The sequence below is a fragment of the Microbacterium sp. sgz311019 genome (genome assembly GCF_056135325.1).
In genome coordinates this window covers 1-230,686 of sequence record NZ_JBWAXO010000003.1, presented here as the reverse complement: position 1 = coordinate 230,686, position 230,686 = coordinate 1, and the positions used below count along the sequence as shown (strand labels likewise).

At 69.8% G+C, this 230,686-nt stretch carries 184 protein-coding genes, 1 tRNA gene, 1 pseudogene and 1 riboswitch (1 of these 187 cut by a window edge); of the genes and pseudogenes, 99 read left to right on the top strand and 87 right to left on the bottom strand.

Going from position 1 to position 230,686, the window contains the following annotated elements:
• Nucleotides 1-24,323, top strand: the 3' portion of a protein-coding gene (locus AC0NZN_RS06430; RefSeq protein WP_474591452.1) for a beta strand repeat-containing protein. 5,824 nt of this gene lie to the left of the window's left edge; 24,323 of the gene's 30,147 nt are visible here — the last part of the coding sequence; its start codon lies beyond the left edge, outside the window; it ends in the stop codon at nucleotides 24,321-24,323.
• Between the two features lie 9 nt (nucleotides 24,324-24,332).
• On the opposite strand, the gene AC0NZN_RS06425 is transcribed toward AC0NZN_RS06430, so the two are convergent.
• Nucleotides 24,333-25,775: a helix-turn-helix domain-containing protein gene (locus tag AC0NZN_RS06425; protein WP_474591451.1), complete on the bottom strand. Its 1,443-nt coding sequence runs from the start codon at nucleotides 25,773-25,775 to the stop codon at nucleotides 24,333-24,335.
• Between the two features lie 113 nt (nucleotides 25,776-25,888).
• Here AC0NZN_RS06425 and AC0NZN_RS06420 point away from each other — a divergent pair, with 113 nt between their 5' ends.
• Entirely contained in the window at nucleotides 25,889-27,763 is a 1,875-nt protein-coding gene (locus AC0NZN_RS06420; RefSeq protein WP_474591450.1) for a phosphoenolpyruvate carboxykinase (GTP), read from the top strand.
• A gap of 44 nt (nucleotides 27,764-27,807) precedes the next feature.
• On the opposite strand, the gene AC0NZN_RS06415 is transcribed toward AC0NZN_RS06420, so the two are convergent.
• Both AC0NZN_RS06415 and AC0NZN_RS06410 read right to left on the bottom strand, forming a co-directional pair.
• Nucleotides 27,808-29,700, bottom strand: a complete 1,893-nt coding sequence (locus AC0NZN_RS06415; RefSeq protein WP_474591449.1) for an ABC transporter ATP-binding protein — start codon at nucleotides 29,698-29,700, stop codon at nucleotides 27,808-27,810.
• A 39-nt stretch (nucleotides 29,701-29,739) separates the two neighbouring features.
• Nucleotides 29,740-29,946 (bottom strand): AsnC family protein, encoded by a 207-nt coding sequence (locus tag AC0NZN_RS06410; protein ID WP_474591448.1) that lies wholly within the window; start codon nucleotides 29,944-29,946, stop codon nucleotides 29,740-29,742.
• 343 nt (nucleotides 29,947-30,289) lie between these two features.
• On the opposite strand from AC0NZN_RS06410, the gene AC0NZN_RS06405 reads away from it, so the two are divergent.
• From AC0NZN_RS06405 to AC0NZN_RS06370, 8 genes are all read left to right on the top strand, one after another.
• Nucleotides 30,290-30,982, top strand: a complete 693-nt coding sequence (locus tag AC0NZN_RS06405) for an aggregation-promoting factor C-terminal-like domain-containing protein (protein ID WP_474591447.1) — start codon at nucleotides 30,290-30,292, stop codon at nucleotides 30,980-30,982.
• A gap of 69 nt (nucleotides 30,983-31,051) precedes the next feature.
• Entirely contained in the window at nucleotides 31,052-31,993 is a 942-nt protein-coding gene (locus AC0NZN_RS06400; protein WP_474591446.1) for an ABC transporter ATP-binding protein, read from the top strand.
• Nucleotides 31,990-32,853: an ABC transporter permease gene (locus tag AC0NZN_RS06395; RefSeq protein WP_474591445.1), complete on the top strand. Its 864-nt coding sequence runs from the start codon at nucleotides 31,990-31,992 to the stop codon at nucleotides 32,851-32,853. Before AC0NZN_RS06400 ends, AC0NZN_RS06395 begins: the two co-directional genes overlap by 4 nt.
• Nucleotide 32,854: 1 nt before the next feature.
• Nucleotides 32,855-33,682, top strand: coding sequence for an ABC transporter permease (locus AC0NZN_RS06390; protein WP_474591444.1), 828 nt, complete (start codon nucleotides 32,855-32,857; stop codon nucleotides 33,680-33,682).
• A 57-nt stretch (nucleotides 33,683-33,739) separates the two neighbouring features.
• Nucleotides 33,740-34,189, top strand: a complete 450-nt coding sequence (locus tag AC0NZN_RS06385; protein ID WP_474591443.1) for a DUF2269 family protein — start codon at nucleotides 33,740-33,742, stop codon at nucleotides 34,187-34,189.
• 44 nt (nucleotides 34,190-34,233) lie between these two features.
• Nucleotides 34,234-34,944, top strand: a complete 711-nt coding sequence (locus AC0NZN_RS06380; RefSeq protein WP_474591442.1) for a response regulator transcription factor — start codon at nucleotides 34,234-34,236, stop codon at nucleotides 34,942-34,944.
• Nucleotides 34,941-35,966 (top strand): sensor histidine kinase, encoded by a 1,026-nt coding sequence (locus AC0NZN_RS06375; protein ID WP_474591441.1) that lies wholly within the window; start codon nucleotides 34,941-34,943, stop codon nucleotides 35,964-35,966. Before AC0NZN_RS06380 ends, AC0NZN_RS06375 begins: the two co-directional genes overlap by 4 nt.
• Before the next feature lie 98 nt (nucleotides 35,967-36,064).
• Complete coding sequence (locus AC0NZN_RS06370) at nucleotides 36,065-36,613, top strand: hypothetical protein (RefSeq protein ID WP_474591440.1); 549 nt, start codon at nucleotides 36,065-36,067, stop codon at nucleotides 36,611-36,613.
• Between the two features lie 4 nt (nucleotides 36,614-36,617).
• Here AC0NZN_RS06370 and ribH read toward each other — a convergent pair whose 3' ends face one another.
• The 4 genes from ribH to ribD are packed head-to-tail and all read right to left on the bottom strand — an operon-like array spanning nucleotide 36,618 to nucleotide 40,130.
• A complete protein-coding gene (gene ribH, locus AC0NZN_RS06365) occupies nucleotides 36,618-37,097 on the bottom strand; it encodes a 6,7-dimethyl-8-ribityllumazine synthase (RefSeq protein ID WP_474591439.1) in 480 nt (159 codons plus the stop codon).
• A complete protein-coding gene (gene ribA / locus AC0NZN_RS06360) occupies nucleotides 37,094-38,386 on the bottom strand; it encodes a GTP cyclohydrolase II (RefSeq protein ID WP_474591438.1) in 1,293 nt (430 codons plus the stop codon). Before ribA ends, ribH begins: the two co-directional genes overlap by 4 nt.
• Entirely contained in the window at nucleotides 38,383-39,042 is a 660-nt protein-coding gene (locus AC0NZN_RS06355; protein ID WP_474591437.1) for a riboflavin synthase, read from the bottom strand. Before AC0NZN_RS06355 ends, ribA begins: the two co-directional genes overlap by 4 nt.
• Entirely contained in the window at nucleotides 39,042-40,130 is a 1,089-nt protein-coding gene (ribD, locus tag AC0NZN_RS06350; RefSeq protein WP_474591436.1) for a bifunctional diaminohydroxyphosphoribosylaminopyrimidine deaminase/5-amino-6-(5-phosphoribosylamino)uracil reductase RibD, read from the bottom strand. Before ribD ends, AC0NZN_RS06355 begins: the two co-directional genes overlap by 1 nt.
• Nucleotides 40,131-40,487: 357 nt before the next feature.
• Here ribD and AC0NZN_RS06345 point away from each other — a divergent pair, with 357 nt between their 5' ends.
• Together AC0NZN_RS06345 and glpK are read left to right on the top strand one after the other, a co-directional pair.
• Nucleotides 40,488-42,326, top strand: coding sequence for a glycerol-3-phosphate dehydrogenase/oxidase (locus tag AC0NZN_RS06345; protein ID WP_474591435.1), 1,839 nt, complete (start codon nucleotides 40,488-40,490; stop codon nucleotides 42,324-42,326).
• Between the two features lie 86 nt (nucleotides 42,327-42,412).
• Nucleotides 42,413-43,909 (top strand): glycerol kinase GlpK, encoded by a 1,497-nt coding sequence (gene glpK, locus AC0NZN_RS06340; protein WP_474591434.1) that lies wholly within the window; start codon nucleotides 42,413-42,415, stop codon nucleotides 43,907-43,909.
• 48 nt (nucleotides 43,910-43,957) lie between these two features.
• Here the strand turns inward: glpK and AC0NZN_RS06335 are convergent, their stop codons facing one another.
• The gene (locus AC0NZN_RS06335; protein ID WP_474591433.1) at nucleotides 43,958-44,833 is read right to left on the bottom strand and encodes an Fpg/Nei family DNA glycosylase; all 876 of its coding nucleotides are present in this window, start codon (nucleotides 44,831-44,833) and stop codon (nucleotides 43,958-43,960) included.
• 599 nt (nucleotides 44,834-45,432) lie between these two features.
• On the opposite strand from AC0NZN_RS06335, the gene AC0NZN_RS06330 reads away from it, so the two are divergent.
• Nucleotides 45,433-46,017 carry an endonuclease domain-containing protein gene (locus tag AC0NZN_RS06330; protein ID WP_474591432.1) on the top strand — a complete coding sequence of 195 codons (585 nt, stop codon included), beginning with the start codon at nucleotides 45,433-45,435 and terminating at the stop codon, nucleotides 46,015-46,017.
• Nucleotides 46,018-46,298: 281 nt separating this feature from the next.
• Here AC0NZN_RS06330 and trpS read toward each other — a convergent pair whose 3' ends face one another.
• From trpS to sdhC, 7 genes are all read right to left on the bottom strand, one after another.
• Nucleotides 46,299-47,303: a tryptophan--tRNA ligase gene (gene trpS, locus AC0NZN_RS06325; RefSeq protein WP_474591431.1), complete on the bottom strand. Its 1,005-nt coding sequence runs from the start codon at nucleotides 47,301-47,303 to the stop codon at nucleotides 46,299-46,301.
• A 51-nt stretch (nucleotides 47,304-47,354) separates the two neighbouring features.
• On the bottom strand, nucleotides 47,355-48,197 hold the full coding sequence (locus AC0NZN_RS06320) for an exodeoxyribonuclease III (protein WP_474591430.1): 843 nt from the start codon (nucleotides 48,195-48,197) through the stop codon (nucleotides 47,355-47,357).
• A 30-nt stretch (nucleotides 48,198-48,227) separates the two neighbouring features.
• The gene (locus AC0NZN_RS06315; RefSeq protein WP_474591429.1) at nucleotides 48,228-49,526 is read right to left on the bottom strand and encodes a YihY/virulence factor BrkB family protein; all 1,299 of its coding nucleotides are present in this window, start codon (nucleotides 49,524-49,526) and stop codon (nucleotides 48,228-48,230) included.
• Nucleotides 49,527-49,606: 80 nt separating this feature from the next.
• A complete protein-coding gene (locus tag AC0NZN_RS06310; RefSeq protein WP_474591428.1) occupies nucleotides 49,607-50,383 on the bottom strand; it encodes a succinate dehydrogenase iron-sulfur subunit in 777 nt (258 codons plus the stop codon).
• A complete protein-coding gene (gene sdhA / locus AC0NZN_RS06305; protein ID WP_474591427.1) occupies nucleotides 50,383-52,185 on the bottom strand; it encodes a succinate dehydrogenase flavoprotein subunit in 1,803 nt (600 codons plus the stop codon). Before sdhA ends, AC0NZN_RS06310 begins: the two co-directional genes overlap by 1 nt.
• A 67-nt stretch (nucleotides 52,186-52,252) precedes the next feature.
• Nucleotides 52,253-52,699, bottom strand: coding sequence for a succinate dehydrogenase hydrophobic membrane anchor subunit (locus AC0NZN_RS06300; RefSeq protein ID WP_474591426.1), 447 nt, complete (start codon nucleotides 52,697-52,699; stop codon nucleotides 52,253-52,255).
• Between the two features lie 13 nt (nucleotides 52,700-52,712).
• Nucleotides 52,713-53,147, bottom strand: coding sequence for a succinate dehydrogenase, cytochrome b556 subunit (gene sdhC / locus AC0NZN_RS06295; protein ID WP_474591425.1), 435 nt, complete (start codon nucleotides 53,145-53,147; stop codon nucleotides 52,713-52,715).
• A gap of 261 nt (nucleotides 53,148-53,408) precedes the next feature.
• Between sdhC and AC0NZN_RS06290 the strand changes: the two genes are divergently transcribed.
• The 9 genes from AC0NZN_RS06290 (at nucleotide 53,409) to AC0NZN_RS06250 (ending at nucleotide 64,135) form a co-directional block, all read left to right on the top strand.
• Nucleotides 53,409-54,563, top strand: a complete 1,155-nt coding sequence (locus AC0NZN_RS06290) for an endo-1,4-beta-xylanase (protein ID WP_474591424.1) — start codon at nucleotides 53,409-53,411, stop codon at nucleotides 54,561-54,563.
• Between the two features lie 95 nt (nucleotides 54,564-54,658).
• Entirely contained in the window at nucleotides 54,659-55,774 is a 1,116-nt protein-coding gene (locus tag AC0NZN_RS06285) for a mannose-1-phosphate guanylyltransferase (RefSeq protein WP_474591423.1), read from the top strand.
• A gap of 128 nt (nucleotides 55,775-55,902) precedes the next feature.
• Nucleotides 55,903-57,024 (top strand): BMP family lipoprotein, encoded by a 1,122-nt coding sequence (locus AC0NZN_RS06280; protein WP_474591422.1) that lies wholly within the window; start codon nucleotides 55,903-55,905, stop codon nucleotides 57,022-57,024.
• Between the two features lie 97 nt (nucleotides 57,025-57,121).
• Complete coding sequence (locus AC0NZN_RS06275) at nucleotides 57,122-58,639, top strand: ABC transporter ATP-binding protein (RefSeq protein ID WP_474591421.1); 1,518 nt, start codon at nucleotides 57,122-57,124, stop codon at nucleotides 58,637-58,639.
• On the top strand, nucleotides 58,636-60,006 hold the full coding sequence (locus tag AC0NZN_RS06270; RefSeq protein WP_474591420.1) for an ABC transporter permease: 1,371 nt from the start codon (nucleotides 58,636-58,638) through the stop codon (nucleotides 60,004-60,006). The genes AC0NZN_RS06275 and AC0NZN_RS06270 overlap by 4 nt, the downstream gene beginning before the upstream one ends.
• Nucleotides 60,003-61,295 carry an ABC transporter permease gene (locus AC0NZN_RS06265; protein WP_474591419.1) on the top strand — a complete coding sequence of 431 codons (1,293 nt, stop codon included), beginning with the start codon at nucleotides 60,003-60,005 and terminating at the stop codon, nucleotides 61,293-61,295. The genes AC0NZN_RS06270 and AC0NZN_RS06265 overlap by 4 nt, the downstream gene beginning before the upstream one ends.
• Before the next feature lies 1 nt (nucleotide 61,296).
• Nucleotides 61,297-61,698, top strand: coding sequence for a cytidine deaminase (locus AC0NZN_RS06260; protein WP_474591418.1), 402 nt, complete (start codon nucleotides 61,297-61,299; stop codon nucleotides 61,696-61,698).
• Nucleotides 61,695-62,996, top strand: coding sequence for a thymidine phosphorylase (locus tag AC0NZN_RS06255; RefSeq protein WP_474591417.1), 1,302 nt, complete (start codon nucleotides 61,695-61,697; stop codon nucleotides 62,994-62,996). Before AC0NZN_RS06260 ends, AC0NZN_RS06255 begins: the two co-directional genes overlap by 4 nt.
• 23 nt (nucleotides 62,997-63,019) lie before the next feature.
• Nucleotides 63,020-64,135, top strand: coding sequence for an adenosine deaminase (locus AC0NZN_RS06250; protein ID WP_474591416.1), 1,116 nt, complete (start codon nucleotides 63,020-63,022; stop codon nucleotides 64,133-64,135).
• A 796-nt stretch (nucleotides 64,136-64,931) separates the two neighbouring features.
• Here AC0NZN_RS06250 and AC0NZN_RS06245 read toward each other — a convergent pair.
• From AC0NZN_RS06245 to AC0NZN_RS06220, 6 genes are read right to left on the bottom strand one after another with little or no spacing between them, the layout of a single operon-like run.
• Nucleotides 64,932-65,654 carry a TSUP family transporter gene (locus AC0NZN_RS06245; RefSeq protein ID WP_474591415.1) on the bottom strand — a complete coding sequence of 241 codons (723 nt, stop codon included), beginning with the start codon at nucleotides 65,652-65,654 and terminating at the stop codon, nucleotides 64,932-64,934.
• A gap of 22 nt (nucleotides 65,655-65,676) precedes the next feature.
• Nucleotides 65,677-68,532 (bottom strand): glycoside hydrolase family 2 TIM barrel-domain containing protein, encoded by a 2,856-nt coding sequence (locus tag AC0NZN_RS06240; RefSeq protein WP_474591414.1) that lies wholly within the window; start codon nucleotides 68,530-68,532, stop codon nucleotides 65,677-65,679.
• The gene (locus AC0NZN_RS06235) at nucleotides 68,529-70,634 is read right to left on the bottom strand and encodes an alpha-galactosidase (protein ID WP_474591413.1); all 2,106 of its coding nucleotides are present in this window, start codon (nucleotides 70,632-70,634) and stop codon (nucleotides 68,529-68,531) included. The genes AC0NZN_RS06240 and AC0NZN_RS06235 overlap by 4 nt, the downstream gene beginning before the upstream one ends.
• Nucleotides 70,635-70,642: 8 nt before the next feature.
• A complete protein-coding gene (locus AC0NZN_RS06230) occupies nucleotides 70,643-71,575 on the bottom strand; it encodes a carbohydrate ABC transporter permease (protein ID WP_474591412.1) in 933 nt (310 codons plus the stop codon).
• On the bottom strand, nucleotides 71,572-72,537 hold the full coding sequence (locus AC0NZN_RS06225; RefSeq protein ID WP_474591411.1) for a carbohydrate ABC transporter permease: 966 nt from the start codon (nucleotides 72,535-72,537) through the stop codon (nucleotides 71,572-71,574). Before AC0NZN_RS06225 ends, AC0NZN_RS06230 begins: the two co-directional genes overlap by 4 nt.
• Nucleotides 72,538-72,550: 13 nt before the next feature.
• Nucleotides 72,551-73,834 carry an ABC transporter substrate-binding protein gene (locus AC0NZN_RS06220; protein WP_474591410.1) on the bottom strand — a complete coding sequence of 428 codons (1,284 nt, stop codon included), beginning with the start codon at nucleotides 73,832-73,834 and terminating at the stop codon, nucleotides 72,551-72,553.
• Between the two features lie 146 nt (nucleotides 73,835-73,980).
• Here AC0NZN_RS06220 and AC0NZN_RS06215 point away from each other — a divergent pair, with 146 nt between their 5' ends.
• On the top strand, nucleotides 73,981-75,294 hold the full coding sequence (locus AC0NZN_RS06215; protein WP_474591409.1) for a glycoside hydrolase family 27 protein: 1,314 nt from the start codon (nucleotides 73,981-73,983) through the stop codon (nucleotides 75,292-75,294).
• On the opposite strand, the gene AC0NZN_RS06210 is transcribed toward AC0NZN_RS06215, so the two are convergent.
• From AC0NZN_RS06210 to AC0NZN_RS06175, 8 genes are all read right to left on the bottom strand, one after another.
• On the bottom strand, nucleotides 75,285-76,307 hold the full coding sequence (locus AC0NZN_RS06210) for a LacI family DNA-binding transcriptional regulator (protein WP_474591408.1): 1,023 nt from the start codon (nucleotides 76,305-76,307) through the stop codon (nucleotides 75,285-75,287). The genes AC0NZN_RS06215 and AC0NZN_RS06210 overlap by 10 nt on opposite strands.
• 101 nt (nucleotides 76,308-76,408) lie before the next feature.
• A complete protein-coding gene (locus AC0NZN_RS06205) occupies nucleotides 76,409-76,996 on the bottom strand; it encodes a GNAT family N-acetyltransferase (RefSeq protein WP_474591407.1) in 588 nt (195 codons plus the stop codon).
• Between the two features lie 9 nt (nucleotides 76,997-77,005).
• Complete coding sequence (locus tag AC0NZN_RS06200) at nucleotides 77,006-78,184, bottom strand: mannitol-1-phosphate 5-dehydrogenase (RefSeq protein ID WP_474591406.1); 1,179 nt, start codon at nucleotides 78,182-78,184, stop codon at nucleotides 77,006-77,008.
• The gene (locus tag AC0NZN_RS06195; RefSeq protein WP_474591405.1) at nucleotides 78,181-78,621 is read right to left on the bottom strand and encodes a PTS mannitol transporter subunit IIA; all 441 of its coding nucleotides are present in this window, start codon (nucleotides 78,619-78,621) and stop codon (nucleotides 78,181-78,183) included. The genes AC0NZN_RS06200 and AC0NZN_RS06195 overlap by 4 nt, the downstream gene beginning before the upstream one ends.
• A gap of 29 nt (nucleotides 78,622-78,650) precedes the next feature.
• Nucleotides 78,651-80,312 carry a PTS mannitol transporter subunit IIBC gene (locus AC0NZN_RS06190; protein ID WP_474591404.1) on the bottom strand — a complete coding sequence of 554 codons (1,662 nt, stop codon included), beginning with the start codon at nucleotides 80,310-80,312 and terminating at the stop codon, nucleotides 78,651-78,653.
• Nucleotides 80,309-81,994 (bottom strand): phosphoenolpyruvate--protein phosphotransferase, encoded by a 1,686-nt coding sequence (ptsP, locus tag AC0NZN_RS06185; RefSeq protein ID WP_474591403.1) that lies wholly within the window; start codon nucleotides 81,992-81,994, stop codon nucleotides 80,309-80,311. The genes AC0NZN_RS06190 and ptsP overlap by 4 nt, the downstream gene beginning before the upstream one ends.
• Before the next feature lie 28 nt (nucleotides 81,995-82,022).
• The gene (locus AC0NZN_RS06180) at nucleotides 82,023-82,298 is read right to left on the bottom strand and encodes an HPr family phosphocarrier protein (protein ID WP_474591402.1); all 276 of its coding nucleotides are present in this window, start codon (nucleotides 82,296-82,298) and stop codon (nucleotides 82,023-82,025) included.
• On the bottom strand, nucleotides 82,291-82,644 hold the full coding sequence (locus AC0NZN_RS06175) for a PTS sugar transporter (RefSeq protein ID WP_474591401.1): 354 nt from the start codon (nucleotides 82,642-82,644) through the stop codon (nucleotides 82,291-82,293). Before AC0NZN_RS06175 ends, AC0NZN_RS06180 begins: the two co-directional genes overlap by 8 nt.
• A 141-nt stretch (nucleotides 82,645-82,785) precedes the next feature.
• On the opposite strand from AC0NZN_RS06175, the gene AC0NZN_RS06170 reads away from it, so the two are divergent.
• The gene (locus AC0NZN_RS06170; RefSeq protein WP_474591400.1) at nucleotides 82,786-84,732 is read left to right on the top strand and encodes a BglG family transcription antiterminator; all 1,947 of its coding nucleotides are present in this window, start codon (nucleotides 82,786-82,788) and stop codon (nucleotides 84,730-84,732) included.
• A gap of 18 nt (nucleotides 84,733-84,750) precedes the next feature.
• Here AC0NZN_RS06170 and AC0NZN_RS06165 read toward each other — a convergent pair whose 3' ends face one another.
• Together AC0NZN_RS06165 and AC0NZN_RS06160 are read right to left on the bottom strand one after the other, a co-directional pair.
• Complete coding sequence (locus AC0NZN_RS06165) at nucleotides 84,751-86,442, bottom strand: phospho-sugar mutase (protein ID WP_474591399.1); 1,692 nt, start codon at nucleotides 86,440-86,442, stop codon at nucleotides 84,751-84,753.
• On the bottom strand, nucleotides 86,439-87,272 hold the full coding sequence (locus AC0NZN_RS06160; RefSeq protein ID WP_474591398.1) for a purine-nucleoside phosphorylase: 834 nt from the start codon (nucleotides 87,270-87,272) through the stop codon (nucleotides 86,439-86,441). The genes AC0NZN_RS06165 and AC0NZN_RS06160 overlap by 4 nt, the downstream gene beginning before the upstream one ends.
• Before the next feature lie 102 nt (nucleotides 87,273-87,374).
• On the opposite strand from AC0NZN_RS06160, the gene AC0NZN_RS06155 reads away from it, so the two are divergent.
• Complete coding sequence (locus AC0NZN_RS06155; protein WP_474591397.1) at nucleotides 87,375-88,823, top strand: NAD(P)H-quinone dehydrogenase; 1,449 nt, start codon at nucleotides 87,375-87,377, stop codon at nucleotides 88,821-88,823.
• Nucleotides 88,824-88,982: 159 nt separating this feature from the next.
• Here AC0NZN_RS06155 and AC0NZN_RS06150 read toward each other — a convergent pair whose 3' ends face one another.
• Both AC0NZN_RS06150 and AC0NZN_RS06145 read right to left on the bottom strand, forming a co-directional pair.
• Nucleotides 88,983-90,752 carry an acetyl/propionyl/methylcrotonyl-CoA carboxylase subunit alpha gene (locus tag AC0NZN_RS06150; protein ID WP_474591396.1) on the bottom strand — a complete coding sequence of 590 codons (1,770 nt, stop codon included), beginning with the start codon at nucleotides 90,750-90,752 and terminating at the stop codon, nucleotides 88,983-88,985.
• A gap of 78 nt (nucleotides 90,753-90,830) precedes the next feature.
• Nucleotides 90,831-91,469, bottom strand: a complete 639-nt coding sequence (locus AC0NZN_RS06145; protein WP_474591395.1) for a Maf family protein — start codon at nucleotides 91,467-91,469, stop codon at nucleotides 90,831-90,833.
• Nucleotides 91,470-91,504: 35 nt separating this feature from the next.
• Between AC0NZN_RS06145 and AC0NZN_RS06140 the strand changes: the two genes are divergently transcribed.
• The 4 genes from AC0NZN_RS06140 to AC0NZN_RS06125 are packed head-to-tail and all read left to right on the top strand — an operon-like array spanning nucleotide 91,505 to nucleotide 95,779.
• Nucleotides 91,505-92,800 carry a class I SAM-dependent RNA methyltransferase gene (locus AC0NZN_RS06140; protein WP_474591394.1) on the top strand — a complete coding sequence of 432 codons (1,296 nt, stop codon included), beginning with the start codon at nucleotides 91,505-91,507 and terminating at the stop codon, nucleotides 92,798-92,800.
• Nucleotides 92,801-92,824: 24 nt separating this feature from the next.
• A complete protein-coding gene (locus AC0NZN_RS06135) occupies nucleotides 92,825-93,487 on the top strand; it encodes a response regulator transcription factor (RefSeq protein WP_474591393.1) in 663 nt (220 codons plus the stop codon).
• Entirely contained in the window at nucleotides 93,477-94,718 is a 1,242-nt protein-coding gene (locus tag AC0NZN_RS06130) for a sensor histidine kinase (RefSeq protein ID WP_474591392.1), read from the top strand. The genes AC0NZN_RS06135 and AC0NZN_RS06130 overlap by 11 nt, the downstream gene beginning before the upstream one ends.
• Complete coding sequence (locus AC0NZN_RS06125) at nucleotides 94,715-95,779, top strand: hypothetical protein (protein WP_474591391.1); 1,065 nt, start codon at nucleotides 94,715-94,717, stop codon at nucleotides 95,777-95,779. Before AC0NZN_RS06130 ends, AC0NZN_RS06125 begins: the two co-directional genes overlap by 4 nt.
• Nucleotides 95,780-96,070: 291 nt before the next feature.
• On the opposite strand, the gene AC0NZN_RS06120 is transcribed toward AC0NZN_RS06125, so the two are convergent.
• Nucleotides 96,071-96,295, bottom strand: coding sequence for an acyl-CoA carboxylase subunit epsilon (locus tag AC0NZN_RS06120; protein WP_474591390.1), 225 nt, complete (start codon nucleotides 96,293-96,295; stop codon nucleotides 96,071-96,073).
• Complete coding sequence (locus AC0NZN_RS06115) at nucleotides 96,292-97,881, bottom strand: acyl-CoA carboxylase subunit beta (protein WP_474591389.1); 1,590 nt, start codon at nucleotides 97,879-97,881, stop codon at nucleotides 96,292-96,294. The genes AC0NZN_RS06120 and AC0NZN_RS06115 overlap by 4 nt, the downstream gene beginning before the upstream one ends.
• Nucleotides 97,882-97,995: 114 nt before the next feature.
• Here AC0NZN_RS06115 and AC0NZN_RS06110 point away from each other — a divergent pair, with 114 nt between their 5' ends.
• The 7 genes from AC0NZN_RS06110 to AC0NZN_RS06080 all read left to right on the top strand — a co-directional run bounded on the left by AC0NZN_RS06110 (nucleotide 97,996) and on the right by AC0NZN_RS06080 (nucleotide 106,314).
• Complete coding sequence (locus tag AC0NZN_RS06110) at nucleotides 97,996-98,781, top strand: biotin--[acetyl-CoA-carboxylase] ligase (RefSeq protein ID WP_474591388.1); 786 nt, start codon at nucleotides 97,996-97,998, stop codon at nucleotides 98,779-98,781.
• 54 nt (nucleotides 98,782-98,835) lie between these two features.
• The gene (locus AC0NZN_RS06105; RefSeq protein ID WP_474591387.1) at nucleotides 98,836-99,435 is read left to right on the top strand and encodes a PH domain-containing protein; all 600 of its coding nucleotides are present in this window, start codon (nucleotides 98,836-98,838) and stop codon (nucleotides 99,433-99,435) included.
• Between the two features lie 56 nt (nucleotides 99,436-99,491).
• Complete coding sequence (locus AC0NZN_RS06100; RefSeq protein ID WP_474591386.1) at nucleotides 99,492-100,610, top strand: 5-(carboxyamino)imidazole ribonucleotide synthase; 1,119 nt, start codon at nucleotides 99,492-99,494, stop codon at nucleotides 100,608-100,610.
• A 119-nt stretch (nucleotides 100,611-100,729) separates the two neighbouring features.
• Complete coding sequence (purE, locus tag AC0NZN_RS06095; protein WP_474591615.1) at nucleotides 100,730-101,197, top strand: 5-(carboxyamino)imidazole ribonucleotide mutase; 468 nt, start codon at nucleotides 100,730-100,732, stop codon at nucleotides 101,195-101,197.
• Nucleotides 101,194-102,615, top strand: coding sequence for an LCP family protein (locus tag AC0NZN_RS06090; protein ID WP_474591385.1), 1,422 nt, complete (start codon nucleotides 101,194-101,196; stop codon nucleotides 102,613-102,615). Before purE ends, AC0NZN_RS06090 begins: the two co-directional genes overlap by 4 nt.
• A 4-nt stretch (nucleotides 102,616-102,619) precedes the next feature.
• Nucleotides 102,620-103,693, top strand: a complete 1,074-nt coding sequence (locus AC0NZN_RS06085) for a glycosyltransferase (protein WP_474591384.1) — start codon at nucleotides 102,620-102,622, stop codon at nucleotides 103,691-103,693.
• Nucleotides 103,694-103,818: 125 nt separating this feature from the next.
• Nucleotides 103,819-106,314, top strand: a complete 2,496-nt coding sequence (locus tag AC0NZN_RS06080; RefSeq protein ID WP_474591383.1) for a hypothetical protein — start codon at nucleotides 103,819-103,821, stop codon at nucleotides 106,312-106,314.
• 48 nt (nucleotides 106,315-106,362) lie between these two features.
• Here AC0NZN_RS06080 and AC0NZN_RS06075 read toward each other — a convergent pair whose 3' ends face one another.
• Together AC0NZN_RS06075 and rfbB are read right to left on the bottom strand one after the other, a co-directional pair.
• Nucleotides 106,363-107,772: a sugar nucleotide-binding protein gene (locus AC0NZN_RS06075; RefSeq protein ID WP_474591382.1), complete on the bottom strand. Its 1,410-nt coding sequence runs from the start codon at nucleotides 107,770-107,772 to the stop codon at nucleotides 106,363-106,365.
• Nucleotides 107,772-108,770 carry a dTDP-glucose 4,6-dehydratase gene (gene rfbB, locus AC0NZN_RS06070; protein ID WP_474591381.1) on the bottom strand — a complete coding sequence of 333 codons (999 nt, stop codon included), beginning with the start codon at nucleotides 108,768-108,770 and terminating at the stop codon, nucleotides 107,772-107,774. Before rfbB ends, AC0NZN_RS06075 begins: the two co-directional genes overlap by 1 nt.
• Nucleotides 108,771-108,852: 82 nt before the next feature.
• Between rfbB and rfbA the strand changes: the two genes are divergently transcribed.
• From rfbA to AC0NZN_RS06035, 7 genes are all read left to right on the top strand, one after another.
• Nucleotides 108,853-109,725, top strand: a complete 873-nt coding sequence (rfbA, locus tag AC0NZN_RS06065) for a glucose-1-phosphate thymidylyltransferase RfbA (RefSeq protein WP_474591380.1) — start codon at nucleotides 108,853-108,855, stop codon at nucleotides 109,723-109,725.
• Between the two features lie 17 nt (nucleotides 109,726-109,742).
• Entirely contained in the window at nucleotides 109,743-111,683 is a 1,941-nt protein-coding gene (locus tag AC0NZN_RS06060; RefSeq protein ID WP_474591379.1) for a rhamnan synthesis F family protein, read from the top strand.
• A complete protein-coding gene (locus AC0NZN_RS06055; protein ID WP_474591378.1) occupies nucleotides 111,680-113,620 on the top strand; it encodes a rhamnan synthesis F family protein in 1,941 nt (646 codons plus the stop codon). The genes AC0NZN_RS06060 and AC0NZN_RS06055 overlap by 4 nt, the downstream gene beginning before the upstream one ends.
• 38 nt (nucleotides 113,621-113,658) lie before the next feature.
• Nucleotides 113,659-114,573 carry an ABC transporter permease gene (locus AC0NZN_RS06050; RefSeq protein WP_474591377.1) on the top strand — a complete coding sequence of 305 codons (915 nt, stop codon included), beginning with the start codon at nucleotides 113,659-113,661 and terminating at the stop codon, nucleotides 114,571-114,573.
• A 4-nt stretch (nucleotides 114,574-114,577) separates the two neighbouring features.
• Nucleotides 114,578-115,795, top strand: coding sequence for an ABC transporter ATP-binding protein (locus tag AC0NZN_RS06045; RefSeq protein WP_474591376.1), 1,218 nt, complete (start codon nucleotides 114,578-114,580; stop codon nucleotides 115,793-115,795).
• A gap of 3 nt (nucleotides 115,796-115,798) precedes the next feature.
• Nucleotides 115,799-117,637, top strand: a complete 1,839-nt coding sequence (locus tag AC0NZN_RS06040) for a glycosyltransferase (protein WP_474591375.1) — start codon at nucleotides 115,799-115,801, stop codon at nucleotides 117,635-117,637.
• Nucleotides 117,638-117,815: 178 nt separating this feature from the next.
• On the top strand, nucleotides 117,816-118,610 hold the full coding sequence (locus AC0NZN_RS06035; protein WP_474591374.1) for a class I SAM-dependent methyltransferase: 795 nt from the start codon (nucleotides 117,816-117,818) through the stop codon (nucleotides 118,608-118,610).
• A gap of 18 nt (nucleotides 118,611-118,628) precedes the next feature.
• On the opposite strand, the gene AC0NZN_RS06030 is transcribed toward AC0NZN_RS06035, so the two are convergent.
• Both AC0NZN_RS06030 and AC0NZN_RS06025 read right to left on the bottom strand, forming a co-directional pair.
• Nucleotides 118,629-120,038: a glycosyltransferase gene (locus AC0NZN_RS06030; protein ID WP_474591373.1), complete on the bottom strand. Its 1,410-nt coding sequence runs from the start codon at nucleotides 120,036-120,038 to the stop codon at nucleotides 118,629-118,631.
• The gene (locus AC0NZN_RS06025; RefSeq protein WP_474591372.1) at nucleotides 120,035-121,621 is read right to left on the bottom strand and encodes a DUF2142 domain-containing protein; all 1,587 of its coding nucleotides are present in this window, start codon (nucleotides 121,619-121,621) and stop codon (nucleotides 120,035-120,037) included. Before AC0NZN_RS06025 ends, AC0NZN_RS06030 begins: the two co-directional genes overlap by 4 nt.
• A 172-nt stretch (nucleotides 121,622-121,793) precedes the next feature.
• On the opposite strand from AC0NZN_RS06025, the gene AC0NZN_RS06020 reads away from it, so the two are divergent.
• From AC0NZN_RS06020 to AC0NZN_RS06000, 5 genes are all read left to right on the top strand, one after another.
• Nucleotides 121,794-123,629, top strand: a complete 1,836-nt coding sequence (locus AC0NZN_RS06020) for a hypothetical protein (protein ID WP_474591371.1) — start codon at nucleotides 121,794-121,796, stop codon at nucleotides 123,627-123,629.
• A 14-nt stretch (nucleotides 123,630-123,643) separates the two neighbouring features.
• Nucleotides 123,644-124,375, top strand: a complete 732-nt coding sequence (locus AC0NZN_RS06015) for a glycosyltransferase family 2 protein (protein ID WP_474591370.1) — start codon at nucleotides 123,644-123,646, stop codon at nucleotides 124,373-124,375.
• Nucleotides 124,372-124,776, top strand: a complete 405-nt coding sequence (locus tag AC0NZN_RS06010) for a DUF2304 domain-containing protein (protein ID WP_474591369.1) — start codon at nucleotides 124,372-124,374, stop codon at nucleotides 124,774-124,776. Before AC0NZN_RS06015 ends, AC0NZN_RS06010 begins: the two co-directional genes overlap by 4 nt.
• Before the next feature lie 145 nt (nucleotides 124,777-124,921).
• Entirely contained in the window at nucleotides 124,922-126,016 is a 1,095-nt protein-coding gene (locus AC0NZN_RS06005; protein ID WP_474591368.1) for a hypothetical protein, read from the top strand.
• On the top strand, nucleotides 126,016-126,984 hold the full coding sequence (locus AC0NZN_RS06000; RefSeq protein ID WP_474591367.1) for a glycosyltransferase family 2 protein: 969 nt from the start codon (nucleotides 126,016-126,018) through the stop codon (nucleotides 126,982-126,984). The genes AC0NZN_RS06005 and AC0NZN_RS06000 overlap by 1 nt, the downstream gene beginning before the upstream one ends.
• 8 nt (nucleotides 126,985-126,992) lie before the next feature.
• On the opposite strand, the gene AC0NZN_RS05995 is transcribed toward AC0NZN_RS06000, so the two are convergent.
• From AC0NZN_RS05995 to AC0NZN_RS05985, 3 genes are read right to left on the bottom strand one after another with little or no spacing between them, the layout of a single operon-like run.
• Complete coding sequence (locus AC0NZN_RS05995) at nucleotides 126,993-128,093, bottom strand: acyltransferase family protein (RefSeq protein WP_474591366.1); 1,101 nt, start codon at nucleotides 128,091-128,093, stop codon at nucleotides 126,993-126,995.
• On the bottom strand, nucleotides 128,090-129,226 hold the full coding sequence (locus AC0NZN_RS05990) for an NAD-dependent epimerase/dehydratase family protein (protein WP_474591365.1): 1,137 nt from the start codon (nucleotides 129,224-129,226) through the stop codon (nucleotides 128,090-128,092). Before AC0NZN_RS05990 ends, AC0NZN_RS05995 begins: the two co-directional genes overlap by 4 nt.
• Before the next feature lie 50 nt (nucleotides 129,227-129,276).
• Nucleotides 129,277-130,167, bottom strand: a complete 891-nt coding sequence (locus tag AC0NZN_RS05985) for a glycosyltransferase family 2 protein (protein ID WP_474591364.1) — start codon at nucleotides 130,165-130,167, stop codon at nucleotides 129,277-129,279.
• A gap of 150 nt (nucleotides 130,168-130,317) precedes the next feature.
• Here AC0NZN_RS05985 and glf point away from each other — a divergent pair, with 150 nt between their 5' ends.
• From glf to AC0NZN_RS05970, 3 genes are read left to right on the top strand one after another with little or no spacing between them, the layout of a single operon-like run.
• Nucleotides 130,318-131,469, top strand: coding sequence for a UDP-galactopyranose mutase (gene glf / locus AC0NZN_RS05980; RefSeq protein ID WP_474591363.1), 1,152 nt, complete (start codon nucleotides 130,318-130,320; stop codon nucleotides 131,467-131,469).
• A gap of 22 nt (nucleotides 131,470-131,491) precedes the next feature.
• Nucleotides 131,492-132,289 (top strand): ABC transporter permease, encoded by a 798-nt coding sequence (locus AC0NZN_RS05975; protein WP_474591362.1) that lies wholly within the window; start codon nucleotides 131,492-131,494, stop codon nucleotides 132,287-132,289.
• Nucleotides 132,289-133,023 carry an ABC transporter ATP-binding protein gene (locus tag AC0NZN_RS05970; RefSeq protein WP_474591361.1) on the top strand — a complete coding sequence of 245 codons (735 nt, stop codon included), beginning with the start codon at nucleotides 132,289-132,291 and terminating at the stop codon, nucleotides 133,021-133,023. Before AC0NZN_RS05975 ends, AC0NZN_RS05970 begins: the two co-directional genes overlap by 1 nt.
• A 12-nt stretch (nucleotides 133,024-133,035) precedes the next feature.
• Here AC0NZN_RS05970 and AC0NZN_RS05965 read toward each other — a convergent pair whose 3' ends face one another.
• From AC0NZN_RS05965 to AC0NZN_RS05955, 3 genes are all read right to left on the bottom strand, one after another.
• On the bottom strand, nucleotides 133,036-133,995 hold the full coding sequence (locus AC0NZN_RS05965) for a glycosyltransferase family 2 protein (RefSeq protein WP_474591360.1): 960 nt from the start codon (nucleotides 133,993-133,995) through the stop codon (nucleotides 133,036-133,038).
• Between the two features lie 81 nt (nucleotides 133,996-134,076).
• Nucleotides 134,077-135,387 carry an O-antigen ligase family protein gene (locus tag AC0NZN_RS05960; protein WP_474591359.1) on the bottom strand — a complete coding sequence of 437 codons (1,311 nt, stop codon included), beginning with the start codon at nucleotides 135,385-135,387 and terminating at the stop codon, nucleotides 134,077-134,079.
• Between the two features lie 13 nt (nucleotides 135,388-135,400).
• Complete coding sequence (locus AC0NZN_RS05955; RefSeq protein ID WP_474591358.1) at nucleotides 135,401-136,897, bottom strand: O-antigen ligase family protein; 1,497 nt, start codon at nucleotides 136,895-136,897, stop codon at nucleotides 135,401-135,403.
• A gap of 228 nt (nucleotides 136,898-137,125) precedes the next feature.
• Here AC0NZN_RS05955 and AC0NZN_RS05950 point away from each other — a divergent pair, with 228 nt between their 5' ends.
• The 3 genes from AC0NZN_RS05950 to AC0NZN_RS05940 all read left to right on the top strand — a co-directional run bounded on the left by AC0NZN_RS05950 (nucleotide 137,126) and on the right by AC0NZN_RS05940 (nucleotide 141,838).
• The gene (locus AC0NZN_RS05950) at nucleotides 137,126-137,464 is read left to right on the top strand and encodes a WhiB family transcriptional regulator (RefSeq protein WP_474591357.1); all 339 of its coding nucleotides are present in this window, start codon (nucleotides 137,126-137,128) and stop codon (nucleotides 137,462-137,464) included.
• Nucleotides 137,465-137,525: 61 nt separating this feature from the next.
• A complete protein-coding gene (locus AC0NZN_RS05945; RefSeq protein WP_474591356.1) occupies nucleotides 137,526-140,429 on the top strand; it encodes a glycosyltransferase in 2,904 nt (967 codons plus the stop codon).
• Nucleotides 140,426-141,838: a DUF5719 family protein gene (locus tag AC0NZN_RS05940; protein WP_474591355.1), complete on the top strand. Its 1,413-nt coding sequence runs from the start codon at nucleotides 140,426-140,428 to the stop codon at nucleotides 141,836-141,838. Before AC0NZN_RS05945 ends, AC0NZN_RS05940 begins: the two co-directional genes overlap by 4 nt.
• Before the next feature lie 9 nt (nucleotides 141,839-141,847).
• Here the strand turns inward: AC0NZN_RS05940 and AC0NZN_RS05935 are convergent, their stop codons facing one another.
• Nucleotides 141,848-142,195, bottom strand: a complete 348-nt coding sequence (locus AC0NZN_RS05935; RefSeq protein WP_474591614.1) for a metallopeptidase family protein — start codon at nucleotides 142,193-142,195, stop codon at nucleotides 141,848-141,850.
• A gap of 204 nt (nucleotides 142,196-142,399) precedes the next feature.
• Here AC0NZN_RS05935 and AC0NZN_RS05930 point away from each other — a divergent pair, with 204 nt between their 5' ends.
• Nucleotides 142,400-142,606, top strand: coding sequence for a DUF3499 family protein (locus tag AC0NZN_RS05930; RefSeq protein ID WP_474591354.1), 207 nt, complete (start codon nucleotides 142,400-142,402; stop codon nucleotides 142,604-142,606).
• A 53-nt stretch (nucleotides 142,607-142,659) separates the two neighbouring features.
• The gene (ahcY, locus tag AC0NZN_RS05925) at nucleotides 142,660-144,123 is read left to right on the top strand and encodes an adenosylhomocysteinase (protein ID WP_474591353.1); all 1,464 of its coding nucleotides are present in this window, start codon (nucleotides 142,660-142,662) and stop codon (nucleotides 144,121-144,123) included.
• A gap of 6 nt (nucleotides 144,124-144,129) precedes the next feature.
• On the opposite strand, the gene AC0NZN_RS05920 is transcribed toward ahcY, so the two are convergent.
• On the bottom strand, nucleotides 144,130-144,936 hold the full coding sequence (locus tag AC0NZN_RS05920; protein ID WP_474591352.1) for an RDD family protein: 807 nt from the start codon (nucleotides 144,934-144,936) through the stop codon (nucleotides 144,130-144,132).
• Between the two features lie 16 nt (nucleotides 144,937-144,952).
• On the opposite strand from AC0NZN_RS05920, the gene AC0NZN_RS05915 reads away from it, so the two are divergent.
• Nucleotides 144,953-145,948: a stage II sporulation protein M gene (locus AC0NZN_RS05915; protein ID WP_474591351.1), complete on the top strand. Its 996-nt coding sequence runs from the start codon at nucleotides 144,953-144,955 to the stop codon at nucleotides 145,946-145,948.
• A 6-nt stretch (nucleotides 145,949-145,954) separates the two neighbouring features.
• Here AC0NZN_RS05915 and AC0NZN_RS05910 read toward each other — a convergent pair whose 3' ends face one another.
• Complete coding sequence (locus AC0NZN_RS05910; protein ID WP_474591350.1) at nucleotides 145,955-146,755, bottom strand: aquaporin; 801 nt, start codon at nucleotides 146,753-146,755, stop codon at nucleotides 145,955-145,957.
• Between the two features lie 224 nt (nucleotides 146,756-146,979).
• Here AC0NZN_RS05910 and AC0NZN_RS05905 point away from each other — a divergent pair, with 224 nt between their 5' ends.
• Nucleotides 146,980-147,648, top strand: a complete 669-nt coding sequence (locus tag AC0NZN_RS05905; RefSeq protein WP_474591349.1) for an MIP/aquaporin family protein — start codon at nucleotides 146,980-146,982, stop codon at nucleotides 147,646-147,648.
• Nucleotides 147,649-147,714: 66 nt separating this feature from the next.
• Here the strand turns inward: AC0NZN_RS05905 and AC0NZN_RS05900 are convergent, their stop codons facing one another.
• From AC0NZN_RS05900 to AC0NZN_RS05880, 5 genes are read right to left on the bottom strand one after another with little or no spacing between them, the layout of a single operon-like run.
• The gene (locus AC0NZN_RS05900; protein WP_474591348.1) at nucleotides 147,715-149,016 is read right to left on the bottom strand and encodes a DUF58 domain-containing protein; all 1,302 of its coding nucleotides are present in this window, start codon (nucleotides 149,014-149,016) and stop codon (nucleotides 147,715-147,717) included.
• The gene (locus AC0NZN_RS05895; RefSeq protein ID WP_474591347.1) at nucleotides 149,016-150,011 is read right to left on the bottom strand and encodes an AAA family ATPase; all 996 of its coding nucleotides are present in this window, start codon (nucleotides 150,009-150,011) and stop codon (nucleotides 149,016-149,018) included. Before AC0NZN_RS05895 ends, AC0NZN_RS05900 begins: the two co-directional genes overlap by 1 nt.
• Nucleotides 150,011-151,186 (bottom strand): DUF4350 domain-containing protein, encoded by a 1,176-nt coding sequence (locus AC0NZN_RS05890; RefSeq protein WP_474591346.1) that lies wholly within the window; start codon nucleotides 151,184-151,186, stop codon nucleotides 150,011-150,013. The genes AC0NZN_RS05895 and AC0NZN_RS05890 overlap by 1 nt, the downstream gene beginning before the upstream one ends.
• A complete protein-coding gene (locus AC0NZN_RS05885) occupies nucleotides 151,183-151,833 on the bottom strand; it encodes a DUF4129 domain-containing protein (protein WP_474591613.1) in 651 nt (216 codons plus the stop codon). The genes AC0NZN_RS05890 and AC0NZN_RS05885 overlap by 4 nt, the downstream gene beginning before the upstream one ends.
• Before the next feature lie 22 nt (nucleotides 151,834-151,855).
• Nucleotides 151,856-153,112 (bottom strand): glycerophosphoryl diester phosphodiesterase membrane domain-containing protein, encoded by a 1,257-nt coding sequence (locus tag AC0NZN_RS05880; RefSeq protein WP_474591345.1) that lies wholly within the window; start codon nucleotides 153,110-153,112, stop codon nucleotides 151,856-151,858.
• Nucleotides 153,113-153,409: 297 nt separating this feature from the next.
• Between AC0NZN_RS05880 and mtrA the strand changes: the two genes are divergently transcribed.
• The 5 genes from mtrA (at nucleotide 153,410) to hpf (ending at nucleotide 158,947) form a co-directional block, all read left to right on the top strand.
• Nucleotides 153,410-154,090 (top strand): MtrAB system response regulator MtrA, encoded by a 681-nt coding sequence (gene mtrA / locus AC0NZN_RS05875; protein WP_474591344.1) that lies wholly within the window; start codon nucleotides 153,410-153,412, stop codon nucleotides 154,088-154,090.
• Between the two features lie 7 nt (nucleotides 154,091-154,097).
• Nucleotides 154,098-155,765, top strand: a complete 1,668-nt coding sequence (gene mtrB / locus AC0NZN_RS05870; RefSeq protein ID WP_474591343.1) for an MtrAB system histidine kinase MtrB — start codon at nucleotides 154,098-154,100, stop codon at nucleotides 155,763-155,765.
• On the top strand, nucleotides 155,762-157,450 hold the full coding sequence (locus AC0NZN_RS05865) for an LpqB family beta-propeller domain-containing protein (RefSeq protein WP_474591342.1): 1,689 nt from the start codon (nucleotides 155,762-155,764) through the stop codon (nucleotides 157,448-157,450). The genes mtrB and AC0NZN_RS05865 overlap by 4 nt, the downstream gene beginning before the upstream one ends.
• An 87-nt stretch (nucleotides 157,451-157,537) precedes the next feature.
• Entirely contained in the window at nucleotides 157,538-158,185 is a 648-nt protein-coding gene (locus tag AC0NZN_RS05860; protein ID WP_474591341.1) for a ComF family protein, read from the top strand.
• Nucleotides 158,186-158,284: 99 nt separating this feature from the next.
• Nucleotides 158,285-158,947: a ribosome hibernation-promoting factor, HPF/YfiA family gene (hpf, locus tag AC0NZN_RS05855; protein ID WP_474591340.1), complete on the top strand. Its 663-nt coding sequence runs from the start codon at nucleotides 158,285-158,287 to the stop codon at nucleotides 158,945-158,947.
• Between the two features lie 60 nt (nucleotides 158,948-159,007).
• Here hpf and AC0NZN_RS05850 read toward each other — a convergent pair whose 3' ends face one another.
• The 3 genes from AC0NZN_RS05850 to AC0NZN_RS05840 all read right to left on the bottom strand — a co-directional run bounded on the left by AC0NZN_RS05850 (nucleotide 159,008) and on the right by AC0NZN_RS05840 (nucleotide 162,865).
• Nucleotides 159,008-160,333, bottom strand: coding sequence for a hypothetical protein (locus tag AC0NZN_RS05850; protein WP_474591339.1), 1,326 nt, complete (start codon nucleotides 160,331-160,333; stop codon nucleotides 159,008-159,010).
• Nucleotides 160,334-160,395: 62 nt separating this feature from the next.
• Nucleotides 160,396-162,171, bottom strand: coding sequence for a DEAD/DEAH box helicase (locus AC0NZN_RS05845; RefSeq protein ID WP_474591612.1), 1,776 nt, complete (start codon nucleotides 162,169-162,171; stop codon nucleotides 160,396-160,398).
• A gap of 103 nt (nucleotides 162,172-162,274) precedes the next feature.
• Nucleotides 162,275-162,865, bottom strand: coding sequence for a PadR family transcriptional regulator (locus tag AC0NZN_RS05840; RefSeq protein ID WP_474591338.1), 591 nt, complete (start codon nucleotides 162,863-162,865; stop codon nucleotides 162,275-162,277).
• 95 nt (nucleotides 162,866-162,960) lie between these two features.
• Here AC0NZN_RS05840 and AC0NZN_RS05835 point away from each other — a divergent pair, with 95 nt between their 5' ends.
• Complete coding sequence (locus tag AC0NZN_RS05835; protein ID WP_474591337.1) at nucleotides 162,961-163,605, top strand: hypothetical protein; 645 nt, start codon at nucleotides 162,961-162,963, stop codon at nucleotides 163,603-163,605.
• 3 nt (nucleotides 163,606-163,608) lie between these two features.
• On the opposite strand, the gene AC0NZN_RS05830 is transcribed toward AC0NZN_RS05835, so the two are convergent.
• Nucleotides 163,609-165,978 carry a glycoside hydrolase family 5 protein gene (locus AC0NZN_RS05830; RefSeq protein ID WP_474591336.1) on the bottom strand — a complete coding sequence of 790 codons (2,370 nt, stop codon included), beginning with the start codon at nucleotides 165,976-165,978 and terminating at the stop codon, nucleotides 163,609-163,611.
• A gap of 394 nt (nucleotides 165,979-166,372) precedes the next feature.
• On the opposite strand from AC0NZN_RS05830, the gene secA reads away from it, so the two are divergent.
• Nucleotides 166,373-169,168: a preprotein translocase subunit SecA gene (gene secA / locus AC0NZN_RS05825; RefSeq protein ID WP_474591335.1), complete on the top strand. Its 2,796-nt coding sequence runs from the start codon at nucleotides 166,373-166,375 to the stop codon at nucleotides 169,166-169,168.
• 80 nt (nucleotides 169,169-169,248) lie between these two features.
• Entirely contained in the window at nucleotides 169,249-170,475 is a 1,227-nt protein-coding gene (locus AC0NZN_RS05820) for a pyridoxal phosphate-dependent aminotransferase (RefSeq protein ID WP_474591334.1), read from the top strand.
• Between the two features lie 100 nt (nucleotides 170,476-170,575).
• Here AC0NZN_RS05820 and AC0NZN_RS05815 read toward each other — a convergent pair whose 3' ends face one another.
• A complete protein-coding gene (locus AC0NZN_RS05815) occupies nucleotides 170,576-171,004 on the bottom strand; it encodes an Rv3235 family protein (protein WP_474591333.1) in 429 nt (142 codons plus the stop codon).
• Nucleotides 171,005-171,123: 119 nt separating this feature from the next.
• Between AC0NZN_RS05815 and AC0NZN_RS05810 the strand changes: the two genes are divergently transcribed.
• A complete protein-coding gene (locus AC0NZN_RS05810; protein ID WP_474591332.1) occupies nucleotides 171,124-171,717 on the top strand; it encodes a hypothetical protein in 594 nt (197 codons plus the stop codon).
• Nucleotides 171,718-171,726: 9 nt separating this feature from the next.
• Here the strand turns inward: AC0NZN_RS05810 and AC0NZN_RS05805 are convergent, their stop codons facing one another.
• Nucleotides 171,727-172,005 carry a helix-turn-helix domain-containing protein gene (locus AC0NZN_RS05805; RefSeq protein WP_474591331.1) on the bottom strand — a complete coding sequence of 93 codons (279 nt, stop codon included), beginning with the start codon at nucleotides 172,003-172,005 and terminating at the stop codon, nucleotides 171,727-171,729.
• Between the two features lie 97 nt (nucleotides 172,006-172,102).
• Between AC0NZN_RS05805 and AC0NZN_RS05800 the strand changes: the two genes are divergently transcribed.
• From AC0NZN_RS05800 to AC0NZN_RS05790, 3 genes are read left to right on the top strand one after another with little or no spacing between them, the layout of a single operon-like run.
• Nucleotides 172,103-172,735 (top strand): SAF domain-containing protein, encoded by a 633-nt coding sequence (locus AC0NZN_RS05800; RefSeq protein ID WP_474591330.1) that lies wholly within the window; start codon nucleotides 172,103-172,105, stop codon nucleotides 172,733-172,735.
• Complete coding sequence (locus tag AC0NZN_RS05795) at nucleotides 172,732-173,976, top strand: CpaE/TadZ family protein (protein WP_474591329.1); 1,245 nt, start codon at nucleotides 172,732-172,734, stop codon at nucleotides 173,974-173,976. The genes AC0NZN_RS05800 and AC0NZN_RS05795 overlap by 4 nt, the downstream gene beginning before the upstream one ends.
• 10 nt (nucleotides 173,977-173,986) lie before the next feature.
• On the top strand, nucleotides 173,987-175,501 hold the full coding sequence (locus tag AC0NZN_RS05790) for a sensor histidine kinase (RefSeq protein ID WP_474591328.1): 1,515 nt from the start codon (nucleotides 173,987-173,989) through the stop codon (nucleotides 175,499-175,501).
• A gap of 49 nt (nucleotides 175,502-175,550) precedes the next feature.
• On the opposite strand, the gene AC0NZN_RS05785 is transcribed toward AC0NZN_RS05790, so the two are convergent.
• Entirely contained in the window at nucleotides 175,551-175,799 is a 249-nt protein-coding gene (locus AC0NZN_RS05785; protein WP_286289331.1) for a WhiB family transcriptional regulator, read from the bottom strand.
• Nucleotides 175,800-176,040: 241 nt separating this feature from the next.
• Here AC0NZN_RS05785 and AC0NZN_RS05780 point away from each other — a divergent pair, with 241 nt between their 5' ends.
• Nucleotides 176,041-176,436, top strand: a complete 396-nt coding sequence (locus tag AC0NZN_RS05780) for a histidine kinase (protein WP_474591327.1) — start codon at nucleotides 176,041-176,043, stop codon at nucleotides 176,434-176,436.
• 8 nt (nucleotides 176,437-176,444) lie between these two features.
• Here AC0NZN_RS05780 and bcp read toward each other — a convergent pair whose 3' ends face one another.
• From bcp to aroA, 3 genes are read right to left on the bottom strand one after another with little or no spacing between them, the layout of a single operon-like run.
• Nucleotides 176,445-176,909, bottom strand: a complete 465-nt coding sequence (bcp, locus tag AC0NZN_RS05775) for a thioredoxin-dependent thiol peroxidase (protein ID WP_474591326.1) — start codon at nucleotides 176,907-176,909, stop codon at nucleotides 176,445-176,447.
• Nucleotides 176,910-176,938: 29 nt separating this feature from the next.
• Nucleotides 176,939-177,982, bottom strand: a complete 1,044-nt coding sequence (gene rsgA / locus AC0NZN_RS05770) for a ribosome small subunit-dependent GTPase A (protein WP_474591325.1) — start codon at nucleotides 177,980-177,982, stop codon at nucleotides 176,939-176,941.
• A gap of 22 nt (nucleotides 177,983-178,004) precedes the next feature.
• The gene (aroA, locus tag AC0NZN_RS05765; protein WP_474591611.1) at nucleotides 178,005-179,363 is read right to left on the bottom strand and encodes a 3-phosphoshikimate 1-carboxyvinyltransferase; all 1,359 of its coding nucleotides are present in this window, start codon (nucleotides 179,361-179,363) and stop codon (nucleotides 178,005-178,007) included.
• 241 nt (nucleotides 179,364-179,604) lie between these two features.
• On the opposite strand from aroA, the gene AC0NZN_RS05760 reads away from it, so the two are divergent.
• Both AC0NZN_RS05760 and AC0NZN_RS05755 read left to right on the top strand, forming a co-directional pair.
• On the top strand, nucleotides 179,605-180,231 hold the full coding sequence (locus AC0NZN_RS05760; protein ID WP_474591324.1) for a sigma-70 family RNA polymerase sigma factor: 627 nt from the start codon (nucleotides 179,605-179,607) through the stop codon (nucleotides 180,229-180,231).
• On the top strand, nucleotides 180,228-180,473 hold the full coding sequence (locus tag AC0NZN_RS05755; protein ID WP_474591323.1) for a zf-HC2 domain-containing protein: 246 nt from the start codon (nucleotides 180,228-180,230) through the stop codon (nucleotides 180,471-180,473). Before AC0NZN_RS05760 ends, AC0NZN_RS05755 begins: the two co-directional genes overlap by 4 nt.
• Nucleotides 180,474-180,477: 4 nt before the next feature.
• Here AC0NZN_RS05755 and AC0NZN_RS05750 read toward each other — a convergent pair whose 3' ends face one another.
• The gene (locus AC0NZN_RS05750) at nucleotides 180,478-181,380 is read right to left on the bottom strand and encodes a diacylglycerol kinase (RefSeq protein ID WP_474591322.1); all 903 of its coding nucleotides are present in this window, start codon (nucleotides 181,378-181,380) and stop codon (nucleotides 180,478-180,480) included.
• Complete coding sequence (locus tag AC0NZN_RS05745; protein ID WP_474591321.1) at nucleotides 181,377-183,041, bottom strand: FAD-binding oxidoreductase; 1,665 nt, start codon at nucleotides 183,039-183,041, stop codon at nucleotides 181,377-181,379. Before AC0NZN_RS05745 ends, AC0NZN_RS05750 begins: the two co-directional genes overlap by 4 nt.
• Before the next feature lie 25 nt (nucleotides 183,042-183,066).
• Here AC0NZN_RS05745 and AC0NZN_RS05740 point away from each other — a divergent pair, with 25 nt between their 5' ends.
• Nucleotides 183,067-184,623, top strand: coding sequence for a glycerol-3-phosphate dehydrogenase/oxidase (locus AC0NZN_RS05740; protein WP_474591320.1), 1,557 nt, complete (start codon nucleotides 183,067-183,069; stop codon nucleotides 184,621-184,623).
• A 116-nt stretch (nucleotides 184,624-184,739) separates the two neighbouring features.
• Here the strand turns inward: AC0NZN_RS05740 and AC0NZN_RS05735 are convergent, their stop codons facing one another.
• Nucleotides 184,740-188,444, bottom strand: a complete 3,705-nt coding sequence (locus AC0NZN_RS05735) for a multifunctional oxoglutarate decarboxylase/oxoglutarate dehydrogenase thiamine pyrophosphate-binding subunit/dihydrolipoyllysine-residue succinyltransferase subunit (RefSeq protein ID WP_474591319.1) — start codon at nucleotides 188,442-188,444, stop codon at nucleotides 184,740-184,742.
• A 179-nt stretch (nucleotides 188,445-188,623) separates the two neighbouring features.
• Here AC0NZN_RS05735 and guaB1 point away from each other — a divergent pair, with 179 nt between their 5' ends.
• Nucleotides 188,624-190,081, top strand: a complete 1,458-nt coding sequence (gene guaB1, locus AC0NZN_RS05730) for a GMP reductase (RefSeq protein ID WP_474591318.1) — start codon at nucleotides 188,624-188,626, stop codon at nucleotides 190,079-190,081.
• 401 nt (nucleotides 190,082-190,482) lie between these two features.
• Here the strand turns inward: guaB1 and AC0NZN_RS05725 are convergent, their stop codons facing one another.
• The gene (locus AC0NZN_RS05725; RefSeq protein ID WP_474591317.1) at nucleotides 190,483-191,430 is read right to left on the bottom strand and encodes a type IV toxin-antitoxin system AbiEi family antitoxin domain-containing protein; all 948 of its coding nucleotides are present in this window, start codon (nucleotides 191,428-191,430) and stop codon (nucleotides 190,483-190,485) included.
• Between the two features lie 576 nt (nucleotides 191,431-192,006).
• Here AC0NZN_RS05725 and AC0NZN_RS05720 point away from each other — a divergent pair.
• From AC0NZN_RS05720 to AC0NZN_RS05690, 7 genes are all read left to right on the top strand, one after another.
• The gene (locus tag AC0NZN_RS05720; protein ID WP_474591610.1) at nucleotides 192,007-193,308 is read left to right on the top strand and encodes a hemolysin family protein; all 1,302 of its coding nucleotides are present in this window, start codon (nucleotides 192,007-192,009) and stop codon (nucleotides 193,306-193,308) included.
• The gene (locus AC0NZN_RS05715) at nucleotides 193,305-194,366 is read left to right on the top strand and encodes a hemolysin family protein (protein ID WP_474591316.1); all 1,062 of its coding nucleotides are present in this window, start codon (nucleotides 193,305-193,307) and stop codon (nucleotides 194,364-194,366) included. The genes AC0NZN_RS05720 and AC0NZN_RS05715 overlap by 4 nt, the downstream gene beginning before the upstream one ends.
• A 41-nt stretch (nucleotides 194,367-194,407) precedes the next feature.
• Nucleotides 194,408-195,253 carry an ADP-dependent NAD(P)H-hydrate dehydratase gene (locus tag AC0NZN_RS05710; protein ID WP_474591315.1) on the top strand — a complete coding sequence of 282 codons (846 nt, stop codon included), beginning with the start codon at nucleotides 194,408-194,410 and terminating at the stop codon, nucleotides 195,251-195,253.
• Nucleotides 195,254-195,319: 66 nt separating this feature from the next.
• Entirely contained in the window at nucleotides 195,320-196,543 is a 1,224-nt protein-coding gene (locus AC0NZN_RS05705) for a hypothetical protein (protein WP_474591314.1), read from the top strand.
• A gap of 9 nt (nucleotides 196,544-196,552) precedes the next feature.
• Nucleotides 196,553-196,900: a thiamine-binding protein gene (locus AC0NZN_RS05700; RefSeq protein WP_474591313.1), complete on the top strand. Its 348-nt coding sequence runs from the start codon at nucleotides 196,553-196,555 to the stop codon at nucleotides 196,898-196,900.
• 92 nt (nucleotides 196,901-196,992) lie between these two features.
• Nucleotides 196,993-198,219, top strand: coding sequence for an MFS transporter (locus AC0NZN_RS05695; protein WP_474591312.1), 1,227 nt, complete (start codon nucleotides 196,993-196,995; stop codon nucleotides 198,217-198,219).
• Between the two features lie 39 nt (nucleotides 198,220-198,258).
• On the top strand, nucleotides 198,259-198,978 hold the full coding sequence (locus AC0NZN_RS05690) for an NUDIX hydrolase (protein WP_474591311.1): 720 nt from the start codon (nucleotides 198,259-198,261) through the stop codon (nucleotides 198,976-198,978).
• A 4-nt stretch (nucleotides 198,979-198,982) separates the two neighbouring features.
• On the opposite strand, the gene metX is transcribed toward AC0NZN_RS05690, so the two are convergent.
• Both metX and AC0NZN_RS05680 read right to left on the bottom strand, forming a co-directional pair.
• Nucleotides 198,983-200,194, bottom strand: coding sequence for a homoserine O-acetyltransferase MetX (metX, locus tag AC0NZN_RS05685; protein ID WP_474591310.1), 1,212 nt, complete (start codon nucleotides 200,192-200,194; stop codon nucleotides 198,983-198,985).
• A gap of 126 nt (nucleotides 200,195-200,320) precedes the next feature.
• Complete coding sequence (locus AC0NZN_RS05680) at nucleotides 200,321-200,893, bottom strand: dihydrofolate reductase family protein (RefSeq protein ID WP_474591309.1); 573 nt, start codon at nucleotides 200,891-200,893, stop codon at nucleotides 200,321-200,323.
• 161 nt (nucleotides 200,894-201,054) lie between these two features.
• Between AC0NZN_RS05680 and AC0NZN_RS05675 the strand changes: the two genes are divergently transcribed.
• Complete coding sequence (locus AC0NZN_RS05675; RefSeq protein WP_474591308.1) at nucleotides 201,055-201,570, top strand: hypothetical protein; 516 nt, start codon at nucleotides 201,055-201,057, stop codon at nucleotides 201,568-201,570.
• Between the two features lie 56 nt (nucleotides 201,571-201,626).
• Here AC0NZN_RS05675 and AC0NZN_RS05670 read toward each other — a convergent pair whose 3' ends face one another.
• The gene (locus AC0NZN_RS05670) at nucleotides 201,627-202,979 is read right to left on the bottom strand and encodes a bifunctional o-acetylhomoserine/o-acetylserine sulfhydrylase (RefSeq protein WP_474591307.1); all 1,353 of its coding nucleotides are present in this window, start codon (nucleotides 202,977-202,979) and stop codon (nucleotides 201,627-201,629) included.
• 89 nt (nucleotides 202,980-203,068) lie between these two features.
• On the opposite strand from AC0NZN_RS05670, the gene AC0NZN_RS05665 reads away from it, so the two are divergent.
• The 6 genes from AC0NZN_RS05665 (at nucleotide 203,069) to AC0NZN_RS05640 (ending at nucleotide 208,009) form a co-directional block, all read left to right on the top strand.
• Entirely contained in the window at nucleotides 203,069-203,857 is a 789-nt protein-coding gene (locus AC0NZN_RS05665) for an SDR family oxidoreductase (protein ID WP_474591306.1), read from the top strand.
• A 3-nt stretch (nucleotides 203,858-203,860) separates the two neighbouring features.
• Entirely contained in the window at nucleotides 203,861-204,583 is a 723-nt protein-coding gene (locus tag AC0NZN_RS05660) for a type 1 glutamine amidotransferase family protein (protein ID WP_474591305.1), read from the top strand.
• The gene (locus AC0NZN_RS05655; protein ID WP_474591304.1) at nucleotides 204,580-205,110 is read left to right on the top strand and encodes a phosphoribosyltransferase; all 531 of its coding nucleotides are present in this window, start codon (nucleotides 204,580-204,582) and stop codon (nucleotides 205,108-205,110) included. Before AC0NZN_RS05660 ends, AC0NZN_RS05655 begins: the two co-directional genes overlap by 4 nt.
• A complete protein-coding gene (locus AC0NZN_RS05650; RefSeq protein ID WP_474591303.1) occupies nucleotides 205,110-205,811 on the top strand; it encodes a uracil-DNA glycosylase in 702 nt (233 codons plus the stop codon). Before AC0NZN_RS05655 ends, AC0NZN_RS05650 begins: the two co-directional genes overlap by 1 nt.
• 24 nt (nucleotides 205,812-205,835) lie before the next feature.
• Nucleotides 205,836-206,447 carry an N-acetyltransferase family protein gene (locus tag AC0NZN_RS05645; RefSeq protein WP_474591302.1) on the top strand — a complete coding sequence of 204 codons (612 nt, stop codon included), beginning with the start codon at nucleotides 205,836-205,838 and terminating at the stop codon, nucleotides 206,445-206,447.
• Between the two features lie 170 nt (nucleotides 206,448-206,617).
• A complete protein-coding gene (locus AC0NZN_RS05640) occupies nucleotides 206,618-208,009 on the top strand; it encodes an FAD-binding oxidoreductase (RefSeq protein ID WP_474591301.1) in 1,392 nt (463 codons plus the stop codon).
• Between the two features lie 33 nt (nucleotides 208,010-208,042).
• On the opposite strand, the gene AC0NZN_RS05635 is transcribed toward AC0NZN_RS05640, so the two are convergent.
• The 8 genes from AC0NZN_RS05635 to AC0NZN_RS05600 all read right to left on the bottom strand — a co-directional run bounded on the left by AC0NZN_RS05635 (nucleotide 208,043) and on the right by AC0NZN_RS05600 (nucleotide 215,539).
• Complete coding sequence (locus tag AC0NZN_RS05635; protein ID WP_474591300.1) at nucleotides 208,043-208,390, bottom strand: protealysin inhibitor emfourin; 348 nt, start codon at nucleotides 208,388-208,390, stop codon at nucleotides 208,043-208,045.
• Complete coding sequence (locus AC0NZN_RS05630) at nucleotides 208,365-209,444, bottom strand: M4 family metallopeptidase (RefSeq protein ID WP_474591299.1); 1,080 nt, start codon at nucleotides 209,442-209,444, stop codon at nucleotides 208,365-208,367. Before AC0NZN_RS05630 ends, AC0NZN_RS05635 begins: the two co-directional genes overlap by 26 nt.
• Before the next feature lie 54 nt (nucleotides 209,445-209,498).
• Nucleotides 209,499-210,302, bottom strand: coding sequence for an ABC transporter ATP-binding protein (locus tag AC0NZN_RS05625; protein WP_474591298.1), 804 nt, complete (start codon nucleotides 210,300-210,302; stop codon nucleotides 209,499-209,501).
• Nucleotides 210,302-211,114, bottom strand: coding sequence for an ABC transporter ATP-binding protein (locus tag AC0NZN_RS05620; RefSeq protein WP_474591297.1), 813 nt, complete (start codon nucleotides 211,112-211,114; stop codon nucleotides 210,302-210,304). The genes AC0NZN_RS05625 and AC0NZN_RS05620 overlap by 1 nt, the downstream gene beginning before the upstream one ends.
• Nucleotides 211,111-211,992, bottom strand: coding sequence for an ABC transporter permease (locus AC0NZN_RS05615; protein ID WP_474591296.1), 882 nt, complete (start codon nucleotides 211,990-211,992; stop codon nucleotides 211,111-211,113). The genes AC0NZN_RS05620 and AC0NZN_RS05615 overlap by 4 nt, the downstream gene beginning before the upstream one ends.
• Nucleotides 211,989-212,939, bottom strand: coding sequence for an ABC transporter permease (locus AC0NZN_RS05610; RefSeq protein ID WP_474591295.1), 951 nt, complete (start codon nucleotides 212,937-212,939; stop codon nucleotides 211,989-211,991). Before AC0NZN_RS05610 ends, AC0NZN_RS05615 begins: the two co-directional genes overlap by 4 nt.
• A complete protein-coding gene (locus AC0NZN_RS05605; protein ID WP_474591294.1) occupies nucleotides 212,936-214,447 on the bottom strand; it encodes an ABC transporter substrate-binding protein in 1,512 nt (503 codons plus the stop codon). Before AC0NZN_RS05605 ends, AC0NZN_RS05610 begins: the two co-directional genes overlap by 4 nt.
• A 156-nt stretch (nucleotides 214,448-214,603) precedes the next feature.
• A complete protein-coding gene (locus tag AC0NZN_RS05600) occupies nucleotides 214,604-215,539 on the bottom strand; it encodes an alpha/beta fold hydrolase (protein WP_474591293.1) in 936 nt (311 codons plus the stop codon).
• 62 nt (nucleotides 215,540-215,601) lie between these two features.
• Between AC0NZN_RS05600 and AC0NZN_RS05595 the strand changes: the two genes are divergently transcribed.
• Nucleotides 215,602-216,084 (top strand): carboxymuconolactone decarboxylase family protein, encoded by a 483-nt coding sequence (locus AC0NZN_RS05595; protein WP_474591292.1) that lies wholly within the window; start codon nucleotides 215,602-215,604, stop codon nucleotides 216,082-216,084.
• Nucleotides 216,081-216,803 (top strand): tyrosine-protein phosphatase, encoded by a 723-nt coding sequence (locus tag AC0NZN_RS05590; RefSeq protein ID WP_474591291.1) that lies wholly within the window; start codon nucleotides 216,081-216,083, stop codon nucleotides 216,801-216,803. The genes AC0NZN_RS05595 and AC0NZN_RS05590 overlap by 4 nt, the downstream gene beginning before the upstream one ends.
• On the opposite strand, the gene AC0NZN_RS05585 is transcribed toward AC0NZN_RS05590, so the two are convergent.
• The 4 genes from AC0NZN_RS05585 to AC0NZN_RS05570 all read right to left on the bottom strand — a co-directional run bounded on the left by AC0NZN_RS05585 (nucleotide 216,800) and on the right by AC0NZN_RS05570 (nucleotide 220,958).
• Nucleotides 216,800-217,225, bottom strand: coding sequence for a Fe-S oxidoreductase (locus AC0NZN_RS05585; protein WP_474591290.1), 426 nt, complete (start codon nucleotides 217,223-217,225; stop codon nucleotides 216,800-216,802). The genes AC0NZN_RS05590 and AC0NZN_RS05585 overlap by 4 nt on opposite strands.
• A complete protein-coding gene (locus AC0NZN_RS05580) occupies nucleotides 217,222-218,049 on the bottom strand; it encodes an arginase family protein (RefSeq protein ID WP_474591289.1) in 828 nt (275 codons plus the stop codon). The genes AC0NZN_RS05585 and AC0NZN_RS05580 overlap by 4 nt, the downstream gene beginning before the upstream one ends.
• Nucleotides 218,050-218,131: 82 nt before the next feature.
• Nucleotides 218,132-218,902: a PspA/IM30 family protein gene (locus AC0NZN_RS05575; protein ID WP_474591288.1), complete on the bottom strand. Its 771-nt coding sequence runs from the start codon at nucleotides 218,900-218,902 to the stop codon at nucleotides 218,132-218,134.
• Between the two features lie 52 nt (nucleotides 218,903-218,954).
• Nucleotides 218,955-220,958 carry a TPM domain-containing protein gene (locus AC0NZN_RS05570; protein ID WP_474591287.1) on the bottom strand — a complete coding sequence of 668 codons (2,004 nt, stop codon included), beginning with the start codon at nucleotides 220,956-220,958 and terminating at the stop codon, nucleotides 218,955-218,957.
• 212 nt (nucleotides 220,959-221,170) lie between these two features.
• On the opposite strand from AC0NZN_RS05570, the gene AC0NZN_RS05565 reads away from it, so the two are divergent.
• The 3 genes from AC0NZN_RS05565 (at nucleotide 221,171) to AC0NZN_RS05555 (ending at nucleotide 223,307) form a co-directional block, all read left to right on the top strand.
• Nucleotides 221,171-222,004 carry a DUF3097 family protein gene (locus AC0NZN_RS05565; protein WP_474591286.1) on the top strand — a complete coding sequence of 278 codons (834 nt, stop codon included), beginning with the start codon at nucleotides 221,171-221,173 and terminating at the stop codon, nucleotides 222,002-222,004.
• Nucleotides 222,005-222,143: 139 nt separating this feature from the next.
• Entirely contained in the window at nucleotides 222,144-222,872 is a 729-nt protein-coding gene (gene trmB / locus AC0NZN_RS05560; protein WP_474591285.1) for a tRNA (guanosine(46)-N7)-methyltransferase TrmB, read from the top strand.
• Between the two features lie 40 nt (nucleotides 222,873-222,912).
• Nucleotides 222,913-222,977, top strand: a riboswitch (guanidine-III (ykkC-III) riboswitch).
• 9 nt (nucleotides 222,978-222,986) lie between these two features.
• Complete coding sequence (locus tag AC0NZN_RS05555; RefSeq protein ID WP_474591284.1) at nucleotides 222,987-223,307, top strand: DMT family transporter; 321 nt, start codon at nucleotides 222,987-222,989, stop codon at nucleotides 223,305-223,307.
• On the opposite strand, the gene AC0NZN_RS05550 is transcribed toward AC0NZN_RS05555, so the two are convergent.
• Entirely contained in the window at nucleotides 223,308-223,952 is a 645-nt protein-coding gene (locus AC0NZN_RS05550) for a TetR/AcrR family transcriptional regulator (protein WP_474591283.1), read from the bottom strand.
• A 38-nt stretch (nucleotides 223,953-223,990) separates the two neighbouring features.
• Between AC0NZN_RS05550 and AC0NZN_RS05545 the strand changes: the two genes are divergently transcribed.
• Complete coding sequence (locus AC0NZN_RS05545) at nucleotides 223,991-224,857, top strand: alpha/beta fold hydrolase (RefSeq protein ID WP_474591282.1); 867 nt, start codon at nucleotides 223,991-223,993, stop codon at nucleotides 224,855-224,857.
• Between the two features lie 34 nt (nucleotides 224,858-224,891).
• Nucleotides 224,892-224,967 (top strand) — tRNA-Arg (locus AC0NZN_RS05540).
• Between the two features lie 25 nt (nucleotides 224,968-224,992).
• Here the strand turns inward: AC0NZN_RS05540 and AC0NZN_RS05535 are convergent.
• Together AC0NZN_RS05535 and AC0NZN_RS05530 are read right to left on the bottom strand one after the other, a co-directional pair.
• Complete coding sequence (locus AC0NZN_RS05535; RefSeq protein WP_474591281.1) at nucleotides 224,993-226,117, bottom strand: tyrosine-type recombinase/integrase; 1,125 nt, start codon at nucleotides 226,115-226,117, stop codon at nucleotides 224,993-224,995.
• A gap of 86 nt (nucleotides 226,118-226,203) precedes the next feature.
• On the bottom strand, nucleotides 226,204-226,788 hold the full coding sequence (locus AC0NZN_RS05530) for a hypothetical protein (RefSeq protein WP_474591280.1): 585 nt from the start codon (nucleotides 226,786-226,788) through the stop codon (nucleotides 226,204-226,206).
• A 128-nt stretch (nucleotides 226,789-226,916) separates the two neighbouring features.
• Between AC0NZN_RS05530 and AC0NZN_RS05525 the strand changes: the two genes are divergently transcribed.
• Entirely contained in the window at nucleotides 226,917-227,096 is a 180-nt protein-coding gene (locus AC0NZN_RS05525; RefSeq protein WP_474591279.1) for a DNA-binding protein, read from the top strand.
• Between the two features lie 1,222 nt (nucleotides 227,097-228,318).
• A pseudogene (locus AC0NZN_RS05520) lies at nucleotides 228,319-228,727 on the top strand (transposase family protein); the annotation flags it as partial.
• Between the two features lie 256 nt (nucleotides 228,728-228,983).
• On the opposite strand, the gene AC0NZN_RS05515 reads toward AC0NZN_RS05520, so the two are convergent.
• Nucleotides 228,984-229,364, bottom strand: a complete 381-nt coding sequence (locus tag AC0NZN_RS05515) for a nitroreductase family deazaflavin-dependent oxidoreductase (RefSeq protein WP_474591278.1) — start codon at nucleotides 229,362-229,364, stop codon at nucleotides 228,984-228,986.
• Nucleotides 229,365-229,698: 334 nt separating this feature from the next.
• On the bottom strand, nucleotides 229,699-230,124 hold the full coding sequence (locus AC0NZN_RS05510; RefSeq protein WP_474591277.1) for a hypothetical protein: 426 nt from the start codon (nucleotides 230,122-230,124) through the stop codon (nucleotides 229,699-229,701).
• Nucleotides 230,125-230,409: 285 nt separating this feature from the next.
• Here AC0NZN_RS05510 and AC0NZN_RS05505 point away from each other — a divergent pair.
• Nucleotides 230,410-230,686, top strand: a 277-nt coding sequence (locus AC0NZN_RS05505; RefSeq protein ID WP_474591276.1) for a transposase, incomplete at its 3' end; no start/stop codon positions are given.

Genomic DNA, 230,686 nt, shown 5'->3' with positions numbered 1-230,686 from the left:
CGCAGGGCAGCATGTACAGCTGGGACGGCTCCACCTGGAAGTACGTCGGCGACCAGAACGGCGACAAGCTGCCGACCGACGGCCCGAAGGACAAGGACTACTACCAGCTCACCGCCGACGACGGACTCGGGCACGCGGCCGGCCTCTACCGCTTCTCGGCGAGCGGCCACGCGTGGAACGCGGTCGCCGGACCCTTCGCGCACGGCATCGACCTGCCGGCATCGCCGACGACCGACCAGATCTTCCGGCTCGACGAGCACGAGATCGACGCGCAGGCCGAATCCGGCGCGGGTGACTCGACATCGGTCGGCGTGGCGGGCGCGGTCTCGATCAACATCGTCCAGAACATCACCGAGGCCGTCATCCCGTTCGGCGCCTCCGTCACCCTGAGCACCGCGGACCTGACCCTCAAGACCCGCAGCAACGAGCGCGACGCGTCGAAGGCGACGAGCAAGGCCGAGGTCGGCGACAGCGTCGGGATCGGCGCATCCGTCGCCATGAACCTCATCCTCGGGCAGGACTCGATCACGCACCTCTCCGACAACCGGGTGCGCTCGGAGGTCGAGAACGGCGCCGCCGTCTCGGGCGGCGCGAACGTCGACATCGAGGCCAAGGGCTGGCGGCAGCTCGTGACCGAGACCGAGGCCGGCACGAAGACCTCCGGAGACAACCCGGCGATCACGCCCGCCGTCGCGCTGCTCGTCGACAACCACGACAACGTGACCGCGCGACTCGGGACCGGCACGGGCCTCACGGCGACGGGTGCCGTCACGATCTCCGCGGAGCACACCAACGAGATCGAGACCAGCGGGAAGGCGGAGGCCGCGAGCAAGGACGTGGCGATCGGCGCCATCGTCGCGCTGAACGTCGTCCTGGACTGGGGCACGCTCGCGGCCACCGACCGTTCGGTCTCCGGCACCTCGGTCGAGATCACCGCCACCTCCGAGATGGCCGACACCGCGAAGGCGACGGCGAGCGCGCGCGGCAGCAGCGACTCCGACAACAGCGGCGACAAGAAGTCCGACCAGCAGGTCAAGGACAGCCCGAACTCCTCGGGCGGCACGGACGGCAAGTCGACGCCGAAGTCCAACGACCAGGCGGCCTCGGGCAACAGCAGCGCGAGCGGCAAGACCGGGCAGAGCGGCGGCGGCACCGGGATCGCGGCATCCATCGCCTGGAACTGGATCGAGACCACCAACGAGGCCCGCATCGGCTCGGGCATCACGGTCACCGCGACCGGCGGAGACGTGAAGGTCAGCGCCTCGAACCTCACCGGCAACACGGCGCAGGCGATCAGCACCGCCTTCGACCTGACCTCGGGCAGCACCGAGATCGGCGCGGCGATCGGCTTCAACTACCTGAACATGACCAACCGGGCCCACATCCAGACCGGCACGACGGTCACAGGTGCGGGCATCACCGTCGAGGCGATCACTCCGAGCGGCAAGCACGACGACTTCATCATCTGGGCGTTCGCCGCCGCCGGCGGCAAGTCGGGCACGAGCTTCGCGGCCTCGGCGGGCATCAACGTCCTGAACCTCAACACCGAGGCCCGTGTCGGCCAGGGCGCATCGCTGACGTCGACGCAGGGGATCACGGTCAACGCCACGACCGACATGCGCCTGCTGAACCTGGCGCTGTCGGGGGCGCTGTCGACGAGCGGCAAGGGCATCGGCGGGGCGTTCGCGGTGAACATCCTGCCGAACATCTTCACGATCGCCGCCGTCTGCTCCGGCGCCGACCCGACCAGCGACCCCGACTGCAACAGCGCGACCACCGCCACGACACTGCAGGCGGCCGGCGCGATCGGCGTGACCGCCACGAACACCTACTCGCCCCTGGCGCCGACGACCGGCAACAGCACGATCGACAGTCACCTGCCCGCCCTCTCGTCGTTCGCGCTCGGCGGCGCGGTCGGCGGCGACGGCCTCGCGGTCAGCGCCACGATCGTGGTCGACGTGCTGCTGTACGACACCGAGGCCTACATCGGCAACAGCGCGAAGGTGAACCAGACGACGACCGGAGGCTCCGGCCAGTCGGTGAACGTCGCCGCAGAGGACGACACGAACATCGTCGACGTCTCCGGGGGCCTGGCCCTCAGCGGTGGATCGGCATCGGTAGCGGGCTCGATCATCGTCCTCGTCATGACGAAGGACGTGAAGGCCTCGATCGGCTCGAGCGCGAAGGTCGCCGCGGGCGGCGGCGTCACCGTCGGCGCGATCTCGACCGAGCAGCTCCTCGAGATCGTCGTGGGCGGCAGCGCCTCGGACAGCAGTGCGGCCGTCGCCGGCACGTTCGCGGTGATCGTCATCAACCCCGGCGACCACGCGACGTCCGCCACCATCGGCGACGGCGCGGTCGTGCACGCCGGCGGAGATGTGTCGGTCACCGCATCCGACACCGCCGACAAGGTCAGCATCATCAGCGGCAACGTCGCGATCTCCACCAGCAGCGCCGGGGTCGGGCTGTCGCTGGCGCTCCTCGTCCGCAGCGGGAATGTGTCCGCCACGATCGGCAACGGGGCCGACATCGAGGCCGACGGCACCACGGGCCTCACCGTGTCGGCGACGCAGACCGGGAACATCCTGCTCATCGCCGTCGCAGGTGCCGGCGGCGACAGCGCCGGCGTGGCCGGATCCGTCACGATCGACGTGCTCACTGATGTCACGACCGCGGGCATCGGCGACAACACGACCGTGAACTGCGTCGGCGTCAGCTGCACGAACTCGAGCCTCCATGCCTCGCAGGCCGTGGTGCTCGGCGCGTCCGACACCACCACGATCATCGCGCTCGCCGGGGCGATCGCCGTCGGCGGCACCGCCGGCGTCGGCGTCGGCCTCGACGTCGAGGATCTTCACAAGACGACCTCGGCGACGATCGGGTCGTCGGCCACCGTCCACGCGAACGGCGACGTCGTCGTCGGCTCGACCTCCAGTGAGGACATCAAGTCGGTCTCCGCCGGCGTCTCGGTGGGCGGAACGGCTGCGGTCACGGTCAATGCGGCCGTTCCCGTCATCAACGTCACGACGACGGCCAGGATCGGCTCCAGCTCGAACGTGCGGGCGGGCGGCAACGTGATCGTCTCGGCCGATGAGAAGATGACCCTCTTCGTCATCGCGGGCAACATCAGCGTCGGCGGCACGGCCGCCATCGGCGCCGGCGTCGCCGTGCCGGTCGTCACCAAGACGACGAACGCGACGATCGGCTCGTCCGCGGTGGTCACGGCGCTCGGCGGCGCCACCACGCACGACACCGTGAACTCCGGCACGTACAACACCTCGGGGACCGACACGCGGTTCGATCCGCGCGGCATCCTCGGCAGCTACCCGACCGCGCCCCCTCACCCGAACCCGGTGCCGCAGGGCCTCGTCGACGGCTCGACGATCAACCTCGGCTACACGCATCACTTCGTCGAGGGCCAGCAGGTCGTCTACGACGCGGGCGGCGGCGCGCCGATCACGGGGCTCAGCGATGGCGCCACGTACTACGTGCACCTGGTGAACGGATGCGGGACCTGCATCCAGATCCGCGGACCCAACGCCGACTCCCCGATCATCACCGGAATGAGCCTGCCCTCGGGGATGATGAGCGAATCCCAGCGCTTCATCCCCACCAACACCCCGGGCGCTGCCGGAGACGACGCACCGCGCTTCAATGCGCCGGTCGACGTCGGCACCGACTACATCGTCCTCCCCTACGACCCGAAGGCGGATGTCGGCGACCCGGTCGTCTACAGCGCCGGCGGCGGCACCCCGATCGGCGGCCTCGTCGACGGAGCCACGTACTACGTCGTCGACAACGCCCCCGGCCACTTCCAGATCGCCCGCACCAAGTGCCAGGCCACGCTGAACGCCGACGACTGCAAGCACGACGGCATCCCCGTCCCGGGTGCGACCGTCCCGATCGTGTTCAGCTCGACCGGCACCGGCCGCTCGCACAGCTTCGTGCGCGCCGGGCAGCTTCCGGGCGCGGACGCCACGCAGTCCGGGCCGCAGGCGATCACCACCGGAACGGTGTCCGGATTCTCGGGTGTCGCGGTCACCGCGACCAACAGCGACTACATCGCATCCGTCGGGGTCTCGGCCGGCGCGGCGGGAGCGGTCGCCGTGAACCTCTCCGGCTCGATCTCAGTGCTCACCGTCCACACGACGGCATCCATCGGCGACCACGCGAAGATCGACTGCGGCGCCTCGGACAGCGCATGCGCGGCGAACGACCCCTCGGCGCAGTCCGGCCAGTCGGTGCTCGTCGCCGCCGGCAACAACTACCGCACCCTCGGCATCGCAGCGTCGGTCTCGGTGAGCGGCACAGCCTCGGTCGGCCTCTCGGCGGCGGTGCGCGTCGTCGAACTGCACGCCGACGCGTTCATCGACCACAACGCGATCGTCAACGCGAAGCACAACGTCGAGATCCTCTCGCACACGAGCGACTCCGTGATCTCGGTGAACCTGGCCGCGGCCGGCGCCACCGTGGGCGTCGCCGGCACGGTCGGCGTGACGGTGCTGAAGACCTTCACCAACGCCTACACGGGCGACCACGCGACGCTGCGCTCCGACGGCAACATCGCGGTGCTCGCCTCCGACGACTCGTCGCTCATCCTGGTGACCGCGTCGCTCGCCGCCGGATATGTCGGCGTCGGCGTCGGTGTCGACGTCGTCGTCGCGACGAAGTCCACGCAGGCGTACATCGGCACCTCCAACACCGTGATCGTCAAGGGCGGCGGCGCCGGCTATGGCGGCGTCGACGCCGGCACCATCACGGGCAGCGGCTTCGACACGAACACGATCCACGGCCTCGCGGTGCAGTCCGCCTCGACGGAGAAGCTGTTCGGCATCGTCGCAGGCATCGCGGCCGGGTTCGTGGGCGTCAGCGGCAACGTCGGCGTCACGCTGCTCACCGTCGGCGTGGCCGCGTACATCGACGACGGCACGACGGTGAACAAGGGCAGCGGCACGATCGTCTCCGGAGTGGACCCGAGCCAGGCCGTGGCGGTCTCGGCGACCGACAGACTCGATTCGCTGACGTTCGCGGGCGGCGTCGCCGGCGGATTCGTGGGGGCCGCAGGCGGCATCGACATCGGGGTCGCGGATGTGAGCGTGACCGCGTACATCGGCACCGCCGATGTGTGGGCGCAGGGCTCCGTCGCGGTGAACGCGCTCGCCGTGAAGCACGTGGAGAGCTATGCGGTGAGCGTCGGCGGCGGCTTCGTCGGCCTTGCCGGCGCCGTGTCGGTCTGGTCCATCGGCACCACACCGACCGATCAGTACAACAGCGATGCCAACGGCCCGCAGCGCGGTGCATACGACAGCTCCAAGACGTATACGACCGGTGATGTCGTGACATCCGGCGGTCACACCTACGTGGCCCGCCAGAACAGCGACCCCGCGCACATCCACACCACCTCCGACTCGGCCTACTGGGAGCTCTCCGACCCGAAGAGCGCGGCGTCCGGCGGCGGCGGCGCAGTGTCCGCCCAGGACCAGGCCGACGGTCAGGCCTCGGGCGGCGGGGACGGCTGGGGCAGCGCCCTGAGCGGCACGGCCGCCCAGAAGGTCTCGCTCTACCAGGCGGGGCACGCCTACAAGAACGGCGTCATCATCACAGACGGGGCCGGCCACTACTACCAGGCGAACATCGCGTTCACCTCCGGCGCATCCATCGCCGCGGACGGCGCCAGCTGGACGCCCATCAACGCGCCGTACGGCACGTACATCTACTCCGGCGGCGACAGGGCGAACCAGGGACTCGGCAACGCATCGCCCGGCGCATCCGTCACGGCCGACACGTTCCACCCGACGCTCGGCCACCCGGCGCCGCCGGCTGGCACCTCGGCCACGGTCTACGGCACGATCCACTCGATGCTGGCCGATGTCCAGGTGCGTGCGAACGACCACCTCGACGTCTTCGTCCTGGCGGGTGCGGCCAGCATCGGACTCGGGGCGCTGGGCGCCGGCATCTCGGTCCTGACGATCGGGCTGAACACGGATGCCGGCATCGCGAACACCGCCAGCGTCTCCGCGGCAGGCACCGTCGGAGTCCACTCCAACCTCACCGAGAACGTCACCGATATCGCCGTGACGGGCAGTGTCGCGGGCATCGCGGTCACCGGCCAGATCGTGGTGCTGTCCGACAGCAGCGCGCAGACGGCGCACATCGACTCGGGCGCGAGCATCCCGCGGGCCGGCACCAAGATCGACGTCACCGCCCTGGCCACCCGGACGATCACCGCGTACGCGGTCGGCATCACGCTGGCGGCCGGCGCGGTGGGCGTGGCGGTCGCGGTGCTGAACATCAGCGGCGACACGAAGGCCACGATCGGGAACGTCGCGATCGGCTCCGGCGGAGCGATCGGCGGCATCGACGTGACCTCCACCGACATCACGTCGCCCAACGTCCTGGCCGTCTCCGCGCAGGGCGGCATCCTCGCCGGCATCAGCGGCATCGTCGCGATCCTGAACTACAGCGGCACGACCCGTGCCGCCTCGGCGGCTCACGGGTCCGTCACGATCGGCGGCACGGGAGTGACCGTCAGCGCGACGGGCACGCGCACCGACATGAAGCCGGTGGCCGTGAACGTGTCGACGGGTGCGGCGGCCGTGGGCTTCACGCTCCTGATCGCGAACAGCGACCGCAACACCGAATCCGAGCTCTCCGGCAACGTGACCACGAGCGGTGCGGTAGATGTCGAGACGAACGCATCCAACGTCGTGGTCGCGCTGACCCCGGGCATCGCCATCGGCGCCGCCGCCATCACCGCCATGATCCCGATCGCCACGATCTCCGGCCACACGACCGCGGAGCTCACGGGAACCGTCGGCGGGTCGAGCGGCGTGACCGTGCACGCGTCCGGCGAGAACCACGCGAATGCGGAGGTCGACATTCTCGGCATCGCCGCGCTGTCCCTGAACGTCGGCGTGGCGCACGCCGAGATCTCCGACGGCGCCGACATCGTCGCCCAGGTGGGATCCGGCGCCTCGATCACGTCGTCCGGCGCGGTGAACGTGACCGCGGACATCCACGGGCCGAACAGCCGCAACGAGGCGATCGCGACCGGCAGGAACCTGGGCGTCGGCTTCGTGGCCTCCGCCGCGGTGTTCGCGAGCCAAGCCGTCATCGGCGGCGCCGTGCGCGCCGAGCTCGACGGCGCCGTCACGAGCTCCACCAGCGTGGACGTCAGCGCGACCGGTACGAACCGCGCCGACTCCGAGCTGCTGGTCATCGACGCGGGCGGTCTCGCCGGCGTCGCGGTGAGTATCGCGGACGCCGAGATCCACTCTTCGGCCACGGTCGAGGCGCTCTCGGTCGACGGCGGCAGCGTCCAGACGATCACGAGCACCGGCCCGGTCACCTTCGACGCGGAGTCGCACAACACCGCCATCACCCACACGCAGATGGGGGCCGGCGGCGGCCTCTTCGGCGTCGGTGTGAGCGTGCCGACCGCCGACATCGCCGGCGCGACGAGGGCATCCGTCGACAACAGCGTCAGCGCCCCGTCGCTCTCGATCACGGCCAACGGCCAGAACAACGCCTCGACGAACACCGACATGCTGAGCATCGGCGGCCTCGCGGGCGTCGGCGCGGACGACTCGCACGCGACGATCGAGTCGTCGGCGCTGGTGAGCGCCGTGGTCGGCTCGCACAGCGCGCTGACGCTCACCGGCGCCGCCATGGTCAGCGCGACCAAGGGGAACACGGTCCAGTCGACGACCGGCAGCGTCAACGCGTCCCTCGGCGCGAGCGTCGGCGCGATCGGCTCCGAGGCGCAGGACCACGGCGGCAGCACCGCATCCTTCGCCGGCGAGCTCGTCTCGGGCAGCCAGCTGACCATCCAGACCGGAGCGACGGACTCGGCGACCACGGCCCTGTTCGTCGTCTCGGTGGCCCTCGGGATCGGCGCATCCGTCGTCTCGGCCACCGGCAACATCGACGGGACGGATGCCGCGTACCTCGGCGGCACCACGAACATCCACAGCGCGGCCACCGCGATCACGGTGCACGCGACCCGCGGTGCCATCGCGCTCACCAATGTGACCGGCGGCGCGGGCGGCATCCTCGGCTCCGGCACCGACATGAAGGCCATCGGCACGGTCGGCGGCACCGTCCAGGCGTACGTCGACAACGGCGCGACCGTCGGCACGACGAACGGCCGGCCGGCATCCCTCGCCGTCAACGCCGACGACTCCGCGGTCGCAGGCGGCGGAGCCAAGGCGGGCGCGGGCTCCATCGGCCTCACGATCGGCTCGGCGATCGGCTCGGCCACGACGAACCCGACCGTGCAGGCCTTCCTCGGCTCGAACGTCCACGTCGTGCTGGGCACGGCGGCGACGAACGGGCTCACCGTCCAGGCGATCTCGCACCGTGCCCAGGCCGTCGGGACGGCGAAGGTCGTCGGCGGCGGCATCGCGAACGTCGGTCTTCCCGCCGCGGACGCCACCTCGGACCCGACGGTCGACGCGCACTTCGGCACCGGCGCGACGATCCTCGTGGGCGGGACGGTGATCCTGGATGCGGAGTCCCTCCAGGACCCGCAGGGCGTGGCGCTGACGGACGACATCGTCGGACTGAACGTCAACGGCGGCGCCGCACCGGACGACACCGTGCTCTTCCCGCAGCACGGACTCTCCACGGGCGACCAGGTGCTGTACCAGTCGAGCGCCCCGATCGGCGGCCTGCGGGACAACCACACCTACTCGGTCGTCATCCCGACTGCCGTCGACGGCACGCCCGACCCCGACCACGTCGGCTTCGGGGTGACATGGGCCGGCGCATCCATCGACGCGCTCAGCCTCACACCCACCCCGTCGGGCTCGGACACCTCGCGCGGCCTCCTGCGCTTCAGCGGTCCGCACCACTTCGAGAACGGCGACGCGCTCATCTACCGGTACGACCCGGCGCACGCCACCTCGATCGGCCTCACCGACGGCGGCGTCTACTACGTCCGTGTGATCGACCCGGTCACCGTGGCGCTCTACGACTCGTCGGCCGACGCCCTGCAGGCCGCCAGCATCTTCCACACCTCCGACGTCAGCGGCAACCTCATCGGCGGCACGCCGTTCACCGCCGGGCAGCAGGTGACCTACCGCTCCGCGCCCGCGAGCACCTTCGTCCACGGGCCCGGCACGCCGGCGGTCAACGGGCACCCGGCCTGCTCGTACTGCAACCACGCGGTGGACGTCAACGTCGACGGCAGCGGAAATGTCACGGGCGACAACAGCGGCGCCTACAACGTGTTCCTGCCCACGGTGAACGTGAACCCCGTCACCCACGCCGTGACACTCTCCGACCACAACCTGCAGTCGGGCGAGGCGGTCTTCTACCGGATCAGCGACGGGTCGCAGAAGATCCCGGAGCTGACGGTCGGCGCGATCTACTACGTGATCCGGGTGAACTCGTACACGGTCAAGGTCGCCGCGACCTACTGCGACTCGGTCGGCCACGCGGGCGACGCCTCCTGCCCGAACAGCTCGGTCGTGACCCCCATCCACATCTCGGCGCCGCCCGAGTCGAGCGCGGTCGAGGCTTTCGCCCCGGTCGGCATCGGCCTGACCGACGGCGCGACCTACACGGTGGGAAGCCGCAACGGCTCCGGCCAGATCACCCTCACGGGCCAGAGCCTCTCCACGACCCACGTGTTCGGCGACCAGACGCTCTTCCTCGCGGGCCACGCGCTCTCGGCCGGCACGGGCGCCCAGGAGCTCATCATCGAGCTCACCGGATCGCTCACGGGCACGCAGAAGCTTCTGGCCGCAGACGGCACGTCGCTGCGCTCCGCGTCCCCGCCTCCGGGCAATGGCGTGACGACGGCGGCGGCCAGCGGTGGCGGTGGCGGTGCCGGCTCCTTCACCTCGCAGACCGCGCAGACCGACGTCAACCCGACCGTGCGCGCCTATGACTCCGCGACGTCCATCACCGCGGGCGGCAACGTGGGCATCACGGCGACGACCCACACGCACGACGAGGCGACGACGAGCAACGGCTCGGGCGGCCTGATCTCCGGCGCTGGTGTCTCCTCCCACGTGGACGGCACGGGGAACACCTCGGCCTTCGTCGGCAGCGGGCCCGACGGCATCCAGGGCAACACGGCGGCGACGCAGGTGTCCGCGGGCGGCGTGAGCATCACGGCGGGCGGCATGGTGAGGGTGAACTCCACCTCGCAGTTCATCGCGAACGCGGATGCCGACACCGAGAGCGGCGGCCTCGCCGGCGGCTCGATCTCTCACGCCGAGGTGCACCTGACCGACAACAACGTCTCGGCGGTCGGAGCAGGCGCCCACGTGGTGGGCGGCTCGGTGAACATCCTCGCCACGACCACCGGGTCCAACATCACCAGCCACTCGCGGTCGATCTTCATTGCCTTCGCCGGCTTCGCGACCGCCAAGGCCGTCTCCGAACTGAAGAGCCACGACACGGCGCTGATCGACGGCCAGGAGGGCGATGGCACGTGGGTCGAGGGCGACAGCGGTGTCGACCTGCGCGCCCTGCACATCGGCAACACGCGCTCGCATGACGATGACCCGGAGTGCTGGTGCATCGGCCCGTCGTACAGCGACGGCTTCGACAACTTCGAGTTCTCCGAGACGGCGGCCGCGCACTCGGGCGCGACGGTGACGGCGGGCACCCGCATCCAGTACGGCGTGAACACCAACGACCAGAGCCTCGACCCGGCCGACCCCTCGCCGTGGCACCTGGCCCACCCGTCCGGGCAGAACCACCTGGCCCTGTACGTGCAGGCCGAGACGAATCCGGGCGACCAGATCGACAACACCGATACGAGGGTCGCCGACTGGAACGCCGACGTCGTCATACACGAGGGTCCGAGTCCGCTCCTCATCATCGGCCCCGACGGCCATGTGGTGACGTCCGTCAACATCATGGTCAACGGCGTGCAGAACCCCGCGCCGGGCACGGACTTCAGCGGCTCGCCCGTCATCGAAGTGAACGACCTCATCAACCACGACACCGGCGACGTGCTCATGAGCTCGGCGAACGGGACCATCGAGAGCAGCCTGGGCGGCGGGTCGAACACGGCCGCGCACTACTGGGGGACCTTCTACTACCGCGACAACTGGCAGAAGGTCACGATCCTCAACCACTCGACGCTGCGGCTCGTCATCGACGACATCAACGTGCTCAACGTCGGCGCGCCCGTCGTCACGCTCAACGCGCCCGGAGGCAGCACGCATGCGCTGTTCGCCATCGTGCGCCAGGTCGACCCGACCCTCGTCACGCTCACCAACGACGCGCCGACCTCTCCGCCCGACCTGCTGATCAACGGCACGATCACGAACCCGATCGGCGAGACCGACATCTCGAGCACCGGCTCGATCTCGTCGTCGACCGTCCGCGGCGGCTCGAGCTCCGCCTTCAGCGGCCCGCACACCGATCTCGTGCAGTCGAACATCGTGCACCTCGTCGCGGGCACGTCGATCGGCGCGAGCGGCACGTACCTCAACGTCGACCTCGTCCAGTGGGCCGCGCACAACCTCGAGTTCACGACCTCGTCGGGCACCAGCCAGTACATCGACCTGCTGACGCGGCTGCGCGACCCGGCGATCACCGACCCGCAGACGCCGGCCTACGTGATCGACATCGACCACATGGTCGCCGGCGACAGCATCTTCGTGCGCCTGCAGGCCACGCAGTATCAGACGAGCGTGCCCGCGATCCCGGGCATCACGGTGAACGCGACGAACCCGAATGGTGTCTCCGGGACGTTCGCGAAGTTCTACAACCCGGACAGCGCGCACTGCTACTACACGGTCGGCTGCCCCAACCCGACCGAGGAGCCGGGAGCCTTCGCGACGGGCGGGCACGCGACCGCGAGCACCTACGACTTCAGCCTGCTGGATGCCGGCTCCCGGGGGAACAACGGCCTGATCGACGTCTTCGCGGCGAACGACTCGCCGGCGGCGACCCGCATCAACATCATCGGGCTCGTCCAGATCGAGCAGCCGGCCTCCGGCGTCACGGCCTCCACCTACGGCACCGTGAACGCCGACACCAACGGATTCATCACCCTGACCGAGAAGCTCGGCGACCTGCGCGCCGGGCTCATCAAGAGCACGGACGACGACGTCACCCTCACCGCGCCCGGGTCGATCTACGACGCTCCGCAGCCGTCGCCCAACCCGCCGACGGCCGGCCACCCGTCGCCCGGAACGACCCCCCAGGTGGTCGGCGTGAACATCACCCTGACCGCGCAGAACGGCACCGTCGGCCTCGACAGCAACTTCCTCGAGATCCAGTCGTCGTTCGACAGGTTCGGCGTGCTCAACGCGCAGGCTCCCGGTGTCATCCGCGTGTCGCAGACCACGGGCGATCTCCACGTCGACACCGTCACGACGTGCTACGGCTCCAGCCTCACGAGCTGCGCGAACATCACGCTGACGGACTACCACGGCTCGATCACCGACGGTCACAACGCGGGCGCGGGCGGCACCGCCGCGAACGTCATCGGCAACACGATCAACCTGTGGGCGCAGTACGGCAGCATCGGCGCGGCCGACGGCTCCAACGACCTGAAGCTCGACTCCTCGAAGGGCACGGGCTGCACGAACCAGTACACGCTGCTCTACCAGGGCGCCAACTACCAGAACACGACCGACACCAACCGCGCGGTCACCGCGCAGTGCTGGATCGCGGCCCAGGCCGACGGCAGCATCGACCTCACCGAGGTCGCCGGCCCGATGAACGTGCTCCTCGCGCACTCCGGCGAGAATGCGGGCCGGATCGCGGGCCCCGACAACGTGCGCCTCACCAACACCGAGACCGGTGTCGAGGGCAATGACATCATCCTCATCCACTCGGGCTCGACTCTCGTCGTCGAGGGCCTCGTCCAGGCGGTGCCGCAGGGTCTCATCGAGGCGGACGGCGGCAACGTCGTGATCCGCTCGGCCGATGACATCGTCACCGACCCGTCGAGCGAGATCATCGCGACGATCATGACGAACGACCCCGGTGTCGTGACGACCGACCCGAACCTCTCGAAGAAGACCACCGGCAACATCCACGTCTACGGCGACTGCCACAACGGCACCGGCGCGTGCGCGATGCCGACGCTCGACACCACGGCAGCCGACCCGACACAGGGCGACGGCGCGGTGATCGTGCTGCGCAGCGGGCAGCCCGCATCCGGCATGCTGCCCGGCGAGATCGCCAACGGCGGCGCGGGCACGCTGACGCGGGTCTTCGGCAACTCCGAGGCCGACACGGTCATCTTCGACCGCACGATCCTCGTCGGTCAGACGCGGGCCTACGGCGACCAGACGCCGACCCAGGCGGGTGTGTACGCCCCGCTCTGCAACGGGCCCCCGAACATGTGCGTCGACAGCTTCGTCGTCAACCGCCTCCAGTCCATGGTCGCGGTCGGCAGCGACGTCGCCCTCGCCTCGACCCTCACGCTCGACGGCCAGAGCGGCAGCAACATCTACTCGATCTTCACGAGCGGCAGCCGGTTCCAGAGCCAGAACTACGAGGTGAACGTCCTCGGGTCGCACGCTCCCGCCGACGGCACCGACACGCTCAACATCTACGGCTACGACACGTACACGGGCAACAGCCCGGACAGCACCGGCATCAACGCGAACACCCAGCTCGAGTACGCCACCAACGACATCTTCCTGCTCCGCGGCACTCCCGCCGGCATCGTCGGCGAGACGGCGGCCCGCCCGGGCATCTACCAGGGCACGGGCGCGAACCCTGCCGGCGGCCAAGACCCGTACTCGGGCGGCTCCGGCTTCGTCGCCGAACTCCACTCGACCCTCGCGAACTCCCAGGCGAACATCGGCGGCACGCAGACCACCGGTGTGAACGGCCAGTTCGGCGTGGAGCGGATCAACTACGACTCCGCGGTCAACGGCGGCCTGCACGTCTACTCGCTCGGCGGCAACGACTACTTCGCCGTCGACGACAACGCGGCCTCCACCTACCTCGACGGCGGCTCGGGCGACAACCAGTTCCAGATCGGCCAGCTCTACGGCGAGCGCCGGACGGCATCCGCCGTCGCGTCGCCCGCACCCGAGTACGGCGCATCCGGCAACCTGGCCTCCGAGAACGTCTTCGACGTCGCCACCGTCGCCACCACCCGCGGCTGGCTGTCGCGCGGCACGAGCGCACCGCTCGTCGCCCAGGGCGGCACGGGCAACAACACCTTCACCGTGTACTCGAACCACGCCGTGCTGCACCTGGAGGGTGACGGCGGCAACAACCTCTTCATCGTCCGGGGCTTCGCGCTCGCGAAGACGGACAGCGTCGGCAACATCGTCCTTCCCGGAGGCTGCACGACGATCGAGGCCCCCGCCTGCATCCCGATCCCGATCACGACGAACGGCTACTCGACCGCCGCGCAGACCGATGTCCGCACCGGCGCCGGCAACAACCAGGTCGAGTACAACATGAACGCCCCGGTGTCGGTCGACGGCGGCACGGGCTTCAACAAGCTGATCATCCTGGGCACCGAGTTCGCCGACCACATCGTCGTGACCGACCACGGCATCTTCGGCGCCGGCATGTCGGTGACGTTCCGCAACATCCAGGTGATCGAGGTCGATGCCCTCGAGGGCGACGACACCATCGACGTCCTCTCCACCCCGCCCGGGGTGGCGGTGCGGGTCATCGGCGGCCTCGGCAGCAACCAGGTCAATGTGGCCGGAGACGTGAGCGGCAACGTCTACTCGAAGGACATCAACGGCACGAGCGGCACCATCAACCTCTCCGTCATCACGAACGACCAGCTCTACAACGACGTCGTGATCCCGGGAGTGGCGGTGAGCGTCGCCCAGGGCTCGCAGGGCGCTGTCATCGTGACCGAGCACGGCGGCGGCACGGTCGTGTCCGAGACGCAGAACGGCCAGGCCACGAGACCGCCCATCGGCACGATCGACTCGTACACCGTGCGGCTCGCCCAGGCGCCGACGTCGAACGTCTACATCGCGGTCAACGCTGAGCCCGACATCCGGCTCAACCAGCAGGCCAACCCCTCCGGCGACTCGATCCTCCTCGCCACGGCGCCGCTCGGCACCGTGCCGAACCCGGGCACGACGACCGCGAACAGCGACTTCTTCCAGCACGTCATCCTGGATGCGACGGCCACCGACCTGCCGCAGCGTGCGCTCGTGCTCGTCTTCACGCCGACGAACTGGCAGATCCCGCAGGTCGTGTGGGCCGGCGCCATCAACGACGGGCTGGATGACGGCATCCGTCACTACGAGATCAGCCACAGCGTCCTCAGCGCCGATCCGTTCTACGACAACGCCGTCGTCCGCAACGTCGAGGTGGAGAAGATCGACCCGGGCAGCCCGGCGATCCTCGTGACGAACCTCGGCAACACGAACACGACGGGCACGTCGATCAGTTCGCGCTTCTCCGACGGCGTCGGCAACGGCTCGGCGACCTTCACATCGGCGACGGCGAACTTCACGCTCAACGACGTCGGCCAGCCGATCAGCGAGATCGACGGCGGCGCGAAGATCCCGGCGAACACCGTCATCCTGGCCGTCCTCGACGCGCACACCGTCACGCTCTCGGCCAACGTCGCCGCCGGCTCCGGCATCTCGTTCGCCCTGCCGAGCCGCCTTTCCTCGGTCCAGCAGTACCGCGACGGTGTGACGAGCGGCACGACGATCACCTCCGCCAGCGCCGGCTTCAACCAGGGCGACATCGGCCGGGCGATCATCGAAGCCGACACCGGCTTCGCGATCCCGGTGGGCACGACGATCACGGGCGTCTCGGCCGACGGCACGAGTGCGACGCTGTCGCATTCGCTCACCGCGGCCAGCGGTGTCGTGTTCGCCATCCCGGACCGCAACGCGAGCAACCTGATTCTTGGGGGGAGCGGCAGCGCGACGACCGGCATCTCGGGCTTCTCATCCGTGGTGCTGGCCGCCGCGCCGACCGCCTCGGTCACCGTGAGCATCACGGCGACCAACGACCCGCGCATCCAGCTGTCGAGCACCGACCCGCGCTTCCACGTCGTCTCGAACCCCGACGGCATCCACGCCGGCGTCTACACGATCACGTTCTCGACGTCCGACTGGTCGAAGCCGGTCGTCGTGCGCGAGGATGCCGCGCTGTGGTTCAGCACCGCCGACCCGCACAACTCGTACCTCGTCGCGACGGTCACGAGCACGGCCGATCCGCTCTACGTCGGCGTCGACAGCAGCTCCACGCCGTGGGACGTGCTCGTCATGAACGACCTCACGGCGGCGGGCGTCGTCCAGGCGCCCGACAACATGGTCGTGACCAAGTGCGCCGATGTCGCGTGCACGACGCCCGGCCCCGGGTCGAGCTTCAGCCTGCGCCTCGCCTCGGCTCCGACGCAGAACGTCACCGTCGCGATGGTGACCGACGGTCAGACCGACATCGTCACAGGCGGCGGCATCACGAACGCCGCGTTCGGCGCCAAGAAGGCCGTGACGTTCTTCACCGGCAACGTCACCGTCGCCGGCAACGTCATCACGCTCGGCGCCGCGGAGCTCGGCAGCTTCATCGCCGACGGGTTCAAGACCGGACAGCTCGTGCAGGTCACGGGCGACGGCGCGACTTTCACCGCGACGATCACCGGCACGGTCACCACGACGACGATCTCGCTGAGCGTCACGCCCGGCAGCGGCGCGCACGCCGTGACGATCGCGCGCATCGTCAACGCCGGCCTGTTCACCGGCTCGGTGGACTACAACGCGACGCTGGGCACCCTGACGCGCACCGACGGCTCGAGCTGGCTGGATGACGGGTTCCTCGAGGGCCAGATCTTCAAGATCGGCGCATCGGGCGTCATGCTCAAGATCCAGTCGCTGACCGGCACGGACCCGTCGCGCGTCGACGTCCTCACCGTCACGCGGCTGGCCGACCTGCAGAGCGTGCTCGGCATGTCGAACACGACGTCGACGCTCACGCTCACCCAGTGGGCCGCCGAGGTCACCTTCACGCCCGGCAACTGGTACGTGCCGGTCGCGATCCCGGTCGTCGCCGACCCCAAGTTCAACGTCCCTCCGGGCAACCAGTCGCTGCTGAGCTTCCCGAAGATCGCGCACCTGCTGTCGGCGATCCGCGGCCCGCTGTCGGTCGAGGGCGGCCCGACGGTCGACAACCACGCGGCGCTCAACCTTCCGGTCATGATGCCGGGCGAGGGCAACGCGGCGCCGTTCGGCATCGGCATCCAGCCGCCGGAGGCGCAGCAGGTCAACGTCCTGAACATCTTCGACGACGGTGCGCAGCAGAACGAGACCGGGACGCTCAGCTCCACGGCTCTCAGCGGCTACGGCATGGGTCCGGGGGTGGACTTCACACACCACAAGGGCTACGTGCCGGGCGACCCGGCCCACCCGACCTTCGGTGAGCCTCCGGTGTTCCCGAGCGGCATCAGCTTCGGCTCGATCACCGTCGACCCGGCGACCGGCCAGATCCAGACGAACGCGAGCCTGTCGACCATCCAGGTGCTGAATCTCATGGAGGGCCAGGGCAACGACACCCTGACCGTGACCGGCACGCTCGTCGGCGGACCGTTCACCAACGAGGACGGCACACCCGGCACGACGTTCGTCCACGGCGGCCTCACCAGCCTCAACGGCGGCGGCGGCGCGCTCCTGCGCATCACCGGGATCTTCGACGTCACCTCGACGGCCAGCGGCGGAACGATCACCCGCAAGGACGGCACCCCGTGGGCGACCGACCAGTTCCCGGTCGGCCAGGAGCTCATGTGGAACGGCGTGCCCATCGGTGTCATCACCGGCGTCAGCGGCGCCACCATCACCTTCCACGGCATCGGCCCGGCCGCCGGCACGAACCTCGGCGGCACGGTCGCGGTGTTCGACCCGGCCGTCACCGTGACAGCAAGCGTCCACTTCGTCGGCAACCAGCTCATCCGCACCGACATGCGCTCGTGGGTTGAGGCAGGCTTCGCCGTCGGGCAGACGGTGACGGTCGACGGCGTCGTCGCCGGCACGATCCAGTCGATCACCGGACCGACGCAGGACATCCTGGTCCTCACCCCCACCGGCACGGTCGACCCGCTGAGCTGCGGCGTGGGCGGAACGTGCATGGCGACCTTCGCCGTGGCATCCGCGACGAACAACGCGGTCCGCTACGGCGGCAACGTCTTCACGATCACCGGGGGTGCCGGTCCTGGTCCCAGTGCCGTCCCGCCGACCATCAGCGGGACGTTCACACCCGGCACCTCCGGCACCTCCACGACCCTCGCACGCTCCACGGGTTCGTGGATCGCGGACGGGTTCGTGGACGGCATGGTCCTGCAGGTGGGCGGCCTGCCGGCCTGGACCATCACCGGGGTCACCGCGACGGTCCTCACCCTCACCGGGCCCACGTTCACCAACTCGCTCGTCAATGTGACCGTGGTCGGCTACGCACCGTCACCGCTCGTCGTCTACGGCGACACCTCGCAGGACGGCATCTGGTACAGCGGTGACACCCACACGCAGACGAGCCGGGTCTTCGGCTCCAAGCCGTTCCCGAACCAGGTGGGTGTCGGCACTCCGCAGTTCGTGTTCCCCGTCGCCGATCCGTACCGCCACGCCGGCAACAACATCATCGACGCGCACGCCCTGTTTGCGAACGTGCCCGAGGGCCAGGTGCCGTCGATCGGCGTGACGATCTCCGGCGGCGCGGGCGACGACACGATCTGGGGCAGCCAGGCAGGCGACGTCATCGCCGGCGGATCGGGAAACAACACGATCTACGGCGGCCGCGGCGACAACGTGATCTTCGGCGCGAACGGCGTGAGCACCAACGTCATCACGCGGGCGGTCTCGTTCCCGACGGTGAACACGAGCACGTATGCGGATGCCGACCCGCTCGTCGCGGGGAACAACCTGATCTACGGCGACGTCCCGAATGCGACCACCACTGACCGGTTCGGCGACGACAACAACCTCATCTTCGGCGCCTTCGGCGTCGTGACGCAGGACACGCAGGAGGCGACGGTCGGCGTCATCCCGAACACGACGAGAGACGTGATCGGCACGCTGACGGGCCACGGTCCCACGGGCAGCGCCCTCAACGGTGTGGCCACGCTCACCTGCGCGGCCGCGTGCTTCACGCAACTCGACGTGGGCCTCATGGTCACCGACGGGCCACTGCTGTCGGCCGGCACGATCATCACCGCGGTGAGCGGCGACCTCAGGACGGCCACCCTCTCGCGCGATCCGGTGGGCGGCGCGGCTTTCACGGTCTCCGGCACGACCATGACGATCGGCCCGGCGCAGGGCTACTGCCGCCCGACCGGCACCACGTCGCTCAACCAGTACTGCGCGCCGAGCGGCCTGACCCCGTGGGGCGACGCGCGAGTGGAGAAGATCCAGACGACGCTCGACATCCTGGGCGCCGCATCGGATGCCGTTCAGAACCACGGGAACAACCGCATCTACGCGTCCGGCGGCGACAACATCATCATCGGCGGCGACGGCAACAACGACATCCAGGGCGGACCGGGGCGCAACCTGATCATCGGCGGCAGCGCCGTCCTCGACCGCTCGGCGCACCTGTTCGACTACCGGAACGCGCGGTTCCAGGACCTCACCGGGACCCAGATCTACAGCACGACGCCTGGCTCGCTGACGAACAGCCTGACCAACGGCGTCGCCCAGAACGACCCGACCGGCCACGCGTGGTGGGGCGACTTCCTCTCCGGCGTGGGCGGCATCCTGCTCTCGGTTCCGCTGGGCGTGGACCCGACCCGTGCGACGGTCCTGCACGACTCGGCCGACAAGGGCGCCGACTACATCGCCGGTGGCTCGGGCTCGGCCATGATCTTCGGCGAGTCGAACGACAACATCATCCAGGCGCACGGCTCGATCGACATCACGGCGCCGCCGTCGGCGACCGGCTCCCCGACGACCTCGAACGGCTCGCCGTCGATCGGCAGCGTCTTCGGCGGCGCGGCGACCTGCAGCTTCCGCGGCTCGTACCTCGGCAACCGCGTCGGCGCATGCCGCGACTCCGGGAACAACCTGCTGATCAACCCGTCGGTCGATGACTACCCCCTCGAGTACACGCTGTCCACGAGCATCACCTTCGGCGCCCACACGATGACGCTCCCGGCCGTCCAGTTCTGGGCGGACGGAGGCTTCGCGGTCGGCCAGACGCTGAACGTCAACGGCGTCGCGGTCGGCGTGGTGAGCGCCGTGAACGGCAACGTCCTCACCGTCACGGGAGCGCCGGCGCCCGCATCCTGCACCTCGCTGCCGTGCACCGTGTCGGCGACCGTCGCCGCCACCGACGGCCAGAGCTACGTCGAGGGCGGCCGCGGAAACAACACGATCTTCGCCAACCGCGGTCAGAACGACATCATCGGCGGCAACTCCGACATGTTCAGCCTGACGCTGCCCGCCGAGCGCGCGAGCGGCTCGAACATGATCTTCGGCGGCTCGGGTCTGAACGCCGGTCGCGAGGACTGCGGCGACGGCGTGCTGGATGCCACGAACCACTGCATCACCAACCCCAACGGGCACGCGCACGACGCGAATGTCATCCTGGCGAACAACGGCGACATCATCCGTCTCGTGGGTGTCAACGGCCAGAACGGTGTCGGCGGCACGGGGATCGCGACCTCGATCGGCTACCTGAACTTCAACTACGACGTCAACGGCTACCTGACGGCGACCGAGCGCATCATCGCCCGTGCGGTGAACCTGCTCGACAACACGCCTGGCGGGCCGGATCTGGCGGGCCAGGCCACCGGCCCGCAGGTCGTCGGGTCGAAGGCGACCAACGGTGTCGGCGACATCGGCGGAACGCCGATCACGGTCGACGGCGTGCCGCTCATGAAGGGCAGCGAGATCCACGCCGAGTCGGGTGACACGTTCATCTACGGCGGCCCCGCGAACGACGTCATCTACGGCGGCGGCCAGAACGACACGATCATCACGGGGTACGCCGACAACTGGGTGTCCGGCGGTCGAGGCGACCAGTGCATCATCGGCGGCGGCGGGCGCTGCTTCGCCAGCCGCAACAGCTCGAGCTACGGCGAGCCGCTGTACGGCGTCGCGCCGATCCCGGCCGCGCAGCTGAGCGAGCTCATCACGACCCCCGGCAACGTGCAGCAGGCGGTCATCAACGTGGCCGGCGCCCTGACCTACACCGTGGTGCTCTGGCCGTACAACTGGGATCCGAGCGCAGCGGGCAGCCCGAGCTTCTCGACCGGCTGCAAGCAGAACGCCATCTGCCCCTCGTACCAGCCGCGCATGGGCCACAACATCATCTACGGCGGCTGGGGCAACGGTGTCATCCACGCCGGACCCGGGCAGTCCGCGGTCTCGGGCGCCGAGGCGCCGGAGCTCGGCTACGCCGACAACTTCGACCTGCACGGGTCGGTCCTGAACTCCGCTCCGTACGAGACGGACTGGTATCGCCCCTTCAACCCGGGCAACCCGGCCGGATGGCACCCGCTCGGCGACGACGGCAACGGCAACGCGGCACGCGCCGGCATGTCCGGCAAGTCGAGCTACTTCGACCCGACCGACCCGCGCCGTGAGGTGTTCCTGAGCCCCACGCCGACGAACAACTTCGTGCTGGGCAGCCCGAACCCGATCCTGTGCACGTGGACCACGGGCCAGACCGCGCTCGGCCAGGGCTGCCTGCCGTTCTTCCTCACCTTCGACCCGACCGATGCCGGCCTGCCGCTCGACCTCACGTGGTACCCGGGCACGGGCGACCCGCAGATGCCGGTGACGGGAGACAAGGCGATCTTCGGCGACCTCGGCAACGACTACATCGTCGCCGGCATGGGGCGCGTGCGGGTGTACGGCGGCTGGGGCAACGATCTCATCGATGTCCGCGCGAGCACGGCGGTCGACAACGGCCTCAACGACGGTCCGGTTCCCGACCTCCTGCGCGGCGCGGGCACCACGTTCAGCCTCGCCACGTCGAACTTCACGTGGGGCACGCCGGCGTGGGAGTCGCTCGCCTACGGCGGTGCCGGGCAGGACATCTACTTCGCCGGCACCGGCGGCGACCGCCTCATCGACTGGGTGGGCAACCACAACAGCTACTACGTGCCGTTCTCGCAGTTCGGGATGCCGGCCGTCAGCCGCACGCTGCAGCCATTCCTGCCCGAGTTCCTCTACGCGCTGTCGAAGAGCGATGGCGCCGACCAGACGCTCATGACCCGCTACCTGCAGTACGACGACAGGTATCAGGGCCTCGCGTCCCGGAACGGCGAGCCGTACGGCGAACTCGGCCTCGTGCTGCAGCACGACGACGCGTGGCACCAGCAGACCGGATCGCCCTTCAACCAGATGCCCGAGAACCTCGGGGGCACCGCCATCGACGTCATGAAGACGGCGAACATCAGGCCGTTCAACTCATCCGGCATGGGCGCGTCCTCGGGCATCGTCGCCGCGGCCGCGATCCTGGCATCCATCGTCGCTCCGCACATGTCGCTGCCGTCCGGCGCGGGGGTGAACCTGCCCTCGGGCATCACGCCGGCCACGGCCACGGCGGTGCCGCTCGTCGTGAGCGGCATCGCGGGATCGACGGTCTCGTACTCGTTCAGCGAGGGCGCGCTCTCGGTCAGCGGAACGGGGGTCATCTCCGCCGGAGGCACCTTCGCCGTCGTGCTCGACCTCTCCGCGTTCCCCGATGATGCGATCAGCGTCAAGGTCGTCGTCACACCGGCCGGCGGCTCGCCGGTCACGCTCACCGCACCGATCGGCAAGAGCAGCGTGGCGCCCACCGCGCCGACCGTGTCGGCCGCCGCCTACGCGAACCTCGCGACCGAGACCGTCTATCCGGTCACGGTGCGGGGCCAGGCCGGTTCCATCGCCAACGTCGTGATCACCGACACCTCGTCTCCCCTCGCGCGCGTCGCCAACGGCATGGACATCCTCGACTCCACCGGGCAGGTCGTGATCCCGGTGGATGTGTCGGAGCTGATCGACGGCATCCTCACGATCACCGTGACGCTCACGAACGGCATCGGCGCCAGCACGGCGACGACGGTCGCCGAGACGCTCGACGATGTCGCGCCCGTCCTGACCGTCACCCCCGTGCCGTCGGTGATCACCGGGTCGAACGTCGGCGGCGTATCGGTCGCCGTCTTCGGGCAGACCGGCGCCCTGGTGACCTACAGGTTCAGTGACGGCGTGAACGCGATCACGGGCTCGGCGACGTTCAACGGCAGCGGCAAGACGACGTTCTGGAGCGGGTCGCTCGCCGGGCTCAAGGACGGACCGATCACCCTCACGGTCACCGAGACCGACCCGGCCGGCAACCCGACCTCGTACACGCAGAGCCTCGTGAAGAAGACGACGCCGCCGGCCGCGCCGACGGTCTCCCTCAACCCGGCGGATGACTCAGGAGTCTCCGCATCCGACGGCATCACGAATGTGACCGCACCGCGCTTCGTCGTCGCGGCCGCCCCCGACGCCGTCTCCACCACGATCTACGTCGGCAGCACGGTCTACACCGGCCAGACGCTGGCGACGGGCACCTACAGCGTCACGGCCGTGAGCGTCGACGCGTACGGCACCGTGTCCGCCTCCTCCGCACCCTTCACCCTCGTGGTCGACGCCACCGCGCCGACGGGCACCGCCACGGTGAGCAACGGCAAGACCGTCGGCACCACGGTCTTCGTGGCAGGCGCCACGGCATCCTTCTCCCTCTCGTTCTCGGCGGCGCCCGCCGGCCTGTCGACGATGTCCGTGGCCCTCGACGCCGGTGCCTACAGCGCGCCCGTCGCCTACGCCTCGAGCCTCACCGTCACCGGACTGTCGGGCAACGGCACGCACACGGTGTCGATCCTCGTGACCGACAGGGCGGGCAACGCGGTCGTCGTGACGCGGACGTTCGTGCTCGACAACACGCCGCCGGCGATCACCTCGTCGCTCACCGCGCCGGCGAACGGCACGTCCTACGACGTGTCCCAGCGGATCACCCTGACCTTCGGGGCGACGGATGCCGCGTCCGGCGTCGCCACGGTGAAGGCGACGCTAGACGGGGTCTCGATCGCGAGCGGCACGGCGATCGTGGGGGAGACGCTCGCCGCCGGGGTGCACACCGTGGTCGTCACCGCGACGGATGCCGTCGGCAACGCGTCGACCTCGACGGTGACCTTCACCGTCCGCGCGACGATCGCGGGCCTCCAGGCCGCCGTCGCCTACGGCGTCAACACCGGCTGCATCACGTCGTCGTCCGTGTCGTCGAGCATGCTCTCGTACCTGAGTGCCGCGCAGACCGCGCTCAACGCCGGCAACCACACTCTCGCCAAGTCCGATCTGGCGTCGTTCGTGGGTCTCACGTCCAACCGGGCCGTGGTGAGCGCGTACGGCGCGCTGCTGACGGGCTGGGCGAACGACCTCTCGTCGACGCTGTAGACGCGACGCTCAGCCCTCGGCGTGCCGGTCGAGGAAGGCGTAGACCTCCGTCGTGTCCACGCCGGGGAACTTGCCGCTCGGCAGTGGCGAGAACATCTGCATGTGCACGCGGGCGGAGGGCCAGGCCTTGCCGTCCCAGCGGGCCGCGGCATCCGTCGACGGCCGCCGGCAGCACGACTCGTCGGGGCACGTCGACGCGGCGCGCTTCTGCGTCTCGCGCCCGCGGAACCACTTCGCGTCGTCGAACGGCACGCCCACCGTGACCGAGAACTCGCCCGAGCTGGTCGAGCCCGTCTGCGTCGAGCACCAGAACGACCCGGCAGGGGTGTCGGTGTACTGGTAGTGCTCCGTGGTGCGGTTCTGTTCCTCGAAGGCCGAGCGCGCGAGGAACTTGCGGCACACCATCTGGCCCTCGACGGCCCCGGTGACATCCATCGGCAGCGGCAGGTCGTCGTTTTCGTAGACGCGCGAGATCGCGCCCGTGCCGTCGACGCGCAGGAAGTGCAGCGGGATGCCGAGGTGCTGCGTGAGGAGGTTCGTCATCCGCATCCCGGCCGCCTCATGGGTGACGCCGAACGCGTCGCGGAAGTCCTCGACGGCGAGGTTGCGGTCCTTCTTCGCCTGCTGCAGGAAGGCGACGGAGTTCGTCTCGGGCATGAGGCAGCAGGCGGCGTAGTAGTTGATTTCCAGCCGCTGCTGGAGGAAGTCGGCGTACGACGTCGGCGGCTGGTGCCCGAGCAGCCGGTGCGCCATCGCCTGCAAGGCCATCGAGCGCAGCCCGTGCCCGCCGGGGATGGATGCCGGCGGCAGGTAGATGCGGCCGGTCTGGATGTCGGTGACCGATCGCGCGGAGTGGGGGAGGTCGGTGACGTAGATGAGCTCGAAGCCGAGCTGCTCGGCCATGAGGCTCACGGTGCGGTGCGTGAGCGCGCCCGAGACGTGCCCCGCCGATTTCAGCTGCTTCTCGGCGAGCTTCTCGATCTCGGGGAGGTAGTTGTTCAGCGCGCGCATCCTCAGCCGCAGCTCGGTGTTGGCGCGACGGGCCTCCTCCGGGGTGGCGATCGCCTCGCGCTCGCGGCGCAGCAGCTCGCGGTGCAGGCCCAGGATCGACTCCAGCGTGTCGTCGCTCATCCCCTTGCTGACCTTCACGGGCGCGACGCCCAGGCGCCGGAAGACGGTGCTCGCCTGCGCCCGCTCGAGTTCGATCTCGAGCGCGGCGCGCCGGTTGGGCGGCTCGGTCGACAGCAGGTCGGCGAGTTCGACGCCCGTGGCGCGCGCGATCTCCTGCAGCAGCGAGAGCTTCGGCTCGCGCTTGCCGTTCTCGATGAGACTCAGGTGGCTGCCCGCGACGCCGACCAGTGCGCCGAGCTCGTCCAGGGTCATCCCGCTCTCCAGGCGGTGGTGACGGATGCGGTGGCCCAGGGTCGCGAGTTCGATGCCGGAGGCGGTCATTCCTTGAGGATAGCGAAAGAATCCACGTTCTTTGCACCCGCTCACCCCGAAAGAGGCGAGCGATCCGCAGGAGAGTTGTCATAGACCTCGGATCTGACGAAACAGGAGTGATGATGGCCTTGGCAGAGACCTTCACCCGCAACACCGGCCCGATCACGCGTCCCGTGACGGCGCTGCGCGAATTCGGCGGCCGCCCTGCTTCCGCCGGCGCGGGCATGGACGCCCTCGTCGCGTGGGTGGACGAGGTGGCCGCCCTGACCCAGCCCGACCGCATCCACTGGGTCGACGGCTCGCGCGCCGAGAACGATGCGCTCCTTCGCGAGATGGTCACTGAGGGCAAGCTCATCAAGCTGAACCCGGAGTGGCGTCCCGGCTCCTACCTGGCCCGCTCGCATCCGAGCGATGTGGCCCGCACCGAGGGGCGCACCTTCATCGCCTCCGAGCGCGAAGAGGATGCGGGTCCCACGAACAACTGGGCCGACCCCACCGAGATGCGCGCCACGATGGCGGGCCTGTTCGCAGGCTCGATGCGCGGCCGCACGATGTACGTCGTGCCGTTCTCGATGGGCGCCGTCGGCGGCCCGCTCTCGCACCTCGGCGTGCAGATCACCGACTCGGCGTACGCGGTGGCATCCATCGGCATCATGACCCGCGTCGGCGACGCGGTCACGGCGCTCATCGCCGGGGGGCAGCCGTGGGTCAAGACCGTGCACTCCGTGGGCGCGCCCCTCGCCGAGGGCGAGCCGGATGTCGAGTGGCCGTGCAACGACGAGAAGTACATCGTCCACTACCCCGACACGCTCGAGGTGTGGTCGTACGGCTCCGGCTACGGCGGCAACGCGATCCTCGCGAAGAAGTGCTTCGCGCTGCGCATCGCGTCGGTGATCGGCCGCGACGAGGGATGGCTGGCCGAGCACATGCTGCTCATCCGGGTCATCGACCCGCGCGGGAAGGCTTACCACGTGGCGGCGGCGTTCCCGTCGGCCTGCGGCAAGACGAACCTCGCGATGCTCCGCCCGACGATCCCCGGCTGGCGGGTCGAGACGCTCGGCGACGACATCGTCTGGATCCGCCCCGGCGAGGACGGGCGCCTCTGGGCCATCAACCCCGAGGCCGGCTTCTTCGGCGTCGCGCCGGGCACGGGCGAGTCGACCAACGTCACGGCCGTCGAGACGCTGTGGGGCAACACCATCTTCACGAACGTGGCGCTGCGCCCCGACGGCGACGTGTGGTGGGAGGGTCTCACCGACGAGGCGCCGGCCGAGCTCGTCGACTGGGAGGGCAAGCCCTGGACGCCGGCATCCGGCCGCCCCGCAGCCCACCCGAACTCCCGCTTCACGGTCAGCGCCGCCCAGTGCCCGCAGATCGCGGCGGACTGGGAGGATGCGGTGCCCCTGGACGCAATCCTCTTCGGCGGACGACGCGCCACCAACGTGCCCCTCGTGGTCGAGGCCACCGACTGGACGCACGGCGTCTTCCTCGGCTCGACGATCTCGTCGGAGCGCACGGCTGCCGCCGAAGGCACCGTGGGTGAGCTGCGCCGCGACCCGTTCGCCATGCTCCCCTTCTGCGGCTACAACATGGCCGACTATTTCGGTCACTGGCTGAAGGTCGGCCAGCAGGCCCGCTTCGACCGGCTGCCGCGGATCTTCCAGGTCAACTGGTTCCGCCGTGGCTCGGACGGCCGGTTCCTGTGGCCGGGATTCGGCGACAACTCGCGGGTGATCGACTGGATCGTGCGCCGCATCGACGGCGAGGTCCCGGCGATCGAGACCCCCATCGGCCGCCTGCCCCGCGTGCAGGACCTGAACCTCTTCGGCCTCACGATCCCGGCCGGGGACCTCGACGAGCTCTTCGCCATCGACCGGGCGTCGTGGGAGCGCGAGGCCGACCTCACCGAGGAGTTCTACGCGACATTCGACGGCAAGGTGCCCGCGGCGCTGCAGTCCGAGCTCGCCGCGCTGCGCTACCGCCTCCAGAAGGCCTGACCGGCTTCCGGGGCGCGAGTTCCTCCCGCGCCCCGGATGGGGTTTCACACCAGGAGCTGGTGTCGTGCGAGATCCCGGTACAGGGGCGTGGATGCGACGAGCTCCGAGTGCGTCCCCTGGCCGACGACGCGGCCGTGGTCCATCACCACGATGAGGTCGCTGTCGACGACGGTCGACAGGCGGTGCGCGATCACGATGAGCGTGCGACCGGATGCGACGGCGTCGATGGCGTCCCGCATCCGCTGCTCGTTCAGGCCGTCGAGGGATGACGTCGACTCGTCGAGCAGCAGGATCGGGGGAGCGGCCAGCAGCGCGCGCGCGATCGCGAGGCGCTGACGCTCGCCGCCGGAGAGCATGACGCCGCCCTCGCCGACGGGGGCCTCCAGGCCGAGCGGGCTGCGGTCGAGCACGTCGCCGAGGTTCACCTCGCGCAGGACGAGCTCGCACGCCTCGTCGGACGCGTCCGGGGAGGCCAGGCGCAGGTTGTCGGCGATCGTGCCGGCCAGGGTCGGCGCATCCTGCTCGACGTATCCGAGGCGGGCGCGCAGGTCGTCGCGATCGAGGGTGCGCACGTCCGCGCCGTCGAGGAGGATCGCCCCGTCGGTCGGGTCGTAGAACCGCTCGATGAGCGAGAGGGTCGTGGACTTGCCGGCCCCGGACGGCCCGACGAGCGCGACCCGCGCGCCGTGGGGCACGGCGAAGGAGACGCCGCGTAGCACGTCGTCGCCGGCATCGGCGTCGGGGAGATCGGATGCGGCGACCGCGACGTGCGCGGACTCCAGCAGCGTGGCCGCCTCCGACTCGGCCTGGGCGCGCGCCGCGACCACGGCGGCCGGGTAGCGGAAACGCACGTCGCGGAACTCGATGGCGGCCGGCGTCGGGGTGGACTCCCCGACGTGGCTCAGGTCAGCCGCGATGGCCGCGTCGTCCGCTGTCTCACTGGGCAGGTCGAGCACCTCCTGGATGCGCCCGAGGGCCCCCAGCGCCTGGTTCACCGAGGTGATCGCGCCGAAGAACGAGCCGAGCGGGGCGATGAGCATGAACAGGAACATGATGAACGTCACGAGGCTCGCGATCGTGATCGCGCCCGCGGCGACCCGCAGGCCGCCGACTCCGAGGACGACCAGGAGCGACACCTGCAGTGCGATGCCGGCGACCGGCACGACGAGCGCCGACACCTTCGCGATGCGCACGCCGATCCGGTAGGTCTCCTCGGCGAGTCCGCTCACGGACTCCTCCTCGCGCGCGGTGGCGCCCGAGGCGCGCACGGTGCGGATCGAGCCGACGGCGCGCTCGACCCCGGAGGCGAGCTCCCCGACCTTCTCCTGCTGCTCTCGGGTCGCCACGCGGATGCGTCCGCTCAGCGCGACGACGCCGGCCGCGGCGATCGCCAGCACGAGGACGATGATGCCGAGGAGCACCGGGTCGATGATCGCCATGGCGATGATCGCGCCGAGGAAGATCAGCGCGTTGCCGACCGCGTCCACGAGACCCTGGGTCATGACGGCGTACAGCAGCGTCGTGTCGGTGCCCACGCGTGAGACGAGGTCGCCGGTGCGGCGGGCGTCGAACTCGGCGATCGGCAGGTGCAGGATGCGCGAGATCAGCTTGCGTCGGCTGGAGTAGACGACCGCGGTGCCGGTGCGCTGCAGCAGATAGTGCTGGTAGCCCGAGAGCAGGGACGACACGACGACGAGCGCGACGAGCGCCCACACGTACGGCGTCAGCTGGCCCTGCCCCTGGGTCCCGGCCTGAACGAGGGTGATGACCTTGCCGACCACCAGCGGCTGGAGGAGGGTGGCGACGGCGCCGAAGATGCTGAGCAGCACCACGACGACGAGCACGCGGGTGTGCTCGAAGAGGAACGGCAGCAGTTGCTTGAGGCTTGCGCGCGGGCCTTCGGGGGCTGTGCGGCGGCCGCGACGGGAGGCGGTCATGGACATGGGTGACCTCGGGGTTCCGATCGGGGGAGAAGACTATCTTCGCCCGTACTTCTTGTGCACGGCCTGACGGCTGACGCCGAGGGAGTCCGCGATGGCGACCCACGAGAACCCGCGGGCGCGGGCGCGGCGCACCTGCTCCGCCTCCGCGCGGGCGAGTTCCGACTGCCAGGCGCGGATGCGTCGCAGCTCGGCGAGCGGCTCGCCGCCTGCGCCGACGACGGTGGGCACGCTGTCGCTCATGTCGACTCCCTTCGTCTTGATCTTGTCAACGGTAGTTGACGACTTCTCATCCGTCAACCTGAGTTGACATCCTGATCCGTCCAGGGGTTTTGGATGAAGCGTCCAGGTTGCGCCAATAGCGTAAGGGCGTCCGTTGAAGCGGTAGCGCCTGATCACGGTTCTGCAACGTTTCGACAAAGCGTGCCCGAACGTGCGTCAAGACGGATGCCTCGACCCGACGAGGCGGCGACTTCCCGTAACCGTTTCGTTGTGCGAGGCGACCAGCCTGCACGGGCGCGATCGCGCCCGCTCCCCGGTGCGCCACCGGGCGGACAACGCAGGGAAGCACGACCATCGGAGCCCCGTGCCCTCCTTCACCACCGCAACCCGATTCGCCGCCGTCGCCGCTCTCGTGGCCGTCGTGGCCGTCCCGGCCGCAGTGTCCGCCGCTCACGCGAGCGACGTGTCGACGGCCGTCAAGCCCGCCGCGCTGACGACCGCCGTCAACGATCAGCTCGTACTCGGAAAGGCGGAGGTCACCCTCACGCCGGTCCGTCCGGACTTCGACCAGCTCCAGCTGGGCAAGACGCACGTCATGAAGACCGCGGCCTTCAGCGACGCCGCGCCGACGATCGTCGGCGCGCCCTACGTGCCGCCGCCCCCCGCTCCTCCGGCACCCGCGCCGAAGCCCAAGGTCGTGGCCAAGCCCGCGCCGAAGCCGGCTCCGAAGCCCCGGGTGGCCGCCCCCGCTCCCGTGTCCGTTCCGGCCGGTGACGTGCGCGCGCTCGGCCAGCAGCTCGCCGCGCAGCGCGGCTGGGGCGCCGACCAGTTCGCGTGCCTGAACGCCCTCTGGAACCGCGAGTCGGGCTGGCGCGTGAACGCCGGCAACCCGAGCGGCGCCTACGGCATCCCGCAGGCTCTCCCCGGCTCGAAGATGGGCCCGGGCTGGCAGAGCGACCCCACCGTCCAGATCACGTGGGGCCTGAACTACATCGCCGGCCGCTACGGCACGCCCTGCGGCGCCTGGGCGCACTCGCAGTCGACCGGCTGGTACTGAGCCGCAGCCGCTGAGTCGAGCCCGGGCCGGGGACGCCATCGTGTCCCCGGCCCGGGCTAGTCTCTTTGGGTGCCAGAGCCCGTCATCCATGCCGAGAACCTCGTCAAGACCTATCGGTCGAAGGGGCAGCCCGACGTCGTGGCGGTCGGCGGGCTGAGCTTCGAAGTCGCGCCGGGCGAGTCCTTCGGGCTGCTCGGCCCCAACGGCGCCGGCAAGTCGACCACCATGAAGATGATCGGCGCGGTGTCCACGCGCACGGCGGGGCAGCTCAGCATCCTGGGGCTGGACCCCGATCGCTACGGCCCCGAGATCCGCTCGCGACTGGGGGTCGTCCCGCAGCAGGACAACCTCGACGGCGAGCTCAATGCCCGTGAGAACCTCTTCATCTACGGGCGGTACTTCGGCCTTCCCTCGAAGGTGTGCCACGCGAAGGCCGACGAGCTCCTCGCCTTCGCGCAGCTCGAAGACAAGGCCAAGAGCAAGGTCGACCAGCTCTCCGGCGGCATGAAGCGCCGCCTCACGATCGCGCGCGGGCTCGTCAACGACCCGCGCATCCTTCTGCTCGACGAGCCGACCACGGGCCTCGACCCGCAGGCGCGCCACGTGCTGTGGGACCGGCTGTTCCGGCTCAAGGAGCGCGGCACGACCCTCGTCCTGACGACGCACTACATGGACGAGGCCGAGCAGCTGTGCGACCGCCTCATCGTCGTCGACAAGGGCATGATCATGGCCGAGGGGTCCCCGTCTGCCCTCATCCGCGAGTACTCCACCCGCGAGGTGCTCGAGGTGCGTTTCGGCGCGAGCCGCAACGACGAGGTCGCGCCGCGGCTGCAGGGCCTCGGCGAGCGCGTCGAGGTGCTGCCCGACCGCATCCTGATCTACGCGCACGACGGCGAGGCCGCCCTGGAGCGCGTCATCGCGGAGGGTCTCGAGCCCATCACGTCGCTCGTGCGCCGGTCCTCGCTGGAGGACGTCTTCCTGCGACTGACGGGAAGGTCGCTGATCGAATGACGGATGCCGGAACCGTCGTCCAGCCCTCGCTGGACGAGCTGCGCGCCGAGGCCATGGCGTGGGGCCGCAAGCCGCGCGCCCGCGGCGCGCTCTACGTCGCCGATCACGTCGTGCACGCGATGCGCGCCTACGGCTGGACGATCCTCGTCGGGGCGCTGGGCCAGCCCATCCTCTATCTCGTGGGGCTCGTCGTCGGCCTCGCCTCGCTCATCGGCGGCTCGGTCACGGACGCGTGGGGCCAGCACGTGCCGTACCTCGTGTTCGTGGCCCCCGCCCTGCTCATGACCGCCGGCATCCAGGTCGCGAGCGAGGAGTTCAGCTACCCCGTCATGGACGGGTTCAAGTGGCGGCGCTACTTCTACGGCTTCAGCGCGTCGCCGATCTCGCCGCAGCAGATCGCGACGGGCGTGGCCGTGGGCGCGAGCGCCCGCGTGCTGCTGGCGACCGCGGGCTACTTCGTCTTCGTGTGGCTCTTCCACGCCGTGCCGCACAGCGGCACGGGCTGGCTCGCCATCCCGATCGGCGTGCTCGCGGCCTGGTCGTTCGGGATGCCGCTCCTCGCCTACGCGGCGTCGCTCCAGAACGACGCGGGCCAGTTCGCGATGGTGCAGCGGTTCATCTTCATGCCGATGTTCCTCTTCTCCGGCACGTTCTACCCCCTCACGGCGCTGCCGATCTGGCTGCAGTGGATCGGATGGATCTCGCCGCTGTGGCACGCGACCGAGCTCGGTCGCGTCGTGACGTACGGCGCCGCCGAGCCGGTGTGGCTGACCGTCGTCCACGTCGTCTACCTCGTCGCGCTCGCCACCGGCGGCTACCTCGCCGCCCGCAGGATCTTCGTTCGGCGGCTGGGGGCATGACATGACGACAGCAGAGGTTCGCACGAGCGACGCGCCGATCCGCGGCGGCGGCGTCCGCGCCCTGTATGCCGGCAACCCCGGCGCCGTCGTGCAGCGCGGGCTGATCGCGGCCCGCAGCAGCAGCTGGGTGGTGGTGCTGTCCGGCTTCTTCGAGCCGGTGCTGTACCTCGCCTCCATGGGCATCGGCCTGGGCAGCCTGATCGGCGACGTGCAGACACCCGCCGGCCCGATCCCGTACGCCGCGTACATCGCCCCGGCCCTCCTCGCCGTCTCGGCGATGAACGGCGCGATCTACGACTCGACGTGGAACGTCTTCTTCAAGCTCAACCACGCGAAGCTCTACGAGGGGATGCTGGCCACCTCCCTCGGCCCCCTCGACGTCGCCCTCGGCGAGATCGTCTACGCGCTGCTGCGGGGCCTGATCTACGCGACCGGCTTCATGATCATCATGCAGATCTTCGGCCTGAACCTCGCGTGGACCGCGATCCTCGCGCTGCCTGCCGTCGTCCTCATCGCCTTCGGCTTCGCGTCGCTCGGCATGGCGGTCACGAGCTACATGAAGGTCTTCCAGCAGATGGACCTCATCAACTTCGTGCTGCTGCCGATGTTCCTGTTCTCGGCGACGTTCTACCCGATCACGATCTACCCGGAATGGCTGCAGGCGATCGTGATGGCGCTGCCGCTCTGGCAGGGCGTCGAGCTGATCCGCGGACTCACGACCGGCGTCCTCACGCCCGACATGTGGTGGCACGTCCTCTACTACCTCGTCATGATCGGCATCGGCCTCGTCTTCACGACCAAGCGGCTGCGGGCCCTGTTCCTCGACTGACGCGGCGAACCTTCAGCGTGTCATAAGGTTACCCCGATTCGGCGTATGCTGACGGGCATGGACACTCTCATCACGATCCTCCACGTGGGCACCGCCGTGTTCATCGTGGGCCCGATGGCGATCATCCCCATGACTGGTCTGCGCGCGTTGCGCGCGGGGAACGCCGCCCAGGTTCGGACCCTCGCAACCTCCACGATGCTCTTCACGTGGCTGTCGCTGCTCACGTTCGTGTTCGGCTTCGGCGCGATGTCGATGGCGCCGGCGCGCTACCACCTGACCTTCACGACCCCGTGGATCCTCTGGTCCGTGATCCTCTACCTCGTCGCGTTCGTCCTGAACGCGTTCGTCGTCGTGCCGCAGATGCGCAAGGCGGCCGGCGCCATGGCCGCGACCGCGGAGGGCGGGGCAGTCGCGAAGCCGGCGGGCTACGGCGCCATCGCGGCGAGCAACGGCATCGCGTCGCTGCTGCTCGTGGTCGTCGTCATCCTGATGATCTGGAAGCCATAGCGGGCGCATAGCATCCACAGAGGCGAGGCGGTCACCATCGAAGGGTGACCGCCTCGCTCGTTTCCGCCCCCGCCGCGCGCGGGCGGCCGGAGCCTGCGGCGCGTCCGCGTCTGCTGTACGTCGAGGACGACTCCGACATCGCGCAGATCGCCGTGGAGGTCCTCGGCCGGGACTACGAGGTGACGCACGCGCCGACGGGGGAGCGCGGGCTCGAGCTGGCGCTGCGGCAGCGCTTCGACGTGATGGTCGTCGATCGCCGGCTGCCGGGGATGTCGGGCAGCGATCTGGTGGCCGCGGTGCGGACCGCCGCGCTCACGACCCCCGTGCTGATGCTGACGGCGCTGGGGTCGGTGGAGGACCGGGTGAGCGGCCTCGACGGAGGCGCCGACGACTACCTCGTGAAGCCGTTCGACTTCGCGGAGCTCGGCGCGCGGCTGCGTGCGCTGCGCCGGGCGCGGCGCACCGAGGGTGCGCGTCGCGAGGTCGGCGATTGGCTCTTCGTGCCCGCATCCCAGGCGCTGTATGCGCCGACCGGGGAGCGTGTGGCGCTCACCGCGACCGAGTCGGAGCTTCTGGATCTGCTCAGCTCGAGCCCCGAGCACGTGTTCTCGCGCGACGAGATCCTCGACGCCGTCTTCCCCGGCGGGTCGCCGGCGACGGTCGACGCGTATGTCCACTACCTGCGGCGCAAGGCCTCGCCCGACATCGTCGAGACGGTCCGCGTCCGCGGGTATCGCTGCGGGCAGCCGACATGAGAGGGGATGCCGGCACCCCCGATCGGCGTCGGGTGGATGCATCCGCCGTCCGTGTCGGTTTGTGGGTGGGCCTTGCGGCCGTCGCCGTGATCGGCGCGATCACCGCGCTGATCGTCGCGCTCCTGGTCGCGGAGTCGCGGCCGAGCCCCGACGGCGGACCGGGCGGCCTGGGTGGAGGACCCCGCGGCGGCGATCACGGACCGATGGGCGACCGCGTCATCCTGCTCGGCGATGTCGTCCCGCTCGCCGTCATCCTCGGCCTGTGCGGGGTCCTCGCCCTCGGCGTCCTCGCCTGGTACCTGTCGCGCCGCGCGGCGCGACCGCTCGAAGAAGCGCTGCAGGTGCAGCGGGCGTTCGTCGCGGATGCCGGTCACGAGCTGCGGACTCCGCTCACCACGGTGATCAGCCGCATCCAGCTCGCCGAGCATCGCGTCCAGTACGGCGGCGATGTGGGCGGCGCTCTGGCCGACCTCCGGCGCGACGCCGAGGTCATGAACGGCACGCTCACCGACTTGCTGCTGGCGGCGGAGATCGCGGGCGGCCGCGCGGTGCAGCGGCACGCGTCGGTCGCGGTGGGGGATGCCGTGCACGACTCCTTCGCCGTCATCCAGCCGCGCGCCGATGAGGCCGGCGTGACCCTGCAGGCGGAGATCGACGGGCCCGAGGCGGCCGCGGCGGATCGCGCCGCACTCACCCGCGCGATGATCGCGCTGCTCGACAACGCCGTCCGGCACTCACCACGCCACGGGACCGTGCGCGTCAGCTCCCGCCGGGCGGGTGGCACCGTCGAGGTCCGCGTCGCGGACCACGGTGCGGGCATCGCCGGCGATCCCGAACGGCTGTTCGCGCGGTTCGTCCGGGGACGCGCTCCGGATGCCGCCGCGCCCGGCCGCGGCTTCGGCCTCGGATTGGCGCTCGTGCGCGACATCGCCGCACGCTACGGCGGCAGCGTGAGCGTCGAGCGGACCTCCCCGGCGGGAACGGTCTTCCTGCTGGCGCTGCCCGCGGCGCGGGCGCACTGACCGCGCCGGCTGGGTCTCGCTCATGAGTCGGCGATGAGATTCCCGCGAGCCGCGGGATCTTGGCCTGGCCTTGGTGGCGGCAGGGAAGAGTGCGTGCCATGAGTACAGACGACGAAACCGCTGCGGTGCCCGCCTCGCAGCCGCCGGCCGACGCCGGCCAGGTCCCTTCCTCTCCCGCACCGGCGGCAGCGGCGCCGGCGGCCCCCGGCGATGTCCCGCCGGCTCCGCCTGGCGGGGCTTCACCGATCCCGACGTCTCCGCCCGGACCCATCATGTCCGCCGCCGTGGTCTCCCCGGCGAAGCCGTTCCTCCAGCGCACAGGCGTGCGGATCTCCGGCGCGGTCGTGGCCGCTGTCGTGCTGCTCGGTGGGGGGTTCGGCGCGGGCTGGGCGTCCGCCGAGTCGACGGGCTCGAGCAGCGATCGCTTCGCCGACGACGGCTTCAGCCGCCCCGGCGGCGGTGCGAACGGGCAGAACGGCAACGGCCAGAACGGCTACGGCCAGAACGGGCAGAACGGCTACGGCCAGAACGGCCAGAGTCGCGACGACGGACAGGACGGCGGCCAGCGCGGCCCGCGGGTCCCCGGAGGCCAGAACGGCTCTCAGCCTGTGCCGCCGCCCAGCTCCGACGACGGCTCGTCCAACTGATCCGTCAGGCCTGTGCGCTCAGCTCTCGCAGGGTGAGGGCGGTCCGCAGCGCGGCGTCGGCCGCCTCGGCTCCCTTGTCCTCCTTCGAACCGGGCAGGCCCGCGCGATCGAGGCCCTGCTGCTCGTCGTCGAGGGTGAGCACGCCGAACCCGACGGGCTTGCCCGTGTCGAGCGCGACGCGCGTGAGCCCGTCGGTGGCGGCCGACGACACGAACTCGAAGTGCGGGGTTCCTCCGCGGATGATGACGCCCAGCGCGACGACTGCGTCGGCACCCGCTTCGAGGGCCGCCTTCGCGACGACCGGCAGCTCGAACGACCCGGCGACGCGCACGAGGCGCCACGAGGCGCCGGACGCGTCGAGGATCCGCGCCGCTCCGGCGATCATGCCGTTCGTGATGACCTCGTGCCACGTCCCGGCGACGACGACGACCGACAGACCCGACGCATCTACTCGCTCCTGCTCGGGAGCTCCGTGCCCGCTCACTGCTCGGCCCCCTCGTTGGAGGTTCCTGCGTGCATCTGGGCGAGCGCCTCTTCCAGGTCTCCGTCGGCGATGATGTGGCCCATGCGGTCGCGCTTGGTCGCGAGGTACTGGTGGTTGTTGGGGCCGATGCCGACCAGCAGCGGCACCTGCTCGACGATGTCGAGGCCGAGCTCGCGCAGCTGGTTCACCTTGTCGGTGTTGTTGGTGAGCAGGCGCACCTTCTCCACGCCGAGATCGGCGAGGATGCCGGCGGCCGCGGCGTAGTCCCGCGCATCAGCCGGAAGCCCCAGCGCGAGATTGGCGTCGACCGTGTCGAGGCCGCGCTCCTGAAGGCTGTAGGCGCGCAGCTTGTTGATGAGGCCGATGCCGCGACCCTCGTGACCGCGCATGTAGATGACGACGCCGCCGTCCTGCTCGATCGCATCGAGCGCCGCCTCCAGCTGGGGGCCGCACTCGCACTTGAGCGAGCCGAACGCTTCGCCCGTGAGGCACTCCGAGTGCACCCGGACGAGCGGGGCACTGCCCTGCACCTCGCCTGAGACGACCGCGATGTGGTCGGTGCCGGTCACGCGGTCCTTGTAGGCGAGGAAGCGGAACGACCCGTGCGCCGTCGGCACATGCGCCTCCGCGCGCAGGCTCACCCGGCGCCGGTGCTGTGCACGCTGAGAGGGGTCGCACGGCTCGTGCTCGTCGAGGTACGCGATGAGCTGCTCGATCGTGATGACCGGCACCCCGTCGCGCTCACCGAGCTCGAGGAGCCCGGGCAGGCGCATCATCCCGCCGTCCTCGGCGACCACCTCGCCGATGACGCCGACCGGCTGCAGGCCCGCGAGCCGCATGAGCTCGACCGTCGCCTCGGTGTGGCCGCCCCGCTCGCGCACGCCGCCGTCGACCGCCCGCAGGGGCAGGATGTGCCCAGGACGGATGACGGATGCGGGGGTGGATGCGGGGTTCGCCAGCACGTTCAGCGTGTGAGCGCGGTCGGTCGCGCTGATGCCGGTCGAGATGCGGTCGGCGGCGTCGACACTCACCGTGTACGCCGTGCCCCGCGCATCCTCGTTCACGGACACCATCGGGGGAAGGTCGAGGCGATCCGCCCAGTCGGTCGGCATCGGCGCGCACAGGAACCCGCTCGACCAGCGGACCGCCCACGCGACCCACTCCGGGGTCGCCAGCTCGGCGGAGAGGACGACGTCGCCCTCGTTCTCGCGGTTCTCATCGTCGGCGACGATGACCGGCCGCCCGGCGCGCAGCGCGTCGAGTGCCTCGGGGATCGTGGCAAGGCTCATCGTGAGCCTCCTTCCGTGAAGGCGCCCTCGGGGAGCGCGGGTGCGGCCGGTGCCGCGAAAGAGAGGAGCCGCTGCACGTGGCGCGCCAGGATGTCGGTCTCGAGGTTCACACGCTCGCCCGGTGCGCGCTCACCGAGCGTCGTCGCCGTGAGCGTCTCGGGGATGAGCGAGACCTCGAACCACTGGTCGTCGAGGTCCGCCGGGCTCACGGCGCTGACCGTGAGTGACACGCCGTCGACGGCGATCGAGCCCTTGTCGACGACGAGCGGCGCGAGGTGGCGGGGGAGGCCGACGCGGATGACGCGCCACTGGGCGCCAGGCCGCACCTCCACGATCTCGCCCGTGCCGTCGATGTGACCCTGCACGATGTGGCCGCCGAGGCGGCCGTGCGCGGCCGTCGCGCGCTCGAGGTTGACACGACGCCCCGCCGCGACGCCCTCGAGCGTCGACATGTCGAGCGTCTGCTTCATCACGTCGGCGGTGAACCAGTCGTCGCCCTGGTCGACGACGGTCAGGCAGACGCCGCTCACGGAGATCGAGTCGCCGTGCCCGGCGTCAGACACCGAGAGGGGAGCGCGCACGGTGAGGCGCACGCCGTCTCCCGAGGGCGCGACGGCGGTGACCTCGCCGATCTCCTCCACGATTCCCGTGAACATCAGGCGTCTCCTTCTTCTTGGTCTTCTGGGTGCGATGCGGCCGGGTGCGGTGCGGGCCGGGCGATCACGAGCAGGTCGTCGCCGAGCCGCTCGACGGCTGTGACGGCCAGTCGCCGCGCTTGGGCGATCGTGCCGACCCCGATGTCGCCGAGGGCGAGCCGCCCGCCCCCGAGCAGGACGGGGGCGACATAGGCGAGCACCTCGTCGACCAGGCCCTCGCGCAGGAACGCGGAGGCGAGCGCCGGCCCGCCTTCGACGAACACGCGCTGGATGCCGCGCTCCCGCAGGGCTTCGAGCACCGGGCGCAGCTCGGGGCCGTCGAAGAACAGCGGCTCGTGCGGGTGGCGCCGGAGCGCGGCATCCGCCGGCGTCTCACGGGTCCCGATGACGACCGGAACGGGCTGCGACTCGAGGAGCCCTCCATCGGCGCTGCGGGCGGTCAGGGCGGGGTCGTCCGCGAGCACCGTGCCCGTGCCGACCACGATCGCGTCGGCGAGGGCGCGGCGGCGGTGGACGTCCTCGCGCGCGGCCGGCCCGGTGATCCACTGGCTCGTGCCGTCGTCGGCGGCCGCGCGGCCGTCGAGGCTCTGCGCCCACTTGACCGTGACGGACGGACGGCCGAGCCGCTGCACCTCGAGCCACGAGTCGAGCAGCGCCGACGCCTCGGTGGCGCCGACACCGGACTCGACCTCGACGCCGGCGGCCCGAAGCCGGTCGGCTCCGCCCGAGGAGTGATCGCCGGGGTCAGCGATGGCATAGACGACGCGGGCCACGCCGGCCTCGATGAGCGCGACGGCGCACGGGCCGGTGCGGCCGGTGTGGTTGCACGGCTCCAGGGTCACGACGGCCGTGGCCCCGCGGGCTGCTCCCGGCGCGAGCCGGGAGAGCGCGTCGACCTCGGCGTGGGGCGTGCCCGCGCCGCGATGCCAGCCCTCGGCGAGCACGCCGCCGTCGGGGGCGAGGATCACGGCGCCCACCTGCGGGTTGACGCCGCGGGGACCGCGCCGCGCGAGCTCGAGCGCGCGTGCCATCGCCGCACGCTCGACGTGGGCGCGATGCTCGCGCCGCTCGACGTCGGTTGCCGTCATCCGTCTTCCTGTCGTGTCTTCGTGACCGGGTCTGTGACGGTGTCGACGGCGGGCAATGCGGCTGCCGTCGTGCTGCCTCCCATCCGGACTCGCGGGCCGCAGTCCTCGGACTGCCGCACACATCACCGTCGGTCCCGGAATTCCACCGGATCGGCCTCGGCGCCGCCCCTCCCGGAGAGGGGAGCGCCTCGGTTCGCGGACTGTCACCGCCGGTTCGGATTCTCACCGACCCCGGAGCACGTTTTCGTTCTGCTCCCAGTCTAGTAATCGCGGGCGACGCCGTTTCATTCCGTGTCGCCTGTGGGACGGCCGTGGGTGCTCTCAGACCCCGTAGCCTTGAGGTGGGGAAGGGGAATCATGTCCGTCCGTTCTGGGGAAAAGCAGCACGACCCGATCGCAGAGGGATTCGACGCGCTCAAGGCCCGCCCGTACGCCGAGGTCCTGATCATCGGCGGAGGCATCAACGGCATCGCGACGTTCCGCGACCTCGCGCTGCAGGGCGTCGACGTCGCTCTCGTCGAGCGCGGCGACTTCGTCAGCGGCGCCTCCGCCGCGTCGTCGCACATGATCCACGGCGGCATCCGCTATCTCGAGAACGGCGAGTTCCGGCTCGTCCACGAAGCTGTCACCGAGCGCAACGCGCTCCTGCGCACCGCCCCGCACTTCGTCCGCCCGCTGCAGACCACCATCCCGATCTTCTCGACCTTCTCGGGCGTCATCGGCGCGCCGCTGCGCTTCCTCCGCCACGGGTCGGGAAGGCCCGCCGAGCGCGGCGGCATCCTCATCAAGATCGGGCTCGTCATCTACGACTCGTTCTCACGCGGGCTCTTCCGGGTGAGCGGCGTGGTCCCGCGGCACGCGTTCCACGGTCGGGCCCAGTCGCTGCGCGACCTCCCCGACCTGAGCCCCGACGTGAAGTACACGGCGACCTACTGGGACGCCTCGCTCCATGATCCCGAGCGGCTGGCGCTCGACCTCGTCCGGGACGGTCTGGCGGCCGGGGCCCGCACGAGATCGGGGGATGCGGCGCACCGCACCGCCCGCACCGCCAACTACACCGCGGCGGTGGCGGTCAAGGACGGCCGCGTCGTGCTGCGCGACGTCGAATCGGGAGAGGAGACCGGGTTCGCGGCATCCGTCGTCGTCAACGCCTCCGGACCCTGGACCGACGTCACGAACGCCGCCCTCGGCAGCCCCACCCGCTTCATGGGGGGCACGAAGGGCTCGCACATCGTGCTCGATCACCCCCGCCTGCTGGCTGCCACCGGCGGGCGCGAGCTCTTCTTCGAGCACAGCGACGGCCGCATCGTGCTGATCTACCCGCTCAAGGGCCGCGTCCTCGTCGGCACGACCGACATCGACCACGACATGGCCGACCCGATCGTGTGCACCGAGGAGGAGGTCGACTACTTCATCGACCTCATCGCGCACGTGCTGCCGGAGATCCCCGTCGACCGCTCGCAGATCGTCCACCGGTTCGCGGGTGTGCGCCCGCTGCCGCGCCACGACGACGTGTCGCCGGGCTTCGTCTCGCGCGACTACCGCATCGAGCAGGCACCGCTGGAGGAGGGAACGGCGCCCACGGCCACGGTCCTGAGCCTCGTCGGAGGCAAGTGGACCACGTTCCGCGCCTCGGCGGAGCACCTCGCAGACCGGGTGCTCGGCCTGCTCGCGCGCTCGCGCGTGCGCTCGACGAGGGGCCTCGCGATCGGCGGCGGCCGCGGATACCCGACGACCGAGCGCGCCCGCCGTCAGTGGATCGTCGGCCACCCCGCTGTCTCCGGCGCCCGTGCCTCCGTGCTTCTCGACCGGTACGGCACCGTGGCCGCGGACGTCATCCGTGCGATCGCGGCGGATCCGACGGATGCGCCGCTGGCCGCGGCTCCGGCGTACTCCACGGGCGAGCTCCGCCACCTCGCCCGCGCCGAGCAGGTCGTCCATCTGGACGACATGCTGATGCGGCGCACGAGCATCGCCTTCACCGGCGGTGCCACCGCCGAGGCGGCGACCGAGATCGCCGAGGCGATCGCCCCTGTTCTGGGGTGGGATGCCGCACGCCAGGCGTTCGAGGTCGAGCGCGGACTCTCGAAGGTCAACGCCGCCGTGCCCGCGGCTCCCGAGGCGGCCGCGCACGACGACGCGTCGGGCAGCGACGACGGCGGCACGCTGACCGGTCCCATCCCGCTCACCCGCTAACACCCGTGCTGATCGACGGCTGGGGGCCGGCGCCGCGATAGCCTGGCGGGGCCGCGCGGGGTGCGGCATCCATTCGAGGAGGCGACGTGGCCGAGCATGTGATGGCGATCGATCAGGGGACGACGTCCACGCGGGCGATCGTGTTCGATCGGCAGGGGGAAATCGTCGCGACGGCTCAGCGCGAGCACGCGCAGATCTTCCCGCAGGCCGGATGGGTCGAGCACGACCCGGTCGAGATCTGGACCAACACGGAGTGGGTCGTCTCGCACGCGCTCGGCAAGGCGCGGCTGCACGCGGCCGATCTCGCGGGCATCGGCGTGACGAACCAACGGGAGACGGCGATCGTGTGGGATCGCCGCACGGGGCGTCCGGTGTACAACGCCGTCGTGTGGCAGGACACCCGGACACAGGACCGCCTCGATCGCCTCGCCGACCGGGCCGAGCGGATCACCGGGATCACGGGCCTCCCGCTGGCGACGTACTTCTCCGCCTCCAAGCTCGCGTGGATCCTCGACAACGTCCCGGGTGCGCGCGACGCGGCCGAGTCGGGGGACATCCTCTTCGGCACGCCCGACACATGGATCGTCTGGAACCTCACCGGCGGGCCCTCCGGCGGCGAGCACGTCACCGATGTCACGAACGCGAGCCGCACGCTGCTGATGGACCTCACGACGCTCGACTGGTCCGACGAGCTCCTGGGGGTGTGGGACATCCCGCGCGCCATGCTTCCCGCCATCCGATCCTCCTCGGAGGTCGTCGGGACGGCTCAGCTGCCCGCCGTGGTGCGCGGTGTACCGGTCGCCGGCATCCTCGGCGACCAGCAGGCTGCGGCCTTCGGTCAGGCCGCATTCGACGAGGGCCAATCGAAGAACACATACGGCACCGGCAACTTCCTGCTCGTGAACACGGGCACCCGGCTCGTGCGCAGCACGCACGGGCTCATCACGACGGTCGCGTACCGGTGCGGGACGGATGCGGTGCACTACGCGCTGGAGGGCTCGATCGCCGTCACGGGGTCGCTCGTGCAGTGGCTGCGCGACAACCTCGGCATCATCAAGACCTCGCAGGAGGTGCAGACGCTCGCCGAATCCGTGGACGACAACGGCGGTGCGTACTTCGTCCCGGCCTTCTCAGGCCTGTTCGCGCCATACTGGCGGCCGGATGCGCGCGGCGTGCTCGTCGGCCTCACGCGCTACGTCACCAAGGCGCACATCGCGCGGGCGGCCCTGGAGTCCACCGCCTTCCAGACGCGCGACGTCCTGGAGGCCGTCACCGCCGACACCGGGCGCGAGCTCGACGAGCTGCGCGTGGACGGCGGGATGACGCACAACGACCTGCTCGTGCAGTTCCAGGCCGACATCCTCGGCATCCCCGTCGTCCGCCCGTCGGTCGTCGAGACGACGGCCCTCGGCGCCGCCTATGCGGCCGGACTCGCGACGGGGCTGTGGGCGGGCCTAGACGACCTGCGCGCGCACTGGCAGGAGGACCGCCGCTTCGAGCCGGTCATGCCGGTCGAGGAGCGCGAGCAGCGCCACCGCACGTGGCAGAAGGCCGTCTCGAAATCCCTCGACTGGGTCGAGTGACCCGTCAACCGTCGCTCTGGAAGAGTGGCGAGGCAGTCGAGGCGTCCCTCATTTCAGCAGGCGCGAGAGTCGACGGTCCGCGAGGATCTTCCCGCCCGTCTGGCACGTCGGGCAGTACTCCAGCGAGTTGTCGGCGAAGAAGACGCTCCGGACGGTGTCGCCGCACACCGGGCAGGTCTCGCCGCGGCGGCCGTGCACCTGCATCCCTCGGCGCTTCGCATCCTTGAGATCGGCCGGGGGCTTGCCCGTCGCCTCCGCGACGGCATCCGTCAGAGTCGAGATCGTCGCCGCGTACAGCCGGTCGACGTCCTCGTCGGTCAGCGACGAGGCCAGGGCGTACGGTGACATCTTCGCGGCGTGCAGGATCTCATCGGAGTACGCGTTGCCGATGCCGGCGACGATCGACTGGTCGCGCAGCACCCCTTTGATCTGGGTGCGTCGACCCGCGAGCATCCCCGCGAGCACGTCCCGCGTGAACGACGGATCGAGCGGGTCCGGTCCGAGCCGCGCGACGCCCGGAACATCGGATGCCTCGCGCACGACGTAGAACGCGAGCGACTTCTTCGTTCCGGCTTCGGTCAGATCGAACCCCGAGCCGTCGGCGAGCGCGACCCGCAGCGCAATGGGTGTGCGGCCGGGCTTGATGAGCGTCGTCGGAAGCTGGTCGTACCACCGCAGCCACCCGGCCTTGGCCAGGTGGAAGACGAGGTGGGGGCCGGCCGCCCCGTCCTTCGCCGTCGAGATGTCGAGGAACTTGCCGTGGCGCGAGACGCCGGTGATCTCGGCATCCTTCAGGGCCTCCACGGGAGGGTCGTAGGTCTTCAGGGCCGCGATGTTGGCGACCATCGCCCGCACGATGCGCACGCCGGTCGTGCGCCCGCCGAGGAAGTCGACGAGCCCCTGCACCTCCGGCATCTCGGGCATGCGCCCATCCTGGCACGCTCCACGGACGCGGGGGAGGCCGTCGTCCTGTCCCTCGGTCGTGACGGATGTACCGCGGCCGGCCGCCACGTGCCCGATCTCAGTCTTCTTCTCATCTCGATCGTCGGCCGTCCCGGAATCACGGGGAGGACCGACGGCGGGCACCGGGTCGAGACTGAGAACGGGCTCATCCATCGTCTGGCGAGAGCGGACGCGGATCCTCCACAGCGCGGTCATCGAACGGCCTTTCAACCTCGAGCGGGTCGCGTATCGCGGACCATCTGCCCGCAGCGACGATCTGAAGGATGGTGCTACCCGACATCGCAGCGACGCGAGCGGAACTGCGCAGTCGAGGGATGACCCGGCGGTCGATAAGTCGAGCGATAGCCGACGGCGATCTCATCCGAGCGCATCGAGACTGCTATCTCCCTGGCGACACTCCGGACGAGATTGTGAAGGCCATTCGCGTCGGCGGCCTCCTGACGTGTCTCAGCGCTCTGCGGCGTATGGGCGTCTTCGTGGCCACTCCGCCCGCTGCGATCCACGTGCAGATCGATCGCGGAAGCAGCCGACTACGCTCGGCCGACATACGTGACGGCCCCTTGCCCGAACGAGCGCGACGCCGCGAGACGCTGCACTGGGGCTCACTCGCGCGTCCTGCGGAGGTCGCAGAGGGATGCGTCGGTCCTATCGATGCCCTCATCCATGCCGTGCTCTGTCAGGAGCCGCGCCACGCGATCGCCACGCTGGACAGCGCTCTTCATCTCGGCGTGATCGCCCCTCGTGACCTGGACGCGATCTTCGCCGCCTTGCCTGCGTGTAAGCGGGTGCTTCGACCCCTCCTCGACGGGCGTGCCGAAGCGGGATCCGAGACGCTCGTGCGCCTGATCGCGCTGCTGCTGGGCTGCCAGGTCGAACTTCAGGTGCACTTCGAGCTCCCGCATGGGAGCGCGCGGGTGGACCTTCTCGTCGACGGCTGGCTGATCGTCGAGTGCGACAGCAAGGAGTTCCACTCCAGTTGGGGTCAGCAGGCGAAGGATCGGACCCGCGACGCGGCGCTCGCCGCCCTCGGCTACCCGACGCTTCGGTTGACCGCGTCGATGATCCTCTATCAGCACGAGAGCGTCGTCGACGCGTTGCGCGGTCTCGTCGACAGTCGTCGTCGAATGGATGCGTCTGAGCGGTGACCTGTCGCGCCGACGCGGTGCGCTGACTTGGACGCCCGACGGGTGCCGTGAGCCGCAGGCCCGACCTGCGCCGGTGAGCCGCAGGCCTGACCTGCGCCGGTGAGCCGCAGGCTCGACCTGCGCCGGTGATCCCGCGGTGACGTGTGTACCCGTTCTCAGTCTGTGTTCGCCTGCGACGACCGGATCATGCCGAGTTCTCGCTTGCCGCCGACAGAAGCCGGCGCCTCAGACTGAGAACGGGTACCCCTGGCGGAGTCGGGGCCGGCTCGAGCCGAGGCAGGTCAGACGCGGCGGAGGAGTCCGACCCGGTCGTAGACGTCGGAGAGTGTCGCGTTGGCGACCTCCTCCGCGCGCCCGGCGTTCTGGGCGAGCACACGGTCGAGTTCGGCCGGGTCGTCGAGCATCGCCAGGGCGCGCTCGCGCACCGGCCCGAACTCCTCGACCACGACCTCGGCGAGGCCCTTCTTGAAGTCTCCGTAGCCGCGGCCGGCGTACTCGTCCTCGATCGACGGGATCTGGCGGCCGGTCAGCGCTGCGTAGATCACCAGCAGGTTCGACACCCCGGGCTTCGATTCGCGGTTGTAGCGCACGGAGCCCTCGCTGTCGGTCACCGCGCGCATGACCTTCTTCGCCGAGACCGCCGGGTCGTCGAGCATCCACAGGACGCCGGCATCTGACTCCGCCGACTTCGACATCTTGGCCGTCGGGTTCTGCAGGTCGTAGATGCGGGCCGTCTCCTTCTGGATGACGGGCGTCGGCACGCGGAACGTCTCACCGAAGCGCGAGTTGAACCGCTCAGCGAGGTCGCGGGTGAGCTCGACGTGCTGCTTCTGGTCGTCGCCGACGGGCACGATGTCGGTCTGGTACAGCAGGATGTCGGCGGCCATCAGCACCGGGTAGGTGAAGAGGCCGACCGAGGTGGCATCGGCGCCGTAGCGCTGCGACTTGTCCTTGAACTGTGTCATCCGGCCGGCCTCGCCGAAGCCTGTGACCGTCGAGAGGATCCACGCCAGCTCGGCGTGCGCGGGAACGTGCGACTGCACGTACAGGGTGGACCTCGACGGCTCGATGCCGGCCGCGATGTACTGCGCGGCCGTGCGACGGGTCTTGGCGCGCAGCTCGTGCGGGTCGTTCGGCTGCGTCAGGGCGTGGAGGTCGACGACCGAGAAGAACGCCTCGTAGGACTCCTGGAGGTCGCGCCACTGCATCAGGGCCCCGATGTAGTTGCCGATCTGGAGGGAGTCGGCCGAGGGCTGCATTCCTGAGTAGAGGCGCGGTTTGGTCACCCGACGAGTCTAGGGGAGGGCCTTCGGCCCCTACCGTCCGGGTGCGCCCGCTCAGTCCCCGATCGTGTAGTCCGCCACGACCGGAGCGTGGTCGCTCCACCGGGTGTCCCAGGAGGGCGCTCGCACGATGCGATAGTCCGTCACGCGCTCGGCGAGCTCGGGGGTCGCCAGGTGGTAGTCGATACGCCAGCCTGTGTCGTTGTCGAATGCGCGGCCGCGCATGGACCACCACGAGTAGGGCCCGTCGACCTCGCCGGCCCAGCGGCGTCCGACGTCCACCCAGCCGAGCCCCACGCCCGTCGAACCGTCCGCGCCCGTGACCTCGCCGTCCCCGAGGAAGCGGTCGAAGTACGCGCGCTCGCGGGGCAGGAAGCCCGCCTTCTTGACGTTGCCCTTCCAGTTGCGGATGTCGAGTTCGCGGTGGCCGACGTTCAGGTCGCCCATGACGAGCGCGAGCGGCGACTCGGCCCGCAGCACGGGCAGCCGTGCCTCCATCGCATCCAGGAACGCGTACTTGAGGTCTTGCTTGGGCGTGTCCGCCTCACCGGTGTGGACGTACGCACTCACGACCGTCAGGCGTTCGCCGTCGATGTCGAAGGATGCCTCGAGCCACCGGCCGGCGGAGTCCACGGTGTCATCGCCGAGGGTCGGAACGAGCGCGCTCGGCGTCATGCGGGAAACGACTGCGACACCGGCCCGGCCTTTCGCGACGGCCTCTTCGTTCACGATCGTCCACCCGGGGAGTGCGACGGCGAGCTCCTCCGCCGTGGCGCGCACCTCCTGCAGCGCCATGATGTCGATGTCGGCATCGGCGAGCCACTCGAGCATGCCCTTGCGGGTCGCCGCCCGGATCCCGTTGACGTTGATGGCGGCGATGCGTACGCGGCGTGGCATGTGTGCCAGCCTAGCGAGGGGCTCCGACGTTCACGGCTGTCGCGGGTCGCCCGGACTCTGCCCCCGCGGCCCGTGGTGCGCGCCGGCCGCGGCGGCCACTGCGGGGGTCGCCGCCTCGACCTGCTCGAGCTCGTCCTCGGCCTCTCGCATCGCGCGGTCCGCCGCCCAGCGCCGGTACCACGGAGCTGTCGCGCGGGCCTCCTGCGCCGTGCGCAGCCGCACCCGCGCGGCCACCAGCAGAGCTCTGTGTTCGGCGGCGAGGCGCTCCGCCTCGGTGACGGGCAGGAGCGGGATGTGGTTGTCCTTCGCCGCGACGGCGATCCATGATGCGGCCACCAGCAGCACGATCCCGATGAGGCGGAACCACAGGAGCAGGACGATGGCGGCGGCGAACGACGCGAGCAGGGGATTGGACGGGGTGTACGCGAGGAAGAGACCGAAGCCGAGCTGCAGCAGGGTCGTCGCACTCGCCCCGAGCACGGCACCCGGCATGATGCGACGCCACGACAGCTTGGTCCCGGTGAGGAACCGGAACAGGCCTGCCATCAGGAGGATGTTCACGACGAGCAACGCCACCACCGTGAGCAGCTGGATCGTCACCGCCGAGGCCTTCGAGGTGTTGCTGAGCCCGATCAAGTCGAACGTGAACTGGAGGGCCCACGTGCCGAGGGTGAGGAGCACAGTGCCGAGGAAGAGACCCGCGCCGAAGACGAGCGCAGCCATCAGGTCGAGCGTCTTCAGCCAGAAGTAGTTGCGCCGGTCGGGGGGGATACCGAAGACCCCGCGAACCGCCCGCCGTGCGTAGGAGATCGCGCTGATGGCGGTCCATACGAGGGTGCCGAGGGCGATGACGCCCGTGATCGTGAGCGTGCTGGAGTTCTGGCTCACGATCTCCTGCACCTGATGAGGCTTGATGAGGCCGTTCTCGTCAATGAGCCCGGGGATGAAGTTGTTGATGATGTCGGTGATCGCGGCCGCCGCGTTCGCGCTGTCGCCGAGCCACACGCCGGCGATCGCGAACACGACGTAGATCGCCGCGAAGCCGGCGAACAGCGCCTGGTAGCTCACGCCCGCGGCGAGGATGAAGCCGTCGTGCTGCAGGAAGTTCCGCCAGACGCGCACGGGGAACCAGGCGAGCGTCCGCTGCGTGAGAGCGGTCGCGCGCGCGATCGGCTGGTCGAACCGCTGCCGCAGCGTCTCCTGCCGCTCGTCGAACCGCGCCCGGAGGTCCTTCTCGTCGCGCTCGGCCTGCGCCGCCGCCGTGCGCGACGACTCGGCGCCGTCTCCCGGTGAGGAGGCAGCGCCGTGCGGGACCCCAGGACGGCTCACGGAGTCAGATTAGCGACTCGCGGACGCCGCATCCGTCGTCGTCGCGGCGAACGCCCCGGCGACGACTCCCGACGAGCAGGTCAGCGACCGCGCAGGACGGCCTGCTTGACCTCGGCGATCGCCTTCGTCACCTCGATGCCGCGCGGGCACGCCTCGGTGCAGTTGAAGGTCGTGCGGCAGCGCCACACGCCTTCCTTGTCGTTGAGGATGTCCAGGCGCACATCACCCGCGTCGTCGCGAGAGTCGAAGATGAACCGGTGCGCGTTGACGATCGCGGCGGGCCCGAAGTACTGGCCGTCCGTCCAGAACACGGGGCACGATGAGGTGCACGCGGCGCACAGGATGCACTTCGTGGTGTCGTCGAAGCGCTCGCGCTCGGCGACCGACTGGATGCGCTCCTTGCCCGCCTCGGGCTTCGAGTCCGCGATGAGGAACGGCTTGACGTCCCGGTACGCCGCGAAGAACGGGTCCATGTCGACGACGAGGTCCTTCTCCAGCGGCAGACCCTTGATCGCCTCGACGTAGATCGGCTTCGAGATGTCGAGGTCCTTGATCAGCGTCTTGCAGGCGAGGCGGTTGCGGCCGTTGATGCGCATCGCATCCGACCCGCAGATGCCGTGGGCGCAGGAGCGTCGGAACGTGAGCGACCCGTCGACCTCCCACTTGATGGTGTGCAGCGCGTCGAGCACGCGGTCGGTCGAGTACACCTCGACGTCGTAGTCCACCCAGCGCGGCTCCTCGTCCACCTCCGGGTTGAAGCGGCGGATGATGAACGTGACGAGGAACGACTGGATGCCGGTGTCCGCGGTCGTCTCCTCGACTGCGGCGACGGCGTCCGGAGCGACAACGGTCGACATCAGTACTTCCTCTCCATCGGCTGGTAGCGGGTCACGACGACCGGTTTCCAGTCGAGCGTGATGTGGTCTTCGGCATCCGACGAGTGCGCGTCCCCGGTGAGGTAGGCCATCGTGTGCTGCATGTAGTTCTCGTCGTCCCGCTTCGGGAAGTCGTCGCGCATGTGGCCGCCGCGGCTCTCCTTGCGGTTGCGGGCCGTGTAGACGACGACCTCCGCCAGGTCGAGGAGGAAGCCGAGCTCGACGGCCTCGAGCAGGTCGGTGTTGTACCGCTTGCCCTTGTCGTCCACGTGCACGTTCAGGTAGCGGGTGCGCAGCTCCTCGATGGTGTCGAGCACCTCGCCGAGCGACTCGTCGGTGCGGAACACCTGCGCCTTGCGGTCCATCTCGTCCTGCAGGGTCTTGCGGAGGACGGCGATGCGCTCCGTGCCCGCGTTGTTGCGCAGGCCCTCGATCATGTCGTGGACGGCCTTCGCCGGGTTCTCCGGCAGCGGCACGAACTCCGCGGTCTTGACGTACTCGACCGCGTTGCGGCCGGCGCGCTTGCCGAAGACATTGATGTCGAGCAGCGAGTTCGTGCCGAGCCGGTTCGAGCCGTGCACCGACACGCACGCGCACTCGCCGGCGGCATACAGGCCCGGCACGACGGTCGTGTTGTCGGAGAGGACCTCGGCGTTGTTGTTGGTCGGGATGCCGCCCATCGCGTAGTGCGCGGTCGGCATGACGGGCACCGGCTCGACCACGGGGTCGACGCCCAGGTAGGTGCGGGCGAATTCCGTGATGTCGGGGAGCTTCGTCTCCAGCACCTCGGCGCCCAGGTGCGTGCAGTCCAGCAGCACGTAGTCTCGGTGCGGACCGGCGCCGCGGCCCTCCGCGACCTCCTGGACCATGCAGCGGCTGACGATGTCACGCGGCGCGAGGTCCTTGATCGTCGGGGCGTAGCGCTCCATGAAGCGCTCACCGCTCGCGTTGCGCAGGATCGCTCCCTCACCGCGGGCGCCCTCAGTGAGGAGGATGCCGAGTCCGGCCAGGCCGGTCGGGTGGAACTGGAAGAACTCCATGTCCTCGAGGGGCAGGCCCTTGCGCCACACGATGCCGACGCCGTCGCCGGTGAGCGTGTGCGCGTTGGAGGTGGTCTTGAAGATCTTGCCGAAGCCGCCCGTGGCGAAGATGACGGCCTTGGACTGGAAGACGTGCAGGTCTCCCGTCGCCAGCTCGTACGCCACGACTCCGGCGATCTGCTTCTGCGCCCCCTCGCCGACGGTGATGAGGTCGAGCACGTAGAACTCGTTGAAGAAGTTGATGCCGAGCTTCACGCAGTTCTGGAACAGCGTCTGCAGGATCATGTGACCCGTGCGGTCGGCGGCGTAGCATGCCCGCCGGACCGGGGTCTTGCCGTGGTCGGCCGTGTGGCCGCCGAATCGGCGCTGGTCGATCTTGCCCTCGGGCGTGCGGTTGAACGGCAGGCCCATGTTCTCGAGGTCGATGACCGCGTCGATGGCCTCCTTGGCCAGGATCTCCGCCGCATCCTGGTCGACGAGGTAGTCGCCGCCCTTGACGGTGTCGAAGGTGTGCCACTCCCAGGAGTCCTCTTCGACGTTGGCGAGGGCCGCCGCCATGCCGCCCTGCGCCGCGCCCGTGTGCGAGCGCGTGGGGTAGAGCTTGGAGATGACGGCCGTCTTCGCGCCGGGGCCCGCCTCGATGGCTGCCCGCATCCCGGCGCCGCCGGCGCCCACGATGACGATGTCGAACTGGTGGTAGTGGACGCCGTCCTTGACGATCGAATCCGCGGTCTGCGTGCTCACGTGGTGTATGCCCTTGCCTCTACGTCGCTGTTGATCCTGGTGCGTCGCTGTCGTCCCTGCGCAGGCCTCAGGCCTTGCAGATGGCGGCCAGCTCGCTGCCCGGAGTCACTCCCAGGCAGGGGTCGAAGGTGAAGACGACCAGCGTGCCGAGGAGGATGAGGAATGCGGCCGCCAGCCAGAGCGCCCAGACCATCACGCGGCGCGTGCCTGCGTGGGTCACGTAGTCGTTGACGATCGTCCGCATGCCGTTCGCGCCGTGGATGAGGGCGAGCCAGAGCATGATGACGTCCCACCACTGCCAGAACGGCGTGGCGTACTTGCCCGCGACGAACGCGAAGTCGATCTGGCGCACGCCGTCGCCGGCGACGAGGTTGATGAACAGATGGCCGAAGATGAGGACCACGAGCAGCACGCCCGACGCGCGCATGTAGATCCAGCCCCACTTCTCGAGGTTGGATCCCCTGCGACGGGAGGGTGCCGGGGTGCGGGGAGCGGCGATGGTTTCGGAGGTCATGTCGTCGTCTCCCTTACTTCGTGCCGGACATCTCGGCCACGATGACCATGAGCTGGCGGGGGACGAATCCGAGCATCGTGATCGCCCACAGCCCGATGACGCCCCACCACAGCTGGCGCTGGTAGCGGGCGCCCTTCGACCACAGGTCGACGACGATGATGCGCAGGCCGTTGAACGCGTGATAAGTGATGGCTGCGACCAGCACGATCTCGCCGAGCCCCATGATCGGGTTCTTGTAGGTGCCGATCACCGCGTCGTACGCGGCCGGTGACACGCGGATGAGCGCGGTGTCGAGGATGTGCACCAGCAGGAAGAAGAAGATCGCCACGCCGGTGATGCGGTGCAGGACCCAGGACCACATGCCCTCGCGGCCGCGGTACAGCGTGCCGCGCGGGACTTTCGAGGTGGTTTCCGAGATCTGCGGTGTGAGGCGTGCTGGTGCGGACACGGCCGTCCTCCCTGATCGAAAACGGTGGGCTTCGAGCCCTGGGGGAGGGGCTGGGGAGCCCCTGGCGTCGCGCGGGCGCCTCATTCATCCTATTCCCAGCCACGAGGTACCCCGGACCGGACGGGCTCGCAGTCGGCATCGTCGAAAACCGTTCGAAACTCTTTGACCTCTGCGCAGGCGTCGCGCAGGATTTAGCGGGCAAGACAACATATGCGCCGAATGAGTGGTGCATATGTCCGACGACGATGTCAGGAGTACTTCATGCGCCGATCCATCCGATCGCTTCTCGTGGCCGCTACCGCTGCGGCCATCGTCCTTCCGCTGTGCGCCGCGGCGTCCGCACCTCCGGGCTTCAGCCACTCGGACAAGGACTCGTTGCGCAACGCGGCACCGCGTGACCTGGCCATCGGCAGCGCCGTCTGGGGCAAGCGCGAGATCATGGGCTACGACCCCAGCGCGCCCACCCGGTTCCAGCAGGTGCTCACCGACCAGTTCTCCTCGCTGACGCCGGAGAACGACATGAAATGGGATGCGGTCCACCCCGCCCCGAACGTCTACGACTTCACGTCGGCCGATGCCCTCGTCGCATTCGCGGAGGCCAACCACCAGAAGGTACGCGGCCACAACCTGCTGTGGCACAGCCAGAATCCGGCATGGGTCACCGAGTCGAGCCCTACCTGGACGTGCGATCAGGCCCGATCCGTGCTCAAGGACCACATCGAGACTGTGGTCGGGCACTTCAAGGGCCGGATCTACCAGTGGGACGTCGCGAACGAGATCTTCCAGGACACTTGGGAGCCCGGCGGGGTTCAGCTGCGGACCACCGCCAACCCCTTCCTGCACGCCTGTGCAGCGGATCCGGTCGCACTCCTCGAGGATGCGTTCCGCTGGGCGCACACCGCAGACCCGGCCGCCGTGCTGTTCATGAACGACTACAACGCGGAAGGCATCAACGAGAAGACCGACGCGTACTACGCGCTCGCGAAGCGCATGCTGGCCGATGGCGTGCCCCTCGGCGGGATGGGCGCACAGGGTCACCTGAGCCTCCTGTACGGGTACGACACCTCTCTGCAGGCCGAGCTCGAGCGCTTCGCCGCTCTGGGGCTCCAGGTCGCGATCACCGAGGCGGACGTGCGCATCCCGCTCCAGGCCGGTGAGACGGGTCCGACGCCGGCCCAGGTCGCCGAGCAGACGCATCGCTACGACGCGATGCTCCAGGCCTGCCTGAACGTCTCGGCGTGCACGTCCTTCACCGTCTGGGGCTTCCCGGACTCCAAGTCGTGGGTCCCCGCGGTCTTCCCCGGCGAGGGCTGGGCGACGATCTTCGAGAACGACTACTCGCCGAAGCCCGCGTTCGACGCCATGCTCGCATCGCTTCGCGACGCGACGCCGGGGACCTCGCCCCGGCAGGGCTGATCCCGTCCGGCGGCACCCGGCCGTGCGCCGGGTGCCGCCGGATCCTGTCGTGCGGCTCTCGGGGACGATCAGCATCGCCCGGTAGCCTGGAGCGCATGCCGCAGCCGATCGAAGACTTCTATGCTGTGATCCCCGCGGGGGGTGTCGGCAGCCGCCTCTGGCCGTTGTCGCGGGCGGACGCGCCGAAATTCCTCCACGACCTCACGGGCTCCGGTCAGACGCTGCTGCGCGATACGTGGGATCGCCTCGAGCCGCTCGCCGGGGCGGATCGCATCGCCGTCGTCACGGGGCGCGCCCACCGCGCCGCGGTGGAGAAGGAGCTGCCCGGCATCCCGGACAAGAACGTCTTCCTCGAGTCGGAGCCGCGCGAGTCGGCCGCCGCGATCGGGTTGGCAGCGGCCATCCTGAGCCGGCGTGAGCCGGACGTCATCATCGGCTCGTTCGCAGCCGACCACGTCATCCGGGGCCTGCGGACCTTCGAGTTCGCCGTGCAGCAGGCGGTCGCCGTCGCACGCGAGGGATACATCTGCACCATCGGCATCCAGCCGACCGAGCCGTCGATCGGATTCGGCTACATCCTGAAGGCCGGCGAGCTGCCCGTCGACGGCGCGCCCGAGGCGGCGTTCGTCGAGCGATTCGTCGAGAAGCCCGACCTCGAGACGGCGAAGGAGTACTTCGCCGACCGCCGCTACCTCTGGAACGCGGGCATGTTCATCTCACGCGCCGACGTCCTCCTGGGCGAGATCGCCGAGCAGGACCCGCACCTGTACGCGGGGCTCATGGACCTGGCGGAGGCCTGGGACGACCGCGATCGCCGCGGTCCTGTCGTCGACCGCGTGTGGCCGACCCTCACCAAGATCGCCATCGACTACGTCGTGGCGGAGCCGGCGGCGGCCAAGGGGCGTCTCGCGGTGATCCCCGGCCACTTCGACTGGGACGACGTCGGCGACTTCGCGAGCCTCGCCAAGCTCAACTCGGGCGGCCGCAAGAACGACCTCGCGATCCTCGGCCAGAACGCCCGCGTCCTCGCCGACGCCTCCAGCGGGATCGTCGTCTCGCAGACCTCTCGCGTGATCTCCCTGATCGGGGTGCACGACATCGTCGTGGTCGACACGGACGACGCTCTCCTGGTCACCACGAGTGAGAACGCGCAGCGCGTGAAGGGCATCGTGGACGCCCTCAAGATGAACGGCGGAACCGACGTCCTCTGAGCCCGCTTATTTCGGGTTCATAACCATTCACCTCAGGCGCTTTGCCAGCATGCAAATCGGCGGTCATGCTGGGTAACTTCTATACAGCCCTCGCGAGATCCGCTGGGGAAAAGACGTGGAGGCGTGAGTTGACCATCTCTACCACTCGCAAGCTGATCGGCGCTGGGGTTGCCGCGAGCCTGCTCCTTGCCCTCGCCGGCTGCGGCTCGGCGCCGACCGCTACCTCGAGCAGCAGCGGCGCGAAGGCCGTCGCCGGATTCAAGCCCTGCATCGTCTCCGACAGCGGCGGTTTCAACGACCACTCGTTCAACGAGTCGGCGTTGAACGGCATGAAGGAGGCAGCCGACTCGCTCGGCATCAAGTTCACCCAGGTGACCTCCAAGTCGGCGAGCGACTACACCCCGAACATGCAGGCGCTCGTCGCGGGCGGCTGCAACTACATCGTCTCGGTGGGCTTCAACCTCTCCGCCGCGACGATCGAGTCCGCCAAGGCGAACCCGAAGATCGACTACGCCATCGTGGACGACCCGGCCGACGCGAACAACGACGGCAAGACGGATGCTCCGAACATCAAGCCGCTCCTGTTCGACACCGCGCAGGCGGCCTACCTCGGCGGCTACGCCGCGGCGGCCTACTCGCACGCTCAGAAGGTCGGCACCTTCGGCGGCATGCAGATCCCGCCGGTGTCGATCTACATGGACGGCTTCGTCGACGGCGTCGCCAAGTACAACACCGACAAGAGCAAGAACGTCCAGTCGTTCGGGTGGGACAAGGCGACCCAGAAGGGCTCCTTCACCGGTGGCTTCGCCGCCAACGACACGGCCAAGCAGACCGCTCAGGGCATCCTGGACCAGGGTGCTGACGTCATCCTGCCCGTCGGCGGACCGATCTACCTGAGCGCTGCCGCGGCGATCCGCGCGCAGGGCAAGGACACGGTCATGCTCGGCGTCGACAGCGACTTCGCCGTCGCCGACCCGAGTGTCGCCGACATCACCCTGGTGTCGATCCTCAAGCGGATCGACGTCGCCGTGCGCGACGCCGTCATGCAGGGCGGGCAGGGCAAGTTCGACGCGACGACCTATGTCGGCACGCTGAAGAACGAAGGCGTCGGCCTCTCGAGCTTCCACGACTTCGAGTCGAAGCTTCCTTCCGGCCTGACGGACGACCTGAAGAAGCTGCAGCAGGACATCATCGACGGCAAGATCGTCGTCCAGTCGCCCTCGACGCCCAAGGCGGCGTCGGCCGGCTGACCCCTGCGAACGACAGCACGAAGCGGCGACCTCGGTCGTCGCTTCGTGCTGTCGGCGCCTCTCCCCGAAGTCCGCACTACCGGATAAGGTGCAGAACATGAAGCTCGAGCTGCGTGGAATCACGAAGCGCTTCGGGTCTTTCACGGCGAACGATCACATCGATGTGACCGTCGAGCCGGGTGAGATCCACGCCCTCCTGGGCGAGAACGGCGCGGGCAAATCCACCCTCATGAACGTCCTCTACGGCCTCTACCAGCCGGAGGAGGGCGAGATCGTCCTCGACGGCGTCGCGCACCACTTCCGCGGTCCGGGCGATGCCATGAGCGCCGGCATCGGCATGGTGCACCAGCACTTCATGCTGGTCCCGGTCTTCACGGTCGCCGAGAACGTCATGCTCGGTCACGAGCAGACGAGGGCGCTCGGCTCGCTCGACCTCGCCGCGGCGCGCGCGCACGTCCGCAACGTCGCCCAGCGCTTCGGCTTCGAAGTCGATCCCGACGCCACCGTCGGCGACCTGCCCGTCGGCGTGCAGCAGCGCGTCGAGATCATCAAGGCCCTCTCACGGGATGCCAAGATCCTGGTCTTCGATGAGCCCACCGCGGTCCTCACGCCGCAGGAGACCGACGAGCTGATGACGATCATGCGCCAGCTGCGCGACGAGGGCACGTCGATCGTGTTCATCACGCACAAGCTGCGCGAGGTGCGCGAGGTCGCGGACCGCATCACCGTCATCCGCCTCGGCAAGGTCGTGGGCGAGGCGAGCCCGACGGCCTCCAACACCGAACTGGCCTCCATGATGGTCGGCCGCGCGGTCGAACTCACGGTGCACAAGGATGCGCCGCGGGTGAAGCCGACCGGCGGTCTGGAGGTGCGCGATCTGCGCGTCATCTCGCCCAACGGCACGGTGCTCGTCGACGGCATCTCGTTCGACGTCCGCCCCGGCGAGATCCTCGCCGTCGCCGGCGTGCAGGGCAACGGCCAGACCGAGCTCACCGAGGCGATCATGGGACTGCACTCCGGCGTCACCGGAGCCATCACCCTCGACGGCACCTCGCTCGTCGGGCGCAGCGTACGCGGTGTGCTCGATGCCGGCGTCGGCTTCGTGCCCGAGGACCGCAACGAGGACGGGCTGGTCGGGGCATTCTCCGTCGCGGAGAACCTCGTTCTCGACCGCTCCAGCGACAAGGCGTTCAGCTCCGCCGGGACGATCAACCGCGGCCTGCTCGCGGATTTCGCGAAGGCGCGGATCGCCGAGTTCGACATCCGCACACAGGGGCCGCTGGTTGCCGCCGGCGCCCTGTCCGGCGGCAACCAGCAGAAGGTCGTCATCGCACGGGAGCTCAGCCGCGACCTGAAGCTGCTGCTGGCGTCCCAGCCCACCCGCGGCGTCGATGTCGGCTCCATCGAATTCATCCACAAGCGCATCATCGAGACGCGGGATGCTGGCATCCCGGTGCTCGTCGTCTCGACCGAGCTGGACGAGGTCGCGGCGCTCGCCGATCGCATCGCGGTGATGTACCGCGGGGGTATCGTCGGGATCGTGCCGGGCAACACGCCTCGTAGTGTGCTCGGCCTGATGATGGCCGGCGAGCAGCCCGAGGAGTCGGCGGCATGAGCGACAGCATCTCCGACCCGAAGTCCCAACCCGGCGCCGCCTCAGAGGGCGACGTCGCCCTCGAAGCGTCCCCGGGGGCGGTGGCCACGACCGCCACGACCGCGGACACCCCGTCGGGCACCGCGCAGACGATCGAGCCGCCCCCGCGCCAGAACCTGATCATCCGCGACATCATGCGCGGCAGCGTCGTCACGACGATCCTCGCCATCGTTCTGGCGATGCTCGTCGGCGGCATCCTGATCGCGATCACGGACCCCGGCGTGCAGAAGGCGGCGGGCTACTTCTTCGCGCGACCGGGCGACACGCTGGTCGCGATCTGGAACGCCGTCTGGGGCGCGTATTCGGCGCTGTTCCAGGGGTCGATCATCAACTTCAGTGCGACGTCGTTCCAGCAGGCGATCCTGCCGCTCACGAGCACGCTCGGCTTCGCCGCACCGCTCACGGCGGCCGCCCTCGGCGTCGCGCTGGCCTTCCGCGTGGGCCTGTTCAACATCGGCGCCCAGGGGCAGATGCTGATCGCCTGCGCGGCATCCGCGCTGCTGACGTTCAACTTCGGCCTGCCCATGATCCTGCAGCTGCCGATCACACTGATCGTCGGCATCATCGGCGGTGCGCTCTGGGGTGGCATCGTGGGGGTCCTCAAGGCGCGCACAGGCGCCCACGAGGTGATTCTCACGATCATGCTCAACTACATCGCCTTCTATCTCGTGTCGTGGATGGTGCGCACGCCGGGCATGCTGCAGAAGCCCGGCACCAACCAGCCGATCTCCTCGCCGACGCCGCAGAACGCCGTCTTCCCTGCGCTGTTCGGCCCGCAGTACCCGCAGCTGACGTGGGCGTTCCCGGTGGTGCTCGTCGCGACCCTGTTCGTGTGGTGGCTCATCGAGCGCTCGAGCCTCGGCTTCCGCATGCGGGCCGTCGGCGAGAATCCGAGCGCGGCCCGTGCGGCGGGCATCAGCGTGCCGCGGATGTTCGTCTACGCGATGCTGTTCGCGGGTGGCCTCGCGGGTCTCGCGGGCATGATCCAGATCCAGAGCACCATCACGAGCGGGTTCGATGCTGGCATCCACGCGGGCATCGGCTTCGACGCCATCACCGTGGCGCTCCTCGGCCGCAGCCGGGCCTGGGGGACGCTGTTCGCCGGCCTCCTGTTCGGCGCCCTGAAGGCGGGCTCGTTCACGATGCAGGCGCTCCAGGGCATCCCGGTCGACATCGTGCTGGTGGTCCAGTCGCTGATCGTGCTGTTCATCGCGGCCCCGCCGCTCATCCGCGCGATCTTCTTCCTCCCGAAGTCGGAGGCCGAGAAGACGGCGAAGGCCGTTCGCAAGTCCACGAAGAAGGCGGCTCGGAAGGAGGCGGCGGCATGACCATTGCAGAGGCGCAGACCGCGCCGGACGGCACGATCCAGCTCGCCGTCGTCCAGGTCCGCAAGCTCAAGGTGCCGATCACCCTGCTGGTGCTCGTGGCGCTGCTCGGTCTGCTGTTCGTCCTGGCCCCGGCCCACGGCGACACCGTCTACCGCCTCTCGGAGGGCGGAGCGGTGGTGAAGCTCGGCTCGATCTCGGTGCCCGCGCAGCCGGCGATCTGGATCTCGTGGACCCTCGCGGCGCTGCTCGGCGTCTGGTCGCTGATCCTGGCGATCCGGTACCGGCCGACGCCGATGTGGCTGTCGATCGTCTACTCGCTGCTGGCGATGTTCGCGTTCCTGACATGGTCGGGAGCGGGCTCGAGCGCCGCCGTTCCGGTCGTCGGCCTGCTCGGCGGTTCGCTGTCGCTCGCCATTCCGCTCATCTTCGGCGCCCTCGGAGGTGTGATCGGCGAGCGGGCCGGCGTCGTCAACGTCGCGATCGAGGGTCAGTTCCTCCTCGGCGCGTTCACGGCCACCATCCTCGGCAGCATCACGAAGAACCCGTTCGTGGGTCTGGTCGGCGCCATGATCGGCGGCGTCCTCGTCGCAGCCGTGCTGGCAGTGTTCGCGATCAGGTACATCGTCGAGCAGGTCATCGTCGGCGTCGTGCTCAACGTGCTGGTGTCGGGCCTCACCGGCTTCCTCTACACCGCGGTGGTCGCGCCCAACGCCGCCGCGCTGAACAGCCCGGTGCCGTTCAAGCCGGTCCCCATCCCGCTGCTGTCGCAGATCCCGGTCATCGGGCCGGTGCTGTTCGCCCAGACGTTCCTCGTGTACCTCATGTACGTCACGGTGGCGGTCGTGGCCTGGGCGCTGTACCGCACGCGGTGGGGCCTGCGCCTGCGCGCCGTCGGCGAGCACCCGCAGGCCGCTGACACCGTCGGCATCAAGGTGAACCCGACGCGGTTCTGGAACCTGCTGCTCGCGGGCGCGATCGCCGGCATCGGCGGCGCCTACTTCACCCTCGTCTCGGTGCCGAACTTCACCAAGGACATGACGGCAGGTCTCGGCTTCATCGCCCTCGCCGCGGTCATCTTCGGCCGGTGGGACCCGATCCGGGCGACCCTCGCCGCGCTGCTGTTCGGCTTCGCGTCGAACCTGCAGAACCTGCTCAACGTGCTCGGGACGCCGATTCCGAGCGAGTTCATGCTGATGCTGCCGTACGTCGTGACGATCCTCGCGGTCGTCGGGTTCGCGGGGCAGATCCGCGCACCTGCCGCGGACGGCAAGCCGTACATCAAGGGGTGACGTGACCGATATCGATTGGGATGAGCTGCGCGCGGCGGCGACGGATGCGATGCACAGGGCGTATGCCCCGTACTCGCGGTTCAAGGTGGGCGCGGCCGCACTCGTGTCGGATGGCCGGATCGTCGCCGGTTGCAACGTCGAGAACGCCTCCTACGGCGTCACGCTGTGCGCGGAGTGCGGGCTCGTCTCCGAGCTGCACATGAGCGGCGGGGGCCAGCTGGTCGCGTTCGTGTGCGTGGACGGCGACGGCCGGACGCTCATGCCGTGCGGACGCTGCCGGCAGCTCCTCTTCGAGCACGCGCTGCCCGGAATGCTGCTCGAGACGGTGTCCGGCATCCGCACCATCGACGAGGTGCTGCCCGACGCGTTCGGCCCGCGCGACCTCGAGGACGCAGCCCGATGAGTGTGGAGGCCTTCGACGCCGTCGACGTCATCCGCACGAAGCGCGATGGCGGCGCGGTCCCGGAGGGCGCACTGCGCTGGATGGTGGATGCCTACACCCGCGGCTACGTGACCGATCCGCAGATGGCCGCCTTCGCGATGGCGGTGTTCCTCCGGGGGATGAGCCGCGACGAGATCCGCGTCATGACCGACGCCATGATCGCGTCGGGAGAGCGGATGAGCTTCGCGTCCCTCGGCAAGCCGACCGCGGACAAGCACTCGACCGGCGGCGTCGGCGACAAGATCACGCTGCCCCTCGCACCCCTCGTGGCCTGCTTCGGCGTCGCCGTGCCGCAGCTGTCCGGCCGCGGACTCGGCCACACGGGCGGCACGCTCGACAAGCTCGAGTCGATCCCGGGCTGGCGCGCGGCGCTCACCAACGAGGAGATGTTCGACCAGCTCCGCGATCTCGGCCCGGTCATCTGCGCGGCAGGATCGGGACTCGCGCCGGCGGACAAGAAGCTCTACGCGCTGCGCGACGTCACCGGCACGGTCGAGGCCATCCCGCTCATCGCCTCGAGCATCATGTCCAAGAAGATCGCCGAGGGCACGGGCGCGCTCGTGCTGGACGTGAAATTCGGGTCGGGTGCGTTCATGCAGGACATCGACCGCGCCCGCGAGCTCGCTCGCACCATGGTCGAGCTGGGCACGGATTCGGGCGTCGCGACGACCGCGCTCCTCACCGACATGAACACCCCGCTGGGGCTCACGATCGGCAACGCGAACGAGGTGCGCGAGTCGGTGGAGGTGCTCGCCGGCGGCGGGCCCGCAGATGTCGTGGAGCTCACCGTCGCGCTCGCCCGCGAGATGCTCGCACTCGCCGGTCAGCCGGATGCGGATGTCGAGGCGGCCCTGCACGACGGCCGGGCGATGGATGTGTGGCGCTCGATGATCGCGGCACAGGGCGGCGATCCGGATGCGGCGCTGCCCGAGGCGCGCGAGACCCATGTCGTGACGGCACCCGCGTCGGGCGTCGTGACACGCATGGACGCGCTGCCGTTCGGCGTCGCCGCATGGCGCCTCGGGGCGGGACGCGCCCGCGCCCAGGATCCCGTTGTGCACGCCGCGGGCATCGACCTGCACGTCAAGCCGGGCGACACCGTGGTCGCCGGGCAGCCGGTGCTGACACTGCTCGCAGACGACGCCGCGCGCTTCCCTCGTGCCCTCGAGGCGCTCGAGAACGCGTGGGAGGTCGGGGAGCCGGGGGCGGACTCCGCATCCACTCACCGCTCGCTCGTCCGCGAACGCATCACCGCCTGACTCCCGACTCCCGGAGGAACCACATGCCCATCGATCAGAACGGCGACGCGCTCGTCGACGGCGTCTCGCTGCGCGGCCTGCCCAAGGTCTCGCTGCACGATCATCTCGACGGCGCGCTGCGGCCGCAGACGATCCTCGAGCTCGCCGACGAGGCGGGCGTCGAGGTGCCCGAGTCCGACGCGGGCGCCCTTGCCGATTGGTTCGCGGAGCGCAGCGACTCCGGGTCGCTCGTCGAGTACCTCAAGACCTTCGACCTGACGACGGCTGTCATGCAGACCTCCGAGTCGCTCACCCGCGTCGCGCGCGAGTTCGTCGAGGACCTCGCAGCCGACGGCGTGATCTACGGTGAGGTGCGCTGGGCTCCCGAGCAGCACCTGAGCGGCGGGCTCAGTCTCGAGGAGGCCGTCGAGGCAGTCCAGCAGGGCATCGAGGAGGGGGAGGATGCCGCGGAGTCCCGCGGCCACGACATCCGTGTCGGGCAGCTCGTCTCCGCGATGCGGCACCTCGATCGCTCCCTCGAGGTCGCCGAGCTGGCGGTGGCGTTCCGCAGCCGCGGAGCTGTCGGCTTCGACATCGCCGGGCCCGAGGACGGCTTCCCCCCGTCGCGCCACCGCCCGGCGTTCGAGTACCTCGCCTCCGAGTTCTTCCCCGTGACGATCCACGCCGGCGAGGCAGCCGGACTGGACTCGATCCGCTCCGCCCTCATCGACGGTCGCGCCCTGCGCCTCGGGCACGGCGTGCGGATCGCCGAGGACCTGGATGTCATCTCGCGTGCCGGCGACGAGGTGCTCGTCCAGTTCGGCGACCTGGCGCGGTGGGTGCGCGACCGCGAGATCCCGCTCGAGCTCTCGCCCTCGTCGAACCTTCAGACCGGCGCCATCGAGCGCTGGGGGACCGAACTCGCCGATCACCCGTTCGACCTGCTGTACCAGCTCGGGTTCTCGGTGACCGTGAACGTCGACAACCGCACGATGAGCCGCACCTCGCTGACCCGCGAGCTCGCCCTGCTGGTCGAGACCTTCGAATACGACCTGGACGACCTCGAGGTCTTCCAGCTGAACGCCGCGGCCGGCGCCTTCCTCCCGGTGGAGGAGCGCGAGGAGCTCATCGACCTCATCACCGACGGCTTCGACGTCTGAGCTCCTGCTCCGGTCTGCAGACCTCCACGGATCCTCGGCCCACGCACCGCACACGGGGCGCGCGCGCCGGCTGCGGACAGGATCCGTGGAGTTCGGCAGACGGGACGCGCGGTGCGCGAGGAGATCTCGGCGATATCCGACTCGTCGACGAATCCGTGATGCCACGCGCTGTCGAGTGTCGCGATGGCGTCCCGCGGCGACTGACATCGGCACGCCTGCACCAGCGCCCCGATGAGGTCGACCTAGGGCTTCAGGCTCAGCATCCACGTACCGCCAATGCGCGATGACCTCGCGGGGTCGCACCGGCAGGCGCGTCGTGCCAGGCGTGAACTGCACGTGGGAGGGGGAGCCGTCGCGGACGAACACGCCGAGCAAGGCCAGAAGCGAGACGCAATCCAGTCGACCTCCGTATCGCGCCGCGTCGGCCAGGGACGGGTGGGTGCCCGGCGTGATGTAGCGGCCTTTCCGCACCCGCGACGGCGTCCCCGCCGCGACCTGGGAGGCCACGCGGTGGCGGGAAAGGCCCATCTCCGCCAGCTGGCGGGAACTGAGGAAGGTGGCGGACAGGACGGCGTTCGCCCTGGGCGCGGATGTCATCGGTCGGCATCCGTCCAGCGAAGACGGTGGGCCGAGTCCGATCGCCCTGGTGCGTTCACAGTGTGCAAAGCAGCCGGCTCTCCACCTCGCGGGAGGAGAACGCCTGCGGAACTCCACGGATCCGACGCGATCCAGCGTGCGGATGCGGCAAGGCGCCTCGACCAGGTCCGATCCGTGGAGTCGAGCAGACCGAACGACGTCAGGCGACGAGCGCGAGGATGCCGCGGATGAGCACGACGGACGCGCCCGCCCAGGCCAGCACGAGCATCGCGATGCGGGCGATCCGTGGCGATACGTTGCGGACGAGGATCGACCCGATCGCGATGCCGGCGATCGTCACGGCGACGAGCATCCACACGTCCTGGGCAGGCGCGGCGGGCAGGCCGCGGAGGGCGACCGAGGCCACGTCGAACACGACGAAGATGACCTGCGCGCTCGCCGCGAAGCTGCGCTGGGCCCAGCGGTCGCCGACGGCGTACGCGGCCAGTGGCGGCCCGGAGAGGCCGCTGGCCACGTTCATGAAGCCGCCGGCGGCCCCGGCGACGACCGCGCCGGTGCGACCGGTCAGCGAGCCGGAGAGGGCGCGGATGCGTCCCGCGACCAGGGCGAAGAACGCCATCGCCGCGATGAGCAGGAGGAGCGCGGCATCCGGCAGCACCCTGACGAAGAGCGCGCCCAGCGGGGCTGCGAGCAGGCCCGGCCAGATCAGCCACCAGGTGCGCCGCCGATCGACGTGGCGCCACACCAGCGGGACGGCGCTGAGCGATGCCACGAACGCGAGGAGCACGGCGATGGTGACGCCCTCGACGGGCCCGTAGAGCAGCACGATCGGGCCGACGAGCACGAGGACGAATCCGAGTCCCGTGATGCGCTGGATGACGGCCGCGATGAACGCGGCGATTCCGGCCAGGACGAGGGTCACCAGCCGATGGTAGTCGAGGTGCTCAGGGCAGCGGTCGCAGGGCGATCCGAGCCTCGACCGGCGTCGGCTCCAGCCGGTACGGAGGCAGGACGCCCGGCCCGCATGCCCCGGTCCCGACGCCGTGTCGCGCGATGTCGATCGTCAGCCAGCAGCCGGCGGGCGCCGGCGGCAGCTCGAACGGATGCGGCGCCGCGGCCAGCTCGGCATCCGTCCACGGGTTCGCCGTGAAGGCGAAGCCGTCGCCGGTGATCCGCAGGCCGGAGCCGGCGGCATCCGTCATCTCCAGCTCCGTGACCCGCGCGCGCGATCCGCTCTCCTGCGGCCGCACGTAGTCGGTGCGCAGCTGCGCGAGCGTCGCCTCCCACGTGCCGAGGCGCTGGCCGAGGCCCGTGTCGGGGTACGCCTGGCCGGGGCCGAGGCCGATCCAGCGCGCCGTCGGGGCGAACGGCAGATGGATGCGGAGCCCGACGCGCGCCCAGGTGCACGGCCACGCGCCGTCCGGGTCGACGCGCACCCGCACGCCGACCGAATCCCCGTCCGACTCGTAGCGGAGCTCGAGGAGCGCACCCCAGCCGAAGACGGCGGGGGCCACCCGCGAGCGCACGATGACCGCCTTCGGCTCGACGTCGACACCGAGCACGCGGGCGGTGAGCCGCGGGAGCTCGGCGGCCTCCCACTCCGCCGCCTCGGGAGGGTCCAGCTCACGGCCGGTGGAGGGCGCTGCGTGCGCGGCGCCGAGGTCGTTGTCGGTCGGCGCGCGCCACAGCACGAGTTCCGGGCCGGCGAGGTCGAGTCCGCCGAGGGCGAGGCGACCCGAGATGGCGTCGATCGTCGCGGGGCCGAGACGGATGCTGCGCCCCGTGCGCTCCGGTGCGGCCGAGGCCGCCGGCGCCGACGGTGCGACGGGTGCCCCACGCTGCGCCCACGCGACCTCGTGCCCGGCGGGCGCCCAGCTCGTGTCGGCCCCGAGCACGGCCGCGACCGTCAGGAGCCCGGCACCCCGCGCGTCGGGTGGCAGGGGGATCGTCGCCGACTCCCCGGGCCCGAGGTCGGGAAGATCGAAGGTGCCGTCCACGTCGCCGGCGGACCACACCCCCCGCAGGTGCGCGAGGTCGACGACGTCGTGGCGGTTCTCGACGGCGACGCTGTCTTCGCCGACGATGAGGCGGATGGGCGCGAAGACCTTCGCGACGTCGGCGAGACCCGGTCGCGGCCGGCGAGCCGCATCCACAAGTCCGTCGGCGACGAAGTTGCCGTCGTGCACGTGCTCGCCGAAGTCGCCGCCGTAGGCGTAGAACTCGCGCCCGTCGGCCGTGTGCCGGCGGATCCCGTGCTCCAGCCACTCCCAGATGAAGCCGCCGATCAGGCGGTCGCTCGACTCGAAGAGGTCCTGGTACTCGCGGAGTCCGCCCGGGCCGTTGCCCATCGCGTGTGCGTACTCGCACAGGACGAACGGCATGCCGCGGCGGCGCGCATCCAGGGCCGGGACGTCGAGGGGCTCCTCCACGCCACGGGCGATGAGGGCGACCTCCTCGGGGTGCGCGTACATGCGGGAGTAGACGTCGACGTGCGCCGACGACCGGTCTCCCTCGTAGTGCAGCGGGCGCGAGGCATCCCGCCGGCGCGCCTCGTCGGCCATGGCGGCGACGTTGCACCCCGCGTACGACTCATTGCCGAGGGACCACATGATGACGCTCGCGTGGTTGCGGTCGCGCTCGACCGTGCGCGCCATGCGGTCGCGCAGCGCCGCCTCGTAGGCGGGATCGTCGGTCGGGTTGCCCTGCCAGCCGACGTACTCGAAGCCGTGCGTCTCGAAGTCGCACTCGAGGACGACCCAGAATCCGAGCTCGTCGGCGAGCGCCGGGAAATCGGGATGCGGTGGGTAGTGCGAGGTGCGGATGGCGTTGATGTTGTGCTGCTTCATGAGTCGCAGCTCATGCTCGACGACCTCGCGCGGCACGACGCGGCCGAGGTCGGGGTGGTGCTCGTGCCGGTTGACGCCCCGCAGCAGCAGCGGCCGCTCGTTCACGAGCAGACGGACGCCGTCGATGCGGATGGTGCGGAAGCCGATGCGCAGGCGTGCGGTCTCCGCGCGGGAGACCACCTCGAGGTCGTAGAGCCGCGGCGACTCCGCCGACCAGGGCTCCGCGGCGATCGACGCCGTCTCGCCGGCGGCGAGGTCGAGGCCGAGCTCGGGCACGCGAACGCGGACGGACCCCGCATCGTCGTCCTCGGCATCCACCTCCACGCGCAGCATCCCCCTGCCGTCGGTCCACTCGGCCTCGACGCGCACGTCGCGGATGCCGCCGGCGGGCCGGTCGAGCACGGTGACCGAGCGGAAGATCCCGGGGAGCCACCACATGTCCTGGTCCTCGAGGTAGCTCGTGGCGGCCCATCGCGCGACGCGGATGACGAGCAGGTTCGACCCGGGGCGGACGGCATCCGTGATGTCGAACTCGTGGACGAGGCGGCTGCCGCGGGTCGTGCCGACCAGGATGCCGTTGAGCACGACCGTCCCTGCGGCATCGACGCCGTCGAGCCGAAGGAGGGTGCGACCGCCCGGAGCCCAGTCGAAGCGCACGGCGTGATCGCCGATGCGGTTGTCGTCGGGCACGTGCGGGGGCTCGACAGGGAAGGGGAAGCGCTTGTTGGCGTAGAGCGGAGCGCCGTGTCCGTGCATCGGCCAGCTCGAGGGCACCGGGATGCGCTCCCACGAGGCGATGTCGAGGCCGGCATCGGCGAGGTCCTCAGGGGCCGTGGCGGGGGAGTCCGACCATCGCACGGCCCACTCGCCGTCGAGGGTCAGGGCGCGCGCATCCGTCTCGAATCGCGCACGTGGCGCGCACGTGCCCTGCGGCACGACGTCGGGAGCCGTCATGCGATCGCCGTCGCCTCGAGCACGATCGCGTGTTCCGGCCGCAGCGCCGGCATCGGCAGCCCGATATCGGCGAGCGCTGCTCCCGTGAGCTCGACGGGATCGGGGAACCAGCTCGGATGCCGACGGTCCTGTGCGGCGTGGCGGTCCACGTGCAGCCCGAGCCGCACCCGGTACACGCGCTCGCGGTCAAGGCCCGGGAAGGTGATCGGCGGCGGCAGCTCGGCCGGCGTCGCAGCCAGCACGGCCCACACGAACACGGCGTTCGACCGGTCGTCGGCGACGACCCCGGTGACACTCGTCGACGGATCGAGGTCGTCGGCGTGCACGAGGCGCCCCGAGTGCAGGAGCTCGCGGTGCTCCTTGTAGAACGTGATCGCGTCTGCCAGCTCGGAAAGGTCGGCTTCGGAGGCCGTGCGCACGTCCCACTCGATGCCGAAGTGGCCGATGAGCGCCGTGATCGCGCGGAAGGACAGGTCGTGCGTGCGGCCGGTGGTGTGCGCGGTCGGCGGCCCGACGTGCGAGCCGACGAGCTCCGGAGGCAGCAGGACGTGCGTGCCGCGCTGGATGTACTGCCGCTCCAGTGCGTCGTTGGTGTCGGATGCCCAAACGCGGTCGGTGCGCTGGAGGATGCCCAGGTCGACGCGCGCACCCCCGGAGGAGCACGATTCGATCTCGATGTCGGGGTGCCGCGCACGCAGCTGATCGAAGAGCCGGTACGCGGCGAGCGTCTGCGCGTGGGTGCTCGAGCGGCCTCCCGATCCGAGCTCGGTCTGGTCGCGGTTCTGATCCCACTTGAGGAACTCGATGCCGGGGTACTCCGTGAGAAGGTCGTCCAGGCGAGCGAGGACGTACGCGAACGCCTCGGGGTTCACGAGATCGAGGACCTGCTGCGTCCGCCACTCCGCAGACCGGCGCCCGGCGGGTCCCGAGACCCAGTCGGGATGCTCGCGCACGACGTCGGAGTCCTCATTGACCATCTCCGGCTCGACCCACAGACCGAAGCGCATGCCGTGCGCCTCGACCCGCTCGATGAGCGGCCCGAGCCCCTCGGGCCACACCTCGGGATCCACGACCCAGTCGCCGAGACCACGCGTATCGCGTCGCCTTCCGAGGAACCAGCCGTCGTCGAGCACGAACCGCTCGACGCCGAGCTCGGCCGCCGCGTCGGCCAGCTCCGACAGTTCGTCGAGGTCATGCCGGAAGTAGACGGCCTCCCACGTGTTCAGCACGACCGGCCGCGCGCTGCGCGGGTGACCGGGGCGGGCCCGCAGATGACGGTGGAAGCGCGCGCTGACGCCGTCCAGACCGGCGGTCGAGTGCGCCGCGTACAGCGTCGGGGTGCGGTGGCTCTCACCGGGGGACAGCACGATCTCACCCGCGTGGAGCAGCTCCCCGGCGGCGAGGACCGTGGTGCCCGAGCCGGTCCGCTCGACGCGGTGCTCGTGGTCTCCGCTCCAACCCAGGTGGACGCCCCACACCTCGCCCCGACCGTAGCCGAACCCGCTCGTGCCGACGGCGAGCAGCCCTGTGGCGTCGTGGCCGGTGCGGCCGTGCCGCGCTTCGCGGGTCCATGTGCCGAACCGCACGGCGTGCCGCTGCTCCTGCTTCTCCTTGGCCCAGCGCCCGGCGTAGTCGAGGATCTCGGCGGCGCGGTCGGGCACGGGCAGGGCGATCTCGAGCGCCTCGAGACGATAGACGTCCTCGCCCGTGTTCGTCAGCTCCGCGTCGGCCTGGAGGATGCCGTGCTCGTCGATGTCGAGCGTCAGCTCCAGCGCGAGGCCGTCGCCGGACAGGCGGACGACGGCGCGGCGGGTGTCGGCATCCACCCCCTCGACGACGAGGAGGGGCGAGAACGAGCTGCCGTCGTCGCGGGTCCCGCGGATTCCGGGGCGCCCGCGCCACCCCCGCGACGCCTGCGGCACGAGCGACGGGCGCACCGGGACGTCGAACATCGAGTGCGGCACCGCGGGCACGAGCAGGCTCGCGTCGGGCACGGGCGCGGGCAGCGCCGATCCCCAATGGACGACGACGACGTCGCCGTCGCTGACATCGAGCAGGATGCCGGTGTCCCCGCCCTCCAGATAGATCTGTCGTGCGGGCATGGCGTCCCTCATCCCTTGCTTGCTCCGAGTGTGAGACCGGCGATGAAGTGCCGTTGCAGCAGCAGGTAGATGATCAGGGTCGGGATGACCGTGATCATGGCGCCCGCCGCCAGCAGGTTGTAGTTCGTCAGCCACTCGCCCTTGAGGTTGTTGATGGCGGTGGTGACCGGCAGCCGGTTGCCGCTCTGGATGAACAGCAGCGGCCAGAAGAAGTCGTTGTAGATGAAGATGACCTCGAGGGTGGCCAGAGCCGCGAGCGCGGGCCGGCTGAGCGGCAGCACGATCGACCAGTAGTGGCGCCAGACGCCGGCGCCGTCGACCTTCGCCGCCTCGGACAGTTCGGTCGGCAGGGCCTTCATGAAGTTGGCGAGCACGAAGGTGCAGAACCCGATCTGGAACGCGGTGTTCACCGCGATCACGCTGATGTAGGTGTTCAGCAGGGTGCCCGAGTCGCTGAACCAGTAGGGGAGCTTCAGCAGGCGGAACGCCTCGAACAGCGGCGTCGCGAGCACCTGCGGGGGCAGGAGGTTCCCGGCCGTGAACATGATGAGGAGCGTCAGGCTGAAGGTCCACGAGTAGCGGCTGACGGCGTACGCCATCATCGACGCGAGGAACAGCGTCAGGATGACGGTCGGAACCACGTAGATGACCGAGTTCAGGAAGTAGGTCGAGAACCCGCCCTGGGTCCAGGCGTCGATGTAATTCTGCACGTTGAACGTGCCGCCGAAGGAGAAGTAGCCGTACTTGGCCGTGTCGGCGTAGGGCCGCAGCGAGGTGAAGAGGCTCCATGCGAGGGGCAGGAGCCAGATGAGCGCCATGACGATGAGGAAGATGTACGTCCAGAAGCGCGCACGGCGGGGGCCATGGCGCGGAGCGGCCTCGCGCTTGTCCTGCCCGGTGACGATGGCGCTGGTCGTCAGGGCGTCGGGAGCCGCGGTCATTCGGCGGCCTCCTTTCCGAAGGTGCGGACGAGGTAGAACACGATCGGCACGAGCGAGATCACCAGCAGCACGACGGCGAGAGCCGACCCGATGCCGATGACCTGGCCCTCACCCACGAGGTTGCGCACCACGAGGGCGGAGAGGAGCTCGAGCCCGTTGGTGCCGCCGTTGATGATCCACACGATGTCGAAGGCACGCAGGGCCTCGATGATCGTGATCACGACGACGATGATGTTCGTGGGCCGCATGACGGGGAAGACGACCCGGAAGAAGGTCTGAGCCCCGTTCGCGCCGTCGAGGGCGGCAGCCTCGCGCAGCGACGGGTCGACGCCCTTCAGACCCGCCAGGTACAGGATCATGATGTAGCCCGCGTGACGCCAGGTCGCGGCGATCAGGGCCGCCCACAGGTTCACGCGGGAATCGCCGAACCAGTCCACGGCGTGCGAGGTGCCGGACGTGCCGAGCAGGTGGTTCAGCAGACCGTTGTCCTGCGAGTAGAACAGCTGCCAGATCACGCCGATGAGGGCGAGCGACAGCATGACGGGCACGAAGAAGAAGGACTGGTAGATGCGGGTGCCCCGCAGCGGCCTGTCGAGGAGCACCGCGAGCAGGAGCCCGAGCGGCGTCGCGATCACAGCGAGGAACACCAGCCAGATCACGTTGTGCAGGACCGCCGGCCAGAAAGGGGGGTAGTCCTTGAGGATGTAGAGATAGTTGTCGAGGCCCGCGAAGCGGAGGTTGGTGATCGAGAGGCCGTTCCACTTCGTGAACGAGAGGAAGACGGAGGCGACGGTCGGGATCCAGATGAGGAGCGCCTGGATGAGAGTCGGGATGGCGATCATGATCGCCAGCACGACCTTGTCGCCCCGGGAGAGCTGGCGCAGGCGGCGGCGCCGTGCCGGAGGCTCGGCGGCCTCCGGCACGTGCGACGCGGCGACCGTGTCCGTGCGAATCGCGGTCATCGTCGGATCCTTCTCACTGCTGCGAGTAGAGCTGCTTCGCCTGCGACTCCATGTTGGCGAGGTCGATCGTTCCGGACTTCGTGAAGTTCTGCAGCGCGGGGATCATCACGTTGCTCGCCATGGCCGGCAGCGCATCACGGTCGAAGAACTGGCTGATGTGGCCGGCCTTCGCGATGACCTGCCCGAGCATCTTCGTGAAGTCGCTGTACGACGACGTGTCGGCATCCTTCGCGGTCATGATGTTCGAGGGGTCTGACTTCCAGTACGCGAGCTGCCCCGCGCCGGTCCCCATGAACGCGAGCATGTCCTTCGCCGCCTGCGAGTCGGCGCCCTTCTTCGACAGGCACAGGCCGTCGATGGGGGCCTCCAGCGCCGTCTGGCCCTCCATGGCGATCTCGGGGAACTCGAAGAAGCCGATGTCGGCGGCCACCGCCGGGTCGGTGAACTGCTGCATCACGAACGAGCCGAGCAGGTACATGCCGGCCTGCTTGTTCGCCACCTTCTGGGCGGCGTCCTGCCACGTGAGACCCAGGGCGGCGGGGTCCTGATAGGGCCGGATCTCGTTCCAGGTGTCGAAGACCTTCTTCACCTTGTCCTGGTTCCAGGACTCCTTGTGCGCACAGAGGTCGAGGTGGAACTGGTATCCGTTCAGCCGCATGTTGATGTAGTCGAACGTGCCCATGGCCGGCCAGCCGTCCTTGTCGGCGAACTGGACAGGGACGATCCCGTCGGCCTGCATCTTCTTGGCGAGCGTGACCAGGTCGTCCCACTTGGTGGGCACCGCGTAGCCCTTCTCCTGCCACAGCGACTTCCGGTAGAAGTAGCCCCACGGGTAGTTGTAGTTCGGCACGAAGTACTGCTTGCCGTCGTCGCCGGTCGAGGCGGTCTTCATGGCGTCGCTGTAGTTGCCGCCGACCGTCTTCCAGACGTCGGAGACGTCGCCCAGCAGGTCGTTCTTGGCGAAGTACCGCATGCGGTAGCCGGCGAACCATGTGAAGGCGTCATCCGGGCTGCCCTGCAGGTAGTTGTTGATCTTCTCCTGGAACGAGTTGTGGTCGCTCGTGTTGACGGTGACCTTGTCGCCGGACTTCTTCTCGAAGGCGGCGACGAAGTCGGCGTACGCCTTCTTGGGCACGGGATCCGAGGCGTTCGAGCCGAACGTGAGCGACCCGGTGCCCGTGGAGCTGGGCGCCGACCCGCCCGTGCAGGAGGCGAGCGTCAGGGCAAGCGCGCCCGCCCCGGCGCCGGCGAACAGCTGACGTCGGTTGAGCGTGACGTGAGACAAGGATTGAGGCATTCGCGACTCCTTCGTCGTTGCTGTGATGGCGGTCTACGTGACCGGTCACGGAGAACCTACTCCTGGACCCCCGGCAAGGACAACGGTCCGTCACCGGAGTGTTATCCGTCCGAGGGATCCGGCGCCCGGCGCGTATCGTGTGGCGTGTGACGCGGAACCGCCTGACCGCCCTCGCTGTCGCGGCGGCCGCGCTCGCCGCGACGCTGTCGGCGTGCACGTCGGCGCCCGCTCCGGCGCCGACGGCCCCGGATGCGTCCCGCCCGCCGACCATGCTGCAGACCCCGCCGATGGGCTTCAACGACTGGAACGCGTTCGGCTGCGACGTGGACGAGGCCGATATCCGCGCCGCGGCCGATCTGCTGGTCAGCACCGGTCTGCGCGAGGCCGGCTACACGTATGTCGGCATGGACGACTGCTGGATGGCGGGGCGGGATGCCGCCCGCGGCAGCGCCGCGCGTGCCGCGGCGGGACGCGACCCGTCGACGCACCGGCTGGTGGCGGACCCGCAGCGGTTTCCGAGCGGCATCCCGAACCTCGTCGCCTACCTCCACGCCCGCGGCCTGAAGGCGGGGATCTACGAGAGCGCCGGCACCACGACGTGCGAGGGACTCGCCGGAAGCCTCGGCTACGAGGACGTCGATGCGCGCACCTTCGCGGAGTGGGGGATCGACTACCTCAAGTACGACAACTGCGGCCGCAAGACCGTGTCCGTGGGAGGTCGGCGGCTGCACTTCGCCGCGGACGAGGCCGGGTACCGGGCGCGTTACCAGCGCATGGCCGACGCGCTCGCCGGCGTCTCCCGCCCGATCGTGCTCAGCCTGTGCGAGTGGGGCATCCATGAGCCGTGGACGTGGGCGCCGGCCATGGCGTCGCTCTGGCGAACGACGCACGACATCAAGGACCACTACGCGAGCATGCTCGCGATCTTCGAGCAGAACGTCCGGCTCGCCGCCGCCGCCGGCCCCGGCCGCTGGAACGACCCCGACATGCTCGAGGTCGGCAACGGGGGCATGACGGATGCCGAGTACCGCAGCCACTTCGCGCTCTGGGCCATGATGGCGGCGCCGCTGCTCATCGGCACCGACCTGCGCACCGCGACCCCGCAGACCCTCGCGATCCTCGGCAACCGCGACCTCATCGCCGTCGACCAGGACATGCTCGGCGTGCAGGCGCGGGTGGTGGCGCACACGGGCACGACCTGGGTGCTCGCGAAGCCCCTCGCGAACGGGGACGTGGCGGTGGCGCTCTTCAACGCGGGCGAGACGCCGACGCGGATCGACACCTCGGCACGGGCGATCGGGGCGGGAGCGCACGCCCTCCGACTGCGCGACCTCTGGTCGGGCGCGGTCGCGAGCTCCGGCTCGTCGTTCGGTGCAACGGTCGCACCGCACTCGACCGTGGTCTATCGGGTGACGCCTGACGGGCTGCCGGCGCCGTCCGCGACTCCCGGTCAGGGCTGAGGCGGCGCCGTGCTCTCGCGCACGACGAATGTCGTCTGATCCGGCACCTCGTCGTCCGGTGCGGGGCGGCGCTCGACGACGGCGATGAGCCGGCGCATGGCCGTGTCGCCGAGGGCGGCGAACCCCTGCCGGACGGTCGTCAGCGGCGGTGCCGCATGCCGAGCCTCCGGGATGTCGTCGAAGCCGACGACGCTCAGTCCGCGCGGGACCTCGATGCCGGCCTCGCGAGCGGCGTGCAGCAGGCCGATCGCCATCTGGTCGTTCGATGCGAACACCGCGGTGAAGTCGCGGCCGGGGAGGATGCGTCGCCCGACCTCGTAGCCCGAATCCGCGGTCCAGTCGCCGCTCACCGGATCGAGCGGCTCGAGCCCCGCCTGGATGAGCGCGTCCCGGTACCCGGCGATGCGCTGGTCGACCTCTGCCCAGCCCTCGGGGCCGGCCAGATGGAGGATGCGGCGATGCCCGAGCCCGATGAGGTGCCGGGTGGCGGCCACCGCGCCCACGCGCTGGTCGATGGCCGCAGTATGGGTCGGGCCGTCGGACCACTGGAGCGTCAGCGATGGCATCGTGCCCAGGCGCTCCTTGATCAGCGGCCAGCTCGCCGCCTGGGGCGCGATGACGACGATGCCGTCCACGCCCCACCGCACGAGCTCGTCCAGCGCCTCGGCGATCTCGTCCTCGCCGTCCGAGACCACCGAGACGCTCGCCAGCGCATAGTCGTATTCGCGGGCGGCGCGCTCGATGGCCAGTGCGATGCTGGCGGGCCCGAATTCGCGCGGCGCGGTCGTGATGAGGCCGATGGTGCGATGCCGCGAGGTGGCGAGGGTGCGCGCCGCGCGGTTGGGGCGGTAGTCGAGCTCGGCGATGACCGCGCGCACCCGCGCGGCCGTCTCCTCCGACATCCCGGGGAGGTCGTTGAGCACACGGGAGACTGTCTGCCGCGACACTCCCGCCCGGGCGGCGACGTCCCGGATGGATGCTCGCGCCGGCGGCTCTGAAAGCACCAACGTCATCCCCTCCGCTCGCTGCGCCCGGGCCCCGACGCACCGGGACCGCTAGGCCGATCGTAGGGCCTGCGCATTCCCTGCGCGGCGGGTCGTGACGCAGAAGGTCTTCAGCCGCGCGCCAGGCGCTCCTGCAGTTCGCGGCGCACCGCGGGCCACTCGCCCGCGATGATCGAGAAGACGACGGTGTCGCGCAGGATGCCGTCTCTGCCGATGCGGTGGTTGCGCAGCACGCCGTCCTGCTTGGCGCCCAGGCGCGCGATCGCCGCGCGCGACTGCCGGTTGTGCCAGTGCGTGCGGAACTCCACGGCGATCGCATCGCATGCCTCGAACGCGTGGGTGAGCAGCACGAGCTTGGCCGCCGTGTTGACCTCGCTGCGCTGGGCGGAGGGACCGAGCCATGTGTAGCCGACCTCGACGTGACGGTTGGGCTGATCGATGTTGCAGAAGGTCGTCTGCCCCACGATCTCCCCGGTGGCGAGGCGGCGGACGGCGAAGGGGTTCATGGTCCCGGCATCCCGCAGGGCGAGTCTGGCCGCGATGTCGTCCCCGACGCCACCGGGCATCGGCACGCTTGTGTACCAGGCGTGCTCGAGGCCCACGGCGGCGCGCGCGAGGTCCGCCTCGTGGGCCGCCGCATCCAGCGGCTCGAGGCGGACGTGTTCGTTCTCGAGCGTGACGGGAGTCGCGAAATCCACCGACCCAGCCTAGGCGCCCTCCTCCTGGGCGACGACCGCGCGGAGGGCCGCCTGCCGTGCGGCGACGGCATCGCGGACGGGCCGGAACAGCGGGTGCCCGGGCTCGAGGCCGGTCACCGTCGCGGTGAGGGTGTCGGCATCCATGTCGCGCAGCATGACCTGGAGTTCCACGGCCTGCTCGTCCGCAGGGTCGTCGAATTCGAGCGCCGCGGCCATCGCCGCGACGAGCGCCCGTGTCGGCAGCCCGCGCTCGGCGGCCGCCGCGGCGGGCCCGACGAAGCGCTCGTGGCGCGAGAGTTTGCGCAGCGGCTGGCGGCCGACCCGCCACACGGTGTCCGGCAGGGCCGGATTGCGGAACCGTCGGAGGATGGTCGACCGGTACTCCGCGAGGTCGTCGGCGGAGAGCCCGTGGACGACCTCGAGCAGCGCCGAGGTCTCCTCGAGGGCCGCCTCGACGCCGGCCGCGACGGTCGGGTCGGCGAGCGCATCCGCGATCGTCTCCCGGCCGACGCGCGCGCCGAGGTAGGCGGTCGCCGCATGGCCCGTGTTGACCGTGAAGAGCTTCCGCTCGATGTACGGCGCGAGGTCGGGCACGAAGTGCGCCCCTGGGATGTGCGGCGGGTCGTCGCCGAACGGCGGCCGCTCGATGGCCCACTCGGAGAACGCCTCGACCGTGACATCCACGCCACCGCCGGCCGGCTGGGCCGGGACGATCCGGTCCACCGCGGTGTTCGCGAACACGGCGCGCGCCGCCAGGGCCTCCCACTCGTCGCCCGCCACGGCCTGCATCTCGCCGCGCAGCAGGTCGGTGGCGTTGATGGCGTTCTCGCACGCCATCACCTGCAGCGGGGGAAGGGATGCCGAGCGCCGCCGGAGCCCCTCCACGAGGAGGGGCGCGACGAAGCGCAGCACGGTCGGGCCGACCGCGGTCGTGGCGACCTCGGCCGTCGCGACCTCATCGGCCACGGCATCCGGATCCGTCGCGCTGTTGAGCGCCCGGAATCCGGTGACCACAGTGTCGCCACCGCCCTCGCCCACGGCGTGGACCGTGTACCGGGGCGCCGCGTCGATCGCATCGACGAGGGCGGCGGCGACATCCGAGAAGACCAGCTCGTAGCCGCCCTCGTGCAGCAGCAGACCGACGAAGCCGCGCCCGATGTTCCCGGCGCCGAACTGGACGGCCTTCATGTCTCGTTCACGCTCTCCAGGAGGTCGAACAGCTCGTCCGCGGTCGACGCAGACTTGAGCTGTGCGACGTCGTCGTCATCCGAGAAGAGGATGGCGATGCGAGAGAGGATCTCGAGGTGCTCGTCGCCCTTGCCGGCGATGCCGACCACGAAGCGGACAGGTTCGCCGCCCCAGTCGACACCGCCGTCGTATCGCACGAGTGAGAGCGCGGAGGAGAGGATCTCGTCCTTCGCCGCGTTGGTGCCGTGCGGGATCGCGAGCTCGTTGCCCATGTACGTCGACACGGTCTGCTCACGATCCTTCATCGCGCTGTAGTACGCGGCGGTGACCGCGCCGGCATCCTCCAGGATGCCGGCGGCCTCCCGCATCGCCTCGTCCTGTGTGGCAGCCTCCGAGTGGATGCGCACCCGGTCGCGGGTCAGAACATCGTCAGACATGTGAGATCCCCTCTGTCGCCTCTCTGCGGCTACTCGCCGTGCTTGTGCTGCTCGCGGACCGTGTCCACGACCTCGTCGTACCGCGGCGAGTTCATGAAGTTGTCGACGGTCACGTGGATCGCGTTCGGTGCCTTCGCCCGTGCGCGGTCGGTGAGCTGGTTCTGCGTGATGATCAGATCCTCCGAGCCGTCGAGATTGGCGATGGCCTTGTTGACGACCGTCACGTTCTCCACTCCGGCCTTCTTGACCTTGTTGCGCAGGACGCTCGCCCCCATCGCGGAGGAGCCCATTCCCGCATCGCACGCGAACACGATGTTGTGGATCGGCCTCTCCGAGACCACGGTGCCCGCGGCGATGGCGTCCGCCGCCTCGGAGGCGTAGGTGTCGAGCATCTCGCCCTCCGCCGCGGCGTTCGCGGTGGCGCGTGCGCGCAGGCCGGACAGCGCAGCCGACTCCTTGCCCTTGTTGGCCTCGGTCTGGGCGATCGCGTCCGTCAGGTCGCCGGCGCCCTCGGTCGCGAGGTCGCGACGGCGGGTGCGCAGCAGGAAGACCGACGACAGGATGAACGAGACCGTCGCCGCCAGCAGGACCGACAGGAGCACGACCAGGAGGTTCGGCACGCCCGGGGGCAGCGCCGCGACGGTCACCGCGATGATCGATCCTGGCGCCGCCGGGAATCGCAGCCCGCCGCCGAGGAACTGGTTCGTCGCGACGCCCGTCATACCGCCGGCGATGACCGAGATCAGCAGGATCGGCTTCATCAGCACGTACGGGAAGTAGATCTCGTGGATGCCGCCGAGGAACTGGATGATGATCGCGCCCGGTGCCGAGGCCCGCGCCATGCCGACGCCGAAGAAGCTGTACGCCAGGAGGACGCCGAGGCCGGGGCCGGGGTTCGCCTCGATGAGGAACAGGATCGACTTGCCGGTGTGGGCGGCCTGTTGGATGCCGAGTGGCGTGAACACGCCGTGGTTGATGGCGTTGTTGAGGAACAAGACCTTCGCGGGTTCGACGATGATCGACAGGAGCGGCAGGAGGCTCTGGTTGACCAGCCACTGCACGATCCCGCCGAGACCCTCGCTGACCCAGGTGATCACCGGTCCGAAGGCGAAGAAGCCCACGACGGCGAGGATCATGCCCAGGATGCCGGCGGAGAAGTTGTTGACCAGCATCTCGAAGCCGGGGCGGATCTTGCCTTCCCACAGCCTGTCCATCATCTTGCAGACCCAGGCCGCGAAGGGGCCCATGATCATCGCGCCGAGGAACATCGGGATCGTCGTGCCGACGATCACGCCCATCGTGGCGATGGATGCGACGACGCCGCCGCGCTCGCCGTAGACCATCCGGCCGCCCTGGTTGGCGATCAGCAGTGGCAGCAGGTAGGTGATCATCGAACCGACCAGACCCACGTACTGCGGGAAGGTCTTGCCGTCCGGTCCCGTCGCGAGGCTCGTCATGGCGTGGCTCCAGCCGATCTGGTCGGCGTTGCCGAAGCCGCCCAGCAGGTCGGCGACCGGGTGCCACCAGCCCAGCCATCCGGCTGAAATGAAGAGGCTGGTGATGAGGCCCCAGGCGATGAATGCCGCGATGTTCGGCATGATCATGCCGGAGAGGAACGTGCCGAAGCGCTGGATGTGGACCTGCGCCTTGCGGCCGCCGCTCTGGGCCTGTGGGGGTGACGTCGTTGTCATGGGAGTTGCCTCTCTCGGGGGATGGCGGCCGACATGGCCGCGTCTCGGGCGGACGCCGCATCCTCTGCGGCGAGTGCGGCCTCGGCGATGCGCGTCGCATCGTCGAGGGTGTGGGTCGCGAGCGACGCACGCACGTCGGCGAGCGCCGTGGGCGCCATCGACAGTGACGTGGCGCCGAGACCGACCAGGACGACGGCAAGCAGGGGGTCTGCCGCCGCCTCTCCGCAGATGCCGACCGGCTTGCCGGCGCGGCGCCCGGCATCCCCGACCTCGCGCACGAGGCGCAGGACCGCGGGATGCCAGGGGTCTTGGAAGCTCGCCACCGAGCCGAGCAGGCGGTCGGCGGCGAGGGTGTACTGGGTGAGGTCGTTGGTGCCGATGGACGCGAAGTCCGCATGGGCGAGGATGCGGTCCGCCAGGAGGGCCGAGGAGGGCACCTCCACCATGACGCCCGCGGTGCGGATGCCGTACTCCCGGGCGACGGCGACGAAGTACTCGGTCTCCTCGACCGTCGACACCATGGGCGCCATGACCCACAGGTCGGCCGCCTCGCCGGCGGCGCGCACGGCCGCATCGGCCTCCGCGAGCGCCGTCAGCTGTTCGCGCAGGATGTCCTCGCTGGCGCGCAGGGCGCGAAGCCCCCGGAGGCCGAGCGCCGGATTCTCTTCGTGCGCGTCGTTGAGGAATGCGAGCGGCTTGTCGGCGCCCGCATCCAGCACGCGCACGACGACCTTCTTGCCGGGGAACGCGCCGAGCAGCCGCTCGTAGGACTCCCGCTGCTGCGTTATCGTCGGCGCGGACTGGTTGCCGAGGAACAGGAACTCGGTGCGGAAGAGTCCCACACCCTCGGCGCCGAGGGCGACGGCGTTGGTCGCATCCGGGTTCCCGAGGTTCGCGAGCAGCGGCACCGGCGTCCCGTCGGCGAGTGCGCCGGGAGTGATCGGGGCGGATGCCGCCTGCAGTCGGGCGTCCGCGCGGCGGCGGGCCTGGTCGAGGTCGTCCGCCGAGGGCTCCGACGTGACGAGGCCGGCCGCGGCATCCACGATCACCATCTCGCCGTCCCGCAGCTGATCCGCGGTCGTGGCGCCCACGATCGCGACGATCGACTTCTCCCGCGCGAGGATCGCCGTGTGCGAGGTCGGGCCGCCCTGCGTCGTGACGAGCGCGAGCACCTGGTCGAGGTCGAGGAGCGCGGTGTCCGCGGGCGCGAGATCCTCGGCCACGAGCACGAACGGATGCCCCGGATCCGGGATGCCGGGTGCCGAGACGCCGCGCAGGTGCGCGACGATGCGCTGTGCGACGTCGTCGAGGTCGGCGGCGCGCTCGCCGAGGTAGCCCCCGAGAGCGGTGAGCTGGTCGCGGAACGAGGCGAAGGCGTCGAAGACCGCCCACTCGGCGTTCTTGCCCGCCGCGAGGCGGGAGTCGACCTCGGACTCGAGGGCCGGGTCCTCGGCCATCATCGCCTGGGCCTCGAGCACATCGCGGGCGGTCCCGCCGGCGCGCTCGCCGCGCTCCTCGAGGTCGCGGGCGACGACGCCCATCGCCTCGCGGACGCGGGCCGTCTCCTCCTCCACGCTGCCGGTCGCCGGCTCGTCGACGGGCGCGGCCAGCGGCGGGGTCATGCGGGCGATCGGGCCCTGCGCGACGCCCTGGCCGATACCCACTCCGCGGATCTGCGTCATGTCCTCACTCCGTTCATCGCGACGCTCGTCACTGCGCGTCGTGGTCGGTGGTCAGCAGCTCGCTGAGGGTGTCGAGCACCTGCTCGGCGCTGTCGCCGTCGGCGGTCAGCGTGACGTAGTCGCCCTGCTCCGCACCGAGCGCGATCACGCCGAGGATGCTGGCGGCGTTGACCGGCGCGCCCGCGCCCTTCGCGACGGTCACCGGAATGCCGGACTCCTTCGCCGCCTGGGCGAACAGCTTGGCGGGTCGTGCGTGCAGGCCGTGGGACGAGCCGATGCGCACCGTGCGCGCGATCTCAGTCATCGTGATCCTCTCGTTGGGGGGTCGGTGGTGCCGTGATGCGGCGGGATGCGAGGGCCTCCTGCACGAGCGCGAGGGTTCGCGACCCGTCCAGGTCGGAGAAGACGTCGTCGGGCAGGAGCACCGCGAGGGCACCGCGGGAGGCCGCACCCGTGCGGATCAGCTCCATGTGCGCGGCGAGATGAGGCCCCACGAGCACGACGTCGAGGGTCTCGACGTCCGCGCCGATGCTGCTCTCGCTGCCGGCGCGAGCCTCGCACGCAATGCCGCGGTCCTCCGCGGCGGAGCGCACCCGCTGTGCGACGAACGTGCTCGACGCTCCCGCACCGCAAACCACGAGGATCCTCATCGATCCGCCTCCTCACCCGACATTCTGTTCGGCTGGACGCACCGGGTGGCAGGCAGACAACTTTCCGCCCCTGCGGAACATGCCCTGCCCTCCGCCCCGCGGCGCGCGCGTCCGTGATTTACTGGCCGGGCGACCGCGACGATGACTGCGGGGCGACACGGAGGGCGAGTGACGAGAGCGCGACAGGACCGCCTGCTCGGCCTGCTCCTGCACGAGGACGACTGGGCGACGGCAGCCGTGCTGGCGGACGCCCTCGGGGTCACTCCGCGCAGCATCCGCTCGTATGTCACCGCTTTGAACACGCGCGACCAGGACGCGCTCGTCGTGGAGTCCGGACCGCTCGGCTACCGCGTCGGTCCGGCGGCGTCGTCCGCCGGGCGCGCGAACGCGGTCGAGCGCGGAACGCCCCGCGACCGGCTTCACCGGCTGGTGCGGGGCATGCTGGATTCCCCGGACGGCATCGACGTGTACGAGATCGCCGACGAGCTGCACGTGAGCAGCGCCACCGTCGACGGAGACCTCATGCGCGTGCGCGCGCTGCTGGGCGGCATGGACCTCGCACTCGAGCGCTCGTCGTCGCGCGCCAGGCTCCGCGGCGAGGAGCTCGCCCGTCGCCGGCTGCTGAGCCGGCTCGCGCACGACGAGATGGATGCAGGCTCCTTCGACCTCCAGGTGCTGCAGCGCTCGTTGGGCGGCTCCGTGCCGATGGATGCGTCGGCGAAGCTCAAGGCCGATCTGGTTGCCGGCCTCACCGAGCTCGGCTTCTTCGTGAACGAGTTCGCGATCGTCGACGTCATCGCGCACATCGTGATCGCCGCGGATCGCGCCGTGCGCGGCCATCCGCTCGGACTCGCGGAGGAGGGCCCGCGGGAGGCCGATGACATCGAGGCGCTGATCGCGCGGCTCGTGTCCGAGGAACTGGGCGTCGAGCTCGGCGCGGGCGACCGGCGCCACCTCGCGATGATCGTGCTCACTCGCGTTGTGGAGCCCGGGTCGGAGTCCCGTGCCGCGACCATCCGCGCGCAACTCGATCCGGCCGTCGTCGAGGCGGTCCGTGAGGTCGTGGAGCAGGCGGCATCCGAGTACCTCGTCGACATCGCGCACGACGACTTCATCCTGCGCCTCGCCCTGCACGTGCAGAATCTCCTGCACCGCGCGCGGGCCGGGGCCGTGCCCCGCAACCCGCTGACGCGCGAGCTGAAGTCGTCGCATCCCATGATCTTCGAGGTCGCGGTCTTCGTCGCGAGCGGCCTCCAGGAGCGGCTCGGGACACCCATCGTCGACGACGAGATCGGCTACATCGCGATGCACGTCGGCGGCCGCATCGAGCGGAATCGGCGCTCGGAGCGGCTCCTGACGGCCACGATCGTGTGCCCCGGCTACCAGGAGCTGCACGAGCTGCTGCGCTCGAGCATCGACCGCTCGCTCGGGCAGGCGATCGAGGTGGTCTGGGTCGAGACGCGCATGGATCCGGACTGGGCGAGCATCGACACCGACCTCGTGCTGACCACGATCGAGGCCCCCTACGCCTCCGACCGGGTCGTGCGCATCCAGCCGTTCCTCACCGATGCCGACGTCGCGCGCGTGCAGGCGGCGGCTGTCCGCATCCGTCGCGGCCGTCGCCTGGCGACGCTGCGCACCGACCTCGAGCGCTATCTCGCGCCCGACGCCTTCGTGCGCGGGCTCGACGGCGGCGGTGGCGAGGAGGGCGTCATCCGTCGCCTCGGGCAGCTGCTCGTCGCGCAGGGCGTCATCGACGAGGACTACGTCGAGCACACGATCGAGCGGGAGCGGCTGAGCTCCACCGCGTTCACCGACGCGTTGGCGGTGCCGCACGCACTGGCGATGACGGCATCTCGCACGTCCATCGCCGTCGGCATCGCCGATCCGTCGATCCCGTGGGGCGACGGACGTGTGAACGTCGTCGCCATGGTGGCCTTCTCCGAGACCGACCGCGAGGCCTTCCAGACCGTCTTCGAGCAGTTCGTGGAGGTGTTCTCCGAGCGCGACAGCGTGCTGCGGATCATCCGCAGCGGTGTGGATTTCCCATCGTTCGTCGAGGAGCTCGCCGCCGTCATCGACGGCTGACGAGCCCCGCCACGCCGATCAGGTGAGGTCGGCGAGCAGGTCGCCGACCGCGGCTCGGAGCGCGGCCAGGCGCGCGCGCGCATCGTCGGCCGTGTCGCCGCGCACGTCGAGGTACGCCTTCAGCTTCGGCTCGGTGCCCGACGGGCGCACGACGACGCGCGATCCACCGGCGAGGTGCAGGCGCACGACGTCTCCCGGTGGCAGGTCGTCGACGCCCTGGGCGAGATCGTCGAACCGCTCCACCTCGACGTCGCCGATGCGCTCCGGCCGGCGCTCGCGCAGTCCCGTCATGATCCGTCCGATGATCGAGAGATCCTCCACGCGCAGCGAGATCTGGTCGCTGGCGAAGTGTCCGAACGTGTCGCCGAGCTCCGCGAGCAGGTCGTCCACCGCGCGGCCCTCGCCGCGCGCCTCGGCGACGAGCCCGAGGAAGGCCACAGCCGCTGAGACGCCGTCCTTGTCGCGCACCGTCTCGGGGTTCACGAGGTAGCCGAGGGCCTCCTCGAAGCCGAAGACGATCCCGGGGGCTCGCGAGATCCACTTGAAGCCGGTGAGCGTCGCGTGGAAGTCCAGGCCGTAGTGGTCCGCGATCGCGGCGAGCCCGGGTGAGGACACGAGCGAGCAGGCGAGGGATGCGCCGTCCGCGCGGTCGCCCTCGGCTGCCAGGCGCGCGGCGCGCCAGCCCAGGAGCAGCCCGACCTCGTTGCCCGTGAGCCGGCGCCAGCCGCCCGCGGCGGAGGCATCCGGGATCGCGATCGCGAGGCGGTCGGCGTCCGGGTCGTTCGCCACGATCAGCTCCGCGTCGCTCGCGCGCGCGGTCTCATAGGCGAGGTCGAGGGCGCCGGGCTCCTCCGGGTTGGGGAACGCCACGGTCGGGAACGCGCCGTCGGGCTCGATCTGGGCGGTGACGGTGGTCGGCGCGGGATACCCGGCCTGGGACACGATGCGCTCGACGCTCTCCCAGCCGACGCCGTGCATCGCCGTGTAGACCCAGCGCAGGCCGTCCGCGCCCTCGGGCGCGGGAGCGACGGCGGCCGTGGCGTCCACGTACGCGTCCACGGTGGACTCGAGGGCGATCTCGTACCCGACCGATCGGGGGAGCGCATCCACCGTCGACTCGGTCGCGATGCGCTCGATGTGCGCGGCGATGTCCGCGTCGGCCGGCGGCACGATCTGCGAGCCGTCGTCGGCACCGCCGAGATACACCTTGTAGCCGTTGTCGTTCGGCGGGTTGTGGCTCGCGGTGACCATGACGCCGGCTGCGGCGCCGAGGTGGCGGACCGCGAAGGCGAGCACCGGCGTCGGCAGCATTCTCGGCATGAGGATCGCCCGGAATCCGGCGCCCGCGAAGATCTCGGCCGAGTCGACCGCGAACACGTGCGAGTTGCGTCGCCCGTCGTAGCCGATCACGACCGGGGGCGCCTCGGCATCCGCGCCCACCTGCTCGCGAAGATAGGCGGCGAGCCCGGCCGCCGCCTGTGCCACGAGCACGCGGTTCATGCGGGCGCTCCCCGCGCCGAGCTCTCCGCGCAGCCCCGCGGTGCCGAACGCGAGGCGCCCGTCGAACCGGCGTGCGAGGTCGGCCGCCGCATCCTCGTCGCCCGACTCGGCACGGCCGACGATGTCCTCGAGCTCCGCGCGGGTCTCGGGGTCGGGGTCCTGGGCGAGCCATGCCCGCGCCTGTTCGAGCAGGCCGTCCACGGCGCTCACAGCTGCCCGATCACCTGGGCCAGCAGCGACGAGATCACCGGCTCGGCGGCACGGCCGGCCTCGATCACCTCCTGATGGCTGAGGGGGGTCGTCTGGATGCCGGCGGCCATGTTGGTGATGAGCGAGAAGCCGAGGACCTCCATGCCCGCCTGCCGCGCCGCGATCGCCTCGAGCGCGGTCGACATGCCGACGATATGCCCGCCGATGGTCTTCGCCATGTGCACCTCGGCCGGCGTCTCGTACTGCGGTCCGCGGAACTGGCAGTAGACGCCCTCGTCGAGGGTCGGGTCGACGCGACGCGCCACATCGCGCAGGCGCACGGAGTACAGGTCGGTGAGGTCGATGAATGTCGCGCCCTCGAGGGGCGAGTCGCCGGTGAGGTTGATGTGGTCGCTGATGAGCACGGGGCGGCCCGGGGTCCACGTGTTCTTGATGCCGCCCGCTCCGTTGGTGAGCACCATCGTCCTGGCTCCCGTCGCGGCGGCGGTGCGCACACTGTGCACGACGCGCCGGACGCCGTGACCCTCGTAATAGTGGGTGCGAGCGCCGATGACGAGCACATTCCTGCCGCGGGGGGTGCGGACGCTGCGCAGGCTGCCGACGTGCCCCTCCAGGGCGGGCTCGCCGAAGCCGGTGACATCGGTTGCCGGGATGGTCGCGACGGTCTCGCCGATGAGATCCGCAGCCCTGCCCCATCCGCTGCCGAGGGTGAGCGCGATGTCGTGGTGCTCGACGCCCGTGAGTCGGGCGATGTCCTCGGCCGCGCGGCGCGCGACCTCGAACGGGTCGGCGGCGGAGTCGTCGAGCGGGTTGGCGCTGTTCGTTGACATGGACCCACTTTAGAGAAGGCCCAGGGCTCAGGCGAGGGAGGGTGCGGGCATCGGAGCGGGCGCTGCTGCGGGGGGTGCGCGCGCCGGGGGAGAATGGATGCCATGTCCCTGAGTTTCGAGAGCACCCAGAGCGTCGCCGTCCTCGGCGGCGGTCCCGGCGGATACGAGGCGGCGCTGGCCGCCGCCCAGCTGGGCGCGGCGGTGACCCTCGTCGAGCGCGCGGGTGTCGGCGGCGCCGCCATCCTGACCGACGTCGTCCCCTCCAAGTCGCTCATCGCGACTGCGGATGCGGCGGTCGCGATCGCCGGGGCGAGTGATCTGGGCGTCGAGTTCTACGCGAAGGGCGCCGAGGGCAAGCCGTTGAAGCCGATGGTGGCCATCAACCTCGCCGCGGTGAACAAGCGGCTCCTCTCCCTCGCGCGCCAGCAGTCGGACGACCTGCGCGCGACGCTCCTCGAGGAGGGTGTGCGGATCATCACCGGGCACGGGCGGCTCGAGGGGAACCGGGCGGTCGTGGTGTCCACGGGGCCTGGCGGCACCGACTTCGACCGCATCGAGGCCGACACGCTCGTCGTCTCGGTGGGCGCCTCGCCTCGTCAGCTCTCGTCGGCGAAGCCCGACGGCGAGCGCATCCTGACGTGGACGCAGCTCTACAGCATGCCGGCTCTGCCGGATCATCTCATCGTCGTCGGCTCCGGCGTCACCGGCGCCGAGTTCGCGGGCGCTTACATGAACCTCGGCGCGAAGGTCACGCTGATCTCGAGCCGCGACCGCGTTCTGCCGGGTGAGGACGAGGACGCCGCCGCCGTCCTGGAGAAGGTCTTCACGCGGGGCGGGATGCAGGTCCTCGCGAAGTCGCGCGCGGCGAAGGTGGAGCGCACGCCGGACGGCGTGATGGTCACCCTGAGCGACGGTCGCACCGTGGAGGGCAGCCACTGCCTCATGGCCGTCGGATCGATTCCCAACACGGCGGGCATCGGACTGGAGGAGGCCGGCGTGCAGCTCGCCGAGTCCGGCCACATCCAGGTCAACCGCGTCGCGCGCACCTCCGTCCCGAACATCTACGCGGCGGGCGACTGCACGACGTTCATGCCCCTGGCCTCGGTCGCCTCGATGCAGGGCCGCACGGCGATCTTCCACGCGCTCGGCGATGCCGTCATCCCGCTCGAGCGTCGGCGCATCGCGGCGAACATCTTCACGGCTCCCGAGATCGCGACCATCGGCTGGCAGGAGAAGGACATCGCCGACGGCCTCGTCGAGGGCGTGGCGCACAAGCTGCCCTTGGCCGCCAACGCGCGCGCCAAGATGATGGGCATCAAGGACGGCTTCGTCAAGATCATCGCCCATCGGGGCAGCGGCACCGTCATCGGCGGCGTGATCGTCGGGCCCCGCGCATCCGAGCTGATCTATCCGGTTGCGATCGCCGTGGAGCGCCGACTCACCGTCGACCAGGTGTCGCGCGTGTTCACGGTGTTCCCGTCGCTGTCGGGAAGCATCACCGACGCCGTGCGTGCGATGCACTCCGTGGAGGTCGTGCGCGAGGACGGATGAGGCTCAGCGTGCCGCGCGGGCGCGGCGCTGCTTCGTTGCGCCGCGCGGTCACGTCGCCTTCGATGAGCACGTGCGAGGTCGTGGGCGACTTGTCCCGCGGGGTCGCCGCCCGATCGGTGTGCATGAAGCGAACCTCCAGCGGTTCGCGGAGCACCTTCGTCAGCTGATGAGCAGCAGCTGGTGCCCGGCCGACACGGTCGTGCCCGGGTCGGCGTTGATCGTGCCCACGACGCCGTCCTTGTGCGCCTGGATCGGCTGCTCCATCTTCATCGCCTCGAGCACGATGACGAGGTCGCCCTTGACGACCACCTGGCCCTCCTCGACGGCGACCTTGACGATCGTCGCCTGCATCGGGGCCTTCACCGCGTCTCCGGATGCGCCGGCGACCACCGTGTGCTCGTGCGAGCGGCGCGACGGCGGCACCGCGGCGGGGCGGCCGGCGGTCTGCGCGACCGGCGCGACGATGCGGTCGGGAAGGCTCACCTCGAGGCGCTTGCCCGAGACCTCGACGACGACGGTGTGGCGGGCCTCGGTGGCCTGCGGGCCGTCCAGCTCCCCGTCCCATGCGGGGATGTCGTTGACGAACTCCGTCTCGATCCAGCGGGTGTAGACGCCGAACCGGCCGTCCTCCGCCGTGAAGGCGGGATCGCGCACGACCTTGCGGTGGAAGGGGATGACCGTCGGCAGACCGCCGACCTCGAACTCGTCGAGCGCGCGACGGGACCGCTCGAGCGCCTCGGCGCGGTCGCGGCCCGTGACGATGACCTTGCCGAGCAGTGAGTCGAACGCGCCGCTGACGGTGTCGCCGGCGGTGACGCCGGAGTCGAGCCGCACGCCCGGACCGCCGAACGTCTTGAAGACCTTGATGGGGCCGGGCTGCGGCAGGAATCCGCGTCCGGGGTCCTCGCCGTTGATGCGGAACTCGAACGAGTGGCCCTGGGGCTCCGGGTCGTCGTAGTCGAGCGTGCCGCCCTCTGCGATCCGGAACTGCTCGCGCACGAGGTCGATGCCGGTGACCTCCTCGGACACCGGGTGCTCGACCTGCAGGCGGGTGTTCACCTCGAGGAACGAGATGGTGCCGTCGGCGCCGATCAGGAACTCGCAGGTTCCCGCGCCGACGTAGCCGACCTCGCGCAGGATCGCCTTGGACGCCTCATAGAGGATCGTGTTCTGCTCCGTGGTGAGGAAAGGTGCCGGGGCCTCCTCGACGAGCTTCTGGTGGCGGCGCTGGAGCGAGCAGTCACGCGTCGAGACCACGACGACGTTGCCCTCGGCATCCGCGAGGCACTGCGTCTCGACGTGGCGCGGCTTGTCGAGGTACTTCTCGACGAAGCACTCGCCGCGGCCGAACGCGGCGATCGCCTCGCGCGTCGCCGACTCGAAGAGCTCGGGGATCTCGGCCAGCTCGCGGGCGACCTTCAGGCCGCGGCCGCCGCCGCCGTACGCGGCCTTGATCGCGATGGGAAGGCCCACCGTCTCGGCGAACGCGACGACGTCGTCGGCGCCCGAGACGGGACCGGGAGTGCCGGGGGCCAGGGGAGCGCCGACCTTCTCGGCGACGTGACGAGCGGTGACCTTGTCGCCCAGGGCCTCGATGGCCTCGGGGGTCGGGCCGATCCAGACGAGCCCCGCGGCGATGACGGCGCGGGCGAAGTCGGCGTTCTCGGCGAGGAAGCCGTAGCCGGGGTGCACGGCGTCCGCACCTGAGCGGCGGGCGACGCCCAGAATCTTGTCGATCGAGAGGTAGGTCTCGGCGCTCGTGGTGCCCTCGAGCGCGTACGCCTCGTCGGCCAGGCGCGCGTGCATCGCGTCGCGGTCCTGGTCGGCGTAGACGGCGACCGAGGCCTTTCCGGAATCGCGCGCGGCGCGGATGACGCGGACGGCGATCTCGCCGCGGTTGGCAACGAGAACCTTGGCGATGTCAGGCATGCATGCCAGCCTACCGAGGGGCGTCGGGGGTGTTTTGAGTGACCTCCACAAGAAACACCCGCTCGCGTGTGAGGGAACCTACGAGCTCGTCCACAGGCTCGGCCAGGCGACCCCGAGCTCCCTGACGAGCCGCCGCACCGTGGACAGCGACATCCCCACGACCGTCGACGGGTCGCCCTCAACGCGCTCGATGAACGGGCCGCCGAGGCTGTCGATCGTGAACGCTCCGGCCACGTGAAGCGGTTCGCCGGTCGCGACGTACGCGTCGATCTCGTCGTCCGTCATGTCGGCGGTGAAGGAGACGGATGCCTCGGCCACCGCGTGCGCCTCGATCGGCTCGGCGACCGCCGACAGCAGGTAGACGCTGTGCCCGGAGTGCAGCACCCCCGTGCGACCCCGCATCCCCTGCCATCGTCCCGCCGCGATGTCTGCGGTGTACGGCTTGCCGAGGATGTCGCCGTCGATCTCGAACATCGAGTCGCCGCCGATGACGATGCCGGTGAAGCCCTCGGCGGCCGCGCGCGCCGCGACGTCCGCGGCCTTGCGCCGGGCGAGCAGCAGCACGTGGTCGGCGGGTGGCAGCCGGCCCTCGACACGCTCGACCGCGGCGATGACCGCCTCTTCGTCGACGTCGGGCGCCAGCGTCTCCGGCTCGATGCCCGCCTGACGCAGCAGCATGAGTCGGGCGGGCGAGGTCGAGGCCAGGAGCACGCGCATCCCCTCACGCTAACGGGTGTGGGATGCTCGGACACATGGTTTCGACGGGTGCCGTGGGTGACGAGGTGGAGCTCGAGATCGAGAGCGTCGCGCACGGCGGGGTCTTCGTCGCCCGCCACGGCGGCGACGCTCACGGATCCGGAGAGGCGCCGTCGCGAGGGCGGGTCGTCTTCGTCCCCGACGTCGTGCCGGGCGAGCGCGTCCGCGCGCGCCTGACCCAGGCGGGGGCGAAGTCCTTCTGGCGTGCGGAGCCGATCGAGATCCTGGATGCCTCGCCCCATCGCCGCCCGCACGTGTGGCCGCAGGCCGACATCAACGTGCCGGCCGCCGAGCGACCCGGCGGCGCCGACTTCGGCCACATCGTGCTCGAGCACCAGCGGGAGCTCAAGGGGACCGTGATCTCGGACGCGCTGCGGCGCATGGCCGGGGTCGAGCCCGGAGACCTGACCGTCGTCCCCGCCGGAGTCGACGAGACCGCCGACGGCACCGGCTGGCGCACGCGCGTCAGCCTCCACGTCGACGATGCCGGCCGGATCGGCCCCTACGCCTCGCGCACGCACGAGGTCGTCGCCGTGGTGGACCTCCCGCTTGCCACGCGCGCCATCGCCCAGGCGGCGGATCGACTCACGAACGCCGAGCCGGGACGGGTGGACCTCGTCCAGCCTGCCGACGGGCGCGTGCGCATCCTGCGCCGTCCCGCGGCGAGGCGTGCGCACCACAAGCCGGAGCCGATCCTCGAGCGCGTCGGCGACCGCGAGTTCCGCGTGGATGCGAGCGGGTTCTGGCAGGTGCATCGCCTTGCGGCATCTGCGCTGACCACCGCCGTGCGCGGCGGCCTCGAGGCGGTCGGGGGAGTGGATCCGGATGCCGCGCACCTCGACCTCTACGGCGGGGTCGGCCTCTTCGCCGCCGCCCTGGCGGAGACCGGCGGTCCCCGCACGCGGGTGACCTCGGTGGAATCGGATGCCGGCGCCACCGAGCACGCCGGCCACAACCTCGCAGAGTGGGTCGGCGCCCGCGCCGTCACGGGCAGAGTGGATCGGTGGATCCGGCAGCTCGCCGAGACGGCGTCGGCCGCCGAGCGCTCCCGCCTCGCGGCGGGCGTCACGCTCCTCGACCCGCCGCGCGCCGGAGCGGGCCGCGAGGTCGTGGACGCGATCGCCGGGCTCGCCCCCGCATCCGTCGTCTACGTCGCCTGCGATCCCGTCGCGCTGGCGCGCGACCTCGCGACGTTCCGCGGTCACGGCTACGCGCCCGCCGTCCTCAGCGCGCTCGACCTCTTCCCCAACTCGCACCATGTCGAAACGGTGGCGATTCTGACGCGCACGTGACGTGCACTCGTTAGGCTGAGCGGCATGACGCAGGTGGCGCTGATCGACGACCATGAGTCCGTGAGACTCGGCCTGGAAGCGGCCTGCGATCGGAACCGCTCGCTCGACGTCGTGTTCTCCGGCAGCACAGTGACCGCCTATCTCGATTGGCGGCGCTTCAGCGCGTCGCCGCCCGCCGACGTCGTCGTCCTCGACCTCACGCTGGGAGACGGGACGACGATCCCCGAGAACGTGCGGGCGCTGACAGCCGACGGCTCGAGCGTCATCATCCATTCAGTGGCCGACCGGCCGGACGCCGTGCGCGAGGCGCTCGCCGCGGGTGCCGCCGGGGTCATCAGCAAGGCCTCGCCGACCGAGGACGTGCTCGACGCCATTCGCACCGTCGCGCGCGGCGAGCTGCTCGACAACGTCGAGTGGGCGAGCGCCGTCGAGGGCGACCGTCTGTTCGCCGACGCGCAGCTGTCGCTGCGCGAGCGCGACGTCCTGCGCCTGTACGCCGCGGGACTGCCGCTCAAGGCGGTCGCGGATCGCCTCGGCATCGCGTATTCCACGGCGAAGGAGAACATCACCCGCGTCCGGATGAAGTACATCGACGTGGGCCGGCCGGCCCCCACCAAGGTCGATCTCCTCCGCCGGGCCATGGAGGACGGCATCCTCAATGTCGAAGAAGGCGCCGGTGGCGGCTGAGGCTGCGGCATCGGGTCGTCGCACACGCGCCCTCGGCTCGTTCACGCGCACCCGCGTCGAACGCATCCTGCAGCTCGCCATCGCGATCGGATGCCTCGCCCTCGGTTCGCAGGCCTTCTTCGCGGCGATCGGTCCGGACGAGGAGGCGCCGGGATGGCACGTGCCGCTCGTCGTCGTCACATTCGCGAGCCTGGCCGCGGCGATCCTCGCATGTCTCGTCGGCCGCGCGGTGCGTCCGGCGAGCGCGCAGTTCCCGGTCGTCTACATCGCGGTGCTGCTCGTGTGGCCGCTGGCCACCCGCGGTGTGGCCACCGCGCCGACGGATCACCCGTGGATCTTCTACCTCATCAATGTCGCGACGGTGATGACGATCCTCTCGTTCCGTCTTCCGCTCCAGATCCTCGCGACGATCCTGATCCCGCTGCTCTACGGACTCGTGCGACTCATGCAGGGCGGATTCGGGCGGGAGTACTGGATGACGGTCAGCCTCGACGTGTCGTTCGCCCTGATCCTCGGCGGCATCCTGCTGTCGCTCGGCTGGGTCTTCCGGGCGGTCGCCGACGACGTCGACGGCGAGCGCGCCCGCGCGGTCGAGACCTACGCGGCGGCGGCCGCCGCAGAGGCTACCGAGCAGGAGCGCGTGTCGGTCGCGGCACTGATGCACGACAGCGTCCTGGCGGCATTGCTCGCCGTGGCGCGGTCGCACTCCGAGCGTGAGCGCGCCCTCGCGGTGTCGATGGCGCGCGAGGCGCTGACCCGGCTCGCCAACGCCGAGCGGGATGCGGAGATCGGGACCGATGCGCCGGTCTCGATGGCGGCGCTGGCGGATGCGGTGGAGAACGCGGGCGTCGAGTTCGGTATCGTGCCGCCGACGACGCGGCGTATCGACCGCCACGCGGGGACCCTCCCCGAGAGCGTCGCGCGCGCACTCGTCCTCGCCGCCACGCAGGCGATCGCCAACTCGATCCAGCACGCCGACGGGCGCGGGCTGCGTCTGGAGGTCGAAGGACTGACGGATCCGCCGATGGTGGTCGTCCGCATCATCGACTCCGGTCCGGGCTTCGATGCAGAGGCGGTGGGCGAGGACCGCCTCGGCATCCGGGCGTCGATCCTCGCCCGCGTCGCGGCGGTCGGCGGACGCGCGCGCGTGGAGACCGGGCCCCAGGGCACGCGGGTCGTGCTCGAGTGGGGCGCCCCGTCGCCCGAGGCCGAAGAGGAGGAGGAAGCATGACCTTCAGCGTCCGGCACGTCCTCATCGGTCTCGCCGTCGCGTTCACGGCCTACCTGTCTGCGCGCGGACTGTGGTGGACGGAGCCCGTCGCGCATCCGGTGGGGATGATCGCCTCCCTTGTCGTGTACCTCCTGATCACCTGGTTGTGCCTGCTCGTCGAGCCTGTCGGCGGCCGTCGCACGGCGCCTGCCGACCATGACGTGCCGCTCACCGCCGGCTCTCGCGGACCCGTTCCCCTCCCGACGTGGGCGGCCGCGCTCGCCGTCGCGCTGACGATCGCGCTGCCCACCGGTCTGACGATCTTCGCCGGCGAGGACTCCGCCGGGGCGCCATACGTGACCTGGTACATCGGCGGGCTCGGCGCCCTCATGACGATCGTCATGGTGCGACGGCGCAGCTGGTGGGCATGGGCCGGCATCGCGGCTCTCGGGGTCGTCTCGGCGATCTGGCTGGGCCCCCTGAACGCGCTCGCGATGGGTCTGGTCGGCTCGGTGCTCTGGGTCGGCGTCGCCCAGCTGCTCATGCGCTCGTTCGACCGCGCCGCGCGCGACACCTCGCAGCTGCAGGAGCTTCAGGCCGCGGCATCGTCGTGGCGCGCGGCGCAATCCGGCCGCCGGCGCGAGCGACGCGTCCAGGTGCAGCGCGCGCTCACCATCGCGGGCCCGGTGCTCACGCGCGCCATCGAGGTGGGCGGGGCCATCACACCGGCCGATCGGGCGGAGGCCACGATCGCCGAGGGGCGCCTGCGCGACGAGCTCCGTGGCGGGCGACTGCTCGACGACGAGGTCCGAGAGGCCCTCGACCGGGCGCGCAGACGGGGTGCCGTGATCACCGTCTACGACGAGGGCGGACTGGACGACGTGTCGGAGCCGGCCCTCGAGAGCATCCGCCGGGAGCTCGCCGATGCGGTCGGCTCCGCCCACTCCGACCGGCTGTTCGTCCGCACGTCCCCCGACGCCGATATCGCGGTGACCGTCGTGGGACGGTCGGCCGGTGGCCCGGGCCGAGGCGAGGACGAGACCGTCGACCTCTGGCGTGAGATCCCGCGTCGTCCGGCGTGAGCCGATGCCCTTGGGCAGACGGGCGAACTCTCACCGACCCGGAGGGGGAGATACCAGGGCGGTGAGGAGAGAAGGAGGCGAGGGGCGGCGAAGCCGCCCGCCCCTCGCCTAAGCGGACGGTTACCCGAAAACCGTCCGCAGAAGGCCGAATCCGGAGCTCGTCAAACCCTGTACGAGCCGGTCGGCCGAACGCGGAAGCGTTCCAGCTCCATAAGTCTGACAAACCCGCACCGCAGGTGTCTGTAGGTATTTTGGGGGACAAATATCCGCGGAATCACGCGGGAGACGCCGTCACGCGGTCCAGCGGCCCCAGCCGTACTCGCGCTGCAGCGGCTCGCGCAGTCCGCGGGCGGAGAGCTCCCACGCCGAGCGGCGCTCCTGATCCTCGGCGACCGCCTCGGCGGCCTCGTTCGTGTACGCCTCGCTGACGACGGCGAGGAGGGCGGCGAGCTCCTCCTCGGTGGGAGTGCCCCGCATGACCTCGATGGCGAGCTGTGCGTCATCCTCGCCGGTCATAGCGGGATGTTACCGTGCTTCTTCGCGGGCAAGCTGGCGCTCTTCCCGCGCAGCGCGCGGAGCGCCTTGGCGATCGAGACGCGGGTGTGCGCGGGCTCGATGATGCCGTCGAGCTCCCCACGCTCGGCCGCGAGGAACGGGGACGCGACGTTGTAGGTGTACTCGTTCGCCAGTCGCGTGCGCACGGCGGCGATGTCCTCGCCGGCGTCGGCGGCCCGCTTGAGCTCGCCGCGGTAGAGGATGTTGACGGCGCCCTGACCGCCCATCACCGCGATCTCCGCCGTCGGCCACGCGAGGTTCACGTCGGCGCCCAGCTGCTTCGAGCCCATGACGATGTAGGCGCCGCCGTACGCCTTGCGCAGGATGACCGTCACCAGCGGCACGGTGGCCTCGGCATAGGCGTAGAGCAGCTTGGCGCCGCGACGGATGACGCCGGTCCACTCCTGGTCGGTGCCGGGAAGGTAGCCCGGCACATCCACGAGCGTCACGATCGGAACCGAGAACGCGTCGCAGAAGCGCACGAAGCGGCTCGCCTTCTCTCCGGCCTCGATGTTGAGCGTGCCCGCCATCTGCGACGGCTGGTTCGCGATGATGCCGACGGTGCGGCCCTCGATGCGGCCGAAGCCGATCACGATGTTCGGCGCGAACAGCGGCTGCACCTCGAGGAAGTCGCCCGCGTCCACGATGTGGGCGATGACCTGGTGCATGTCGTACGGCTGATTGGGGGAGTCCGGGATGACCGTGTTCAGGAACTGGTCGGCATCCGTCGTCTCCCACTCGAAGCCCGACTCGTACCGGGGGAGCTCCGACATGTTGTTGTCGGGCAGGAAGCCGAGGAGCGTGCGGACGTAGTCGATCGCGTCGTCCTCGTCGTCGGCGAGGTAGTGCGCGACGCCCGAGCGGGTGTTGTGGGTGTAGCCGCCGCCGAGCTCCTCCATCCCGACGTCCTCGCCGGTGACCGTCTTGATGACGTCGGGGCCTGTCACGAACATCTGGCTGGTCTTGTCGACCATGACGACGAAGTCGGTGAGCGCGGGGGAGTACACGGCCCCACCCGCCGCGGGGCCCATGATGATCGAGATCTGCGGGATGACACCGGATGCGGCGGTGTTCAGGCGGAAGATCTCGCCGTACTTGCCGAGGGCGACGACGCCCTCCTGGATGCGGGCGCCGCCGGAGTCGAGCATGCCGATGCAGGGCATGCCGTTACGCAGAGCGAACTCCATGATCTTGATGATCTTGTCGCCCGCGGCCTCCCCGAGCGATCCGCCGAAGGTGGTGAAGTCCTGCGCGTAGACCGCGACGGTGCGGCCGTTGATCGTGCCGATGCCGGTGACGACCGAGTCGCCGTAGGGTCGAGACTTGTCCATGCCGAACGCGCTGGTGCGGTGGCGGACGTACTCGTCCAGCTCGACGAACGACCCCCGGTCGACGAGGAGCTCGATGCGCTCGCGCGCGGTCAGCTTGCCCTTGGCGTGCTGCTTCTCGAGCGAGATCTTCTCGGGATCGACGACGGCTTCCTGGAAGCGCTGGCGCAGGTCGGCGATCTTGCCGGCGGTCGTGGAGAGGTCGGGCTGATCGGTCACCGTTCCACCCTAGCGAGCGGCGCGTTTTCCGCGTTGGAGGGTGCGCACAAGTCATCGAGCCCTGTGCTGTGAGAATCATCGCGCAGGACCGGGTGACGGCAATAGGGTGACGGCATGCACGATCTCCCGCTCTCACGCACCGTCTCCCCCCACATCGAGATCGTCGAATCGACGGGCTCGACGAATGCGGATCTCGTAGCACTCGTCGCCACGCATCCGGGCGCGTGGCCGCATCTCTCCGTTCTCGTCACGGACGATCAGCGCGCCGGCCGGGGCCGGCTCGACCGCACGTGGGTCGCGCCCGCCGGCGCCGCCCTGGCCGTGTCGGTCGTACTCGATGTCACCGGCATCCCGCTCGCGGCCCGCGGGTGGGTGTCGCTCCTCGCCGGGGCCGCGATGACGCGTGCCGTCGCGGGCGCCCTGCAGGGGACGACGCACACCGCGGGGCTGAAGTGGCCCAACGACGTGCTGGTCGACGGCGCAAAGATCTGCGGCATCCTCGCCGAGGCGGTGCCCGGCCATCCGGGTCTCGTGGTCGTGGGGGCGGGCATCAACACACGCATGCCGGCCGAGCATCTGCCGGTCCGCACGGCCACCTCGTTCGCGGCGCTCGGTGTCGACGTCGACGAGGACGTCCTGCTCCACGCCTACCTCCGTGCCCTCGCCGAGCAGGTCGCCGCGCTCGTCGCGGCGAACGGCGATGTCGCGGCATCCGGTGTGCGCGGCGAGGTGGAGGCGCTCTGCGTCACGCTGCAACGCGACGTCCGCGCCCTCCTTCCCGACGGGTCGGAGGTCCTGGGGACCGCTCGCCGGCTCACGTCGGACGGCGCGCTCGTCATCGAGCCGCTCGTCGGCACCGAGTCCGTGGTCGCGGCAGGCGACATCGTCCATCTGCGCTGACCCGCGCAGCGGGGGCTCACGGGCCGCGGGCAGCCCCGGTGTCATGATGGAGGCGTGACGCAGCCGAGCATCGGGGGACGCCCGCTGACACCGGCGCCGGGCATCCCGACGCCGGAGCTGCGTGTGGCGCGCTTCCGTGGCCACGCTCGCCGACTGACCTGGTCCGCACTGGTGCTCATCGTCACCGCCGGCGCGGTGGGCTACTTGTACGGTCGCCTGCCGGCTCCGTTCACGAACTGGATGCTGCTCGGGGCCGCCGCGGCGATCGTCCTGCTGCTCGTGCTCATCCCGTTCCTCATCTGGTGGGGCCGCGTCTACACCATCACCACACGCCGTGTCCTCGCGCGCGGGGGAATCGGCGGCGGAGGCACGCGCGAGCTGTCGCACGTGCGCGGATACACGATCGACATGCGCCGCGGACCGATCCAGCGGATGTGGGGCACCGGCACGCTGACCCTTCGCAACGGCATCGACGAGCCGCTGCGGCTCGTCGACATTCCGAGCGCCGTGCTCGTGCACGAGGTGCTCGTCGATCAGGTCGAGGTGAACCAGATCCTCGCCCACCGGGAGCTGCCGCTGCCGGGGATGACCACCAGCTCGTCGGGCGTGCTGCCGCCGAATCCGCCGCCGCCCCTCCCGCCGCGCCCCGCCTGATCGCGCATCGCCGTACCTGTCGGGTGCGGGACAATGGTCCGGTCGAGAGGAGCGGGATGGCCCTGCGAGTCGGAGTGGTGGGCGGCGGACAGCTGGCGCGGATGATGATCGCGCCGGCGATCGAGCTGGGGGTCGAGATCCGCGTGCTCGCCGAGGAGGAGGGGATGTCGGCATCCCTCGCCGCGACCTCGGTCGGCGACTACCGCGACACCGACACCGTGCTGGCGTTCGCCCGCGATGTCGACGTCGTCACGTTCGACCACGAGCACGTGCCGCAGCCTGTGCTGCGCGCCCTCGTCGACGCCGGCGTCGCCGTGCACCCGGGGCCGGAGTCCCTGCAGTACGCGCAGGACAAGCTCGCCATGCGCGCGAAGCTCGCCGAGCTCGGGATGCCGCAGCCGGACTGGGCATCCGTCTCTGACGAGGCGTCGCTGCAGGCGTTCCTCGACGATCACGGCGGGCGCGCGGTCGTGAAGACCCCGCGCGGGGGATACGACGGGAAGGGCGTGCGCCTGGTGTCGCAGGCCTCCGACGCCGCGGACTGGTTGACCGCGGGAGGACCGCTCCTCGTCGAGGAGCTCGTGGACTTCACGCGAGAGCTCGCCCAGCAGGTCGCCCGCCGGCCGTCGGGTCAGGTCTTCGCGTATCCCGTCGTCGAGACCGTGCAGCGCGACGGTGTCTGCGCCGAGGTCGTCGCCCCGGCGCCGCATGCCGGCGACCGCCTCAAGGAGGAGGCGGCTCGCGTGGGCACGGCGATCGCCGAGGGGCTCGGCGTCACGGGCATGCTCGCGGTCGAGCTCTTCGAGACCACCGACGACCGGATCCTCGTCAACGAGCTCGCGATGCGCCCGCACAACTCCGGGCATTGGACGCAGGACGGCGCCGCCACCAGCCAGTTCGAGCAGCACCTGCGCGCCGTACTCGACCTCCCGCTGGGCGACCCGACGCCGCGCGCGGCATGGTCGGTGATGGTGAACATCCTCGGGGGACCGGCATCCGACTCCCTGGATGCCCGGTTCGCCGCCGCGATGGCCGACCATCCCGACGCCAAGGTCCACACGTACGGCAAGGCGCCCCGCCCCGGACGCAAGGTCGGCCACGTCAACGCGGTCGGCGACGATCTGGATGACGTGGCCTACGTCGCCCGCTCGGCGGCGGCCCGCTTCGTCGACTGACTGGCACGGAGTCGCCCAGGGTGGCCGTGCCGTTGCGGAGTTCTCGCAGGCGAGCGGCCTAGCCTGGAATGGTGACCGAGCCGCTGAATTCGTCCTCGTCCCCCCTCGTCGGAGTCGTCATGGGCTCCGACTCGGACTGGAGGGTGATGCGCGACGCGTCGGCCGTGCTGACAGAGTTCGGCATCCCGCACGAGGTGGAGGTCGTATCGGCGCACCGCACCCCCGACAAGCTCGTGCGCTACGGGCGGGACGCCCGCGCGAGGGGCCTCAAGGTCATCATCGCCGGTGCCGGTGGAGCCGCGCACCTGCCGGGGATGCTGGCATCCGTCACCGCGCTGCCTGTCGTCGGCGTGCCCGTCCCTCTCGCCTTGCTCGACGGCATGGACTCCCTCCTCAGCATCGTGCAGATGCCCGCCGGCATTCCGGTCGCCACCGTCTCGATCGGCGGTGCCAAGAACGCAGGACTCCTGGCCGCCCGCATCATCGGTGCGGGCGACGACGCGGTCGCCGAGCGGGTCGAGGCGTACGCGCGGGACCTCGAAGCCCAGGTGGAGGAGAAGAACCGCCGGCTGAAGGCGTCGCTGTGAGCGCGGTCGGCATGTCGCGGGGCGTGCTCGTGGAGGAGCGGCCGCTCCGGTATCCGGATGCGTCGTCCCCCCAGTTCATGGAGAACCGGGGCTGGTGGCTCGTGGGCATGAACTTCCTGCTGCCGGGGTCGGCGCAGCTGCTCGCCGGCAACCGCCGCCTCGGCCGGGTCGGCATCGCGGCAACGCTCTTCCTCTGGATCATCGCGATCGTCGGGGTCCTCGCCGCTCTGATGTGGCGCACGGCGCTCATCACCCTCGTGGCGAACACGTTCTTCCTGCTCGCCGTCGAGGTCGTCCTCGCCGCGTTCGTCGTGCTCTGGGTCGTGCTCACCGTCGACACGCTGCGGCTCGTGAGGTTCGTCAAGATCCGCGGATGGGCCCGGGTCGGCATCCCCATCCTCGCGGTCTCGCTGCTCGTCGCCAGCAGCACGGTCACGGCGAAGGCCGTGAGCTACGCAGACTCCGCGCGGGGGGCGATCGGCACGATCTTCGCGGCAAGCGGTCCGTCGCAGCCGCCGAGCGACGGCTACTACAACATCATGCTGCTCGGTGGCGACGACTCCGCCGGCCGCGACTCGATGCGGTTCGACAGCATCTCCGTGGTCTCGATCAACGCCGAGACGGGACAAGTGGCCCGCACCGGCATCCCGCGCGACCTCGCCGGGTTCCCGTTCGTGGAGGGCAGCCCGATGCGGCAGCTCTACCCGGATGTGCACACCGGCCATGCCAACGCCAAGTGCGGCTGGGGCGGTGGCATCAACCAGCTCAACACCGAGGTCGGCGTCTGCGGCCACGGCAAGAACCTGTACCCGGATGCCGCGAGCCACGGCTCGACCCCGTCGATTGAGGCGACGCGGGACGCGGTCGAGGGCATCCTCGGGGTCAAGATCCAGTACTACGTCCTGATGAACTTCGGCGGGTTCGCCCAGCTCGTCGACGCGCTGGGCGGCGTCGACATCACGGTCACCCAGCGCCTGCCGGAGGGCGGCCCCGCCTACGAGGGGCAGCCCGTGCAGAAGTGGGCGACCGGCTGGATCGAGCCAGGCAGGCAGCACATGGACGGCAACACCGCGCAGTGGTACGCACGGTCGCGTGAGACGACGAGCGACTTCGACCGCGTGAAGCGCCAGTCGGAGCTGCAGGATGCGATCCTCCATCAGGTCACCCCGGCCAACCTGCTGACCCACTTCCAGGAGGTCGCGACGGCCGGCACGCAGCTGTTCAAGACCGACATCCCGGAGTCGATGCTCGGCTACCTCGCCGACCTCGGCGTCAAGTCGAAGTCGCATCCGTCGCCGTCGATCGTCCTCGATCCGTCCGCCGACATCGATCAGTTCCACCCCGATGTCGCGTACATCCACGGTCTCGTCCAGAAGATGCTGCACCCGCCGTCGGCGTCGCCGAGCCCGAAGGGATGACCGGGTGACCGCCACCCTCAGGCTCGTGCTCGACACGGAGGCCGAGCCGGACATCGCGGCCGCCGCCGTCCAGCTCGGGCGCGCCCTCGTGCGCACGGCGCCGGCCGGATGCGAGGTCGCGGGCATCGTCCCGTCTGGTGCCGACATCGAGCGTGACGTCCCCGGGCTCGCGGACGTGCGGAGGCTCTCCTTCGCGCGCCGGGAGCTCATCGCCGCCTGGCAGCTCGGAGTCACCGCCGGCGTCGGCGGAGGGCTGATCCACGCGCCGTCGCTGCTCGCGCCACTCGCCCGACACGACCGCGTGCACGACAACGATCAGACGGTCGTCACGGTGTGGGACCTCGATGTCTGGGAGCGTCCGGACCTCCTCTCGAGGTCAACGGTCGCCTGGCAGAAGGCGATGTTCAAGCGCGCGCAGAAGCATGCCGACGCGGTCGTCGTGCCGACCCACGCCATGGCCGCCGCCCTCGCCGAACGCACGCGGCTGGGGGGTCGCATCCGGGTCGTCTCCGGCGCCGCTCCCGCCGGCTTCGCCGTGCCGGTGGATGGCGTCGGCCGACGACGCACGCTCGGCCTCCCCGAGGGCACCGTCGTCGTCGCGGGCGTCGACGGAGTCGGCCTCGCCTTCGCCGCGCTCGCCGGTCTCGACCTGCCCGTCGTCGTGATGGACGCGGACGACGCGTCCGCGGTGGCCGCGCTGGCGGCGGAGGCCGGCATCGCGGAGTCTCGCCTGCACGTCCGCGGCCACCTCGACGAGGCCGACCGAGCGGCGCTCCTGGACGGCGCGCTCGTGCTCGTCGCGCCCTCGCTGCGCACCGCGTTCCCTTGGCGGGTCGTGGATGCGCTGGCCCTCGGCGTGCCCGTCGTCGCCGCCGCATCCGACATGCATCGCGACGTGATCTCCGATGGTGGTGCGCTTGCAGAACCGGATGCCGACGCCCTGGGGTCGGCGGTGCGCGACGTCCTCGGCTCGAATGAGGCGATCGAGCGGATGTCGGTGATGTCCGGGGATCGTGGACGCGCGTTCGCGTGGCGGGATGCTGCCGATCGCGTGTGGCAGCTGCACGCCGAACTGTGATTGGCCAATTTCTCACAGTGGCGTACTTCCGCCACTTACGACACACTGTTCACATGCAGTCGGGTCGGGGGATATCTGCGCGCCGTGGGTTCAGAGCGCGTATCGGAGCGGTGCTCAGCGCCGTCATGGTCGTCATCGGCGCGCTACTGATGCCCATCGCGGCTTCGCCGGCGCAGGCCGCAGACCTGTCCCAGTTCGACCCAGGCAACATCATCAGCGACTCGGTGTTCTTCAACGCGGGCGCAATGTCGCAGTCCCAAGTCCAGGCTTTCCTCGAGTCCAAGGAGCCCACGTGCGCGGCGGCCGGCGCGTGCGTCAAGGACTACTACACAATGACGACATCCGTGGCCGCCGACCCGATGTGCAGTGCATATTCGGGCGGATCCAGCGAGCGCGCGTCGGTGATCATCTACAAGGTGGCCCAGGCGTGCGGCATCAATCCGCAAGTGCTTCTGGTGACGATGCAGAAGGAGCAGGGCCTGATCACCAGCGTGTGGCCATCCGACTACGCCTACGCGCATGCGATGGGGGCTGACTGTCCCGACACGACCGGCTGCAACAGCATCACGGCGGGCTTCTTCGCTCAGGTCTACAAGGCCGCATGGCAGTTCAAACGTTATGCGAACCCGCCGGGGACCAGCAACTACTTCACCTGGTACGCCCCCGGCCATACCTGGAATATCCTCTACAACCCCAATACCGCCTGCGGCACCAAGGCGGTTTACGTCAAGAACCAGGCCACTGCGGGCCTCTACTACTACACGCCGTACACGCCCAACGCTGCGGCCCTTGGCGCGGGCTACGGGACCGGTGACTCCTGCTCTGCCTACGGGAACCGCAACTTCTACAACTACTTCTCTGACTGGTTCGGATCGACTCAGGGTGGGCCAGGAAGCCCATTCGGCAACATCGAGTCGATTACGAGCGACGCGGGCTCGATCCGAGTGACAGGCTGGGCGGCAGATCCCGACACGTCGAATCCGATCAGCATCCGGGTGGCTGTCGGCACGGTGGGAACTGTATTCACCGCGTCGGTTCCGCGCCCCGATGTCGGGGCGGCGTACCCGACAGTTGGACCGAATCACGGCTTCGACGTGCGCGTTGCAGTCCCGGCCGCGGGTACGCAGGCCGTGTGCATTACAGCCGTCAACGTTGCTGGAGGAGTCGACAAATTCCTCGGCTGTGGCAATGTAACGGTCGTGGGCCCGGTGGACGGAGGGCACCCCCCGTTCGGTAATTACGAAGGGCTTTCGGTCGCGGGATCGACAGTCACCGCGAGCGGCTGGGCGATTGATCCGGATACCACCGCCTCCATCCACGTCAAGCTCACCGTCGGCGCGACCACGACCGATGCCGTGGCGAGCCTCGCCCGGCCTGATGTGGGCGCCGCCTACCCGGCGTCGGGTCCCAATCACGGGTTCTCGGGCCAGCTGACACTGCCGGCCGGGCAGTCGACGGTGTGCGCCACCGCGGTCAACACGGGGATCGGTGGTGACAGCTCGCTCGGGTGCCGGACCGTGACAGTCACTGCGACGCCGACGCCGACTCCGACGCCGACGCCGACGCCGACGCCGACGCCGACGCCGACGCCGACGCCCACCCCGACGCCGACCCCGACGCCTCCGGCCGTGACGCTGCCCACGGTGAACAAGGCTCCGATCGGCAACTTCGAGTCGGTCTCGGTCTCCTCGGGCGTTCTCACGGCGAACGGATGGGCATTGGACCCGAACGTCACGTCGTCGATCCAGGTGCATGTGTATGTCGATGGTGTCGGCCGCGCGTTCACTGCGGCCGTCTCGCGGCCGGATGTGGGGGCCGCATTCCCGGGGTACGGCGACAAGCACGGCTTCAGCGCTCAAGTGGCGCTGTCCGCCGGAACGCATCAAGTGTGCGTGTACGGCATCGACAACGCAGGCGGCACCAACACCACGTTGGGATGCCGGACGGCCACGGTCGCCGGCGTGATGCCGGCAGCGAACAGGGCTCCGATCGGGAACTTCGAGTCGGTCTCGATCTCGTCGGGCGTTCTCACTGCGAACGGATGGGCACTAGACCCGAACGTCACGTCATCGATCCAGGTGCATGTGTATGTCGATGGTGTCGGCCGCGCATTCACTGCCGCCGTCTCGCGACCGGATGTGGGGGCCGCATTCCCGGGGTACGGCGAAGAGCATGGCTTCAGCGCTCAAGTGGCGGTTTCCGCTGGCACGCATCAAGTGTGCGTGTACGGGATCGACAACGCCGGTGGCACCAACACCACGCTTGGATGCCGGACGGCCACGGTGGCCGGAGTGACGCCGGCGACGAACAGGGCTCCGATCGGGAACTTCGAGGGCGTGTCCGCGACGGCAGGACGAATCACCGCCTCCGGGTGGACACTCGACCCCGACTCTGCAGCGTCGATCGGCGTTCACATCTATGTCGACGGAGTCGGCACGGCATTCGTTGCGAACCTCTCCCGGCCCGATGTCGCCGCCGCCTTCCCGGGCTTGGGCGACGCACACGGTTTCGCTGCAATGGTGAGCGCCGCGGCGGGCGCGCATCAGGTCTGCGCGTACGGTATCGATTCCGCGGGCGGGCCGAATGTAACGCTGGGATGCCGAGTCGTCTCAGTTCCCTGAGCGACGCAGCTCCTGTGCCCATCCGGAACGGATGGGCACAGGAGCGCGTCAGCCAGCGAGATAGGCAACCAGCGCGGCGTGGACGTCCCGGATCGCGAATCCGGTGGCCTCGATCTTCGCGAGGTCCAGCACGCTGTTACGCGGACGCGGCGCCACGGGGCCCGCAGCCGTGGCGAAGTATTCCCCCGTCGATACGCCCGTGATGCGGGCCGGGTTGTGGCCGGTCAGTTCGAACACCGCTCGGGCGACGTCTGCCCACGACGTCGGCTCCCCGCCGCCGGTGAGGTTGTACACGCCGTACGGAGCACCTGACTGGAGGAGGTGGAGGATGCTTCGTGCGATGTCATCGGTGAAGGTCAGGCGTCCGATCTGATCGTCGACGACCTTCGGGTTGATGCCGCGTTCGGCGAGCGAGGCCATGGTGCGGACGAAGTTCTTCCCTTCGCCGATGACCCACGAGGTGCGGACGATGTAGTGCTTCGGCGCGGTCGCAGCCGCCGCATCGCCCGCAGCCTTCGTCTGGCCGTACACGCCGAGAGGGCATACGGCGTCGTCTTCGCGATAGGGCCGATCGAGTGCGCCGTCGAAGACGTAGTCGCTCGACACATGGACGAGCGTCACACGGTTCTCCGCCGCGACGCGGGCGAGAGCGGCCACGCCGGTGACGTTGGCGGACCAGGCATCCACTCGTCCCTCAGGCGTCTCAGCGAGATCGACCGCGGTGTACGCGCCCGCGTTGATGATCGTGTCGTAATCGCGCCAGCGGCGCGCCGTCGCGAGATCATCCGACCCGAGATCGAGGTCGCCGCGAGTCGCGTACTCGATATGCGCGGCATCCCCGAGCTCGGCGCGCAGCGCGCGCCCGAGCTGTCCGTTCGCGCCGATCACGAGCGTCTTGCGCGGCGGGATGGGCGTCACGTCCTCAAGTCGAGGGTGCGCCAGATCCTTCGCAGAGACCTCCACGTCGGCGAGCGGGATCGGCCATGCGATCGCTGCCGTCTCGTCGGCGAGGTTCAGGAACGTGTATGCGGCTTCGGGCGACCAGTGGTCGTTGACGAGGTAGGTGTAGGCGGTATCCGCGTCGAGCGTCTGGTAGGCGTTGCCGACACCCCGCGGGACGAAGATGGCTCGGGAGGGATCGATCTCCGCCGTGAACACCGCGCCGAACGTGGGGCCCTCGCGCAGGTCCACCCACGCCCCGAAGATACGGCCGGACGCGACCGACACCCACTTGTCCCACGGCTCCGCATGGATGCCGCGGGTCGTCCCGACCGCGTCATTGAAGGAGACGTTGTTCTGCACGGGGCCGAAGTCCTCGAGGCCGCGCGCAGTCATCTTCTCGCGCTGCCAGTTCTCCTTGAACCAGCCCCGGCTGTCGCCGTGGACGGGGAGTTCCCAGAGCACGAGACCGGGGATGCCCGTCTCGACGGGCGCGAGCTGCTTGCCGAACTCCGTCATCACTGGCCCTTCGCGGCGTAGAAGGCCTCCGTGGCGTCCTTCGCAGGCGCCCACCAGTCCTCGTTGGCGCGATACCAGTCGATCGTGGCCGACAGTCCTGCCTCGAAGTCCTGGTACACAGGACGCCACCCGAGCTCGCTGCGAAGCTTCGTGGAGTCGATCGCGTAGCGCAGGTCGTGGCCGGCGCGGTCCGTGACGTGGTCGTAGGCGTCGGCATCCTGTCCCATGAGAGTCAGGATGAGCTCGACGACCTCCTTGTTGTTCTTCTCGCCGTCCGCGCCGATCAGGTAGGTCTGCCCGATCTCGCCCTTGTCGAGGATCGTCAGGACGGCGGACGAATGGTCGTCGGCGTGGATCCAGTCGCGGACGTTCTCGCCCGCGCCGTAGAGCTTCGGACGGATGCCGCGGATGACATTCGTGATCTGCCGCGGGATGAACTTCTCGATGTGCTGGTACGGCCCGTAGTTGTTGGAGCAGTTCGAGATCGTCGCCTGGACGCCGAACGAGCGCACCCAGGCACGGACGAGGAGGTCGCTGCCGGCCTTGGTGGACGAGTACGGGGAGGACGGGTTGTAGGGCGTCGACTCGGTGAAGCGCTCGGGGTCGTCCAGCTCCAGGTCGCCGTAGACCTCGTCGGTGGAGATGTGGTGGAGGCGGGTCCCGTGACGTCGCGCCGCCTCCAGCAGCGTGTACGTGCCGATGATGTTCGTGTCGAGGAACGGCCGCGGGTCGTTCAGCGAGTTGTCGTTGTGGGATTCGGCGGCGTAGTGCACGACCGCATCCACGCCCGGAAACAAGTCGTCGACTAGGGCCGCGTCCGCGATGTCGCCCTGGACGAAGGTCACGCGGTCCTCGGGGAGCCCGGCGAGGGATGCGAGGTTCCCGGCGTAGGTGAGTTTGTCCAGGACCGTGACGTGGTGGTCCGTGTGGGCGACGACGTGGTGGACGAAGTTCGAGCCGATGAACCCGGCTCCGCCGGTCACGAGGAGTTTCCGCATCCCTCCAGGTTACCGGGCATGCTGGTGTGCACCTGGGTGTCCGGATTGGTGCGCGGCGCGTCGATCCGCGAAACTGGATCCTATGCGTGGCATCATCCTCGCCGGTGGCACCGGCTCGCGTCTTCACCCGATCACCCTCGGAATCTCGAAGCAGCTCGTGCCGGTCTACGACAAACCGATGATCTACTACCCACTGTCGACCCTGATCCTCGCCGGCATCCGCGACATCCTGATCATCACGACGCCGCAGGACGCCGACCAGTTCCAGCGACTCCTCGGTGACGGCTCCCGGTTCGGGGCCTCACTCACGTACAAGACGCAGCCGTCTCCGGACGGGCTCGCGCAGGCGTTCATCCTCGGTGAGGAGCACATCGGGTCTGACTCGGCTGCGCTCGTGCTCGGCGACAACATTTTCTACGGCCAGGGGATGGGCACACGCCTGCGTCAGTACAGCGGACTGACTGGCGGTGTGGTGTTCGGCTACTGGGTGGATGACCCAACTGCATACGGCGTCGTGGAATTCGATGCCGCGGGCAACGTCGTCTCGTTGGAGGAGAAGCCCGCGCGCCCGAGAAGCAATTACGCCGTTCCGGGCCTCTACTTCTACGACAACGATGTCGTCGGAATCGCGAAGGATCTGAGGCCGTCGCCGCGTGGTGAACTCGAGATCACCGATGTCAACAAGGCTTACCTCGAGCGGGGGAGCCTCAAAGTGGAGCTTCTTCCGCGCGGAACCGCGTGGCTCGACACAGGTACTTTCGACTCGCTGAGCGAGGCGACCGATTTCATCCGCACGGTCGAGAAGCGACAGGGCCTCTCGATCGGATGCCCCGAGGAGGTCGCCTGGCGCATGGGGTTCCTTTCGGATGAAGAACTTCGCGAGCGCGCGGAACCGCTCGTGAAGAGCGGTTACGGTGCGTACCTCCTCAAGGCGCTCGCGCAAGGCCGGCGGTGATCTGGGAGGAGCGGATGATGGTCGATGCACAGCCGGGCGACCTCTCCTCGGACCTGGATGTCGAGAACCGGCTGATCGTATACGCCGTCTCGCGGGCCGTTGGGCGCATCGACGACTTCGTGTATCACGCGCTCGAAGCCCTGCGCCCACATGCCGCGCGGATCGTGGTCGCTATGCCATCGACCGCGCCGGAAAGTGAACGGGAACGGCTGATCGCGGTCTGCGACAGCGTGGTGAAGGTTCCGTTCCCGGGCTTCGACGAGACGGCTTACGATTCGGTTCTCAAGGATGTGCCGGGCCTGGACCGATTCGCCGAAGTGGTCCTCACGGGGGATTCGTGGTTCGGACCGCTCAATGACTTCTCGCCTATCTTCCGGAGAATGGCGTTGGACCCCGCCCACGTTTGGGCGATGGTCGAGAATGCTGACGGCGAACCCGAGTCATTCCCGGTCGCTGGATTCCCCGCCCCGAACCTCCCCTGGACCTGGACCGTCGTCCGGCGGGCCGTACTGCAGTCGGATGCGTGGCGTCGCTACTGGCAGGAGAAGAGCAGCGCCACCTTCCGGCGAGGCGAGCGCGGCTTCCTCGAGTTCATGAAGCTGGCGCAGCAGTCCGTCTCGTTCGCGTTTCCCGCCGCCGAATACCCGAGCGTCGACCCCGCTCTCTTCACCCCGACTCTTCTGCTCAGCGACGGGTGTCCACTGCTCGTGCGGTCGACCTTCTTTCTCTATCCGCCCTACTTGGATCGGTTCGCCGTCATCTGCCGCGAGATCCTCCACGTCGTGAGAGACATGGGATTCCCACTCCCGCTTGTGTGGCAGAACCTGGCGCGCACGATTCAGCCGAAGGCTCTCTACGCGATCGGTGGGATGCTCGAAGTACTGCCGGACAGCGACGTCGGATACGACCCATCCCAGCCGTTCCGCATGGCGGCGATCGTCCACGTAAGCGACATGGAGTCCGTGGAGGACTTGTTCGCGCGACTCTCCCATCTCCCGTCGCCATATGACCTCTACGTCACGACGACCGACGGCAAGCGCGCGGCGAAGCTCCAGCGGCTACTCGAGCGCCTTGATGATCCGGCATTGCGATCGTTCGATGTGCGCGTGACTCCCGCAAACCGAGGCCGCGACATGAGCGACCTGTTCGTCGGTTGTCGCGATGTGCTGCTTGGCGGGGACTACGACATCGTCTTGAAGGTGCACGCGCGGCGCATGCGGAACAAGACGATGAACGTACGCAGGTATTTCCGCCGCTATCAGTACGACAATCTGCTGAACAGCCCCGGATATGTGGCGAACGTCTTGTCTCTGTTCCAGAGAGAGCCCGGTCTCGGGGCGGTCTTCCCCCCGATGATGCACATCGGGAACTCGATCATGGGTCATGGGTGGGGCGGCCTGCGCGATCCGGCGATCCGGCTCGCCGAGAGCCTTGGCATCGCGGTCCCGTTCGACGCAGTGTCCCCCCTCGCACCGTTCGGCGGGATGTGGATCGGGCGTCCTGAGGCCCTGCTTCTGCTCGTCCGCAGGCGCTGGGCGTTCCGGGACTATGGCAAGCGCGGCGGCCAGGAGTATCGCGACTTGGCACGGATCCAGGAGCGGCTGATCGCATACGCGGGAGCGGAGCTCGGCTACCACACCCGTACCGTCCTGACGCGAGAGCACGCCTCCATCAGCCACACCGCACTAGAGTCGAAGACCGACAACCTCTTCGCGACGACCCGCGGGTGGCCCGTGGAGCAGATCCAGCTGATGCAACGGGCAGGCGACGCCGGCCACCTCGGCGTCGTGGCGCTTGTGCGAATGTACATTCGTCTCAATCACCCACGCGTTGCACGGCTGACCATGCCGCTGTTCGAAATCGCGCTCCGCGCAGTGGTGGTGTTGAAAGTCGCTCGGCGTGGCGCCGGCATCCTGGCGACAGTCATGCGGGGGCGCACACCGGAGGGTTGGCGATGAAGACCGCGGAGCTGATCACCTTCCCCACTAAGCGCTCAATCGAGTTCCCCAGCGACGGCCGCCGGGTGCTGGTATATGTCGTCTACGACATCCGTGGCGACGTCGAGGAATATATCCCCTACGCGCTCTCCCATCTCCGCGGACACTGCGATCGCATCTTCGTCGTGGTCAATGGGAATCTGACGGACAGAGGGAGGTCCCGGCTCGCACCCGTCGCCGATGACATTCTCGTTCGAGAAAACCGCGGATTCGACATCTGGGGCTACAAGGCGGGACTGGATGCACTCGGCGAGGAGATCGCGGACTACGACGAAGTGCTGCTCGCGAACGACACCTGGTTCGGGCCGGTGCGTCCGTTCGGTCCGGTATTCGATCGAATGGAGCGCAGGCCGCTCCATTTCTGGGGTATGACTGATCACACGCGAGTGGAGCCCAACCCGTTCACCCATGCGGGGTACCTGCCCTACCACCTCCAGTCCTACTGGGTGGGCGTGCGACGGGACATGTTCCTCTCCGAAGAATGGCGCGACTACTGGCGCGATCTCCCTCAGATGGACTCCTACGCGGACGCGGTGGTGAAACACGAGGGTATCTTCACGGAGCACTTCACCCATCTCGGCTATGTGGGCGAAGTGGCCTTCCCCACGCTGACCGACAAGGTCGAGAATCACGCGGTGCTTTACGCCGAGCAGTTGATCCGCGCCGGGTGTCCTACGCTCAAGCGCCGACCGTTCTTCCAGTGGCCGGTGTATCTCGATCACTTGGCAGTCATCGGCAAATGGACGCTGGATGCTGTGCGGGAGTTCGGCTATCCCGTCGACGTGATCTACGCGGACCTCGCTCGCAACGTCGAACCCCGCACGCTGAACGCCGATGCTGCGATGCTCGAGGTCCTTCCAGATGTACCCGTCGATTACGACCCGACCTCAGCCCTCCGCATACTGGTCACCGCACACATTTTCTATCCGGACATGGCCGAAGAGATCCTCGAGCGCGCCGACAACCTCCCCGGCGCGTACGATCTGACGGTCACGACACCGGACGAGACCAAGGCGTCACAGATCCGCTCAATCATCGCCTCGCGAAAGAAGCGGGGCGCCTCCGAAGTCCGCGTCGTCGCTTCGAACGACGGTCGGGACCAGTCGGCCTTCCTGATCGGATGTCGGGATCTGTTGCTCAGCGACGAGTATGACCTCGTCGTCAAACTCCATTCCAAGAAGACTCCGCAGGATGCGTACAACGTGGGTAGGCACTTCCAGCGACAGCAGTTCACCAACCTGTTGAACAGCCCCGGCTATGCCGCGAATCTCATCGGCCTCTTCCAGCGCGAGGCCGGCCTTGGGCTCGTGTTCCCGCCGACCATCCATCTCGGTTACCCGAGCCTGGGTCACGGCTGGTGGGCGAACAAGCCTGCGTTCCGATCGCGGGCGGCCGAACTGGGCATACACGTGCCGGTGGATGAGATATCTCCGCTCGCGCCCTTCGGATCGATGTTCGTGGCGCGGCCCCGCGCGCTCCGGCTACTCGTCGAGAATGACTGGACCTACCCGCAGTTCGGGGGCGCGGAGGCGTACCAGGACGGGGGGCTCGCCCACGTGCTGGAGCGGATGCCTGCGTACGCAGCGGGTGAGCTGGGCTTCCACAGTCGTACTGTCGCGAACGCGGAGTATCTGGCGTCGAGCTACTCGGCCCTCGACTACAACCTGGACCAATTCTCGAGCACACTTCGTGACAGCACCATGCAACAGGTTCAGCTTCTGAAAGACGCGGGAGTGTTCGACTACGGGACGCTGTCGGATTTCGCGGCCATGTATGCGAGGCTTCACCGGCCAGATGCCGAGGCTGCCTTGGTCGCAGCGGCGGAGGGCGTACTGCGTGCCCGGGCGGCCCTGGGCCGCGCCCGCAGATCGATCGGACGGCGCCTGCGCTTCCGCTGAACGTTTCGGAGTTGACGCACGATTAGGATTGAGCACCTATGCCCGATAACACGCTCACCGCCGAACAGCGTTTCGCGCGCCTGGACGCCACGCCGATGCGCAGCGTCGGTTCGCTCGGCACTGGCCTCCAGGGGTACATACAGCCGGTGCGCGACATACTCGCCCACCGCGAGATGCTCGGGTTGCTCGTCCGGCGTGACCTCAAGGCCCGCTACAAGGACTCCGCCCTTGGCTTCCTGTGGGCACTCGCCCGCCCGCTTGTTCAGCTCGCCATCTATTACGTGGTTCTCGGTCACTTCCTCAGCGCGGCCAAGGGTATCCCGGACTTCGCCGTCTTCGTCTTCACCGGTCTCACGGCGATGGGTCTCTTCCAGGAGATCGCCATCGGAGGAACCGGCTCGATCATCGCGAATGCCGGTCTCGTCAAGAAGGTCTACATGCCGCGCGAGGTCTTTCCACTCGCAAGCGCCGGATCGGCCCTCTTCAACTTCGGCATTCAGCTGATCGTGCTTCTTCTTGCGACGCTGCTCGTGGGCAAGCCGCCTCTGAACGCTGAGGTCTTCTTCGTCGTACCCTCGCTCGCCGTGCTCTTGGCGTACGGCCTTGCTTTTGCGCTCCTCTGCTCGGCATGGAACGTCTACCTGCGAGATGTGCAGTACCTGGTGGAGGTCGCGACGATGCTGCTCTTCTGGATGTCGCCCGTCGTCTATTCATGGCAGATGGTCAGCAAGATCATCACGAACCCCGTGCTACTCGAGATCTACACGAACAACCCACTGACCCTCGCGGTTCTTGGGTTCCAACGAGCCTTCTGGGTGGCCGGCCAGAGTCAGCCGCAACCGTCCGACCTTCTTGTGCGCTTGCTGATTGCGCTGGGCATCGGGTTGGTGCTGATGCTCGTGAGCCACCGCGTCTTCCTGCGACTGCAGGGCGACTTCGCACAGGAACTGTGAGCACGTGACCGATCAATCCTCTGCCGTTTCTCTCACCGCTCCCAACCCTGAGGTCGTCCGCATCCGGAACGTCTCGAAGCGGTTCACAGTGAGGAAGGACTCCTCGCTGAAGGAGCGTGTCGTGACGCTCGGACGCGCGGGCCGTGCGCACAAGCAGGACTTCTGGGCTCTGAGCGATGTAAGTCTCGACATTCGCGCTGGAAACACGATCGGACTCATCGGCCACAACGGTTCGGGCAAGAGCACCCTGCTGAAGGTCATCGGCGGGATCATTCAGCCGACGTCCGGAAGCGTCGAGCAGCGAGGGCGGATTGCGGCGCTCCTGGAACTCGGTGCCGGCTTCCATCCTGACCTCACCGGGCGCGAGAACGTCTTTCTCAACGCCTCCGTCCTTGGTCTGTCGGCGGAGGAGACGGCTGCGCAGTTCGATGCAATCCTGGAGTTCTCCGGTGTGGGCGAGTTCATCGACACTCAGATCAAGTTCTACTCATCCGGCATGTACGTGAGGCTGGCTTTCGCCATCGCCGTGCATACGGATCCCGATATTCTGCTCGTCGACGAGGTGCTGGCTGTCGGTGACGAACAGTTCCAGCGCAAGTGCCTCGACAAGATCAAGGAGTTCCAGGCGCAGGGGCGGACGATCATCATCGTCAGCCACGCACTTGATCAGATCCAGTCTCTGTGCGATCGGGTTATCGTCATGAACCGCGGTCAGATGGTGTTCGACGGCATTCCAAGCACGGCGATCGAACGCTTCCGTGAATTGCTGGCGAACAACGCTGTCGGTCAGGCTCGTCCGGACGAGCTGGGCACGGCGATCGCCATCCTCGGGGTCGAGATTCTCTCCGAGGACGGAGAGAACCGCGAGACGTTCTCGATGGGCGAATCACTGGTCATGCGCGTGACGCTGAAGTCGTTCGTTCCGATGGAGAAGTGGGACATCGGATTCAGCATCGATACAGCGATGGGGCAGATTGCGCTCGCGTCGAACTCTGATCTGCTCCAGCTCGACCTACCGCCCGTCGACGGGGAACTGAGTGTGGACATCCTCGTGGATGGCGCTCAGTTCAGTCCGGGCCGTTACGTCGTCAACGCGAACGTCTCCGGGGTGAGTGTCGCCGCATCACACTCGCTGATGCAGGGAGCGCACTTCATCATCGATGGCGAGCCCACCACGATCGGGCCGGTGGCCGCGACCGTCCGCATCCAAGAAGGCCGCTGACAGATGCCGGCGGACCGGCCCGAGCGTTGTGTTCAGCGCATCCTGTTCCCCCTCGACGGGGATGAGGAAGCGCTGGGCTTGTATCTTCGGGCCGACCCTGGAGCGGCGACGTGGGAGCGGACTCGCGTCGTGATCGCGCCGGGCGCCGCCATCACGCTCGCCACATACTTCGCGGCATTCCCGGCCGGCACATGGCGCGAACATGCGGGGCTCGAACGCGTGCTGGTGGAAGGGGATCTGGACGGTCGCGCCAAGGTTCTCATCTGCGCCGCCGACGAGGCGGTCGACAGGCGAGTTCTCGCCCAGATTTCGGCCGAGGGTCCCTTCTCACAGGACATCGAGATCGGTTCCTGGACGTGGGTGTGGCTCGAGATCGAGGCCGCAGAGACCGGCGCGACGCTGAGCGATGCGCGGTGGATGGCGAACGATGCGCGGATGCAGACCGCGGCGGTGTGCATCACCACACACAATCGAGGCGCCGACTGTGTGGCGGTCCTGGAGCGACTCGCGTCCGACGAACGCGTCCTCGCGCAACTGGTGCGCGTCTTCGTGGTCGACCAAGGCGACCGCCCCGCGTCGGCGGCGCCCGGATTCGCTGAGGTATCGACTCGTCTGGGGGAGCGGCTCACGCTCATCGTCCAGCCAAACCTGGGGGGGTCAGGGGGATTCAGCCGGGGCATGTTCGAGGCGCTCGACACCGATGCCGACCATGCGCTCCTGTTGGATGACGACGTGGTGCTCGAACCGGAGTCGATCTGGAGGATGCTCGCCTTCGCATCACGTGTGACTCGATCGACCATCGTCGGCGCTCAGATGCTGAATCTCCTCGACCGGACGCTCCTGCATTCAGTCGGCGAGCGGATCGAGCAGCGCGGTTTCTGGTGGACGCCTGTCGCGCCCTCTCTTGCACCCGTCGATCTCGCCACTTCGACGATCGAGAGCACGCCTGCTCTTCGCCGCACATATGAGGTGGAGTTCAACGGCTGGTGGATGTGTCTTGTGCCGCTCGATGTCATTCGCCGTATTGGGGCCGCACTCCCGTTCTTCATCAAATGGGACGATGCCGAATTCGGTCTTCGCGCCGCCTCGAAGGGAGTGCCGACCGTCACCCTGCCGGGCGCGGCGCTGTGGCACATGCCGTGGACAGGTAAGGATGACGGTCTCGACTGGCAGGCGTACTTCCAGCTTCGCAATAGAGTGATCACCTGTCTCGTGCACTCACGTTCCCGGCACGGGGGAGGGGTGCTGTCGTCGTCTTTCGCTCAGGATGTGAACCACCTGCTGTGCCTCCAGTACGGCTCTGTTGCCGCGCGACGGATGGCGCTTAGAGACGTTCTGCGCGGACCTGGCCACCTCCCTGCCATGATTGCGCAGGTCGTGCCCGAGGTGCGCGCCCTGATGTTGGAAACCGGTCAGATTGTGCGGCCGTATGCTGAGCTGCCGCATGGCTCACGAGCAGTCCCCGAACCTCCGAGCGGGGCAGTCAGCTCGGTCGTGCGCCTTTTCCGTGTCATCGGACACCAGCTCCGGCCCTCTGGCGCCGCAGGCGCTGGCGAGGTCGACCTGGCGCTCGAGCGGGCGCAAGGCAAATGGTGGGTGCTCGGGCTGCTCAACAGTGCGTCGATCGCGAGCGCGACCGGGAGCGGGGCATTCGTCGTTCGGCGTGATCGACGCCGCGCAGTGGGACTCCTCCGGGATATGGTCGCCTTGCGTATGAAGTTGTGGCTGAGTTGGCCGCGGCTTGCGCGTGTGTATCGCCAGGCCGTTCCGTCATTGACCTCCGAATCCAGTTGGAGCGGGGTGTTCGCGATGCAACCGGAGGTGTCCGACCCGGCCAAGTAGCGTCGGGCTCGCGTCCGCCGCGGCCGGCGCCTATGCTTCTGAGAACCCGACCAGTGCAACGAGGCGGATGGACCAGTCCTTCGAAGTCAGCCAGGCCGAGCCCGCTCATTCAGCATCGTCATTCTGGCTGCGACCGACGTCATATTGGCTCCCTGCGCACCTGCCCCTCTCCGCGTGGGTGACGCACGGCCCCTTCGCTGCATGGCTCGTGGACGTGCTACGACCGCGGAGGGTTATCGAGCTCGGAAGCCATTTCGGCTACTCGTGCTTTGCCATCGCGGAGGCCGCGAAGCGGCTCGGTCTCGACACAACGATCGATGCTCTCGACAGCTGGGAGGGCGATGATCTCGCAGGCCATTACGGTGAAGACGTGTACGAATATGTTCGCGAGGTCGCTGCGACCGACTACCCCGAGTCCGTGAGGCTCGTTCGCGGCTGGTTCAGTCGATCAAGGCCGCTCTTCGAAGACTCGTCGGCTGATCTGCTTCATATTGATGGCCGGCACGGTTATGAGGACGCGCTCGAGGACTACACGCAGTGGCGATCGACCGTTCGGGATGGGGGAGTGATCCTCTTCCACGATATCGCCGAGCACAAGGGTGGGTTTGGAGTCTGGAAGCTGTGGGACGAGATCGCGGAACCGGGCCGCTCATTCACGTTCGACCACGGCCACGGGCTCGGCGTGCTGGCGGTCGGCACCTGCCGGACTCCCGAGCTTCAGTCGTTGTTCACTGCGGATGAGGAGACGTCGGCTCGGATCCGCGTCGACTACGAGCGCCTCGGTGAAAGAGTCGCCCGGCAATGGTGGCTCGAGACGCTTCCGGAGGACGCGGAGCGTGCATGGGCGGAGGTTCGGCAGCGCGCGGCTCATGAGGACGAACTCCAAGCCGAGATCGACGCGCTGAGGGGCAGTACAAGCTGGCGGGTGACGACTCCGCTGCGTGCTCTGGGCCGGATCGTCCGCGATCGGTGAGATCGGGTTTGCGAGTCGTCATTCCCGGCTGAGGCGCTCGCTGCGCGTCAGCAGCTTATCGCGCACCAAGGGGAGTCCACCCTGCCTCCAGTAGTAGCGGAAGAGTGCGAAGTCGCGGCGGCGTCCGCGCGGCATCGTGAGGATGCGTTCGAACACCGTCCCCGAGGCGCTGGAAAGACGTCTGATGACGATGTCTCGGTCTGCGGCGGGACGAGGCGCATTGCAGTACTCGACGAGGGGTGCCAGCGCCTGCGACCACGTGAACTCATCGCGAACCGCTCTTAAGTTCTCCGCGGCGAGGCGCCGCGCATCGTCGTCGCATGCCATCTCCACGATCGCTTCAGCGAGAGCCACAGCATCGCCGGGGGGTACGACCCTCCCGATCCCGCGATCCCGGATGAGGGAGGCGAAGCTGTCGCCGTCCGTCGCGACGATCGGCAGTTCGGCCCACAGATAGTCGAGGATGCGAGTGCGGAATGCGAATCGCGTCTCCGCGTGCAGCTGATGGGTACTGACGCCGACATCAGCGTCCAGAAGGAAGTCGGCGCGTTTCTCATAATCGACCCACGCGTCGTTGAAGAACACCGTGCGGCCGATCAGGCCGAGCCGCTCAGCAGTCTCGACGGTATCGGTGAGGGCCTGCATCTCGGGGATGTCGGGGTTGAAGTGACGCGCGCTGAGAAAGAAAAGCTTGACCTCGGGGCGCTCCGCCGAAAGCAGTCCCATCGCCTCCACGAGGGTGACAGGGTCGAACCAGTTGTAGATCCCGCCGCCCCAGATGAGCACTTTGTCGTCCGGACCGATACCGGGGACTGTGCCCTTGATTCCGTGACGCCGCTGCACCGGTGGGTCGTCCGGCAGCCCGAACGGCACGATTCGCAAGAGGGAATCGAATGTCGGGTCTGCGGCGTAGGTGAGCGGGTTCAGGCGGCCGGCGGATGACAGGCCGCCGAGCCACAGATCGCGCTGGGTCTCTGACGCGCACAGGAAACAGTCCGCGCGCGCGAGCTGCTCGTTTAGGAGCGAGACCGCTTTCGTGACCTCGTCGGCCCATTGGGCCGGAGGTGCGTACTTGTTCATCTCGAGCTGCTCGAGCTGGAACGGGTCGTACAGGTCCGCGACGATGATCTTGTGGCTGCGTGTGATGCTCGGGAAGACACGAAAGGACGTCCCCTGAACGACGATGACATCCGTCCACTGCTCGTGCGCAAGCATCTGACGGTCGTCGGATTCCCGGACGTGCACGGTCTCGAAGCGATCCGACGTGCGCTCGATCCGATTCCACGAAACGATCCGGACATCGCATCCGTCCGCCAGTGCTTCCGCCATGTTCCACACCCTGATCGCTGGGCCCGCCATTCTCTCGCCGATCAGGTCGCCGGTGATGATCAGAACCCGGGTTCGCGACCGCTCGGTGATGTCGCTCATCGGGTGGTCACCTGTTCTTCGGCCGTACTGGAGCGTACGAGATCGGGTTCCCTGCGCGGAGCGGGCTCGCTCGAGAGCGGCGGAGATGAAGGGTCGGCGCCGTCGAGTCTGGAACTCGAGACCGAGCTTCCGAGCGTCCGAGCGGGACGAGGAAGTACGAACGCGAGAAGTACGAGCATCGCGAGATATGCCAGCGAGCCTCCGACCCACGTGACCATGGTCGAGGGACCGACACTCCACCACCATTCGGCGTTGGTGCCCGGGTCGAGCGTCAGGTGCTTCGTACCGGTCGTGTATCGCTGCATATTCGTGTGCAATGCGACCACGTACGAGATCGTGAGCGCCGTCGTGGCAAGCCCGTAACGTAGACCACGCCACGCGGTCTCGGCATCGGGCCGGATGGAGGCGACGCCGAGCGCGATCACCATGAGCGGGAGGATGTAGCGCGGTTGCACGAGCGCGCCGACCAGGACGTGCGATTGGTAGAGCAGGACGAAGGGAACGACCCACATCGCGGCGAGCGCGAGCGCGATCGCGATCGCTCGACGAGGGCCGGCGTTACGGATGCCGACGAAGAGCGCTCCGCTGAACACCAGCACGGCGCCCGTCTGCACGACTGCGGGCAGTCCCGTGTCGAGCCATCCGAGCGCCCATCCGCCCAGCGCCCCGAACCAGAGCGTCGGAACGCCGAGGAGATTCGCGATGTTCTGGCCGGTGGTGAGCGGGGGTATGCCCTTCGACATGCCCGTTATGACCGCGCCGCCCTGGCCAGCGCTCAGGTAGAAAGCGGTTCCGATGACCACGACGGCGACAACGGCAATGATCGGGACGAGCAGATCCCGCCGCTTGCGGAAGCCGAGGATCACGGCGAGGATGGCGGCGAAGACGGCGTACACGCCAGCGTCTGCGCGTGCGCCGGCGCCGACGAATGCGCAGAACGCTGCGAGCGCCGCGAGCACCCAGCGCTGCCTGCCTACCGTCTGCGTAGCGCCGTAGAGGGTGATCCATACCGTGGCGCCCGAGAGAATCGCCCACGATGAAGGATTCACCGAGGCCAGCACGAAGATTCCGAGCGGGATGCTCGTCGCGATCACCGATATCAGGAGCGCCGGTCTCATCCGCCGCGGAAGGGCGTAGAAGACGAGAGTCAACAATCCGACGGCGAATGCGGAGTTGAACAGGCGCATCGCCAGGACAGATGTCGGTATGTCGCGACTCGCGAACGCGGCCATGGTCGCGTAAAAGACGGGGGGATAGAGTCCGTCGACATTGGCCCGGGTGACCGTCGTCATCCCGGATTGGTCGGGATTCCAGCAATCGCCGCTCTGCTCGGGGTGGAACACGTAGCAGGTCGTGGTGACGAGTGCGGTCGGGATGCTGCGCACGTTCGAGTGCTCTGGCGTCGCCTCGCACAGGCCTCCGCGCTCGCCGAGGCCGCACCAGATCGATGCGAGATGGAAGTCGTCGTCAGGGCTCGATCCCACGGGCGAACTGTACGCCCATGCAGCGAGCGACAGGAATGCGAGGACGGGAATCGCTATCGCGAGTACGAGCCGGACGGCGGCCGAGCGGGTTCGGTTCACCGACGTATCCTACCCGGCGAGCCTGTCCGGACCCCGATCTGCTCGGGCAGCCCGTGCCTTGGGCGGTGCGAGCGCGTTCGAAACTGCCAGGGACAGCGTTTATCCTTCGATTGGGTCGGCATAGCGCATGGCCGAAACGTACAAGAGGTCGTGAACGATGCCCCGAGGAGAAATGGGACGATTGTCGCGCCGCGCTGCGCTGATCGGCTACTTCGCCGTCCTGGTCGGCGCCGCCGTCTGGACCCTGTTGGGTGGCCCGATGACGGCGTTGCTCGTGGCCGTCACCGTTCCGGCGTTCGGAGCACTTCGAACGCGCTGGGGACTCGCGCGCACAGTGGTGGTGCTCCTCTGCGCGGCCTGCTGGTCGACCCTCGTTCTCTTCGTGCTTTCGAAGGCGGTCCGGGTGCCGGCCATCGCGCTGGTGATCGCGCTCGCATTGATCGTCGGCGTGATTGCAGCATCCGTCCTGTATCGCCGGGGCTGGGCCGGGTCGAGGGGAGACCTCACGGCGCTCGGGTTCGCCTCCGTCGGCGGTCTCTTGTGGTGCACGGTCATCGGTGTCGCGGAACTGCTGCCCGGAGGATCCCCCGTCTCCTGGTCGATGATGGGTGATGCGGCCAACAACGTCCTCTTCGCACGAGCTGTCGTGGAGAATGGCGGATTGACGGTCGGCCCGGGTCAGAACCCCGTGCCGCTCACCTCAGCCCTGATCGCGCTGTTCATGCTTCCCGGCCGAGCTCTCGTAACTCCCACGGTCAGTGCGGACATCCTCGCGCTCACCCAGATGTGGTCTTGGACGATCGTCGCCGCATGCATCATGTCCGGCCTGCTCGTCGTTGCTCTCGTGCGCCGCCATGACGCCCTCGGATATGTCGCCGTCGCAGCCGGCTCCGTCCTCCCGCTGTCGTGGTTCATACTCGCCGGCGCCATCGGCCTGGGTTTTGTGAACTTCCATCTGACTCTGGCTCTACTGCTGGGCTGCCTCATCGTGGTCGTACGCGCACGCGAGCGGCCCCTCGCAACGCTCGTCATCCTCTCCGTGGCCCTGACCTCGGTTCTCGCCGTCTGGGCTCCCCTCGCAGGGGTGCCGGCGTTGGCCCTCTCGCTCGCGATCGTCGGTCAGTGGCGTGCATATCTCGGACTTCGCGGATGGCGGCTGGGGGTCGCCATCGTCGCCCTCGCCCAGGTTGTCCTGTTCTTGGTGGCGGTCTCTCTGCCCAGCTACCTCGAGCAGGGGTCTGCCCTTTCCGAGGCTGCGGGAGCCGTCTTCATGGTCAGTCGCCGCATGCTCTTGCTGGCGGGACTCGCGACCCTGATCGCAGGAGTCTGGTATGCCTGGAGGTTTCGCAGCAAGGCGGCGCCCATCATCCTGATCGCGGGATTGGGGGGCGGATCCCTGGGACTGGCGCTCTTGCTCTGGATGCGGCGCGATCAGAAGGACCTCTGGGCCTACTATCAGCTCAAGTACGCATGGCTGCTGCTCGCGCTCTTGGTGATTCTGGCGGTGGCATTCGCCATAGCTCTCGCTACGTCATTCTCGACATCGGCTGTCGCCACGGCGACGGCCGTCGTCGCGGTCGTGGTGACTGCGATCGGATTCGGAGCCGTCGTGCAGGCGACCATCCCCGCCTATGGGCGGGATGCGCAACTGCTTCGCGACCCGATGGCGCGCATCCTCACTGGCGACTACTTCACCGATGGAGAGGCCGACAGGGTGTTCCATGAGGTCGCCGCCCTGTCAGATTCGCATGCGACGACCGTCCTGTGGAGGAGCGGCGACGTCGACGAGGACAGCATCATGTTCTGGGTGATCCAGATGGCCTCGCGAGGCATCGACGACACCGCGTTGCGAACCTTCGCCTACTACCGGGATACCCGCTCGACGGCTCAGCTCTGCAAGATCGGAAGGCTCATGGGACGTCCGATCGACGTCATCACGTCAGACACCGGGCTGAATGGGGAGGTTGCGAAAGCGTGTCCGGATCTCGGGACCGTCATCGTGCGTTGATATGATGAGGGACCATGCTTGAGGACCCGGGGCGCACGCTCATCATCATGCCGGCGTGGAACGAGTCCAAGAATGTCGGAAACACGGTGCGCGAGATTCTCGATCAGAACGCCCCCTACGACATCGTCGTGGTCGATGATGGATCCACTGATGACACAGCGCAGGTGGCGCGGGCGGCAGGCGCGCGGGTTCTGGTTCTGCCGTTCAACATGGGCGTCGGTGGGGCGATGCGCACAGGGTTCACTTACGCACAGCGCCACGGCTACCGCCGCGCGATCCAAGTCGATGCGGACGGACAGCATGATCCGCGGGAGATCCCGATCGTACTCGCGGGACTGGAGCACGCTGACATCTCGATCGGGGCTCGATTCGCAGACAAGGGCGACTATGAGGCGCGGGGCCCCCGTCGCTGGGCGATGATCTTCCTCGCATCTGTCGTGTCCAGAGTGGCGAAGACTAGGTTGACGGACGTCACAAGCGGCTTTCGCGCCGCGAATGAACGAGCGATCGATCAATACGTCCGCTATTACCCGGCTGAGTACCTGGGGGACACGGTCGACTCGCTCGTCAGTGCAATCCATTCCGGACTGACCGTGACGCAGATTCCGGTCGCGATGCGTGCGCGCATGCATGGCAAGCCGAGCCAAAACCCGATCGGATCGACGATCTACCTCCTGCGATCCGTCTTTGCGCTCTCACTCGCGCTGATGCGTGGCCGTCGTCGACCGACGGAGGCGAGCGCGTGATCGTCCTCGCCGGCATCGGCCTTGCCCTCCTCGTCCTCGCCATCATCATCTCGTTGCTGCTTCGTCGTCAGCTACGCGAGAAGTACGCGACGCTGTGGCTGATTATCGGCATCGTCATTCTGGTTCTCGCCGTCTTCCCGCAGCTGCTGCTCGGGCTGTCGCGCGCGCTCGGCGTCGCAGTCCCGTCGAACCTCATCTTCGCGCTCGCGCTGGTGCTTCTGATCGGCGTCGCTCTGCATTTGTCGTGGGAGCTGTCGCAGGCCGAGGAAGAGATACGTCGTTCCGCTGAGGAACTGGCCATTCTCCGGGCGCAGTACGACGATGTCGAGCAAAGGCTCCAGCGTCTCGAGGCATCCGGGCACGGTACTGCGCAATCCTGCGTTCCCGGTCTCGATGAGTGATCGGACCGGCCGGTCCGCGCTGCTCGTCGGTGGGGGAGCCGCGGTCGCTGCGCTCTCCGGGATCGTCTTTCTCGCGATCTCTGCGCGGTCGCTGACGACCGGACAGAACACCGCCTTCCTCACCTATTGGGCGGCGCTGTTCGCCGTGTTCGCAGTGCTCTCAGGGATTCAGAACGAGATGACGCGCGCTGTGCGCGCAGACCGAGGCGCACCCGATGGCGCTCCCGGGACGACCTCCCCGATTGCCGCAGCGCTGATCGTCGGAGCCGCCGCGTCGGCAATCGTTCTCTTGTCGTTCCCTCTGTGGCAGTCGGTCTTCGCAGCGCTCGACGGCGTGATAGCCCCAATGCTTCTTATCGCAGGCGCCGCATTCCTCTATGCAGGGCATGTCGCAACAGTGGGAATGCTCGCGGGACTCGGGCGGTGGAGGGGCTTCGCCGCGCTCAGCGCCGGTGAATCGCTCGTGCGGCTCGCGCTCGCGCTCGCCGCCGCGTTCCTCGGATGGGGCTTCCTGGGCTTCGAGATGGCGGCAACAGCAGGCACACTGACGTGGCTCGTGGCCACCCTCCTCCTACCTGGCTGGCGGCAGCTGTGGGGCCTTCGCATCCGACTCGGTTTGGCTGCGCTGCTGAAGCGCGTCGCGAACTCGATGGCGGCGTCCGGCGCAACCGCGCTGCTCGTCACCGGCTTTCCTCTCCTCATGAGTCTGACGACGGCACCCGCGGAATACGCCGGCGCAGCTCCGTTGATCGTGGCGGTGTCCGTGACCAGGGCGCCGCTGCTGATCCCCGTCAACGCGTTCCAATCCATGGTGATCGCCTCCTTCGTCGGGCGCCCGGAGCGGGCTCGATCCTCGCTGATGCGACTGATGGGCGTGGTTCTGGCCGTCGCAGTACTCGGAGGCCTCCTCGCAGCCCTGATCGGACCATGGATCATGCAGCTTGTCTTCGGGCCTGGCTATGGCAATTCGCCAGTGGTGCTCGCCATGCTGGTCGTCGCTGCATCGCTGTTGGCTCTCCTGGTTCTCGGTGGTTCGGTGGCACTGGCCCTCGACGAGCACACGGTGAACACCCTGGGGTGGTACCTCGCGCTCATCATCTCTACAGCGATCATGTTGTCGCCGGCGGACCTCACAACGCGGACCATCCTCGCGCTCACGATTGGGCCGTTGGCGGGTGCTGTCTTCCATTTCGTGTTCGTGATGCGCGCACTTCGCAGGCGCGCGACGGAAGGTGTCTGATGCCCCGCACGACGGTCGTCGTCCCTCTCTTCAACGCCGCCTCGACTGCGGAACGAGCGGTTCGATCGATTCTCGTTCAGGGTGATGCCGACTTCGAGGTCATCGCCGTCGATGACGGCTCGACGGACAGCACGCTGGCCCTGCTCCAGACGATCACGGATGACCGGCTTCGTATTCTGACCCACGGGGAGAACCGGGGGATCTCCGCTGCACGCAACACCGCCCTCGACGCAGCGGTCGGCGACTTCATCGCCTTCCTGGACGCGGATGATGCGTGGGAGCACGACTATCTCGAGAGGATGCACGCGGCGCGCGGGGACGGGGATGCGGCCATCTGCGGCCGGACGGTGGTCCTTCCCGACGGCGGGGAGCGGATCGCACATTCTGCCCGGCTGGGGCGCATGAGCGGTGACACTGCGGCAGAACGGATGATGACGGGTGAGATCACGCCGTTTCCCTGGGACAAGATCATCCGTCGGTCGGCGTTCGCCGGACTCTTGTATCCAGAAGACATTCGGAGATTCGAGGATCAGGTCGTCGGAGCGGTCGCGCTCTCACGCGTCGCATCCGTGGTATCCATCCCCGATGCCCTCACGCGATACCACGTCGCGCCAGGGAGCCTCACGTGGGGGCGGATGCCGGACATCGCCGAGACCGAGCGAGCACTTCAGTATCTGGAGCGCTCGCTCGACGGCTGGTTGGCCGTACCCCATCGGCGCAGGGCGCTGAACGTGTGCAGAACGCTCTTCTTCATGCTGACCGCGCAGTCCGCCATGCGTTCGCATGACAGCGCTGCAGCGTCGCCAGTGTTAGCGGGGTGCCGATCCCGCATCTCGATGCGGATGCTCGGGGAGACTCTGGGTCGGCGCCCGATCGTGGGCTTGGGGGCGCTTCTCCTCAAGATCGCGCCTGGACTGTACCGATCGCTCTTCGTCGCTTACGTCAAGCGGCAATACGCGATGACCTGAGCGCCCGGTCAGCGCGCTTCGGCTCGGATATCGCCGAATGCGCGGGCTTTTCCGCGCGACCAGCGGATCGTGGGACGTTCGATCAGGAACCATGACAGCACGGCCATCGCCGCCGTTATGACCACCAGCACCGCGAAGAACACGGGAAGCGGTGCGCCAGCCCACCCGAACAGACAGAGCATCTGCGTCAGCGGGAAGCCCCACACGTAGACGCCGTATGAGAAGTCGTGCACCTGGAACAGCTGCGGCGACGGAAGCCGGGCGCCGATGCAGATCAAGATGTAAGTCAGGAACGGCGCTGCGATCTGCCCACCGAACGCGGGGAACGCGAGCACGAGGGTCACCGTGGCGACGGCGCTTGCGATCGCGCCCCACCAAACGAGGGGGAACCGGTCGCCGAGGCGGTCCCTGAGCATGAACACCAGAGCTCCACCGAAGAAGAACGGCAGCAGTCGACCGAACTGGACGACGTCGAACGACATTCCGCTGAGAAGGACCGTAAACTCCTGGTTCCACACCTTCAGCACGCACGTCCCAACGAATGCGAGCAGCATCGGCCAGATGCTCCGGCGAACAACCGGCAGCACGCAGAACAGCCCGACCAGGAGGTAGGCGCAGAACTCGTAGTAGAGGCTCCACAGTGAGCCGTTCCACACGTGCTGGTACGGCACGTCGGCGAGTGTGCCGGCGACGGAGTAGTCGTTCATGCGCAACCAGGCGTTCGCCAAGACGTAGCTGCCGGGCGTGTTCGCGGTTGAGAGGAAGTGGGACAGCGTGCCGTTCTGAACAAGGAAGGCGATCGGCGCCAGCAGGAACGCCGTGAGGATGTTGACGAAGAAGAAGGCCGGAAAGAGACGCGCGATCCGGTTGATGAGGTATCTGCCGCCGTCCGATCGCAGTCGGGCGCCCGTGATGAGGTAGCCCGAGATCATGAAGAATCCGAACACGGCCCAGCCGCCGATGGACTCGCCGGGGGTCAGTTCGATGCCGTCGCCCCGACCAGTCACGGGGAACACATGGTGGAAGAGCACCATGGCCGCCATCACCAGCCGCAGAAGGTTCAGGGAGTTGTTTCGGGGATCGATCCAGCTGCGATCGGCATGCCTCATTTGAGGAGGCTCCGCTCAGCCATCTCCTTCAGCGACCGTTCGTAGCCGCTCTCCTCGATTGGCTCGGACAGCACCCACTCGGCGAAGCGAGCGACGCCCGAGCGGAAGTCCGTCCGAGGCTCGTACGACAGCACCTCGCGCATGTTGGCGAGATCGGCGACGTTGTGACGGATGTCTCCCAGCCGGTAGTTGCCGGTCACCGTCACCGGGACCTCTGTGCCGAACGCCGCGAACAGGGCGGCGACAACCTCGCTGACGGTGGTTGCGTCGCCGCTGCCGACGTTGAGGGTCTGACCCGCGGCGGAGGGGATGGTGGATGCGAGGAATGTCGATTCGACCACATCATCGATGTAGACGAAGTCCCGGCTCTCTAGCCCGTCCTCGAAGATGTTAATCGCCTTCCCCTGGCGGATCAGCGTCGAGAAGATCGACAGAATCCCCGTGTACGGGTTCTTCAGCGACTGTCCTGGTCCGTACACGTTCTGATAGCGGAGCGCGACCGCATCAATCCCGATCGTGGGCGCGACCGTCATCACGAGCGACTCTTGCATCTGCTTCGTGATCCCGTACACCGATGACGGATGCAGCTTCGCCTGCTCGGCGGTGGGGATCATCGTCAGCGGGCCTTCGCCCTCGTGGTACACGTCGAAATCACCGGCGGCCATGTCCGCATCGGCACGGTGCGGTGGATAGACAGTTCGTCCGTCCTCGGTCCGGTACGCGCCCTCGCCATAGATCGAGCGCGAGGACGCGATGACCAGGCGCTTCACGGAGTGCGATGTGTTCGTTAGGAGGTCGAGGAGCTTCGCGGTCCCGCCCACGTTCGTCTCGACGTACCGGTCGATCTCGTACATGGACTGGCCGGTGCCTGTCTCGGCGGCCAAGTGGACCACAATGTCGGCGCCCTCGATCGCGGTGCGGAGATCGTCTGAAGAAGTCACCGTGCCGTGGATCACGCTCGCGACACCATCGAGGGAGCGCAGCAGCGGCGAGGTGTTCCGCGGGTCGTCCCCGTGCACCTGAGGCAGCAGGCAGTCGAGAACGCTCACGGTATGCCCGGCCTCGACGAACCGTCGAGCGAGGTGGGTTCCTATGAAGCCAGCGCCGCCGGTGATGAGCACATGGTCGGGCATGCAGGAACTCCTGAAAGCGGGGAGGCGCTCGCGCGAACGCACGAGTACGGTTAGACGGCGAAGATGTGCGCCAGCGTCGATTGTAGCCCAGGACGGGTTCCGTACCGGAGTACACGAGGGAGCTCCGCGAGGCCGTGGAGCCTCGACATCACGCGCCACCTGGCCGTCGATGCCGTCCTGCGCCAGCCCTTCGCGCGCGCCAGCTTGCGCGCCTGCCCGTAGTACGTACGCTCGTCGGTGAATCGCCGCCCGTCGAGCAGCGTCTTCTGCGATGCGCTGCCGCCGTGGCGCCGATAGGAGAAGGCGAGGGCGGGGTTGTAGGCGAGGCATCCACCGTCGAATGCGATATCCATGAGAAGCGCGAGGTCTTGAATGATCGGCAGGCCCTCGCGGAAGTCGACCCGTCGCATCGTCTCGGTGCGGAAAGTGAGAGAAGGCCAGTAGAGCCAGTCGCCTCGAATGAGGCTCGTTGCCATGACCTCCCCCTTGAGGACCGCGATCCCTCGCCCGCCCCGAGGAGCGAGGAGTCCGGTCTTCACCTTGTCTACGAGCGGATGGACGACGGCGCCACGCTCGTCGATCACGTCCACGCCCGGCTGCACGACATCGGCGTCCGGAACGGCGGCGATGGTGGCATGCACCACGTCGAGATAGTTGGGATGCAGCAGATCATCGCAGCCGAGGATCATGACGTAGTCCGTCGTGGCCCGACGAATGGCCTGGCGATAGTTCTCGGTGATGCCGAGGTTCACTTCATTCCGGATGTACTCGACGCGTTCATCGCCGAGCTCCGCGAACCAGGCGGGGACGCTCTCATCGGGGTAGCAGTCATCGATGACGATCAGGCGCCAGTCGGTCCGATGCTGCGCACGCACGGATGCGACGGTCTCATAGAGGAGCTCGGGGGCGCCCCAGAAGGGCACGAAGATTTCGAGTGTCATGGCGGAATCAGCCTATGAGATCCGGCTGTGAGCACCGTGCGGGCCGTGATTCTCGGCTGCCGGTCTTACGCCTGCGTAGACTTCAAGGTCGGCGGACCCTCCGCCGACCGCGCATGCAAGCGGCCTGTTCGACAAAGGGCAAATAGCCGTATGGACCTCCTCATCGTCGGCTCCGGCTTCTTCGGTCTCACGATCGCCGAGCGCGCCGCCGCATCCGGCCGCAAAGTCACCGTGATCGACCGTCGTCCTCACATCGGTGGCAATGCCTACAGCGAGGACGAGCCGACGACAGGCATCGAGGTCCACAAGTACGGGGCCCATCTGTTCCACACCTCCAACCCCGGAGTGTGGGAGTACGTCAACCGCTTCACCACGTTCACGAACTACGTGCACCGCGTCTACACGAACCACAAGGGCGTCGTGTTCCCGCTGCCGATCAACCTCGGCACGATCAACCAGTTCTTCAATGCTGCCTACACCCCCGACGAGGCGCGTGCTCTGATCCACGAGCAGGCTGGCGAGTTCGACGCGAAGGATGCCGCGAACCTCGAGGAGCGCGGCATCGGGCTCATCGGCCGGCCGCTCTACGAAGCGTTCATCCGTGACTACACCGGTAAGCAGTGGCAGACCGACCCCAAAGACCTGCCCGCCGAGGTCATCAGCCGGCTGCCTGTCCGCTACACGTACGACAACCGCTACTTCAACGACACATGGGAGGGTCTGCCCACCGACGGCTACACCGCGTGGCTCGAGCGGATGGCCGACCATCCCAACATCGACGTGAAGCTCGACACCGACTACTTCGACGAGTCGCAGCCGCTCAGCAAGAGGGCGACCGTCGGACAGTTGCCCGTCGTGTACACCGGCCCTGTCGACCGCTACTTCGACTACGCCGAGGGCGCGCTCTCATGGCGCACGATCGACCTCGAGCAGGAGGTGCTGGATGTCGGGGACTTCCAGGGCACGTCGGTCATGAATTACGCGGATGCGGACGTCCCTTACACCCGCATCCACGAGTTCCGCCACTTCCACCCCGAGCGCGCCGACCGATACCCCGCGGACAAGACCGTCATCATGCGGGAGTTCTCGCGCTTCGCGTCCCGTGAGGACGAGCCCTACTATCCGGTGAACACTGCTGAGGACCGTGCCGGCCTGCTCGCGTACCGCGAGCTGGCCAAGGGGGAGAAGGACGTCCTCTTCGGCGGCCGCCTCGGCACGTACCAGTACCTCGACATGCACATGGCGATCGGATCGGCGCTGTCGATGTGGAGCAACCAGCTCGCGGGCGCAGAAGCATCCTGAGCCTCCACCTAGACTCGTCTGCGTGACTTCAGCCACAGCCGTCGGCGCGCCCGGCTCGCCCCGGCGCTACCTCTACTCTCTGTGGCTGCTCTCGGCGCGCGACCTCCGCGTCCGCTACGCGACGAGTGCGCTCGGATACCTGTGGTCGGTGCTCGACCCGCTTGTGATGAGCGTCATCTACTGGTTCGTGTTCACACAGGTGTTCCACAAGGGCCACGTGGGCGACCAGCCGTACATCGTGTTCCTCCTGTCCGCGCTGCTGCCTTGGGTGTGGTTCAACGCGGCGGTGAGTGACTTCACGACAGCCTTCAACAAGGACGGGCGCCTGGTGCGCTCAACAGCGATCCCTCGGTCGATCTGGATGAACCGGATCGTGCTCAGCAAGGGAATCGAGTTCATCTACTCGCTTCCCGTACTCGTCGTCTTCGCGATATTCACCGGAGCGCATCTGACGTGGCAGGTGGTGTGGTTCCCGGTCGCCGTCATCCTTCAGGCCGTCCTCCTGGTGGGGCTCGGCCTGATCGTCGCGCCGCTGTGCGTCCTATGGAAGGACCTCGAGCGGACGACGCGCCTCGTGCTCCGTGCCCTCTTCTATGTGTCGCCGATCATCTACGGCATGCACGACCTTCCTCCGATCTTCAAATCGATCGCGATCTTCAATCCGCTCTCGGGCATCTTCACGATGTACCGGGTCGCGTTCTTCCCCGCCCAGTGGGATGCTGCGGCCGTCGTCGCGAGCTTCATCGTGTCGTTCGCCTTCCTGATCGCCGGAGTCTTCGTGTTCCGGTCCCTTGAGCGACCCGTGTTGAAGGAGCTGTGATGGAGCGTCCCGCCATCGAGGTGCGCGACCTCGGCATCCGTTTCCGGCGCAACCGGCGCGGCCGCCGCAGCATCAAGGATCTGTTCGGCGGTTCATCGCGTCGGGTCGCACCCGACGAGTTCTGGGCTCTCCGCGAGGTCACGTTCGACGTCCACCAGGGCGAGTCGATCGGTGTGGTCGGCCGCAACGGGCAGGGCAAGTCCACCCTCCTGAAGCTCGTCGCCGGAGTGCTCCTGTCCGACGAGGGTCGTGTCCAGGTGAACGGCGGCGTGGCGCCGCTGATCGAGATCACCGGCGGGTTCGTCGGCGACCTCACCGTGCGCGAGAACATCAGGCTCACGTCCGGCCTCCACGGGATGGGCCGGGACGAGATCGCGCGTCGCTTCGATGGCATCATCGATTTCGCGGAGCTCGGCGACTTCATCGACACGCCGTACAAGCACCTGTCGAACGGGATGAAGGTGCGACTCGCCTTCTCGGTCGTGTCGCAGCTCGAGGAGCCGATCCTGCTGGTCGACGAGGTGCTGGCCGTCGGCGACAAGGCCTTCCGCGAGAAGTGCTACCGCCGCATCGACGAGCTGCTAGCCGACGGACGCACCCTCTTCTTCGTCAGCCACAACGAGAGCGACCTGCGCCGGTTCTGCACGCGCGGCCTCTACCTCGACAAGGGCCGGCTGGCGATGGATGCGCCGCTCGCCGAGGTCCTCGACCGCTACAACACCGACTACAACTGAGTCCGGCGGCCGTCAGGCCGCGAGGGGCGGCATGGGCTGCCACGCCGCGTCTCGCGCGATCTTCCCGCCGTCGCGCAGGCCCCTCCACAGGTTCGAGGTACCGCGGAACTTGCGCTCGACGGCGACGAGCCGGATGAGCTCCTTGCCGAACGTGAGCGCCGTACCCGCCGCGAACAGCGCGGGGCGGTAGACGCCGGCTGAGCGGTAGTACTGCTTGATGATCGCGCGGTTGCGCATGATGTAGTACCGGTACGCATCGCTCGAGGCGTTCAGGTGCCGGATGCCCATGTCCCACTGGCGGATCTCTCGCGTGCGACGAAGGACGAAGTCGTCGACGATCACGGAGGTGGTCCGGCGGGACGCGAGCCAGCCGTAGGTCTGGTCGTCCCAATAGATGAAGAAGCGCGGGTCAGGCAGGCCGATCTGCTGGACGATGTCGCGGTGGATGAACATGCCCTCGAAGCATCCACTGTTCATGACCTTGTAGCGCGTCTCGTCGAAGCCCGACGGCGCATAGGGGATCGGAATGGCGAGTGGTTCCGCGATGCGGTACTGCCAGTAGAACGGGCTGCCGTCGTAGTCGTAGCGGCGTCCCTGGATGCTCTTGAATCGCGGCGCCCAGGCGCCCATCTTGGCGAGGCCGTCGGGGATGACCTCGACGTCGTCGTCCATGAGCCAGATCCAGGTCGATCCGAGCTCGTAGGCGACCCGCATCCCCTCGCTGAATCCGCCCGAGCCGCCGGTGTTCTCCTCAAGACGGCGGTAGACGATCTCGGTCCCGACGCGGTCGCGGAACGAGTCCACGACCTCGGTCGTGTCGTCGATCGAGGCGTTGTCGACGATGACGACGTGGCCCGGCTTCGGGTCCATCACCGTCAGGCTCTCGAGCAGGCGCGTCAGCAGGCCCGAGCGGTTGTACGTGACGACGACGATCGTCGCGGATGCCGGGTCGAACGGGGTGGATTCGGTCACGCGGGGAGTTTCGGAGACGAGAGGCATGGCGGAGCACATCCTATCCTGGCCGCCTGTGGCGGACCGGCGAGGGCATACGCGCTACTCGGTGGGGAGATTCGCCGAGGGCTGGTCGATCTCGATGCGGTCGCGCCAGGAGCGGGACTGGCCGGCGCGTGCGGCGCAGAGCACGAGCATGACCCAGCCGGCGCTCATGAGGGTGAAGCTCTCGAAGAGCGAGTCGATGAGGAGGGTGACGAGGATGAGAGGCGTCCACGCGTAGACGACCGACCGCCGCTCGCTCGCCACGAGCCACGACCGGACCAGCGCGATGCCGGCGAGGGTGAGGAAGAGCAGGAGTCCCACCCAGCCGAGCTGGAGCAGCACGTCGATGTACGCGTTGAGCGCCGATGCGTTCTTGTCGCCCAGCACGAGGTTGATGACGTTGAAGGGGAAGTGCTCGGGGTCCCACGGGCCGAACCATCCCCAGCCCTGCACGGGGTAGAAGCCGGAGTAGGTGATCGCCGTGCGCCAGAGGTTGGTGCGGAGGGAGAAGTCCGTGCCGGCGCCCATGATCTGCACGATCGGCTGTCGCATGAAGTACGCCGCGATGAGGCCGATGACGACGACCGCCCCCAACCCCCACTGGAGGGGGGCTCGCCGCGACGGCACCGTGTGCCGCACGAGCACGAGGACGCCCGCGGCCGCGGCCACCGACACCCCGAGCACCACCACGGTCGGCGAATCCGAGAGCACGGCCAGCACGCCGCCCAGGACGACCGAGTAGATGGAGACGCCCGCGGACACGGACGACGTCCGCCACTCGATGAGGAACGTGATGAGCGCGATGACGGCGTAGAAGCCGAGCAGGTTGCGCGTTCCGAAGATGCCCTGAATCGGCCCGAGGGAGGCGATGTTCCCCTGGATGCCGAGGAACGTGAACGGGATGTCGAGCAGGATCCCCGACATGATCTCCAGCACGAGCGAGATAGACAGCAGCACGCGCATGACATCCCCGAGCGCCCGTGCCGTCTGGAGCGTGTCGCGCACATGGGCGATGACGATCGCCATCACCGCGAGCGCGCTGATGGAGAACCAGCGGATGACGGTGGCCTGGGTGTCCGAGCTCCAGAACGCGCTGGCGAGCGCCCACCCGAGGAATGCGATGACGGAGAGCGGGGCGAACCTCGCGATCGAGAGCTCGCGGCGGCGGGCGACGAGCATCCCGATGCCGATCGCGACGAGCCCGACGATGATCGTGACGTACGTGACGGTGCTGGTCGTGTGCTCGATCGCGTAGCCGCCGAACACGGCGGCGAGGGCGCTCAGGGTGTAGGCGCGGGCGAGATCGGCGGAGCGCAGCACCTCCGCGAGGTAGTGCATCGGCCGATGGCCGTGCGCAGGTGTGCTCACGGCGTGCAGGCCCTCATGAGCCCGCTCCCGCGGCGGGCGCGGGCGGCTCGGATCCGGGAGACGGATCGGCGGGGGCGGATGCGGGGTCCCCTGGGCCCTCCGCCGGCGCAGCGGCATCGGCGGGCACGGCCTCTCCGCGCTCGATCGCCGCGCCGACCTCCGCCGGCCCCTGGCCCATCACGGGGGCCTGCTTGATCTTGAAGCCGAACATCACGACGAACATCCAGCCCCACAGGATGAGGGGGCCGGACTCGGCGAGGCCCTGCACGATGAGCACGGCGCCGACGAGCGAGGGGAGCAGCGTGAGAGGGGAGTAGGGGCGATCGGCGTCGAGGTCCCAGCGCGGCCGGTCGACCGCGAAGAACCAGGCCCGCCAGATGTAGGCGAGGTAGACGCCCGCCATGAGGAGGACTCCGACGACGCCGAGCTGGAGGAACAGGTCGATCCACATGTTGTGCGCCTGCATGACGGTCTGGCCGTGGTCGATGATCCAGCGGTCGAAGTGCGGGTCGCCGGCGATCCACGGCGAGGCGTATCCCCACCCGGCGAACGGACGCTCGGATGCGCGCGAGAGCACGGCCGCCCAGATGGTCTCGCGACCGGTGAGATCGGAGTTGCGGCCGAGGAGGGTGAAGAGCTCCGTGCGCCAGAGGATGACCGCGAGAAGGCCGCCGATCCCGACGACCGCGTACGCGATGTAGTAGCGCGTGCGCTCGCCAGGGCGCTTCGTGGTGCGCATGAGGAGGATCGTGACCAGGACGACCGCGACGACGACGGCCGAGAGATACGTCGTCGCGGATCCCGCGCGGACGAAGAAGAACGCGGAGATCGCGATCCAGACGATCAGCATCGGCCGGCGGGGGGAGCGGGCGGCGTAGAGGATCGCGAACACGATGATCGCGAGGAGCGCCACGACGCCGAGGAGGTTCGCGTTGCCCCAGATGCCCTGCATCCGTCCGGAGTTGAAGATGTTGCCGCGCGACCAGTAGACGATGGGGTCGTGGTGCTCGGTCGGACGCTCGAATCCGGGGAGCACCGGGCCGCGGACGAAGATGCCGACGACGAGTTCGAACAGCAGGGACAGGCCGAGCGCCCACTTGAGCGCGGAGCTGATGGCGCGCACGAGCTCCCGCCACGTCAGCGCGGCCCCGACGAACAGCGCCTGCAGCGTCGTGATCGCGAGCATGAGCCAGGTGAGCGCGGACACGCCCGGCCACGCCGACCAGGCGATGGACAGGGTCGCCCACGCGACGTAGGCGAACACCACCCATGGCAGCCGCCGCCACTGGATGAACGGGCGGAGCGTCGCCCACAGCACGATCGTGACGACGCCGCTCGCGATGGCGACCGCTCCCGCCACGACGGCGCCGAAGGCGTTGACCCACGCGACCCCGCTCACCGCGAGGAACAGGACGAAGATGCACCATGCACGCAGCATGAGGTGGCCGGTCGTCTCGCGGACCGGCGGTGTCGGCGGAGCCGACACGGGGTGCTTCGTGAAGACCGCCATCGTGCACACAGGCTATCGCGAGGGGATGGGCGGAGCCCGATGCGGCGTGCCCGGATCGTGACACGCCGACGGCGCGTCATGAAGGTTCAACTCCGAGATGAGGCTTTAGTATCCGCGACTTGACCTCGGCGAATCACAACGGTGTAATTATCCGTATCGGCGCATCTGCCGGTAGGTGTCGGGGTCCGGGGGACACGGCACGGGGAGTCGTACAGAGGGGGAAGCGAGATGGGGGTCTCACAATATCGCTCCGGTGCACCTGAGGACTGGTTCGTCGATCCAGTCGATCTCGGCGTTCCCGGGGTGCGGCGCCTGGATGCGGTGCGCAAACCGCATCTCGAAGACGACGATGCGCTCGCCTGGCAGACCGACGCGCTCTGCGCGCAGACCGATCCGGAGGCGTTCTTCCCGGAGAAGGGCGGCTCCACGCGTGACGCGAAGCGCGTCTGCACCTCGTGCGACGTGCGATCGGAATGCCTCGAGTACGCGCTGCGCAACGACGAGCGCTTCGGCATCTGGGGAGGACTCAGCGAGCGCGAACGGCGCAAGCTCAAGCGTCGCGCGTGATTGACGCTCCGCGGCGCGTGCGCCCGGGGCGGCGCGCGGCCGCGCATAGTCTGGCGGGGCCATGCCCGCCCGAGTTCATGCCCTCATCGTCGTTCGTCCCGATGGTCGCGCGCCTGCGGCGTTCCATCTGAAGCGCACGCTGCGCGCCGTGGATGCGCAGACCCGTCGCCCCGATGCGGTCACGGTCGTGCTCTGCGGATCGGACGAAACGCTGGCGACCGCCGCAGCATCCGGGTCGGCGTCCATCGTCACCGCGCCGGCCGGTACGAGCTTCGCCGCCGCTCTCGACATCGGCCGCCGCGGCGACGGCGATGCGCCCGACGAGGGCCGCGATGACGACGTCCGCGACGGCGCGGCCGTCTGGCTTCTGGCGCAGGACACCGCCCCGGAGTCCGAGACCCTTGCGCGACTCCTCGGGGTCCTCGAGCTCGCCCCCTCGGTCGCCATCGCCGCGCCCAAGCTCGTGCGCTGGGATGACCGGACGGAGATCGCGTCGCTGGGCGTGAGCATGACCCGTTACGGGCGTGCTGTCGGCCTCTCCGACGGCGAGCTCGATCAGGGCCAGCGCGACGCCGACGAGGACGTGCTCGGCGCGGACGTGCGAGGGATGCTCGTGCGCTCCGGTGCCTGGAGACGTCTGCGCGGCCTCGACCGCGGGCTCGCGGGCGCCGATGAGGGTCTGGACCTCTCGGTACGCGCGCGGCTCCTCGGCTCCCGCGTGAGCCTGGTGCCGAGTGCGATCGTGGCCGTGGCAGGAGACGGCGCCGCCGGACTGCCGATGCCGTCGGACGGCACACGCCGCCGCCACAACGTCTACGCACAGCGCCGTGCGCAGCTTCAGCGACGGCTCGCCTACGCGCCGGTCGTGGCTGTTCCCGTGCACTGGCTCTCGCTGCTGCCGCTCGCGCTCTGGCGCACGATGGTCGCGCTCGTCGCGAAGACCCCCGCGCGTGTGCTTCCCGAGTGGGGCGCCGCGTTCGTGGCGCTCGTCCGCGTGGATCAGATCGCACGGGCGCGCGCCCGCATCCGTCGCACGCGCGAGATCCCGTGGACGCGGCTCGCGCCGTTGCGCGTCACCCGCGCGCAGCTGCGCGAGCGCTTCGACGCGGATGCCGACGACGGGTCCGCCGACGACGGGGTCGTACGCAGCGACCTGCGCTTCTTCACCGGGGGAGGCGCCTGGATCGTGCTGGGAGCGCTGGTGCTGTCGATCGCCGCCTTCCCCGCGCTCCTGGCGTGGCCGGTGCTCGGCGGCGGCGCGCTGCAGCCGCTGGCCGCGACGGTCGCCAGGCTGTGGGCGGATGCCGCCTACGGGCTGCGCAGCACCGGCCTTGACGGCGCGATGCCTGCCGACCCGTTCGCCGGCGTCATCGCGCTCATCGGATCGCTCTCACCCGTCGACCCCTCGCGCGCCATGGTGCTCTTGTGGATCCTGGCGCTGCCTCTCGCGGTGCTCGGCGGCTGGTTCGCCGCGACCCGGATCACCGAGCGGTCGATCCTGCGCATTCTCGCCGGCGTCGCGTGGGCGCTGGCTCCGACCTTCCTCGCGGCGCTGATCGACGGGCGGCCCACGGGCGTCCTCGTGCATCTGCTGCTGCCGTGGGCGCTGTTCGCCGGCTCCGTGGCGCACCGGTCGTGGGCGGCCGCGGGGGCGGCATCCATCGTCGTCGCGGCGGTCGTCGCGTGCTCGCCGTCGCTCGCGCCCGCCGTCATCGTCATCTGGCTCGGGATGATCGTGCTGACCGCGGTCGTCCGCTCGGGTCGCGGGCTCGCTCGCGTGCTGTGGCTCGTCGCCCCGACGGTGCTCGTCGTGCTGCCGCTGGTGTGGCACCAGCTGCGGGCCGGGAACCCGTGGGGGCTGCTCGCCGATCCCGGTCTCACGTGGCCGGGACCCCAGGTGGCGGCAACCGTCCACGGCCGCGCGCTGCTGGCCGCGGGCTTCCCGACCGCCGACCCGGGCGGATGGGGCGCGCTCCTTCATGAATGGGGCTGGGGCACGGTGACCTGGTGGGTGCCGCTGCTCATCGCGCCGATCGCCATCCTCGCGCTGCTCGCACCGTTCACATCGCGCTGGGCGGCCGGCATCGTCCTCCTCGTCATCAGCGCGCTCGGCATCGGCACCGCCTTCGCCGCCGCCGCCATCGCCGTCGCCGCGTCGGCCGACATCGCCGTGGCGGTCTGGCCGGGCGCCGGTTTGAGTCTCGCCTGGATCGGAGCGCTCGGCGCCGCCCTCGTCTTCCTCGACGCGGGCCTCGCCGCGCGCGTGCGGCTCGTGCGCACCGCGGTCGCCGTGCTCGTCATGGCGGCCCTGGCCGTGGTGGCGTTCCCCGCCCTGACCTCCGCCACGCGTGGCACGGCGCTCCTGACCAACGGTCCCGCCTCGACGCTTCCCGCATACGTGGCCGCGGAGGGGCGGCAGGATGCACAGGTCGGCACGTTCACGATCACGCCCCTCGAGAGCGGTGCCGCCGCATCCGATGTGATCTGGGGCGGCAGCGAGACCCTCGCCGGCCACTCCACCATCCAGGCGTCCACACCATCGGCCACACCGGCGGACCGGGAGATCGCCGCGCTGACGGCGGATCTCGTGACCAGCACCTCGCCCGACGTCGTCGCGCGACTTGCCGCGCGGGGCATCGGCTTCATCGTGCTCGCACCGCCCCCGAGCGACGAGTCCGACCAGGCGCGCGCGCTGAGCATGCAGGTGAAGACGTCGCTCGATCAGCGCGACGGACTCGAGCAGGTGGGAACCACCGAGAAGGGCACGCTGTGGCGCGTCGGGCGCACCGTCGCAGCCCGGGCCGAGCCGGCCGACGACCCGCAGCGCACCGCTGTCGTCATCGCCGCGCTGCAGCTCGGGGTGCTGCTGGTTGCGCTGCTCCTCGCCATCCCGACGCGCGCCTCGCGTCGCGCCGCCCGCCGCGCCCCGCGCGTCGTCGGGCCCCACGGGCAGGAGGCGCGATGAGCGACCGTCGCATGCTTCGGCTCGCCACCACGGGCGCCCGCGTCCTGGCCGGGGTGCTCGCCTCCGCCGTCTTCGTGATCGCCGTCGCCGCGGCCGTCGCGATCCCGTGGCCCACGCACACGCAGAAGCCGGTGAGCGTCACCGCGACCCCTGCGCCGACCGACACCGTCCTCGTCTGCGGGGGCCCGCTCCTCGCCCTCGGCCGCAACGCGCAGAACGCCGCTGCGCTCGCGGTGGCTGCGCCCGAGAGGCTCACGACCGCCGCCCCGGCCGGGCTGCCGGCGCCCCGGCAGAGCGCGGTCAGCCTACCGGGCCTCACGAACGGCGGCGCGCCCGTCCTGACGGCGCCGCCCGTGGGCAGCGCTCGCTCGATCATCTCCGGCGCAGGCTCTGCGACGGTGCAGTCGGACGACCTCACCGGCTTCGCCGCCTCCTCGTGCCAGGAGCCGCGTCTCGAGTCGTGGCTGGTCGGGGGCGCGAGCACCACCGGTGCATCCGACCTCGTCCGGCTGGCGAACCCCGGTGCCGTTCCCGCCACCGTCCAGCTCACCGTGTACGGAGCGTCGGGTGGCCAGGTGCCCCCGGGGGGCACCCTCGTCATCCCTCCGGGGACGGAGCGGGTCGTGCCGCTCGCCGGCCTCATCCTCGGCGAGGAGGCGCCCGTCGTGCACGTCTCGGCCTCCGGGGCGCCGGTGCGGGCAGCCCTCCAGGCGAGCATCACCCGGACGCTGGTCCCGGGGGGTGTCGACCAGGTGACCGCCGTCCAGACCGCGGAGCGCACGCAGGTCATCCCCGGTGTCACCGTCGCGGCCTCGCCGACGACGGGATCGAACGACAACCCGACCACGGTGCTGCGGCTGCTGTCCACGACGTCCACGTCGACTGCGACCGTGACAGTGCTGAGCATGTCGGGCGTCAGCGAGTCGCGCCAGAGCGTGCCGCTGCAGGCGGGGGTCCCCGCCGAGGTCGCGCTGTCCAACCTCGCGCCGGGTCGGCACACCGTGCGCGTCGATTCGGACGCCCGCGTCGTCGCGGCGGTGTGGTCCACCACCGGCTTCGCCGCGGGATCGGACTTCGCGTGGTACCCGGCGGTGCCGGAGGTGTCGGCATCCACTCTCGTCACGGTCCCGGACGGTCCGTCGACCGTGGTGTCGATCGCGAACCCGGGGACGAAGGCCGCGGTTGTGAAGCTGACGCCCGTGGACGGGTCATCGGCGCGCTCGCTCACGGTCCCTGCCGGTCAGACGATCGATGTCTCGGTCGCGGCGCGGTCGTCGTTCACCCTCGACCCCCAGAACGGCGCGCGCATCCGGGCGGCGGTCACCCTCACCGGCGCCGGTGCGCTCGCCGACATCCCGGTCTGGCCGGGCGCCGCCGCCGCGGCGAGCATCGACGTGTACTCGGGCTGACGGCTCGTCTCAGAAGTGGAAGCGCTCGGGGCCGAGGTCCCAGGGGTCGCGGTCGAGGTACTCGGCCGCCGCACGGAAGACGCTCGCCTCGATCACCATGCGCCGGTGCAGGTCGTCGTTGCGATGCAGGTGCGACAGGCGCTCGATCGGGATGCGGTAGAGGATGATGCGCTTCTCCGCGGACGACACCGTCCAGCGCGGGATGCCGTCGCCCTCGACGGCGGGAGGCAGATCGCCGATCTCGAAACGCACATCGCGCAGCTCCGGCCACGCCGAGCGGAGGAATTCCGCGGCGGTGCCGACGGCGAGGTCGAAGCGGTCGATCCGCGTCTCGAGGGGCGGCAGCGGCGGTCGCACGACCGGGCTGCGGCCCTCGCGTCCGTGCCGCCCGTGGCGGGATGGACGCGCAGCAGGCGCCGCCGTGGTTCGGCTCGTCCGGCGTCGCAGCATGCGACCATCCTAGGCCGAGGCGCCGTCGGAGGCGGCGGCCGCGTGGCACTCGGACGGAGCGGACGGCGCGGCTCGCCGCCGGTGTCGGACAGGCCCGCTAGCGTGGTGCCGATGCGCGAGAGACAGTGTTCCAAGGTCGGATGCTCCAAGGAGGCCGTGGCGACCCTGACGTACGACTACGCCGACCAGATGGCCGCCATCGGACCGCTCGGACGCGAGGCCGACCCGCACGCGCACGACCTGTGCGCACTGCACACCGATCGGCTGTCCGTACCCCGGGGGTGGGTCGTCATCCGCCACGAGACGATGCGCCTGTAGCCGCGGCATCCCCTGCACTCCGGCGCGACGCGCCCGCGTGGGAGAATGGCGGGATGCCTCAGACCGACGTTTCCTCCCGCATCGACTACGCCGTGCGCGACCTCTCCCTCGCCGAGGCGGGCCGCCATCAGCTGCGCCTGGCCGAGAACGAGATGCCCGGGCTCATGGCTCTGCGCGCCGAGTTCGGCCAGAGCAAGCCGCTGAAGGGCGCGCGCATCGCCGGCTCCCTGCACATGACCGTGCAGACCGCGGTGCTCATCGAGACGCTCGTCGCCCTGGGCGCGCAGGTGCGCTGGGCGAGCTGCAACATCTTCTCCACACAGGATGAGGCTGCCGCGGCGGTCGTGATCGGGCCGACGGGCACCGTCGATGAGCCGCAGGGCGTTCCGGTGTTCGCGTGGAAGGGCGAGACGCTCGAGGAGTACTGGCAGCTCGCCGACCGCATCTTCGACTGGACGGCGGAGGGCTTCGACGGTCCCAACATGATCCTCGACGACGGCGGAGACGCCACCCTGCTCGTGCACAAGGGCGTCGAGTTCGAGAAGGCCGGGGCCGTCCCCGAGCCGGCAGACGGTGCGTCCGAGGAGTACCGCATCGTTCTCGAGACGCTCCGCGCCTCGCTTGCGCGCGACCCGCAGCGGTTCACGCGGATGGCCGACGGCCTCCTCGGCGTGACGGAGGAGACGACGACCGGCGTGCACCGCCTCTACGAGCTCGCGGCATCCGGTGACCTGCTGTTCCCCGCGATCAACGTCAACGACTCGGTGACGAAGTCGAAGTTCGACAACGTGTACGGCATCCGTCACTCGCTTCCGGACGGGATCAACCGCGCGACCGACGTGCTGATCGGCGGCAAGACGGTGTTCGTCGTCGGCTATGGCGACGTGGGGAAGGGCGCGGCCGAGGCGCTGCGCGGCCAGGGCGCGCGTGTCATCGTCGGCGAGATCGACCCGATCTGCGCGCTGCAGGCCGCGATGGACGGCTACCAGGTGGCGCGCCTGGACGATGTGATCGGCGATGTCGACATCGTCATCACGGGGACCGGCAACACGCGTGTGGTCACCGTCGACCACATGCTCTCCATGAAGCATCTCGCCATCGTCGGCAACGTCGGCCACTTCGACGACGAGATCGACATGGCGGGCCTTGCCGCCGTCCCCGGCGTCGAGCGCATCGAGATCAAGCCGCAGGTGCACGAGTGGCGACTGCCGACGGGGCGCAGCATCCTGGTCCTCAGCGAGGGCCGCCTGTTGAACCTCGGCAACGCGACCGGTCATCCGTCGTTCGTGATGAGCGCGTCCTTCGCCAACCAGGTGCTCGCCCAGATCGAGCTCTACGCCCACCGCGACGCCTACGCGCTCGGGGTGCACGTCTTGCCGAAGGCGCTCGACGAGAAGGTGGCGCGTCTGCACCTCGATGCGCTCGGCGTCCAGCTGACCGCGCTCACCGAGGAGCAGGCGTCGTACATCGGCGTGCCGATCGATGGGCCGTACAAGCTCGACCACTACCGGTACTGAGAGCGCCTACCGCACGCCCTTCAGCAGCTCCTGGACGCGCACGCCCTCGAGCTCGAGCGCACGCTGCTCGCGGGCGCGTCGCACGGCCACGACGGCGCGGACGAATGTCTCCGCATCGACCGGCGGCACGGGAGAGGTGAAGCGGACGGCCTCGGCGGCGAGGGATGCCGAGAGCCGCGCGCGTGCGGCCGGCTCCATGCGATCGGCCTGACGGACGAACTGCGCGCAGCGGCGCGCCAGTGCATCGGGCAGTCGGGCGACGTCCGCCGTCACGGCCCACGGCTCGAGTCCGGCCGGAAGACCCGATCCCGCGGCCGGCAGCTTCGGGGTGCGGGTGCGCTCGCTGTAGGTGCCGGCGGTCAGGTCGCCCAGCCGCTGCGAGCGCGGGGTGAACGCGCCGGTGACCGCGGCGACGACGCCGAGCGTCATCCAGATCTCGAAGACGCCGACGAGCGCCCGGATGAAGGCATGCCGGAAACCGGCGGCGCCGCCGTCGGAGCGCACGATCCGGCCGCCCACCGCGAGCTTGCCGAGGCTGCGGCCGTGCGACAGGGTCTCCACCGTCGTCGGGACGACGACGGTGACCAGGACGACCACCACGAGCATCAGGATGCGGCCGGTGGACGCGTCCAGGACGCCGAGGCTCTGCATCCAGCCCGTCGCCCACACGAACAGGAGCAGCACGGCGATGCTCACCACCATGTCGATCGCCAGCCCGAGCGCGCGCAGGAAGAAGCCGATGGGCTGAACGTCGAGGGCGACGGCCTCGCCGGTCAGGATCTCGTCCTGGGCGATCGCGACCGGTGCGGGCATGGCTACAGTAAACCGCATGGACCTCGACGCCCTGGTCGCCGTGCGCCGCGACGAGTGGGCGCGCCTGGACGAGCTCGGTCGCAAGCGCAGCCTCAGCGGGGCGGAGGTCGACGAGCTGGTCACCCGGTACCGGGCGGCCTCGGCCGATCTCGCCGACATCAAGACGTCGGCAGGCCGGACCGTCGAGGGCGACCACGTCTCGACGCTCCTCGCGCGGGCGCGCCTGCGCCTCACGGGCTCGCCCGACAACGTCCTGCGGCAGGTGCCGCGGTTCTTCGCCCACCAGCTTCCGGCGGCGCTCTACCGCGTGCGCTGGACGACGCTGGCCATCGCGGTCGGCTTCGGGATCGTCGCGTGCCTCACGGCGTTCTGGATCTCACAGGATGCGGCCGCCCTCGCCTCCCTCGGCTCGAAGGCGCAGCTGCAGAAGCTCGCCGAGCAGGACTTCGTCGACTACTACCGCGAGAACCCGAACGGCGTGTTCGCCGCGACGGTGTGGACGAAGAACGCGTGGATCGCCGCGCAGTGCGTGCTGTTCGGGATCACCGGCATCTGGCCGATCTACGTCGTGATGCAGAACGCCGTCGGGGTGGGCTCGGTCTCCGCCGTGATGATCGCGTACGGCAAGGGCGACATCCTGCTGCAGTTCATCGCACCGCACGGGCTGCTGGAGCTCACGAGCATCTTCGTGGCGGCGGCTGCGGGACTCCACGTGTTCTGGGCGTGGGTCGCGCCGGGCCGGCGCTCGAGGGGCGAGGCGCTGGCGGCCGCCGGGCGGTCGCTCGCGACCATCGCCGTGGGCGTCATCGGCACCCTCGCCGTCTCAGGCTGCATCGAGGGCTTCGTCACTCCCCGGGAGTGGCCGTGGCAGGTCAAGCTCGCGATCGGCGCGACCGCGCTCGCCGCGTTCCTCGTCTACATGCTCGTGATCGGGCGGCTCGCCTACCGAGCAGGCGAGTCGGGCGACCTCACGGAGTACGAGCGCGGGACGGAGCGCCTCGTCGCGGGCTGATCCGCCTCAGTCGGCCTGCGTGATGCCGCCGTCGGCGGCCACGTCGAACAGCCCCTTGTAGGCGAAGCCGGCGACGAGCGCGCCGACGATCGGGAAGACGATGAACACCCAGAGCTGCGCGAGCGCCTCGCTTCCGCCGTAGATCGCCGTGGCGATGGATCGCGCCGGATTGACTGAGGTGAAGTCGATCGGGATCGTCGCCAGGTGGATGGCGGTCAGGGTGAGCCCGATCGCGACACCCGCGAGCCGTGTGCCGCGGGCGGGGTGGGTGACCCCGAGGAAGACGATGACGAGCAGCGCCGTGAACAGGAGCTCGACGATCACCGCCCCGCCGAAGCCGAAACCCGCCGGGGAGTGGTCGCCCCAGCCGTTGGAGGCGAAGCCGGCGTCCTGCACCGTCTTCAGCCAGCCGGCGGGCCCGGTGAGCGCGATGAGCACGATGACCGTGGTGGCGATCGCCGCGCCCACCACCTGGGCGATGACATAGCCGGGCACCCGGCGCCACGGGAAGCGGCCGCCTGCGGCGAGACCCAGGGTGATCGCGGGGTTGAAGTGGCCTCCCGAGATCGGGCCGAACGCGTAGTACCCGCCGATCATGGCGAGCCCGACGGCGAACGACATGCCGAGGAAGCCCACGCCCTTGTCCGCGGCCGGCGTCCCCTCGCCGAACCCTGCGGCGAAGAGGGCGGTGGACACGAGCGCGAGGACCAGCAGGAACGATCCGAACGCCTCGGCGATGAGAGCGCTGCCAGTGCCGCTGCCCGACGCCGAAGGCGAGGCCGGCGCCGTGCGGGGGGAATCGCTCATGCAAGCTCCTTCGGGGGACGGCGGGGAGAGGACCCCGCATCGACGGTAGTGGATCAATCCATGAGCCGCAGGCCCGACATGGCCGAAACGCGGGCAGGCGCCGCATCCCCGAACTCACCCGTACGCGGCGAGCGTCCCTGGGAGAGCGCTGACAGTCGGCTACTCTCTTTGGGTACCCTGTGACGCGCCCTTCCGCGTCTCGTTCTGACAAGAGGAGAAACCTCATGACGGGCACGCTTCGCAGCGCTGTCGCCGAGTTCGTCGGCACATTCATCTTCGTCTTCGCCATCATCGGCGCCGTCAACAGCGGGAGCGCCCTGACGCCCCTCGCGATCGGCTTCGTCCTGATGGTCCTCGTCTTCGCCACGGGACACGTCTCGGGCGCGCACTTCAACCCGGCCGTCTCGGTGGGCGTGTGGCTGCGCGGCGCGATCACCGTCGCGACGCTCATCGTCTACGTGATCGCTCAGCTGGTCGGCGCGGCGCTCGGCGCGTCTCTGAGCCTCGTGCTCTGGCCCGTCGCCAAGGCTCCGATGAACATCTCGGTCGGCCCGGCGTTCCTCGTCGAGGCGCTCTGGACCCTCGTGCTCGTCTACGTGGTGCTGAACGTCGCGACGTCGAAGGACAACGCGAACAACTCGTTCTACGGCCTGGCGATCGGCTCGACGGTCTTCGTCGGCGCCGTCGCGGTCGGCGGGATCTCCGGCGGCGGGTTCAACCCGGCCGTCGCGCTCGCGCTCTCGATCACGGGCCACTTCGCGTGGGGCTCGTACTGGCTGTACTTCCTCGCCCCGATCGTCGGCGGCATCGTGGCGGCGCTCATCTTCCGCCTGCTGAACACGCACGACAAGCTCCCGGTGACGGTGGACGAGGCGCTCTCCGAGCACCCCTGATCCGATCCTGCACGAACCGGCCCGAACGCCTGCGTCCGGGCCGGTTCTGCGTTCGCCCTGCCCGCGTCAGAGACGCCCGAGCGCCTTGAGCGCGAGATAGCGGTCGGCGATACGGGGCGGCAGATCCTCTGCCGATGCCGTGATCGCCTCGGCTCCCGCGCGGCGGATCGCGGCTGCCACGCGGTCGGCGTCGTGCTGCGACCGCTCTCGGGCGGCTGCCCGGTAGACATCCTCGATGGATGCCGCGCCCGGCGCGTCGGCGGAGTCGTCGTCGGAGGCCGTTCCCACGAGCACGTGCGACCCGGCCAGCGTCGGAAGGCTCGCGAGGAACCCGCGGGCGGCCTCGGGCTCGTCCTGCGCCGTCAGAAGCACGACGAGCGCGGGGCGGGAGTGGAGGGAGCGGACCGCGGCGAACGCTGCATCCCAGTCCGTGTCGATGAGCTGCGGTTCGACGGGCGCCATGGCATCCACGAGCGCCGGGAGCAGTGCCGGGCCGTCCACGCGGCTGACCCGCGCGCGTGTCACGCGATCGAACAGGACGACGTGCACGTGGTCTCCGGCGCGCTGGGCGAGCGCGGCGAGGAGCAGCGTCGCCTCGAAGGCCGCGTCCAGCCGGACGCCGTCGCCGACGCGGGCTGCCGCCGTGCGCCCGGTGTCGACGACCACGACGATGTGCCGGTCACGCTCCGGACGCCACGTGCGGAGCATCGTCGTGCCCGCGCGGGCGGTCGCCCGCCAGTCGATCGACCGGACATCGTCGCCGCGGACGTACTCCCGGAGGGAGTCGAACTCGGTTCCGGCGCCGCGCACGAGCACGCTCGTGGATCCGTCGAGCTCGCGCAGCCGGGCGAGCCTTGACGGCAGATGCCGCCTGGCGGTGAAGGGCGGCAGCACTCGCAGGGCGCCGGGCGCGCCAATGACCGTCTGACGCCCGGCGAGCCCGAGCGGACCGCTCGACCGCACGACGACGAATTCGCTCCGCAGCTCGCCGCGGCGGCGGGGCAGGAGGGGCACGGTGCACGTCTCGTGCTCGCCGGCAGACACGTCGATGCGGATGCGCCGAAGCGGTGCACCCGCGGTGGGCTGCCAGGCATCCCGCAGCAGGCCGTGGATGCGTCGCGATCCGCCGTTGCGCACGTGCAGGCGGGCGGCGACGGGCTCGCCGAGCCGCGTGCGCGCAGGCAGCTTGCGCGAGAGCTCGAGCGCGCGGGGCGACGGAGCGGCCAGCGCATCCACCCCCGCGAAGATCGCGCACAGCGCGAGCCAGCCCGATGCCGCGAGCCACGCCGGGGCACCCGCGAGCGAGAGCAGCACGACGGGCACGACGCCGAGGGCGACGAGGAGCGGGAGGCGGCCGGTGAGGAACATCAGAGGGGCACGGGCGTCTGCTGCACCACGGCGGAGAGGATCGCGTCGACAGACACGCCTTCGAGCTCGGCCTCGGGCTGCAGGCGGATGCGGTGGCGCCACGTGGGCACGAGCATCGTCTGCACGTGGTCGGGCGTGATGCCGGGGGATCCGTTCAGCCACGCCCAGGCCTTGGCGGTCGCCAGCAGCGAGGTCGCGGCGCGAGGGCTCACCCCGAGCTGCACCGACGGACTCTGCCGCGTCGCACGCGCGAGGTCGACGATGTACGCGATCACGTCGTCGGACGCGTCCACGGATGCCGCCGCCTGCTGCGCCGCGGACAGCTCCGCCGTCGAGACCACCGTGGCGATGCCGTCGAGCTCGCGCGGCCGGAAGCCCTGGGCGTGCCGGCGCAGGACGTCGATCTCGGCGTCGCGCGCCGGGACGTCGATGAGGAGCTTCAACAGGAACCGGTCGAGCTGGGCCTCGGGCAGCGTGTAGGTGCCTTCGTGCTCGATCGGGTTCTGCGTCGCCGCGACGAGGAACGGGTCGGGCAGCGCGCGCGTCACGCCGTCAGTGGAGACCTGGCGCTCCTCCATCGCCTCGAGCAGCGCCGCCTGCGTCTTCGGCGGCGTCCGGTTGATCTCGTCGGCGAGCACGATGTGCGTGAAGACCGGTCCGGGGCGGAATTCGAACTCCGCCGTCCGGGCGTCGTACACGAGCGATCCCGACACGTCGCCCGGCATGAGGTCGGGCGTGAACTGGATGCGCTTCGTGTCGAGGCCGAGGGCTCGGCTGAAGGCGCGCACGAGCAGCGTCTTCGCGACGCCCGGCACACCCTCGAGCAGCACGTGGCCGCGCGCGAGGAGGGCGATGAGCAGGCCGGTGACGGCGCCGTCCTGCCCGACGACGGCCTTTCCGACCTCGAGGCGGACACGGTTCATCGCCTCGCGGAGCGACGAGTCGCCGGCCGCCGGTGCCTCGGCGGTGGTGGATGCGGGTGCGGGATCGGTCATCAGGAGCCTCCGGGACGGACGGCCGCGTGGAGTGCGGCCTCGAGATCGTTGAGGTCGGCGGCGAGGCGCGCGAGGTCGCGGTCGCCGTGAGGGACGGTGTCGTGCAGGATGCCGTGGACGGTGGCGCGGTCCGATCCGAGACGTGCGGCGACCGCGTCGGCGAGGTCGTCCTCCGAGGCGACCGGCCCGAGGCCGAGCAGGCGCGCCATCCGCAGCCGCGCGCCGTGGCGCAGCTGGTCGAGGGCGTGCGCGGCGTCGTGGGTGCGCGCATACAGCCGCGCGCGCCCCTCCGCGGTCTCGCCCACGCGGACCGTGACGGGCAGATTCTCAGCCACGAGCGGGCCGAACCGGCGCCCGCGCCAGATGCCGGCGGCGATGCCCGCGACGATCAGCAGGACGATGACGGGCGACACCCACGGCGGGGTGAGCGATCCGAGGGTCGGCGCTGCGCTGAGGTCGCTGTCATCGATGGTCGGCGTGTACCAGACGAGCGTCGTGCGGGATCCGAGGAGTCCGATGCCGAGGGCCGCGTTGCCGTTCTCGGCCAGGTGCGCGTTGGACAGGAGCGACTCGCCGTCCAGGGACGACACCGTGCCCCCACTCCTGCGGACCTGGAGCAGCACCGCGCCGCCGTCCTTCGGATAGCACCCCGTGACGCCGGTGCCCGCGTGAGCGGTCGCCGCGGGGGACACCGTGCCGGCGCGCTGCGCCACGGGCAGCTCGCACTCGGGGGAGAGGGGGCGGTTTGCGAAGCCCTCCGGCCTGGATCCGTTCAAGAGCAGCCGCAGCGAGCGGGCACGGGGTTCGATGACGACGGTGTCGGCCGCGGCATCCACCAGCGTCGTCAGCGCCTTGTCGGAGAGATACGGGCTGTCGGGCAGCGCGAGCGTGGCGGCGGTGCGATCGAGCGCGTCGAGGGCGCTCTGCCGGTCGCGCACCACCTCGACCCGCACGCCGTGCTGCTCGAGGATCTGCACCAGCGCCCGCGCGCCATCGGGGCCGGCGGAGTCGGCATCCATCGGCGCCTTGCGCGCCCACGGCTGGGCGCCGAACAGGGCGGCGCCGAGGAGCGCGGCGAGGACGAGGAAGGCGCCGATCGCCGTCCATGCGAGGGCGCGGCGTCCCCGCCCGCGCGGCGGGGTCGTCGCGGGACGTGCGGTCGCGGACAGGCTCATTCCGTCGCCCCCGCCAGGGCAGGGGCCGTGGTCGCCGTCTCCGCGTCGAGCACCCGCGCGTAGAGCGCGGGCGAGCCGGGGCGACGCAGATAGCGGACGTCGTCGAAGGCGCCGGCCGCCGATTCGAGGGCCGCGGCTGCGTCAGGGATGCGCCGCCCCGCCGCCCGCGCGAAGCTGTGGGCCGTGGCGCCCGGCCCGGTCGTCACGACGTCGCGCTCGTCGAGTGCGCGCGCGAGAGCGCGGAAGCGGAGGATGACCGCCTCGTCCCAGGCGCCCCGCCCGGCGGCGGCATCCGCGGCTCGGCGCAGCTGAGCGGCGGTGCGGCCCTCGGCGTCGCCGAAGAGTTCGCCGGCCCCCCGCCGCGTGCGTAGGGCGGCGCGCGGCCTGCCCCAGATGAAGAACGCGGCGACCATCACCAGGACGACGATCACGGCGGCGACGATTCCCACCCACCACGCCCAGGCGCCGGTGGGCGCCGAGGTGAAGAGGTTCCCGAAGAAGTCGGCCACCGCCTTCGCGATGCGATCGGCGAGCGTCGGCTTCGCGGTGGCGTAGAGCGGATTCGCGAGTTCCTCCTGCGCCCATCGGCGTGCCTGGTCGCCGTCCGGCGTCAGCGGCGGGACGTCGTCGGCCAGGAGGACGAGCATCGGGATCACGAGCGCGGCAAGGTCACGACGCCCGAGGCTCGTCGGGGTGCTGTCCGGGGGCGGCCCATTGCGTGGGGGATGCGGGCGGCCCGTCCTGTGCGGGAGGAGCCGTGTACGGCTGCGGGGGTGCCGCGTACGCCGCAGAGCCCGGCACGGGAGGCCCTGCGTACCCCGGGACGGGCGGCGCTGCGTAGACGTACCGGACAGGCGCGCCGCGGCCGATCCCGACCAGGTAGGGATCGGGCAGGTTCGGCGCGCCGGCATCCCGCTGTTCGACGTACGCGAGCAGATCGAGGTCGAGACCCTCGTGACGCATGCGGCAGTCGACGTACAGCAGCGCCGAGGCCGTGGACTGGACCACCGCCGAGATCGCGGAGATGAGAAGCGTCAGCATCTGCACCGCCAGCAGGGTGACGACGAACGCGATGATCGAACTCGGATCGTCCGCCCCGGTAGGCGCGATGATGGTGGTCAGGGCGGACCCGATCAGGCTGAACGGGATCGACACCAGCTGACCGAGCGCCTGGAAGATCACCGTGATCACGACGACCACGCCGAGCACGGGCCAGAAGCGGGTGCGGGTGAGCCGCCAGGACCGCGCGATCGCGCCCCGGATCGTGGCATGCTCGAGGATGATCGCCGACGGCACCAGCAGCAGCTTCGTCGAGAGCCACAGCACGAGCACGATCCCGCCGATGACGAGCAGGATCGCGAACAGGACGGCCGCGACGGGTGTCGCCAGCGCGAGCAGTCCCACGAGGAGTGCGCCGACGAGGAAGGCCGCGACGAGCGCGGCGGCGAGCAGCACCGCGTAGCCGATGAGGCGCCACGCGACGGGACGGACCTGCCGCCACAGTGCGCGCAGGGTGAGCTTCTCGGCGAGGACCTCGTGGGCGACCTCCGTCACCACGACCGCCTGCACGATGACGCCCAGCGCGCCCGCGGCCAGAGCGAGCAGCCCCCCGATCACCGCGGTGATCGCGACCGAGCCCGCCATGATCGCGTTGTAGTCCGCGCTTCCCTGGCGGACGGTGTCGAGCCGTGAGAACAGGCCGACGGCGACGCCCGCCGTGACGACCCCGACGACGAGGTAGGCGACGAGCTGAACGACGAGCGCGAAGCCGAGGAGCACGCGCGGGTTCTGCCGAAGAGCGGTGAACGAGCGTCCCAGCACGGTGCCGAAGGAGAGGGGATGCAGCGGCACTATGCCGCGCCGCGGGGGCGGCGTCCACGCGGCGCTCGCCTGCGGCGACTGGCCCCATGCCGGGTTCGCGGTCACTGTGCTGTCTCCATCCGATGCTGTCTGCGGTCGACGGCTCGGCGCGCCGTGTGCCCATGCTGTCACAACAGCGGGTTTCCTCCCACGCTCATACGATCCCGCGCATCCCATGCGAAGGCCAGACGGAGCGCTCAGCCCGGTCATAGGATCATCACAGCTCAGCGGCGTCGCTTCTCGGCGCCGCCCCAGCGTCCCTCCATCACCCTCCGAGTGCTGTCCGTTAGTCTTGGGAAACGCCTGGGGTTTGATTTTCCGCCGTTCCCGGGCGCCCTCCACGTCTCAGAAGGACACACGCCGATGGCATCCCGCATCCTGGTGATCGACGACGACACAGCTCTCGCCGAGATGATCGGCATCGTCCTGCGCACCGAAGGCTTCGAGACGTCGTTCTGCGCCGACGGCGCACAGGCCGTGGAGGCCTTCCGCACGCAGCGGCCCGACCTCATCCTGCTTGATCTGATGCTGCCCGGCATGGACGGCATCGAGATCTGCACCCGCGTGCGCGCGGAGTCCGGCATCCCGATCATCATGCTCACCGCCCGCACCGACACCGCCGACGTGGTGCGCGGGCTGGAGTCCGGCGCCGACGACTACATCGTCAAGCCCTTCAACCCCAAGGAGCTGGTGGCCCGCATCCGCACGCGCCTGCGCCCGACAGTGGCGACCGCGCGCGAGGACCTGCGCATCGGCGACCTCATGGTCGACGTCGCCGGGCACGAGGTGCGCCGCGGGGAGAGCTCCATCGCGCTGACGCCGCTGGAGTTCGAGCTGCTCGTCGCGCTCGCATCCAAACCGCAGCAGGTGTTCTCCCGAGAGATGCTGCTCGAGCAGGTGTGGGGCTACCACTACAAGGCCGACACGCGACTCGTCAACGTGCACGTCCAGCGCCTGCGCGCGAAGGTCGAGAGGGATCCCGACAACCCCAGGATCGTCACCACCGTGCGCGGAGTCGGCTACCGCGCCGGTGCCGTCGTGTGAGGCCCTGATGTCTCCCGCGAGCGGGCCCGCCGCGGCGACGCGTCCCACTGTCACGGCGTGGCGGGACTGGCGGGCATGGCCGGAGAGCCTGACCAGCCTGTGGCGACGGTCGCTGCGCTTCCGCACGGTCCTCGTCACGCTGGCGCTGACGGCGCTCGCGATCCTCATCGCGTGCGTGTGGATGGCGCTCGCCATCCAGAACGACCTGTTCCAGTCGCGACTGCAGCAGGTGGAGTCGGATTCCCGCCGGGCGACCGACGTCGCGCAGGCGACGCTGGATTCCGCCGCCGCGCAGGGCGACGCCGTGCAGATCCAGAACCTCATGGACAGCGTGCGCGACAAGCTCGTGCAGCAGTCCTCGACGAACATGATCGCGGCGTTCCGCATCGGCAAGTCGACGCCCCTCGCGCCCATCGACTTCACGCAGGGGCTCGACAAGGACGTCATCTCGTCCGAGCTGCGCGCGAAGGTGCGCGCCGGCACGCAGCCGCAGTGGTGGCAGTCCGTGGCCCTGCCGGCGGATGACGGCCAGCGCGTGCCCGGCATCGTCGTCGGCCAGCAGATCATCGTGCCCGAGGTCGGCCCCTACGAGCTGTATCTGGCCTACGACCTCGGGGGAGCATCGCAGACGCTGACGTTCGTCCAGGGCACCCTGTGGGTCGTCGGTATCGCTCTCATCGTGCTCATCGGCGCGATCGCGTGGTTCGTCCTGCGCTCGCTGACCGCGCCGATCGGCGCCGCGGCGGAGACGAGCGCGAAACTCGCGGCGGGCGACTTCAGCGAGCGGCTCCCTGTGCGCGGCGAGGACGAGCTCGCGACCCTCGGCCGCTCCTTCAACGCAATGGCCGACAGCATCGAGTCGCAGATCAAGGAGCTGGCCGATCTGTCGCTCGTGCAGCAGCGATTCGTGTCCGACGTGTCGCATGAGCTGCGCACGCCGCTGACGACGATCCGGCTCGCATCCGACATGCTGAACGACCGGCGGGACGACTTCGACCCGGCGACGGCGCGAGCGGCCGAGCTGCTGCAGGCGCAGGTCCAGCGGTTCGAGACCCTCCTGACGGACCTGCTCGAGATCAGCCGGTACGACGCCGGCTCCGTGCAGCTCGAGCTCGAGCCGACGAGCCTCGCCCACCTCGCCGAGGACGTGATCGGCTCGATGAGCCAGCTCGCCGAGCAGCACGGCACGACCGTGCGCCTCGTCGCGCCCGGAGGCTATTCGCCGGTGGACATGGACCCGCGCCGCATCCGCCGCATCGTCCGGAACCTGCTCGGCAACGCGATCGAGCACGGCGAGGGGCACCCGATCGTCGTCACGGTCGACAGCAATCAGCAGGCCGTCGCGCTGTCGGTGCGTGACTTCGGGCTGGGGATGACGCCCGAGCAGGCCGAGCGCGCGTTCGACCGGTTCTGGCGCGCGGATCCGTCGCGCACCCGCACGATCGGCGGCACGGGCCTGGGCCTGTCGATCTCGCTGGGTGACGCCCGTCTGCACGGCGGCACGCTCGCCGTGTGGAGCGCGCCGGGCAAGGGATCGAACTTCGTCCTCACCCTTCCGCGCGCGGGCCAGCGTCTGGACGACGCGATGCCGATCCCGGTCGACCCCGGCTCCGATGCGCTCTCCTCGCTCGGTGCGACGCAGCCCATCGTCGTGACGTCGGGAGGCACCCCATGAGGCGCCGGCTCGCCGTCGCCGCGGTGGTCGCGGCGCTCGCCGTCGCCCTCACCGCGTGCACGGGTCTGCCCACGAGCGGCCCCGTCGTCCAGGGGCTGCCGGCGGGCGCGGCCGCCGGCCCGCCCGCGGTCTCCTTTCTGCCCGACCGACCGCAGCCGGGCGCGACCCCGCAGCAGATCGTCGACGGCTTCATCCGCGCCGGCCAGGGGTCGTCGGGCGGCTGGGAGACGGCACGACTGTTCCTCGCGCCGTCCTTCCGCGACACGTGGAAGCCGACCGCCGGTGTGACGGTCGACGTCTTCAATGACCGCTCCTACGCCCCCGACAAGACGGATGCGCCCGACAAGACCGACACGATCGGCCTGACCGTGACACCGGTCGCCAGCGTCGATGAGAACGGCACATACTCGGTGACGCCGACCGGCGCTTCGACCCTTCCTCTGTCGTTCTCGCTCGCGCGCCAGCGCGACGGCCAGTGGCGCATCACGAAGGCGCCAGACGGCATCATCCTCGACGAGAGCGCGTTCGCCAGTGTCTTCCATCCCTACTCGCTCGTGTACTACGACCCGACGTGGACCGACCTCGTGCCGGACGTGCGCTGGTTCCCGACGACCAATGCGGCGTCGCGGATCGTGCAGGCGCTCATCCGGCAGAAGCCGAGCGCATGGCTCGCGGGAAGCGTCGCGACGGCGTTCCCGGACAACGTCGGCGTGCAGCCGTCGGTCACGAACAGCGCGGGCACGGCGCAGGTCGAGCTCACCGGCTCGCCGCTGTCGGCCGAGCAGACGACCCTCGACCGCATGCTGACGCAGCTCACGCAGAGCCTGGCGACGGCGGGCTTCTCCGACGTGCGCATGTCGTTCGGATCGACCCCGATCAACGCCTCGGTCATCCTTCCCACGACGACCCCTCCGGCGCAGCCGGTGGTGCTCACGGCGAAGGGCTTCGGGTCCTACCAGTCCGCGAGCCTGCTCGATCCACTCCCCGGACTCGACGCGACCGTCGCCCAGCAGCAGCCGAACGCGATCGCGCTCGCGCCGGATCGGCAGAGCGCGGCCCTGCGGATCCCCGGCGGGACCGTGGGCGTCGTGTCGGCCGGACGCGCCTTCACGCCCCTGGACACCCGCCCGGGCCTCGTCGCGCCGACGATCGACGCGCGCGGGTTCGTGTGGACGGTGCCCGGCGGCGATCCCCCCGCCGTGCGTGCCGTGAGCGCGGGGGGCAAGGGCGGCGCGGTCGCAGGGGCCTGGCCCGGCGTGACCCGGATCAGCGCCATGCAGGTGTCGGGAGACGGCACCCGTCTCGTCGCGACCGTCGTCGCGGGCGGCCATCCCGCGCTGGCGGTCGCCGGCGTCGTGCGCGACCCCACCTCCGGCGTCCCCGTCAAGCTCAGCGATCCCGTGATCGTCGGAACCCTGCCGGGCGACGGGCTGGACCTCGCGTGGCTCGACGATTCCACCGTCGGCGCGCTCGCGCACGACGGCGTCGGCGTCAGCCTGGTCGAGCAGCAGGTGGGCGGCACGGCTGTGCAGCTGGATGCGCCGCCGAACGCGGTCTCGCTCAGCGGAGCCTCGACGATTGCCGCAGTGCGTCTGCGCGGCGATGACGGAGCGATATACATACGCCGCGGGTCGAACTGGCAACAGGTCGGGACGGGCGTGCAGGTGCTCGCGCACGTCCAGTAGTCCTCCCCATCCGCGCGCGCACGCTGCGGCATCCACCGTTCCTGCGCGCGCAGGGTCGGGCCGCAGCGCGTATCGCACGCTGAACGGATGGATGCCGTCCGCACCGCGCTCGCCGAGGCGCTCTCGCTCTTCTTCCCTGTCGAGTGCGCGGGATGCGGCGCACCCGACATCGCCCTCTGCGCCGCGTGCCGTGCGGCGCTTCATCCGCGACCGCACGCACGGACCCTGCCGTCCGGCCTCGAGGTGCACGCCGGACTCGCATTCGAGGGGGTCCCCGCTCGGGTCGTGCGGGCGCTCAAGGAGGAGGGGCGGACGAGCCTCTCGCGCGCTCTCGGCCCGGCTCTGGCCGCCGCCGGGGCGGCCGCGTATGGCGGATCGGCGATCGCGGTGCCCGTCCCGACGTCGCGCGCCGCGATGCGCCGACGAGGGTACCGCGTCGTCGATCTGGTCGCCCGCAGAGCCGGTCTGCGCGTCGAGCGCCTTCTCGTCCCGTCGCGCGCCTCGGCCGATCAGCGAGCGCTCGGACGGGACGCGCGACGCCGAAATGTGGCGGGAACGATGCGGGCGAGGGATGCCGCCGGCCGCCGCATCCTCGTCGTCGACGACGTCGTCACAACGGGCGCCACGCTCGACGAGGCGATCCGTGTCCTGCGCGCCGCGGGAGCAGAAGTCATCGGCGCAGCGGCCGTCGCCGCCGTTCCGCTGCGCTATCAACCCCGGGTGAACACATTCTGAATTCGTGCGTGACAGTCCGGGAATCGATGTCTAGGGTGGGGGGCACAAGGCGACGAGGGTCCGCCCTTGGCCGGGGGGACCGGAACAAGGAGGTCACGGATGGAAACCAGCATCGTCGGCGTGGGAGTGAGCGTTTCGGAGCGCTTCCGCGGAGTCGTCGAGGAGAAGGTGGCCCGAATCGAGCACCTCGCGCCGCGCGCGCAGGGCATCGAGGTGAAAGTCACGCACCGCGCCTACCACAACGGTCGCATGGAGGATTCGACCGTGGAGCTCACGCTCACGAGCAAGGGTCCGGTCGTGCGCGCCGAGGCCGTCGACAATGACAAATTCACCGCACTCGACATCGCCGTCGATAAGCTCGCCGAGCAGCTGAGGCGCGCCAAAGAGAAGCGCGTCGACGGCCGCAAGCACCCGCGCGGCGCCAAGCTCGACAAGGAGAGCGGCGCGATCCACGGGGTCGACGTGCAGCCGGTGTCCGCAGACATCCTTCGCGCGGTGGCGACCGGGGAGATCCCGATCATCACCGGCAACGAGGAGGAGGCGGATTACACGCCGGTCGTCATCCGCACCAAGCGGTTCGACGCGGAGTGGATGACCGTCGAAGATGCGGTCGACCGCATGGAGCTGGTCGGCCACGACTTCTTCCTCTTCATCGACGCCCGCACCGACCACCCCAGCGTCGTCTACCGGCGCAAGGGCTGGGACTACGGTGTCATCTCGCTGACGACGCTGGCTCCTCCGGAGGAGGCGCTGGTCTCCTGATCTCGATCAGAACGGATGCCCCGGGCCGCAGGGCCCGGGGCATCCGTCGTTCTGCGTGGATCAGTTGAAGATGTCGTCGATGAGCCCGCCGATGACCAGGCCGCCGAGCACTCCGCCCATGACATCGCCCATGCCGCCGCGCGGGCGGCCGCCCCAGCCCTGCTGCGGATAGGCTCCGGGCTGCCCCCAGCCGCCGTACGGGCGGGCTTGGTCGATGTCGCGCTGCGCGTACTGCAGCGCCTCGCTCGCGAGGTAGGCCACGCGGCGTGCGGCATCGATCGCGGCGGGCCGATCTTCCTCGGCGAGCGACCTGGCGCCCGGCAGCTCGGCGCGCAGGCGCTCCGCCTCGGCGAGGCGTGTACGGGCGTCGGCGCCGATCCAGCCGCGCTGGCCCGCGATGACGTCGCGGGCGACGGAGAGCTGCCGGTCGGCGTCGTCGAGCGCGTGCTCGACCTGCGCGACGGCCGGGAGCGGGTTCGCCGCGCGCTCGAGCGCGGCCGCGACCGCCGCATCGAGCGCGGTGTTCGCCTCGCGCAGCTGCGTGAGCTCGGACAGCGGGTCGGTCTTCTCGCCGGACGCCGGAAGGCCCGCCAGCGTCGCGGTCAGTGCCCGCGCCGCTGCGACGACGGCGGGCGACTGCGGGGCGGAGCGGGCGGCCACGAGGTCGCCCCGCGAGTCGTCGATGACTGCGGCGAGGGTGGATTCGGCGCGCAGCGCCTCCACCTCATACGTCTCGAGCGCGTCGAGCATCGCGGTGGCTCGTCGCATCGACTCGGTCGCCGCCTCGAGCGCCATGTTGCCCTGCTCGCGCTGACCCGCGGCGCGGCGCCGCTCGGCGATGTCTGCCCCGTGGACGGCGAAGTCGAGGAGGCGCGCGGCCTCATCCGGCGTCTGGGCGACCTGGCGCAGGGCGTCGGGGGAGTAGCGCTCGGACAGGCGGGCGAGCGTGTCGCGCGCCGGGTCGATGCGCTCGCGGAGGGCGACGGCATCCGTCCGCACATTCGCGAGGATCTGCGGGGCGTTGCGGGCCAGGGCGATCGGCTGCGCGAGAGCGGCCGTCTTCTCGTCGAGAAGACCCTCCGCCCACTCGCACAGCTGAACGATGCGTGCGTTGCGCGTGCGCAGCTCCTCGGGCGTGTCCGGGATCTCATCGTGGTTCAGCTGGTGGAGCTGGAACGCCTCGCCCATGTGCACGCGCACCGAGTCCAGCGCGGCGCGAAGATCCGCGGTCGCGTTGTCGCCGAGCTCGGCGATCGCGAAGTCGAGCTCGTCCGATGTCAGCCGCATCCGCTCGTCGGCCTCGACGAGGGCCTTCTGCGCGCGGGTCGCCAGATCGGCGTCCGCCGCATCCTGTTCACGATTGCGCTTGCCCCAGAAACCGGCCATCCTCCGATCCTACGGGCGGTGTCCGAGTACGCCCTCAGTGCTCGCTGAGGGCGTACTGCGGATCAGTCGTCGCTCTGCGAATGCCGCGGCTTGCGCGCCGGGCGGTCGTCGCGATCGTACGGCCGGCGGTCGTCCCGTGGGCTCCGGTCGTCTCGGCCGCCCTGGTACGGCCGGCGCTCGCCGTCCGCCCGGCGCGCCGGGCGCCCGCTGTCCAGGCGCAGCTCGATCGGGCGCCCGGAGATCTGCGTGTCGGAGAGCCGGTCGAGCGTGTCCCGCGACAGATCGGAGGGCAGCTCGACGAGCGAGAAGTCGGGCATGATCTTGATCGCGCCGAAGTCGTCGCGCCGCAGACCGCCCTCGTTGGCGAGCGCGCCGACGATCTGGCGCGGCTCGACGCGCTGACGCTTGCCGAGCGCGATGCGATAGGTCGCGAAGCCCTCGCGGGGCGTGCGGCGCTCCGGGCGATCGGGGCGCTCGAAGCGCTCGACCCGATCGCGCGAGGGACGATCCCTCGCCTGACTCGGCTCGGGGTCGGGCTCGAGCAGGAGCGGCGTGTCGCCCTGGGCGACGATGGCCAGCGCGGCAGCGACATCCGCCTCGGGCACGTCGTGGTGACGGACGTAGTGGCCGATGATGTCGCGGAAGCCGCCGATGCGGTCGGTGTCGCCGAGCGCCGCCGTGATGCGGTCGTCGAACCGCGAGAGACGCGTCTCGTTGACGTCGTCGGCGCTCGGCAGCGGGATCTCGGTGAGCTCCTGGCGCGTCGCGCGCTCGATCATCTTGACGAGCCCGCGCTCGCGCGGGGTGACGAAGCTGATGGCGTCACCCGTCCGCCCGGCGCGACCGGTGCGGCCGATGCGGTGGACGTAGGACTCGGCATCCGTCGGGATGTCGTAGTTGACGACGTGCGAGATGCGCTCCACGTCGAGCCCGCGCGCGGCCACGTCGGTCGCGACGAGGATGTCGAGCTTGCCGGACTTGAGCTGGTTGACGGTGCGCTCGCGTTGCGCCTGCGCGACGTCGCCGTTGATCGCGGCGGCGGAGTATCCGCGGGCACGGAGCTTCTCGGCGATCTCCTCGGTGACGCTCTTGGTGCGGCCGAACACGATCATCCCGTCGAAGTTCTCGACCTCGAGGAAGCGCGTGAGGGCGTCCATCTTCTGCTGCCACTGCACGACGAGGTAGCGCTGCGTGATGTTGGCGGCGGTCGCGGTCTTGGCCTTGACCGTGATCTCCTCGGGGTCGTGCAGGTACTGCTTCGACATGCGGCGGATGGTCGCCGGCATCGTCGCCGAGAAGAGCGCCACCTGCTTCGTGTCGGGCGTCTCGGCGAGGATCGTCTCGACGTCCTCGGCGAAGCCCATCTTGAGCATCTCGTCGGCCTCGTCGAGGACGAGGTACTTCAGCTCGGAGAGATCGAGCGTGCCCTTCTCGAGGTGGTCGATGATGCGGCCCGGCGTGCCGACGACGATGTGCACGCCGCGGCGCAGCGCCGACAGCTGCACGCCGTAGCCCTGGCCGCCGTAGACGGGCAGGACGTGCACGCCCTTGAGGTGTCCCGAGTACTTCTCGAACGCCTCGCAGACCTGCAGGGCGAGCTCGCGGGTGGGAGCGAGCACGAGCGCCTGCGGGTTCTTCTGCGACACGTCGAGCCGGTCGATGATCGGCAGCGCGAACGCCGCCGTCTTGCCGGTGCCGGTCTGGGCCATGCCGACGACGTCGCGGCCGGCAAGCAGGGGCGGGATCGTCGCGGCCTGGATCGCCGAGGGCGCCTCGTACCCGATCTCGCGGAGCGCCTTCAGGACCGGCTCGCTGAGGGCGAGGTCCGAGAATGTCATCGCAGCGGGCTCGGCGGAAGCCTCGGTCTCGATCTGGTCGGTGTCAGCGTGCACAGTTCAGCGTAGCGAGGGCGGGCTGGGAAGCGACAGGATGAACGGTGCTTCAGACGGATGCGGCCGCCGCCGGCCGCCCTCGTCGGGGACGCTCGGCGGACAGGTCGAGCGCCATCGCGTGGCGGGGATGTCGCGCCAGTCGCTGTTCGGCGTGATCGAGCCAGCGGATCTCCGCCTCCGCCGCGAAGATCATCGAGTCGACGACGAGCGCCCGGGCGAGCTCCTGCGGCCCCTCGGCACCGTCGTCCGCCGATCGACGGAGCGTCTGCAGCTGCGCGAGCGAGGCCCGGCGCTGGGTGCGGATCACCTGGGTGACGTCCACCCCGGGCAAGGTCGCGGCGACCGCGAGCTTGATCGCGAGCTCGTCGCGCGTTCCGCCGCTGCGCTCCACCGGGGACTCCAGCCAGCCGCGCACCTCGAGGCGCCCCGCATCCGTGATCGCGACGTTGACGTGCCCCTGGTCATCGGCGTCGCCCCTGACGACCAGCCCGTCCCGCTCCAACCGCTCCAGGGTGTTGTAGATCTGCCCGACGTTCAGCGGCCACGTCGATCCGGTGCGACGGTCGAACTCCGCGCGCAGCTGATAGCCGTAGCACGGCCCCTGGTCGAGGATCGCGAGGAGGCTCTGGCGCACCGACATCTCGGCTCCCGTCTGTGCATGCTCAGTATCTGATTTCCGAGTATATGGATACCGGGAAATCTCGCGATCGCTCGCGAGGGAGTACTTTGTGCCCCATGATGGATGACGGTTCCCGCAGCGAAGGTGCTCGCCGGGTTCATCGCCCGACCTGGTTGTGGGCGGGCGTCCTCCTCGCGGCGAGCGTGGTGCCGGCGCTGCTCGGCCCCGTGGGCGCCGGACAGCCCTGGGCGGTCTGGGCACGCGACATCCTGTTCCTGGCCGGCGTGCTGCTGCTCGCCCTCGGGCGCGACAGCGTCACGGCCGGGCGCCCGCTCGGCACGATCGCGCTCGTCGTCTTCGGAGCATGGCAGCTCGCCTACGACGTGCTGTGGCTGTTCGTGGCGCCGGGCGGCCCGGACGGGCCGGTCGCCCGGGCAGTCCTTCCCTACCTGGCGGCGTGGCCGTACGTGTATCTCGCCGCAGGGATCCTCGCAACCGTGCAGATCGCGCGCGCCGGCGTTCTGCAGGGGCGCTGGCGGTGGGTTCCGCTCGCCGGCCTCTGCGTGGCCGTGGGATGGCAGATCGTCCTGATGGGGATGCTGTCGCTCGAGCCGGCATCGGTGCAGATCGTGGTCGCGCTGGGGAGTCTCGGCAACACGATCGCCTGCGTCGGAGTCGGTGTGGCCGCCATCGTGCTCAGCACCGTGCCGCGCGAGCGCGTCGAGACTCCCACCGCGCCGGTGCTCCCCGCGGAGGGATGACACTCAGCTGGTCGTGACGCGGTAGTCGCCGGCGGTGCAGCCGGTGAACCGCCAGCCGCCGGGCTGCTGGTCCAGACGCGCGCTGTCGACGCCCATGGTGTGCACGGCCGGCCTGGTCGTGCCGGGGATCCAGACGTCGAGGCCGCAGGTGCGCTCCGCCGACGAGCCGGTGAGCAGGAGGCCCGCTCCGTCGCCGTGCAGGGTGTCGATGCGCCCGGGTGCCGACCGCGGGTAGGCGCGGCCGAGGACGCCGAGGAGGTGCGCGTTGCCGGGAGCATCGGCTCCGGTGGCGCAGTCCTCGGGGACGAGACCGAGCCCGACCTGGCCGATGCCGTTCTGCGGGTCTCCGCAGGCCTGCTTCCACACCCAGTACGCGCTGCCGAGGGCATGCGCATCCTCTGCGGTCGCGTACCGGTCGATGCGCGAGGCGATCGACGCGTCGTCGCCCCAGTAGCCGTACTCGCCCGACCAGAGGGGCACGCCGTATTCCGCGGCGACGCGCTCGGCGAGCTCGAACTGTCGCTCGATGCCGACGATCGCCGGCAGGCCGAGCGAGGTGTCCATCGTGATCGACTCGGCGTACAGGTGGGGGGAGAACACGATGTTGCGGTCCGACGTGAAGCCGGGGCGCGGACCGCTGTCGAATCCGAGGCCCGACCATAGGATGCTGGGCTCCACGAACACGATCTGCCCGGCGCCGGCCGCCCGAATCCGGCGGATCGCCGCGTCGTAGTACCTGCCGAGCTGCTGCGCGGTCGTGACCGGGGCGGTCTCGCCGAAACCGGGCTCGTTCATGAGGTCGTAGCCGGCCACGGCCGGCTCGTCCTTGAACTCGGCGCCGAGCATCCCCCACGTCCGGGCGAGCGCTGTCTGGACGCCGTCGGTGTCGAACCAGAAGTTCTCGAAGGCACGGTCGCCGGCGGGGGAGATGTCACGACCGGTGAACGCGCAGCGCGGAGCGCCGTCCGAGATCGTCGCCCACGCGGGCGCCCCGTCGTAGCCCCACATCGGGTCGGTCCCGGGCCGGCACACGGTGCCGTCGGCGGTGGCCGCCTTCGACCAGCCGTCCTGATGCATGTCGAGCACGACGCGGATGCCGTTCTCCTTCGCCCAGGCCACCGCATCCCTCACATGCCCGAGGTAGGTCGCATCGAAGGCGCCGCGTGTGGGCTCCAGCGCCGACCATGACAGGTCCAGTCGGACGACGTCGAAACCGTGGGCGGCCATGTCCGCGAAGTCCTGCTCGCTGAGCGGGCGGGTCGCGGGCACGTCCTTGCGCGGCTGGTAGAAGTCGACCAGCTGGTTCACGTTGACGCCGCGCAGCAGCACCTCGTTGCCGCTGCCGTCGGTGATGCGGCCGTCGTCTGCGCGCAGGAAGCCCGTCGGGATGCGCGGCTGCGGGTCGGCGGCCTGCGCGGGAGCGACCGCCGCGAGCGTGCCGGCGGCGACCGCGGCCACCACGGCGAACGCGACGAGGGATGCGGCGACGGATGCGGAGACCGACGACGGCCGGGCGCCCGCAACGGCCCCGTCCTGCGCGCGCGACGCGCGGATGCGGTCGACCACGACGGCGGCCACCGCCGGGATCCAGCCGATGGCAGCGCCGTACGAGAGGCCGTCGGCGACGTGGATGTACGCGGCCATGAGGGGCCACATGTCACCGCGGAGGCCGTCGTCGGCGAAGAGACCGAAGAGCGCCTGGAGGATGCCGAGCATCCCCCCGGCGACGAGCGCGCCGAGCCAGGTGCCGAGCAGGCCGCCGACGCGGCGACGCATCCATCTCATCGAGAGCAGAGCGACCGCGGCGAGCAGGACGACCCCCGAGATGACCGCGAACGGTCCCTGGTCCACGCGCGGCGCCGGGATCCCCGGCGTGGAGGTCGCGCCGGTCCACCACGATCCGGCGACGAGGGGAGCGAGAGCCGCGAGAAGGATCGCGTAGGGCCAGACGGTGCCCGGCGACCGGAGTTCCACCGCGCCGCGGGGGCCGCCGGCGAGGCGTGTCACGGCGGCGACGACGAGCGCGGCGGGGATGGCCTTCGCCGTGACGTAGCCGCCCGCCCATCCCGAGAAGAGCACGTCGCCGGTCATGGCGAGCGCGGTCGCGGCCTGTGCGAGCAGGACGGCCAGGGTGGTGCCGGCCGCCATCGTCCAGAACCGCGTGCCTGCGCGCGCGGCGCTCCACCACACCGCGGACACGAGGACCGGCAGGAAGACGACGTACCGCGCGAGCGGCCAGCCGAGCTGAGCCTGGGGCGTGCCGCCCGGCCAGCCGACGAGCGCGAGCAGTCCGGTGGGGTCGGCGACGGCCTCGATGAGGACGACGACGAGGACGGCGCCCACGGCGACCAGCGGCCGGCGGACCTTCTTCATGGCACTCCCATGTGCGATCTGGGGGCACGTCTTCGTGCCGGATTTCCCTCGGGGGAGGCCCGCCGCATTCGGGTATGCGGCGGGCCTCGATGCTGTGGCCTTCCGGGGTGCCCAGGGCGCTCACCGCGGACTGCTACTGACAGCATGCGCAATAAGGGTCATATGACCAAATCCGAGCGACCCTCAGGTTCCATATGGAGAGACTGGATGCCTCATCCCGCGGCACCCGGTGCCGGCAGGGTTCGTCCGAATCCTGTGCTTTGTCCCAGCGCCCCTGTACTTTGTCTCAGGCACTGTCAAGTCACAGCCGGGTAACATGACGGGGTGTGCCCGTGATGCCCGGGCGCCGCCGGCGCGCCGTTCGCGTCGAACACCCGACAGATGGAGATACTCCGTGGCGAACCCTCTCGAGAAACTGCTCCGTGCCGGTGAGGGGCGGATCCTCCGGCGGCTCGAGCAGGTCGTGAAGGCCGTCAACGCCCTCGAGGACGAGTACGGCAAGCTCACCGACGACGAGCTCCGTGGCGAGACCGAGGTGCTGCGCGCGCGCCACGAGAAGGGCGAGGATCTCGACCGCCTCATGCCGGAGGCGTTCGCCGCCGTCCGCGAGGCCGCCAAGCGCACGCTGGGCCAGCGCCCGTACGACGTCCAGATCATGGGTGGAGCAGCCCTGCACCTCGGCAACATCGCGGAGATGAAGACCGGTGAAGGCAAGACCCTCACGGCGACCTTCGCCGTGTACCTCAACGCGATCGCGGGCAAGGGTGTCCACGTCGTCACCGTCAACGACTTCCTCGCGAGCTACCAGTCCGAGCTCATGGGCCGCGTCTACCGGGCGCTCGGCATGACGACCGGCACGATCGTCGCCGGCCAGACGCCTGACGTCCGCCGCGAGCAGTACAACGCCGACATCACCTACGGCACGAACAACGAGTTCGGCTTCGACTACCTGCGCGACAACATGGCCTGGACGAAGGACGACCTCGTCCAGCGCGGCCACTTCTTCGCGATCGTCGACGAGGTCGACTCCATCCTCATCGACGAGGCCCGGACCCCGCTCATCATCTCCGGCCCGTCGTCGGGCGAGGCGAACCGCTGGTTCACGGAGTTCGCGAAGATCGCGAAATCCCTCGAGGCCGGCGTGGACTACGAGGTCGACGAGAAGAAGCGCACCATCGGCGTGCTCGAGCCCGGCATCGAGAAGGTCGAGGACTACCTCGGCATCGACAACCTGTACGAGTCGGCGAACACCCCCCTCATCTCGTTCCTCAACAACTCGATCAAGGCGCTCGCCCTCTTCAAGCGCGACACCGACTACGTCGTCATGAACGACGAGGTCATGATCGTCGACGAGCACACCGGCCGCATCCTGGTCGGGCGCCGCTACAACGAGGGCATCCACCAGGCCATCGAGGCCAAGGAGAACGTCCCGGTCAAGGCCGAGAACCAGACCCTCGCGACGGTCACGCTGCAGAACTACTTCCGCCTCTACGACAAGCTCGCCGGTATGACCGGCACCGCCGAGACCGAGGCGGCCGAGTTCATGTCGACCTACAAGCTCGGCGTGGTCAGCATCCCGACCAACAAGCCGATGATCCGCAAGGACCAGGCCGACCTCGTCTACAAGAACGAGGCGGCCAAGTTCGCGCAGGTCGTCGAGGACATCGCTGCCCGGCACGCCGCGGGGCAGCCGGTGCTCGTCGGCACGGTCAGCGTCGAGAAGAGCGAGTACCTCTCTCGCCTGCTCGCGAAGAAGGGCGTCAAGCACGAGGTCCTGAACGCGAAGAACCACGCTCGCGAGGCCGAGATCGTCGCGCGGGCGGGCCGCCTCGGCGCCGTCACGGTCGCGACGAACATGGCAGGTCGAGGCACGGACATCATGCTGGGCGGCAACACCGAGTTCCTCGCCGTCCAGGAGATGAAGGCCAAGGGTCTCGACCCGGTCGAGACCCCCGAGGCGTACGAGGCGGAGTGGGATGCCGTATACGACGGCGTCCGCGAGCGCGTGTCGGTGGAGGCGGAGAAGGTCGTCGCGGCCGGCGGCCTGTACGTGCTCGGCACCGAGCGTCACGAGTCGCGCCGCATCGACAACCAGCTGCGCGGTCGCTCGGGGCGTCAGGGCGACCCGGGCGAGAGTCGCTTCTACCTGTCGCTCACCGACGACCTCATGCGCCTGTTCCAGTCCGGCGCCGCCGAGGCGATCCTGCAGCGCACGAACTTCCCCGACGACGTCGCGATCGAGTCCGGCATGGTCTCGCGCGCCATCAAGAGCGCCCAGACCCAGGTCGAGGCGCGCAACGCCGAGATCCGCAAGAACGTCCTGAAGTACGACGACGTCCTCAGCCGCCAGCGCGAGGCGATCTACTCCGACCGCCGGCACATCCTCGAGGGCGACGACATCGCCGACCGCGTCAACCACTTCATCGAGGACTCCATCGGCGCGATCATCGACGAGCACACCGGCAGCGGGCACACCGAGAGCTGGGACTTCGACGCCCTGTGGACCGAGCTGCGCACGCTCTACCCGGTGGGTGTGACCATCGACGAGGTCGTCGCCGAGGCCGGCACCAAGGGACGCATCACCGCCGACGGCCTCAAGCGCGAGCTGCTGTCGGATGCCACGATCGCCTACGGCAAGCGCGAGGAGTCGCTCGGCGAGCACGCGATGCGCGAGCTTGAGCGCCGCGTCGTGCTGCAGGTGCTCGATCGCCGCTGGCGCGACCACCTCTACGAGATGGACTACCTGAAAGACGGCATCGGCCTGCGGGCCATGGCGCAGCGCGACCCGCTGATCGAGTATCAGCGCGAGGGCTATGAGATGTTCCAGACCATGATGGGGCAGATCAAGGAGGAGTCCGTCGGCTTCCTCTACAACCTCGACGTCGAGGTGCGCCAGGCGTCCGAGGGCGAAGAGAGCGTCGAGGCGAAGGGGCTCAGCATCCCGTCGATCGAGAGCCAGCGCTTCGAGTACTCCGCGTCGAACGACAACGGCGAGGTCGAGGTGCGCAACGATCGCGGGCAGGTCCAGCAGGCGGCGACGCAGCGGATGCGCCGCGCGGCCGAGGCGGCCGCTCCTCCGGCCGCGGAGCCGGAGCAGCCCGCGGCCCGCGGAGCCTTCGGTCAGCGCGTGGACGCGGCGCCCGACCAGGCGCCGATGAACCGCGCTCAGCGCCGCGCCGCGAGTAAGTAGTCATCGCCGCCCGGGGCGTGTCGGCGCAGCGGTCCAGCGCCGGTCGATTGGCCGCCTCGGCCCGGCGATATCCTTGACCGATGAGCCCGCTCCGCTCCCTTGACCAGTCCCTGAAGCTCCAGAACGTCCTGTACGAGATCCGGGGCCAGGCACTCGTCGAGGCAGGGCGGCTGGAGGCCGACGGCTACGCGGTCCTGAAGCTGAACACGGGCAACCCGGCGATCTTCGGGTTCGAGGCGCCGCACCAGATCGTGCGCGACATGATCGAGGCGATGCCGAACGCCCACGGCTACTCCGACAGCCGCGGCATCATGTCCGCGCGTCGTGCGGTCGTGTCGCGCTACGAGGAGATCCCGGACTTTCCGCCGTTCGATCCGGATGACGTCTACCTCGGCAACGGCGTGTCCGAGCTCATCACGATGACCATGCAGGCGCTCCTGAACGAGGGCGACGAGGTGCTGATCCCGGCGCCGGACTACCCGCTGTGGACGGCGATGACGAGCCTCGGCGGCGGAACGCCGGTGCACTACCGGTGCGACGAGGCAGCCGGCTGGCAGCCCGATCTCGACGACATCCGCGCCAAGGTGACGCCGCGCACCAAGGCGATCGTCGTCATCAACCCCAACAACCCCACCGGCGCGGTCTACACACGCGAGGTGCTGGAGGGGATCGTCGACATCGCGCGCGAGCAGTCGCTGCTCGTCCTCGCCGACGAGATCTACGACCGCATCCTGTTCGACGACGCGAAGCACATCAGTCTCGCGACGCTCGCGCCGGACCTCCTGTGCCTCACCTTCAACGGCCTGTCCAAGACGTACCGCGTCGCGGGCTACCGCTCCGGCTGGATGGTCGTGACCGGGCCCAAGAAGCACGCGCACGGGTTCCTCGAGGGCATCACGCTCCTCGCATCCACGCGGCTGTGCCCCAACGTGCCGGCCCAGCACGCCGTGCAGGCAGCGCTGTCCGGCGTCCAGTCGATCGACGCGCTCATCGCCCCCCAGGGGCGCCTCCACGAGCAGCGGGACGTCGCCTGGGAGGGCCTCGAAGCGATCCCCGGCGTCTCGTGCGTGAGGCCGCAGGGGGCGCTCTACGCGTTCCCGCGCCTCGACCCCGAGGTCCACGAGATCCACGACGACGAGAAGTTCATCTACGACCTGCTGGTGGCCGAGCACGTCCTCGTCGTCCAGGGCACGGGGTTCAATCTCGCGACGACGGACCACTTCCGCATCGTCACATTGCCGGAGGCGCGGGTGCTGGCGGATGCGGTCGAACGCATCGGCAACTTCCTCTCGTCCTATCGGCAGTAGGGGTCAACCCGGTCGGACGGCCACGACGACATCGAGCCCCGTTGCGCACCTTCCTGGACCTCATCGACGAGGATCAGGACCGGGACTGAGGTGCGCTCGCCTACAGCAGGGCGAGTGACGTCGCGCGCCAGCGGCGGTCCATGCCCTCCAGGCGGATGGCGATCGCGCGGGTGCGCGCCGGCCCGGCCACGATGACGACGGCCTCCACGACGCTCTCGGCGGGGCTGGAGTGGCGCACCGAGAGCAGAGCGTAGCTCGGGCGTGTGGCGGGCACTCCGCGCGCGCTGCGCGCGCGAGCGGCGAGGCCGGCGCGGACGGTCAGCTTGCGGTAGGCGTCCTCGGTCAGCCACCGTGCCAGCTGCTCCACCTCGCGCGCACCCGACAGGACCTCGAGAACGCCCACGCTGAGGTTCTTCAGGAGCGGCTCGGGGTCGGGCAGCTCGGCTGCGGCCGTCCGCTGGGGCGCGAAGAACTCAGGGTCGGTCGCGCGCACGGCGCTGGTCACGGGGATGCTGCGGGGCAACGGCATGGGGGCCTCTCAGGAAACGTGGAGGTCTCAGTCCAACAAAGTGATCAATTCAGTCCAAGGCATAAATGAGATTGTGGATAACCTCCGCCGGGCCGTCTCGATCCGGCTACGCTCGCGGCGTGCGGTGGGACCGATTCTTCGACGATCTCGAAAATCAGCTCGCCTCGGAGTGGGAGGCGGAACGCGCCGCGCTCGACACCGAGGCGGAGCGGCTGCGCCTGTCGCGGGTCGCGCTCGGGGAGCGCCTGCGTGGGCTCTCGGCGGCCGGCCCCTGTGCATTCGAGTTCGCCGACGGCACCGTGGCGACGGGCGATGTCGCCGCCGTGGGCGCGGACTGGGTCGGTATCTCGCTCGAGACGACGCGAGGTGCCGTCCTCGCGCCGTTCGCCGGGCTGCTGGCCGTGGGCGCCTCGCAGCCGGATCTCCTGCGCAGCGCACGCCCCGACCAGGCGGCGGCGGTGCGGGGATTGGCGGAGCGGATGACCATCGGGTTCGTGCTGCGCGATCTCGCACGCCGCCGCGTTCCCGTCGCGGTGCACACCGCGGCTCGGGCGTTCAGCGGCACGATCGATCGCGCGGGAGCGGATCACCTGGACCTCGCCCTCCACGATCCCGGAGCGCCGCGCCGCGCAGCGGAGGTGCGCGGCTACCGCCTCGTACCGTTCGCCTCGATCTCGTGGATCGGACTCGAGGACCTGTCCGCGCTCGCGTGAACGTGGATCTCAGTCGCCGTGGCGGACGGCGCCGATGCCCCACAGCTCGGGAAAGCTCGCCTCGTTCGACTGCTCCCACAGGGCCATGCGCCGTGCGACCTCGGCCTGGTCGTCGAGGTAGGCCGTGACGCTCGACTCGTCGATCCGCCACTGACCCGGCGCGCCCACGCGCACTCCGCGGAGCTGACCGTGCGTGACCAGCTCGATGACCTCGTCGACCGTCACCGACAGCGCCTCGGCCACCGTGGCCGGTGGCACCATCCGCGCAGGGGACGAGGACTCGGGCATGCCCCCATTATGGCCGCGTGCCAGGGGGGTCGGGCCGGTGGCAATGGCCTGTGGATAACTTGCGGGCGCCTCTCGGCCGATCGGCGACGATGAGGTCATGACAGTCGTCGCGTCCGTTCGCCCCCGCCGTCGCGCGCCGTGGGGCGATGCCCGGTTCCTGCTCGGCATCCTGCTGGTCGTCGCATCCATCGCCGGCGTGTGGTTCGTGGTCGCCGCGGCGCGGCAGACCGCCCCGGCATACGCCGCCGCGCACACGCTGACGCCTGGCCAGCGCGTCTCCGCGGACGACCTGCAGGTCGTGCAGGTCGCCCTCGGCGGGGCGGCGTCCGCCTACCTCGCACCGTCCGGCGCGGGTCTCGCCGAGGGTGCTGTCGCGACGAGGACCGTCGCCAAGGGCGAGCTGGTGCCGCGTGCGGCGGTGGGGGATGCGTCGGCCTCCGACGTCACGACGGTCGTCGTGCGCAGCTCGGTGGATGTGCCGGCATCCCTCGCCGCGGGCAGCATCGTGGAGGTCTGGGCGGCGCCTCTCGAGGACAAGGGCGCGTACGGCGAGCCGCGCATCCTCGTCCCCGATGCGACCGTCGTCTCGGTCTCCCGCGACGACTCGATGATCGGCGGCGGGAACGCCTCCCTCGAGCTCGTCGTTCCACGCGCCGATGTCTCCGACGTCCTCTCGGCGATGGCCGGCAAGTCCGCCCTGTCGGTCGTGCCGACGGCGGCCGCGCCATGAGCGCGCGCCCCGCCTCCGACGACGACGCGAGCGTCGTTCTTGCAGTCGCAGGCCCCGATGCCCGGGCCCTGGCCGACGATCTCGCTCGCGAGGGGGTGGGCATCCTGGCGCTCATCCCCGCCGCATCCCTCGCCGACCTCGCCGCGGACACCCTGCTCGGGGCCGACTCCGCGGCACTGCAGAGCCGGCTCGAGCTGGCCCGGGTGGTCCTCCTCGACACCTCCCGCAACACGCTCGATGCTCGCGTCGTCGCCCTCTGCGATCGGCTGGGCATCCGCATCGTCCCGCGCTGCGCGACTCCCGACGATCAGCGCCTCGCGGCCGCCTTCGGACTCGCTGCTCCTGTCGCCCCCGGCGACGACCCGTCCGTCGTCGCCGCGGCGCTGAGCGCGCATCCCGTCCGCTCCGCGGAGGAGGATGCGGGGCGCTCCTCGCCGAGCGTCATCGCCGTCTGGGGCGCGGCCGGAGCCCCGGGGCGATCCACCCTGGCGATCGGCCTCGCGGCGGAGCTCGCCCGCGGTGGCGGCCGCATCGGTCTCGTCGACGCCGACTCGCATGCGCCGTCCATCGCGCTGGCGCTCGGGCTCGCCGACGAGGCTCCGGGATTCGCCGCCGCCTGCCGCCAGGCCGAGCTCGGAACCCTGACGACCTCCGAGCTCACCCGCATCGCCGCGCCCGTGTCCGTTCTCGGCGGCACGATCGACGTGCTGACCGGCATCAACCGCCCGTCGCGCTGGCCGGAGCTCGGTGAGAAGCGCGTTGCGGGTGCGCTCACGGTCTGTCGCACGTGGGCGGATCACACCGTCGTCGACGTGTCGGCATCCCTCGAGCGCGACGAGGAGATCGTGAGCGACCTCGTGGACGGGCCGCGACGCAATGCCGCCACCTTTGCCGCCCTGCGCGAGGCCGACCTCGTCGTCGCGGTCGCCGCGGCGGATCCGCTCGGAATCTCGCGGTTCCTGCGCGGGTACTCCGAGCTGCGCGCCGCGGTCGGGGCGACGCCGGTGACCGTTGTGGTCAACCGGCTGCGCACCGGCGCCCTGGGCATCGACGCGCGCGGTCAGGTGCGGCGGACGCTCGAGCGATTCGCGGGCATCCGCGACGTCTGGTTCGTGCCGGCCGACGGCCGTGCGGCGGATGCGGCGCTCCTCACCGCGCGGCCGATCGCCGATGCCGCTCCCCGCTCGCCGCTCACGCAGGCGGTGCGCCGATTCGTCGGGGAAGCGGTCGTGCGGCTCTAGGCTGGGGATCGTGTCGACCCTCAGCGATCTCGTCTACGCCCAGGGGCGTTCCAGCGCCGCCGACGTCGAGTGGCTCCACCGCCTCGCCGGTGACGGTCAGCTGCTCGCGGACCTCGCGTTCGCGGACATCGTCGTCTGGGTGCCGACGTCGGACGAGTCCTTCGTCGCGGTCGCGCACACCCGGCCGGGCGGAGCGGCCACCCTGTTCTACCGCGACATCGTCGGGGAGCGCGTGCGTCCGCAGTGGCGCGCCCAGGTCAGAGAGGCGTTCGCCGCAGGCGTGATCGTCGACTCCGCCTCGCCCGACTGGTTCGAGGAGACGCCCACGCGCGTGCGGGCCGTGCCGATCGTGCGAGAGCGCCCGCGCGGGGGCGGTCCGGCGCCCGTCATCGGCGTCATCACCCGCCACACCAACCTCGGGGAGATCCGCACGCCGTCGAGGCAGCTGATCACCTTCAACGACTGCGCCGACGAGCTGTTCGGCATGATCGCCTCGGGTGACTTCCCCGACATGACCGCTCCGACCTCGCCGCGTCGGGGTGCGCCGCGCGCCTCGGACGGCCTCATCCGCGTGGATGCCGAAGGGGTCACGACCTTCGCGAGCCCGAATGCGCTCTCCGCGTTCAACCGCATGGGCTTCGACGACGAGCTCGAGGGTGAGCCGCTCATCGAGATCATCACCAAGGTCCTCCCGTCCAAGCGCCAGTTCGACGAGTCGCTGCCGCTCGTCGCGACCGGTCGTGCGCCGTGGCGGTCGGATGTCGAGGCGCAAGGCGTCACCGTGGCGCTCCGCGCGATCCCGCTGCGCGAGCACGGCACGCGCACCGGTGCGATCGTCCTCTGCCGCGATGTGACCGAACTGCGCCACCGCGAGCAGGAGCTCATCACGAAGGATGCGACGATCCGCGAGATCCACCACCGCGTGAAGAACAACCTGCAGACCGTCGCATCCCTTCTGCGCATCCAGGCTCGCCGAACGCACTCCGAGGAGGCGCGCGACGCGCTCACGCACGCCATGCGCCGAGTGTCGGCGATCGCCGTCGTGCACGACACGCTGTCGGAGGGCCTCGCGCAGAACGTGGACTTCGACGAGGTGTTCGCGCGGGTGCTGAAGCTCGTCGCCGAAGTCGCCGCCGGTGCCGGCACGCATGCGCGCACGCGCACCGTCGGAAAGTTCGGCACCTTGCCGAGCGAGTACGCGACGCCGCTGGCTCTGGCGCTCACGGAGCTCGTCACCAATGCCGTGGAGCACGGGCTGGCGGGCACGGAGGGGGAGGTCGTCATCGAGGCGCATCGCACGGATGAGCGCCTCGCCGTCTCCGTCGTGGACAACGGCGTGGGTCTTCCCGAGGGTCACGTCGGACGCGGCCTGGGCACGCAGATCGTGCGGACCCTCATCCAAGGGGAGCTCAGCGGCACGATCGACTGGCAGACGCTCGTCGGGAGCGGGACCGAGGTCACGATCGACATCCCGCTGCGCTACATCGACCAGCCGTTCACCGAGCAGATCGCCATCGTCGACTGACGCGGAAGCGCCGCGCCGGTTCGACCGGCGCGGCGCGGATCGGTTCCGGTCAGCCGGCGCGGCGTGCCCGAGCGGCGCGGCGCTTGAGGGCGCGACGCTCGTCCTCGGACAGACCACCCCACACGCCCGAGTCCTGACCGGTCTCGAGGGCGTATTGCAGGCAGATCTCGGTGACGGTGCAGCGAGCGCAGACGGCCTTCGCCTTCTCGATCTGGTCGACGGCCGGTCCGGTGTTCCCCACGGGGAAGAACAGCTCGGGGTCGACGGTCAGGCATGCGGCTTTGTCGCGCCAGTCCATAGGTGGTGCTCCTTGATCGGATGGACTTCGGGTGGTGCCAGAGGTTGGGATACTCTGGGTGGTGTGCGGGCATCGGCCCGCCCCACGCCGCTGTGGGAGCACACAACGTTCCATGCTTCCACAGCGCCACGGCCGAATCAAGAGTTCGACCAGTGCTTTCGACGTGTTCGGCTATGTGTTCACCGGATGCCTTGGAGGGTGGGCACAACACCGACTGCCCGAGTCGAAGGAAGCTAGCCCGATGGACACAAGCCTGCGTGCGCGCGCCGCTTCGGTGCTCGTCGGCCTCGAGGCGATCGGCGTGCTCGCGGTCGCGGTGTGGCAGGTGGTCGCGGTCGCCGGCGGCGACACCGACTCGGCCGTCAGCTCGATCGCGCTGCTCGTCCTCACGGTGGTCGGTGCGCTCGCCGTCGGCGCGTTCGCCGTCGGCATCTGGCGCGGCTGGTCGTGGGGGCGCTCCGGCGGCATCGTGACGCAGCTGCTCATCATCGCGGTCGCGGTCGGCGCGATGACCGGCGCCGGAGCGCATCCGCTCCTCGGCGTCGCCCTCATCGTGCCCGCCGTCGTCGTGTTCGTGCTGCTGATCCTCGTCATTCGCCGCGCGGGTGCGGAGAAGGCGGACGACGGGCGCAGCTGAGCGCGGCCTCAGTCGATGCCGAGCGTCTTGCGCAACCGCGCGACGTGGCCCGTCGCCTTGACGTTGTACAGCGCCTGCTGGATCTCGCCCTGCTCGTCGATGACGAACGTCGAGCGGATGACCCCCTCCACCTTCTTGCCGTAGTTCATCTTCTCGCCCCACGCGCCGTAGGCCTCGTGCACGGCGTGGTCGGGGTCGCTCAGCAAGGGGAACGTGAGCCCGTCGCGGGCCCGGAAGTCGCGAAGCTTGTCCGGGTTGTCGCGTGAGACGCCCACGACCGTGTAGCCGGCTCCCTGCAGCGAGCCGAGGCTGTCGCGGAAGTCGCATGCCTCGGTGGTGCAGCCCGGCGTCATCGCCGCCGGGTAGAAGTACAGGATGACGGGGTGGCCGTGCAGGTCATGCAGCGAGACCGGGGTGCCGTCCTGGTCCTCGAGAGTGAAGTCGGGAGCGGCCGTGCCGGGTGCGAGCGTCATGGCCCCAGCCTAGAGCGGGTGAGAGCGGGTCAGTGGTCGGCGAAGGTCGCGAGCAGGCGCTGGAGCGAGTCGAGGCGTGCGGGACCGGTCGGACCCAGCCGCCCGTCGGCCACGGCCTCCATGATCGCGCAGTCCGGCGCGTCGGGCAGGTGCGTGCAGCCGCGGGGACACTGCTCGGCGACCACCGCGAGGTCGGTGAAGGCATCCAGGATGTGGGCGGGGTCGACGTGCCCCAGCCCGAACGAGCGGACACCCGGGGTGTCGATCACCCAGCCGCTGCCCTCCGGCCCCCGGTAGCGGAGCGAGACCGTCGAGCTCGATGTATGCCGCCCGCGGCCGGTGACCTCGTTGACGTGGCCCGTGGCGCGCCCCGCGGAGGGCACGAGGGCGTTGACGAGCGTCGACTTGCCGACACCGGAGTGGCCGACGAAGACCGTCGAGTGCCCCACGAGAGCCGCGCCGATCTCTTCGACCGGCATCTCTCCGCGCGCGCTGCGGAAGACCTCCAGGTCGAGGCCCTCGAAGTGCTCGAGGAACCTGGTCGGGTCGGTGAGGTCCGTCTTGGTCACGACGAGGAGCGGACGGATGCCGGCATCCAGCGCCGCGACCAGGTACCGGTCGACCAGCCGCGCGCGCGGCTCCGGGTCGGCAGCGGCGACCACGATCAGCATCTGGTCGGCGTTGGCGACGATCACGCGCTCGACCTGGTCGGTGTCGTCGGCGCTCCGCCGCAGGAGCGTCGTGCGCTCGTCGATGCCGATGATGCGCGCGAGGGTGCCTTGGTCGCCCGTGGTGTCGCCGACCACGCGTGCACGGTCGCCTGTCACGATCGGCATCTTGCGAAGCTCGCGGGCGCGCGTCGCCGTCACCGCGTGCTCCTCGCTGGTGTCATCGCCCACCAGCACCGTGTACCTCCCCCGGTCCACACCCAGCACGCGCGCCAGCTGCGCATCGGCGTGCGCCGGACGCCGCTTCGTGCGCGGGCGGTTCGCCTTCGGGTTCGGCCGGATCCGGACGTCGGCCTCGTCGTACTCCGGCTCGTCGTCCTCGTCGTCGGGTTCGAGCCAGCTCATCGTGTGACCGGATCCAGGAGGCTCACGCGGAGGAGGCCATGTCCTGCACCGGGGCGGAATCTCGGCTCGTGCCCTCGAGCATCCCGGTCCAGAGCTGAGGGAATTCCGGCATCGTCTTGGCCGTCGTGCCGATGTCGTCGACCTCCACGCCGGGCACCGCGAGTCCGACGAGAGCGCCGGTCGTGGCCATGCGGTGGTCGTGGAAGGCGCGCCATAGGCCGCCGTGCAGCGGCCGCGGCACGATGCGCAGCCCGTCGTCGAGTTCATGGACCTCGCCGCCGAGCGCGCGAAGATCTGCGGCCAGGGCCGCGAGGCGATCGGTCTCGTGCCCGCGGAGGTGACCGATTCCGTGCAGCGTCGACGGGCCGTCGGCGAAGGCGGCGAGCCCGACGATGGTCGGGGTGAGCTCGCCGACTGCGGACAGATCGATATCGACCGCCTGGATGCGCTCGCCGGCCGTGACGGTGAGCGCGCCGCCGCGACGGACGGCGCGCGCGCCCATGAGTCCGAGGATGTCGGGAAGGAGCGCACCCGGTTGGGTCGAGTGCAGCGGCCAGCCGGTGACCGATACCGCACCGCCGGCGATCATCGCGGCGGCGAGGAACGGCGCCGCGTTGGACAGGTCGGGCTCGATGGCCACGTCCTTGCCGCGGACCGGGCCTGCCGGCACGACCCACTCGCCGGGTGCGGGGCGCTCGACGTGCACGCCGCGGTGCGCGAGGGTCTCGACCGTCATGTCGATGTGCGGGATGCTCGGGAGCCGCTCGCCGTTGTGGATGAGGTGAAGGCCGACGTCGAACCGCGACGCGGCCAGGAGCAGGCCGGACACGAACTGGCTCGACGAGCTCGCGTCGATGACGACCTCGCCGCCGCGCACGTGGCCGTGTCCGCGGACCGTGAACGGCAGGGCCCAGTGACCGCCGTCGACGATGTCGACGCCGATGTCGCGCAGCGCCTTGATCATCACGCCCATCGGGCGATGCAGGGCGCTCTCGTGAGCAGTCAGGGTGACCTCGCCGTGGGCGAAGCCGAGGATCGGCGCGATGAAGCGCATGACCGTGCCGGCCTGGCCGCAGTCGATGGTCGTGCCGGCCTGAAGGGGCCAGATCGGGTTGACGACCAGGTCGTCGCCGAAAGGCCCGCGACCCGCCGTTGCACGGATGCCGATGCCCAGCGTGCGCAGCGCCTCGACCATGCGCGCCGAGTCGTCGGAGTGCAGCGGAGCCGTCAGGCGGCTCGGCGCGTCGGCGATCGCGGCGAGGAGCAGCTCACGGTTCGTCAGCGACTTCGATCCCGGCACGGTGACCGTCGAGCGCAGCGCGCCGGCCGCCACCGGGGCCTGCCAGGCGTGCGCAGCACGCCGGCTGGGCGCATCGGCGATGGCCGAGTCGGGGCCCACGCCCCCCGAGGCTCCGGGCGACACATCAGTGGCGCCGAGAGAGGGCGTCGGGACCGTCTCGGCGTCATCGGGGGAATACCGGGCTTGCGTCATCGGTTCCTAGCCTACTGAAGAGGTCACCCACCAGCCGCGAAGGAAAGCCGTGATTGCAACGCTCGAGCGCCCCGCGCACCTCGGAGGAGTCTCGTCGGCCGAGAGTGACCGCGCCGTAGACTGGCGCGTGATGAACGATCAGGCAGATGCCCTCGTAGATGCTCGTACGCAGTTCGAGGAGCAGGCGATCCCGTACATGGACCAGCTGTACGCGGCCGCCATGCGCATGACGCGCAACCCCGCGGACGCGTCGGATCTCGTGCAGGAGACGTTCGTGAAGGCCTTCGCGTCGTGGAGGACGTTCACACAGGGCACCAACCTCAAGGCCTGGCTGTACCGCATCCTGACCAACACCTACATCAACACGTATCGCAAGAAGCAGCGTGAGCCCTACCAGGGCACCATCGACGACCTCGAGGACTGGCAGCTCGGGGGAGCGGAATCGACCACGGCGACGAGCACGCGCTCGGCCGAGGCGGAGGCGATCGACCGGATGCCCGCATCCGTCGTGAAGGACGCCCTCCAGGCGATTCCGGAGGATTTCCGGCTGGCGGTGTACCTCGCGGATGTCGAGGGCTTCGCCTACCAGGAGATCGCCGACATCATGAAGACCCCCATCGGCACGGTCATGAGCCGTCTGCATCGTGGCAGACGGATGCTCCGGGACCTGCTGGCGGACTATGCACGGGAGCGCGGCATCGACACCGCGGCGACCGTGAAGTCCGGGGGTACGAAGTCAACGAGGAGTGCGAAATGACCGACTGCGGTTGCGAGAAGGCGCAGAGGGATCTGGAGGAGTACCTCCGAAACGAGGCCTGCAACACCACCCGTGCGGATATCGAGGAGCACCTCGCCCATTGCACCGGATGCCAGGACGAGGCCCACGTGGCACGTACCCTGACCGAGGCCGTGGCCCGCTCGTGCGTCGAGTATGCGCCCACGGAGCTGCGCGAGCAGGTGCTGGCGACGATCCGCTCGGGGGAGTCGGCGAGCGTCTGAGCACTCAGATGCTCGTGTACAGGCGCAGCGCATCCGGGACGACCTCGACCAGGAGCGGAAGGGCTCCGATCGGATCGCCGTCCGCGTAGGCGGTGACACCGGCGGATTCGAGCCGGATCGAGCGAACCTGCCGGGTCGAGACCTCGGCCACCGAGGTGTGCGTCCCCTTGTACACGCGGGACAGCAGACGCAGCAGATGCAGGCGCCCGGCGGGCCGCACGAACGTCACGTCGAGGAGCCCGTCGCCGGGATCCGCATCCGGGCAGATCGGGATGCCGCCCCCGTAGGTGCGTCCGTTGCCGACCGTGGCCATCACGAGGTCGCCGGCCAGGGACTCCCGGGTGCCGTCTGCCAGCTCCAGGTCGAGGCGGAACGGGACGCCGTGCAGCTGCAGGAACTCGACCAGGATCGCGATGTTGTAGCGCGACCCGCCGCGGGGCCAGCGCATGGCGTTGGCGCGGTCGTTAACGCGCGAGTCGAAGCCGCTGGCGAGCACGGTGCCGAACAGCCGAGTGGTGCCGTCACCGCGCGTCACGCGGGCGAGGTCGACGTCGCGCGTGACGCCCGCGACGATCGCGTCGGCCGCGGCATCCAGATCGAGCTCGCGGAGTCCGGCGATCGCGGCCATGTCGTTGCCCGTGCCCACGGGGATGATTCCGAGCGGGATGCCGGTTCCCGCCACCTCCTGGATCGCCAGATGCACAGTGCCGTCTCCGCCCGCCACGACGACGGCCGTCGCACCCGCCTCGAGCGCTGCACGCAAGAGGCGCGTGGACTCGCCGGCGGTGCCGCCGCTGACGATGACGACCTCGAGTCCTGCCGCGCGCAGGCGCTCGGCCGCCCGCTCGGCGGGCACGATGCCGCCACCGGAGCGCGCAGCCGGGTTGGCGACGAGCGCGACGGTCACGCGAGGTTCCCGGCGGTGTCCGGGGTGGGGGCGGCCAGGAGAGCGCCGTGCTCGCGGGGAGCGATGAGAGCACCGGGATTCATGATGCCGTTCGGATCGAGGGTGGCCTTGACCGCCTGGAGGATGCGGACGCCCAGGGGGCCGATCTCGGATTCCAGGTAGGGCTGGTGGTCGCGGCCTACCGCGTGGTGGTGGGTGATCGTGCCGCCGGCCGCGACGATCGCGCGAGTGGCCGCATCCTTCGCCCGCGCCCACTGGGCTGCGGGCTCGGCCGTGAGGGCGGCGATGACCGTGAAGTACAGCGATGCACCGGCCGGATAGACGTGCGAGATGTGGCACATGACGATCGGCTTCGAGCCGTCGGCGGAGAGGGACTCGTCGAGCGCCCGGGTCACGGCATCCTTCACTCCCGAGAGATCGGCCCACGTCGCCGCCGTCTCCAGCGTCTCGGCCAGCACGCCGATGTCGAGGAGCGGGTCGCGCAGCGCCGGGGCGGCGAACCGGCCCCGCTCCCAGGAGCGCGCAGGCTCGGCACCGCGCGCCTTGCCGTGGTGCTGCGCGAACACGTCCGCGGTCGCGTCGCGGACGGCCCGCGCCTCCCTCGTGGTCGCACCCTCGAAGGTCGCGACCGCGAGGCAGCCTCGCATCCGGGCGAGGTGTCCGCCGAGGGCCGCGTTGACGCGCGTCTCGACGCGGTCGCTCAGCCGTACGACGGCGGGATGGATGCCGCGCTGCGCCAGCGTGCGCAGCGCCTGCGCGCCGTCCCCGAAGTCGCGGAAGCGCCACGCGCCGTACAGCGTTGCGGCCGGTATCCGGCGCACCCGCACCGTCACCTCGGTGATCACCCCGAAGGCGCCCTCGGATCCGAGCAGCAGCTGCCGGAGATCCGGTCCCGCGGCGCTCGCGGGAGCCCGTCCCAGCTCGAGGTCGCCCGCCGGCGTCGCGACGCGCAGAGCGTGCACGAGATCGTCGAACCGGCCGTAGCCGCTGGACGCCTGGCCGCTCGACCGGGTGGCGGCGAAACCACCGAGCGAGGCGTAGCGGAAGCTCTGCGGGAAGTGGCCCAGCGTGCAGCCGTGCGCGGCGAGCAGCTCCTCGGCCTGGGGGCCGGTCGTGCCCGCGCCGAGGGTCGCGAGCAGCGACGTCTCGTCGAACGAGAGGAGAGCGGCGGTCCGCACGAGGTCGAGGGCGACGACCGCCCGATGCGTCCCAGGCTCGGGCTCGACGCCGCCGACGACACTCGTCCCCCCGCCGAAGGGCACCACCGCGATGCCGCGCGCATCGCAGATCCGGATCACGGCGGCCGCCTCGGCGTGCGATGCCGGCAGCACGATCGCGTCAGGAGCGGTCTGCTGCTCCTCGGTGCGACGGGCGAGCAGATCGGGCGTGCTCTTTCCGCCGAGGTGCAGCGCGCGGGAGGCGCCATCCGTCGCCGTCTCGGCGACCGCGCGCAGTGCTTCGAGGTCGGTCGCGTCCAGGCGCGACGGCGTCAGCGCCGGAGCGGCGACCCGGGCGAGCGGATGCGGCTCGCCCGGCAGCACGCGCGCGGCGATGAAGCGGGCCACCGAAGGAAGGCGCCGGGCGTCGGATGCGTCGCCCCACACGTCCCACGTCATCCGAGGGCGGGCGGAGGGGAGCTCGGGCGGCGTCGTCGCGACCATGGCCACAGTATGGCAAACTCGCGCCGTGACCCGTGCGCCCCGGCTCCTCGGACGGACGCCCCACTCCACCGCGCTGAACGCGCGCCGGCGCGGGCGCGAGCTCGCCGACCTGGGGGACCGCCCGAATGTCGACGTGGTCGTCATCGGCGGTGGTGTCGCGGGCGCCGGATTGGCGCTGGACGCCGCCTCCCGCGGCCTGCGGACCGTGCTCGTCGAGGCGCACGATCTCGCCTTCGGCACGAGCCGCTGGAGCTCCAAGCTCGTGCACGGCGGTCTTCGCTACCTCGCAAGCGGCCAGATCGGCATCGCGTACGAGAGCGCATTCGAGCGACACCTGCTGATGACCCGCATCGCGCCGCACCTCACGCGACCCCTCGCGCAGGTGATGCCGCTCTACGCTCCGGGACACATCGCCCGCGGGGCGTACATCGGGCTCGGCTATGAGCTGGGCGACGGACTGCGCCGCGTGACACGGACTCCGGGGAGCGTGCTCGCCGCGCCGGGGCCGCTCGCGCGATCCGAGGTCGTGCGACTCGCACCGGCAGTGCGCCAGGAGGAGTTGCGCGGCGGCGTGCGCGGCTGGGACGGTCAGCTGTTCGACGACGCGCGCCTGGTCGTCGCCATCGCGCGCACGGCGGCCGGGTACGGCGCATCCGTCCTGACCCGGGCGCGAGCGATCCGCGCGACCGGGGACCGCGTCGTCGTGCGCGACGAACTCGGTGGAGGCGAGCTCGAGCTGCACGCACGCGCGGTCGTGAACGCCACCGGCGTCTGGGCGGGCGACATCGACCCGGCCGTCCACCTGCGGCCGAGCCGGGGCACGCACCTCGTCGTCGAGACGGCGCGACTCGGGTGGTCCGACGTGTCGCTGACCGCGCCCCTCCCCGGCTCGTCGAGCCGTTTCGTGTTCACGCTCCCCGCTGCGCACGGCCGGTCGTACATCGGCTTGACCGATGTGCCCGCCGACGGGCCGCTGCCGGATGTCCCGCACGCGACGGAGGACGAGATCGACCAGCTGCTGGGCGTCATCGGCTCGGTGCTCGCCGAGCCGCTTGCGCGCTCCGAGGTGGTCGCGACGTTCGCCGGGCTCCGCCCGCTGCTCACCGATCCGGCGCACGGCGACCAGACGAGCGACCTCTCGCGCACGCACGCGATCGTCGAGTCGGACTCCGGCCTGCTGTCCGTGGTCGGCGGCAAGCTCACGACCTACCGTCGCATGGCGCAGGACGGCATCGACGCCGTCGCGGCGCGCCTCGGCGACGTGCCGCCATCGCACACCGCGACTCTGCCGCTCGTCGGCGCCTGGCCGCGAGAGCGCCTGGCCGAGGTCGCGGCCCCTGCACGACTGGTGCGGCGCTACGGTGCGGAGGCTCCCTTCGCGGCGGGCCTGCCCGACGGTCCGGGAGCCGCGCGGGGTGTGACCGCGCAGGAGCTGCAGTGGGGCGTCGAAGTGGAGGGCGCCCTCATGATCGACGACCTGCTGGATCGTCGCACGCGTCTGGGACTGGTCGAGGACGACCGGCAGGCGTCGACGGATGCCGCCGCATCCGCGTTCGACCGTGCCGGCGTCGTGCCCGCCTGACGTCTGGCACAGGTAGCGCCCGGAGGCGCGGCGCGCAGCGTGCAGACGACCGCGGCGCCCAGCCGGAGCTGAGCGCCGCGGACTCGGCCGCCGAGGTCACCCCCGGGTGACGCCGATCAGAGCGTGAGGGTCGCGCGCAGGATCGCCGCCGACTCGGCGGCATGCACCTTCGGCGACCCGGTCGCGGTGGAGGCCATCGGCGGACGCGAGATCACGCGGATGCTGCGACCTCCGAGCTTCGGTGCGACCTCCAGCGCGATGAACGGCCAGGCGCCCTGGTTCTCGGGCTCATCCTGCATCCATGCGAGCTCCGCGTTCGGATACTGCGCCAGCACACGGTTGAGCTCGTCGACGGGCGCCGGGTAGAACTGCTCCAGCCGGACGATGGCGACCTCGGGGTTCGGATTCTTGTCGAGCTCGGCACGGAGGTCCCAGTACGGCTTGCCCGCGGTGAGGACGACACGGCGCACGCTCTGCTTCGCCAGCCCGCGGTCGTCGTCGAGCACCGGCTCGAAGCGACCGGCGGTGAAGTCGGACACCGCGCTCGTGGCGCCGCGCAGGCGCAGCATCGCCTTGGGCGTGAAGACGATCAGGGGGCGGCGCGGCTTGGCATATGCCTGGCGGCGCAGCAGGTGGAAGTACGACGCGGGCGTCGACGGCCGTGCGACCGTCATGTTGTCCTGTGCGCACAGCTGCAGGTAGCGCTCGATGCGCGCCGACGAGTGGTCGGGTCCCTGACCCTCGTAGCCGTGCGGCAGCAGCAGCACGACGCCCGACTGCTGGCCCCACTTCTGGTCGGCCGACGAGAGGTACTCGTCTATGACCGACTGCGCGCCATTCGCGAAGTCGCCGAACTGGGCCTCCCAGAGCACCAGGGCGTCGGGGCGCTCGACCGAGTATCCGTACTCGAACGCCATGGCGGCGTACTCGCTGAGCAGGGAGTCGTAGACCCAGAAGCGGCCCTGGTTGTCGGACAGGTTCGTCAGCGGCAGCCACTCCTGGCCGTTCGCGCGGTCGTGCAGCACCGCGTGGCGCTGGACGAAGGTGCCGCGGCGCGAGTCCTGGCCGGCGAGGCGCACGTTGGTGCCCTCGACCAGGAGCGAGCCGAAGGCGAGCAGCTCGCCGAAGCCCCAGTCGATGCCGCCGTTGCGGCTCATGTCGTAGCGCTTGTCGAGCAGCTGCTGCAGCTTCGGATGGACAGTGAAGCCCTCGGGCTTGTTGACGAACGCGTCGCCGACGAGGTTGACGACCTCGACCGGCACCCCGGTGGTGTCGGGCTCGCCGACGACGGGGGACAGGTACGCGTCGGCGTTCACGACCGGCGACGCCCCGGTCTCGGCCTCGTGCGTCTCGGCGAACGCGACCTCCAGCCGTCCCTGGAAGTCGACCTTCGCGCGGTCGTACTCCTCCTCGGTGATGTCGCCGCGGCCGACGAGGGCCTCGGTGTACAGGCGGCGCACGGAGCGCTTCGCCTCGATGAGGTTCGTCATGAGGGGCTGCGTCATCGACGGGTCGTCGCCCTCGTTGTGGCCGCGGCGGCGGTAGCAGACGATGTCGATGACGACGTCGCGGTGGAACTTCTGGCGGTAGCGGAACGCGACCTCGGCCACGTGGACGACGGCCTCGGGGTCGTCGCCGTTGACGTGGAAGATCGGCGCCTGGATCGTCTTGGCGACGTCGGTCGCATACACCGAGGTGCGGCCGTCGACGGGGGTCGTCGTGAAGCCCACCTGGTTGTTGACGACGACGTGGATCGTGCCGCCCGTGCGGTAGCCGCGCAGCTGCGACATCTGCAGCGTCTCGACGACGACGCCCTGGCCGGCGAAGGCGGCCTCGCCATGCACGAGGATCGGCAGCCAGGTGAAGGTGCCGATCGGCTTGCGGTCCTGCTTGGCCCGCGTGATGCCCTCGAGCACGCCGTCGACGGTCTCGAGGTGCGACGGGTTCGCGGCGAGCAGGACGGGGAGCTCCTCGCCGCCGTCGGCGACGAAGGTGCCCTCGGTGCCCAGATGGTACTTCACATCGCCCGAGCCGCTCTTGGAGCCGATGGCCACCGAGCCCTCGAACTCGCGGAAGATCTGGCTGTACGTCTTGCCGGCGATGTTCGTCAGAACGTTGAGGCGACCCCGGTGCGCCATGCCGATCGCGGCGCCGTCGAGACCCTCGGTGGCGGCGCCCTGCAGGATCTGGTCGAGCAGCGGGATGAGCGACTCGCCGCCCTCGAGGCTGAAGCGCTTCTGGCCGACGTACTTGGTCTGCAGGAACGTCTCGAACGCCTCGGCCTCGTTGAGCTTGCCGAGGATGCGCATCTGCTCGTCGTGGCCGGGCTTCTGGTACTTGAGCTCGAGGTTGTCCTGGAACCACTTGCGCTGACCAGGATCCTGGATGTGCATGTACTCGATGCCGATCGTGCGGCAGTACGAGTCCCGCAGCACGCCGAGGATGTCGCGGAGCTTCATGACGCGCTTGCCGCCGAATCCGCCGGTCACGAACTCGCGGTCGAGGTCCCAGAAGGTGAGCCCGTGCGTCTCGATCTCGAGGTCGGGGTGCATGCGCTGGCGGTACTCGAGCGGGTCGATGTCCGCCATGAGGTGTCCGCGGACGCGGAACGAGTTGATGAGCTCCTGCACACGCGCCGTCTTATCGACGCGCTCGGCGACGTCGACGTTGATGTCCGCGTTCCAGCGGATGGGAGCGTAGGGGATGCGGAGCGCGGCGAAGATGTCGTCGTAGAAGCCGCGCTGGCCGATGAGGAGCTCGTGCACCTTCTTCAGGAACTCGCCGGAGCCGGCGCCCTGGATGACGCGGTGGTCATAGGTGCTCGTCAGGGTGATCGTCTTTCCGATGCCGAGCTCGACGAGCGTCTTCTCGCTCGAGCCTTGGAACTCGGCGGGGTACTCGAGGGCGCCGGCGCCGACGATGCATCCCTGCCCCTTCATGAGGCGGGGGACCGAGTGGACCGTGCCGATGCCGCCGGGGTTCGTCAGCGAGATCGTCGTGCCCTGGAAGTCGCCGGCCGTCAGCTTGTTCGTGCGGGCGCGGCCGATGAGGTCCTCGTAGGAGGCGAGGAACTCGCCGAACGTCAGCGTGTCGGCGCGCTTGATGCTGGGGACGAGGAGGGCGCGCGTGCCGTCCGGCTTCGGGAGGTCGATCGCGATGCCCAGGTTGATGTGGGCAGGGGCGACGACCGAGGGCCTGCCCTCGATCTCGGCGTAGAAGACGTTCTGGCTCGGGAACTCCTTGATCGCCTGGATCAGAGCCCAGCCGATGAGGTGCGTGAAGCTCACCTTGCCGCCGCGCGTGCGCGCCATGTGGTTGTTGATGACGATGCGGTTGTCGATCATCAGTTTCGCGGGGACCGTCCGCACGCTGGTCGCCGTCGGGACGGTCAGCGACTCGTCCATGTTGGCGGCGAGCGTCTTCGGCATGCCGCGCAGAACCGTGACGACGTCGTTCTCAGCGGACGCCTCGCCCACCGAAGGCTCGACCTTCGGCGCCTGCGCCGGGATGGGCTGGGGAGCGGCCGGGCGGGCCGTGGTGCGGGCGACCGGCTGGTTGCCGATGATCGGGACGGGTGCGGTGACCGGGCGCGTCTCCGTCGTCGGAGGAGTCTGGGTGGTGCGCGGCGCGGCCGGTGGGGCCGCGGCGGCTGCATCCTTCGAGATCTGCGCCGCGCCATAGGACTCGAGGACCGGCCACCACTCCTTGTCGACGGCGTTCCTGTCCTTGGAGTACTGCTCGTAGAGCTCCTCGACGAGCCACTCGTTGGCTCCGAACTCTCCTTCGTTTGCGGTACCGGCGCCGGTCACCTGGCTCGACACAGTCGATCGCCTGCTTTCATCGGTGAGGATCGTGTTCGCGCAACACGTGCGGCGGCACGCGCGCGACTGTTAAGCCTAACCCAGTCTCTTCGGCCGATGTCGGGGCGTGACGCGCTCCCAGGTATCGTCCGGTTGGGGAGGACGGAGTCCGCGGAGGCGCGATCACTAGGCTGGGAAGCATGGAATTCTACGGCGACGAGCCCGAGGTCGACCTGACCTATTCCGACGTCTTCCTGGTTCCGCGCCGATCCGGTGTGACGAGCCGGCTCGACGTCGATCTGTCGCCGGGCGACGGGAGCGGGGCGACGCTCCCGCTCGTCTCCGCGAACATGAACTCGGTCACCGGCGCTCGACTCGCTGCGACGCTCGCCCGCCGTGGCGGCATGGGCGTGCTCCCGCAGGACATGCCTCTGCAGGAGTTGGATGCCGCGATCCGGTGGGTCAAGGATCAGCCGACGTCCTGGGACACGCCGCTGGTGCTGCCGCCCCACGCGACCGTCGCCGACGCGGCGCGGCTTCTGCCCCCCATCGACGGCCACGGTGTCGTCGTCGCCGAGTCGTCGGCCGACGGCATCCGCATCGAGAACATCGCCGGGATCGTCCCCGCGTCCCGCCTCGGCACCGCCCTGGCCGACGCCCGCCTGGGCGACCTGGCGCACACGCGACCCACGGCCATCGACGCCGATGACGTCGAGAGCGCCCGCCACGCGTTCGATCTCATCGTCGACAGCGACGCCGAGATGGTCTGCATCCTGCATCACGGCCTGCTCGTCGGCACCCTCTCACGCCGCAGCGCCCTGCGCTCGACGCTGTACCGGCCCGCGGTCGACCGCTCCGGGCGGCTCATCGTGGCAGCGGCGGTCGGCATCAACGGCGACGTCGCCGCCAAGGCGCGCGCACTCGCCGGCGCCGGTGTGGACGTCCTCGTCATCGACACCGCCCACGGTCACCAGGAGGGGATGCTGCGCGCCCTGCGCGCGGTGGCCGATCTGGATCTCGGCATCCCGCTCGCCGCCGGCAACATCGTCACCGCCGAGGGCGTGCACGACCTCGTCACGGCGGGCGCGACGATCCTCAAGGTCGGCGTCGGGCCGGGGGCTATGTGCACGACGCGCATGATGACGGCGGTCGGCCGGCCGCAGTTCTCCGCCGTGCTCGAGACCGCCGAGGCCGCCCGCATCATGGGCGCGCATGTCTGGGCCGACGGGGGAGTGCGCTACCCGCGCGACGTCGCTCTCGCGCTCGCGGCGGGGGCGGCATCCGTCATGATCGGCTCCTGGTTCGCGGGCACGATCGAAGCGCCGGGGCTGCTGCAGACCGACGCCGCCGGACGCCTGTACAAGGAGTCGTGGGGAATGGCGTCGACCAAGGCCGTGCACGAGCGGTTCGGCCGCCTCGACCCGTACGAGCTCGCCCGCAAGGAGCTGTTCGCCGAGGGGATCTCGTCGTCGAAGATCTACCTCGACCCGCTGCGACCGGGCCTCGAGGACCTCATCGACATGATCACCTCGGGCGTGCGGTCGTCGTTCACATATGCGGGTGCCGCGACGGTGCCCGAGTTCCACGAGCGCGCCCTCGTCGGGCTGCAGTCGGCCGCGGGCTACGAGGAGGGCAAGGCCCTCCCCGTGAGCTGGTAGCCGGCGGTCCGTTCCCGGTTTGCGCTGTCGTTCCCGGTTTGGGCTGTCGTTCCCGGGTTGCGCTGTTGTTCGGGGGTTGCGCTGTCGTTCCCGAGCGCTGTCGTTCCCGGTTTGCGCTGTCGTTCGGGGATCGCGCTGTCGTTTCATGCATCCGCGGGCGCATCGAGCTGTCGCGAATGCACGAAGCAGCAGCGCGGAGCGTCGCCGCGGTCTGTGGGCCATCGCCGCAGGGGCGGTGGCCGCTCTTCCGAAGGGTCGGGATGCGGCGCGCTCACCGGGCGCGCCGGGGGCCCGTCTGTGCAGGCCCGTGTGATCGCCCGCTGTGGTGAACCACCCGTGGACGACGTAGATCATCCGCGTTGCGTAGACGCACTACCGCGTCGAGGGATCCGGGATCGCGCTCACGGCGGCGGCTTCGAACTGGGAAGCCCCGCTTTCGTCAGGATGTCGTAGATGAGCGCCGGGTTATCGGCATCCGTCGCCTCCCATCGGGAGAAAGCCCGGACTTCGCGGCGGATCTCGTTCTCGCGGTTCTTCTCGTCGATGACCGCTTGCGCCGGGTCGGCGTCGTAGCCGAAGCTGCGGTACTTGCCCCTGCCGTCGATCTCGACCCAGTGATCGTGTTCCGGGAAGTACATGTCGCCGAACACAAGACGCCCGCTGGGGAGGATGCGGCGTTCCTGGAGCCGTGGCGGTGGGAATCCGAGCCGCATGACCACGACTCGGCTCTGCGACTCTCGCACGCTGTCGGCACGATGCGTGGCGAATCGGATGACGCGGTGTGCACGGCCGTCACCGCGCCGGGGCTCGGCATCCATCAGCGCGCGGATCTCGTCTTTCGTCGTGAGCGGGCCGCCGTCCCGTCGTGCCCACAGAGCTTGGTCGACGACGGCGACTGCGCGCACGAACGGAAGGGAACGGGCGAGGTCGAGCGCCGTTTGAGCTGGAGTGGTGAGGAAGTGACCGCGGTAGGGGATGCGGAGGACTCCATCGAGCCCGAGGGCGCGGCGACGGACGGCCCCGCTCGAGCGGCCTCCCGAGCGGCGTTCGGTGATCACGTCCAGAGTCGCGGGCCACGTCCCCAGCACGTCGATGCCCCAGATCGCCGCAGCCGAGAGATGCGAGATCGTCGCCGGCTCTTTCAGCCGTCGCATGATCTCGAGCGAGCGCACGCGGTGCTGGTCGATGGGACGCAGCTCGCGCCACCGGGTGCTCGGGATGTAGACCCCTGCGACGATCTTCACCCACTGTCCGGAGGTGACGTGCCGGCGCAGTCGACGGGAGTCGATCGGATCGAGGCTGTCGCGACGACGAAGGACAGTGAGGGGCGCATGTGGGTGGGGCTCCACATCCTCAGCCTCGTCGAATGAGTGGCGGCGCAGACCTCATCGATGCGACGAGCGGAGAGGCGGCTCGCCCCGTGTGTATGTGGAGGAGGTCTCGCGTTCCGCGAGAAGGTCTTCGCACGGCCTGTGGATGCCGCATTCCGTTGGTGCTCGTGGCACCGGTCGTGCATGGCGCCGCGGGCCGCCTGCGCTGCAGGATCGTGCAGACGCTGTCCGATCTCCGGGATGCGGTTCTCCCGTCGCGCTGCAGGAAGCTCCACGCGCTGCTCTTGAGTGCAACCGCGGCAGAACATTCCTGGCGCGGGTGCACCAAGGAGCAGCGCGACCCGCGAAGCAGCGCAAAGGCAAAGGAGCAGCGCGACCCGCGAAGCAGCGCAAGGGCAAAGGAGCAGCGCGAGGGCGCAGGAGCAACGCGAGGGCAAAGGAGCAGCGCGACCCGCGAAGGAGCGCCGGAGCGACCGGGGCCCGGCATCCACCCTCCCGTAGAATGAATCGCACGATGGACGACCCGCCGAGTTGCAGACGCCCGCCCCACCGACCCGCCTCCGATCCGGGGGGTGATGCGTGACGGACTACGTCATGCTGGGCGTGGGGCTGCTCCTGACAGTCGGCACGGGCCTGTTCGTCGCCAGCGAGTTCTCCCTCATCACGCTCGACCGCGCCGACCTCGAGGCTCGCCAGGCCCGCGGCGAGACGCGGCTCGCGCTGACGATCCGCGCGCTGAAGTCCACGTCGACGCAGCTGTCGAGCGCGCAGCTGGGCATCACCCTGACGACGCTGCTCGCCGGTTACACGATGGAGCCGGCCATCTCGAGCCTCGTCCGGCCGCTGCTGGCGGGGGCAGGCCTCCAGGCCGCCGCCACACCCCTCTCGGTGTTCATCGGCATCGCGGTCGCGACGATCCTGTCGATGATCCTCGGCGAGCTCGTGCCGAAGAACTTCGCGCTCGCGCTGCCGCGCGGCACGGCGAAGCTCGTCATGCCCTTCCAGGTCGGCTTCACGACGGTGTTCAAGCCCGCCGTCTCGCTCCTCAACGGCAGCGCGAACGGCATCCTGCGCGCGATCGGCTTCGAGCCGAAGGAGGAGCTCTCGGGCGCCCGCACCGCCGAGGAGCTCTCGAGCCTCGTGCGCCGCTCCGCGAGTGCCGGGTTGCTGGAGGAAGACACCGCATCTCTCCTCGACCGCTCGTTGACCTTCGCCCGTCTGACGACGGCGGATGTGATGACCCCCCGGCCGAGCGTGCACGCCCTGCAGGCCGAGGAGTCGGCCGACGACGTCGTGCAGCTCGCGCGCCGCACCGGCCACAGCCGGTTCCCCGTCTTCGGCGAGTCGATGGACGACATCATCGGCATCGTCCACCTGAAGGCCGCGGTCAGCGTGCCGCGCGAGCGGCGCTCGGATGTGCCCGCAGCGGCGCTCGCGACCGAGCCGCTGCGCGTGCCCGAGGCGGTGCACCTGGATGCGGTGATCTCCGAGCTGCGGGCGCGTGGCTATCAGATGGCCGTCGTGGTCGACGAGTACGGCGGAACCGCGGGCATCGTCACGCTCGAGGACCTCGTCGAGGAGATCGTGGGCGAGGTGCTCGACGAGCACGACCGTCGGAGCGCGGGCGTGGTGCGCGGTGAGGACTCGCTGACGTTCCCCGGCGATCTCCGGCCCGACGAGCTGCAGGACCGCGCAGGCGTGCGCGTGCCCGAGGGCGACGTCTACGACACCGTCGGCGGGTTCCTGATGAGCGTGCTCGAGCGCATCCCGATGGTCGGCGACGAGGTCGAGACCGACGCCGGGACGCTCAAGGTCATCCGCATGGACGGCCGGCGGGTCGAGCGGGTGCAGTTCACCCCCGCGCCCGCCGGGGCCGAGGACGGAGGCGACCGATGAGCGATTGGGCGGGGATCGCCTGGCTCGTGGTGCTGCTGATCGCCAACGGATTCTTCGTCGGCGCGGAGTTCGCCGTGGTCTCGGCGCGGCGCTCGCAGATCGAGCCGCGCGCCGAGCGCGGGTCGCGCTCGGCGAAGACGGCGCTGTACGCCATGGAGCACGCGACCCTCATGCTGGCGACGAGCCAGCTCGGCATCACGATCTGCTCGCTCGTCATCCTGAACGTCTCCGAGCCCGCCATCCATCACCTGCTCGCCGGCCCGCTGGGGGTCACCGGCCTGTCGGTGGCGGCAGTGGATGCGATCGGCTTCGCCGTCGCGCTGGTGCTCGTGAGCTACCTGCACGTCGTCTTCGGCGAGATGGTGCCGAAGAACCTCGCTTTCTCGATGCCCGATCGCGCGGTGCTGATCCTGGCGACCCCGCTCGTGTGGGTCTCCGTGGTGTTCCGGCCCGTGATCGTGGCGCTGAACTGGACGGCCAACCACGTGGTGCGGCTGTTCGGCGTCGAGCCGAAGGCCGAGGCGAACTCCACCTTCACGCTCGAGGAGGTCGCCACGATCGTCGAGCACTCCCGCGCCGAGGGCGTCCTCGATGACGCCGCCGGAACAGTCGCGGCCGTAGTGGAGTTCACCGACAAGAAGGTGAAGGACATCGCGGTGCCCGTCCGCTCGCTCGTCACGATGCCCGTCACGACCACGCCGGACGAGATCGAGCGCGCCGTGGCCAAGCACGGCTTCTCGCGCTACGTGATCGTCGACGACGCCGGTGCACCGGTGGGATACGTGCATCTGAAGGACGTGCTCCGCGCCTCGGAAGGCCCCGACGCCGACACCGTCGCGATGCGGCCGATCGAGGCCGACCGCATCCATCTGATGGTGCCGCTGCAGGAGGCGACGGACCTCGAGGATGCGCTGGCGGCGATGAGGGATGCGGGTCGCCACCTCGGCGAGGTGCGCGATGCGGCCGGCGCGACGACGGCGGTGCTCTTCCTCGAGGACGTGATCGAAGAGCTCGTCGGCGAGGTGGAGGATGCCACGCGCCGCGGCGGTCGGCGGTGAGGCCCCGGACCGTTACGCAGGACCCGGCGTAGCCTGAGTCGATGGAGTGGACGCTCGCCGATACGGCCCGGATCGTGCGGATGCCGACGGCCCACGATGACAAGTACACCCGCGGCGTCGTCGGAATGCGCACCGGCTCCGAGGCGTATCCGGGTGCCGCCGTCCTCGGCGTCGAGGCTGCCTCGCGGGCGGGCGCGGGCATGGTGCGATACGTCGGCCCGGAGCGGGCGACCGACCTGGTGCTGCAGCAGCGGCCCGAGACGGTCGTCGGCGTCGGGCGTGTGCAGGCGTGGGTCATCGGATCGGGCACGTCCGCCGAGACCCGCGGCGACGACGAGACCGAGGCGCTGCGCGGCATCCTGGGAGGTCCCGAGCCCGTCGTCGTCGACGCCGGGGCGCTCGATCTGGTTCATCGCGGCGGAGGTCCGTGGATCCTGACGCCGCACGACGGCGAGCACGCGCGCCTGCGCGCGCGCCTCGGCCTGCCGGAGGTCGAGGCATCGGATGAGGCGCGCACGGCATCGGCGCTGGAGACCGCGACCGTCCTCGGCGCCGTCGTCGTGCTGAAGGGTGCGGTCACCGTGATCGCGGAGCCCGGAGGCTGGGCGACGCGGGTCGACATCGCCCCGCCGTGGCTCGCCACCGCGGGTGCGGGCGACGTCCTCGCGGGGACGATCGGGGCGGTCGTCGCCGGCGGACCGCCGTCGCAGGATGCCGCATCCCTCGCCCGCCACGCCGCGGCCGGCGTGTGGCTGCACGCCCAGGCCGCCGAGATGTGCGCCGGCCAGATGGCGCCGCGGGGCGGCCCGGTGACCGCGATGGATGTCGCATCCTGGCTTCCCCGCGCCGTGGCCTTGGTCGTCGGATCGCTGCCCCGCTCGGAGTGAGACTCACGACAGGCGCGTGACATGCGTTCAGTGGCCGTCGGCGCACGCCCCCTAGGATTGGTGCTCGTGTCGAGACGAGCCGTGCTGTGGGTCGCCTTTGTGATCGTCCATGTCGGGGTGGCGCTGCTCGGATTCCTGCTGCCGACCGAGCCGATGGGCGACGTCTACAAGGTGTACCTGCCCTGGTCCACGGCCGCGATCACCGGCCACGGCATCGTGGGCATCACCGAACCGTGGGTGTATCCGCAGCTCGCACTCATCCCGATGGTCCTCGCGCACGGGTTCGTGTGGATGACAGGCAGCTACACCGTCGCGTGGGCGGTGCTCGTGACGTGCGCGAACGCGCTGGCGTTCTGGATGCTCGTCGGACGCGGCCGCTCGGTCGGACGCAACGTCGGCGCGTGGTTCTGGCTGAGCTTCATCGCCCTGCTGGGTCCGATCGGGATGTACCGCCTCGACGGCGTCACCGTGCCGCTCTCGATCGCCGGCTGCCTGTGGCTCGTCGGGCGGCCGTGGCTCGGAAGCATCCTGCTCGCCGTCGCCACCTGGATGAAAGTGTGGCCTGCCGCGCTCATCGCCGCGGCGATCATCGCCATCCGCCGCCGGCTGGCGGTGCTCGGCGGTGCCCTCGTCGTATCGGCTCTGACCCTTGTCAGCGTCGTGATCGCCGGCGGCGGCCGCTACGCCTTCAACTTCATCGGCGACCAGACCGGCCGGGGCCTCCAGCTGGAGGCGCCCGTCGCGACGGTGTACGTCTGGCAGGCCGTCGCGGGCCTCCCGGGCTCCTGGATCTTCTACGACGCCCCGCTCAACACCTTCAACGTGCACGGCCCGGGTGAGGACGTCGTCGCCGCCTTCATGACGCCCCTCCTCGCGATCGCCGTGCTCACGCTGGCCGTCATCGGCGCGTACAAGGCCTGGCACCGCGCATCGTTCCACGCGCTCTTCCCGCCGCTCGCGCTCGGGCTCGTCCTCGCCTTCATCGTCTTCAACAAGGTGGGCTCTCCTCAGTACGTGACGTGGATCGCCGCGCCGCTCGTCATCGGCCTCGTCATCGACCGGCGACGCTGGGCGGGTCCCGCAACGCTGGGCCTCGTGCTGGCCTTCGTCACGCTCCTCGAATACCCGATCTTCTACGAGCAGGTGCTGGAGGCGCAGGCCTTCGCCGAGGCGATCCTGACGCTCCGCAGCGTGCTGGAGGTCGCACTGCTGGTGTGGACGGTCGTGCGACTCGTCGCGGTTCCCGTGCCGGGACGGGCGCGAGAGCCGCGGGCGGTCGCCGCGCGCTAGCGTTGAAGGATGCTGGTCGCCTTCTCTGTCGCCCCGAGCGGAACGGGCCGCGCCGACGGTTCCGTCCATGACGCCGTCGCCACCGCCGTGCGGATCGTCCGCGAGTCCGGTCTGCCGCACCGCACCACGTCGATGTTCACCGAGATCGAGGGGGAGTGGGATGACGTCTTCGACGTCGTCAAGCGCGCGACCGATGCGGTCGGCGCCTTCGGCTCCCGCGTGTCGCTCGTGCTGAAGGCAGACATCCGGCCCGGGTACGTCGGCGAGCTCGACGCCAAGGTGGAGCGGCTCGAGGCCGCGCTGGAGGCGACGGCCGACGACGCGGTCGACACGCCGGCGGACGACATCGACCTCTGACCCGCGGCCCGCACATCGCCGTGCGTCATGTCGTCGGAATCTCCCATCGAATCGATTCGACGCGAAGGCCTCGTCGGCGGTAGCCTGAGCGCATGACCTCCGCCACCGCGTCTCGCGGCGCCGCCTCGCGCGCGCTGCTCGCCCTCGCGATCGGCAGCTTCGGCATCGGCATGACGGAGTTCGTCGTCATGGGTCTGCTGCCGAACATCGCCCAGGCCCTCCTGCCCGGGCAATGGGCATCCAGCCCTGAGACCGGCATCGCGCAGGCCGGCTGGCTCATCTCGCTGTACGCGCTCGGCGTCGTCGTCGGCGCGCCCACCATCGCCGGTGCGGTGGCCCGCTTCCCGCGGCAGCGCGTCATGTTCGGCCTCGCCGTCGCGCTCACGGTGTTCAACGCCCTCACGTTCCTCGCGCCGAACTTCGAACTCGTGGCCGTCTCGCGCTTCCTCGCCGGCCTGCCGCACGGCGCGTACTTCGGCATCGGGGCTCTCGTGGCCGCCGACGTGCTCGGTCCGGGCAAGCGCGCGAGAGGCGTCGCGTTCGTGCTCACGGGTCTCACGGTCGCGAACGTCGTGGGCGTGCCGCTCGGCACGTTCCTCGGCCAGCAGCTCGGGTGGCGCGCGGCGTTCATGGTCGTGGCCGGGATCTTCGCCGTCGCGACCGTCGCCATCGCGTTCTGGGTGCCCGAGCACGAGGGCAGCCCCGATCGCACGCTCCGGAAAGAGCTGGGGGTGTTCCGCATCGGGCAGGTGTGGCTGGCACTCGGCATCGGCGCGATCGGGTTCGGCGGCTTCTTCGCCGTCTACAGCTATGTCGCTCCGCTCGTCACCGAGGTCGCCGGCGCCCCCACGTGGGCGGTTCCGATCGTTCTCGTGATCATGGGCCTCGGGATGACGGTGGGAAACCTGGTCGGCGGTCGCCTGGCCGACGTCGACCTCGCGCGCACGCTGCTGGTCGGCCTCGTGGGGCTGGCCGCGGTGCTCGTCGTCCTCGCGCTCACCGCGCAGTGGATCTTCGTCCTCGCGGTCTTCGTCTTCGCCGTCGGCGCCGTCGCGTCGACCCTGGGCCCCACCATCCAGACCCGGCTGATGGATGTCGCGCAGGACAACCAGTCCATCGCGGCGGCCCTCAACCATTCGGCGCTGAACATCGGCAACGCCCTGGGCGCGTTCCTCGGCGGCATCGTCATCGCGATCGGCTGGGGCTTCACCGCTCCCGCCTGGGTCGGAGCGGGGCTCGCCGTGGCCGGGCTGGCGATCGCGCTGACGAGCCTCGGCCTCGAGCGACGCCGCGCCGCGGCGCCTGTGGGCGCGCGCTGAGGCGGCGTCGCCGGCAGCGCGCGGGCATACGCTGAGGGGATGCCGGATACGCCCCTCGACCGTGCGCTGCGTGACCTCGTGGATGCGTCGGCGACCGGCGACGCGGACGATCGGGATCTGCCCGTCGCGGGCACCGCGCTCGTGGTGCGCGACGGGGACGCCGGTATCGAGGTGCTGCTCATCCAGCGGCCGGACAAGGGCTCGTTTGCGAGCGCCTGGGTGTTCCCGGGCGGGAAGGTCGAGGCATCCGATCACGCGGAACTGTCGGGAGACGCAACCGAGGAGGACGTCGCGCGCCGCGCTGCCGCCCGCGAGACGCTCGAGGAGACCGGCCTGCTCATCGAGCCGGCCGCGACGCTCTCGCTGTGGGATCCGCCGGCGGGGGCGAAGCCGCGCATCCGCACGTGGTTCTTCCTCGCCCAGGACCCCGCGGGCGACCTCGTGCTGGCCGAGGGCGAGGTCGTCGGAGCCGAGTGGGTGCGTCCGCGTGACCTGCTCGAGCGGCATGCGAGCGGAGCGGCGACGCTCTACCCTCCGACCTGGGTGACGCTCACCGCGGTCGCGGATGCGCCGGACTTCGCCGCGCTGGTCGCCGACGTGCGGTTCGAGCGCTTCACGACCGCGGCTCGCCGCGGACAGTCGGGTCCGCTGCTGCTGTGGCAGGACGACACGGAGTATTCAGGGGATGCTGCGGCCCCGGGCGCCCGCCATCGCCTGGAGCTCGGCACGCTGCCCTGGGTCTACACCCGCACGAACTGACGCGTCAGACCGGCGTGTCGAGGAGCCGGCGCAGGTGCATGCCCACGACGGCGGTCTCGATGAGGAAGCCGTCGTGGCCGAAGTCGCTCGATATCACGACGGCCGTGTCGCCGTCCAGAGTGTTCGGGATGGAGCGCGCGATGCGGTGCTGCCCGTCGATCGGGAAGAGGCGGTCGCTGTCGATGCCGAGGACGAGGGCGGTCGCCGTGATGGATGCGAGCGCCTCCTCCACGCCCCCGCGGCCGCGGCCGACGTCGTGCGCGTTCATCGCCTCGACGAGCGTGATGTAGCTGTTCGCGTCGAAGCGCCGCGTGAATTTGTTGCCGTGGAAGTCGAGGTACGACTCGACGGCGAAACGCCCGCCGTGCCCGAGCGGGCTCACGCCCGACTGCCAGGAGCGCTGGAAGCGCAGGTTGAGCTCGGCCGGGCTGCGGTAGTTGAGAAGGGCCATGCGGCGGGCGAGCGCGAGCCCGCGATGGGGACCGTCGCCGTCGCCGGCATCGTAGTAGTCGCCGCCCTGGAACCGCGGGTCGATCTGGATCGCCTCCAGCTGTACCGAGTTGAGCGCGATCTGGTCGGCCGTGTTGACCGGGGGTGCGGCCAGGATGCCGACGCGAGCCACGCGGTCAGGGAAGGTCGCCGCCCACTCGAGCGCGTGCATCCCGCCCATCGATCCGCCGATGACCGCGGCCCACGTCCGGATGCCGAGCGCGTCGGCGAGGTGCTCCTGCGCCGCGACCTGGTCGCGCGTGGTGAGGTAGGGGAAGCGGGCGCCCCACTCGGTGCCGGTCGGGCCGATGCTCGCGGGACCGGTGGAGCCCTGGCATCCACCGAGCATGTTCGGCGCGACGACGAACCACTGATCGGTGTCGATGGGGCCGCCCGGGCCGACGATGTCGTCCCACCAGCCGCTCGTGGAGTGCCCGGGGCCGGCGGCCCCGCGCACGTGGCTGTCGCCGGTCAGGGCGTGCAGCACGAGGATGGCGTTGTCGCCGGCGTCGTTGAGCTCGCCCCACGTCTCGTAGGCGATGCGGAACACCGGCAGCTCCCGGCCGCCCTCGGTGCGGAACTCGCGGAACGTCGCGAACCTGCGATCCCCGACCGGGTCGCCGTCGCGCCAGGCGCCGCTCGCCGGGGGCCGCCCGAGAAGCGAGCGCGCATCGGCCTCCGTGACGGGCGCAGAGGGCACCGTGTCTTCGGAGGTCTGCCAGTCCATCGGTGTGTCCTACTTCCCAGTCGTGGCGGCGTCGATCGTCGCCCTGCGGGCGACGGTGGAGGTCCGCCGGCCCATCCGTCCATTCTCCCGGATGGGTGCGTCACGCCCCGGTCTGTTACAGGTCTGTCAGGTGCTCACGCGGTAGCGGAGGTGCGTGACCCGCTCGGAGGAGAGGACCTGCAGCGGCTCGAGCTCGATGTGTTCGGCTCCGAATCCGTCGAGGAGACGGACCCCGTCGCCGAGGATGACCGGGACGACGTGCAGGTGCAGCTCGTCCAGGAGGCCGGCCGCGATCACCTGCTGGGTCACGGCGGCGCCCATCACCGCGACATCCCGGCCGCCGGCCGCTTCGCGAGCCCGATGGACGGCCTCATCGATGCCGCCCACGAAGTGGAAGACCCCGGTATCGGTCACGATGTCGTCCTGCGGCCGGTGGGTCACCACGAACGTCGGCGCCGGGAACGGAGTGCCGTCCCAGTGGTCCCTGCCGACCTCGTAGGTGGTGCGGCCGAGGACCACCGCGCCGACGGATTCCGCCATTGCGCGCGCGATGTCGGCATCCACCGGATCCTCGGACGAGCGCGAGAGCCACTCGTGGAGCCGCTCGCCGCCGATGCCCATCGGGTGCCGCATGCTGACCGCCGGCCCCGCGGCGAATCCGTCGAGGGAGACCGACACATCCGCCAGCACCGTACTCATGACACCACGATTCCTCGATACGGCCACTGATTGCATTCTGCAATCGGGTGGCACCACGCTAGCAAGAGTGTCCCCCTGCCGCCGGGCATTCCCGGGCGAGCGGGCCGGCATTGATCGAGACCCCGGAGTATCACCCGGACGGCTTCGACGCTCCGTTCGGTATGGAAACTGCGGAAGCCGTCGAACAGGACGTGCAGGAGACTCTTGCCGTCCTCGTGGCGCGGCGCCGGCGCATCCGGGCCCTCTGGTTCTGGGTCAAACGCTATGCGCCGCCCGAGATCGCCGGCACGCTCACGATGGTCATCGCCGGCATCGCGGTCTCGGCGCTCGGGGCGCCCGTCTGGCTCGTGGGCGTCACGGCGGCGTTCGCCGAGGGCATCGGGTTCTATGCCGTCGCCGGCATCGCGGTGTGGGCCGAGCAGCGCGGGGCGTTCCCGGACCGCGGGCGGCTCGGCATCCTGATCCGCGTCCTCGGCCTGATGCTCGTCGAATTCGGGCCCGCCGAGCTGCTCGACACATTCCTCGTGCGGCCCGTCGCGCTGACCATCGGCGTGCAACTGCTGCCGCATGTCGCCGGGGGCCTCATCGCCGGCAAGGTCGTCGCCGACATCGCCTTCTACGTCCTGGCGGCCACCGCGTTCCGCGTCAGCGAGAAGGCGGGCATCCGCGGCGCGTAGATCAGACGACGGATGCCTCGCACCCAAGGGTGCGAGGCATCCGTCGTCGAAGCGGGCTACGCGCGAGCGGCCTCCGACAGGCGACGCGCCGCGGCGAGGGCCTGGTCGAGGTCCGCCTTGAGGTCCTCGACGTTCTCGAGGCCGACCGACAGGCGCACGAGACCCGGCGTCACGCCGGTCGTGAGCTGCTGCTCGGGCGTGAGCTGCGAGTGGGTCGTCGATGCCGGGTGGATGACGAGCGAGCGCACGTCGCCGATGTTGGCGAGGTGGCTGAAGAGGGTCAGCGAGTTGACGAACTCGCGGCCCGCCTCGACACCGCCCTTGAGCTCGAACGACAGCACGGCGCCGACGCCCTTGGGGGCGTAACGGTTCGCGGCCGCGTACCAGGGCGACGAGGGAAGGCCGGAGTAATTGACCGACGCGACGTCGTCGTGGTTCTCGAGCCACTCGGCGATCTCCTGCGCGTTCTGCACATGACGCTCGACGCGCAGCGAGAGGGTTTCGATGCCCTGGATGAGCAGCCACGCGCTGTTCGGCGAGATCGCGGCCCCGAGGTCGCGCAGCAGCTGCACGCGCGCCTTGATGATGTAGGCGAGTCCGTCGCCGACCGCGGTCGTGTACGAGGCGCCGTGGTACGAGGGGTCGGGCTCGGTGAGGCCGGGGAACTTCTCGACGTTCTTCGACCAGGCGAACGTGCCGCCGTCGACGATCACGCCGCCGATGACCGTGCCGTGGCCTCCGAGGAACTTCGTCGCCGAGTGCACCACGATGTCAGCGCCGTGCTCGAACGGACGGATGAGGTACGGCGTCGCGATCGTGTTGTCCACGATGAGCGGCACGCCGGCCTCGTGCGCGACGTCGGCGACGGCGCGGATGTCGAGCACGTTGATCTGCGGGTTGCCGATCGTCTCGGCGAAGAAGAGCTTCGTGTTCGGGCGCACCGCACGGCGCCACTCCTCGGGGTCGTCCTGGTTCTCGACGAACGTGACCTCGATGCCGAGCTTGCCCAGCGTGTACTTGAAGAGGTTGTATGTGCCGCCGTAGATCGAGCTCGACGACACGAAGTGGTCGCCGGCCTCGGCGATGTTCAGGATCGCGAAGGTCTCGGCCGCCTGGCCGCTCGCGACCAGCAGAGCGCCGGTGCCGCCCTCGAGCGCGGCGACGCGCTGCTCGACGACATCCTGCGTGGGGTTCTGGATGCGCGTGTAGATGTTGCCGAACTCGGCCAGCGCGAACAGGTTCGCTGCGTGGTCGGCGTTGTCGAACACGTACGACGTCGTCTGGTAGATCGGCGTGGCACGCGCCTTGGTGACGGGGTCGGGCTGGGCGCCGGTGTGGATCTGCTTCGTCTCGAAGCGCCAGTTCTCGGTAGCGGACATGTGCGAACTCCTGTGGTCTGATCGGGTCATTACGAACAGTACGGATGCCGCGCGATGTCGACAACGAGCGGGAAATGTTGCGTAACCGGGGCCCGTGACGCGGCCGGTAGCGTAGGGGCATGACGAGACGCGCTGTTGTCACGGGAGCCAGCTCGGGGATAGGAGAGGCGACCGCTCGGGCGCTGCGGGCGAGCGGGTGGGATGTGGTCGCGGTCGCGCGCCGGGCCGACCGCCTCGCCGCCCTCGAGCAGGAGATCGGCGCTGCCGCCTTCGCGGCCGACCTCACGCAGCAGAGCGACATCGACGCCCTCGCCGCGTGGCTGCGCGCGTCCGGCCTCGTTCACGCGGTCGTGCACGTCGCCGGCGGCGCTCGCGGCACCGAGCGAGTCGAGGACGGGGACCCCGAGGACTGGCGATGGATGTTCGAGGCCAACGTGCTCTCCGTGCAGCGCCTCACGGCGGCCCTGCTGCCGCAGCTGCGGGACGCGGCATCCGATCCCGACTCCCGCGGCGTGCCGCACGCCGACGTGCTGTTCGTCACCTCGACGGCCGCGCAGACCGCGTATCCGGGCGGTGCGGGCTACAACGCCGCGAAGGCGGGGGAGGGGATGCTGGCGCATGCGCTGCGCCTCGAGCTGAACGGCGAGCCGATCCGCGTCGTGGAGATCGCGCCGGGCATGGTCCGCACGCAGGAGTTCGCGCTCAACCGGCTGCACGGCGACGAGCACGCGGCATCCAAGGTCTATGACGGTGTCGACAACCCGCTGAGCGCGGATGATGTCGCCGACGTCATCGCCTACGCCCTCAACGCGCCGGGGCATGTCAATCTCGATCTCGTGACGATCCGCCCGGTGGCGCAGTCCGCCGCGCACCTGCTCGCGCGCGGTCCGCTGCGGGTGAGGGGCTGACGCGTGGGGATCCACCTGGTCGGAGGCGGCTGGCAGGACGAGCCGGATGGCCGCGCGTACGCGGCGTTCGTGTCCGAGGCCATCGAGCGCGGCCGCGCGGCCGGTCGTGAGATTCCGCGCGTGGCAGTGGTGGCCATCCGCGAGGACGGCGCGGATCACGCGGCGAAGCTGCTCTCGGCCATCGAGCCCGCGGGCGAGATCGACCCGTGGGTGACGGTCATGCCGGAGGGCGCGCGCGTCTCGCACGACGCGTTCGCCGACGTCGACGGCATCATCATCGGCGGCGGGCTCACGCCGGCGTACCGCGATGCGCTCGAGCCGCAGTTCGACACGATCCGCGACCTCGTCGGCGACGGTGTGCCCTACCTCGGCTTCTCGGCGGGCTCCGCGATCGCCGCGACCGCTGCACTCGTGGGCGGCTGGCTGATCGGGGGAGTGCCGGTCTGCCCCGAGGACGCCGCCGAGGACCTCGAGGAGGTCACCGTCCTTCCGGGCATCGGCCTCGTCGACGTCTCCGTCGACGTGCATCTCGCGCAGTGGGGCGCCCTGTCGCGGCTGGTGGGTGCAGTCGAGGCGGGACTCGTGGAGGCGGGTGTCGGGATCGACGAGAACACGGCGCTCATCGTCGGCGGCGGCGCGCTGCGCGTGGCCGGCGCGGGCAGCGTCTGGAAGGTGACGGCGTCCGAGCAGGGCGTCCTGGTGAGCACGATGGGCGGCACGGCATGACGCAGGAGCGGGAAGTCCTCACCTGGGACGGATTCGGCGCGGCGACTCGCGCGATCTCACGGGCGATCGTCTCCGACGGTTTCCAGCCCGACGTCGTGGTCGCGATCGCGCGGGGCGGACTGCTCCCCGCCGGCGCCATCGCCTACGGCCTCGGCGCGAAGAACTGCGGTGCGATCAACGTCGAGTTCTACACGGGCATCGGCACCGTGCTCGACGCACCGGAGGTGCTGCCCCCCGAGCTCGACATGAACTACCTCGACGGCCGCCGCGTGCTGCTCGTCGACGACGTGGCGGACAGCGGCCGCACGCTCGAGCTCGCCGTCCGGCTGCTGCGCGAGAAGGGCGCCGACGTGCGGTCGGTGACGATCTACACGAAGCCGTCGACGATCATCGAGCCGGACTACTCGCACAAGTCCACCGACCTCTGGATCGACTTCCCGTGGTCGGCGCAGGGCTCGGTCGTCGAGGAGGACGCCGGGGCCGCCGGGCCACACGTCGTGGAGGGGGCGCGGGGAGCGTCGGCCTGATGGCGAAGACGCTGCCCGAGCTCGCCGACGCGGGGCTGATCGACACGGGCTGGGCCGCTGCGCTCGAGCCCGTCGCCCCCGACATCGCCGCGCTCGGCGACCGCCTGCGTGCGGAGGTCGCGGCGGGTCGCGACTATCTGCCCGCGGGAGACCGCGTGCTGCGCGCGTTCGGCCGTCCGCTGGACGACGTGAAGGTGCTGATCATGGGGCAGGATCCGTACCCGACACCGGGGCACCCGATCGGCCTGTCGTTCGCCGTCGACGCCCACGTCCGGCCGCTGCCGCGCAGCCTCTCGAACATCTACACCGAGCTCGAGTCCGACCTCGGCATCCCGCGTGCCGCCCACGGCGATCTGTCGGCGTGGAGCGACCAGGGCGTCATGCTGCTCAACCGGGTGCTCACGGTCGCGCCGGGGATGCCCGCATCCCATCGCGGCTGGGGTTGGGAGAGGGTCACCGAGCACGCGATCCGCACGCTCGTGGCGCGCGACCGCCCGCTCGTCGCGATCCTCTGGGGGCGGGATGCGTCGAACCTGCGGCCGCTGCTCGGCGACACGCCGTCTATCGAGTCGGCGCATCCCTCGCCGCTGTCGGCGAGTCGCGGGTTCTTCGGCTCGCGCCCGTTTTCCCGTGCGAATGCCCTTCTCGAGCGCCAGGGCGCGGAGCCCGTCGACTGGCGGCTTCCCGAAATCACGGCGTAACGACGCTGACGTAGGCTGGCGCTCATGCTCGAGGAGGAATACGAGAAGGATCGGCGTCGCCTTCCCACCCGGTTGCGCCCCGTGCCCGTCGCCGAGGCGCCGTTCTCGTTCAGCATCCGCCCCGCCGAGGAACGCGACATCCCGGACATCCGCGAGATCTACAACTACTACGTCACGAACTCGGTCGTGACGTTCGACGAGAAGCGCTGGACCGTCGCGCAGTGGCGCGAGAAGTTCGCCCACCTGACGAAGCTCGGGCTGCCGTTCCTCGTCGCGGAGTCCCCCTCGGGACAGGTACTCGGCTACGCCCTCGTGCAGCCGTGGGCGGGCAAGACCGCGTACCGGTACACCGTCGAGGACTCGATCTACCTCGGGCAGGCCGCGTCCGGGAAGGGACTCGGGCGTGCGCTGCTGGAGGGGCTCATCGAGGCCTGCCGCAAGAAGGGCCTGCGCGAGATCGTCGCCGTCATCAGCGACAAGGGGGCGGAGTCATCCATCGCCCTGCACGAGAAGCTCGGCTTCGTCGAAGTCGGCCGCATGGGTCGGGTGGGCTTCAAGTTCGGACGGTGGCTCGGCACGATCTACCTGCAGAAGAGCCTGAAGCCCGAGAAGAAGAACCGGCTCTTCGCCCGCTGACACCGATCGCGGGCCTTCCTAAAATACATGGGGATATTCGGTATCAGGATGCCGCGCACCCGCTCCTGATCACCGGGCCTGGAGCGCGCGCCTGCTGCGCCCGCCCGCCGCGACGCACCCCGCGCCGCGTGCTCCGGCGGCGCGACGCGCCCCAGCATCAAGGAACCGACATGTCCGATATGACCCTCACCCTGCCCGCCCCGGCTCTGCGGGAGCTCGCCGGAGATCTCTCCGGATCGATCGTGGTGCCCGGCGACGACACCTGGGACGACGCCCGCCAGGCGTGGAACCTCGCGGTCGACCAGCAGCCTGCCGCCGTCGCCTTTCCGCAGACCGCGGCAGACGTCGCCGCGATCGTGCGCGCCGCCGCCGACCTCGGTCTGCGGGTCGCCGCCCAGACGACGGGCCACAACGCCGCTCCGCTCGCAAGCACCTCGCTCCACGACACGATCCTGCTGCGCACCTCCGCGATGCGCGCCGTCGCGATCGACGCCGAGAACCGCCGCGCCCGGGTCGAGGCGGGCGCCGTCTGGGGCGAGGTCGTCGAGCCCGCGGCCCGCGCCGGCCTCGCCGCGCTCGCCGGTTCCTCCGCCGACGTCGGCGTCGCAGGCTACGTCCTCGGCGGAGGCCTCAGCTGGCTCGCCCGCACGAAGGGACTCGCCGCCAATCACGTCCTCGCCTTCGAAGTGGTGACCGCCGACGGCGAGTGCCGCACGGTCGACGCCGACCACGACGCCGAGCTCTTCTGGGCGCTGCGCGGCGGCGGCGGCGACTTCGCCGTCGTCACGGCGATCCACCTGCGGCTGTTCCCGATCACGAGCGTTCAGGCGGGTGCTCTGCTGTGGCCCGCCGAGCGCGCCGAGACCGTGCTCGCGGCGTGGCGGCAGTGGACGCGGAGCGTCCCCGACGAGATCACGTCGGTCGGGCGCATCCTGCACCTGCCGCCGATGCCCGAGCTGCCGCCGCACCTGGCCGGCCGCTCGCTCGTTGCGATCGAAGCCGTCTCGCTGCTCGACGCCGATCTCACAGCGGTGCTCCTCGCCCCGCTGCGCGCACTCGCTCCGGAGATCGACACGTTCCGCGAGACGCCGATGACCGATCTGCACCTCCTCCACATGGATCCTCCGGGACCGGTACCCGGGATGGGCGACGGCATGCTGCTGGAGACGGTGGATGCCGATGCCCTGGCCGCGCTGATCGAAGCGACGGGGGCCGGCTCCGGAACGGCGCTGCTCTCGATGGAGCTGCGCCACCTCGGCGGTGCGCTCGCGCCGGATCGTGCACCCGCGGACGGCGGTGCGGTCGCGGCCTTGGACGCCGAGTTCGCCGCCTTCGCCGTGGGCATCGCTCCGCACCCGCAGGCCGCGGCCGCCGTGCACGCGTCGCTGGCTCGCGTCCTGACGGCACTCGCGCCGTGGCGGGCGGCGCAGAGCTACATCAACTTCGTCGAGAGCTCCCGGGCCGCCGACGAGATGTGGGACGACGGCCTCGAGCGCCTGCGGGCGGTCAAGCGCGCCTACGACCCGGAGCGGGTCATCCGCTCGAACCACCCGGTCGACTGAGCCGGGCTCCGCTCGGTCCGACGCCGCCGCAGCTCAGCCGAGCTCATCGGGCGACACCGCAAGGCCCCTGGTGCGCACCTCATCAACGAGGGCGAGCCAGGGGCCTTGGAGCCCGTGCTCGGGCAGCGACGTCGTGCGCTCCTCGGCGACCGCCGAGTCCGGCGTCTCGCGCCGCGCGACGATCCGCCACGTGAACTGATCCGCTCCGATCGGGTCGGGAGCCGGATCGTCCCAGGGGCACTCGTCGATGAGCGCGACCCAGCGGGGCGCGTCGGCCGGTGACGGCTGCGCGCGCCAGGCGCGGCGCATCCCTGCGATGCCGCCGCTGCGGATCACCGCGATCGTGACGCTCGCGTCATCTGTGGATCGCGACGTTGGCACTGGTCACACCGACGGTCGTCCACGCGCTGCGGACCGCGTCGGCCTCCTTCGAGTCCTCACCGTACTCCGCGACCGCCGTCGCGGTGGTGGCCGCGGCGAACTGCGCGAACGTCGTCGAGGCCGCGAGCGAGCCGGCGGTCAGCGTCTTGTACCAGACGAGCCCGGCGCGCTCCCAGGCGTTGCCGCCGATCGCCGTCGCGGCGAGGTAGAACGCGTGATTGGGTATGCCCGAGTTGATGTGGACCCCGCCGTTGTCGTCGGCCGTATCGACGTAACCGCTCATGGTGGCCGGCTGGGGGTCCTTGCCGAGCACGGGGTCGTCGTACGCGGTCCCGGGTGCCTTCAGCGAGCGGAGGGCCCTTCCCTTCACCCGAGGAGTGAAGATGCCTGCGCCCACGAGCCACGAGGCCTGGTCGGCCGTCTGTCCCTTCGCGTACTGCTCGGCGAGCACGCCGAAGACGTCGGAGATCGACTCGTTGAGCGCACCGGGCTGATCGCGGTAGTCCAGCCCACCGGAGGCCTGGGTGACGCCGTGGGTGAGCTCGTGCGCGATGACCGACAGCGAGCCTGTGAAGCCGGCGAACACCTGGCCGTCGCCGTCGCCGAACACCATCTGCTCGCCGTTCCAGAAGGCGTTGTCGTAGTCCTGGCCGTAGTGAACTGTGGCCAGGAGCGCCTCGCCGGCGCCGTCGATCGAGTCGCGGCGATACGCGTCCCAGTAGAACCGGAAGGTGTCGCCGAGGCTGTCGAAGGCCTGGTTCACCGTCGCATCCTTCACCGCGGGGTCGTCCTCCCCGCGCACCTTCGCGCCGGGAAGGTTCTGGGTGCCCTGGGCGTCGTAGATCGTGCGATCCGGTGCCGGAGTCGCCTCCGCGACGAGCGTCCCGCCGTCCACGGACAGGTCGAGCGTCGCGCGCTGCGGCCGGGCGGCGCGGAGGTCTGCGGGCCGCGGCATCGCGAGCGTCGCCTTCGCGGCGCCGGCGGCGCGTGCCAGATGCGGTTCGTCGGTCGCGGCGATGCGGGCGAGCAGATACGGGGGGACGATCGCGTGCATGTCTCGAGGCTATCGGCGGGCCCGGACAGCATCGTGGATCGGGTCGTCTGCGGTTCAGCGCGCGGGGAGGGACGGGATCGACGCCAGCAGACGCCGCGTGTAGTCCGCCTGCGGCTGGAGCAGAACCGTCGCCGTCGGCCCCTGCTCGACGACACGCCCGTCCTTCATGACGACGACGTCGTCGCACAGGTTCTGCACCACGCCGATGTCGTGCGAGACGATCACCAGCGTGAGGCCGTCGCGCTCGCGCAGCCTCGCCAGCAGCTCCAGGATCTGCGCGCGCACGGTGACATCGAGCGCCGACATCGGCTCATCTCCGACGAGCAGGCGCGGTCGGTGCACGACGGCGCGCGCGAGCGCGATGCGCTGCCGCTGGCCGCCGGAGAACTCATGCGGATACCGCGCGGCCGCGTCCGGCTCGAGGCCAACGTCGGCGAGCGTCTCGGCGACCCGTGCACGGCGTGCGGCGGAACTCTCCAGCAGATCGAGCGCCCACAGCGGCTCTCCGACGGCCCGGCCGACGCTCATGCGGGGATCCAGCGACGCATACGGGTCCTGGAACACGATTCCGCTCTGGCGCCGCAGCCAGTGCAGGCGGCGGGCGGAGGCGCCCGCATCCACCAGCTGTCCGTCGAACCGGACGGTGCCCTCGGTCGGCGAGTCGAGGCCGAGCATCAGGCGGACGAGCGTCGACTTGCCGGATCCGGACTCGCCGATCACGCCGAGGGCGCTGCCCTCGCGCACGTCGACGTCGACGTCGTCGAGAGCCGTCGTGAAGGCCTTCCGCTCGAAGAGCGTGGACGTCGGAACGCGGTGCCGGCGGGTCAGCCCGCGCACACGAACGAGGGGGTCGGTCATCACTCCTCGCCTCCTTGGCCGCCGGGATCGGTGGATGCGGGGCGCCACAGCGTCGCCGTCGCATCGCGGACGAGCGCCTGGGTCACCGGCGAGACGGGCGCCGTGAGCAGGTCGGCCACGGATCCCCGCTCCACCACCCGGCCGTGTGCGAGGACGACGGCATCGGTCGCGATGCGCGCGAGGACCGCGAGGTCGTGCGTGATGAACACGAGCGACATGCCGTCGTCGGCGACGAGGGCGCCGAGGAGGTCGAGGATCTCGGCCTGGATCGTCACGTCGAGCGCCGTCGTCGGCTCGTCCGCGATGAGCAGCCGGGGGCGGCAGGCGAGCGCCATCGCGATCGCGACGCGCTGGCGCTGGCCGCCCGACAGCTGGTGCGGGTAGCGGTCGACGGTGCGCGCGGGGTCAGGGAGCGAGACGCGCTCGGCCTCGGCGATCGCCCTGGCGCGCGCGTGCGCGCGGGAGACGTGCTCGTGGATGCGCACGGCCTCGGCGATCTGGCGTCCCACGGTCCGGATCGGGTTCAGGGCTGTCTGCGGCTCCTGGAAGACGATCCCGATGTCGTCGCCCCGCAGCTCGGCGAGCTCGCGGTCCGGCAGGCCGAGGATCTCGCGACCGTCCCAGCGGACGCTGCCGCTGGCGGTCACGCCGTCGGGGAGCAGCCCCAGGATCGCGAGCGCCGTCAGCGACTTGCCGGACCCGGACTCGCCGATCAGTCCCACGCGGGCTCCGTCGGGCACGTCGAACGAGACGCCGTCGACGACGCGCCGGCCGTCGATCTCGACCGTGAGGTCGCGCACCTCGAGGCTCACGAGACCACCTCCGGCTGGTGCTGCCGTGCACGTCCCGCCGAGGGGGAGCGGCGGCGCGAGAGCGTCGGATCGGTCGCCTCGCGGACGCCGTCGCCGAGGAGGTTCAGGCCGAGCACGGTGAACGCGATTGCGAGGCCCGGCCACAGCACCGACAGCGGATGCACGGTCAGGTACTGCTGGAGCTCCGCGAGCAGCACACCCCATGAGGGCGTCGTCACCGGCGCGCCGAACCCGAGGTACGACAGGCCCGCCTCGGCGAGCACGGCCACCGCCATGCCCCACGACAGCTGCACGATGAACACGGGCGCGACGTTCGGCAGCAGGTGGCGCCACAGGTTCTGTCCCGAGGTCAGCCCCGCCGCGCGACCGGCGAGCACGAAGTCGCTGCGCAGCACTCGGCGCAGCTCGGGCCGCGTCACGCGGGCGATGTTGACGCCGAAGCCGATCCCGACGGCCCAGATGACGACCCACAGCGACCCGCCGAACACGGCCGCGATCATCATCGCGATGATGAGCACGGGGAACGCGACGAGGATGTCGACGAGAACCGCCACGGATTCGCGGACCCAGCGGGCGGTCAGGGCGCCGAGCGCGGCGAGCGCAACGCCGATGACGGTGGCGATGACCCCTGCGCTCACGGCGACGATCACCGTGGTCCGGGCGCCCGCCATGATGAGGCTCAGGATGTCACGGCCGGTCGCGTCGGTTCCGAGCGGATGCGTCGCGCCCGGCAGCGCCCAGCGGTTCGCGACGTCGGTGCTGCTCGGGTCGTAGGGGGTCCAGAACAGCGACACGATCGCGCCCGCGATGACGACGATCACGACGATGAGCCCGAATCGGGCCGTCGACACGCTCCACAGCCGGGCGAGCCAGCTCATGTCGCCTCCCGTTGCCGGGGGTCGATGATGCGGTGGACGAGGTCGACGACGAAGCCGACGATCAGGACGAAGCTCGTGAGCACGAGAAGCTCGCCCTGCACCTTCGGCAGATCGCGCGCGGCGACGTCGGCCACGAGCATCCGTCCGATTCCGGGGAGGGAGAACAGCTGCTCGATGATCACCGCGCCGACGATGATGCCGGCGATCTGCAGTCCCAGCACGGTGATGATCGACAGACCGACGCTCGGCAGTCCGTGGCGCACGAGGGCCTGGTTGCGCGTGAGCCCCTTGGCGGCGGCGGTGCGCACATAGTCCTGCCCGACCGCCTGCAGTGTCGCGCTGCGCACGAAGCGCATCAGCATCGCGCCCTCGACGATCCCGATCGTGATCGCGGGGAGGATCAGCGCCCGGAATGCCGGCCAGGGGGTCTGCCACCCCGTGCGCGGGAAGCCCTGCGCAGGCAGCCAGCCCAGCCACACGGCGAAGACGACGACCAGCATCATGCCCGCCCAGACGACGGGCACGGCTGCGAGCGCCTGCGCGCCGACGCTCAGAGCAGTGCCGTCCGGACGGCTGCGCCGCATCGCCGACAGCACGCCGAGCGGCACGCTGAAGACGATCGCGATGGTGAGCGCCATGATGCCGAGGGGAACGGTGACCTGCGCCTTGTCGACGATCTCGCTCGCGACGGTCGAACCGGTGCGCAGCGACGTCCCCAGGTCGCCGCGCGCCACACCGCCGATCCAGTCGGCGAACTGGGCGAACAGCGGCGCGTCCAGTCCCAGCTGCCGGCGGATCGCCGAGATCTGCGCGGGCGTGCTGCTCGTCCCCGCGATGAGGGTCGCGATGTCGCCCGGGAGCACCCGCAGCGCGAGGAAGATGAGCACGCTGGCCACCACGAGCCCCACGACGAGCAGGGCCAGACGCGTCAGCGTGTAGCGGATCACCCCGCGCTCTTGGTGAGCTCAGCGGCGTTGATGCGGGCGTTGACGTTGTCGATGGGCATGCCGGAGACGTTCGTGCCGACGGCGAGGACGGAGTTCCAGTTGTAGAGCCAGTCGGCGGCCATGTCTTCTGACACGATGCGGGCGGCCTGCGCGAGCAGGTCGGAGGCCTGCGCGTCGCTGGTCGCGGCCAGGGACTGGGCGTAGAGGTCCTGCACCTTCGCGTTGTCGTACGTGAAGTAGTAGGTCGGATCGGCCCAGTTCTCGAAGTCGCGGGCCTCGGCGTGGTCGACCAGGCTCAGTTCGTAGTCCTTGTTCGTGTAGACGTCCTGCAGCCAGGTGGAGAAGTCGACGGAGCTCACCTTCAGGGTGATGCCGACCTTGTTCAGATCGGAGACGAGCAGCTGGGGGATCGTCGTGCCGTAGAAGGACGGCATCGTCAGCGTCAGCGTGAGGTTCTTCTCGCCCGCGTCGGCGAGGAGTCTCTTCGCGGCGTCCGGGTTGTACGGGGCGACCTTGGACAGGTCCTGGAAGCCCGGGTCGGTCTTCGGGATCGGTCCGTACAGCGGCACGCCCGAGCCGACGGCCTTGACGATCGCGTCGTGGTCGATGGCCTGGCGGATCGCCTGGCGGACGCGCTTGTCGGCCAGCGGGCCGGAGGTCTGATTCATGGTGAGCACGAACTTGTCGGTCGCACTGCCGAGCTTCAGCGAGAAGCCGCCGTTCGCCTCGATCTGCTGCTTCAGCGTCGCATCGAACCCGGTGACGACGTCGAGCTCACCGGCGAGCGCCCCGTTCAGCGCGGCCTGGTTGTCGGGGATGTAGTCCCAGACGATCTCCTTGGCCTTCGCCTTGGTGCCCCAGTACTTGTCGTTGCGCTGGAACGTGATGCTGTCGCCCTGCTTCCAGGACGTCAGGAGGAACGGGCCGGTGCCGTTCGCCTTCGTCTTGTAATCGACCGTGTCGTCCTTCTTCAGGATGATGCCCGCGCGCCCGGTCAGGTTCCACAGCAGCGCGGAGTCGGGCTTCGTCAGGGTCAGGGTGATCCTCTGCCCTTCGGCGGCGATGTTCGACACGTTCGCGAGGCGTGCGGAGTCGCTCCAGGCGGCGGTGGCCTTGCGGGTCTGCAGGGACCAGACCACGTCTTCGGGGGTGAGGGCCTGCCCGTCGTCGAACGTCACGTCCTGACGCAGCGTGAACGTGTAGGTGAGGCCGTCGGACGAGACGCTCCAATCGCTCGCCAGGGCGGGGACGATCTTCTGCTGCGGCGTGCGGGACACGAGTCCCTGGTACACGTTGTCGATCAGGATCTGGTCGAGGGCGGCTCCCGCCGTCTGCCGGATGTCGAGGTTGCCCGGCTCGAGCACCAGGCGCACGTCGACCGTCGCGTTCGGGTCGGCCGCGGCCGAGGAGGTGCTCGACGACGACGAGCCGCCGGTGCAGGCGGTCAGCGCGAGCGCAGCGGACGCGAGCAGGGCGGCGGCGGCCACGAAGGGGGCGCGGCGGGGCATTCGGGGGTCCTTTCGCATGCTTCAGGGCCGCGGGTTGCTGTGCGGCGATGGTGCGCCTACAGCCTAGGACGTCGGTACGACGCGGGTTTCCCGCACCCTTGCTCCAACAGCACGAGCGGGCGGCGTGTTCCGCGCGCCCGCGTCAGCGCAGCCGGCTCAGCCGGCGATGCCGCTCAGCAGACGGCCGAGATCGGCAGGGATCTCTTCCTGAACGTTGTGCCCGGTCGGAACGACGTAGAGGGATGCGGCGGGCACCCGCCGCGCGAACTCCCCGGCATCGGCATCCGTCACATAGCCGTGATCCCCGCGGATCAGGGTGATGGGCGCGGACACGGCATCCAGATCGTCCCATCCCGTCTCGGACAGCACTGCGGTGAGCTCGTCGCCCGTGCCGTGCGCGGTCTCCGGGGCGTTCGCGGCTGCAGCCGCGAGGTGCGCGAAGTGGTGCTTCCACTCGACGCGGCCGTCGGCGCGCACGCGCGAGTTCAGGAAGACGCCACGGGTGGCGGCCTCCCGCGATCCGCCGAGTCCGAACGCGAGCGCCTTCTCGACGAGCTCGTCGCGCGACGCCCAGTCCGTCGGGCCGGCGAAGAACGCGCGGATCTGCGAGGGACCCTCGCCCTGGTCGATGCCGGGAGTGATGTCGATCATGACGAGGTCACGGACGAGCTCCGGAGCGGAGGCGGCGACCGCGGCCGCGGTGAGCGCGCCGAGCGACTGCCCGACGAGCACCTGCGGCGCGTCGGTCCACGTCTGCAGGGCCGCGACCACGTCGGGGGCGAGCACCCGCGGGATGTACGCGGCATCTTCCCGCCACGACGAGTCGCCGTGCCCGGCGAGATCGATCGCGAGCGCGGGAAGGCCGAGAGCGAGGATGGTGGTGTCCCAGGTGTGCGCGTTCAGTCCGGCCCCGTGCAGGAAGGTGACGACCGGCGGGTCCTCGCTTCCGGCGGGCAGGTAGCGCAGCGCGCTCAGCGTCCGCCCGTCGGGAAGCGTGAGAGTCAGGCGCTCGCCTCGGGGGAGGGGAGCGTCCAGGCCGAGGTCTGCAGCCTGCGCGGGAAGGAAGGAGAACTCGTCGACGTCGTCGGCCATGCGCGGCATCCTATCCGCCGCGCCCGACCCGTCCCCACGTGGGACGCCAATAGTCTGGCGGCATGAAGAAGGAAGAGCGCCGCGTCCACCTGTCCCGCTCCGCGATGGATGCCTACCGCGCCCTCGACAGCTTCACCCAGACGGTCAACGAGATCGCCGCCGCAGCCGGCATCGACGACCGGTTCAAGGAGATCATGATGATCCACGCGTCGCAGCTGAACGGCTGCGCGTTCTGCGTTCGGGTGCACCTCGACAAGGCGCTCGAGGCGGGCCTGGACGCCGACGTCATCTCGCAGATCGCGACGTGGCGCGACTCGGGCGTGTTCACCGAGCGCGAGCGCGCCGGGCTCGAGCTCACCGAATCGTTCGTGTACATCCACGACGGCGGCGTCTCCGACGAGGTCTACGACCACGTGGGAGGCATCCTCTCCGAGAAGGAGTACGTCGCCCTGAGCTGGCTCCTCGTGTCGATCAACTCGTTCAACCGCATCGCGATCGCGGGTCGCTACCCGGTGCCGCCGCGGACGCCGAAGCCAGGCGCATGAGCGATCCCGTCATCCACGGCGCGGTCAACTTCCGCGATGTGGGGGGACTTCCCGCGGGCGCGGGCGCCGTGCGGAGCGGGATGCTGTTCCGCTCCGGCAATCTCGCGAGACTCACCCCCGAGGGGACGAAGGCGCTGGCCGCGCTCGGCATCCGGACCATCATCGACCTGCGCGACGACGACGAGGTGGCGCACGCACCCAGCCGGCTCGACGGCGTCGACGCGCACGTGCAGCGCCTGCCGCTGTTCCTCGGGTCGGTCGAGTCGTTCTTCTCGAACGACGTGTCGCTCGCGGAGCTCTATCGCTCCCTCGTCGACGACTCGGCGCAGACGATCGTCGCCGCCGTGCGGGGGATCGCCGCGAGCGCGCCGGTGCTCGTGCACTGCACGGTCGGGAAGGACCGCACCGGCGTGACGGTCGCGATCGCGCTCGCGGCGGCGGGCGTCGACGAGACCGCCGTCGTCGCGGACTACGCCCGCACCGAGGCGCTGCTGCCCGCCGAGCGCAACCGAACGGTCGTGTCACGGCTGCGGGCCCTGCATCCCGATGCGGTGCATCTCGAGGAGCTCGCGACGCGCTCTCCCGCACCCGTGATGAAGGGGATGCTCGCGCACATCGCCGCCGCGCACGGCTCCGCCGCCGGCTACCTGCGCGACAGCGGGCTCGAGCCCGAGGTGATCGAGGCGCTGCGGGCGCGGCTCATCGCGCCCAGAGGCTAGACGTAGTTGCCGTCGGCCAGGCCGGCTTCGATCTCGAAGCGGTTGCGTAGCGGATCGCGGCCCGCCAGCGCATAGAGCACGGGCATCAGGAAGCCGTACCGCCGCCACTGCGCCTTGTGCACGGCCTCGTGCCGCAGCACCGCGTCGGTGACGGGCAGATCGCCGGTGAGGTAGCAGCCGCCGACGCAGACGCCGCCGCGGGGGAACGCCCAGGCGGGCAGACCGCGGAACACCCAGAGGCCTCCGCGCTGCTCGATGGCGCCCGTGCTCCACAGCGTGCCCCATATCCAGCCCACCGCGCAGCCGTACCAGTAGCCGACGAGGCTGATCGGCGAGTCGAGCAGGACCGACGGGATGGCGCGGTCCCACCGCCGCGCGCGGGACGCCGCCCGGGCCGCCTCATCCTCCCGGCCGGACGTCACGCCAGCGCCCCGACGAGCCGCAGGATCGTGCCGAGGTCATCGACGGCGGATGCCGGAGTCGAGGGGGCGAAGCCGGTGATGCTCCCGCCCGCGTAGGTGAGCCGGGCTCGCAGGGCCGCGATGGCCGCGATGAGCTCGGCACTGCTCAACCCGAAGGGCACGGGCGCGTTCAGTCCCGCGAGGTCGGCCGGATCAAGGACGTCGAGGTCGACGTGGATGAACACCGCATCGGCCCCTGTCGCGGCGACCGCATCGGCGAACGCGTCCGCGTCGGCGACCGCGTCGACGCCGCGCACCGAGATGCCGACGGTCGTCACGGCCTCCTCCTCGGCGGGGTCGTAGTCGCGCGCGCCGACGAGCATGACGCGCTCGGGGAGGACGGTCCCGGGCTCGAGCCCGAGCGGGGCAGGGACTCCGCCGAGCACTGCGCGCAGCGCCATTCCGCTGAACGCGCCCGACTCCGACGTCGCCGGGGTGTGCAGGTCGGGGTGGGCGTCGAACCACACGACCGCGAGCTTCTCGTGGTGTCCGGCCGCCCGCTCGACCGCCGGCACCGCGATGCCGCAGTCGCCGCCGATGAGGACGACGTCGTCACCGTGATCGTGGGCCGCGAGGGCCTCGGCGGCCAGCGCGCGCACGCGCGCGAGGGCGCTGAACCGATGGATGCCCGTCTCCACCGACTCGCCCGCCTCGTACGGGATCTCGACGAGCGTGCAGGACGCGCGGGGCAGATCGCCGGCGATCGCCTGCGCGCCGTCGATCAGCTGCATCGCACGCGGCGAGGGCGAGCCCTGCCATTGGGGGACGATCACGAAGCGGGCCATCAGACCATTGTGGCCCGTCGGGGCGGCACTGTGGCGCGTCGGAACGGGGTGCGGCGCTCCGGCCGCACCCCGCGCGACGGGCTTACTCCTGGCCGGCGTCGAGGGCGGCGGGCTCGGGCGCCGCGGTGACCGCGGCCGCGCCGCTCCCGGACTTCAGCGCGGCGAGCCGTGCCTCGACCTCGGTCAGCTGCCCGATGTCCTCGAGGCTCTCGAACTGCGCGTCGAGCGACGACGCGGCGAGCTCCTGCTTGCCCTGGGCGAGGGCCTCCTGGCGGCGGACCTTCTCCTCGAAGCGGCCGATCTCGCTCGTGGGGTCGAGGACGTCGATCGACTTGACGGCGTCGGCGACCTTGTTCTGCGCCTCGGCGGTCTTCGCGCGTGCGAGCAGCTCGCTGCGCTTGACCTTGAGCTGGTCGAGCTTGGTCTTCATGCCGTTGAGGCCGACCTTGAGCTTCTCGACGACCTCGGTCTGGGTCGCGATCGTCGGCTCGGCCGCCTTCGCGTCGTTCTCGGAGCTGATCTGGCGCTGGAGCGCGATCTTCGCGAGGTTGTCGAACTTGTCGGCGTCGGCGGTGTTGCCGGCCCGGCGCAGCTCGTCGCCCTTGCGGCTGGCGGCGAGCGCCTTGCCACCCCACTCCGCGGCCGCCTGGACGTCCTCGGCGTGGTCGCGCTCGAGCAGCCGCAGGTTGCCGATCGTCTCGGCGATCGCCGACTCGGCGTCGGCGATGCTGTTCGTGTAGTCCCGCACGAGCTGGTCGAGCATCTTCTGCGGGTCCTCGGCGGAGTCGAGGAGCGCATTGGTGTTCGCCTTCAAGAGCGTGGAGATGCGCCCGAAGATGGACTGCTTGGCCATCGGTTCTTCCTTTCCTTCGGTCTGTATAGAGGATGCCGCGTGCCCGGCCGGGCTAGAAGCGGCCGCCTCCCCGGCGACCGCGGGTTCCGCCGCCGCCGAAGCTTCCCGGGCTGAATCCGCCCCCGAATCCGCCGCCCCCGAATCCGCCGCCCCCGAATCCGCCGTGCGATCCGCCGCTGAGCAGCGAGCTGATGAGGATGCCGCCGATGATGGCTCCCATCATGTTCCCGCCTCCACCGCCTGCCGGGGCGCCGGCGGGCGCGAACGACTCGACGTCGTTCTGCGCGAGGGTGAGCGCCTGTGAGGCCAGCTGGTTCGCGCGCTGCGCGTGGGTGAGGGCCTGCGCAGCATCCGTCGCCTGCAGCTGCTGGGCCTGCGCGAGCTCGGCCCCCGCCTGGGCGAGGCGCGTGCGAGCGTCGGCGCCGATCGCGCCGCGGCGCGCGGTGAGGTAGTCCTCGGCGGCCGAGACCTGCGCCTGCGCCTGCAGGATCTGGTGGTCGAGCATCTGGCGCGCGCGCACGGCCTGCGCCGCGGCATCCCGTGCCCCTTGCACGACCGCGTCGATCTGCGCGTTCGCGGCTTCGAGGTTCTGCAGCGCGAGGAGCGGACGCTTCTGCTCGCTGCGCGCGAGCTCGGCCTGCGCGTCGCTGACGGCGAGCTGTGCGGTGACGATCGACGCCGCGATCTTCCCGTCCGGGTCGGGGAGGGCGTGCGCGGCCGCCATGTCGCCCTGCACCTCGTCGACGAGAGAGGAGAGATGCTGCTGCGCCGACTCGAGGTCGCCGCCGAGCTTGTCGATCGCCTGCTCGAGGAGGCGCGCCTGACCGACCGCCTCCTCGGCCGCGCGGATATGCACGGCCGAGGCTCCGGCGTCACTGCCCGTGAGTGCCGTCTGTGCGGCAGTCAGCTGCTCGGCCGCGAAGTCCAGACGCTGCGTGGCCTGCGTGACGTTGTCGGTGACCAGGGTGAGCGCCTCGGGCGCGAAGGTCGTTGCGAGCTCGGCCAAATGCTGCTTCGCGGTGTCGATCTCGGCGGCGACGGCTTCTCGGTCGGCGGCCGTGCGAGCGATCGCGCCGGGTGCATCCTGCTCGAGCTGCCGCAGCTCGTCGAAGTCCTTGGCCTTCTCGTCGAGACCGTCGTTGGCGCTCGTGCACAGACTCAGGATGCGGCTGCTCCACTCGGCCCGCTGCTCGATCGTGTCGGGGACCTCGTCGTCGAGCTGCTGCTTGAGGCCGAACGCCTCGTCGAGGTTCGCCTTGGCGGCCTTCAGTGCGGCCTGGAACTCGGTCGTCGACGCCTCGCCGAACTGGGCCGTCGCGAAACCCAGCTCCTGCTCGCTGGTGCGGATCGCATCATCCGTCGCGACGAGGGCGGCGGATGCATCCTGCTCCAGCTTCTTCGCGTCCGCCGGGCTCAGCTTCTTCGGCTGCGGGGCGGTCCCGGCGGCGGCACCGCCTGCCGCCGCACCGACGCGGGCCGGCGCCCGCCGGCGCCGCAGCAGCACCACGATCACCACGATCACCACGACGACCGCCACGATCACCAGGATCCAGGTCAGCGCGCCCCCGAACCCGCCGCCCTGCACGGCGCCCGTCAGCCCGTCGGCGGCCGCGATCGCGGCTCCGGCCCAGTCGTCCTTCGCGAGCTTCGGCTGGATGTCCTGCTGCTCGATCTGCGTGAGCTGGGAGTCGGAGACGGGCCCCGTCGAGTCGCCCGACAGGTAGAACTGCCGCGTCCCGGTGGCGACGGCGAGCAGATACTGACTGGGGCCGAGGCCGTTGTCCTTCGCGACCGTGTTCGCCCATTCCTCGGCGCTCGCGGGGTCTGTGAACGAGTCGACGTAGACGACCCAGAGGTCGAGGTTCGTGTCGGTCTTGAGCTTCTCGAGCCGCGTCTGCACCGTGTCGGTCTGGGCGGAGTCGAGCACTGCCGACTGGTCGAGCACGTAGGTCTTGCCGAGTGTCACAGGAGGGACGGCGGATGCCGCGGGGGCGACGATCAGCACCAGCCCGACCACGACGGCCGTGACGAGGGCGGCGATCCTCGATCTGGTCACCGCCGGTGCCGCGTACCCAGCGCGCATCGATCCCCCTCCGACAGCGGTTTCGCCCGCCGTCTGCGGCGCTCCTGTCGAGCACAGAGGCCGTTGTCCGAGTCTATGCAGACGGCCGGACAGCGGGTAGGCGCGTGCCGGGAAATCGGCGTGCGATCGGTGCGGGGCCGCAGGTCGCGCGGCCTCGGGCGCTACGCTCCCCTGCGGAGGTGGTCGTGGACGACCGGTACGGATCCGACGTGCTCGCGCCCGGATGGAAGAAGGCGCACGAGCGACCGCTGCCGCGGGTCGCGGCATCCCGTGATCTCGTCGTCGAGGTGATCGAGGACGGCTTCTGCGGAGCCGTCACCGGCGTGTCGGGAGGGCTCGTCGAGCTGGAGGACCGGCACGGTCGTCGGCGGCTGTTCCCGCTCGGGCCCGGGTTCCTCGTCGAGGGTGAGGGCGTCGTGCTGATCGTGCCCGCTCCCGTGGCGCCCGCAGCGCCGCAGCGGACGGCATCCGGCTCGTTCGCGGCGCCCGATGCACGCGCGCGCATCGCCCGCGCCAGCCGGATCTTCGTCGAGGGGCGTCACGACGCGGAGCTCGTCGAGAAGGTGTGGGGCGACGACCTGCGCCACGAGGGCGTCGTGGTCGAGTACCTGCAGGGCGTCGACCTGCTCGAGGCGGCGCTGCGCGACGAGCCGCCGAGCGCCGAGCGCCGCTACGGCGTGCTCGTCGACCACCTCGTGCCCGGGTCGAAGGAGTCGCGCATCGCCGAGGCGATCGAAGCGGGGCCGTACGGCCCGTACCTGCGGATCGTCGGGCACCCGTTCGTCGACGTCTGGCAGTGCGTGACCCCGCGGGCGCTCGGCATCGATGCCTGGCCCGAGGTGCCCCGCGGGATCGAGTGGAAGGTCGGGGTGAGCCGCGCGCTCGGCTGGCCGGCGAACGATCAGGCCGACCTCGCCAGGGCGTGGCAGCACATCCTGTCGCGGGTGAACTCGTATCGCGATCTGGAGCCGGCGCTGCTCGGCCGCGTCGAGGAGCTCATCGACTTCGTGACCGCCTGACCCGTCGGCTCCCGGGGCGCGCCTGTGCCCGATCTCAGTCTGGAGTCACAGGTATCGTGCGTCTTCAGCGCAAGTCGGACCCCCGACGGGAATCGAGACTGAGATCGGGCATACCTGCGGTCCTGGGTAGCCTGGAAGGATGCCGGACACGCCCGCCGAGACCCCGATCCACCGCGACCGCCCGGTGTCGTTCGTGCGCCGCAGCGGGCGGATGTCCGAGGCCCAGGAGCGCGCGTGGACCGAGCTCGCACCCCGCTACATGCTGACCTTCGACCGTGCGGTCGCGGCGACCAGCGTCGCGCGGGGGAACGTGGTCGACGTCGCCGAGGTCTACGGGCGCGCAGCGCCCCTCGTCGTGGAGATCGGGTCGGGACAGGGGCACGCGATCGTGCACGCGGCATCCCGCAGGCCGGACGCCGACTTCCTCGCCGTCGAGGTTTTCAAGGCGGGGCTCGCCCGGACGATGCTCGACGCCGCCCGCGCCGGCGTCGCCAACCTGCGCCTCGCGGAGGCGAACGCCCCGGAGGTGCTCCAGCACCTGCTGCCGGCGGCATCCGTCGACGAACTCTGGGTGTTCTTCCCCGATCCGTGGCACAAGACGAAGCACAACAAGCGGAGGCTCGTCACGCTCGAGTTCGCGGCGATCGCGCGCGATGCGCTCAAGCCCGGGGGGATGCTGCGCCTTGCGACCGACTGGGAGGACTACGCGCGGCAGATGCGCGAGGTGATGGATGCCGCGCCCGGCTTCGTCCGCGGGTTCGAGGGGGAGTGGGCGCCGCGGTACGAGGGCCGGGTCGTCACGGCGTTCGAGCGGAAGGGAGCGGCGAAGGGCCGCGACATCCGCGATCTCGCCTATAACCGCGTCTGACGCTGCCCAGGGCCTGCCCAGCCCGCCTCGGTAGAATCGAGGCGGATCCGCAACCGGATCCCCGGACGACGGATCAGTACCCGGTGCGCGACAAGACTGGCCGTGGAGACAGCCATGTCGTGGGTCATTCTCATCGTTTCCGGTGTGCTCGAGGCCGTCTGGGCGACGGCGCTCGGCAAGTCCGACGGCTTCTCGAAGCTCTGGCCGACCGTGATCTTCGGCGTCAGCCTCGCCGCATCGATGGGCGGCCTCGCGTGGGCGATGCGCGACATCCCGACCGGAACCGCATACGCGGTCTGGGTCGGCATCGGCGCCGCCCTCACTGTCGGCTACGCCATGATCACGGGCGCGGAGCCCTTCTCGATCGTCCGGATGCTCCTCATCCTCGGACTCGTCGGCTGCGTCATCGGCCTCAAGATGGTGGGTGAGCACTAGTCATTCGAAGGAGCTGAGCGCGGGCGGGATGCGGACCGCCCCCGCCGCGCTCAGCACCGACGTCATGCCCGCCGCGGCGACGCGATAGGGCTCGTCCGAGCCGGTCAGCAGGGAGCGCGCGTTCGACAGCTCGTACAGCGCCAGCAGCGTGAAGGCGAGGGTGCGCGCATCCCCGTTCAGCTCGCCGCTCGCGATCGCGTACGAGACCTGCGCCTGCAGATAACCCTCCCACTGCGCGATGTGCGCCCGCAGCGCGTCGCGCACCGGGCCGGGCTTCGAATCCATGTCGGCGATGCACGCCTGGAAGAAGCATCCGCCCGAGAACACCCGCCGGCGCGAGTACGAGATGATCCCGGTCAGCAGTGCGACGACCCGCTCGAGCCCGCGGGGGATCTCGCGGGCAGGCTCGACGACCTCGCGCCGGAAGATGTCTGCCGCCGCGGCGACCGTCGCGAGCTGCAGCGACTCCTTGCTTCCGAAGAGCGTCGAGATGCCGCTCTTGCTGTGACCCGTCGTCTCGGCGAGGGCGCCGATCGTGACGCCGTCCAGCCCGGAGGTCGAGGCGAGGTCGGTCGCCTGGGCGAGGATGCGCTCGCGGGATGCGTCGCCCCGTGCCCGTCGCGCGTCCGTCACTGTCGTGCTCATGGATTGAGTATACGACCGTTCGTACGTATAGTTCCCTCATGGACACACGATGGGTGGATGCCGCGTCCCGGAGAATGCCTCGGGCCATGGCCCGGATCGCGGGCGCGGCGATGCTCACGCCGGGGCGGCGGATGCGGGTGAGGCCGGAGCAGCGCGGTGCGATGGACCGCGCTGCGCGCGAGACGCTCGCCGTCGGGAGTCGCCGGGTCGCCGTCTATCGCTGGGGCACGGGGGAGCGGCGGATGCTGCTGATCCACGGCTGGCAGGGGCGCGCGGCCCAGTTCGCCGAGGTCGTGTCCCGCTTCGAGGAGGACGCGACGATCGTGGCCTTCGACGCTCCCGCACACGGCGAGTCGCCGGGGATCACCGCTGACATCGGCCTGTGGATCGAGGCGATCCGCGCCCTCGATGCGCGTTTCGACTTCGATGTCGTCGTCGCGCACTCCTTCGGCGGTCTCGCCGCTCAGCGCGCCCGGCTCGCCGGCCTGGTGCGCGCGAAGGTGGTGTCGATCTCCGCTCCTCCCTCGACGGATGCGGTGATGCACGCTTACGCACGTCAGGTGGGATTGACGGATGCCGTGGCCGCCCGCGTGAACGATGCCCTGGCCCGCAGGCTCGGACCCACGATGGCCTCGATCGCGATGGGACCGGCGCCGCGCGACGTCGGAGCGGCGCCGATCCTCGTCATCCATGACCGCGCCGACCGAGCGGTACCGGTCGGGGCCGCCCGGGCGATCCAGTCGACCTGGCCCGGCGAGGCGACCGTGATGCTGACCGAGGGGCTCGGGCACAACCGCATCCTCGCCGCGCCCGACGTCATGGACGCGATCGCCGCCTTCTCCGCCCGTTCCTCTGCCGGTTCGCAGCATGCTGCGACGCCGGAGCGGGCGGTCCCGGCGGCGTGAGGCGAGGCCGGCAGGTGATAACCTCGATCGGTACGCCTCCGTAGCTCAGGGGATAGAGCGTTGGTTTCCGGTACCAAAGGTCGCAGGTTCGATTCCTGTCGGGGGCGCCAGTCGGGACAAGGGATCGCGGGCCATTCAGGCCTTGCGGTCCCTTTCTCGTGACAACACCGTGACAACACTTGAATCGCGCTTCGCCTTGTCGAGAGCGTCTGCGACCACGTCCAGGTCGTCGTCGAACAGGTCGGCATAGACATCGAGAGTCATCGCCGCGGACGCGTGGCCGAGCATGTTCTGCACTGCTTTCACGTGTGCACCGGTCTGCACTGCGAGGCTCGCAGCCGTGTGCCGCAGGTCGTGAGGGGTAACCCTGGGAAATGTCGGATCGTCAGCCTGCGTGGCGCGCACGGCAACCGTGAACCATCCGTTGCGTGTCGCCGGCAACTTCAGGTGCTCGTCGCCGTCTCCGAACAGCAGTTGGTCGCGCGCCTTGCCTTCGGCCAACTGGGCGAGCGGCAGCGCGAGGAACTTCGGGTAGGCCACTGATCGGGAGTGGTGCGTCTTGGGCGACCCGACGTGAACCTGGGCCGACACCAGGACGGCATTCTCCTCGACGCTCACGCGCCGTCTGAGCGTGTCGACATGCCGGATCCGGAGCGCTGTCGCTTCACCCCAGCGAAGGCCCGTGTAGGCCAGGAACAGCACGAGCGTGGGGTGTCTGGCATGGTCCGCGAGCGTCTGCACTTGAGCGTGAGTGAGATAGTGTCGGCGTGCATTGCGAGTCTTGGCTGGAAGATCGATGTCCCGGGCGACGTTGCGTGCGAGCCGGCGGTCGGCGACGGCGTTGTCGAGGATTCCGGCGAGCACTCCTTGCGCGCGTCGCACAGTCGTCGATCCGCCCGTCATCGCCGAAACCCACGCTTGTACCTCGGAGTGGCGAATGCTGCCCACCGTGCGGGCGCCCCACTTCGGCTGGACGTGCTTTCGCCACGCAGACTCCAGTGGCCGGAACGACGACGGCTTCAGGATGCCCTGCCGGTGCTGAAGCCACTGCTCCCCCAACGTGTCGACGGTCACCGCAGCCGTGGCCGGATCGATGAACTCACCGCGGCTCTTCGCGACCGCGACTTGGGCGAGCGCGAGCTCAGCGTCCCGTTTCGTGCGGAATCCGCGCTTGGTGCGTTGGGACTGGTCCGGCGCGCGATAGCTGATGCGGTACATCCGCTTGCCCGCCGCAGTCGTATAGGGGTGAATGCTACCCATCGCGCCATCCCGTTCTGGTCTCACCCGTCTTGGTGAAGTACCAGACGGTTCCGTCCTGGTTGAGGCGACGTGGCACCGAGGCTCCTCTACCTGCCGATTGATGGTCCGCTGGAGCCGGGAGGGCCGACAACCGGTCCTGTGGCTGACGGATCCGGGAAACTGACACCGGGCGCGAGCCCCTCGATGCGCGCCCGATTCATCAGCCGGGTCGCGGTGCTCTGGCTCACCCCCAGGCAGTCGGCCACTGCGCGCAGGGGCGGCAAATTGATCGTGGCTGCCAACCGATATGTCGTCGAGGCATCCACGACACTTGCCGTGAGATCGCGGTCGGTGCGGGTCTGCATCCGCTGAAGATACATCGCACCCCCCACTGTCGGGTGGCCGGGCTCGGTGACTGTGGAGACCTCCAGTCCGCTGACCTGTAGCGCGTACTGGACCCGCACTTCGCGCAACGTGAGGCTGGTGACCTCGTCTCCTTCTCCGTCGCGGAGAACGCGGACCTCGGCCGCGACCACGCGATTCAGGCTCGGGTCGTAGACGGCGTGCACCTGGATGTCCCCGGGGACTCCGGCTTCGCCGCGAAGAACAACCGTCCAGGATGCGGGGACGGTCACGCCATTGCCGACGTGAACCCGCTGCTCGCTGACGTCGACATGCTCCGCGTGCACCATGCGGCCAGTATCCCAGGCATCTTCTCGCTGAACAAGGCTCGACATGACGCATTCATGACACATATGGCTCATGACAGTGCTACCGTGTGCGCATGCGCTGACAAAGGTGGCTCACAAAGGAGTAGGAAATGAACCGCTCGCAGAACTCACTCGCTCTCACCTACAAGGATGCCGCCCTGCTGGTCGGCGTCGAGTATCGGACCATCAAGCTCGGCGTCGAGCGCGGGACCATCCCCACCGTCCAGCTCGGCCCCCGCCGGATGATCCCCCGTGCGGCCCTCCTGAGGATCTTCGGCGTCGAGCCCTGACCGGACCGCCCGACGTCATGGTCGACGCGCGACTGCCTGCCGAGTGGCCGGGCAGCCTGCGAATCGACAACCTGAGCGACCGCGGCTTCCGCGTCCTCGCCGGCGCCCTGATGTGGTGCAACGGACAAGGCTGAACGCCGACCAATGGACCGTCCACCAGCGCGCGTCTGTCAGCCCTCAATCATCAATGCGAACCATTCGCCGAAATCGCTCATCGCTTCATGGTCGCCGATGGGTTCCATAACGCACAGTATCGATCGGACCTTTCGCCCCGACTCATGCTCAAGGTCCAGAGACTAAGGTGTGTTGTGTACGTGTAGCCCGTCTGCTTGGCGTGTGGGTGAATTGTGGCATCGCCATATTGAATAACCCCGCGGATAGTACAAGACCCGCCCGTAACGAACTGGTCGTCCCCGTATCCCCAGTTGCCCTAGGCCGACAGGAATCCCCACAACAGTTGCATCTTCTGCAAAACTGGTTCCAATTGGATCTAACCCGTGCGCATTGCTGTCATTGAGGACGCCCGCGACGGGGGCTGCCTCAGTGATCCTGCGAGGGTGACGGAGGCGGGATGGTCCGCCTACCGAGGCGTCAGGGAGAGTCACGCCCGACGTTCGCTGCCGCGACGGGCAGCTCGCCGTAGGAGCGAGAGTCTGATGCTGGATTGCAGATAGAACAGGAACAGCCCAGTCCACACGAGGGTGGGAACGAGCGCAGCCAACGGGCCAGACATCCGCTCATCTTGCTTCCACGTGGCTGCTGCGTCCGCGAGAAGGAGGAGGCTCATCGCTGCAAGTAGATAGCCAGCGGCGGGCCGACCTGTAGCCCGCCACATCGGTCGGTTATCGGGCTCACCCGCTACACGGAAACACCTCGTCCCTATTGCTACTCCTGCAACGAGGATAGCGCCAATCAACACCCCGAGAACAATTCCCGGCAGCGTCGCCAGTAACGGGAGAAGATACACCATTCCCACGAGGACAACAAGAATGATCGCTTTCAACCATGTCCGTCGGATGATCACTATCAATGCCTCGACTTTCGATGCTTGGATCTTGAATGAGTCAACTTATTGATCGCCGCTTTCACCGATTTTCCCTTTTTCGCAGAAGTGGCTCATCGCAAACGAGGGTGTAGCGGTGGGTAGCGCGTCGCGGGCGGGGTCAGGGTCGAGTCTTCCGATGATGGGAGGTTCCTACGCTCCCACCGGGAAGACCTCGACCTGCCCAACGCTACCTTCGACTCTGCCGACCTGACCGCGTTCTGCCGTCTTGACGAGCTCGGGCTCGTCGCGACAGGACAGCGTATTGAGACGCATTGTGCGGTGATCCAGTGCCGTCTTGTCGCGGCGGACGGCTGGTGTTCGCGCTGTGGTTCGGAAGGCGTCCCGTGGGGGCACGATCGTGCGGCGGCTGGCTCATGTGCCGTTCGGGATGCGGCCGACCGTGCTGCTGGTTCGAGTGCGCCGTTACCGATGTTCCGGGCGCGGTCGGCTCTGGCGGCAGGACATGACCCAGGCCGCCCAGCCGAGGTCGAAGCTCTCCCGCGGTGCTCTGCGATGGGCGCTGACGGCCCTGGTCATCGACCACCTCACTATCGCCCGCGTCGCATCTCATCTCGGGGTTGGCTGGCATGTGCGACTACACCAAGAGTCTCTGCGTGACCGGATCGCAGACGATTCCGGGCACACCAAGGGAGCCTGACCCGCTTGGTCACCGGTCGGGATGCTGTCATCGGCCATTGTGCACTTCTCGCGTGATGCCGCCAGTCTGTCGACCGCCCGCCAATGTTCCCCATCGTTCTGGCATGTGCCTTCCCTCTGCTCCTCGAGCTCAGGGAGGCTGGCTTCTTTCGCGCCGGGACGGAGACCAGTGACTCGGAATGCGGTCAGGCGGCGGGCGCGGTGGCCGCGGTCAGCACGATGAGCGGACTGTGCGCGATCATCTCGTCGACATCGTCTCTGCGCCATCGGCGTGCGGCGGCCTCGATGAGCGGCCGTGCTTCGTGAGGATCGGTGATGACCCGCGCCGTGGCAGGAACGTCGGCCTCGATGCCGTTCTTCAAATGCACGATGACGTGCGGGTCTGCGGTGATGTTGTGTATCCAGTCCCGTATGCGGTCTCGACGCGGCATCCCGGTGATGAACAGCACGCCGTCCTCATCGTGCAGGAAGATCTCGATGCGGCGAGGGAGCCCGCTACGGCGACCGGTCGTCGTCAAGTCGATGAGCTGACTTCGGTGCAGGGCCGTGCTGACGTCGTTGTTCACACCCGTTGAAGCAATCTCGCTGCTGCAGACATTCCACGCGATGGGTGAGACTTCGTGCGCAATGCTGATGGCTGCCTCCGGCGGCCAAGCCACCTCTCACCGGGGGGGGGGGGGCTTGCGAGCGGACGGGAAACTACCGCCTGCGTCGAACGATGAGGAATACCACCACCAGGACGACGAACAGCGTAGCGAAGACGGCGACCAGGGCTCCGGTACTGATGCCCATCAGGTCCTCCTCGCAGAACATCGCCACATGACGCTACGAGGCTACATTCTCCGTGCAGCGACGCACGATGCCGGTCCCTCACCGGGCGAGTAGTTCGTCCGTTCCCGGCTACCCGGCGATGTTTCCCCATCGGACGTCGCCGTGGAGGAAGACGACGCTCGCCCCGTCGCCGGTCCACAGGTCGATCCATGTCGGTGAGCCGTACTCATTGGTGAAATGCGGCTTGCCGGCTGAAGCGGCTTTCGCGATGTCCGCGGGTTCCGGCCAGGATGGCGTGCAACCGCCGCCGCCGCCTCCGCAGCCGCATCCTTCATACGCGACACGGGCGCCGAGCCGGACAAGGTCGGCTGCCTGGCCGGGAGTCACATTGGCCTTCGTCCGCCGAACGAGCACGCTCTCGGGGGTGAAGAAGTCGCCGTTGGGGTTGAAGGTGCCTGGCCGAACGGTCGCCCGCTCGGCAGCGGGTGCGGCCGAAGTGGATTCGAAGTCGACCGCGGATTCGCGATTGAGCTTGCGCTTGCGGCTCTTGGGCACTGTCCGATCCTCGCATGGCCACATGAGCGCGCCAAAGGCCAATCAGATGCCGGTCCTCTTGCGTTCAGCCCGGCGGTCACGGGGCGCACCACGCGCGCGATCGATTCGACGGGGGCCCTCTATGGGGGGATGGCCGCCACCCGGGGTGACGACCTTGTTTGGGGGCTCAGATCTTTGAGCGCTGCGTGGTCGGGTTGTGTGGCTCGCCGGAGTTGTCCCGCGTCAAGCTTTCTGGCAGGCCGGTTGTGAGGGCATGATCGGCGTGTGAGTCCCAGGAGGTGACTGATGGGCAGACCGCCGGTGATCCCGCCGGATGTGAAGACCCGGATCGTGCTGGCCGTCCTTGCCGGGGAGGTCTCGATCGCCGAGGCTGCCCGGAAGGAGAAGGTCTCGGAGCAGTCGATCGGGCGGTGGAAGGCCGAGTTCCTCGAGGCGGGCAAGGCCGCGCTGGTCGCGGGCCGGACGGGTCCGTCGACGCGGGAGGCGCAGCTGGAGGCCGAGGTCGCCGATCTCACCCACGCGCTCGGTGAGGCGGCGGTGGAGATCCGGGCGTGGAAGAAGA

Coding starts and splice junctions, on each gene's coding strand:
- AC0NZN_RS05820 (WP_474591334.1), top strand. CDS start 169,249: ATGAGCCCGCTCCGCTCCCTTGACCAGTCCCTGAAGCTCCAGAACGTC.
- AC0NZN_RS05860 (WP_474591341.1), top strand. CDS start 157,538: ATGGATGCCGTCCGCACCGCGCTCGCCGAGGCGCTCTCGCTCTTCTTC.
- AC0NZN_RS06345 (WP_474591435.1), top strand. CDS start 40,488: ATGTCCGTCCGTTCTGGGGAAAAGCAGCACGACCCGATCGCAGAGGGA.
- AC0NZN_RS06425 (WP_474591451.1), bottom strand. CDS start 25,775: ATGACCGCCTCCGGCATCGAACTCGCGACCCTGGGCCACCGCATCCGT.
- AC0NZN_RS06180 (WP_474591402.1), bottom strand. CDS start 82,298: ATGACTGAGATCGCGCGCACGGTGCGCATCGGCTCGTCCCACGGCCTG.
- AC0NZN_RS05800 (WP_474591330.1), top strand. CDS start 172,103: ATGACAGTCGTCGCGTCCGTTCGCCCCCGCCGTCGCGCGCCGTGGGGC.
- AC0NZN_RS05805 (WP_474591331.1), bottom strand. CDS start 172,005: ATGCCCGAGTCCTCGTCCCCTGCGCGGATGGTGCCACCGGCCACGGTG.
- AC0NZN_RS05760 (WP_474591324.1), top strand. CDS start 179,605: ATGAACGATCAGGCAGATGCCCTCGTAGATGCTCGTACGCAGTTCGAG.
- AC0NZN_RS05720 (WP_474591610.1), top strand. CDS start 192,007: ATGCTGGGCGTGGGGCTGCTCCTGACAGTCGGCACGGGCCTGTTCGTC.
- AC0NZN_RS06030 (WP_474591373.1), bottom strand. CDS start 120,038: ATGAGCGACATCACCGAGCGGTCGCGAACCCGGGTTCTGATCATCACC.
- bcp (WP_474591326.1), bottom strand. CDS start 176,909: ATGACGCTCGCACCCGGCACGGCCGCTCCCGACTTCACTCTCGAGGAC.
- AC0NZN_RS05700 (WP_474591313.1), top strand. CDS start 196,553: ATGCTGGTCGCCTTCTCTGTCGCCCCGAGCGGAACGGGCCGCGCCGAC.
- ribD (WP_474591436.1), bottom strand. CDS start 40,130: ATGACGGCAACCGACGTCGAGCGGCGCGAGCATCGCGCCCACGTCGAG.
- AC0NZN_RS05595 (WP_474591292.1), top strand. CDS start 215,602: ATGAAGAAGGAAGAGCGCCGCGTCCACCTGTCCCGCTCCGCGATGGAT.
- AC0NZN_RS05970 (WP_474591361.1), top strand. CDS start 132,289: ATGGAGCGTCCCGCCATCGAGGTGCGCGACCTCGGCATCCGTTTCCGG.
- AC0NZN_RS05900 (WP_474591348.1), bottom strand. CDS start 149,016: ATGTTCCTCACCGGCCGCCTCCCGCTCCTCGTCGCCCTCGGCGTCGTG.
- AC0NZN_RS05940 (WP_474591355.1), top strand. CDS start 140,426: ATGAGCGACCGTCGCATGCTTCGGCTCGCCACCACGGGCGCCCGCGTC.
- AC0NZN_RS05815 (WP_474591333.1), bottom strand. CDS start 171,004: ATGCCGTTGCCCCGCAGCATCCCCGTGACCAGCGCCGTGCGCGCGACC.
- mtrA (WP_474591344.1), top strand. CDS start 153,410: ATGGCATCCCGCATCCTGGTGATCGACGACGACACAGCTCTCGCCGAG.
- AC0NZN_RS06410 (WP_474591448.1), bottom strand. CDS start 29,946: ATGAGCGACAGCGTGCCCACCGTCGTCGGCGCAGGCGGCGAGCCGCTC.
- AC0NZN_RS06240 (WP_474591414.1), bottom strand. CDS start 68,532: ATGACGGCTCCCGACGTCGTGCCGCAGGGCACGTGCGCGCCACGTGCG.
- AC0NZN_RS06300 (WP_474591426.1), bottom strand. CDS start 52,699: ATGACCTCCGAAACCATCGCCGCTCCCCGCACCCCGGCACCCTCCCGT.
- AC0NZN_RS06150 (WP_474591396.1), bottom strand. CDS start 90,752: ATGCCTGACATCGCCAAGGTTCTCGTTGCCAACCGCGGCGAGATCGCC.
- AC0NZN_RS06135 (WP_474591393.1), top strand. CDS start 92,825: ATGACGCAGGTGGCGCTGATCGACGACCATGAGTCCGTGAGACTCGGC.
- AC0NZN_RS06155 (WP_474591397.1), top strand. CDS start 87,375: ATGTCCCTGAGTTTCGAGAGCACCCAGAGCGTCGCCGTCCTCGGCGGC.
- AC0NZN_RS06270 (WP_474591420.1), top strand. CDS start 58,636: ATGAGCGACAGCATCTCCGACCCGAAGTCCCAACCCGGCGCCGCCTCA.
- AC0NZN_RS06075 (WP_474591382.1), bottom strand. CDS start 107,772: ATGACGGAGTTCGGCAAGCAGCTCGCGCCCGTCGAGACGGGCATCCCC.
- AC0NZN_RS06100 (WP_474591386.1), top strand. CDS start 99,492: ATGGCCCTGCGAGTCGGAGTGGTGGGCGGCGGACAGCTGGCGCGGATG.
- AC0NZN_RS06275 (WP_474591421.1), top strand. CDS start 57,122: ATGAAGCTCGAGCTGCGTGGAATCACGAAGCGCTTCGGGTCTTTCACG.
- AC0NZN_RS05575 (WP_474591288.1), bottom strand. CDS start 218,902: ATGGCCAAGCAGTCCATCTTCGGGCGCATCTCCACGCTCTTGAAGGCG.
- ptsP (WP_474591403.1), bottom strand. CDS start 81,994: ATGACGCAGATCCGCGGAGTGGGTATCGGCCAGGGCGTCGCGCAGGGC.
- AC0NZN_RS05655 (WP_474591304.1), top strand. CDS start 204,580: ATGACGCAGGAGCGGGAAGTCCTCACCTGGGACGGATTCGGCGCGGCG.
- AC0NZN_RS05850 (WP_474591339.1), bottom strand. CDS start 160,333: ATGGCCGGTTTCTGGGGCAAGCGCAATCGTGAACAGGATGCGGCGGAC.
- AC0NZN_RS06050 (WP_474591377.1), top strand. CDS start 113,659: ATGCCCGATAACACGCTCACCGCCGAACAGCGTTTCGCGCGCCTGGAC.
- AC0NZN_RS06020 (WP_474591371.1), top strand. CDS start 121,794: ATGGGACGATTGTCGCGCCGCGCTGCGCTGATCGGCTACTTCGCCGTC.
- AC0NZN_RS05715 (WP_474591316.1), top strand. CDS start 193,305: ATGAGCGATTGGGCGGGGATCGCCTGGCTCGTGGTGCTGCTGATCGCC.
- AC0NZN_RS05745 (WP_474591321.1), bottom strand. CDS start 183,041: ATGGTCGCGACGACGCCGCCCGAGCTCCCCTCCGCCCGCCCTCGGATG.
- ahcY (WP_474591353.1), top strand. CDS start 142,660: ATGCCTCAGACCGACGTTTCCTCCCGCATCGACTACGCCGTGCGCGAC.
- AC0NZN_RS06390 (WP_474591444.1), top strand. CDS start 32,855: ATGACGACAGCAGAGGTTCGCACGAGCGACGCGCCGATCCGCGGCGGC.
- AC0NZN_RS06110 (WP_474591388.1), top strand. CDS start 97,996: ATGCACGATCTCCCGCTCTCACGCACCGTCTCCCCCCACATCGAGATC.
- AC0NZN_RS05755 (WP_474591323.1), top strand. CDS start 180,228: ATGACCGACTGCGGTTGCGAGAAGGCGCAGAGGGATCTGGAGGAGTAC.
- AC0NZN_RS05910 (WP_474591350.1), bottom strand. CDS start 146,755: ATGAGCGATTCCCCCCGCACGGCGCCGGCCTCGCCTTCGGCGTCGGGC.
- AC0NZN_RS06015 (WP_474591370.1), top strand. CDS start 123,644: ATGCTTGAGGACCCGGGGCGCACGCTCATCATCATGCCGGCGTGGAAC.
- AC0NZN_RS06335 (WP_474591433.1), bottom strand. CDS start 44,833: ATGCCCGAGATGCCGGAGGTGCAGGGGCTCGTCGACTTCCTCGGCGGG.
- AC0NZN_RS06175 (WP_474591401.1), bottom strand. CDS start 82,644: ATGAGGATCCTCGTGGTTTGCGGTGCGGGAGCGTCGAGCACGTTCGTC.
- AC0NZN_RS05785 (WP_286289331.1), bottom strand. CDS start 175,799: ATGGACTGGCGCGACAAAGCCGCATGCCTGACCGTCGACCCCGAGCTG.
- AC0NZN_RS05895 (WP_474591347.1), bottom strand. CDS start 150,011: ATGACCGATCCCGCACCCGCATCCACCACCGCCGAGGCACCGGCGGCC.
- AC0NZN_RS05645 (WP_474591302.1), top strand. CDS start 205,836: ATGCTCGAGGAGGAATACGAGAAGGATCGGCGTCGCCTTCCCACCCGG.
- AC0NZN_RS06370 (WP_474591440.1), top strand. CDS start 36,065: ATGAGTACAGACGACGAAACCGCTGCGGTGCCCGCCTCGCAGCCGCCG.
- rfbA (WP_474591380.1), top strand. CDS start 108,853: ATGCGTGGCATCATCCTCGCCGGTGGCACCGGCTCGCGTCTTCACCCG.
- AC0NZN_RS05580 (WP_474591289.1), bottom strand. CDS start 218,049: ATGGCCCGCTTCGTGATCGTCCCCCAATGGCAGGGCTCGCCCTCGCCG.
- AC0NZN_RS05550 (WP_474591283.1), bottom strand. CDS start 223,952: ATGAGCACGACAGTGACGGACGCGCGACGGGCACGGGGCGACGCATCC.
- AC0NZN_RS05950 (WP_474591357.1), top strand. CDS start 137,126: ATGGGGGTCTCACAATATCGCTCCGGTGCACCTGAGGACTGGTTCGTC.
- AC0NZN_RS05890 (WP_474591346.1), bottom strand. CDS start 151,186: ATGAGCCTGTCCGCGACCGCACGTCCCGCGACGACCCCGCCGCGCGGG.
- AC0NZN_RS05535 (WP_474591281.1), bottom strand. CDS start 226,117: ATGGGTAGCATTCACCCCTATACGACTGCGGCGGGCAAGCGGATGTAC.
- AC0NZN_RS05525 (WP_474591279.1), top strand. CDS start 226,917: ATGAACCGCTCGCAGAACTCACTCGCTCTCACCTACAAGGATGCCGCC.
- AC0NZN_RS06170 (WP_474591400.1), top strand. CDS start 82,786: ATGACTGCGGGGCGACACGGAGGGCGAGTGACGAGAGCGCGACAGGAC.
- AC0NZN_RS06080 (WP_474591383.1), top strand. CDS start 103,819: ATGGTCGTCATCGGCGCGCTACTGATGCCCATCGCGGCTTCGCCGGCG.
- AC0NZN_RS05995 (WP_474591366.1), bottom strand. CDS start 128,093: ATGAGGCATGCCGATCGCAGCTGGATCGATCCCCGAAACAACTCCCTG.
- AC0NZN_RS05840 (WP_474591338.1), bottom strand. CDS start 162,865: ATGTCGGTGCGCCAGAGCCTCCTCGCGATCCTCGACCAGGGGCCGTGC.
- AC0NZN_RS06125 (WP_474591391.1), top strand. CDS start 94,715: ATGACCTTCAGCGTCCGGCACGTCCTCATCGGTCTCGCCGTCGCGTTC.
- AC0NZN_RS06220 (WP_474591410.1), bottom strand. CDS start 73,834: ATGCCTCAATCCTTGTCTCACGTCACGCTCAACCGACGTCAGCTGTTC.
- AC0NZN_RS06145 (WP_474591395.1), bottom strand. CDS start 91,469: ATGCGCGTGCTCCTGGCCTCGACCTCGCCCGCCCGACTCATGCTGCTG.
- AC0NZN_RS05830 (WP_474591336.1), bottom strand. CDS start 165,978: ATGAAGAAGGTCCGCCGGCCGCTGGTCGCCGTGGGCGCCGTCCTCGTC.
- rfbB (WP_474591381.1), bottom strand. CDS start 108,770: ATGCGGAAACTCCTCGTGACCGGCGGAGCCGGGTTCATCGGCTCGAAC.
- AC0NZN_RS06290 (WP_474591424.1), top strand. CDS start 53,409: ATGCGCCGATCCATCCGATCGCTTCTCGTGGCCGCTACCGCTGCGGCC.
- AC0NZN_RS06250 (WP_474591416.1), top strand. CDS start 63,020: ATGCCCATCGATCAGAACGGCGACGCGCTCGTCGACGGCGTCTCGCTG.
- AC0NZN_RS05630 (WP_474591299.1), bottom strand. CDS start 209,444: ATGCACGCGATCGTCCCCCCGTATCTGCTCGCCCGCATCGCCGCGACC.
- AC0NZN_RS05600 (WP_474591293.1), bottom strand. CDS start 215,539: ATGGCCGACGACGTCGACGAGTTCTCCTTCCTTCCCGCGCAGGCTGCA.
- AC0NZN_RS05915 (WP_474591351.1), top strand. CDS start 144,953: ATGGACCTCGACGCCCTGGTCGCCGTGCGCCGCGACGAGTGGGCGCGC.
- AC0NZN_RS05930 (WP_474591354.1), top strand. CDS start 142,400: ATGCGCGAGAGACAGTGTTCCAAGGTCGGATGCTCCAAGGAGGCCGTG.
- hpf (WP_474591340.1), top strand. CDS start 158,285: ATGGAAACCAGCATCGTCGGCGTGGGAGTGAGCGTTTCGGAGCGCTTC.
- AC0NZN_RS06160 (WP_474591398.1), bottom strand. CDS start 87,272: ATGTCAACGAACAGCGCCAACCCGCTCGACGACTCCGCCGCCGACCCG.
- AC0NZN_RS05670 (WP_474591307.1), bottom strand. CDS start 202,979: ATGACCCGATCAGACCACAGGAGTTCGCACATGTCCGCTACCGAGAAC.
- AC0NZN_RS06000 (WP_474591367.1), top strand. CDS start 126,016: ATGCCCCGCACGACGGTCGTCGTCCCTCTCTTCAACGCCGCCTCGACT.
- AC0NZN_RS05605 (WP_474591294.1), bottom strand. CDS start 214,447: ATGCCCCGCCGCGCCCCCTTCGTGGCCGCCGCCGCCCTGCTCGCGTCC.
- AC0NZN_RS06375 (WP_474591441.1), top strand. CDS start 34,941: ATGAGAGGGGATGCCGGCACCCCCGATCGGCGTCGGGTGGATGCATCC.
- glf (WP_474591363.1), top strand. CDS start 130,318: ATGGACCTCCTCATCGTCGGCTCCGGCTTCTTCGGTCTCACGATCGCC.
- AC0NZN_RS05675 (WP_474591308.1), top strand. CDS start 201,055: ATGGAAACTGCGGAAGCCGTCGAACAGGACGTGCAGGAGACTCTTGCC.
- AC0NZN_RS06320 (WP_474591430.1), bottom strand. CDS start 48,197: ATGCCACGCCGCGTACGCATCGCCGCCATCAACGTCAACGGGATCCGG.
- AC0NZN_RS06420 (WP_474591450.1), top strand. CDS start 25,889: ATGGCCTTGGCAGAGACCTTCACCCGCAACACCGGCCCGATCACGCGT.
- AC0NZN_RS05845 (WP_474591612.1), bottom strand. CDS start 162,171: ATGACATTCTCGGACCTCGCCCTCAGCGAGCCGGTCCTGAAGGCGCTC.
- AC0NZN_RS05945 (WP_474591356.1), top strand. CDS start 137,526: ATGCCCGCCCGAGTTCATGCCCTCATCGTCGTTCGTCCCGATGGTCGC.
- AC0NZN_RS05530 (WP_474591280.1), bottom strand. CDS start 226,788: ATGGTGCACGCGGAGCATGTCGACGTCAGCGAGCAGCGGGTTCACGTC.
- AC0NZN_RS05695 (WP_474591312.1), top strand. CDS start 196,993: ATGACCTCCGCCACCGCGTCTCGCGGCGCCGCCTCGCGCGCGCTGCTC.
- AC0NZN_RS05590 (WP_474591291.1), top strand. CDS start 216,081: ATGAGCGATCCCGTCATCCACGGCGCGGTCAACTTCCGCGATGTGGGG.
- ribA (WP_474591438.1), bottom strand. CDS start 38,386: ATGAGCCTTGCCACGATCCCCGAGGCACTCGACGCGCTGCGCGCCGGG.
- mtrB (WP_474591343.1), top strand. CDS start 154,098: ATGTCTCCCGCGAGCGGGCCCGCCGCGGCGACGCGTCCCACTGTCACG.
- AC0NZN_RS06310 (WP_474591428.1), bottom strand. CDS start 50,383: ATGTCGACCGTTGTCGCTCCGGACGCCGTCGCCGCAGTCGAGGAGACG.
- AC0NZN_RS05555 (WP_474591284.1), top strand. CDS start 222,987: ATGTCGTGGGTCATTCTCATCGTTTCCGGTGTGCTCGAGGCCGTCTGG.
- AC0NZN_RS05795 (WP_474591329.1), top strand. CDS start 172,732: ATGAGCGCGCGCCCCGCCTCCGACGACGACGCGAGCGTCGTTCTTGCA.
- AC0NZN_RS06235 (WP_474591413.1), bottom strand. CDS start 70,634: ATGCCCGCACGACAGATCTATCTGGAGGGCGGGGACACCGGCATCCTG.
- AC0NZN_RS06040 (WP_474591375.1), top strand. CDS start 115,799: ATGCCGGCGGACCGGCCCGAGCGTTGTGTTCAGCGCATCCTGTTCCCC.
- AC0NZN_RS06355 (WP_474591437.1), bottom strand. CDS start 39,042: ATGTTCACGGGAATCGTGGAGGAGATCGGCGAGGTCACCGCCGTCGCG.
- AC0NZN_RS06200 (WP_474591406.1), bottom strand. CDS start 78,184: ATGAAGGCCGTCCAGTTCGGCGCCGGGAACATCGGGCGCGGCTTCGTC.
- AC0NZN_RS06210 (WP_474591408.1), bottom strand. CDS start 76,307: ATGACGTTGGTGCTTTCAGAGCCGCCGGCGCGAGCATCCATCCGGGAC.
- AC0NZN_RS06285 (WP_474591423.1), top strand. CDS start 54,659: ATGCCGCAGCCGATCGAAGACTTCTATGCTGTGATCCCCGCGGGGGGT.
- AC0NZN_RS06190 (WP_474591404.1), bottom strand. CDS start 80,312: ATGACAACGACGTCACCCCCACAGGCCCAGAGCGGCGGCCGCAAGGCG.
- AC0NZN_RS06140 (WP_474591394.1), top strand. CDS start 91,505: ATGGTTTCGACGGGTGCCGTGGGTGACGAGGTGGAGCTCGAGATCGAG.
- AC0NZN_RS05990 (WP_474591365.1), bottom strand. CDS start 129,226: ATGCCCGACCATGTGCTCATCACCGGCGGCGCTGGCTTCATAGGAACC.
- AC0NZN_RS06225 (WP_474591411.1), bottom strand. CDS start 72,537: ATGACCGCGATTCGCACGGACACGGTCGCCGCGTCGCACGTGCCGGAG.
- AC0NZN_RS06060 (WP_474591379.1), top strand. CDS start 109,743: ATGGTCGATGCACAGCCGGGCGACCTCTCCTCGGACCTGGATGTCGAG.
- AC0NZN_RS05905 (WP_474591349.1), top strand. CDS start 146,980: ATGACGGGCACGCTTCGCAGCGCTGTCGCCGAGTTCGTCGGCACATTC.
- metX (WP_474591310.1), bottom strand. CDS start 200,194: ATGGACTGGCAGACCTCCGAAGACACGGTGCCCTCTGCGCCCGTCACG.
- AC0NZN_RS05545 (WP_474591282.1), top strand. CDS start 223,991: ATGGACACACGATGGGTGGATGCCGCGTCCCGGAGAATGCCTCGGGCC.
- AC0NZN_RS06385 (WP_474591443.1), top strand. CDS start 33,740: ATGGACACTCTCATCACGATCCTCCACGTGGGCACCGCCGTGTTCATC.
- guaB1 (WP_474591318.1), top strand. CDS start 188,624: ATGGAATTCTACGGCGACGAGCCCGAGGTCGACCTGACCTATTCCGAC.
- AC0NZN_RS06055 (WP_474591378.1), top strand. CDS start 111,680: ATGAAGACCGCGGAGCTGATCACCTTCCCCACTAAGCGCTCAATCGAG.
- AC0NZN_RS06195 (WP_474591405.1), bottom strand. CDS start 78,621: ATGTCTGACGATGTTCTGACCCGCGACCGGGTGCGCATCCACTCGGAG.
- AC0NZN_RS05690 (WP_474591311.1), top strand. CDS start 198,259: ATGCCGGATACGCCCCTCGACCGTGCGCTGCGTGACCTCGTGGATGCG.
- AC0NZN_RS06230 (WP_474591412.1), bottom strand. CDS start 71,575: ATGACCGCGGCTCCCGACGCCCTGACGACCAGCGCCATCGTCACCGGG.
- AC0NZN_RS05640 (WP_474591301.1), top strand. CDS start 206,618: ATGTCCGATATGACCCTCACCCTGCCCGCCCCGGCTCTGCGGGAGCTC.
- AC0NZN_RS06415 (WP_474591449.1), bottom strand. CDS start 29,700: ATGACCGCCTCCCGTCGCGGCCGCCGCACAGCCCCCGAAGGCCCGCGC.
- AC0NZN_RS05650 (WP_474591303.1), top strand. CDS start 205,110: ATGGCGAAGACGCTGCCCGAGCTCGCCGACGCGGGGCTGATCGACACG.
- AC0NZN_RS05780 (WP_474591327.1), top strand. CDS start 176,041: ATGGACACAAGCCTGCGTGCGCGCGCCGCTTCGGTGCTCGTCGGCCTC.
- AC0NZN_RS05985 (WP_474591364.1), bottom strand. CDS start 130,167: ATGACACTCGAAATCTTCGTGCCCTTCTGGGGCGCCCCCGAGCTCCTC.
- AC0NZN_RS05835 (WP_474591337.1), top strand. CDS start 162,961: ATGATGGATGACGGTTCCCGCAGCGAAGGTGCTCGCCGGGTTCATCGC.
- rsgA (WP_474591325.1), bottom strand. CDS start 177,982: ATGAGCTGGCTCGAACCCGACGACGAGGACGACGAGCCGGAGTACGAC.
- AC0NZN_RS06255 (WP_474591417.1), top strand. CDS start 61,695: ATGAGTGTGGAGGCCTTCGACGCCGTCGACGTCATCCGCACGAAGCGC.
- AC0NZN_RS05665 (WP_474591306.1), top strand. CDS start 203,069: ATGACGAGACGCGCTGTTGTCACGGGAGCCAGCTCGGGGATAGGAGAG.
- AC0NZN_RS05615 (WP_474591296.1), bottom strand. CDS start 211,992: ATGAGCTGGCTCGCCCGGCTGTGGAGCGTGTCGACGGCCCGATTCGGG.
- purE (WP_474591615.1), top strand. CDS start 100,730: ATGGGCTCCGACTCGGACTGGAGGGTGATGCGCGACGCGTCGGCCGTG.
- AC0NZN_RS05920 (WP_474591352.1), bottom strand. CDS start 144,936: ATGCCCGCACCGGTCGCGATCGCCCAGGACGAGATCCTGACCGGCGAG.
- AC0NZN_RS05955 (WP_474591358.1), bottom strand. CDS start 136,897: ATGGCGGTCTTCACGAAGCACCCCGTGTCGGCTCCGCCGACACCGCCG.
- AC0NZN_RS05680 (WP_474591309.1), bottom strand. CDS start 200,893: ATGAGTACGGTGCTGGCGGATGTGTCGGTCTCCCTCGACGGATTCGCC.
- AC0NZN_RS06120 (WP_474591390.1), bottom strand. CDS start 96,295: ATGACCGGCGAGGATGACGCACAGCTCGCCATCGAGGTCATGCGGGGC.
- AC0NZN_RS06395 (WP_474591445.1), top strand. CDS start 31,990: ATGACGGATGCCGGAACCGTCGTCCAGCCCTCGCTGGACGAGCTGCGC.
- AC0NZN_RS06265 (WP_474591419.1), top strand. CDS start 60,003: ATGACCATTGCAGAGGCGCAGACCGCGCCGGACGGCACGATCCAGCTC.
- AC0NZN_RS05710 (WP_474591315.1), top strand. CDS start 194,408: ATGGAGTGGACGCTCGCCGATACGGCCCGGATCGTGCGGATGCCGACG.
- AC0NZN_RS05885 (WP_474591613.1), bottom strand. CDS start 151,833: ATGCTCGTCCTCCTGGCCGACGACGTCCCGCCGCTGACGCCGGACGGC.
- AC0NZN_RS05625 (WP_474591298.1), bottom strand. CDS start 210,302: ATGACCGACCCCCTCGTTCGTGTGCGCGGGCTGACCCGCCGGCACCGC.
- trmB (WP_474591285.1), top strand. CDS start 222,144: ATGCCGGACACGCCCGCCGAGACCCCGATCCACCGCGACCGCCCGGTG.
- AC0NZN_RS05865 (WP_474591342.1), top strand. CDS start 155,762: ATGAGGCGCCGGCTCGCCGTCGCCGCGGTGGTCGCGGCGCTCGCCGTC.